This is a genomic window from Streptomyces capitiformicae (genome assembly GCF_002214185.1).
GTDB lineage: Bacteria > Actinomycetota > Actinomycetes > Streptomycetales > Streptomycetaceae > Streptomyces > Streptomyces capitiformicae.
This window is the reverse complement of sequence record NZ_CP022161.1, coordinates 3,288,062-3,518,747: the sequence shown is the minus strand read 5'-3', so window position 1 is coordinate 3,518,747 and position 230,686 is coordinate 3,288,062. Positions and strand designations below refer to the sequence as shown.

Here is a 230,686-nt window from a genome sequence, read left to right as displayed (position 1 = left end):
CGCGGGCGCGGGCCTGCCGGGGACGTCCATGCCGATCACCAGCCGGCGGTTCTCGTCGACCTCGACATAAGTGCCGGCCAGCGGGAACTGCCCGCCGTCGGGAACGACCATCGTGGCCTTCCACGCCCCGCCCGGCCGCACGTCCATCTCGACGGACCCGGCGACGGCACCGGCCCACCGCGCGTACTGCTCGGCGGTCGTCCAGGCTCGCCACACCTTCGCCGCGGGGGCGTCCAGGGTCCGGGCGAGTGTGTACGAGAAGCCGCCTGCCTCGGTGGTCTGCCCAGTCTGCTCGGTGGTCTGCTCGGTGGTCTGCTCGGTGGTCTGCTCGGTGCTCATGTTCCGTCTCCTCGTGTCGCTCGGGGTTGGCAGTCGCACCTGTAGACGGCCGAGGCCGCGAAAAGTCATCGGTCTGGTGGCGGCGACGGTCTCGGGAGTCTCGCCAGTGCGGCGTGGATGGTCCCGGTCACGTCGGGGACGTCGTAGCCGAGGTCGCGGAGGCGGGCGGCGGCTTCCGGGATGGTGATGCCCAGGGCCGTGGAGGCGCCGCAGAGGTGGCCCAGGGGGACAGGGTCCTCGCGATCGAGCCAGGGATCCGCACCGTCCAGCCTGCTGCTCAGCAGGATCAGGGCGTCGTGGAGGCCGTCCGGGTCAACTGCCTCGTGGCGGGCCAGGCGGAAGCGGTACGACGTGAGGCGGGCCGCCACCTCACTCACGGTCCTGCCCACACGGCGTGCGACAACCAGCAGGTCGACCACGCCGACGTCCGTGTGTCCGGTGGAGCGACCGACCCACAGGGCGAGATCGGGGTCGAGAAGAGCGCTGTCGTCGGCTGTCGGGTGCTCAGGGAAGACGAGGGGGCAGTCCACGCCGAGTTCCCGCAGCCTGTCCATGACGGCCGCCGGGGACAGTTCCTGGTTCCTGACGATCTCCCATATATCGGCGAAGGAGCGGGAAATGGGCGGGGTCCACCCGTGTTCCAGACCTTCGTCCGGGCCGAAGCCGAGCAGGGTCCGGTCCGTCGCTGTGAGCTCGGTGAGGCGCGGTGCCTGTGGACGCAGTCCGTAGGCGGTGAGAGTCGAGATCACCACCTCGGTGGTTGTCCCGCATCTTCGCGCGGCCGACCTGACATCACGGAACGCCACCTCTTCGCCAATGTCCCACCACTGCGGTCTCCCGTCGCACTGCCGGCTGAGCAGACGCAGATCGAGTTCCCCGCGCCGCCCGGGCGGATCGATGACCGTCAGCCCGTACGCGCGCAGCTCACGGCACACGTCCGCCACGGGAAGACCGGTCCGCTCGGCCACGTACAGCACATGCCCGGGCGGGACCTCGGTCCCGTCGTCCAGCCATGCTCCGCCGTCGCCGTCTCCGAGCAGCAGGCGCAGGACGACCGCCGACGGACGGTCCGGCAGCTCCCCGGCCTGCGAGACGTCGAAGCCGTATTTCGCCATGCGTGCGGCGACGGCTCCGATCCCCACGCCGAGCCGCACGTGCGCCCGGAGCAGGTGCTGCCGGGTCACCGCATCGCCGGTAGCCAGCCAGGGTGGGATGCCGTCCAGGTCCGAGCTGAGGAGTATCCGATCGATCGGGTCCGGGTCGCCCTTCGGGTAGTCGCCGGGCTCCGGCCCTCCCATGCCCAGTTCCCTGGCGCGCGTGGCGACCTCTCGCGCGGGTCGCCCGGTCGTCGTCGCAGCAGCCAGGACCTGGCCGGGCGTCACCTGTGCCTTGCCTTCCGTGTCCCAGAGGAGGTAGTCCGACGGTCGTGCCGCCAGTACGCGGCTAACCTCCCGCAGTTCCGGAACCAGTTCCATGAGGGGGCCCGCCTCCCTGTGGGCGAGGAGCCGCCAGAGCAGTACGTGGTTCGGCAGCGCATCGACCTTTCCTTGGCCCTTGCTCCAGGCGATGATCTCCACGTCGTCAGGTACGTATCCGATCTCGGCCGGCCGGAACGTCCGCCCGCCCGGCAGCCTCAGCTCCAGGTCGGCCGCCATGGCGGACTCGACGATGATGTCCGCGATCTTCAGATGCGTCGACGCGACCCTGGAAATCCAGTTCGTGTCGAGCAGTTCGGACCGGGATGCGACCAGCGTCCCGGCCGCTCCACGGAGCAACTCCTCCACGTCCTCCGACACATCGCTGAGGATCTGGAGGCGGTCGACGGACAGCTTGGGCACCCGCTTGCCCGTCAGGTTCACCACCGCGCCGTACATCCCGCTGCGGGGGCGGCTGGGATAGGACCTGAACCGAGCCCCTCTGCCGTCCAGCCCGTCGATGACGCCCGCCTCCTGGATCGGCGTCGTCAGAATCCCGTCGACCAGTACGGCACCACCGGACTCGCACCAGATGACGGCCGGTGCGTCGCCGTTCTCCTGCACAGGCCCCGGCACCAGCACCCCATGGGCGTTGAAGCTCTCCCTGTCGGGGGAAGACGGTTGCCTCCGGGGCCGGAACTCCCCGGCCGGCCAGCGCTCCCACAGAACCCCGTGCTCCGCCGTGGTCTCGAACTCCGCCAGGCCGAGCAACCTGGTCAGTTCCTCGACGCAGGAGGGCGCTTCCTCTCGGAGGAAGAGGCGCACCTTTGTCCCCGGTTCCTTGAGGTCGGTGCACTTCGTGATGCGGAAGAGTTGGTGGGGGCCGTAGATCGCGACCTTGCAGCAGGGGCCGGGGTCACCGTTCTCAAGGAGCTTGCGGGTGGTCACCTCGATCTCGTCGGCGATCATGAAGTAGCTCAGGACGCCGATGCCGAAGCGGCTCACGGGGTACATGCTGATGTTGGCGGCTTCCCAGTCACTCAGTTCATTGCGTACGTCCGTGAGGTCGGTGAAGCGGGTGCCGGCGCGGGCGAAGACGCGCAGCAACTCGGACTCGCCCATCCCGATGCCGTTGTCCCTGCATTCGAGGTAGGGGCGGCCGGTCGTGGTCACCTGCTCGAACGTGATTTTTCCCGTCCAGTCGTCGGGGGCCTCGCCGTGCTGCTGGGCCCGGTAGGCGTTGCGGGCTTTGCGGTAGCGGCAGGCGTCCAGCGCGTTCTGGTAGAGCTCGCGGATCGCCAGGCCCGGTCTGCGGTAGAGGGTGTCCCCGATCAGCAGGTTCTGCACCCGGCGGGGATCGACGTGGAACTTCCCGTAGTTTCCGAGCGCTGGGCTGCCGTCATCCTTTTTCGCGGGCCTCACGCGCTCCGCGGAGGCCCGCTGCGGCAGGGCCCGCAGCGGCTTCAGCGCTTCGCTCGCCCGGGCGACACTGTGGATGTCGTGCAGGAGTTCGTCGACGTGTGCCGCGTGCTCCCGCAGTGATTCGAGCACCGCGACGTGCCGGCAGTCGGCGGCGTCCAGGACCATCGTTCCGTGTTCGTCGTTCCAGGTGGCCCGGCGCAGGGTGGTGTCGCGGAACCCCGTCAGGTCGACGCGCTCCGGGATTCCGAGGTTCTCCACCAGGTCGTCCGGCAATGCGGGGAGGTCCAGGGCGCAGGCCCGGGCCGCTGTCAGGAGGAGCGCCAGCCGTCGCAGGCGGATCTTCTGCGGCTCGTATGGCCCGATTCCCCCCACGTTGACGGAGGTTCCGAGGAGTTTCAGGTTCTCCGGTCGGCACGTCTCCGCGAGCGGCAGCCGCATGGCGTGGAGCAGGCGGTCGGCGTTCTCCCAGTCGAACCCATCCCGTACGTGATCGCCCGAGTGAGGGCCGTGGAGAGGCAGGCGGGCCACCAGGGCGTCGTACGCCTCCCGGCGCTCCCGGCCGGCCCGGGGGTCGTGGTCGAGCCACTGGTGGAACAGCCACCAGCCGATGTCCGACTCGGCACCGGGCCGGCCTGGCAACCCCGCCGTGGCCCGCCGGACGAGGCGGTCGTGCCGGTCGTCGGCGAATTTCAGGAAGGCGGCACGCTCGCCCTGGGCCGCCGAGTCCCTCAGTTCGGTGGGCCGCACATGGACCCGCTCCGCCGCCATGCGGACCCACAACGTCTGGGACAGGAAGGGGGTGAGCGTCAGCAGCATCACCTCGGCGGGGTGGAAGTCCCAGCCCAGTCCTTTCTCCCGCCCCGTCAGACGGCCGATCTCGCGCAGGAACCGGTGGGCGAAGGCCCTGTCCCACCAGGGGTCGTCGGCGAACTCACGCTCGTCGTCGTCGTGCAGCACGGCGAGTTCGGCCACGATGGCCCGCGCCGCCGCGGTCATCGGACCCGGCTCCCGGCCCTCCGGCAGGCTCGCCCAGAGCTTGGACATGTCGACCGCCTCCACCCAGGGGTGGAGAGTGGCCGGTGCCTCGTCCGCAGCGGGTCGTGGCGGCGAGTAGTAGTGGCTGTGGTACTCGGTCACGGTGTGCGCCTGCGTCAGCCGCCCGTGGAACTCACCGCCACCGATGCTGTTGTTCGTCCCGCCCCGCTCTGTCACATCGTCAAGCGTAGGAGCAACTCCCCTACCCCCATAGGGAAAACGGCAGGTCGGTCGTAGCTACCCGAACTGCACCGACCGCTTGGCCAACCCCATCCAGAACCCCTCGATCACCGACTTCTGTGCGTCCAGTTCGCCGGAGGCCTCCGCCGCGCCCATCGTGACGAAGAGGGGGGCGAAGTGTTCTGTGCGGGGGTGGGCGAGGTGGCCGGCCGGGGACTTGTGGAGGAAGTCCAGCAACGCGTCCCAGTCGCGGGCCTGCAGGGCTCGGTGGCCCCAGTCGTCGAACTCCGTCGACCAGGAGGGGATGCCGCCCTGGCGCAGGGCGGCCAGGTTGTGGGTGAAGAAGCCGGAGCCGACGATCAGGACGCCCTCGTCCCTCAGCGGGGCCAGTTTGCGCCCGATTTCCATCAGCTTCCGGGGGTCCAGGGTCGGCATGGAGATCTGGAGGACCGGGATGTCGGCGTCCGGGTACATCTCCACCAGGGGGACGTACGCGCCGTGGTCGAGGCCTCGGTCGGGGATGTCCTGGACGGGGGTGCCGGGGGCCTGGAGGAGTTTGCGGACCGCGGCTGCCAGGGCGGGGGCGCCGGGGGCCGGGTACTGGACGCGGTAGTAGTGCTCCGGGAAGCCCCAGAAGTCGTAGACCAGGGGGACGGGGTCGACCGCGCCGAGGGCCAGCGGGGCCTCTTCCCAGTGGGCGGAGATCATCAGGATCGCCTTGGGGCGGGGCAGGGTCGCGGACCACGCGGCGAGTTCGCCGGGCCAGACGGGGTCGTCGGCGAGAGGTGGAGCCCCGTGGCTCAGATAGAGGGTGGGCATGCGCTCGGCGATGGCGGCGGACATAGGGGTGACTCCCTCTACACACACGACTATGCATGACACATATGCCTCAGCGGACACGGCGGTCACTTCTGGCGCTTGAGAACACTTGAGAACACTTGAGACTTCTTCCAACTCCCCAATGGTTTAAGTCTCAATAATTCTTGTTTCACGTTACATCTCTATAGTTCAAATTTCAAGGAGGGGCCTCGTACAGTGGGGATATGAACACCGCATCCGACACGGCGACCGACACCGCCCCCGCCACCGAAGAACCCCGCTGGCTCACCGCCGAGGAGCAGCGCACCTGGCTCGCATACGTGGACGCCGCGACCCTGCTCGAGGACCATCTCGACCGTCAGTTGCAGCGCGACGCGGGCATGCCTCATCTCTACTACCACCTGCTCGTGGTGCTGTCGGGATCGCCGCAGCGGCGGTTGCGGATGACCGAGCTGGCCATGAGTACGAAGATCACGCGCTCGCGGCTGTCGCATGCCGTGGCGCGGCTGGAGAAGAACGGGTGGGTGCGGCGCGAGGACTGTCCGTCCGACAAGCGGGGGCAGTTCGCGGTGCTGACGCCAGGGGGGCAGGAGATGCTGGAGAAGAGCGCGCCGGGGCATGTGGCCGCGGTGCGGCAGGCGATCTTCGACCGGTTGTCGCCGGAACAGCAGAAGGCCCTCGGTGAGATCATGGGGATCATCGCCGAGGGGCTTCAGCCGACGGAAGTGGGGGCGGATCTGCCTTGGCTCCGGTAGGGCAACCGTGGTAGGGCGCCGCCAGATCAGCCGTGGGGCTACCGGTCAGCCGGTCAGTGCGCCACCACCGGCACCTTCACCTCCGCCTCCGCGCCCTCGCCCGCGCCGGAGGCCTGCGTCAGGTCCGGCTTGCCCGTCGTGACGAACGTGAAGGCGATCGCGGCCGACAGGACCAGGATGCCCACGGCGAACCAGATGGCGTTGGTGTAGCCGCTGACCATGCCCTGGAGTTCGACGAGCTGGGCGGCCGGCTTGGAGGTGGCCGTGGCGATGTGGTCCTCGATGTAGGAGGTCGTCGCGGAGGCGGCGATCGTGTTCAGCAGGGCCGTCCCGATCGCGCCACCCACCTGCTGGGAGGTGTTGACCATCGCGGAGGCCACGCCCGCGTCCCGCGCCTCGACGCCGTGCGTGGACAGGGACATCGCCGGCATGAACGCCGTACCCATGCCGAGGCCGAGCAGCAGCTGGGCGGGCAGGAGCAGGGTGACGTACGAGGAGTCGATCTCCATCTGGGTGAGCAGGAGCATGCCCGCGCCCGCGACCAGGAAGCCCGGCGCCATCAGCAGGCGCGGTGCGACGCGGGTCATGAGGCGGGTGCCGATCTGGGTGGAGCCGATGATCATGCCGGTGATCATGGGGAGGAAGGCGAAGCCGGTCTTGACCGGGGAGTACCCCTTCACGATCTGCAGGTAGTAGGTCAGGAAGAGGAACAGGCCGAACATCGCGATGATCGCGAGGCCGAGGGAGAGGTAGACACCGCCGCGGTTCCGCTCGGTGATCACGCGCAGCGGCAGCAGCGGGGCCTTGACCTTGGACTCGACGAGCACGAAGGCGGCGAGCAGTACGGCGGAGGCGATGAACAGGGTGATCGTCATCGAGTCGCCCCAGCCGTCCGACTCGGCCCGCGTGAAGCCGTAGACCAGGGAGACCAGGCCGAGCGTGGACAGCACCACGCCGGGGATGTCGAGCGGCGAGCGGTTGCGGCCGCCCTCCGGCTCACGGATGACGAAGTAGGCGCCGGCCGCCGCGATCACCGCGAACGGGATGTTGACGTAGAACGTCCAGCGCCAGTCCAGGTACTCGGTCAGGAAGCCGCCGAGGATCAGGCCCACGGCGCCGCCGCCACCGGCGATCGCGCCGTAGATGCCGAACGCCTTCGCCCGCTCCTTGGCGTCCGTGAACATCACGGCGAGCAGCGAGAGCGCGGCGGGCGCGAGCAGCGCGCCGAACGCGCCCTGGAGCGCGCGGGCGCCCAGCATCATCGCCTCACCGGTGGCCGCGCCGCCCAGCGCGGAGGCGCCGGCGAAGCCGATCAGACCGGTGACGAAGGTCCGCTTGCGGCCCCACAGGTCGGCGATACGGCCGCCGAAGAGGAGGAGACCGCCGAAGGCCAGCGCGTACGCCGTGATGACCCACTGGCGGTTGCCGTCCGATATCCCCAGGTCCCGCTGGGCGGACGGGAGGGCGATGTTCACGATGGTCGCGTCGAGCACGACCATCAGCTGAGCGAGCGCGATGAAGACGAGCGCTTTCCAGCGGTTCGAGTGCGAGTCGTCCACGGACTCGGGGACACTGCGGACTGTTTCAGACATGGGGGTACCCACTTCGGGACTTCGTGACGGAAATATCGGTATCAGGTGGTGAAAAGCGTGCTGAGAAACGCGGCAAAGGGTGTCGAGAGGTAACGGCCCGTCGTCATCGACGGCCGCGGGGGTGGGCGGGTCAGGTGAGCGTCGTCAGGCCTGGCGCAGGTCCTCCATGGTCACGGCGGTGCCGGGCAGTACGGAGTGCGCCGGGGCGCGCAGGCCGTCGAGGAAGAGCTGGAGGTGGCGGTGGAGGAAGCGGTCGACGCCCGCGCACGCGATGCCGGCCGGCGGGCGGCTGAGCTGGCTGACGGCGACCATCACGTCGCCGACGCCCACGTCGTCACGGAGCTGCCCGGCCCGCCGGGCCCGCTCCATGAGCTCGCCGACCAGTTCCTCCAGCCGTTCGCGCGACGCCTCCAGGTCCGGGTGGTTCTTGTCGAACGTGCCCTGCACCATCGGGCAGAGCGCGCTGATCCGCTCGTCGGCGGAGGTGTGCACGAATCGCGACAGCGCCTCGAACGCGTCACCCGTCTCTTCGAGCGCGACCTCCGCCGCCAGCGCCGTACGGTCCATGACCGAGCAGACGACCTCCCGGACCAGTGCGTCGCGGTCCGGGAAGTTGCGGTACACCGTGGCGTTGCCGACGCCCGCCCGGCGGGCGATCTCGTCGAGCGGCACCTCGGGGCCGTACTCCACGAACATCTCCCGGGCGGCGGTGACGATCCGCTCCCGGTTGCGCAGAGCGTCGGCCCGCGGGCGGGTCACCTTGCGCTGCACGGGGGTGGCGGTCTCCACGGCGTACTCCTCCAGATCGGTCAGTCGGCCAGTCTCAGCCGGTCGGTCGCCATCCGGTGATCCGGCGGCATCCGGGGATCCGGCGGCCATCCGGGGACTAAGTCCCCGTTTCGCTTCGACATCTGACTAAACGGGGAAACGATCCCCGGTTATTTCCCGCCTCCGAAGAGATTCCCCGTGACCTGGGTCACAAGCCCGCGCACGGACATGAAACCCACGTTCGGACCTTCCAGCGCGCGCCCACACGCCCCTCGACACAGGGTGATCGAAAGGGCGCAGCCTCTTCCCCCGGCGGCTGCCGTGGAGCGAAGGGCTCGTGCATGCAGCAGCCGTTCCGCCGACATGGGATACGGCATGGGATACCCCGGCGTCGGATACGCCCGCGTCGTGCCGTCGCGTTCGCCTCGGTCACCGCCCTCACGCTCGCGGTCAGCACCTCCGCCGGAACCGGGCACCTCACCGCCAAGGCGACCACGGCCGCCGGGGCCACGCCGCTGGCGCCCCGCAGTGCGGCGCTCGACCCCTGCATGATCCGCGGCCGGGTCGGCGTGCAGATGTCGGAGGGGATACCGACCCCGCCCGGCTACTCCCGTTCCACCGGCACGGTCCGCGCCCTCAACCTGATGATCGACTTCTCGGACGTGCCCGGCGAGGGCAGCGCGATGGACCGTTTCGCGGAATTCGCCCCGCAGACCCAGAAGTGGTTCAGGACGAGTTCGTACGGCCGTATCGACTACCGCCCCGAGGCCCCGGTCACCGAGTGGCTGCGGATGCCGAAGCCGTTCCACGCGTACGAGATAGAGCGCGGCGCCCCCTTCGAGCCGGGGTATCGCCGGCTGGTCCAGGATCTGGTGCGGGTCGCCGATCCGGTCGTCGACTTCCGGGAGTACGACCTGGTCAACGTCCTCGTCACGCCGAACGCGGGGCCGTCCGCCCTCGACACGGTCCTTTCGGTGACCTTCGCCGGGAACAAGGAGGCGCCGGTCGCGGACGGGAAGCCGGTCGCGAACGCGTCGTTCGTCTACAGCCGTCAGGACGACGGTTCCGGGTCGTACACCGAGACCGGCTACCGCGTCCTCCCCCACGAGAACGGCCATGTCTTCGGACTGCCCGACCTCTACACCCACGAGGGCGGCGGCGCGGTCGGGCACTGGGACATCATGAGCGAGGACTGGGGCGTCGACAACGATCTGCTCGGCTGGCACAAGTGGAAGCTCGGCTGGCTCGACGCGGCCCAGGTCGGTTGCGCGTCGGCCCCCGGGACCGCCGAGTACACGCTGACCCCGCTGGCCATACCCGGCGGCGGGAAACTCGTCGTCGTCCCGCTCGATGCCCGTTCGGCGTACGCGGTCGAGCTGCGCACCCGAGCGGGCAACGACGTCGCCGTGTGCCGACCCGGCGTCCTCGTCTACAAGGTCGACGCGGACATCGACACCGGCAACGGGCCCATCAAGGTGTACGACTCCCTCCGTGACAGCGGAGGCTGCGCCCGCAGCCCGAACGTCCACGCCGAACTCTCCGACGCCCCCTTCGTCCCCGGCGAGACCTTCACGGACATCCAGGCGGGCATCGAGATCACGGTGACGGGGGCGGACGCCGCGGGCAACCACCGGGTACGGGTGACCAGGCAACAGGAGGGCTCGGCCGGGTAACGGCATGCGAACGCGGTTTACGGTGACCCCATGCTCCCGAACGTCACGAGCGGAGCCGCCGACTCCGCGGTCTCCGCCTCCGCGCCCGATGAGGCCGTCGCCCCCCTCATGCGGGGGATCACCGTGCTGCGGCGGCTCACCGAGGCGGACGGTGCCCTGAGCCTCAGCGGGCTGGAGAAGGCCACCGGGCTCGCGCGGTCCACGGTCGACCGGATCACGGCGACGCTGGCCCGGATGGGATACGTACGGCTGGACGGCCGGGACGCGGTCCTCGCGCCCCGTCTGATGGAGCTCGGCAACGCCTACCTGGCCTCGATCCGGCTCCCCCGCCTGCTCGACGGGTACGCGGACGCCCTCGCCGACGAGTTGGACGAGTCGGTGTCGCTGGCGGTCGGCGACCGGGACGGGATCCGGTTCATCCACCAGGCCACCCGGCGCCGGGCGATGTCCCTCAGCTTCCGTATCGGCGACCTCCTGCCCGCCGAACGCACCGCGCCCGGGCCGCTGTTCGCCACCGAGTGGGACGCCGCCGACTGGGCGCGGTGGCGGGCCCGGCGAGAGGCCGACCCCGAGGCGCGCGGTTTTCCGGCGGTGCCGCCGCGCGGCGGGGCGTACGACGACTTCGAGGCGCGTACGGCCGAGGCGGGCGCCCAGGGGTGGGCGCTGGACGATCAGTTGATCGAGCCGGGGCTGGTCGCGGTGTCCGTACCCGTACGGGAACCACGGACCGGCCGGGTGGCGTGTGTGGCGAGCGTCGTCAGCCACACCAGTCGTCACACCGCCGAGTCGCTGCGCTCGGCGCTGCTGCCGCGGCTGCGGGCGACGGTGGCGGCGATGGAGGCCGAGTTGGAGCGGGACCGGGACCGGGACCGGGATCAGGAGCGGGAGCGGGATCAGGAGCGGGAACCGGAGCGGGAACCGGAGCCGCGGGTCGCCTCCGGCCCATCCGGTTCCTCCGGCCCATCCGGTTCCCCCGGCCCATCCGGTTCCCCCGGCCCATCCGGTTCCGCCGGATCTTCCCGTTCCTCCGGTCTCGCCGCCTGGACCAGCGCCTCCAAGCAGGAACTGGGCCGGGAGTTCATCGAGTCGCTCGCCCGTGGGCTGACCGTCATCACGTCCTTCGGGGAGGGCCGCGCCGAACTGACGCTCACGGATGTCGCCCAGGCCACAGGGCTCGCCCGGGCGACGGCCCGGCGGGCGCTGATCACCCTCGAACACCTCGGGTACGTCATGGCGTACGACCGCGTCTTCCGGCTCACGCCCCGGGTGCTGGGCCTCGGCTTCCCTCCCCTGTCCATGCTTCCGCTGCCCCGCATCGCCGCCCCGCACCTGGCCGAACTCTCCGAGCGCGTCCACGACTCGGCGTCGCTCGCGATCCTCACCGGGGGTGGGGACGAGGTGCAGTACACGGCGCGGGTCGCCACCAGCCGGGTCATGAGCGTCAACATCACGCTGGGGACACGGCTTCCGGCGTATGCGACGTCGTTGGGCCGGGTGATGCTGGCGGATCTCCCCGAACCGCGCCTTCCGAAGTTGCTTCCCCTGACCCCGCACACGATCACGGACCGGGGGGAGCTGCTGGCTCTGCTGGAGCGGGTGCGGTCCGACGGCTATGCCCTCGTCGACGGCGAGTTGGAGGAGGGACTGCGCTCGATCGCCGTTCCGGTCCGGGACGGGGGTGGGCGGGTCGTGGCCGCCGTGAACGTCGCGATGCACAGCAGCCGGCGGTCCGTCGAGAGTTGCGTGGCGGAGGTACTGCCCGAACTGCGGGCGGCGGTGGGGCGCATCGAGGCGGAGCTGCGGGTGGCGGGGAGGTTCAGGCGGGTGGCAGGGGCCTGACCTGCTTTTCCTACGGCGTATCGCCGGGTGGTGCCGGCGTATCGCCGGGTGGTGCGCACACCGTACGCTGGACGCGTCACCCGTACGCAGTGAAGGAAGTGAAGGAGAGGGACCCCCATGCCAGCCGAGAAGCCGCAGGCGTTCCCGTCCGTGTGGACCCGGCCCCGGGCCGGGCGGGAGCAGCCCGCGCTGAGCCGGGAGCAGATCGTGGCCGAGGCGCTGCGGCTGCTCGACGAGGAGGGCATCGACGCGCTGAGCATGCGCAAGCTCGGCGGCCGGCTGGGCGCCGGCGCCACCTCGCTCTACCGCCATGTCGCCAACAAGGACGAGCTGATCGAGCTGGCCGTCGACGAGATCTACGGCGAGATCGAGGTCCCCGCCTCCCCCGACCCGGCGAACTGGCGTGCCGACACGGCCCATTGCGCCCACAGTCTGCGCGCGACGATCCTGCGCCACCCGTGGCTGGCGTCCGTACTCGGCGAGTTGGGCATGTCCTACCTCGGCCCGAACTGGATGCGCGTCTCCGAGGCCATGCTGAACCTGCTGACCACCGCCCGTTTCCCGGCCGACGAGGCCGACCGGGCGCTGTCCACCCTCGTCGCGTACGTCACCGGCATGGCCACCAGCGAGGCCGCCTGGCTCAACGTCCTCGCCCGCAGCGGCCAGGACGAGCAGACCGCGGTCGAGCGCCTGTGGCCCGCCGCCGAGGAGGCCGCCCAGGACTACCCGCTGCTGCGCGAGGGCTACGCCGAACAGCGCGGGACGGACCCCCGGGCGGCCCGGGAGGAGGGGTTCCGGTACGGCCTCGATCGGGTGCTGGACGGATTGGAGACGCGACTGAGGTAAGTGCACCCCCAACTCGCCCTACCGGCTCATCCGTTGACCCCCGTGTACTTGCCGAGGCTCCAGTTCCACAGCAGCCGCGACAGTACGAACGCCGTGAGGCCGATGAACGGTGAGGCCACGGCCAGCACCTCCGGAACGCCCATGTCGCCGCCGTGGCCGGTCAGTACGCCGGCCGGGAAGTAGGCGATGAACGCAAGCGGAACGACGAAGGTGAACGCGGCGGAGACGGCCTTCGGGAGGATGCTGAGGGGATAGCTGCCGAAGGTCCCCATCAGCTCCTCCAGCCACTGGCTCCAGTACGAGGTGGCCGGGAAGTGGAACGCGGCGGCGGCCAGGGCGGTGAAGAGCGCCGCCTCGACCAGCATGCCGCCGATCACCCCCGCCACCACGTACGCGATCCGCCCCGCCGTCCAGTCGAGTGAGCTCCGCTGGAGGGCGGCGACGAACAGCCCGACCGCGACGACCAGGTCGCCGATGGCGTTGACCGGGAAGAAGGTCAGCTGGATCTGCCGGTAGACCGGCATGGGCCGGATCAGACAGGGGTCGACGATCCCCTCCTGGACGAGGATGTTCATGTACTGGACCCGGCCGAGGAAGAGCACGTACAGCCCGTGGGCCAGCATGCGCATGCTGGCGATCAGCAGCACATCGGTGCTGGACCAGCCGCCGAGCCCCGGGAAGCGGGTCAGCAGCACCGAGGCGAAGACGATGATCGAGACCTGCCAGATCGCCCCGACGGCGACCCCCATCAGGAACTCGCCCCGATACTCCAGCCGGGCCTTGAAGTTGAGCCTGGTGATCCGCCAGGCGACCCGCCACGAGTTCAGGAAAGCGGTCATGGTCATCCCCCCTGGGCCACGACACGTCGGCCGGCCCGGTCCCAGAGCCATCGGGTGAGCAGGGCGAGCAGCACGATCCAGACGACCTGGACCGCCATCTGGGCGAAGGCGTCGTCGACGCCGATCCGTCCGACGTAGATGGACAGCGGAACGCCGAGGGTCGCCTGGAACGGCAGGAACGCGCTCAGGGTGATGAACCAGTCCGGGAAGTACCAGAGCGGCGCGTACACACCGGAGAGCAGGTTCTGCGCGAAGACGAGAATGAGGAGGGCCGCCTCGTTGCGCAGCGTCCAGAAGCACAGCAGGTCGACCAGCATCATCACGTAGTAGAGCACCAGTTGACCGAGCAGCATGCTCACCGCGAAGACGGCGGCCACCTCGTACGAGGAGGGCGGGACCACGACTCCGACGGCGAGCGAGAGTACGTATCCGGCGAGCACCCAGCCGAAGCCGTACAGCTGGTCGCCGAGGGCGCGCAGGGCGTAGTAGCGCCGGGGGCTCATCGGCCGCAGGTACCAGTAGACGATCGTGCCGAAGCGGAGATGCTGGATCACCATGTCGCGTCCCGCGCTCCGGTCCAGGCCGCGGATCCGGTTCGCGAGCACGGCGAGTACGGCGTAGGTGACGGCCTGCGTCTCGTTGAGCCCGGCGCTGGAGTCGGTGTGCGCGTACAGCCCTCGCCAGAGGTGGACGACCAGGCACACCTGGACGAGGAGGCGCAGGGCGGTGGCGGTCATACGGGGCGGGGCGAGCAGTTCGCCCCGGGGGGTGATCGAGGCGATGCGCCGGGCGCGCGAGGCGAGCGCGGCGGTCGTTGACATGGTTGACATGGTTGTCATGACTCAGCCGCCGCGGGAGGCGGTCGGGACGGCGGACTCGTCGTCGGACTCGTCGGCGGTCGCCTGGGCCGGTACGGCGCCGAGGTAGGCGGCGCGCATGACGTCCTCGAGGTCGTTCTCCTCCAGCGCCAGGTCGGCGACCTGGAACCGCCCGATGATCGCTTTGAGTGCCTCATGCACGGTGGGGGCGTCCGGGCCGTCCGGACCGAACACCAGCCGGGCTCCCTCTCTCCGCAGTACGGCGATGCCCTCGAACCCGGGGAACTGAGCCGGGTCAGTCTCGTACTCCGCGCCGCCGGGGTCGATGGTGCCGATCGGGTCGGCGAGGGTCACCCGGATCTGCCAGGTGCCGCCGAAGCGCCGTCGGATCTCCTCCAGCGGTCCGTCGAGCACGATCCGACCGTGATTGATGAGGACGACCCGCTCGGCGAGCCGGGCGACCTCGGTCATGTCGTGCGTGGTCAGCAGGACGGTACGGTCCCGTTCCTCGACCTGGTGCCGCAGGAACCGCCGTACCTGCTCCTTGACCACCACGTCCATGCCGATGGTGGGCTCGTCCAGGAAGACGACGGGCGGATCATGCAGGAGCGAGGCGGCGAGATCACAGCGGACCCGCTGCCCGAGCGACAGATGGCGGACGCGGGTGTCCCAGAACTCGGACAGTTCGAGCAGCCCGTCGAACTCCTCGATCCTGGCCCGGTACTGGTCCTCGGGCACCCCGTAGATGTCCCGCAGGATGGCGAACGACTCCCGGGCCGGCAGATCCCACCACAGCTGGGTCCGCTGGCCGAACACGGCCCCGATGTTGTGGGCGTTGCGCTCCCGGTCCCGGTGCGGGACGACTCCGGCGACGAGGGCCTCGCCGGAGGTGGGGGTCAGGATCCCGGTGAGCATCTTGATCGTGGTGGACTTCCCGGCCCCGTTCGGACCGAGCAGTGCGAGCAACTCGCCCTTGCCCACACGGAAGTTGACGTCCTGCACCGCGGCCTTGGCCACGCGCTCCGGACTGACGAGCGACCTGAGCGCCCCGCCGAGCCCCGGCCGGCGCACGGTCGTGTGAAACACCTTGGACAGCCCGCGCGCCTCGATCACCGCAGTCAATGCCATCACGTCCGTTCACTTTTGTTCGAAATTTCGAACACGGTCCGGCACAACGGCGGTAATGCTAGGGCTCACGACACGGTCGGGAGAAGCGGAATTAAACGGCTGGAACTGCCCGAATACCCCCCGGCACCTGCCTCTGCCTCCTCGTACCGGACACTCGGCGAGTCGAGAAAACCCCGCGCCCCATGATTGATTGCGACACATGACCGCTGCCACCCCCGCCATCGAACCCCCCACGGCCGACGAGGTCCTCACCGACGTCCACCAGGGCGTCGGCAGGATCCTGCTCAACCGCCCCCGGGCCCTCAACGCACTGACCACCCCCATGGTCGCCGCCATCGACGAGGCCCTGGCGGCCTGGGAGAGCACGCCACTCACGGCCGTGGTGCTGGCGAGCACGAACCCGAAGGCGTTCTGCGCCGGCGGCGACATGCGCGCGATCCGGGCGAACGCCCTTGCCGGTGACACGGAGGCGAGCGAGAACTTCTTCGCCACCGAGTACCGCCTCAACGCCCGCATCGCCGAGCACCCCGTCCCGATCGTGTCCCTGATCGACGGCATCTGCATGGGCGGTGGCCTCGGCCTCTCCATCCACGGCGACTATCGCGTCGTAACCGAGAACACGATCCTGGCCATGCCCGAAACAGCCATCGGCTTCTTCCCCGACATCGGCGCCAGCCACTTCCTCCCCCGCCTCCCCGGCGCGATCGGCATGTACCTGGGCCTGACGGGCCACCGCCTGGACGCGGCAGACGCCCTGTACACGGGCCTGGCCACCCACTTCGTCCCCGCGAACCGCATCGACGAGGTCACGGAAGCCCTGGCCGACAACGCCGCCACCCCGATCGACACCATCCTGAAGGACCTGGAAGGCCGGGAAGGCCGGGAAGGCCGGGAAGGCCGGGAAGGCCGGGAAGGCCTGGGTGGCATCCCCGCGCCCTCGGTCGCCGGTAGCAAACTCGCAGCAGTACGAGCCGACCTGGACCGAGCCTTCGGCGCCCCCACCCTCGACGGCATCAGGCAGGAACTCCACGCCCTGGCCACCCCCTGGGCGGCAAGGACCCTGGCCACTCTGGACGCCCACTCCCCACAGAGCCTCGAAATCACCCACGCCCTGCTGACAGCGGGCAGAACCCGCACCCTGCGCGAATGCCTCGCCGCCGAACTCCTCCTCACCCGCACGACCATCCGCTCCCCGGACTTCCTGGAGGGCGTACGGGCGGTCCTGGTCGACAAGGACCGCACTCCGGCCTGGCAACGCGCCGACACGCAGTAGCAGGATGCGGGCCGGAGGGCGGGCGATGCCGACGGAGCCCCGACTTGAGGTCACGGAAAGCCGGCGACCCCAAAGAGGCGCCCAGCAGCCGCAGTACCTTCTCATCGGCGGGGGTGAGGTCCTTCAGCCGGGTACGGAGCGCAACGGGAGGCGCCCTTCCTGCGGTGCGGAGCCGTCAGCCCAGGTCGGGCAACGGGCGCCGGGCGACCTCGTGGGCGTCGTCCGATGGAACGCCCAGCATGCGAAGGACCATCTCGGCGAGGTTCACCGCGGCCTCGTCGCCGTCCAGGTCGGGGCGGGCGAAACACAGCTCCGCGAGGGACAGCAGGGTCCCGCCCAGCGCGGACAGGGCCACGACCGGCTCGACGGACGTGAAGCGGCCGGAGGCGATGCCGACCTGTAGATCGCGCAGAGCCCGGCGGGCCAGTCCGTTGTCCGAGTGGAGGTGGCCGAGGCCTCGGCGGCGCAGGACCTGCATGAGCTCCGGGTGAGAGTCGGCCATCCGGGCGCTGAGCCGGAAGCCGGCCGCGACGAGCTCCGCGGGGTCGTCGATCCCGGTCAGCCGCTCGTCGAAGGTCTGGCCGAACTCCTCCAGGGCGTCCGTCACCGCCGCCTCGAACAGCTCCGTCTTGGACTCGAAGTGGTTGTAGAAGGAGCCGAAGCCGACGTCCGCGCGCTCGGCGATCGCCTGGATGCTGGCGCCGGTGTCCCCGGTCTCGGCAAGTATCTGCCGGGCGGCGCGGACGAGTGCCCTGCGGGTCTCGGCGCGGCGCCGCTCGAACCGGTTGCTGGGCGGGGCTGACGTGGGCATGGGCCGAGTGTAGCTGCGGAGTCCACCACTGCCACAGTTCTGATGAAATCCTCATCTCGTGATAGCCAGCCTATTGACGAGGATCCTGTCAATGATGATGATTTCCTCATTATGGTGATGTTGCTCGGAGGGCACCATGTCTGAAACACGCGTGGCCCAAGCGGCCGTCGCGACGCCCCACCAGGATCTCCACAGCGCGCAGGGCGCCCTGCGCGGCGAACATCCCGGTCGCTCCCGGAACCCCGTGATCAAGGTGGCGGACCTGGCCTGGCTGGAGTTCGAGAAGCCCGACCTGGACCGGGCGGAAGTCTTCGCCCGCGACTTCGGCTTCGGTGTCGCCGCCCGCACGGAGAGTGAGCTGTGGCTGCGAGGTACCTTCGCCGGTTCGCCCTGCATGGTGATCCGGCGTGGTCGTACGTCCCGTTTCATCGGCCCGGCGTTCCGGGCGGCCGAGCGGGCCGACCTGGACCGGCTGGCGCGGGCGACCGGGGCGGCCGTACGGGACGCGGACGTGCCCGGCGGCGGCAAGGTGGTCGACCTGCTCGACCCGTCCGGCTTCCCGGTGCGGGTCGTGCACTGCGCCGAACAGCTCCCCGAACTGCCGGAACAGCGGCCGCTGCTCCTCAACTTCGGCACGGATCACCGTCGTATCAACGCCACGCAGCGCCCGCCGCGCGAGCCGTCCCGGATCCAGCGGCTGGGTCATGTGGTGCTGGAGACACGGGTGTTCGCCCGTGCCCTGGACTGGTATCTGGACACGCTCGGGATGATCGTGTCGGACTTCCTGTTCCTGGACGGGCAGCGCGGGCGCGGTCCGACGATGGCGTTCATCCGCTGCGATCTGGGCAGCGTGCCCGCCGACCACCACACGCTCGCGATGCACTTGGGACCGGGGACGGGGTACGTCCACTCCGCCTACCAGGTCACCGACCTCGACTCCATCGCGGCCGGCGGCGAGTACCTGGCCGAGCGTGGCTACAAGCGCAGCTGGGGCATCGGCCGGCACATCCAGGGCAGCCAGCTCTTCGACTACTGGCGCGACCCCGACCACTTCATGCTGGAGCACTTCGCCGACGGCGACCTGTTCTCCTGCGACGTCGAACCCGGCTGGGCGCCGATGTCGGCGAGTGGTCTGGCCCAGTGGGGCCCTCCGGCCACCCGGGACTTCCTGGGCGCGAGCCCGTCGCCCGCCAAGGTCCGCGAGGTGCTGCACGCCCTCCGCGGCGACAACGAACTGGACGTCGAACGTCTGCTGGGCCTGATGAAAGCGATGAACTCATGAGCACCAACGTCCTGCGCACTGCCGACGGCTGGTGGGTCGCCCTCGGCCGGCGTGCCGTCCCCGTCGACACCAAGGCCGTCACCACCGCCGAGCTGATCGCCGACCGTGGCACCGTACGCGAGGCGGCTCTTTCCGGCGAGGCGGGCACGCCCGTTTCCGACCTGGCAGCGCTCTCGCCGGTCACCACGCCCTGCCGGGTGGTGGCCCAGATGGTCAACTACCGCAGCCACGCCCGTGATTCGGGCTTCACCGGCGACATCCCGCCCGCCTTCTTCCGCAAGGCGTCCGGCTCGGTCAGCGGCCCGGGGGAGGCCATCGTCCGCCCCTCCCATGTGAAGTTCCTCGACTACGAGATCGAACTCGGCCTGGTCATGGGGGCGCCGCTGCCCGTCGGCACCGTCGTCGACGAAGGGGACCTGCCGTCCTATGTCGCCGGGCTCGTGATGACCAACGACGTCAGCGCCCGTGAGGTCCAGCTGACCAAGACGCAGTTCTACGAGAGCAAGTCCTATCCGACCTTCACGCCCACCGGCCCCTACCTGGCCCTGCTGGAGCCGGAGGACTTCACCCACCTCCTCGACCTGCGGCTGAAGCTGTCCGTCAACGGCGACCTGCGCCAGGACCGCACCCTCGCCGACATGATCGTCCGCCCGGCGCAGGCCCTGACCCTGCTGGCCCGCTTCCAGACCCTCGACCCCGGCGACCTGCTGCTCACCGGCACCCCCGGCGGCACGGCCCTCAAGGCCCCGCCGAAGCCGGTCGAGAAGATCGGCGCCCTGCTGCCGCCCGCCGTGAAGTGGAAGGCGTTCTTCAAGTCCCAGGCCAGGAACCCCCACTACCTGCGGCACGGCGATGTCGTCACCGCCTCCATCGCCACGCCGGACGGCCGGATCGACCTGGGCGAGCAGCGCACGCCCGTGGCCGACACGCACGGAGAGCAGAAGTGAGCCGCACATGACCGTAGAGCACAACTCGGCAGACGTACCCGTGGTGATCGTCGGCGCCGGACCGGTGGGCGTGACCGCCGCCCTGCTGCTCGCCCGGCGCGGGGTGCGTACCGTCGTCCTCGAACGCCACCGGGACGTCTACCCCCTGCCCCGTGCCGTCGCCACCGACGACGAGGTACGCAGGATCCTCCAGGCCGCCGGAATCGCCGACGAGTTCGCCGCCATCGCCCGTCCCGCGCGCGGACTGCGGCTGCTGGACGCCCGGCACCGAGTGATCGCCGAGTTCCGGCGGTCCCCGCACGGCCACCACGGCTTCCCGCAGACCAGTATGTTCGACCAGCCCGAACTGGAGCGGCTGCTGCGCGAGGCACTCGCCCGTCGCCCGGAGTGCGAGCTGCGGGGCGGGGTCGAGGTGACAGCGGTCGAGCAGCCTGCCGACGGACCGGTCCGCGTCACCTACCGCGATGACGCGGGCGAGCACCTGCTGCTCGCGGAGGCCGTCCTCGGCTGCGACGGCGCGGGCAGCCTCACCCGCGACGCCATCGGCGCGGGGTGGGAGGACCTGCACTTCGAGGAAGACTGGACCGTCATCGACGTGACGACGAAAGCCGCCGTCCGCTGCTGGGAAGGCGTCGACCAGGTCTGCGACCCGCACCACCCGGCGACGTTCATGCGGATCGGCGAGGACCGTTACCGCTGGGAGTTCCGGCTCCGTGCGGGGGAGGGCCTCGACGGCCCCGACGGGCGGGAGCGACTGCGCGAGCTGGTTGCCCCCTGGGTGGACATCTCCCGCCTCTCCCCTGCCGACGACTTCCACGTCATCCGGCAGGCCCAGTACACCTTCCAGGCCCGCATCGCCGACCGCTGGCGCCTCGGCCGCGTCTTCCTCCTCGGCGACGCCGCCCATCTCACCCCGCCGTTCGTCGGACAGGGCCTGTGCTCGGGGCTGCGCGACGCCTACAACCTGACCTGGAAGCTCGCCCGCGTCCTTCAGCAGGGTGCCGACGAACGGCTGCTGGACACCTACGAGCGGGAACGCAGACCGCACGCCCGCCATGTGATCCGCCTCGCGGTCGCCACCGGCTGGGCCATGACCGGCGGCCAGGACCGTGCGGCCGCCCTGCGCCGCACCGCCGTCGCCGCGGCCTGCCGCATCCCCGGAGTGACGGATAGGGCGAGCCGGGACCTCAGCCGCCCGCTGCGCGTCGGTTCGCTCGTACGCCGCAGCCGGCTCGGCGGCACTTTCTGCCCGCAGCCCCGGGTGACGACCGAGGACGGACAACATGTCCGTCTCGACGACGTCCTCGGGGACTCCTTCGCCGTGCTGACCGCGGTGCCGCTGCCGCCCTCACTGCGCGCGCTCACCGACGGACTCGGCGCCCGGGTCGTCGACGTACACGAGACCGGCGACGACGGCACCCTCGCCGCCTGGCTGCGCGCAGGCCGTGCCGACGCCGTCCTGCTGCGCCCCGATCGCGTCGTGATGGACGTCGTTCCGACAGGCGGCGGCCACTTCACCGGCACCGCCGCCTGGGCGCCCCTGCTGTGCACCACCCGCGGGCCCGTCGAACAGCCCGTATCCGCACCCCTGTCGAGGAGTTCCGCGCGATGACCACGCCGTACGCCCATCCCTTCTGGACCCCGGACCCGGAAGCCGCCGCACGCAGCCGGACCGCCGACTTCGGCCGCTGGGCCGCCCGGCACTGGGGCGTCGAAGCCGACCTCTCCGACTACTCCGCCCTGCACCGCTGGTCGGTCACCGACCTGGAAGGCTTCTGGGGCGCGGTGTGGGAGTACTTCGACATCGACGCGGAAACGCCGTACGAGCGGGTCCTGGTCGAAGAGACCATGCCCGGCGCCCGCTGGTTCACCGGCGCCACCCTCAACTACGCCCACCACGCCCTGCGCAATCTCACGGACGACGACCCGGCGATCGTTGCCCTCGACGAGACCGGCTCCGGGTACGAGGTGACCGGAGGCCGCCTGCGCGCCCAGGTCGCCTCGGTCGCCGCGACCCTGCGCGAGCTGGGCGTGGGGCAGGGCGACCGCGTCGTCGGCTACCTGCCCAACACCCCGCACGCGATCGTCGCGTTCCTGGCCGCGGCGAGCCTGGGCGCCGTGTGGTCGGTGTGCGGACAGGACTACGCCCCCAAGGCCGCCGCCGACCGTTTTGCCCAGCTCGAACCCACCGTGCTGATCGCCGCCGACGGCTACCTGTTCAACGGCGCCACGCACGACCGTCGGGAGGCCACTCTCGAACTGGCCCGAGCCTTGCCGACGTTGAAGGCCACCGTGCTGGTCCACCACGTGGGCCTCTCCGGGCTCTCGGCCAACTACCCGTCGCTGGTCCTCCCCTGGGAGGAGACGGCGACGCGCACCGAGGAACTCACGTGCACGCCCGTGCCGTTCGACCACCCCCTCTGGGTCGTCTTCTCCTCCGGCACGACCGGCCTGCCCAAGGGCATCGTCCACGGCCACGGCGGTGTCCTGTTGGAGCACCTCAAGACCCTGGCCCTCCAGTCCGACCTCGGCCCTGGCGACCGTCTCCTCTGGTACACCACCACCCACTGGATGATGTGGAACCTCGTCGTCTCCACCCTGCTGACGGGCGCCACGACCTGCACGTACGACGGCAGCCCGGCCGTGCTCACCGAGCCGGACATCCTCTGGGAGCTGGCGGCCCGCCACCGCGTCACCCTCTTCGGCACCAGCCCTCAGTACCTGCTGGGCATGGCCAAGTTCGGCATCGACCCGTCCGTCCACGACCTGTCGGCGATCCGCGCCGTGGGCTGCACCGGATCCGCCCTGCCGGCCTCCGCCTACCCGTGGGTCCGCGACCACGTCGGCGACGGCGTCCAGCTCGCCTCCATCAGCGGCGGCACGGACGTCGTGTCCGGCTTCGCCGGCGGAGCACCCGTCGTGCCCGTGTGGGCGGGCGAGCTCTCCGCGCCCTACCTGGGTGTCGCACTGGCCGCGTACGACGAGGAGGGCCACCCGGTCACCGACCAGGTGGGCGAACTGGTCGTCACCCGCCCGATGCCGTCCATGCCGCTGTACTTCTGGAACGACACCGACGGCACCCGCTACCACGACGCCTACTTCTCCGGTTATCCCGGTGTGTGGCGGCACGGCGACTGGATCACCCTCACCTCCCACGGCTCGGTGATCGTCCACGGCCGCTCCGACTCCACGCTCAACCGCAACGGCGTACGGCTGGGCAGCGCCGACATCCACGATGTCGTCGAACGCCTTCCCGAGATCACCGAAGCCCTGGTCATCGGCGCGGAGGAGCCGGACGGCGGCTACTGGATGCCCCTGTTCGTGGTCCTCACGGCCGGCGTCGAACTGGACGACGCCCTGCGCGACCGCATCCGCGAGGTCATTCGCACCGGCGCCTCACCCCGCCACGTCCCCGACGAGATCCTCGAGGTGCCGGGCATCCCGCACACCCGCACCGGCAAGAAGCTGGAGGTCCCGGTCAAACGCCTGCTCCAGGGCGCTCCGGTCGAGCAGGTCGTCAACCTGGCCACCGTGGACGACCCCGACCTGGTCGACCACTACGCCCGCCTCGGTGCCGAACGGCGTGCTCAGAGGCTCAACTAGTGCCCCGACAGGCAACGTTCGCCCCGTCGCAACGCCCGGCACGCTCCCCCACTCTCGGCTTCTCCCCCACTCTCGGCTTCTCCCCCACTCTCGGCTTCTCCCCCACTCTCGGCTTCTCCCCCACTCTCGGCTTCTCCCCCACTCTCGGCTTCGCTCGAGCGGGAGGGGCCCCCATGAGCGGGAGGGGCCCCCATGAGCGGGAGGGGCCCCCATGAGCGGGAGGGGCCCCCATCGCCGCACCGGCCGAAAGCCCAAGTACATCCAGTCCATCTACGGGGACTTCCGGCCGGCACACCGAGAGCACGCACCGGACGCCGCTCCTTGACGGGCAAACGTCGCCTGCCGGGGCACTAGCTCCGCCCCCCATGCAGAGAGCCGACCACCACCGTGCACGATCAAGACCGTCCGCCCGGTTCCAGGCCGTCGAAATCGGCCGTCACCGTGAACCATCTGCGCAGAACATCGGGGCTCCTCCGCTGCCGCCTCTTGACTCTCATCCTGGCCGCTGTCGGCGTCCCCCTCCTGCTCGCCCTGACCCTGGGGAGCCGCCTGGCCGCCTCTGTGTCCGGCCCGCTCACCCTCGGCATGCTGACGCTCCTCGTCGGCGCGCTGACCATGGTGGCCGCAGCCCTCTGGTACGACCGCTCCTGCCGCGATTGCCAACACATCCTATGAATCGAGTCACTCAGTCCGGCAATCGAACGCGTTTGTCAGCTTGCTCTCGGGGCTGGTCTGGCAATTTCCGTCGAGACCGTAGACAGACCGCCGACTGATGCCCGTTAATACGTCCGATGTTGCTCCACTGAACACACGCTGTGTTCAAGGCCTGTCACGGCCGCGCGTGCTGTCCTGCGAACTGCCAGGAGACGACCTTGTCAGAGCCGATCACCCGCCGAAGGGGCCGCTCGTCGGCATGGCGGTCACCCACGGCGGGCTTCGCCGGTGCGTCCGGGGCCCTGTGTCGAACGGAAGGCCTGTCGCCCAGCACGCCCTAACGCTTGTGCCGGGCGCCTCACTCAGGGAGTTCAGTTCACCTGGCGGGCCGGCCCGCACATCGCGCCGTTCGAGACCGACCGCGTCGTACGTGCCAGCACGTCGTCACCGCCACCCATGCCATCGATCCACAGGAGTGGGCCGTGTCCTCATCAAGAATGACTCGCCGTACGTTTCTCGGTGCGGCGGGGGCGGCGACCGCCGCGACCGCCCTGCCGATCGTCCCCGGCTTCTCCGGCCTTCTGCCGCAGGCGTCCGCCGCGGACACGCAGACCAACCTGAGCAGGATGGTCGACATGCGGTTCGGCATGTTCAACCACTTCAGCCTGGGCACGTTCACGAACCAGGAGTGGGCGGAACCCAATCAGAGCCCCACCCTCTTCGCTCCACCGAGTGTCAACTGCGGGCAGTGGGCCGCCGCGGCGGCCGCCGCGAAAATGAGTTACGGCATCCTGACCACCAAGCACCACGACGGCTTCGCCCTGTGGCCGAGCGCCTACGGCACCCAGAACGTCGCGAACAGCTCTTACAAGCAGGACGTGGTGAAGGCGTACTGCGACGCCTTCCGCGCGAGGGGGCTGAAGGTCGGGTTCTACTACTCGATCTGGGACCGCACCTTCGGCGTCGAGGCATGGGAGAGCCGGCACAGGGTGACCGGGCTCGAGACAACCGATGCCATCCAGCCCGGCGACATGACCTTCATGCTCGGCCAGATCCGCGAGCTGCTGACCAACTACGGCACCATCGACATGTTCATGACTGATGGTTACGCATGGCAGATGGGGCAGCAGGCAGTCTCCTACCAGAGGATCCGTTCACTGGTGAAGGAGCTTCAGCCCGACTGCGTGATGATCGACATCGGCGGACTGTCGGAGCCCTTCCTCAGCGACGCGATCTTCTTCGAGGAGCCGCTGGGCGTCACGGCGCCCGCGGGCAACACCTACGCCGGAATGCAGGGACAGACCATCAGCAACGGCTGGTTCTGGCACCCCTCCACCCCGACCGAGGGCCTCATGAGCAAGGACGCGATCCTCTCTCACCTGGCCGACCTGGAACCGAGGTACACCTCGTTCATCCTCAACTGCCCGCCCAACCGCAACGGCCTGCTGGACACCAACGTCGTCAACCGGCTGGCCGAGGTCGGCGCGGCATGGAGCCCCAACACCTCCCGGCCGCCGCTGCCCACCCAGCCACTGCGCGCCGAACACCCCGTCACACCGGTCAACGCGTACGCCACCGCCTTCCGCACCGGCGAGGGCCCGCTCAACGCCATCGACGGACTCAGCGACGTCCGCTACGAAACCTGCTGGTCGACCTGGGGCCTGTCGCTGCCGCAGTCGATCACCATCGACCTGGGCGGGGTGTGGAGCAACGTCTCCACCCTGGAATACCTGCCCAAGCAGTGGAACCGCAGCAACTCCGCCGACGGCGACATCACCTCGTACACCATCCTCACCAGCACCGACGGGGTCACCTTCGCCCAGGTCGCCACCGGCACCTGGGCCGGCAACGGCAAGTACAAGCTGGTGGAGTGGCCCAACCGGAACGTGGGCTTCGTACGGATCCAGGTCAACGCGGCCACCGGCGGCTACGCCAACATCGGCGGCGTGCGGATCGGCGGCCGGTCGGTCAAGCCGGCACTGGTGTCCACCACGCTGCCCGGCGACGGCACCGTCTACCGCCTCGTCAACCGCAACAGCAGCAAGGTCGCCGACGTGAGCGGGAACGGAACCGCCAACAGCACCAACATCCTCCAGTGGCCCTGGCTGAACAAGACCAACCAGAAGTGGACCTTCGCCTCCACCGGCGACGGCTACTACGAGATCAAGGGTGTGGGCAGCGGCAAGCTCATGGAGGTCGCCGGCCTCTCCCGCGCCGACGGCGGCAACGTCGCCATCTGGTCGGACTCCAACGTCCCCCAGCAGCACTGGGCCGTCACACCCACCGGCGACGGACACTACTTCCTGATCAACCGCTACAGCGGGCTCTGCCTCGCCGTCGACGAGGGCAGCACCGCCGACGGAGCCAACATCGAGCAGCAGCCGTACGCGTCACTGACACGGCAGCAGTGGCAGATCATCCCCTCCTGATCCTGCCCTCCGGCCCGCTCCTCCTCGGCCTGTTGCGAGGAGCAGCGCTGGTGGTCCCCTGCGGGCGCGAGGCGCATGCGCACCCCGCGCCCGCAGAACACGTGCCTGAATCCATCACTCCTCCGAGCACGGCGGCCGCACGCAGGCATGTACAGCGCCCCAGCCCCCTCGCCCCGCACATCTCCACGAAGAAGACACGCACGTCCCCACGCGAAAGACACGCACGTCCCCACGCGCAAGAACCGCACGTCCCCACCCGGAAAGAAGGGCCACCCATTCACACCTCCCGAAGACTCGCCGCCAGACTCACGGCCACGGCATCCGCCACCTGCCTGGCCGCCGCCGGACTCGCGCTCATCCCGGCGGGAGAAGCCTCGGCGGCGGGCGCGCCGCAGGGCGGCCACGTCTACACCCTGACGGCGGCCCACAGCGGCAAGAACGCCGCCGTGCTGTCGGACTCCCTGGCCAACGGAGCGGCGGTCGTGCAGAAGACCGCCTCCGGCGGCCCCCGCCAGCTGTGGGAGGCCGTCGCCCACGGCGACGGCACCTTCTCGCTGGTCAACATCAACAGCGGCAAGTGCATGGACGTGGCGAGCGGCTCCGTGACAGCGGGGGCCAAGATCATCCAGTGGCCCTGCACCGGCGCCACCAACCAGAACTGGGCTGTCAGCGGTTCGGCGATCGTCTCCGCCCGCAGCGGCCTGTGCCTGGACGTCTCCGGCGGCTCCACCGCGGAGGACACCGCGGTCGTCCAGTGGACCTGCAACGGCCAGACCAATCAGCAGGGGAGCCTGACCGAGCGCCCGCGCTCGGCGACCTGGAGCCCGGCCATGGTCAGCGGCGGCCAGACCTTCAACGAGCAGACCATCCGGATGGTCGTCCACAACAACACCTCCGGCGCGGGGCTGCGCATCCGGCTGTCCAACCTGCGCAGCACGACCGCCCTCTCGGTCGGTGCCGTCCGGATCATCGGCGGCACGATCCTGCCGAACTCCACGCAGACCGCCGCCAAGGCCGCCATCCGCGCCCAGGTCAACAACTGGATCCGCACCAGCGGCGCCTTCGACGCGGTGATCGACTTCGACGCCGCGCTCCGGGACCCGGCCAACCCGGCGCAGCTGCTCCCCGCCTACGACAGCGGCGACCATCTGCACCCCAACAGCGCGGGCATGCAGGCCATCGCCAACACCGTGAACCTCTCGCTGCTCACCTCCTGAGCGGTGCCCGCCTCCCCAACGGCGTAGTTCCGTTCGGCGCCCCCTCTCCGCGTACGGGGCACCGGATGGAACGGCCCGTCAAAGCCGCAGAAGCGGCAGGTCAGAAGCACCCTTGCCTGCCGTCCCGCTCTCCTGCCCCTATACAGAGGACCCTCGCTGGCGCGCATCCGCTACGCTGTCCCTGGTTGGTCGTTGGTGCATCGCGTTGTCCGCTCAGGTGACACTGCGGACGGCGTCGCACCACGTCTGACCAACGGGCTTGTGATCCTCGCCGAAGATCCACTTCCTGGATTTTCTCCAAGGTTTTCCACAAGCCCCCGCCTTCGTAGCTCAGGGGATAGAGCACCGCTCTCCTAAAGCGGGTGTCGCAGGTTCGAATCCTGCCGGGGGCACAATGCATTACGCCGCTGACCTGGGGTTTCTCTCCCAGGGAGGCGCTCTACTCGGCCTCGGACTCCTCGTCCGGGGCCGTTTGCGTGAGCGGACGGGGTGCTGATCTCCCGAGGTGTCCGCGTCATCGCCCGCCTGAGTGAGCCGGACAGGACGAGAAGATCGACACCCTGACACGGCACCCTCCTGGCCGTCGCCTCAGCCCTGACTCCAAGCGTCCCCCTGCGCCGACCGGCATCCGGGGGGTGTTTCCGGGTCCGGTCATGGCCGGGCGCGGACGCCGGGAATCCATTGTCGGGCGCTGCCCGGCACGGAAGTCTCCTCACCTGTGACCAGTGCAGAGGTTGGAGAGGCCATGCGTTCCCCGCTCATACGTTCCTTCTCGCAGCTCGACTCCCTGGATCCGGACCGCCCCGTCGTGACCCTGTTCAGCGGCGGACTCGACAGTTCGTATCTGCTGCTGCGGCTGCGGCGGATGGGCATCCGCGAGGTGCACGCCGTGAGCGTCGACATCGGCGAGGACGAGTCCAGTACCTACAAACGCCAGGTGGCCGAAGCGCTCGGCGCGACGATCCACATCCTCGATCGGCGTGCCGAGTTCGCCGACCGGTACGTGGCTCCCGCGATCGCTGCCCAGGCCGTCTACCTCGGTATCCACCCCGTCAGCTCCACGCTGAGCCGTCCGCTGATCGCCCACAGTGCGGTCGAACTGGCGCGTGTGCTCGGCGCGCAGGCCGTGCTGCACACCGCCAACCGCTCCCAGAACACCCTGCGCCGCCTCAACGGGGCGCTGGCGCTGCTCGGTTACGAGGGCAGGTTCGGCAGCCCGTACGACCTCGATCCCGTCACTCGCGACGACAAGCTCGTCGAACTGCGCGCCGCCGGCATCGATCTGCTCGCCGGGCGGATCGTCAGCGGCGACTCCAACCTGTGGTGCCGCGAGTTCGAGTCGGGCATCCTCGACGATCCCGAACTCCACGAGGTCCCCGAGGAGATGTATACCTGGAGCCGGCCGATCGCCCTCCCCGGCGACACCGACACCCTGACCGTCACCTTCGAACACGGGCTGCCCGTCGCCCTCGACGGAGACCCGCTGCCGCTGACCGGGCTGATCGACCGGCTCAACCGTCGGGTCGGCGCGTACGGACTCGGCCGCTACTCCGGACTGGAGCACCTCGACCACGGCGAGAAGGTCCTTGAAATCCGGGAGATGCCCGCCGCCTGGCTCCTGCTCAGCAGCTACCGGCACATCGAGAGCGCCTGCCTGGACGCCGAACTCATCCGCGAGAAGCGGCATCTGGAGCAGGTCTGGACGCGGGAGGCCCTCGAAGGCCGCTGGTTCGGCGAACTGCGGCTCGCCACCCAGGTGTTCGTGGACGCATGCGCCGCCCGCACCACCGGGTCCGTGACCTGGCGGCTGCGCACCGGCGGCGCCGACACGCGCTCCATCACCGCCGGATCACCGCTCTATCTGCGCGACCGGGAGGCGTGGGAGGAGCGGGCGATCAGCACGGAGTCGGCGCCGTTCGCCCGTGCGGCCGAGGCGGTTCTCGCCACCGTCTGAGTCTCCTTCTCTCCTCCCTTCTCGCCTCTCCTCTTGTCTTCTCTTCTCTCCTCTTCTCTTCTCTCCTCTTCTCTTCTCTCGTCTTCTCTTCTCTCGTCTTCTCTCTACGGAGTAAGCCATGACCACTGCCGCCACCCGTCACCCCGCCGCCGTCGACGCCGTCCACGCTCTCGCCGGACCCGGCGGCCATCTGATGCCCTCCGCCCGGCTCTCCGCGCTCGCCGGTGTCGACGCCGCCGACTGGACACGCTTCGCCGCCCACTGGGACGAGCTCACCCTCGACACGTACATGGCCGACGGAGGCACGTACCGTTTCCGCCGCTACGGCCAGTTCGAGCTCGACCCGGCCGCGGGCGAACTCACCCTGCTCCCGCACGCGCCGTATCGTCAGGAGTCGGACATCAATCCGCTCAACGGCGGCATCGAGCGGATATTCGACCCGCTGACCGAGTCGTTCGCCGGTGACCCGCTGCTGCGTTCCGTCCTCGTCGAACTCGGCCGGATCTTCACCGCCGTCGACGGCACGGCGTCGTGGAACGTGAAACTGCACCCGTACCGCATCAGCGCCTCCGCGGACCAGCAGGGCCAGCCGGCACCCGAGGGCCGGCACCGTGACGGCGTCACCTTCATCACCTCGCTGCTGATCGGCCGCAGCAATGTCACCGGCGGTGAGAGCGGCGTCTACACCGACGAGGGCGAACACCTGCTCACGGTTACCCTGTCCGAGCCCGGTGACCTGCTGCTGGGCGACGACCGCCGCACGCTGCACTCGGTGACCCCGGTGCAGCCGGTGGACCCCGAACTCGCCGCCCACCGCGACGTCCTGGTGATCGCCTACACCGCGCGCTGAGCCGCCGCACCACCCCCACACCGCACCGTCCGCCGCCCTAGGAGTCCCCCATGACCGTCAATGCGGCCCGCCGCGCCTGGCTGACCGATCTGCCCGTCCTGCTGGTCGCGGTGGTGTGGGGCTCCAGTTATTTCGCCGCCAAGGACGTCACCACGACGCGAACCGTCCTGGCCGTGCTCGTCCTGCGGTTCGCCGTGGTGCTGCCGGTCCTGGTCGTCACCGGGTGGCGCAAGCTGCGGGCGCTCGAGGGGGCACAGATACGGGGCGCCGGCGTCCTCGGGCTGATCCTGGCCGGCATCTTCCTCCTGGAGACGTACGGCGTCGTGCACACCTCGGCGACCAACGCCGGGCTCATCATCAGCCTCACCATGATCTTCACGCCGCTCGCGGAGAGCCGGCTCACCGGCACCCGGCCCTCCCGGTCGTTCGTCGCGGCCGCGGGGCTCTCGGTGCTGGGTGTCCTGCTCCTCACCCAGGGCGCCGGGTTCAGCGCACCGTCCCTCGGCGATCTGCTGATGCTGGGCGCGGCTGTGGCCCGTACGGTGCACGTCCTGGCGATGTCGCGCATGCGGTCGGTACAGGGCGCGGACGCGCTGTCGATGACCACGGTCCAACTGGGCAGCGCTGTCGTGGTGTTCGCGCTGCTGTCCACGGCACCCGGCACCGGCAGCACCCCGTGGACGGCCGCGGCGGACTTCGACGCCGGGGACTGGCTCGGACTGCTCTACCTGTCGGCGTTCTGCACCCTGTTCGCGTTCTTCGTGCAGATGTGGGCCGTACGCCGGACGTCGCCCTCCCGGGTCAGCCTGCTGCTCGGCACCGAGCCGGTGTGGGCCGCCGTCGTCGGGATCGCACTCGCGGGGGACCGGCCGGGATGGCTGGGGCTGCTGGGCACCCTCCTCGTGCTCGCGGGCACGGCGTGGGGCCGCAGCGCGGCCGCCCCGCGGCAGACGTCAGTCGTCGAGCCAGCCGAGCCGGACGGCGCAGACCCCGGCCTGGAAGCGGCTGGCCGCGCCTAGCCGTTCGGTCAGCTCGGAGACCAGGCGACGGACCGTACGCTCGGAGACCCCGAGCTTGCGGGCCATCGCCTCGTCGGTGAGTCCGCCCCCGAGCATCCGCACCAGCTCACGGTGGCGGCCGGTCGGGTGCCAGTCACCCTCGGGGCTCTCGGTCGCGGACTCGGTCAGCACGGCGGCACTGGCCCAGCAGTGCTCGAAGATCCCCCGGAACACCCCGACCAGCGTCTCGCTGCGCAGCACGATGGCGGCGATCTCCCCGTCCGCGGTCTGGGACGCCGGCACGATCGCCAGCGAGCGGTCCACCACGATCAGCCGCAGCGGCAGGGTGTGCGCGGTGCGGACCTGGGCGCCCGCGCCGTTCAGCCGCCGCAGATAGGCCGTCATGTGCGGAACAGCGGCCGCCGAGCCCAGATGGATCGTACGCATGCGTATGCCGCGGCCCAGCACGAGCCGGTCGCGTTCGAGCCCCGCCTCGACCATCTCGGCGGGCAGCGCACGTCCGGGGTGCAGCGAGAGCACCTCCTCCTCCGCCCGCTGCGAGGCGTCCTCCAGGGCGGCCGACACATTGGCCACACCGGTCACCACGTCCATCTGCACGGAGGACAGCTCACGGGCGTGCACCGGCTGGAAGTCCGCGACGACCTGGGCGAGCGCGGAGCGTGTCTGCCGGACGGCGGTCAGCAGGGCGTTCGTGTGCTGCTCCTCGTCGAGGAGCAGATTGCGCAGCGCGGTGTCCGGGGCAAGCGCCGTCCAGCCGTTGCGGTTGTCCGAGGACGGCACGAACAGGCCGAGCCGGCCGAGCAGCCGGAGCGCCTCGGCGAGCTCCGTCCCGCTCCAGCCGCGGCTCTCGGTGAGGGTCTCCGGGCACCAGGACGCGTTGTCGAGAGCGAGACGGTAGAGCTCCTGTGCTCGCGCGCGTGCGTCCACCTGGAATCGTCCCCTACTGATTCACGAGCGCTGTCCCCCTGAAGCGCTGCGGCGGGGATCTTAGGCACGGTCCATCCGACGGAAAACCCGCAGTCCGCGATACGGACAGCCGGACGATCCCACGCCATGCCCCGGCCGCCGTCCGCCCCTGGCCATGGCCGGTCCCGGAACCCCCTCCGGCATAGCCGCGGATGGCCGCGCCGGAACATGCTGATCACACAGCGTTCGACGCTGAACACGCATTCAACACCCACCGAACGACGACCTCCAGACAACCTTCCAGGGGGACCTTCATGTCTGCTTCTCACCTAGTCCGTGGCCTGTTCGCGGTTCTCGCCACGACCCTCGTCCTCGGTGGCGCGCAGAGCACCGCGACGACCGGCACCGAGGCCCGGGTCGTCGCCGCGAGCAGCGACTCGCTGATCTGGGGCTGACCCGATGACCAGGCCGAGCGTCGCCGTCGTCGCACCGCTGACCGGTCCGCGCACGGCCTGGGGAGCGGCCCTTCTCGACCAGCTGGAACGGATCAGAGCGGCCCGTCCGGACGCCGCCGAGTGGCACGTGCACGACGAGACGCCGGAGGTCGCCCGTACCGTCGCCGACGCCGGATACGCGGCGGTCGTCGGCCACACCGACGCGGAGGGCGTCCGCCGAGCCCTGCCGGTGTACCAGGCCGCCGGGCTCCCCTGTCTGCTCCCCTTTGTACGGGCCGGGGCGTCCGCACTGAGCTGGGCACCGGACGGGGACGCGCTGGCCCACACGATCGTCGAGGGAGCGATGGCCCTGGGCGTGAACGCGCTCGCCGTCACCCAGGACGAGGAACCCGGCTGGACGGCGCTCGGGCTCGCGGTCACCAAGGAGGCCGGGAGGGCGGGGCTCACGCCGGGCCCCGGTGGCGCACTGGCGGTGCTGGCGCCGCAGGACCGGTTCGCGCGCTTCGCGCGGGGTGCGGGTCCCGTCCTCACGCCGACGGACTGCGGGCTGATCTCCTTCGCTCAACTGCGCCACGCGGCATCGGACCGTGAGGTGTGGGCCGTCCACCCCCAGATGTGCGCGGTACGCCGGGCCAAAGCCGCCGTCACAGCACTCGCGCAGGCACTGTCCGAGGCTCCCGCACTGCGCGGAACAGCACTGACGGACGCCGTACGAGCCCGCTCGGGAGCCCTGCTCACCACCGAGGGAACCCCCCTGGGCGACGGCTGGCTGATCTCCCGACTGCCGTGGGCGTGCCCGGCGAGGAACCCACTATGAACGACGAGACCTGTCGTCCAACCGAAGTGGCTGGGTACGCGAGCAGTGACGTCGTTTCGACAGTGGTGCGGGCGCGCAGTGCGGGCCGGGCTGCGGCCTCGGCGATCGCCAGATCCGCCCGGGGAGCAGGCTCTTGTATATGTCGGCCGTGATGGTGATCGCTGAGCACGACCTCGCAGACAGCCGGGGGCAAGCAACTCCAGCCCCTCGAGGAACTCCCCGTCCAGATCATCGAAATCGGAGCCGAACGCGAGGCTGGCCGAGCCCTGCGCGAGGCCCTGGTTGCGTCGTCGAATCCGGCCGGGGCATTGATCCTGCGGCGGCTCCTGGCATGGCTGACAGCCTCCGAGTGAACATCTCGGCAATCACTGAGAGCGCGGGTCGATGCCCGTCACCCGCTCCACAGGGAAGCGCGGGACCTCCAATGCCGACCACCGCCTCAAGACGGAGTAGCGGCCGTCCTGCAACCTGCAGCAGATCACCAGCCAAAGCAATGGATCCTCGCCGACACGGCTGACCGTCAAGGCGGGACGCGTGAGCGATGCGTGAGCGGACTGCCGTGTACGCGCAATCCAGGACCGGACAGTGCGACATGCCGCGTGGTGCTGATCAGCAGGAACAGCACCACGCGGCGCGGTCCATCACACTCGATCACGGATTCGATCCCGCTCCTAAAGCGGGTGTCGCAGGTTCGAATCCTGCCGGGGGCACAGTGAGAAGGGCCAGCTCAGGAGACGTTTTCTCCCGGGCCGGCCCGCTGCCGTGTTCGGGGTCGTGCCACACGCGTGCCACCACAGCTGCGTGGAGCCCTCCCTGTCAGACTCTCGTGAGGCATGAGGACAATCGAGCCCGCCGACGCTCACCCGAGTCGGCGGTCGAGGTTGTAGGCGGCGCTGATCAGCGCCAGGTGCGTGAAAGCTTGGGGGAAATTGCCGAGTTGCTCGCCCGTTGGGCCGATCTCCTCCGAGTACAACCCCACGTGGTTCGCGTAGGTGAGCATCTTCTCGAAGGCCAGCCGCGCCTCGTCGAGTCGGCCGGCCCGGGCGAGCGCTTCCACCCACCAGAAGGAGCACATCGAGAAGGTCGCCTCATCGCCGACGAGCCCGTCGGGCGACGCGTCCGCGTTGTAGCGGTAGACAAGGCTGTCGGAGACCAACTCCGCGGTGATGGCGTCGAGCGTGGAGATCCAGCGCGGGTCGGTGGGCGCGACGAACTTGCACAGGGGCATGAGCAGCAGGGAGGCGTCGAGCACGTTCGTGTCGAAGTGCTGGACGAACGCCCGGCGGTCGGGGTTCCAGCCGCGCTCCATGATCTGGTTGTAGATGCTGTCCCGGACCGCCGTCCAGCGAGGGAGGTCGGCGGGCAGGCCCCGCTGGCGGGCGATCCGGACCGCGCGCTCTACCGCCACCCAGCTCATCAGCCGGGAGAACGTGAAGTCACGGCGACCGCCGCGGGTCTCCCAGATCCCCTCGTCGGGCTGGTCCCAGTGGTCCATCAGCCACTCGAGATTGCGGGTGAGCTCCATCCAGCCGTCGTGGTAGAGGGGCCGCCCGTACTTGTTGCAGAGGTAGACGGAGTCCATCAGTTCGCCGTAGATGTCGAGCTGCAGCTGCGTCGCCGCACCGTTGCCGATCCGCACCGGCGCCGAGCCCATGTAGCCCTCCAGGTGGGAGAGCTCCACCTCGGGCAGGTCCTCGCGCCCGTCGATGCCGTACATGATCTGCAAGGGACCCGACTCGCCGTAGTCGGCCGCGTGGCGGAAACGCCGCTCCAGCCACTCCATGAACGCGCCGGCCTCCTCGGTGAACCCGAGCCTGAGCAGCGCGTAGAGCGAGAAGGCGGCGTCGCGCATCCACGTGTAGCGGTAGTCCCAGTTGCGTGCGCCGCCGAGCTCCTCCGGCAGGCTGGTGGTGGGGGCGGCCACGATCGCGCCGGTGGGCGCGTACGTGAGCAGCTTGAGCGTGAGCGCCGAACGGTGCACCGTCTCGCGCCAGCGCCCGCTGTAGCGCGAGCCGCGCAGCCAATGCCTCCAGAACGCCACGGTGGCCTCGAACTCGGCGGCGATGTCGGCATCGGAGGACGCCGCCTGCGTCTCGCCGGGCCGCACGCGGTCGAGCACGAAGGTGGCCGTCTCCCCGGCTCGTACGGTGACGCTCGCGCGGACGTCGCCGCCGCCCACGATCTCGAGCGGGCAGCGCGTAGAGAGGCTGAGCTCAAGCTCGGGAGAGCGGAAGAGCGCGCCGTGCGGGGTGAGTTCGACCTCGTGGCGGGCGCGCGCGTAGTCGAAGCGTGGGGCAACATCGACGACGAAGCGCATTCGCCCGCGCACGGCGAGCACCCGGCGGATCATACGGTGGCGGTGCGCCGCCTCGCCGGTACGCGGCGGGGGCATGAAGTCCTGCACCTCTCCCACACCGTCCGGCATCAGGAAGCGCGTGATGAGGATGTTGGTGTCGGGGAGGTAGAGCTGTTTGGAACTCCAGCCGTCGCAGTCGGGCGCGATACGGAACAGGCCCCCGCGGTCGGCGTCGAGGATCGCCCCGAAGACGCTCGGCGAGTCGAAGCGCGGGCAGCAGTACCAGTCGATCATCCCGTCGGTGCCGACGAGAGCGACGGTGTGCATGTCGCCGATCAGGCCGTGCTCGGCGATGGGCAGGTAGCGCGCCCGCGATGCCTGCCGGGCTTCGCCGGACGAGACCCCCTCCACTCGGCCAGCAGGGCCGTCGCGCACCATCGGCGAGCGTCCTCCTCGGCCTCAGCCTCGGTTTACGGCACGAGCACGAGCTTTCCCTTCGCCGCCGAGCGTTCGAGCATCTCGTGCGCTCGACGAGCCTCGGACAGCGGCAGGCACTCGGCCACGGCCGGGTGGATCTTGTGCTCACGGAGCAGTTCGAGCAGCGCGCGGAAGTCCTCCCGGAACCGGTCCGGGTCGCGGGGACCTCCCCCCACGGAAAGCGCCGGGTGACCACCGGCCACGGGAAGCACTTGGCGGTGATGTCCGTGCAGTTTCTGGATCCGGTAGGCGAGCGCCTGCCGACGGGGCGAGAGCAGGCTCCAGAGCCAGACGGTGCCGGTCGACGCGTACCACTCCGCCCACGCCCGCCAGTTCTTGTGCCCGTGCTCGAGCGTGGCGTAGTGGCCGTACACGACAAGGCGTCCGCCAGGCCGCAACGCGCGGAAGGAGCGCAGCGACACCGCGCCGCCGAGCCCGTCGAGCACGACGTCCACGCCTTTCCCGGGGAGCTCGCGCACCCGCGCCAGGAAGTCCTCGTTGCGGTAGTCGATCGCCACCGCGCCGAGCCGTTCGACCGCGGCGCGGTCGCGGGCCGATGCGGTTCCGTAGAGGTGAAGCCCAGCGGCCGCTCCGAGTTCGAGGACCGCGGTGCCCACCCTGCCGGCCGCACCGTGCACGAGCACCGTCTCGCCGCGTTTCACCCTCGCCACGCGGTGCAGTAGCTGGTAGGCGGTCATGTAGGTGAAGACGAGGTTCAGAACCTCCGCCGGGTCGAGGTTCTCGGGCACCTCGACCGCCTCCGCCTCCGGCACGCAAACGCGCTCCGCGTCGGCGCCCCACACCGTCAGCGCACCGATGCGGTCCCCCTCGCGCAGTCTCGAGCAGCCAGGACCGAGCTCCTCGACGACGCCGACGAGCTCGTAGCCGGGCGTGAACGGCGGCTTCGGTACGCCGAGGTACGTGCCAGCGCGAAGCTGGGCATCGGTGAACGACACGCCTGCGGCCAGCACCCTGACGCAGACCTCACCCGGCCCCGGCCGCGGATCGTCGTCCTCCACGACCCTCAGGACCTCGGGGCCACCGAAATGATCAACAACAACCCGTTTCATCTCTTCAGCCTAGGCAGGCCGCACTGTCCTCGCACCTGATCGATCTTGTGGCTCAATACGATGCGACCCGGGCTGAGCCGGGTCCCCGGCAGCACATGGGACAGAGGTCGGCAGAGCGGAACGGATCCAGCACACATGAGGCCGGGAAACCCCACGAACAAACGAGAACCACGGAGGGGTGATTTCCCAGGCCAGACACCACCAGGCCGACGTCTCCGCAGGTCACAGCCCCGCCCAGAGAAAACTCCTAAAGCGGGTGTCGCAGGTTCGAATCCTGCCGGGGGCACCAGCCAAAAGGCCCCGGACCGATCATGGTCCGGGGCCTTTGACATCCACTTCTGACGTCAACGGCAGTGATCACTGCCGTTGAGGGCGCCTCCACACCGAGCTTTCGGCAGGCCCGCCTGAACCGCCGCGAGCAGTACTCGCCGCCCCTGCCCGTGTACATGATTACGCCGCGCACGTCGCCGCCGCGAGTGGCCGCGGCCATGTTCAGGGACGCGACGACCCCTCCGCGTCGAGATCGCCGACCACGTGAAGTGACGGCAGGCGCGGGAGGCGTCCCGGCCGTCAACGGCGCATACGACCGCTCAGCGCGGGGCCGTTTTCCGGCTCGCGATGCCTCGACTTGGCCGTGAGCATCAGCAGGCTCGCTCCGGCCGCGCCGAGGTGGTTCAGGCCGGAGTGCCTCCACCCGTACAGGCCCCAAACCGGTGCCCTGCCGTCTCACGCATCCGTCGGCCGTCGACGGTCAGCGGGCGCAGCACGACGAGAGGCGCCCCGAAGGAGACCACCGGCCGGTCACCGAGCCGGCGTCGGATCCCACCGCACTCGCAGGCGTCTCGGGGCGAGCACGCTCTCGTAGGTCGGGGTCAAGTCGACATCACCCACGATCTCGACGGTGTACTGGGTGGCCAACAGCGCGACGGCGAGGGTGAGTTGGAGAAGGCCGAGCCGATAGCCGGCGCAGATCCGGGCGCCGCCGCTGAACGGGATGTAGGCGCGGCGGGCGCGGCGCGCCGGTAACTCGTCCAGCCAGCGTTCGGGCCGGAAGCGGTCGGGGTCGTCCCACCAGCGTGCGTCGCGCTGGAGAAGGTACGGGCTGAATATCAGTTGGTCGCCGGGGCCGACGCCGTACCCGGCGACCTTGGCGGGGAGGGCTACGTCCCGGGTCATCAGCCAGACCGGTGGGTGCAGCCGCAGGGATTCCTTGACCACGGCGGTGGCGTACGGCAGTTCGCCGTCCATGCCGCGAGCGGCGGCCTCGGCGCGGATGGACCCCAACAGCCCTTTCCGGGTGGCGAGTTCGGCCAGCAGCCAGGTGAGCGCGGCGCCTGGGACCACATGTGTGCCGGTGATGATCATCTGGAGGGCCGCCCTCGCGTCCTGGGCGGAGGCGTCGGCGTCTGTCAGGAGCGCGTCCAGCAAGTCGGGATCACCGTGCCCGCCTTCGCCGCCGCGCCTGCGTTCTTCGACGGCTTCGGTCAGCACGCTCGCGAGGGAGCGTACGGACGCACGGGCGCGGTGGGCGGCCGAGCCGGGAACCCAGGCGGGGACCGGCAGGGTCGCGTTCAGGACGCCGGTGAGCCGTACAGCGGCTGTCGCGAGGCGGGCGGGCAGTGCGTCGGGGACCTCGGCGAGGCAGTAGGCGAGCGCCGCGCGTGAGCACAGTCCGGGAGCCTGGTCGACCGCGTCCACCGGACGCCCGGCGAGGGCGGCCAGGTCGGCGCGGATCCGCTCGCGCATGCGGTGCGCCCCGGCCGAGGCCGCGCGTGCCGTGAGCCCGGCCCGGCCGGCCCGCCGTCCCCGCATCCACAGTGCGGTGATCTCGTCGGGGCTGCTGCGGAAGCCGTCGAGGATGTCGCGTCCGGTGTGGAACGCGCGCCCCGTCTCGGTGAGAACTGTGTGCACCTCGTCCGGGTCGCCGAGGAAGACCGCGTTCCGCCCGAACCGGAACGTGTCACCGCACCGACCGACCGCCTCCGACAGGAATCTGACGGGGTCCTGCTCGTACGCGTAGGCGTCCGATGCCCGCCATGCCGCGCCGGACGTACCGGTAGCCCACGGTATGAGTTGCTCCGGCTGCTCATCAGCCGAGTCGACGACCGCCATCACGCCCCTTCGCGCTCTCCCGGCAGCACTCCAGGGACCGCACGGCGGCGGCCCCTGGAGTTCCTTCACCCGTGGACGGCCGCAGTGCGTGGCCGGAGCACGCTCAGGTCGGGTACGGGTAGAGGTAAGTGCCGCGCATCCTGCCCAGGCGATGGCGTACGTACGACGTGATGCGAGCCATGCTGCCTCCCGGAAATCTTGGTTTGTCGACCGGATCAGTTTGTGCGACCTGAATGATGCGGGCTGGAGATCGCCGGAATTCGGCTGAATCTGATGGCGGGCGTGGCAGACAGGGCTCTCTTGACATGGCTGCTCCGCCCCCATGTACTGGGCCGCGGATCCATAACTCAGCGCGGGAGGAGTGTGTTCATGCAGGCTGTCGATGAAAAGGTCCGCGTCGAGGCGGACCAGAGCGCCGATGAGGTATTCGACCTGGTGATCGGCGAATTGGAACAGGAAATTCCGCCCCTTGCATCCCCGACGAATTCGGGCAGCGGTACCTCTTGTGGTTCGTGCGCGACCATCTACTGCTGTTGATGCGTGCCGGGTGGTACCGCTGACATCGGCACCACCCGGATCGGTCTCGCGTCCCGCAGCAACGAGTCGAGAGGGCGGCCTTGTCGGATGCGCCGGCGGACATCGATCCGCTCTGGGAGATGCGTGCCCCTGCCGACGACGCCGGTCAGGACGTTCCCGCCGAACTTCCGCCGGTGGCAAGGCGATTGATCGCGGCCGTCCGCGAGGGCACCGCGGGCGGGCTGTTCCCACCGGTCGTCACGGCAGGCCCGGAGGGAACGGTCACGGTCGACCGGCTGCTCGGTGGCGCGGCGGACGCGCGAATGCTCGCGCACGCGCTCGAGGACCGGCGGTTCGCGCCGCTGCTCGCGTTGTTGGATCGGTTGGACGACTGCTGTGTTTCCGCCGCACGGAACTATTCGGCCGTCGTCGCCACCGGAGTCCTTGACATTACCAACGCCGAAATTTTCGGACCGGTCGTGTCCGAAGCATTCGTGGCGTGCGCGACCGGGCGGGCACACTATGCCCGCGACCGGGTGGCGGAATGGGCGGCGCGCTGCGAGGCGTTTCTGACACTCTTCCTCGACCGGTTGCTACGGGATATGAATACCTGCTGGCCCGAGGATCCGGCGTATCGGGGACCGGTCGTCGGATTGTGGGTCCACGGCGAGGAAACCCACAACGGCCGCCAACGGGTGGTGCGCCTCGACTGCGCCGGCGGTGGCCGGGTCGCTTACAAGCCGCGTCCGGCGTCCGGCGAGCTTCTGTTCACCGCGTGCGGCGCGGCCGACTCGCCGGCGTCCCTGTTCGAACTGCTCAACAACGCGCCCGCGGCGTCCGGTGAGATCCGGCTGCCGGTGCTCTCGTGCTGGTCCGGCGCCGACCAGGGGTATCTGTGGCAGGAGTGGATCGAGCCGCCCGCACAGTGGGGGCCGATCCGCACGTCCGGGCCGTGGTCGCTGACCGGCACCCGGCTGACCCGGCGGGAGGCGGCGCGCTTCTGGCACCGGACCGGCTCGCTGACCTCCGCGACGTTCGCCTTCGGCATCACCGACATGATCGGCAGTAACGTGGTGACCGGGAGCAGGCCCGGCGAGCGCGAACCGCTGCTGTACCCGATCGATCTGGAGATCTACTTCTGCCGGATTCCCCGGCTCTACGACACAGGTCTGCTGTACGACCCGACCGCCGAGCTCGACCAGCACCACGTCGGTCTGGAGAACACCCCACGGTGGTGCTCCGCCGAGGGCCCGCCGGTGTGCTGGCACGCGGAGCCGACGGGGGCGCTGCGCCTGTACCGCCGCCGCCGTCCCTACGCCAGGGACGAGACGAGGAACGTAGTCGCGGACACCGAGGGGCGGGTCGGGTACGGCCCCTACCTGCCGGCGATGCTGCGCGGCATGTTCGACGCCTGGACCTTGATGTGCCGGCAGCGGTCGGCGATTCGGCAGTTCCTGTCGACCGCCACCGCCGGCCACTACGTCCGGGTGCTGCGCCAGCCCACGTTCCGGTACTTCGACGCTCTGGTGCCACGCTGGCTGTCCGGCGGCGGCGCCGCACCGGTCCCCGCCGAACCGGACGTCCACTTCGACCGGGCGGAACTCGACCAGCTCCGACGCATGGACGTGCCCTACTTCGTCCGTTCGCTGGAGGGTGGGCCGGTACTGCGGGTCGAGCCGCCGCCACTGCCGTTCGGGACGGCCCGGGTCGCGGCCCGGCCGGAACCTGAGGGCGGCTGGCCCCCGCTGCCATCGCTGCTCGAGGGCGCCAACCTCGAACTCGCCGGTCTCGGAGTGGCACTTCGGGACGCGGTGGAGCACGTATTCGACGACGTGACCGAGCACGTCGTCACGGACGAGTCGCTGGGCGTGCGGCTGCACCTGCAGAGTCCCGCCGAGGGCCAGGTCGGCTTCGACTGGCCGGAGGTGGGCAGGCGGGTCACCTACATCTGGAACCGGGAGAAGGTACGGCTGCGCATCGACGCGGTGGACGCGCCGGACGTCCCGGCCGAGCCGGCGCCCGCCGGGGAGATCCGGCGCCGGCTGCTGCGCCTCGACCGGCTCGACGGTGCCCTCCGGATGCCGTGGGCGGAGGGCGGCATGGTCGACGGCGCCGCCGAGCGCCGCCTGCGGACCCTGACCGACGCCGGCATCGCGTGGCTGTCCGAGGTCGTGGCCCAGCACGGGTGGCCGGGGCGCACGATGGTCGGTGCCGCGGCCGCCGCAGCCGCGAGTCGCCTCGTACAGCACGCCAGAGATCACCTGGACTTCCGTCGGCACTGCCTCGAGCTGATGCGGCAGGCGGCGGCAAACGGTGATCTCCCATGGCGCGAAGTCGCGTCCCTGACCGACGAGTTGTGCCTCGCCGACGGGCTTCCCCAGGTGTACGGCACGAAGTTCGAGCCGGTGGCCGGGAAGCTGGTGCCGTACCGGATCGAGGAGCCGGGCGACGTGGACCGCCGGCGTGCCTCGATGGGCATGGAGCCCCTGGCGGAGTACGCGGACCGGATTCGGCAGCGGTTCCCCCTGACGCGGAGGGAGGCATCATGACCACGTTGACCCACGAGGTTCGGCAGGCGCCCGATGACGTCGACTGGGCACTGTTCGGGCAGCGGTACTGGGAAAGGCGGCCCACCCGGCTGTCCGCCCGGCCACCGGTGGGCCTCGACCGGATCCACGCGCTGACCGTTCAGTCGTGCGCCCCGTTCCGCGCCGGCACCCGGTTCTGGGTGATGCCCGATGTCCGGTTCCTGGTCGGCGACGGCCGGCTCCGCGCGCCGGGCACACTGCTGCCGGACACCACCGACCGCACCCTGGAGGACTACCTCGACCGGCTGGACGTCGACGTGTCCCGGCAGGGCTATCTGCTGACGATGCGTCAGCCGTTGCTCCTGGACTTCGCGCTGTGGTCCGCGGTACGTGACGCGATCCGCGGGCTGTGGCGGGCCGTCGGCTGGCCGAACCTCCCGGTGGAAGCCGAGGTGCTGATCGGCGACCGGTTCACCGAGCACGCCGGCGCGACCGAGGCACCGACGCACGCGGCACTTACCTGGGTGCTGCGCGGGCGGATGAGCGTACGACTGTGGGATGAGCGCGGCGGTCCCCCACCGGCCGCGATCGCCGACCCGGACCGGGACCCGGACGGCGTGCACACCTTGAGTGCCGACGCCGGAGAGCTGCTGTACTGGCCGGGCGACCGGCGGCACGTCGACACCTATCGCGAGGGGTGTGTGGCGCTGCGCCTGCTGATTCCGGTCGACCGGAGGCTGCCGTTCACCACCTTGCGGGATCTGCTCGCCGAGCTGGTGCACGGTCGGCAGGGCAACGACGAGACGGTGCCGTACTTCCCGTTCGGTCCCGGATCCCGCGTCGACGAGCAGGGCGGGGTGTTGCACCGTCTGACCGCGCTCGGCGACGAGTTGCGTACGGTCGCGGACGGCGAACAGCTTCGCAGGATGCTGCGGGTCCGCTGGGCGGCGCTGCGTTCCGCGGCCGGTCTCGAACCGATTCCGGTGCCGCGCGAGGGCATCCCGATGACCCGTCGGACCCGGATTCGCCGGTCGGGCGAGATCGTCCGGATGCCCGACGGGCCGGAGCGCGAGGTATGGGCGGTCAACGGGAACGTCTTCACCCTGCCGACAGCCGCGAGCGACCGCGCGTTCGCCGCACTGCGCGACGGCGAGGAGACCGGCGTCGCCGACGTGTGCCGAGCTCTCGGCGATGACGACACGAACGTGCTCGCGCTGCTGGACAAGCTGTACCGGCTGCGCGGCATCGACGTGGTCGAGGTGCCTGCGCGATGACCGAGCTGACCGAGCTGACCGACACGGCCGAGACCGCCGAGACCGCCGAGACCGCCGCGCTGACGGTGACCACCGCGACGTCCTTCGACTGGGACACCTTCGTCGACCGGTTCTGGGACCGGAAACCCGTGCTGTACAGAGGGGTTGGCGGCGCACCGTTCGCGGAGGCCGAGGTGTTCGAGACCGCCGTGCTCGGCAGCAGGCCGCCGCATCCGCTCGCCGTGCCGGGGAACGTGCAGTTCCTCGTGGAGCGGCGGCAGCAGACGCAACCACGCGACTATCTTCCGGAACTGTCGGACCGTTCGTTCGACGGCTACGAGCGGCGCATGGCCGACCGGTTGAACCGGCAGCGTTACGCCCTTGTGGTGCACCGGTTCCACTCGTTCTCCCATCCCTTGTGGGCACGCGCGCAGCGGTTCTACGCCGGTCTGTGGGAGCGGGTCGGTCAGCCGACGCACACCGCGGGCTCCACGTTGTTCCACGGCTCCTACGAGCACAGCCCGGTCGGCGTGCACCAGGATCGCTTCGCCACCTTCATGTTCTGCGTGCGGGGCACCAAGCGGATGCGATTCTGGGCCGAGCGCCCGTGGTCGGATCCGGTGCACACGATCCTCGACTACCAGCCGTACCTGGCGTCCTCGTTCGTCGCCGAGGTCGAGCCGGGAGATCTGCTCTACTGGCCGGCGCGGTACTACCACGTCGGGGAGAGCGCCGGCGACGCACCGGCGACGAGTGTCAACGTGGGCATTCCCCGCCGCGAGCACCGGCCGTACTATGAGGTCAAAGACCTGTTCCGGGGCACCGAACCGGTGGCGTCGGCCCCGTTGTTCACCCCGGATGCCGGTCCGGACGGGCGGCTGGCCGGTGCGTTGCCCACGGCCCTTGCCGACGCGGTGGACGCGTTCGCGGAGTGTCTGAGCGAGGACCGGTTCGCCGATCGGGCCACCTCTCTGGCCCTGCGTGTCAGGACGGCGGGCGGATTCTGGCCGACCCGGCCGCCCGCCGGGCTTCGCCCGCTCGACGACGACACCCCCGTCCGCGGGTGCGCTCCCCTGCTGACCGCGCCCGGCGACGGTGCCCGCAGGTTCGCCGCGAACGGCAACGTCTCGTCCGGCACAGCCGGCGCCGCGGCCCTCGCGGTCCTTGACCGGCTGAACGCCGGCGAAGTGGTACGCGTGAGCGACCTGCCCGTGCCCCAACGCGACGAAGTTCGCCACCTGTTGCAGGAGTTGGAGAGTTTCCGTGCCGTCACCCGCACCCACACCGACTGACCGGGCGCCGGCCCACAGAGAGGCGGCCGCCAGGATCGTCGCCGAGATCGCCGACCGGCTGGCGGAGCCCGACCGGGTGGCCGGGATCGCGGGCGCGCCGGACAACCTGATGCGTTATCCGGGCAACCCGCAGCCGGTGTGGGATCCGCTGCTGCTCTCCGACGGTCACCCCGGAGTCGGGCTGCTGTTCGCGGAGTTGGCCGCGGGAGCGCCGGAGCTGCGCGGTCGGGCGCACGCGCACCTGTCCGCGGCGCTCGGCAGCGGGATCCGGCTGCTGCCGCAGTCGCTGTTCGGCGGCATGGTGGCGCTCGCGTTCGCCGGGCACACCGGGGCCACCGGATTCGGCGGCTACGCCACGATGCTGGCCGGCCTCGACCGGCACATCACCGACCAGATTCGCAAGCGCGCGCGAGCCGACCGGGAGCGGGTGCGCACCGGAGAGCCGATCGGCGCGTGGGACCGCTACGACGTCCTCGGCGGCACCACCGGCATCGGCCGCTACCTGCTGGCCCGGTACAAGTCGGCGGCCGAGCCGGCCGTGCGGCAGGCGGCGGGGCTCGCGCTGACCGATGTGCTGGAGTCACTGGTGGCCGTGGCGACCGCGGACGACATCGCGCGCCACGGTACCCGGCTGCCCGCGTGGTGGATCACCGATGGCCTGGAGCACGGGCTCCCCGAGCATGCCAACTTCGGTCTCGCACACGGTGTCTGCGGGCCGCTCGCGCTCCTCTCGGTCTCCTGGCGGGCAGGGTTTCGGGTGGACCGTCAGGACGAGGCCATCGAGCGGATCATGGCGCTGCTGTCCCGCTGGCGCACGACCGACGAGGACGGCCCGCGCTGGCCGCACCTGGTCACGGCGGCACACATCGAGAGCGGGGAACCGCCGGAACGCGGGCGGGATTCGTGGTGCTACGGCGCCGCCGGTGCGGCGCGTGCCGTGTACCTGGCCGGCGCCGCCCTCAACCGTGCGGACTGGCGCGCCGACGCGGATACCGCCCTCCGTGGTGCGCTGACCGCGGCGAGCGACGAGCTGATCCTCGACTCCGCGCTGTGCCACGGCTGGGCGGGCCTGCTTCAGATCGTGCTGCGCATGGCACACGACAGCGCCGACCCGAGCTACCACGCCGTCGCCGACAGGCTGGCGGTGCGGGTGATGAGCGGGTTCGACCCTGCGGCGCCGTTCGGTTTCCGCTACCGCCATCCTCTGGCGCCACGCGCTCTCGACCGCCCCGGCTTTCTGGAAGGAGCCGCGGGCGTCGCCCTCGCCCTCCACACCTACGCCACGGGGAACGTACCGGCGACGTCATGGGACAGCGCCCTGCTGGTGAGCTGATGTCACGCGACGGCGGTCCCCTCGAGCTCGACCATCGATGTCCGGCATGCCGCCCCGCCGACGCCGCTACCCGGCACGCCCGGGTAACGCGCATGCTGCAGGAGGTCGGGCTGCGCTGCTGGCCACCGCTCCGGGGAGCTCCACCGTGCAGACCTGGACCGGGCACACCGCCTCCTGGAGGATGGCCGCATGACCACGGCGCCCGCCATCGAACTGCGCACCTTCACCACCCTCGACACCGTCCGTGGCGATCTCCTCGACGTGTACGCCGATGTGCGCCGCCCCGCTCCTCCACCTGCCGAACTACGCGGTCACCGCGTTCGGTGAACGCCTGGACCGGCACGGCACCGAGCCGGGGTTCACAGCCGTCCTTGCGTACGCCGACGGACATCCGGTCGGCTACGCGTACGGCAACACCATCGGGCACGGCGGTCGCTACCGGCAGCGCACCAGCCCCAGGCCGGCGGAGAAGTACACCGAACGCCCGGCCGTGGCCCTGAAGGAGATCGGCGTCCGGCCGACCTGGCGGAAGACCGGCACCGCCCGCCGTATCCATGGCGCCCTCCTCGCCACCCGCAACGAGCCGTTCGTCACCCTCATGGTCAACCCGGCTGCCGGGGACGGAAAGGTCCACGCGCTCTACAAGTCGTGGGACTACGAGGACAGCGGACAGAGCCAACCCTCACCGGCCTCACCTGTCCTCACCGTGATGATCCGCGCCAACAGCTGACCGGCCGCGACAGCACGGAGCCTCAAGGGAGTTGCTGGCTGGCTACGGTCATCACGCTCACCTGGCCTTCACTGAGGGCCGCCGACGCCGATGGCTAGCCGGTTCTTCTTCCTCCGCCTCGGGCTCTTCTTCCTCCTCCTCTTCCTCCTCCTCGTCACGCGGCTCCTCTTCCTCTTCCTCCGCCTCTTCGAATTCGTCCTCGGGCTCCTCTTCCTCCTTCTCTTCCTCGGCCTCTTCGAATTCGTCCTCGGGCTCTTCTTCCTCCTCCTCTTCCTCCTCCTCGTCACGCGGCTCCTCTTCCTCTTCCTCCGCCTCTTCGAATTCGTCCTCGGGCTGCTCTTCGCCCTGTTCCTCCTCGTCCGCGGCCTCCTCGTCGCGCACTTCCTCATCGCTGCGCACCACCTCGCCGTCGCGCACCTCGCCCCGCCACCCCTCGACCTCCTCGGGGTGCAGAAGTACCTGGCTCATGGCGTGCCGACGGAAGTGCTTCAGTTCGAGCCGTGCCCTGCGGCCCTGGGCACGCCAGATGTTCCCGGTATGCTCGAACATGCCCTGCGGGTGGTACTGCAGAACCAGCAGGATCCTGGTGAGGTGCGGCCCGGCCTCATGGAAGGTCACCGCCCCGTCGACATGGCCCTTGTCGCCCCTCGACTTCCAGACGATCAGCTCGTCCGGCACCTGCTTGATGACGGTCGCCTTCCACTTGCGGTGAGAGAGGAAGATCTGCGCCTTCCAGTTCGTTTCGGTCTCGGATTCCTGCTCGACGTCCTCCACCTTCTTCATGAAGTTGGGGAAGTCCTCGAACTGCGTCCACTGGTTGTAGGCGTCGGAGACGGGAAGGCCCACGTCGATCTGTTCAACGATGTTGACGACCTTGAGCTTCTTGTTCTTCTTGTCACCGCCGCCCAGGGCGCCGGACAGCGTCTCCTTGACCTTGTCCTTCGCCTGGGAAAAGGCGCCGCCAACGGCGGACTTCAGGAAGTGCTTGCCCCCCGCGAGCGCCAATTTGGATGTGAGACCGCCACCCAGTCCCCCGCCGTGAGCCAGATCCTGGACCTTGTCCGTCATTTTGGCGGCTGCTCGCTCTCCGAGGGCGGCGAGGAGGTTCTGCGTTTCTTCCAGCAAACGGTCGGTAGGCAGTTCTTTGGTCAACGTGCCCAGGCCGCCGGAAGTCTGACCGTCGGTTCGTTCAGCCATACGTCATCACCCTCGGCCTCGCTGTGCGGACCCGCCACTACCGGACGACCCGGAACTCGCGGTCCTGCGACTACTGGCGGTCTTGCGGCTCGTGCTCTTACTGTTGCTCCCGCGGGTCTTCTTCTTGTCCGCAGCGGGAAGGGTGGCCCGCGTCCTCGTACGGCCGCCGCTGGGGGACCGGGTCTGCGCAGAGCGCCCCTTCTCCCGCTGCTTGGGCTTTTCGGCCGGCTCTTCCTTCTCTTCTTCCTCGCCCGGCTCCTCGTCTTCTTCCTCGTCGCGCGGCTCCTCCGCCTCCGGTCCGGCGCGAAGCGACGAGGCTCGTCGTTGCATCCGGTCGCTCAATGAGTCGATGCGACTGCCGACCGCAGCTACGGCGGCCGTCTTGCCCGCCGACAGCAACTCGTCACGCAAAGTCTGCGTGAGCTTGTTGACCTCGGGGGAATTCAGGAGTTTTGCCCCTATCCCGCCGCCACCAGGACGGAGGCGACTGCCCGCCGCTATGCCGGCAAGCGGCAGCGCCCACCGCAGCTTGTGCGAGCGTCCGAGGAAGTAGGCGCTGGCGAGGGCTACTGGTACCTGGCCGTTCTTCATGGTGTCTGTCTCCTCCTGCATCGGATCGATGCACTGCCGGAGACCCCGCACTCGCGTCGGATCGTTTCAGACTCTGGCCACGTGTTGCCTGCGAGGTCTTCCCGAGGCGTCCCGACTCTCGTTCTGCCACCTCCCGACCCCTCCCACAGAATGCACACCTATATCCGATTATTCAGCATTAGTCATGTTTGTCACGCACAGGCCCACAGAGGGCCTCGCGTCGTGTGGATCGCCGGGCCGGCGGACGGGCCCCTCCACGGCAGGTCAGGCCTGCCACCACACCTGGAGAAGAAGAGTGAGAGGCCAGTGACCGAGGCGTGGACGCAGGCAGTACGAAGCCAGCTTGGCCTGGGCCGGCTGCTCCCGCTCGGCGGGCCCCACGACGGGACGTGGATCACCGAGCAAGCGGCCGTCCAGGCCCTTGGGCGCACTGCCGCCGAGGTCCCCGGTGTCCGGCTGGAGTCTCTGCGCATCGGGTCGGCGCCGCTCGAGCCCGTGTACGAGCCGACCGTCCGTCCGCCGGCCGGCGCACTACCGCCTGGCCCGCTCACCATCGAGGCCGCCTTCACCGCATCCCTCGTGCGGCCGCTGCCGTAGACCGCCGACGAATCGAGAGCACACTGCTGGGCGCGGCCACTGAGCGGCTCGGGCTGGTTACGGTGACGGCTGACATGCGCGTAACGGATCTCCGTGAGGTCCCGGAGGCAGGCATGACGTCTCGGACCGCGGCGACGGCCATGAGGCCCACGCCGGAAGCTGCGGCCGCGCGGAGCTCGCCCCCGGTGACCGGAACAGGGTCCATGCGGGGACTCGTCGGGGAGCTGGCGGACGTCGCAGCGGGTGTGCCGGGCGTCGCCCGCCTCACCGCCGTGCTGGGCAGCCGCCCGGTCAGGGTGGAGGACCATGATGATCCACCCGGCCGACACATCGAGGTTCACCTCGCGGTCGGCCCCGGACACCATCCGTTGCAAGTCGCCCGCGCCGTCCGGGAGGCGGTGGCCGAGGCAGCCACCACTGACACCCCGCGCCCGGTCACCGTCGCCGTCCTCATCACGGAAACCGCGGCCAGGCGACGGACCTCGCCGGTCACCGTGATGAGTGCCCCTCAGTGATCAGCCGGCACCCCTTCACCGGCCGTCCCCGGTTCTTCCCTGAGAGTGCGCGGACCGCTCCGCCTGCCCTGCCCTGCCCTGCCCTGCCCTGCCCTGCCCTGCCCTGCCACGGTATGAGACCTGCCTGGCAGGGAACCCGCATATAGACGAAGGGCCTGCGCTGCCGCCGACAGACGAAGCAGACGTCATCCTTGCTCCGAGGCCGCGCGATGTGCATCCGCCACGGCGGAAGCGCATCCCTTGTCTGTGGGCCGGTCTCAGCAACTCTCGAGGCGGCGCCTGACCATCTGCCTCCTTCGGAGAGAGTTTCAGCAACATGACCACAAACACCACGGTCCACCCGCCGCCCTCGGGGACGTCCGGCAGTGACTTCGCCCGGTTGTCGAGAAAGATCGCTGATGCCGGCCTGCTGGGGCGCCGTCCCGGCTATTACGCAGTGCGGATCACAGTGGTGGTCGCGCTCTACGTCGGTGGGTGGGCCGCCGTCGCGCTCATCGGCGACAGTTGGTGGGCGTTGACCGTCGCCGGCTTCCTGGCCGTCGTCTTCGGTCAGGTCGCCCTGCTCGCCCATGACGCGGCCCACCGTCAGGTGTTCCGCCGACGCCGGGCCAGCGAGGTGTCCGGACGGATCGCCGGTGCGGGTATCGGGATGGGCTACGGGTGGTGGCAGGACAAGCACACCCGCCACCACGCCAACCCCAACCATGAGGAACTCGACCCCGACCTCGACCCCAACCTGCTGGTCTGGTCCCAGGACCAGGCCCGGGCCGCCAAAGGTCTCCCCCGCCTGATCGGCCGCTGGCAGGCGTTCCTGTTCTTCCCCCTCCTCACACTGGAGGGCTTCAACCTGCACGTGTCGAGCGTGAAGGCGCTGGCCAATCGCTCACTCAAGCACCGAACGCTCGACGGCACCCTGCTGTTCGCGCACTTCGCGGCATACCTGGCCGTCCTGCTCTGGCTGCTGCCGCCCGGTATGGCGATCGCCTTCCTCGCCGTCCACCAGTGCCTGTTCGGCGTCTACCTCGGCTCCCTCTTCGCGCCCAACCACAAGGGCATGCCGATCCTGACGGGCGAAGACCGCCCGGACTTCCTCCGCCGCCAGGTGCTCACCTCACGCAACGTGCGCGGCGGCAGGTTCACCGACATCGCACTGGGCGGGCTGAACCACCAGATCGAGCATCACCTGTTCCCCAGCATGCCCAGCCCCAACCTGCGCAAGGCCCGGCCCATCGTCAGGCGCTACTGCGAGGAACTGGGCGTGGAGTACGTCGAGACCGGGCTGCTCACCTCCTACCGGCTGGCACTCGCCAGTCTCCACCAGGCCGGAGCACCACTCCGGCACGCCCGCGTCCCTGCCTAGAGACGTGCCGCAGCCATCGGAGGCAGTGATGTGGTCACGGCCAGCACGCACCGGTCCAGGAGCGCGGCGATTCGGCACTTGGTGACGACTTGGAGAACCTGGCGGCGAAGATCTCGCAGGACGCGAGTCCCTGCTGCGCCTCCTGGCGGAACTCGATGTTCCCGCGAAGCGCTGCAAGGTTTGCGGGGCATGGCCAAGCACTGGAAGGCGCCGTCGCGGAGCACCGCGAAGAGCACGTCGGCTCCTCGTCGGACGGGGCCGGGCAGAACGGATTCAGCACACATGAGGCCGGCAACCTCCGTGAACACGTGAGAACTACGGAGGGGCATTTCCCCAGGCCAGGCACCGTAATGTCGACGTTTCCGCAGGTCACAGCCCCGCCCAAGGAAACCTCCTAAAGCGGGTGTCGCAGGTTCGAATCCTGCCGGGGGCACACGACTAAGGGCCAGTTCAGAGGCTTGATCCTCTCGAACTGGCCCTTTTCCATGACCACGCCGTGCCACGCCCGTGCCACAAAGTCCACTAGGAATCCACATCACCCTGCGCTTTGCGGATCATCAAGGCACCCGCCGCGCACAGCGCGCCGCGCGCGGCCCGACGGCTCGGGCCGACGCTCCTGATCTACGCCCCGCTCCAGCCCGGCCGCCGGCCGCACGCCGAATGGCGAAGGGTTGATGCGAGACCCGACGTGGCTGGGGCGGTCCGCTCCACGGCTTCCTGAAGCCGCCGTCCCTGCGTCTTACGAGTAGAAGCCATTCCAGTACTCGTCGCGCGGCTGCGAGAACTCGTCCGGCCGTTCAACCCGAAGCACCTCATAGCGCTCCGTGAACATGATGAGCGCTTCCTGAAGAGAGCACCCCAGATGCTCTCGCAGGGCCCGGATCCCCGGCAGAATGCGGTTGGCAAGGATGTCATCGTCGGCAACGGTCACGACGTCTGGGGTGTTTTCGTCCATGCTGGCAAGATCGCACAAGCTCGGAGTCCGTGCCGCTGAGATTCGGGGCGTCCCCTCGACCTCCGCTGTACCGGAGCCGACCGGCCAGCCGAGCAGGCCTCAGCGATCGCCTCGCCGTATTTCGCATGGAGGAGTTGGACCGTGCCGCAGGCGTGCCAGATGAAGCGGAGACTCACGGGGAACGACGGTGGCTGACAGGGCTCAGTCACCGCGGCCACCGAAACCAGCATTACCCAGGTCAGGCTCCAACTCGCCTCACCGAGCGGGAGCCGGGCAGCCCTGCCCGGCTCCCGCTCCCTGTCGGCTGTCGCGCTCGCCGGGACGGTCAATCCGACAGAGGTTGCTCGGCCCAGATCGTCTTGCCGGCGGAGGTCTGGCGGCTGCCCCAGCGCTCGGCGACCTGGGCGACGAGCAGCAGTCCACGTCCACCCTTTTTCACAGCCGACGCAGCGGCGCGCGGTATGGGCCGCGCGCCCTCGGACCCGAGCGAGCCGAGGGCCTGATCCGCAACTGCCTCAGCGCATCCTGCCGCCTGGTCTCGACCCCAGAATGCGGTGGGGATGTGTGACGACGAACGTCGCTGCCCTCGCCGAGCCGTCGGCACAACCGAAGGTGCTGCCGGACCCCGAGGGGTCCGGCGGTCGGTCCCTCCGGCCGGGTCACTGCCCGTCGGCGGCGACGTCCCAGTGCTCGATGATCTTTCCGTCGACCACGCGGAAGAGGTCCGCGACGACGTAGTCGGAGCCGCACATCGTCCGCGGCTACTTCGGCGGACCCCACGTCCGCTACATCCTCGAATAGAACCCTTTGAGTTTCGGATCAATAGAACCTCATCCCCGCTCGCGCTCTGATCCAAGTGTTATACCCTCACGGGCTGGCTGATGCGTCCGGTTTACGCATCTTGCGCCAGGCCAAAGGTCGGCGGAGGGGGTTTGGCCGGTGGCCTGCCCGGTCTGGGGTCGAGCATGATCAGGGGGCCGTACGCTGGCTGGCAACTCGGGCAGGCTTTGGGCCTGACCGCAATGTGCACGAGTGGCCCCCTGGTCTTGCTCGACGCGGGACCCGGACCGGGGAGGTGGCTTAAAGCCGTGGAGCCGACCGCCCCAGCCACGACGCACCCCTTCCCTGACGGTAAGTGGCTGATTGCTGTGCGCGCGGCACGGACCCCGGCCGGGCTGGAGCGGGGCGGAGACAGGAGCGCAGGCCCGGCCGGGGCCGGGCCGCGCGCGGCGAGCGGATGCGAGCCGTCTTGAACCCGTGAAGAAGGTTGTTACTCAGCAGGGGCTGTGATCCTGTCCGGTCCCGGTAGATGCTTGACACTTCGGTCCCAGCTGATGGTTGACAGTGGCCGTGATCGGCTTTTCTGTGCGCGTCGTTGCGGCGTGTGTGGGGAGGCCGGGATTGGCGCTGGTGGAGTTGTCGGTTGTTGAGCAGAGATACCGGGCTGTGCTTGCGGTGCTGGCGGGTGCGACGGTGACGGAGGTCGCCGCTCAGCTGGGTGTGTCCCGGCAGACGGTCAGCGAGTGGAAGTCACGGTATGAGGCTTCGGGTCTGGCGGGGCTGCCAGGACCGTCTGTCCTACGGCTCCACCTGTGATGCCCCAGCACGTCGCCGCTGCGGCAGGGAGACGAGGGAGAGAGCGGCCGAGCCACACGAACCGCTCGCCAGCCGCCACCGGCTGATGGCGAGGAGCTGCGACATGGCCTCCTGGGAGACGAATTCGCCTGCCTTCTCCACGGGCGCGCACCAGTAGGCGCGTCCGGCCCCACGGGTCTTCAGCCGCACCGAAGGAACACCGAGGAAACTGCCGTCTCCGAGGAACTTCGCCTGTTCGTAAGGGTTGTCGACCCACTCGTTGCGTCTGCCGACGCTGTGCTGCACCAAGACGAAGTACAGGTTTCTGGCCGTGTCGACGAAGACCCCGCCGCCCGGTAGCACCTCGCGGAGGAAGGCGTCGATCTTGTAGGCGTCGTGCGTTCCGGCCGCCGCGTGGATGAGATCGTGCGACATGCGGATGGCGGCGATGATCGTCCCGCATCGCATGAGCGCCAGGCCGGACTCACGCCAGTCGACGCGGGCGCGGTCGCTGTTCTCGGCCGCCGACAGCAGCCACCGTTCGACAGAGAGGTCGCGATCGCCGTCAGGGGTGATCGCGGACTCGGGCGCATCCGGCTCGTGTTCGGATTCGGGTAGCGGTTGGTCTGCGACTTGGAGGTCGGCAGGCCGGTTGCTCGCCAACGGCGTGCGGAGGGTTCTTCGGTACGCCCGCCACAGCCCGGTCGCCTTCTCGCACCGGGCCCGCCCATACCCGCAGTCCGCGCACGTCGTCAGGTGGGTGATGAAGACCCTGTACTCGGTCTCGCCGGGGAGGTGGTCGGGGAGTGCGAACGTCTGCGGTTTGCGAGGCGCAGGCCGGTTCCGGGCGTTCACGCCTTCCTCCGCTTCCGGCGCGGCCGGTGGTGGGCGCGGATGGCGACGTTGCAGTCCGACACCTGCGACCAGTCGCCCGCTGCCCTGGCCCGGGCGCGCTCCTCGACCAGCCCGGCGCACCGCTCGCAGTCGGTCGGCGGCACCGGCTGCTCAGCCGGAAGCCCGAGGACGGGCGGTGGGTCCATCGTGGTCTTCGCATTGGTCATGGGGCGTCCCTCGTTACGGTGCGAAGCGGTGCCGAACCGGAGCCCTGGCGAGGGTGGTTCGGTCGGCACCGCCGTTCAGTGGACGCACCGTAGAACCGGGCGCAGCGGTGTGACAGGGACGCTGTGCACCACTTTGGTACACGAGTGGGACGCTGTGTCCTACCCGTCCAGGTGGAGCCGGTCGGCGAGTTCGATCACGGGAGAGGTGCGCCGACGCTCCCGCCCGCGCAACTCGGCGACGATGCGGCGCGCGGTGCCGTGGTAGCGCATCCACTCGGGGGCGTCCCGCTCAGCCGTCAATAGCGCGCCGGTGGCCTGCTCGTCACGTTCGAGGTCGGCGTACGCCAACGCGCGGTCGACGTGGAAGCGGGCCCGCCACGTCGGCGGGAGTGACTGCACGTCCGGCACCGTACGGGCCGTTGTGATTGCTTCCTGGCTCCTCTCCATCTCCACCAAGAAGTTGACCTTGGCCACGCCCGTGTTGGTGGGGCCGAACGGCGTCGCATAGTCGAGCCGGTCTCTGCCGATACTGGCTGCGGCGCCCGTCGCCATGCGCATCAATTCGTCCACGCGGTCGTACTTCCGCTCGCCCTGCCGCACGGTGGCAGTGGCCGCACGCAGCAGGAGGATGCCCCATAGGGACAGTTCGAGCGGCGGGGAACGGAATCCGGGCTCCATGTGGTCGGCGTAGCGCAAGGCGACCTGTTCGGCGTCCTCCAGCCTCCCCTGCTTGGTGAAGATCCAGGCCAGAGTGGATGCTCCGATGGCTTCCAGGTGGGGGTCGTCCGAGCGGCGGGCCGCGTCGGTCGCGCGTTCCATCGCGGTGAACGCGGCGTCTTCCTTGCCCAGAGCGGTGAGCGTGGTCGCGGCGACCTGGTACGCCTCGGCCAGCACAGCGAAGGCGGTCGCCTGCGAGGGGCCGTTGTAGGCGCGCGAGGCTGCGCGGGCGTCACGGATGAGCTGAGGCAAGAGGGCCCCGATCTCGCCCATGCGGCCCTCGCGGCGGATGCGTTCCGTTGAGTGGAGGGATGCCCGCAGTGCACCCATAGTGGGAGGGTCCTCGGGGTCGGGGTCCTCACCGAGGAGGTCACTGACCGGGGAGACGGCCTGCCGCAGGGCAAGGACCGATGGGTCGACACCATCGGTGTGAGCCTCGAAGGTGGTGAACTGGCCTATGAGGGCTGACGTCTCGACATCGAGCGCGCGGGCCAGCTGGTTGAGCGTGGACAGCCGGGCCGTGAGCCGCCGGTTCTGCTCCAGTTTCCGCACGGTGTCCACAGACACGCCGGCGCGTTCGGCCAGTTGCTCTTGAGTAAGTTCGCGTCTGGTTCGAAGCCGGCCGATCCGGTCGCCGATGCTCGTCTCGTCCTCGTACCGCATGTGCACCCCTGCCAGGTGGATGTCAGTTCCACGGTACGCCCGCGGCCCCCTGGCGACAGTCGCTCTGTCGTGCCACTGACCGGTGCCGTCCCGGGCGGCAACGGCACTCCGACCATGCTCCGGCTTCTGCGGGTGAGTGGGAACTGCGCGACAAGCCCGACGCGACCCGCACGTACTCACTCACCGCAGGAGGACGAACCGGGGCAGGTCCGAAGCCCCGTTTCCAGCGGGGACTCAGGTCAATCCCGTTGTCGGTGGGGGCACTTGGCCATAGGGTCCCTGCATGTCCCTCCGTCTCCGTATGCGTCAAGCCCTGCCCGACGCGATACGTGCCCGCGACAAGGCCGCGGTCAGTGCCCTGCGTTCGGCCCTCGCCGCCCTGGACAACGCCGAGGCCGTGCCCGTGGGCGAGGCCGAGCTGCGCGGTGTGGCTCTGGAGGACTCCCCGGTCGGCGCCGGTACGACGGAGGCGGCGCGGCGCGAGCTGACCGAGGGCGCGGTGGTGGACATCGTGCGGGCCGAGGCGGGCGAACGCCTCGAAGCCGCCGCCCGGTTGACGGCTCCGGCGCACGCGGACCGAGCCGCGCGACTCCACGCGGAGGCCGCCGTACTGCTCCGCTTCCTCGACGGCCACGGCACCCCGTCCCCGTAGGACGACAGCGCGGCCGCCATGACAGATGTCATGGGATGGCCATGAACATGCTCGTCCACGCGAACGATGTAGGGCGCACCGTTCCCTCACGACAATCACCTGACAAGGCCTACGAGTTGGGCGATGACAAGGCCTGCGATCCGGGCCGTCAGGAAGGGAACAAGCCGTGCGCATGAAGCGCCTCGTCGGGACAGCCCTCGGTACGACACTCCTGCTGATCACCGCGGCACCGACGGCGGTGTCCGCCGCCCCCGGAGCCAAGGCCCCGGCTTCCACCCCCTTGGACCGCCCCGCCCTGCGCACCACCCTCGACGCCGTCCACCAGGCCGGCATGTACGGCGTCTACTCGTCCGTCCGTGACGAGGGCGCCCGCTGGACCGGCGCCTCCGGTCTCGCCGACGTCGACACGGGTCGCAAGGTGACTCCGAACATGCGTCAGCGCGTCGGCAGCATCAGCAAGACGTTCACGGCGGTGGCGATACTCCAGCAGGTCGAGCGCGGCCGGATCAGCCTTGACGCCCCGGTGACCGAGTACGTCCCGGACCTGTTCCCCGGCGCCGACCGGGAGCGCGGCGACGCCATCACCGTACGCATGCTCCTCAACCACACCAGCCACATCGCCGACTACGTCCTCCCCGCCTTCCCCTCCCTCAACCAGGACTCCACGTCCAGCCTCGACGAACACCGCTTCCGTTCGATCAGCCCCGAGGAACTCGTACGGCTGGGCCTCGCGGCCCCCGCCACCGGCAGCCCCGGCGCGCAGCCCGGCGCGTACTCGAACACCAACTACGTGATCGCCGGCCTCATCCTGGAGAAGGTCACCGGCCGGAAGGCGTCGACGTACATCACCCGCAACGTCATCGACCGTGCCGGCCTGCGCGACACCACATACCCGCGCACCCCGTACATCAAGGGCCCGCACCCCAGGATGTACGAGTCCTTCTACGGCCTGATCGACCCGCCCCGTGACTACAGCGTCTACGACATGTCCTGGGCCTCCACCGCCGGTGCGATCGTCTCCACGACGAACGACCTGAACCGCTTCTACCGCAAGCTGCTCGCCGGCGACCTGGTCGGCGAGGCCTCCCTGGCCGAGATGCGGCGGACGGTTCCGCTCGCCCTCGGTCCGGGCGCGACCCTCGACTACGGCCTCGGCATCTTCGCCCTCGACCTGCCCGGCTGCGGCCGGTTCTGGGGCCACGACGGGGCGGTGTTCGGCGCGGGCACGTTCAGTTTCACCAGCGCGGACGGCGACCGCCAGCTCAGCATGGGCTGGAACCTCATGAAGTACCAGCGCCTCAACGAGGACGGCACGGCCCTGGAACCGAGCCCCATCGACGCCGCCCTCAACGCCCACATCGTCGAGGCACTGTGCCCGACGGCGGACGACATGGAGCCGTCGGAGCCCTCCAAGTCCCTTACGGCGAAGGGGGACCCCGGGTCGCGGACGGCCGTCGAACGGATCCTCCCCGACGGCCTGCGCGGCGTGGACCTGTCCACCGGAAGCGGGAAGCCCCTGAACTGACGGCGGCGGCGGGTGGGTAGGACGCTCCTGTACCGGTGCCGCGCCACAGGGAGAGTGCCGTTTGTCCACCTTCGTTGTCTTCGACCTGGAGTTCACGACGTGGCCGGGGGCGTATGAGCAGGACTGGTCGGCCCCCGGCCAACTCCGCGAGATCGTGCAGATCGGCGCCCTGCGCCTGACCGGGGACCACACCGTCGTCGAGGAGTACGACACGCTGGTCCGACCGGTGGTGAACCCCCGGCTGTCCCCCGCCTTCACGGAACTGACCGGCATCGACCAGCGGTCGGTGGACCGGTACGGGCTCCCGCCGGCCCACGCCCTGAGCGACTTCCTCGCCTTCTGCCAGGGCCGGTCGGTCCTCTCCTACGGCAACGACATGGTCGTCCTCGGCGAGAACATCGGCTGGGCCCGCGCCCGCGGCGAGGAGATCAAACACAGCCCCCTCACCCCCGGCTTCCACAACATCCGCCCCTGGCTGAACACCGTCGCCCCCACCACGGCCACCATCAACTCGGGCCGCCTCTGGCAGGCCCTGGGCCTGCCCGTCCCCGCCCCCGGCAACGAACACTCGGCCCTCTTCGACTGCCACTCCATCGCCGCCGCCCTGAAACACCTCGCGGGCATGGGGGTGACCTTGCCGGAGGGCATGTCGTAGCGGGTACGCGCGGCTGTGGCTTCCTCTGGCTACGGCCTTCTCTGCTTGGGGACGGTCAGGGTGTCGGCGGCGTGGCGCGGGCCGTGTTTGGCGGAGAACTGGCCGACGAGTTCGCGGAAGCAGACCAGGGCGGTGATCGGGGGAATTCCGACGATCACCATCGCGAGAAGAGAATGCGGCGACTGGCCGATGCACAGCGCCGCCGCCGTGCCGGAGGAGATCAGCATCACCGCCCAGGAGCGGCGGGCCGTGCGGTGTTGTACGGATGCGCGCAGGATGGACAGACCCGCCAGAAGCCACGGCCCGTACACCGTCAGCGGCCACCATTGCGCCAGGTCCGCCGTCACCACCAGCAGAGCGATGGCACGCAGTTGCTCATATGAATAGGAAATCGACCAGGTCAGCATCGTCACCGCACACGCGGCGATCATCACGATCAGAATCGCCACCGGAATGATCCTCGGATTTCCGGCGAGGAGATGAACTCCCGGCCGGGGGCGCCGCCGGTGGAGCGGGCGGCGGGGATGGCCGCAGTCGTCCAGCGGGGGTGGGTCGGGATCCACGCCGGGCGCCGCCGTATGCAGCATCTGGACCAGTTCTTCATCCGGATCCCAGCCGCCCGACGGGATCGTCGGATCGGTGACGCGCCAGAGGTTCTGTGTGTCGAGTGGGTCAGGGCAGTCAGGGTATGGGCTTACCGTGTCATAGTTTTTTCTCGCCTGAATCCTGTCCATCCTCTGTCCTTCGCGCTCCGCTTCGGTCTCTGTGCTTCCTTCCGAGTCGCGATCGTCTAACGAGCGCCGAACGGCGCAAGGAATCGGGCATTTGGGGGAGCGCGCGCGGAGTAGTGGTGATTATTCCAAGTATCGGATTACAGTGCATGGTTGATGAAATTACTGGCCCGGGAGCCGAAGGGTTCCCGGGCCGTCCGCTGTGCGTGTGTGTTTGTTTGTGCTTGTCCGCGCCGGCCTGTGCTCGTCAGCCGAACTGGCCCGGCTGGTAGTCGCCGGCGGGGTTCTGGACCATGACGTTCATACGGTTGAAGGCGTTGATGACGGCGATCAGGGAGACCATGGCGCAGAGCTGGTCCTCGTCGTAGTGCTTGGCGGCGTTCTCCCAGACCTCGTCCGAGACTCCGCCGGCCGCGTCGGCGATACGGGTGCCCTGCTCGGTCAGTTCGAGCGCGGCGCGCTCGGCCTCGGTGAAGACCGTGGCCTCGCGCCAGGCCGCGACCATGTGCAGGCGGGTCGAGGTCTCACCGGCGGCGGCCGCCTCCTTGGTGTGCATGTCGAGGCAGAAACCGCACCCGTTGATCTGGCTGGCACGGATTTTGATCAGTTCCTGCGTCGACAGGGGCAGCGTCGAGTCGGTCACGACCTTGCCCGCCGCGATGAAGTGCTTCAGCAGCTTGCCCGCGGTCGGGTTGGCGAAGAAGTTCAGGCGGGCTTCGGTGGTCATGGCGGTCATGATGTGCTCCTCTGCCGTGGTCGATGGCTACACACCTATGACGGAACGACTCGGCGCGATGTGACAGACCTGGGCGGGACTTGGGTGTGAGCTGGGTCTCACGCCCTGCCCGTCCGGGGAACGGCTCGACGGCCCAAGGGGTCAGTCGCCCAGGCTGCTCTCCTGGCCGCCATCCTGGCGGCGGTCGTTGCGGTTCCTCCGGCGTACCAGTTCACCGGCGCCCAGGGTGGCGGCGGAGACGGCGCGTACCCAGCGGGGGCCGCCCCGGGAGGCCCAGACGACGCAGACGCAGCCGCCGAGGACGAGTACGAGGACGCCGGACAGTATGAGCACGGTCATGCTCATCCCCCTTCTTGGAGCTCTGAGGAGATCGGGTGCCCACTGTGCCATCAGGTTGGCGTCAGGCGTGCAGACTCAGGCCAGGGGCGAGGTGCACGCGGACGCCCACCACGACCTCACCCGAGCCCTCACAGCCGCTTAGGGATCACCCAAAGTGGGGAGTGCTCCCCGTTTAATGGTCCGACGATAGCATCGGGGGGTGTGGGTGCTGGGGAACACTCCCCGGTTGTGGTCGGAGGACGAGGATGACCGTCGGCGCAGAACGGGCGACGCCGCCGCGGCGGCGCGACGCGCAGCGGAACCGGGAGCTGCTGGTGGCGGCGGCCCACGAGGTGTTCACCGAGCAGGGCCTCGACGCGCCGCTGGACGTGATCGCCCGCCGGGCCGGGGTCGGGAACGCGACGCTCTACCGGCACTTCCCCACCCGCGCCGCCCTCATCGACGCCGTCTTCCACGACCAGCTCACCGACACCATGGCCGCCGGGGAACGGCTCCGGAACGCCCCGGACGCCTGGTCCGGGCTGACCGAGTACCTCCGGGCCGTCTTCGGCACGCTGGCCGCCGACCGCGGCACCAACGACCTCATGACCACCCATGTGCAGGGCGTCGGCGCCCTCGATGCCGTGCACGCGCACAACCGCCGGACGCTGGAGCTCCTGCTGGCGCGCGGCCGCGACGAGGGCACCGTCCGCCCCGATGTCACCACCGAGGACGTCCTGTTCGCCCTCGCCGCCCTCGGCCGCGCCGTCCCGGCCCTGACCGCCGCGACCGCCCCCGACGCCTGGCAGCGCCCCCTCGCCCTGCTCCTGGACGGCCTCCGTGCCACCACCTCGCCCGAACCCTCACCCCTCCCCGGCCCCGCCCTCACCGCCACCCAACTGGGCGACGTGCTACGGGAGTTGGGTCCACATCGCGCACCCAAGGGGCGGGGCTGAGGGCCCGTGTCTCAGGCGTCCTCGTCGAGGGCGATCGCGGCGGCCGGGCAGACCGCCGCCGCCTCCCGGACGGCGGGGTGCCGGTCGAGGGCGGGTTCGGGTTCGAGGAGTACGACGATGCCGTCCTCGTCGCTCTGGTCGAAGACCTCGGGGGCGATCAGCACGCACTGACCGGCGCCGCAGCACTTCGCCTCGTCCACGCGGACCTTCATGACGGCTCCCTTCCTTCCTGCCTGCCTGCCTTCCTGCCTGCCTTCCTGCCTTCCTTCCTTCCTTCCTTCCTTCCTTCCTGCTCCTCGGTTGTCACCAGCGCACCGGGACCTCGCGCAGACCGCCGACGAGGAGTCCTTCCACCTTCTTCAACTCCTCGGCGGGTACGGCGAGTTCGAGCGTCGGCAGCTTGCGCAGCAGAACCTCCAGGACGACCTGGAGCTCGGTGCGGGCGAGAGCCTGGCCGAGGCAGGAGTGCGAGCCGGCGCCGAAGGTGAGGTGGGGATTCGGGCTGCGGGTGAGGTCCATCTTGTCGGCGCCGTCGAAAACCCGCTCGTCGCGGTTGGCGGCGGACATGCCGCAGAAGACGGTGGTGCCGCTCGGCAGCGCCTCCCCGTCGAGGTCGATGTCCTCGCTCAGATAGCGCCGGATGCCGAAGCCGCCGAGGTTGGCGTCGAAGCGCAGTACCTCCTCGACCGCCGTACGGATCAACGACGGGTCGGCGAGCAGCTGCTCCCAGCGGCTGCGGTCGGCCAGCAGCAGCGCGGCCATCTTGCCGATCATGTTGGCGGTGGTCTCGTGGCCGGCGACCAGCAACCCCATGCCGGTGGCCAGCAGTTCGGCGTCGGTCAGCCGCTCCTCCTCCGGCAGCGCCGTGCCCTCCACGATCAGCGTGCTCAGCAGGTCCTCGCCCGGCTCGGCCCGCTTGGTCGCGATCAGCTCGGTCATGTACCGGGAGAAGTCGATGAACGCCGCTTTCGTCTCCTCCTTCGAGAAGCGGCTGACGTTGAGGAACGCGTCGGACCAGTGCGAGAAGCGGTCGCGGTCCTCGGCGGGGGCGCCGAGCAGGGCGCAGATGACGTAGACGGGGAGCGGGAAGCCCAGGGCGGCCTTGAGGTCGCCGGGCCGGCCGCGCTCGATCATGTCGTCGAGGAGGGCCTCGGCGGTCTTCGTCATGCCGGGGCGCAGGGCGGCCATGCGCTTGGCGGTGAAGTACCGGCCGACCTGGCGCCGCCAGCGCAGATGGGGCTCGCCGTTCTCCGGTATGGCCAGCTCGTACTCGGGGCTCGCGTCGGCCGCGACGCCGCCCGCTCCGTCGGCGGAGATCCGCGCGGCGTCGTCCCCGGCCCTGGGGCGGGAGAACCGGGGGTCGGACAGCAGGGCGCGGACGTGGTCGTAGCGGCTCACGAACTTCGCCCGGTCGCCGCTCGGGAGCTCGACCGTGGCCACCGGGCACCGCTCGCGCAGCCGCTCCCATTCGGCGGGCGGATCCAGGGGGCCGGGGGTGGGTATCGGCAGGCGGACGACGGACTCGCTCATCTCGGCATCTCCTTGTGGGGAGTGGGCGGAGTGGAGATGGACATGCACGCTACTCACCTGGTGCATCGTGCATCAATAGTGCATCATGCACTCTCCATGCATGGCGCAATTTCGACGTAGGGTGAGGATGTTGGTGATGCTCAGGACGTCAGGAGGAGACCGGCGTGGATGCCCGAGACGCGGGGGAGCGCATCGAGCGGGAGTTGCTGATCCTGACGCGCAACCGTGATACGTCGACGCCCCGCGGCGTCCGCGGCGGCGGCACCCTGGACCGCAGCGCCTATGTGCTGCTCAGCAGGCTGGAGGCCCAGGGGCCCATGTCCATCCCGGAGTTCGTGGAGGCGTTCGGCTTCGCCGCGTCCACGTTCACCCGGCAGACCTCGGCCCTGCTGCGCGACGGCCTGGTGGAGCGCACCCTCGACCCCGAGGGGGGCGTCGCCCGCAAGTTCCGTATCACCGAGAAGGGGTTGGCGCGCCTCGCCGAGCAGCGCGAGGTGTTCGTCGCCGGCGTCACCGATGTCATCGCCGACTGGCCCGCCGAGCGCCGCCGCCGCTTCATCGCCGACCTGCGCCGCTTCAACACCGACATCGAACGCATCAGCGGACGTTCTTGGCCACGACCGGAGGCGGAGCCGGTGGAGGGGCGGTAGCGGGCGGTAGCGGGTGATCGGTGGGGCGGGGGTGCGGGCGCCCGGAGACCGGGCGCCCGCAGACCGGGCCTCAGCTCACGCAGAGGACGCCGCCGAGCAGGCACAGGCCCGACGGTGACGTCGCGTCCGAACCGCTGTCGCCGCCGCTCGTGTCGTCCGAGGAACCGGTGCCCGTGCCCGTACCCGTGTCGCCGCTTGAGCCGGAGTCGGAACCGGTGCTCGTGTCGCTGCCCGTCGAGGTGTCCGTTCCCGATCCCGAGCCGGTCGAGTCGTCGGTGGCGGGCGGCGTGGTCGTCCGGCCCGACGGGATGTCGGTGGTGCCGTCGGCCGAGTCGCCGGTCGAGGACGAGGCGCGCTGAGCCTGCTGCCGGTCCGACGGCGGCGACGAGGGCGTACGCGGGGAAGTCCCCGTGCCCTTGGAGATCTGGTCGGCGGACTGCTCGTACGAGTTGTTGGTCGAGGGCGACTGGGACCTGGGCATGTCCGTGGTGCGCCGGGCGTCGTCCGGCTGGGTGTCCGGCGTACGGCCGCTCTGCGAGCCCTGTTCCTCCACGGCGCCCAGGCCCTCGGCGTCCGGTGCCGTGGCCGCCTGGGTGCGGTCGGTGGACTGGCGGTCCATGCCCATGACGGTCAGACCGCCGCCGACCAGCGCCACGGCGGTCGCGACCACGGCCCGGCGCTGGTTCTTCTTCCAGCGGGCCATCTGCCGGCGCCGCGCCGCCCGGCCCTGCGGCGCGGGCAGGGCACCCTGGATCTCCTCGACCCCTTCGGCGTCGGCCCCGGACGACGCCTCGATGCGCGCGACCTCGGTCGACGGCGTCGACGCGGAGGCCTGCGGAGCCTCGTCCCAGGTGTCGCCCGGCGCCGCGTACTCCCACGTCGCCGCCGGCACCGTCGGAACCATCATCGAGCCGGGCAGGGCGTCGGACAGCATGTCGTCCGCCCGGTGGGCCGGATGGCCCGGGGCAGCGTGGCCGTTGATCGTGGCCGGGGCTATGTCGGGGGCGTAGTCGCCGCAACCGGGGCACACGAGGGCGCCGTTGAGATGTCGGCGACATGAGGAGCAGTAGTCCATCGAGGTCTTCCTGTGTGGGCATGCCGTCGACCCGGCGGGCCGCGGCCCGGTCACGGCACGCTCGCACGTGAGATCGAGCGGATCGAGTAGATCGAACGGATCGAGCGATCAACAACGCTAACGAGCCATTCTCAGAGCTGTGTGCAGTCTGTGTGATGCTCCTGCGTGGATCCTCCGGGGACTTCGGGCGGTTCGGCGGGTGTGTGTTTGACGCGTGCGGGCGGCGCGTTTCGTCGATTTCCGTCTCAACGGGCAACCCAGGCAACCCAAACACCCGTTTCACCGCTCTCACAGGTTGCTCACAGACCGTCCGGCTCCGGGGCGTGGGGAAGACGCGGGGGCGCGTCCGTACCGTCGGCCGGTTCTTTCCGTGGGCTGTCCAGTCCGATGCCACTGACCATGGCACTCGCAGACGAGGAACCGATGACCAGCCAGTTGACCAGCACGTCGACCAGCCAGACCGCCGGCGAGACCGCCGACGCGGCGGACAGCCGCCGTACGCGCCTGAAGCGCCCGGGGCTCATCGCCCTGGCCTCGCTCACCGTCGTCGCCGCCGTGGCCGGGGCCGCTCCCGGCGCGGGGGCCGCCCCGGCGGCGACACCCGGCAAGCCGCAGCTCAAGCTGATAGCCGCGTCCAACTCCGTGACGCTCGACCGCTACAAGGGGGAGGGCGTCTACCTCCAGTTGGGGACGTACCTCTCGGTCGACAACGCGCCCCTGGAGTTCGAGGCGAAGCGGAAGTCGTACAAGGACCCGATCGTCGTCAAGCAGATCCTCCGTGACGGCAAGAAGACGAAGACGAAGACCCTGCCCGCGGGGCTGGTGAAGAACTTCTCCGGGCTGTCCGGATTCCTGGAGATCTCCATCAAGAACGGGGCCGGCGAGGAGGTCCTGAAGCAGGGGGGGACCTTCTGCCCGAACAACGCCTCCGCCCGGATCCGCCCGGACGCCCCGGCGACCTCCCACTACCCGCAGAGCTGCTCCACCAACCCGTGGACGCTGGGCTCGGTGTGGGGCGTGGAGAAGGGCTGGGCGTCCAACACCACCCAGTTCGACTACGACGAGTCGGTGGACCTGCCGGCCGGCGAGTACACGGCCCAGGTCGGGGTGGCAAAGAAGTACCGCGACCTGTTCGGCATCCCCGACGACCGGCCGACCATCAAGGTGACGGTACGGGAGCAGTCGGGGGAGGGCGGCGTGGGCCTGAGCGCCGCCAAGTCCTCCGCCCACCACGGCGGTCACGGCGGTCATGCCGCGCAGTCCGCCCCGGCCGCCAACCACCACTACGGCCCGCGCGGCGCCGACGCCCCCGTCCCGCCCGCCCTGCCCCAGGCCCTCGTGGACCGGGGCACGGCGAACCACCTCGGCGACGGCCCCGGTCACACCGACGGCTCGCGCATCGCGCCCGCGCTGAAGCCGGCAGCCAAGCGGCCCACCGGCAAGGCGGGCGCCCCGGCGGGCGTGCCCAAGCCGGACCTGCGGTCGCTGCCCGCCTGGGGCATCGCCATCACCGACGGCGAGGACGGCGACGCACCTGGCAGGGACTACCTCGCCTTCAGCGCGAACGTCTGGAACGCGGGCCCCGCGCCCCTCGTCGTGGACGGCTTCCGCAAGCCCGGCGCCGACCTGATGGACGCGTACCAGTACTTCTACGACGCCAAGGGCAAGCAGGTCGGCTACGCCCCCACCGGCACCATGGAGTGGGACGCGCGGAACGGCCACGAGCACTGGCACTTCACGGACTTCGCCAGCTACCGCCTGCTGAGCGAGGACCAGACGAAGGAGGTGCGCTCCGGCAAGGAGGCATTCTGCCTGGCCAACACCGACGCCATCGACTACACGGTGAAGAACGCCAACTGGCACCCGGAGAACACCGACCTGTCCAGCGCCTGCGGTTATCAGGACTCCATCTCCGTACGTGAGGTCCTCGACGTCGGCTCCGGCGACACGTACAACCAGTACCGTCCCGGCCAGTCCTTCGACATCACCGACCTGCCGAACGGCACGTACTACATCAAGGTCATCGCCAACCCCGAGAACCGTCTCCAGGAGACCAACCACAAGAACAACATCGCCCTCCGCAAGGTCGTCCTGGGCGGCACGCCCGGCGCCCGCACGGTCCAGGTCCCGCCGCACGACCTGATCGACGCGCCGTGACCCGTAGCCCGTAGCCCGTAACCCGTAACCCGAGCGCGTACGCGGAAAGCGGTCGCCGCCCCTGTGTGAACGGGGGCGGCGACCGCCTGCTGTGCGGTACGGCGGGCGTGACCGTCCGTCAGTCCGTGCCGAACTCCATCGCCGCGCGGTCCAGCAGCTCGTCGTCGTCGGAGCCGGTGACCTCGCCGCGGGAGGCGATGGCCTCGGCGCCGCCCTCCGGCATGGTGCCGATGAGCCCGGTCGCGGCGGCCTGGGCGGCGCCGATCGCGGGGGTGGAGGTGCCGATGAGGCCCATCGCGGCGTACTGCTCCAGCTTGGCGCGCGAGTCGGCGATGTCGAGGTTGCGCATGGTGAGCTGGCCGATCCGGTCGACCGGGCCGAACGCGGCGTCCTCGGTGCGCTCCATGGAGAGCTTGTCCGGGTGGTAGCTGAACGCCGGGCCGGTGGTGTCGAGGATCGAGTAGTCCTCGCCGCGCCGGAGACGGAGGGTCACCTCACCGGTGATCGCCGCGCCGACCCACCGCTGCAGCGACTCCCGGATCATCAGGGCCTGCGGGTCCAGCCAGCGGCCCTCGTACATCAGCCGGCCGAGGCGACGGCCCTCGACGTGGTACTGGGCGAGGGTGTCCTCGTTGTGGATGGCGTTGACGAGACGCTCGTACGCGGCGTGCAGGAGGGCCATGCCGGGCGCCTCGTAGATGCCGCGGCTCTTGGCCTCGATGATGCGGTTCTCGATCTGGTCGGACATGCCGAGGCCGTGGCGGCCGCCGATGGCGTTGGCCTCCATGACCAGGTCGACGGCGGAGTCGAACTCCTTGCCGTTGATGGTGACCGGGCGGCCCTGGTCGAAGCCGATCGTCACGTCCTCGGTGAGGATCTCGACCTCGGGGTCCCAGAACCGTACGCCCATGATGGGCTCGACGGTCTCGATGCCGGTGTCCAGGTGCTCCAGGGTCTTGGCCTCGTGGGTGGCGCCCCAGATGTTGGCGTCGGTGGAGTACGCCTTCTCCGTCGAGTCCCGGTAGGGGAGGTTGTGCGCGACCAGCCACTCGGACATCTCCTTGCGGCCGCCGAGCTCGGTGACGAAGTCCGCGTCCAGCCAGGGCTTGTAGATGCGCAGGTGCGGGTTGGCGAGCAGGCCGTAGCGGTAGAACCGCTCGATGTCGTTGCCCTTGAAGGTGGAGCCGTCGCCCCAGATCTGGACGTTGTCCTCCAGCATCGCCCGCACGAGCAGTGTGCCGGTGACGGCACGGCCGAGGGGCGTCGTGTTGAAGTACGCCCGCCCGCCGGAGCGGATGTGGAACGCGCCGCAGGTGAGCGCGGCGAGGCCCTCCTCGACCAGCGCGGCCCGGCAGTCGACCAGGCGCGCGATCTCCGCACCGTAGGTCTTCGCGCGGCCGGGCACCGAGGCGATGTCGGGCTCGTCGTACTGGCCGATGTCGGCGGTGTAGGTGCACGGGACGGCGCCCTTGTCGCGCATCCACGCGACCGCGACCGAGGTGTCGAGCCCGCCCGAGAAGGCGATGCCGACGCGCTCGCCGGCCGGAAGAGAGGTGAGGACCTTGGACATAGGAAGATTATGCATGCTGATGCATGATCATGCAAAGGTGATATGCGTCCCATCTCACACGAGGGTGTGGGGCGGGGGCGGATCGGTGGCAGTCAGTCGTCGAAGCCGCGACGCGAGGCCTCGATGTGGCCGAGGTACCGCTGGGTCCACGCGCACATCCCGTCGACCGTCGCCCGCAGGGCGCGCCCCGGCTCGGTGAGGGTGTACTCGACCCGGGGCGGGACGGTGGGGTGCACCGTGCGCTCGACCAGGCCGTTGCGCTCCAGCATGCGCAGGTTCTGGGTGAGCATCTTGTGGCTGATGCCCTCGACCTGGTCGCGCAGCTCGCTGAACCGCAAGGTGCGTTCGCCGAGGGTCTCGATGATCAGGAGGGCCCACTTGTTGGCGACCTCCGAGAAGATCTCGCGCGCCAGGGAGTCCGCCCGCCGCAGATCCGCCACTTCCTCGGGCGTGCCCGTGAACTGCTTGGTCACCTTTGGGTTCCTCGGTCACTGAAAAGTGCGTTCTTCCATGTCAGCGGCCACTCTCCTACGGTTTCCCAGTAACCACAAGAGAGCACGGAGGCGGGACGACATGACCATCACCCTGATGAACCCCAGCGGGCTGCCGGAGATCGGCGCGTACCGGCAGGTGTCGGTCGCGACCGGTTCGAAGCTCGTCTTCGTCGCCGGCCAGGTCTCCTGGGACGCCGAGGGCACCACGGTCGGCAAGGACGACCTCGCCGCCCAGGTCGAACGCTGCTACCTCAACATCGCCACCGCCCTCACCGAAGCCGGTGCCTCCTTCACCGACGTGGCCAAACTGACCGCCTACGTCGTCGACTGGACCCCCGACAAGATGCCCCAACTCATGGAAGGAATCGCCGGAGCCGCCGCGAAACTGGGCACCACCCCGGTCCCCCCGATCACCCTGCTGGGCGTCGCGGCACTGGACATCCCCGACCATCTGGTGGAGGTCGAGGCGATTGCAGTCATCGACTGATGAGCGCGATTGGCAGTTCTGTTCCACCGGTACGTGGCGTTCCTGGCGTTTCGCCGAGACGGAACTGCCAATCATCGGGCGCCGGGGGGCGCGGGAGCCTAGGTGATCGGGACTGCCTGGCCCGTTACCCGGGTGTGGGGGGTGTCCGGGGAGACGTCGATCCGTAGGAGGCTGGGGCGGCCCATGTCCTCGCCCTGGTGGATGGTGAGGGTGGTGGGGGCGGTTATCAGGCCCAGGGTGCGGAGGTAGCCGCCGAAGGCGGCCGCCGCGGCGCCGGTGGCCGGGTCCTCCACGACGCCGCCCACGGGGAAGGGGTCCCGGGCGTGGAAGAGGGTGGGGGACTCGCGCCGGAACAGGTGGACGGTGGTCCAGCCGTGGCGGTGCATCACCTCGGTGAGGGCGTCGAAGTCGTAGTCCAGGTCGGCCAGGCGGGTGCGGGAGCCGGCCGGGAGGACCAGGTGGTGGACGCCGCCGAACGCCACGTGGGGCGGGAGCGCCGGGTCGAGGTCTTCGCGGGACCAGCGCAGGGCCTTCAGTGCCGAGTCGAGTTCCTCGGCCGTGGCGGGGCGGGAGTGGGTCGGGACGCTGGTCAGGGTCGCGCGGGCCGTGCCGTCGGCCGCGTCGACCGTCGTGGCCACGGGGATCTCGCCCGCGGGAGTGTCGAGGAGGAGGTCGCCGGGGCCGAGGCGTTCGGCGAGGGCGACGGCCAGGGCCACCGTCGCGTGGCCGCAGAACGCCACCTCCGCGAGCGGACTGAAGTAACGCACCCGGAAGCGCCGCGCGCTCTCGTCGGCGGCCGTCACGAACGCCGTCTCCGAGTACCCCACCTCGGCCGCGATCGCCAGCATCGCCGCGTCGTCCAGCGCGGCGGCGTCGAGCACCACCCCGGCCGGGTTGCCGCCCGCCGGGTCGTGGGTGAAGGACGAGTAGCGCAGCGGGGCGCTCGCGTTGTTGTTGTCGGTCGTCATGGCTTTACGGTGTCATCGGCGTGTCGATCGCGTCCAACGATTGGTTCCGATCAATTCCATCGGCGTATTGCATAGAGCCACGGTGTACAGCCGCCGCGTAGCCTGCCCTGCGTGGATACACGACTGCTGCACACCTTCACCACCCTCGCCCGCACCGGCAGCTTCACCGCCGCCGCTGCCGAGCTGCATCTCGCCCAGTCCACGGTCACCGTCCATATCCGCACGCTGGAGCGGGAGTTGGGCACCCGGCTCTTCGACCGGCTGCCCACGGGCACGCTGCTCACCGAGTCCGGGCGGCGGGCGCTGGACGGGGCGGAGGAGGTTCTCGACGCCGTGGCGCGGCTGAGGGCCGACGGCGGTCCGAGGGACGGCCGCGAGGGCGGCGGTGACGGTGTCGTACGGGGGCGGGTGCGGGTCGGTGCGCCCGAGTCGCTGTGTGCCACCCGGCTGCCCGGGGTCGTAGCGGCGCTGCGTGCCGACCATCCGGAGGTGGACGTCGAGCTGTACGCGGCCGGTACGGCGGACTGCGTCGAGGGGCTGCGGTCCGGGCGGCTGGATCTGGCGCTGGTGCTGGAGGGCGAGGAGGGCCTGCCCTTTTCCGATGTGGTGGCCGAGCCGGTCGCGGGCGAGGCGCTCGTCCTCGTCTGCGCTCCCCGTCATCCGCTCGCGGCGCGCAAGCGGGCGGTGACCTGGGCGGAGTTGGCCGCCGAGAGTTTCTTCCTGCTGGAGGAGGGCTGCTCCTACAGCGACGCGCTGGAGCGCAGGCTGCTCGCCGTGCCCGATGCCCGGCCTCGGCTGACCCGGTTCGGCAGCGTGGACGCGGCGCGGGCCTGTGTCGCCGCCGGGCTGGGGCTGACGTTGCTGCCGCTGACGACCGTGGCGGAGCAGCTGAGGGAGGGGCGGCTGGCGCGGGTGCGAGGGCCGCGCTTCGATGACGTACCCGTACGGCTGGCACGGCACCGGAGGCGGTGGACGGGGCCGGCGGCGGAGGCCTTCGCGCGGGACCTGGTGCGGCAGGGGGCGGCAGGGGGCGATGGCCCTTCGCCGGAGTCGGAGTCGGATTCGGATTCGGAGTCGGCCTGAGCTCGTCAGCAGGACGGGAAGCGCTGGTGGCGCGCCGGTATCCGACGACAAGGAGTACCGAGCCGGCGACGGCCGCGACTCCCACCCATGCGCATCTGCGGCCCCCGGTTCATGGTCGCTCAGCGTACTTCCGGGTACTTCCGGTCTTCGCCGATACTGGCGCGATGCCGCCGCCCGAAGAGTCCCGGACCGCCGTGGTCCCCGTGCCTCCGGCCCCCATAACCGTCGACGCGCCGGTGGCGATAGCGCGTCCGTTGCTCACCCAGTCCTGGCTCGATCTGACGTTTCTGCACTGGGCGGTGGATCCGGCCGATGTGGCCGGGCTGCTCCCGGCGGGAACCGTTCCCGACACGCTGGGCGGGGTCACATACGTCGGGCTGGTCGCGTTTCGGATGCACAAGGTGGGGTGGCTACGGCTGCCGGGGGTGCCGTACCTCGGGTCGTTTCCCGAGACCAATGTCCGGCTCTACTCGGTGGACCGGCATGGGCGCCGTGGTGTCGTCTTCCGGTCGCTCGACGCCTCACGGTTGCTGCCGGTGGTCGTGGGGCGGGCCGGGTTTCGGATGCCGTATGTGTGGTCCCGGATGAGCATCGAGACCGAGGGCCTTGGGGACGTGGAAGGCGCCACCGTCGGTTACACCAGCCGCCGCAGGTGGCCCGGGCCGCGTGGGGCGGGTAGCCGTATCACCGTGCGGGTGGGCGAGCGCATCGACGAGCCGACCGAGCTGGAGCACTTCCTGACCGCGCGCTGGGGGATGCACGGGGCCTTCTTCGGGCGGTCGATGTTCCTGCCCAACGCCCATCCGCGCTGGCCGTTGCACCGGGCCGAACTCATCGAGTGCGAGGAGGATCTGGTGGCCGCGGCGGGGCTTCCCGCGCCGGTCGGGGAGCCGGTGAGCGTCCTGTACTCGCCCGGCGTTCCGGCGCGGTTCGGGCGACCGGCGCGACCGGCGGGCATCCCTACGCCCTGAGCGGCGCCGGCCCGAGGTGCGCCAGGGGCGTCATGATCGGCCTGAACGCCGGCGGGCGGGGAAGGCATGGATCAGCGTGGGGGAGGCGGCGGCGCCTTCCTGACCCCGTGCCGTCGCAGGGCGTCGAGGGTCTCCTCGGGGATCGTGTGGTCGAGGAGGTGCAGTGGGGCCGGGCGGACCCCCGCGGAGTCGGCCGCGTCCCAGTGGGCCAGGGCGCGGGGGAGGTCCACCAGGCCGTGGATCAAGGGGAGTTCGGGGGTTGCGTGGTCCGTCCGGTGGGCGTGGAGGAGTGACTCCAGGCGGCACGAGGCGAGGGTGCCGGGGAAAGCGCCGGGGAGGCGTGTGCGGGTGGCGTGACCGGTGAGGGCGACCGCCGGGAGGCCGGGTGCGAGGTGGGTCTCGGTGGCGTCCAGAGCCAGCAGGCCGCCTCCGACGACGAGGACGTCCCCGGCGCGCTTCATACGGTCGAGGGCGCGCGCGGTGTCGAAACAGTGCGGGAAGGAGTCGTCGACGACGATCGTGCCGGGGCGCAGTCGATCGATGTCCAGCAGGGTCGTCGAGCCGCTGACGGCGGTGACGATGACATCCGCCGACCCGTATACCTCGTCGGGCAGGCTGCCGCCCCGGTCGCCGGTGGACTCGACGACCCGTACGTCCGTCGTGGGGTGCTCGGCCGACAGTTCGGCGGCGAGTCGGTGGAGCCGTGGGGTGCTGCCGGGCAGGTCGCAGAGGAGGAGTCGGGCCGGTGGGTGGGGGCTGCGGGCCAGGAGGAGCCGTAGCGACGACGTGCCGATGGAGCCGCAGCCGACGACGGCGAGGGTGAGTTCGGCAAGGTCGCGGTCGGTCGCGGCGAGCGTGGCGTGGACGGTCTTGACGACGGCGACGGTTGTCGCCGCGTGGCCGGTGGTGATCGCCGGGGTCGCCGTGGTTGCTGTGTCGGGGGTCTCCCGCAGTACGTCGTAGCCGTAGCCCGTCAGGGACGGGATCATGCCGGCCAGCGAGACGCAGCGGGCGCCGAGTGAGGCGGCGTACTCGACGGCGCGTGCGGTTCGGGTGGCCAGTCCGGGGAGTTCGGCCAGTTCGTCGGCGAACAACGGGAGTGCGATGAAGCCCGACCTGCCGATGGGTGTGGTGATGTCCTCCAGAAGTCTTGCCCGGCCGTCCGGGAAGAGGAGGTCGCGGATCTGTTCACGGCCGGGCGCCGCGTCCGGGGGAAGCCCGGCGTACGCGACGAGGTGCTGCGGGGCCGGGAGGTAGCCGATCAGGGCGGCGTCGAGAGGCGCGTCGAGGGACGGAGTGGTCGTCGGCTCGTCGCGCGGGGCGCTCTCCAGTTGGTGGCGCAACTCCTCGGCGAAACGGGTGAGTTCGGCGGCGGTCAGGGCCGTCGCCGAGGCGCGGACGGTGACGCGCGTGCCTCCGCCGCCGTTCGCCGCCGGTCGTACGGCCAGGAACACGTCGGTGCCCAGCGGTGGCGGGGCGAGCGCGGTGTCGGTGTCGGTGTCGTCGGGGTGGAGGGTCAGGGAGGTGTCCGTGGGCGGGCCCAGGGACGACGTGAAGTCGAGGAAGGTGAAGAAGAACTGGGCGGTACGAGGGAGACCCTGGTCCGTACGCAGGTCCAGCGGGCCGGCGGTACGGGCCGCGAGCGTCTCGGCGGCGATGCGGCGGAGGTCCTCGGCGAAGGGGAGGCGCTCTCGGCGCTCTTGGTCCGGGGCCGCCGCCGGGCGCAGCGCCACCGCCTCGGCGAACGGCCCGAAGACGCGGTGGGCGTCCGGTGTCGTCTCGTCCCGTCCGGTGACGGCGAGCCCGAGCACCAGGTCGTGCCGACCAGTGAGCGTGGTGAGGGCGCGGTAGTAGGAGGTGAGGAAGGGGGCGTAGAGGGTGGTGTCGGCGGTACGGGCGAGGTGGCGCAGGGCCTGGGTGCGGTCGGCGTCGAGGGTGAAGCCGGTGGTGTGGAAGCCGGAGGGCGTGCCGGGGGCGCGTAGGACGGGGGGTGTGTACGGGGCCCGGTGGCGGGCTCGGTAGGCCTCGGTCTCGGGGGTGGGCGGAGCCTCGCGGCGTGCGGTGTGGAGGAGGACGTGGTCGCGGAACGTGGAGTGGAGGGGCTCCAGGCCGTCGGGGAGGCCGCGTTCGAAACGGTCGTGGACGGTGAGGAGTTCGCGGGTGAGCAGGGCGGCGCTGTAGCCGTCGCCGATGAGGTGGTGGGCGTGGACGAGGAGGACGTGGTCGTCGGCGGCGAGGGTGAAGAGCCGGAGGCGCAGCAGGGGCCACGCCCAGGGTTCGAAGCGGCGGCGCGCCTCCTCGGCGACGCGCTCCTCCAGGAGGGCCGGGTCCGCGAGGGTCTCCGTCTCCACCGGCAGCCGCAGCGAGGGAGGGAGTTCCTGTTGTACGGGTGGGCGGGCACCGGCCGGGAAGACCGTGCGGAGCATGGGGTGCCGGGCGATCAGGAGGTCCACGGCGCGCTGGAAGCGGTTGTGGTCCAACGGGCCGGTGAGACGGAAACGGGCCAGCCAGGTGGAGCCCCCGGCCGAGGCGGAGGCGGAGGCGAGGGCGTCGGCGAGGAGGAAGCCCCGCTGGGACGGGGTGAGGGGGTAGGGGGTGGGGGTGGTTTCGGTGGCCGGGGAGACTGCGGGTGGTTCGGCGGCGGCCGGGCTCTCTGCGGCTGCGGCGTCGATGGCCGCAGCCAGGGCGCTCAGGGTGCGGTGGGTGTAGACGGCGGTCGGCCGTGGCAGGGCGGCGGGGCGGGCGGTGCGCAGCCGGGCGAAGAGCTCCAGCACGGTCATGGAGTCGCCGCCGAGCGTGAAGAAGTCGTCCTCCAGGAAGACCTCCGGCACCTCCAGCAACGCACACCACTCACGCGCGAGCAGGCGTTCGGTGGGGGTCGAGGGTGGGGTTCGGATGGGCGCCTGCGGGGCGACTTCACCACACCCGCTGGGCGCGAGCCGGTTGCCGTCGAGCCGGTTGCGGTCGATCTTGCCGGTGCCGGTCAGGGGGAGTGCCGCGAGGGCGTGGACGCGGGCGGGCAGCATGTACGGGGGCAGGGTGCGGGACAGGAAGGCGCGCACCTCGCGGGGGTCGGGGGCCTCGGCACCGGCTCGCGGCTCGACGTATGCCACGAGCCGTCCGTCGCGCAGCAGTGCGGCGGCACGGGCCAGGCCCGGATGGGTGAGCAGCGCGGCCTCGATCTCGCCCAGCTCCACCCGGTGGCCGCGGACCTTGACCTGGTCGTCGAGTCGGCCCAGGAACTCCAGCACCCCGTCGGCTCCGCGGCGGACGCGGTCGCCGCTGCGGTACCAGCGCCGGCCGTCCCGTTCGGTGAAGGCCGCCGCGGTGAGGTGGGGGTCGCCGAGGTAGCCGGGGGTGAGTCCGGTTCCGGCGATGAGGAGTTCACCGGGTTCGCCGGGGCCGCAGGGGCGGCCGTGCTCGTCGATCACGGACAGTTCGGTGCCGGCGATGGGGCGGCCGATGGGGAGCCCGCGTACGTCGTCGGCGGGGCGGGTGTCGATGAGGTGGCAGGTGGCGTTGATGGTGGCCTCGGTGGGGCCGTAGAGGTTGGCGACCCGGTGGCCGCCGTCGTACGTACCGCCGGTGGTGTCGAGGAGGTCGAACCAGCGGCGGACGTGGGCGGCGGGGAGGGCCTCGCCGCCCACGTGGACCCAGCGGAGGGCGGAGAGGTCCGGGCTCCTGCGCTGCCGGGCGCGTTCCTCGGCGGCGGTCAGCAGGCGTTCCCAGAGGGTCGGTACCGAGCTCCATACCGTGATCCGGTCCGCCACGACGCGGTCGAGGAGCGCCTCGGGGTCACGCAACAGGTCACGGGAGAGGGTGTGCACCGTGGCGCCGACCAGCAGCGGGGCCAGCAACTGCCGTACGGAGGCGTCGAAACAGACCGACGCGGTCTGCGCCAGCCGATCGCCGGGGCCGTAGCCGAAGGTGGACAGCGCCCAGTCGAGGTAGTTCGTCATCGACCGGTGGGTGATGGGGACGGCCTTGGGCCGGCCCGTCGAACCGGAGGTGAAGATGACGTACGCGATGGCTTCGGGGTCGGGGTCGGGGGACAGGGCTGGGCTCGGGGGCGGTGTGTGGTCGTCGTCCTCGTTGACGGTGACCGGCACAACACCCCCCAGCCCGGCGGCGGCTGCGTGGGTGGCCGTGTCGCAGACCAGTACGCGGACTCCCGTACGGGCCAGCTGGTCCCGGTGCCGGGCGGTGGGGTGGGTGGCGTCCAGCGGTACCCAGCCGGCGCCCGCGCGCAGGATGCCGACCACACCGGTGACCGTTTCCGCGCCGCCGGGTTCGGTGAGCAGTCCGACCAGGTCGCCGGGGCGTACGCCGTGGGCGCGCAGTCGGGCGGCCAGGGCTGCGGAGGCGGTGTCGAGGGCGGCGTAGGTGAGGGTGGTGCGGGGGGTGCCGTCGGTGGTCCGGCCCGTGTCGACGGCGATGGCCTCGGGGGCGGCGCGGAACCGTGCGCGGAGTCGGTCCACGATTCCGCCGGTGCCTTGCGTGTTTTCCGTGTTGTTCGCGAACTCCGCTGTCAGGGCGCGCAGTTCATCGACGTATGTGTCGGCGAGGCCTCGTACCGTCTCGGGGCGGAACAGGTGGGCAGGGTGGTTCCAGGAGAGGCACAGGCTCGCGTCGGCCTCCCAGCACAGGAGGCCGAGGCGGGTGGCGGCGGTGGCGGTGGCCGCAGCCGTCGGGGTCACGGTGACGGGCCAGTCGGGGCCGTGGACCACCGGGAAGCGGGCGAAGCTGAACCCGGCCTCGGCGACCGTGCGGGGCGCCGGGCCGGTGGTGGGCCGCAGCTCGGACAGCAGTCGGGCGAAGTCGGGGCTGCCCAGGGTGGCGTGGGCCTCGGCCTCCCGCCAGATCCGCCGCAGCCGGTCGGCCAGCGCGGTCACCGGTTCGCCGGGGTCGACGGTCACGAATACCGGCAGGGTGTCGGCCAGCGGCCCGACGAGGCGGTCGATGCCCGGCAGCGGCAGCTCACGACGGGCCCGCGCCACGTTCACGGCGACGGCCCGCCGCCCGCTCCACCGGGCCAGACAACGGCCGTACGCCGCCAGCAGCAGGTGGAACAGCGAGACCCCGTGGCGCGCGGCGACCTCGCGCAGCGCGGCCGTCAGGGTCTCGTCGAGGTGGGTCCGGTGGTGGGTGAGCGGTGGGGCGGGGGGCGCGTCGGGATCGCCGTCGTACGGGAGGGCGGGCGTCGTCGTGTCCGCGCCGACGCCCGCTTCGGTGAGGCGGGCGCGCCAGTACTTCTGGTCCTTCTCGTACGCCGGGGACCGCCGTTCGGCGGTGAGGGCGGCTGCGTAGTCGGCGAACCGGGCCTGAAGGGACGGGAGTTCAGGTTCGTCGTCGCCGCTTCGGACGAGTGCCGTGTAGAGCGTCCAGAGTTCCTCACTCAGCACCTTGAGGCTGTAGCCGTCGGCGGCGGCGTGGTGGACGACCAGCAGAAGGTGGGCGAGGTGCGCGTCCTCACGGACGAGGACCGCCCGTACGGGGTCCTCCGTCGTCAGGTCGAACGGGCGGTTGCACAGGGCCTGTTCCAGCTGCCCCAGTTGATCCAGGTGTGGCTCGTCCCGTACCTCGTACCAGCCGGGGGCGGTGTCCACAGGCGCGGCGGGTACCGCGTACTGCTGTGGCCGGGGGCCGCCGTCGCGGGTGATCCGCATGCGCAGCAGGGGGTGGCGGGCGGCGAGACGGGCGAGGGCTCGGCCGAGGAGTTCGGGGTCGAGGGGGCCGTTGACTGTCTGGCGTACGTAGCCGTAGGCGGTGACGCCCTCGTGGAGGGTTTCGGTGGTGTGGAAGGCGAGTTGGAGGGGGGTGAGGGGGACAGGGGCGTGGGGAGGGGTGGCTGCTGATGGCGTTACGGGTGTCTCGGGCGTCGTGGGTGCTTCGGTGGCCAGGTGGGCGGCCAGTTCGCCGACCGTTCGGTACTCGAAGAGGAGCGTGGCGGGCAGGGGGCGCCCGAGTTCCCGTTCCAGGCGGCGGGCGAGGTCGACGGCGGTGAGGGAGTCCAGCCCCAGGGTGAGGAACTGTTCGTCGTCGCCGATGTCCTGGGGTCCGCGGTGCAGTGGTTCGGCCAGCAGGCGGCGTATGACGGTGGTGATGGGGGTGACGGTGGTGACGGTGGTGATGGGGGACGGGGTCGGCCCGGCTTTCTTGAGGGCTGTGTCGAGGAGGGGTGGGGCAGTGGGTGCGGCTTCGGCGACGACGGGGCCGGAGCCCGTCACGCCTGCCTCGCCGGTCACGCCCGTCACCAGCACGTGGCCCGTGTCCAGGCCGATCGCCGCGTGCAGGCCCGCGAGGGCGGCGCGCGCGGTCATGGGCGCGAGATCCCGCACCCCGAGGTGGCCCTGGGCCCCGCTCGCCAGGCCCGTGTCGGACACGGGGCCGAAGGCGATCGACTGCCAGGGGTGGCCCGCCGCTCGTTCGGCGGTGGCGAAGGCGTCGAGGAAGGCGTTGGCGGCGGCGTAGTCACCGAGGGCGCCGGCCAGGCCCGGCAGTACGGCCGAGACGGAGGAGAAGGCGACGCGTACGGCGCCCTCGTGGCCGTACCGGCGCAGTGCCTCGGCGAGCAGCGTGGTGCCGCGTACCTTGGCCGCGAGGACGGCCTGGATCTCGTCGTCCGACTTGCCGCGCAGGCTGCCCGGACGGACCGTACCGGCGGCGTGGAAGACCCCGTCCAGGGGCGGCAGTCCGGCGACGAGTGCGTCGACGTCGGCCGGGTCGCTCACGTCGGCCGCCTGGTAGCGGGCGCGGGCGCCGAGGGCGCGCAGGTCGGCGAGCAGTGCGCGGGGCGGTGTTGTGGTGCGGCCGGTGAGGACGAGGTCCGGGTTGCCCCGCCCCGCCAGGTCGCGGGCGAGCGCGGAACCGAGTCCGCCCGCGCCGCCGGTGATCAGATAGGTGCCGTCCGGGGGCAGCGCCTTCGCGGTCCTCGGCGTGTCCTCGTCCACGGCGACGGGGGTACGGGTCAGGCGGCGGCCCGCTCGCCAGGCGACGGTGCCGTCCGCGCCCGGCGAGCCTGTGGCGTACAACTCCCGTTCCAGTGCGTCCAGTTGGGTGTCGAGGTCGTCGAGGGAGGAGAGATCGATGCCCCGGCCGGACAGGCGGCCCGCGTGTTCCTCGGGGAGGGCGAGCGCGAAGCCGTGCGGGAGCGCGTGGGCGGGACGCGAGGGTTCGGGGGAGTCGCCGATGCCGGTGGTGTACGCGTCCTCGGTGACCAGCAGCAGCCGGGTGGGGGCGGGGCCGAGCAGGGGCAGGACCTCGCGCAGGGAGGAGACGGCGGGGTCGGTTCCCGCGAACCACAGCACGGTGACCGGATACAGCACGGTGACCGGATCCGAGGCCCCGGCCGACCGTACGGCGGCGGGGTCGTCGTACCGGCCCAGCACCGTCACCCCCCGCCCGGTCAGCCGCTCCGCGAGGGCGCGCCCGAGTGCCGTGTCGGCGGCGCCGACCAGCCGTACGGCACGGGGGCCGGGGGCCGCGATCAGCGGGGCGTCGCGCCAGACGAGGGGCTGCGGGGCGGGGACACCAGGGGCGGGGACACCACACCCCCTGGTGCCCTCGCCGAGCACCGGCCAGTGGCGTCGGCGCTGGAAGGGGTATGTCGGCACGGGTACCCGACCCCGTCCCGCGCCCGATGGTGCCGTAGTCGTCGGGGAGAGCGGCGTCCCCCGCGTCCACAACCGACCCACCGTTTCCAGCAGCGCTCCAGCCCCGGCCCCCCGACCGTCCGCCCCTCCGCCCAGAGCCGGCACGAACGCCACCCTCTCCGCCGCGCCCCCGCACCGCGCCGCGGCGACCGCGTGGACCGGGCCGGAGAGGGAGCCGCCGGACCCGAGTTCGACGAACGTGTCGTAGCCCTCGTCGAGGAGCCGGGCGACGGCGGCGCCGAAGCGCACCGGGCGGGTGGCGTGGTCGCGCCAGTACCCAGGAGTCAGCGAGGGCCCCCACTCCCCGGTGACGGTGCTGAGCATGGGTATGGCCGCCGGGTGGACGGTCAGGGCCTTCGCGGCGTTGCGAAGGGGTTCGAGTACGGGCTCCAGCATCGGGGAGTGGAAGGCGTGCGAGACGTGGAGGCGGCGCGCGGCCACACCACGGGCCGTGAGTTCCGCGACCGCGCGGTTCACGGCGTCCGCGTGCCCCGCCAGCACCACCTGGGTGGGCGAGTTGACGGCGGCCACGGACAGCGTGCCGTCGGACGCGGCGAGTACGGCGGCGACGGTGTCCTCGTCGCCCCGTACGGCCGCCATGGCGCCCGGCGCGGCCAACTCGCCCACCAGACGTCCGCGTTCGGCGGCGAAACCGACGGCCTCGGCGAGCGGCAGGGCGCCCGAGACGCACGCGGCGGTGATCTCGCCGACGCTGTGCCCCACGACCGCGTCGGCCCGCACCCCCCACGCGGCCAACTGCCCGGCCAGCGCCACCCCGAACGCGACCAGCAACGGCTGCGCCACCTCCGTCCGGGCCAGGTCGGCGGGGTCGACGTCCTCGTCCAGAGACCAGGCGGCCAGGGTGCGACCGAGCACCGGACCGGTGAGCGAGGAAGCCTCGTCCAGCACCTCACGGAACACCGGGGCCGACTTGTACAGGCTCCGGCCCAGCCCGGGGCGCTGGGCGCCCTGCCCCGGTAGTACGAACACGGTTCGTGGCCGGGTCTGTACGGCCTCGCCCCTTTCCCGGGCGGATTCGAGCCGTTGGGCGAGGTCTCCGTCGGCCACCACGGCCAGGCGGTACGGGGCCTCGTCCCGGGCTGTGTTGACGGTGGCGCAGACATCGGCCTCGTCCCACTCCGGATGGGCCCGTACATACCCGGCCAACTCGTCGGCGGCGACCCGCAACGCGTCACCGCTGCGGGCGGTCAGCCGCAGCAGGTGGGGGCCGGGGGTGGTGAATGCGGGCCCGCGGCCGGGTTGACCCGGCGCCTCCGCCAGCACCGCGTGTGCGTTCGTGCCTCCGAAGCCGAACGCGTTCAGACCGGCGACCAGCGGGCGGCCCCCGGTATCCGTCCACTCCTCGTGCTCGGTGACGAGCCGGAAGCCCGGGGCGACCCGCGCCAGGAAGGGTGCGGGCGGAGTGCTGTGCGGCGAGGACGGCAACTGCCGGTGGGCCAGGGCGAGGACGACCTTGAGCAGGCCGGGCATCCCGGCCGCGTTCAGCAGGTGCCCCAGGTTCGCCTTGACCGAGCCGAGCCGTCGCGGCACTCCGTCGGCGCGCGGCGGGAACGCCTCCCCGAGTGACCGCGCCTCCACGGGGTCGCCGATCGGGGTGCCGGTGCCGTGCGCCTCGACGTACGACACGTCGCCGGGATCCACCCCGCACTCCTCGTACGCCCGCGCGATGACCTCCCGCTGGCCGCGCGGGGTGGGCGCGAGCAGGCTCAGCGAGCGCCCGTCGTTGTTGACCGCCGTCCCGCGTACGAGCGCGAGCACCGGGTCGTCGGCGGCCATGGCGTCGTCGAGGCGGGCGAGTACGAGGGTCGCGCCGCCCTCTCCGGGGACGAACCCGTCGGCGTCGGCGCCGAACGCGCGGCACTTGCCGGTGGGGGACAGCGCACCCGTCGCGTCGAGGAGCCGGTGGCCGGTGGACGTCAGGCCGAGATTGACGCCGCCGACCACCGCGAGGTCGCACTCGCCGGACAGCAGACTCCGCCGGGCCAGATGCAGGGCGACCAGCGCCGACGAGCAGGCCGTGTCGACGGCGAGGGCCGGGCCGTTCAGGTCCAGTACCTGGGAGACACGGGCGGCGATCAGGTTGGGCAGGTTGCCGGTGAGGGCGGCCGGGTGGCGACCGAGGTCCCCGTCGGCGGCCTCGGCGAGAACCTCGCGGTACCCGCTGTCCCCGGTGGCCGCGAACACGCCGATCCGCCGCCCGGACCGCCGGGGCCCCGCGTATCCCGCCCGTTCCAGCGCCTCGTGCGCCAACTCCAGGAAGATCCGTGCCTGCGGGTCGGTCGCCCGTGCCTCCGCGTCGTCCATCCCGAAGAACTCGGCATCGAAGGCCGCCGGTTCGGCGAGGAAGGAACCGAAGCGGGGGGTCGACTCGGCCGACTCCGGCCACCGCCCCTCGGGCACCCCGCCGACGGTGTCACCCCCGGTGGCGAGCAACTCCCAGAAGTCCTCGGGCGTCTCGATCCCGGGGAAGCGGCAGGCGGCCGCGAGCACGGCGAGGGAATCGCCGGGTTCAGCGGCGGCACGCCGTGCACCAGGTGCCTTGTCCGTCTCGGCCTCTCCGATCAGTGCGAGCACATGCGAGGCCAGCGCCGCCACCGTGTCGTGGTCCCGCAGGTCAGACGGTTCCACGGTGACGGAGAAGGAGTCCTCCAGCCCGGCGAGCACGGCCATCGCCTTGAGCGAGGATCCGCCGAGGTCGAAGAACCGCTCCTGAAGGCCGATTTCGGCCTCCGGCCGCTCCAACACCTCCGCCCAGACCCGCCGTACCGCCTCTTGGACGTCCCGGAGTGACCGAGGCGAGACCGAAGCCGAAGCCGAGACCGAAGCCGAGACCGAAGCCGAAGCCGAAGCCGAAGCCGAAGCCGAAGCCGAGACCGAAGCCGAAGCCGAAGCCGAGACCGAAGCCGAAGCCGGGGTCGGCGTCGGCGTCGGGGCGTCGCCCCACCGCGCCTCGACAGTGGCGTACGCCCCGGACTCGAACCGCTCCCGCAGCACACCCCGGCGCAGTTTCCCGCTGGTGGTACGGGCGAACGCCCCCGGCGGCAACGGCAGCACCCGTACGTCGTCGTGCCCGAGTGCCTCCCGCAGTCGCCCGGCGGCCGCCCGCAGCACCGGCGTGGCAGTCGCGGCCGCGGGCCTCGCCCACTGCACGAACGCGACGACCCGCTCACCCCCGCCCGCCGGATCGGTGGACCCCACCACGGCCACGGCCGCCCCCGACGGCAGCCCCGGCGTCGCGGCGACGGCCTCCTCCAGGTCGGACGCGTGGAACGTACGGCCGTTGACGAAGACGACGTCCTTGTGGCGCCCGGTGACACACAGCCGTCCACCCCGCAGGAACCCGAGGTCCCCGGTGCGCAGCCAGCCGTCGCGACCGAAGGCGTCCGCGCTCGCCTCGGGCGCCCGGTGATATCCGCGCCCCACCTGCGGCCCCCGCACCTCGACATGCCCGACCCGCAGCTCGTCCAGGGGCCTGTCCGAACCGTCGGACCCACCGGTGATCCGCACCTCGCACCCCGCCACGGGCACCCCGAGGTCCATCAACTCCACCGCGTGCGGCCCGGCTTCGGTCTCCGCCACCCGGCCCCGCCCGAGCGCCGCCCGATCCAGTACCACCGGCTCCGCGATCTCCCCCAGCGGCGGTACGGTCACCGCGAGCGTGGCCTCGGCCAGCCCGTACACCGGCAGCGGGGCGCGCGGATCCAGCCCGGCGGCGGCCGTGAGAGCCGTGAACTCCCGCCAGACGCGCGGCGCGATCGGCTCGGCGCCGACGAGCATCAGCCGCACGTGGCTCAGGTCGAGCCCGGCGAGGGTGGTGGCCGGCACCCGCCGTACGGCGAGGGCGAGGGCGAAGTTCGCCGCCGAGAGCAGGGTCGCGCGGTGGCGCGCCACGGCCTCGAACCACAGCGCGGGCCGCTTGGCGAAGGACAGCGGCTCGATCCGTATCTGCTTCAGACGCGCGGCCATGGGGACCAGATGCGTGCCGATCAGACCCATGTCGTGGAAGTACGGCATCCAGGTCGCGACGACGTCCCGGTCGGTCATCGCCGTCGCGGTGCGGATCTGGCGAAGGTTGGCGAGGACACCCGCGTGGGTCAGCTCGACCCCCTTGGGGGTCCCGGTGCTGCCGGAGGAGAACTGAAGGAAGGCGACATCGTCGGGCGCGGCCCGGTGCGGCCGTCGCAGTGGGCGGCCCGCCCGCAGCACATCGAGGCGCAACACGCCTGTCCCGTCCGGGACTTGAGTCGTGGTGGACTCGTCCACGACGACGGGCGGCCGTCCCAGCAGCTCCCACACCGGCCCCACCCGGCGCGGCTCGGCCGCGAGCGGCACGGGTACGGCCCCCGCCGCCAGCGCGCCCCAGAACATCGGCTGGAAGTCCTCGCCCCGGTCGGCGACCAGCGGCAGCGGGGTGCCCGGCGTCACCCCGGCCGCGATCAGCCCGCCCGCCACGCGCAGGGCGCTGTCGCGCAGTTCGGCGAAGGTGACCGCGTGCTCCCCGCCATCCCCCCGAACGTGAACGACGGTCTGCCCGGGAGCCTCCTGCGCCGCCCCGACCAGCACATCCAGCAGCGTGGTCGCCGCCGCACCGTTCACACCGTCATTCGATATGTTCACCGGGTGGACCTTACGGCGTGGGCGTGGGCGTGGGCGTGGACGGTGACGCGGGAGGAGAACCCTCCAAGTCCGCCCGCCACGCCTCCATCACCCTCTCCGGCACCTTCGTCAGCAGCCCGTCGTCCTTGGTGAAGGCGAGCCCCGTGTGGTTGTACGCGCCCCCGCCACACCCGTCGGACTGCCACATGAGCTCGACCTCGGTGGACGCGTCGATCACCGGGTCGTCGCTCTGCCACGGCGTGACCCGGAGCCGCACAGGACCACGGGCCGGGTCCACGTCCAGAGGGAGTGTGAGCCGCAGCCGCGTGACCCTGCCCGGCGGCAGCGCCCTCTCCACGCACTCGCCCCGCGCGCACAGCTCGTACGAGGCGCCGGTGAGGTCGCCGTACCCGTCCCGCAGGAATGTCACGCTCACGCCGGAGTCGACACCGACTCCGGCGCAGGGCACGGCCGACGCGGTGCAGGCGGACACCGCGAGGAGCAGCGCGGGTACACCAAGGAGCAGAGGGAGACCAGTTCTCAACGGCTGCTCGTCCAGCTGTGGGCCACGTCGACCACCAGACGGTCGGACAGTTGGATCACCCGGAACGGCAGCCGGGCGCGGACGCCGAGACCGATCTGGGTCTCGCCCTCGAAGCTCCCGGCGAAACGGGTGTCCCGGAAGGTGCGGTATCCGGTGATGTCGACGCCGGGCAGGGGCCGGGCCACGTCCGCCGCGTAGGTCGGCTCACCGGTCTCCGGGTCGTAGCTCGGCGCGGCGATACGGACTTCGAGGATGGCGCCGCCGCCGACCGGGATGTGGTCGCCGGAGCCGGCCTGGTGCAGCCGGTCGACGTACTGGACGTAGAAACCGATCTTGTCGCCACCGCCGGGAACGTCGAGCACCATGCGGTCGAAGCAGTCGTGACGGCCGGTCCTGACATCCGTCAACGGCACGGCCCCACTGCTGACCGCGCCCTTGGTGCCGCTGCCCCACCCCGTCGGGCAGGCCGCCACGGCGGTACGAGCGTCCCCCACCGGTGCGGCACCCGCGCTGCCGGCCGCCGCGCCCGTCGCGGTGCCCGCGAGCACGAGTACGGCCATCGCTGCTCCGATTCGTCGCATGTTGTCCCCCCTGGATTGGTGATACGGGGTGAGACGACGGGGTCCGGCGGAAGGTTGTATGAGTGACGCACCACACAATACGCCGCTTTTCACAACAATGCGGGTGTGCGGAACAACGTGGCAGCCGCTTCGACGACATGACCCTGTAGGACCTCCAACACGTCCGCAACGCCCTCGGGCGGGCCGGCCCGGTAGCTCGCCGACCGGTACGTACGGACGTGGTGTGGACGGATGTCACCGACCTGTGGGCGCCGTGGGTGCGCGACCAGTGAGCGCGCCGTTCGCGGGCGGCGGCGACGTCGGCGGTATGCGGATCACCGGGCGTCGGGACTGAGCGCGGGGGACGGCACCTTCCGCAGCAGCGGTGCCGTCTTGTTTCTGACGTTGTTCCTGGCGGTCCCCGGGCCGAAGCCGGGGCCGCCGGAGGGTCTGGTCACGTACTGGTGGTGCATGCTGTCGTCGATCCGGCAGAGCACCCCCGTGGTCCGCCCCGGCGGAGCACTCGGGTCGAGCTTCGCGGTGAGGGACGCCAGCTTGTCGTAGAGGGTCTTGCAGCGGGCCCCGTTGGCGGAGGGCTCGGAGGTGGTGGCCTCGTAGAGGGCGTCGAGGACGACGACCAGGTTGTGGCCGGAGAGCTGGATGTCCTGCATACCGCCGTCCGCCTTGGTGATGCGGCCGGCGGGCAGGTTCGGGTTCGCGGTGAAGTGGACGGCCTTGGCGGGGCTGGGGCCGATACGGTCGTACGGGTCCCGGGTGCTCTGGGTCCAGCTCGGCTCCCAGACGCCGAAGGCCGTCCGCGCCATGAAGGTCCAGGTGTCCTCGTGGCAGCGCAGGGTGATGTAGGAGACGCCGGCCGCCCGCTGGAGCGTGCCGTTGTGCGGCTCGAGGGCGGCTCGGTTGGCGGCCAGGGCGGCCTGGAGGACGGCGCGGTCCTCTTCGCGCCACTGTCGCTCCTGCTCGCCGCGCTGGGCTTTGAGGTCTCGTTTGAGCTGCTGGTTCTTCACGTACTGCGCGAGGACCGTCTTGACCAACGTCTTGACCATGCTGAACATGTGGTGCCTGCTCGGGTCGGGCGGGACACCTGGTGTCGCGACAACCTGGTGCCGCAACAACCGGTGTCGCAACAACCTGGTGTTGCAGCGGGCCAACGATGCTCGGCAGAGCTTGGTCACGCCATGGGCCCGCGGCGAACAACCCGACAGAACAGCCCGGTTGATCTACGCGCGTCCTCGCGGAATGCGCGTGCCTATGCATGACGGCTGACCAACTATCCCTGGAACCAGTTTTGTTGGCGTCGGCGACCCGCCGTGCGGCCTGACTGCGGGATTCCTGTGTCGGCCTCCCCCGACAGCGAACAGAACGTTAAGGTCTGACCTATGAACGCACGGCTGGCGCTGCTCAGCACGGTTGATCCGGGTGTCGCGGAAAGTGAGGTCTTCCGGCTGGCACTGCAGCACGTGGTCGGGGAGTTGGGCGCCCTCGGGGGAATGATTCATCTGCGCGGGCCCATGCCCGCGCTGCGGCTCGTATCGGTGACGGGCCTTCCGCCCGTCCTCACCCGCTCCTGGGAGATCATCGACCAGGAGGGCCCGTTGCCTCCGGCCCGCGCCCTGCACCAGGGCGGAGCCCGTGTGGAGAACCGGGGCTTATGGATGCCCCTGCACGCCGTCGACATCACGTGGCCCGGCACCGGACTCGCCGCCCTGCCGATGTCGGGCGAAGACCGGGTGATCGGCGCGCTCACCGTCCTGATGGGCGACCAGGGCGAACCCACCCGCGCACAGTGGGACTTCCTGCGGGCCGTCGTCGCCTGGACCGAGGAGCGGATGGCCCAGGCCCCGCCCCCGTCCGGCCCCGCCCAGACGGAGCTGAACGGCGAGGGGCTGCGGCAGGCGTTGAAGGAGGTCCGCGTCGGCTCCTGGGACTGGAACATCCGCACCGGTGACCTGATCTGGGACGAGGCCGCCCTGGAGCTCTACGGCACCAGACCCGCCGAATTCACCGGGAAGATCGACAACTGGATGCGGATCGTCCACCCCGACGACCTCCCGCCGACGCTGGCGGCGGCGGAGCGGGCGATCCGCGACCGCACCGTGTACGAGGCGGAGTACCGGGTGCGGCGCCTGGACGGCACGTACGGCTGGACGCAGGACTGCGGCCGGGCGACCTACGACGAGTACGGCAAGCCTCTCCGGATGATCGGCGTGGGCTGGGAGAGCAGCGAGTCCCGGTCGGCCCGGGACGCGCTCAGCCGGGCCCTGCGTCACATGAGCGACGGCTTCCTCGCGGTGGACGGCGAGTGGCGGATCACCTTCGCCAACCTGGAGGCGGAACGCTTGCTGAACATGACCGAGGAGGAACTCTTCGGACGGGTTCTGTTCGATCTCCCCTGCGCCCAGCGGATGCCCGGCCTGGAGCCCGTGTGCCGGCAGGCCGTCGCCGAGCAGAAGCCCGCCGGTTTCGACATCCACGTACCGGACACCGGCCGTCGCTGCCACCTGCGACTGGTCCCGGGCCCGGACGGCCACACCATCTACTGCACCGACGTCACCGAGAAGCGGCGCCTGGAGGACGAACGCCGGGCGGCGGAGCTCGCGGCGGCCGAACGGGCCTCCCGTATCGCGGAGTTGACCGCCGCGCTCGCCCAGGCGACGACCTCGCGGGACGTGATCGAGGCGGCCGCCCGCCGGGTGCTGCCCCCGTTCGGCGCCGCCGGACTCCTCGTACAGGACTTCGAGGGCGACCGGCTCCGCAACGTCGGCGCAGTCGGCTACACCGACGCGTTCCTCGCCCTCGTCGACAGAAGCCCCAGGATGCCGTGCCATCCGGCCTGGAACGCGATCACCTCCGGTGACCCGGGGTTCTACTCCTCACCGCAGGAGTACCTCGAGCACGCGCCCCACAACGCCGAGCTGCTCGACCTCTGCGGGAAGCAGTCCTGGGCCTTCCTGCCGCTGACCGCGTCCGGATTCACGTTCGGGGTGTGCGTCGTGGCCTTCGACCAGCCGCGCCGGCTCACCGACGACGAACGCACCCTGCTCACCGCGATCAGCGCCCTCCTCGCCCAGTCGCTGGAGCGGGCCCGGCTCTACGACCTCGAACACACCCGGTCCCGCGAACTCCAGCGCAGCCTGCTCCCGCGGGGCCTGCCCGCCCTGCCCGCCTGTGAGGCCGCCGCCCGCTACCTGCCGTCGGGCCAGGGCATGGATGTGGGCGGCGACTGGTACGACGTCATCCCGCTCTCCAGCGGCCAGGTCGCCCTCGTCGTCGGCGACGTCATGGGCCACGGCCTGCCCGAGGCCGCCACCATGGGCCGGCTGCGCACGGCCGTCCACACCCTGGCCGACCTCGAACTCCCGCCCGACGAGATCATGACCCACCTCAACGACCTCGTCGTCGGCATGGCCGAGGAGTCGTACGTCACCTGCCTCTACGCCCTGTACGACTCCACCACCCGGACCTGCTCCATCGCCCGCGCCGGGCACCCGCCGCCGGCCCTCCTGCTGCCCGACGGCACCGTGTGCTTCCCCGATCTGGCCGCCGATCCGCCGCTGGGCGCGGCGGAGCCGCCGTTCGAGACGGTCGAACTGCACCTGCCCGAAGGCAGCCTGCTCGTCTTCTACACCGACGGCCTGGTCGAGTCGGCGAAGCGGGAGATCGACCACGGCATGGCCGACCTGGCCCGGCTGCTGCGGACCGCCCACGAGGACGGCACCGCCGCCGACCTTGAACGCCTGTGCGACAGCCTGACGCAGGCCCTGCTCCCCGCCGACCACCCGGCCGCCGACGACGCCGCGCTCCTCGTCGCCCGCCTGCACGCTCTGACCGACGACCGGATGGCCTCCTGGCCCCTCCTCGACGACCCCAGAGCGGCCGGCCAGGCCCGCCGCCACGTCCGCGAACAGCTCTCCGCCTGGGGCCTGGACGACCTCGCCCCCACCACCGAACTCCTCGCCAGCGAACTCGTCGGCAACGTCGTACGCCACGCCAAGGGCCCCGTCCGCCTACGCCTCCTGCGCGGCTCCGAACTCACCTGCGAGGTCTTCGACGGCAGCCTCACCATGCCCCGCATCCGCCGCGCCACCGACACCGACGAGGGCGGCCGCGGCCTCCAGCTCATCACGGCCCTCTCCCAACGCTGGGGCACGCGCTACACGACGACCGGCAAATGCATCTGGACCGAACAGTCCCTGACCGGCCCGGACCCGGGCCCTTCGCCCGATGCCGAGGCCGACGCCCTGGGCCTGATGTTCCCGACCTTGGGCGGCTCGGACTTCGGCCTCGACTACGACGGGGACTTGGACGCGCTGTCCTTCGGAGACCCGGACCTGGACGCCGAACAGGAGCAATAGGCCGGCCCCCGTACGGTACGGGGGCCGGGAACGGTGTGTGGGGTCGGCTGATCGACCGGGTCAGGTCAGCGCACGTTGCCGATGCGCTCCACGCGCTCGTTGACGCCGTTGCGCAGCTCGCCGAGCGTCGTGCCGGGCGGGGCCACCGTGGGCGCGGAGGTGGGCGGTTGGGTCTCGTCCGCGCAGGTCGCGCCCTTGTCCGGAACCGTCAGATCCAGCAGATAGCCGGTGACGGCGTCGGTGGCGCAGGCACTCCGCCCGAACGCCGTGTGCCCCTCGGCCTCGAAGGTGAGCAGCCGCCCGTTGTCGAGCTTGCGGCTGAGGGCCACCGCGTCGTGGTACGGCGTGTCCGGGTCCCCGGTGGTGCCGATGACGAGGATCGGCGCCGACCCCTTGGCCCGGTAGGAGCCGTCGTACCGGCTGATCCGCTCACCGGGCCACTGCACACACGCGGTGGCGTGCTGGTGGTCGTACGTCGGCGGCCCGTACGCCATCGCCGGACCCAGCAGCGGCGCCGCCTCGGCGAAGGCCGTGACGTTCCGCTTCAGCCGCCGCAGACCGCGCGGGTAGTCCCGGTCGACGCACTCCACGACGACATTCGGCCCGAGGAAGTCGAAGCTGGCGGGCGACGGCGGTCGCAGCAGGAAGGAGGTGTTGTCCCGCAGCTGGGCCTTCCGCAGCGCCGCGCCGAGGGACGGCCAGATGACCTTGCCCTCGTTGATGTTGAACATCAGCCGGTAGACGAGGGTGTAACCATTGGCGAGGCCGCCGTTGGCGGTGGGTACGGGCTGGGCGTCCAGGTCGCTCTTCAGCTTCTCGAACGCCGCCCGCGGATCCCCGTCACCGAAGCCGCAGGTGGCCTGGTCGGCCGCACACCAGTCGAGGAAGCGGCTCATCGCGCCGTCGAGGGCCAGGTACTGGGGCAGGTCGTAGGCGTAGGGCCGGTTGGCGTAGTGGACGGGGTCGTAGGCGCCGTCGAGCGCGAGCGCGCGTACGCGCTTGGGGAACAGAGCGGCGTACACCGTCCCGATGTAGGTCCCGAACGACCGCCCGTAGTAGGTGAGTTGCTGCTCCCCGAGTGCTTGGCGCAGCAGGTCGATGTCGCGAGCGACGTACTCGGTACCGACGTACGGCAGCAGCGCACCCGAGTTGTCGACACAGGCCTGATCGAACTCGGCGGCCTCGCGCAGCGCCGGTCCGAAGGCATCGGCCCCGGGTACTCCCTTGGCCTCGGTGACGGCCCGGGTGTAGCGCGCGTCGTCGAAACACGTGAGTGCCGAACTCCGGCCGACCCCGCGCACGTCGTACCCGAACACGTCGAACGACTCACGAAGCGCGGCCGGCAGATCCGCGTAGTTGTTCCGGACGAAGTCCACCCCGGAGTTCCCGGGCCCGCCCGGCTGCATGAAGAGCGTCCCCTTGCGCTTCGCCGGGTCGGCGGCGGGCTTGCGCACCACGGCGAGGGTGAGGGTGCGGCCGTGGGGTTCGCGGTAGTCGAGCGGTACGTCGGCGGTCGCGCACTCGAATCCGCCTTGGCAGTCGGCCCAGTTGAGGACCGGTACGGGCGGCGTGGAGGTCTTCGGGGCGGTCGGGGCGGCCTGGGTGGCCGTGGCGGTCCCCGTTCCGGCGACGAGAAGGGCGGTGAGGGCGGCCCCGATAACTCTGAGCCGCGAGAGACGTCTTGACGGGCGATGTGTGGATGTCACTGGTGTCACTGGTGTCTTCCCCCCTGGGCTGGAATGTCCCCAAGTACCCATTGGTCAAGGTGGGTTAGGAGAGTGTCTAACCCAAAAGAGGGAAAAAAGGCGAGAACGGTGCCCCGCGACCGCCGTACTTCCACGAGAACTTTCCGCTACCCAACCGTAGTTACCGCCTCCGCCGTTCCATTCGTAATCTTGCCAACGTCCCAGGCCGGTCCTGAGCGACGGAACGCCTGGCAGACACCCCCCCCCACAACTGCGAAGGATCCGCGCAAGTGTCATCGAAGAACAGCCGCCTGCGGCTTGCCCTCCTCTCGCTCACCGTGGCCGCGGCCGCCCTGACCATGGCAGGCCCCGCCGCGGCGGCCACACACCAGCCCACGTCGACCGTGTCCACGGTCGATGAGACCCCCGCCGTACCCACCGCCTTCGTCGACCTCCCCACGACCCCTCTCGCAATGGACGGCAAGCCCCAAGAGGTCACGCTCACCTACCGCAACGACGCGTCGGTGCCGCGCACGGTGGCTCCCCAACTCCTGGTCGAGTCCCCGGACTCGGGCCCCTTCCTGAGGCCGTCCGACATCAAGCTCGAACGCCGCACGGCGTTCGGATGCTGGGAACCGGTCGACCTCGGCACCCAGACCGGCACCCTCTTCACCGACCTGACGACGGCCCACCGCGAGCTGGCCGTCGGCGAGACCCTGACGGAGACGTACCGCCTGACGGTCACCAAGGCCGGGGTGCAGGGGACGGTGCATCCGCGGGTGGCGCTGTTCGACTGACGCCAAGCCCGATCGGCTTGGCAGAGGGCGCCCTCCAAGCGAGGGCGCCCTCTCGCGGGTGGCCGAACTGCCAAGGCCACGCGCGTCGGCACGTCGGCGCGTCGCCCGAACGTCCCGCCTCGGCTTATCAGTCGAGCGCTCACCTTCTGCGTGACGTACGGGCCCTCCGGAGTGTGGTAGACGACCATGCCGTCACCGTCACCGTCACCGTCGTCGTCGAGGGCGATGTCCGGCCGATCGCCCGATCCCAGAGCGGTCCTCACGGTCACCGCCACCGCCACGGTCACCGCCACCTCCACCGCCACCTCCACCGCCACGGTCACCGCCGACAGCGGAAGCGACGTCGGGCAGGCCTGCGGAACCAACGACCTGACCTTCACCATCAGCGAGAAGCCGCAGGCGGGCGGCTACCTCCTCGTCACCGCCAAGGCCCTGCCCGGCATCACCTGCTACCTGGAGGGCGTCTTCCCCTCCGCGTCCTTCGGCTCCTCCGCCGACACCGAGCTGTCCCCCGCCGAGCACAGCGTCAGCGAGACCCTCAAGCTCTCCGGCAACACCGTCGCCTACGCCGGCATCAACCCCAAGACCACCGACAACGACAGCGGCAGGCAGTTCGAGAAGATCCACCTCTCCGTCCTGGGCGACGAGATCAACTTCGTCACCCTCGACCTCCCCCGCACCGTCACGGTCGACCGCCCCATCGCCACCAACTGGCACGCCGACCCGGCCGACGCCGTCCCCTTCTCCAACTGACGCCAGCCCCCCACCCCTGACGGGGTATGGGGTGCACTCAGTGCCTGCGGCACCGGCTCACGTCGACGCCATGAGGGAACACGAACTCGCCCACCAAAGGCTTGCGGCTGTCGGTCCAGGCCTCGCTAGGGAAGCCCCGGCGGATAGAACTGCGCGTACCAGCGCCGCAGCGCCTTGATCCCCTTCTCGTGCGTGAGGAGTACGGGCCGCGCCCGGTGGATCTTGTGGTCCCAGATCCTGACCTCCTCGCGCACCTCGCCCAGCGCCTCTCTCCGGAAGAGGAGCTTGAACAGCGGTGTCAGGAACGGGGCCCGGGCGGGCTTGCGGAGGTAGTACAGCATCCGCAGCTCACTCGTCCGGTCGTCGACGGGTGTGGAGAGGGCGACGGCGGTCACCGAGAGGACGGGGCCGTGGGTGCGTACGACCATCACCCCCGGCCCGTACATGAACGCGTCGAAGGTGTTGTCGACGTCCCAGCCGAACACCCGCCGCCGGATCCGGCCCCGCACCTCCGCGAACGGGCCGTCCACCCGCCAGTCCTGGACGGGTGGTTCGGCCTGGCCGTGGATGAAGTGGAAGTGCGACTCGTCGACGATGTTCTCGCGCATCTCCTGGATGTGGATGCGCGCGGTGCAGGTGTCGTCGACCGGCGCGGCGAACTCCCTGGACACCGCTTCCGGTATCTCCGGCACTTCCCACGCCGGTTCGGCCGCCGCCGACTCCCCCTGCGACGTCTGATCCGCCGCCGACTCCCCCGGCGGCCCGGCGTACACGAACACGAGCCCGCTGTGCTCCCGGACCGGGAAGCCGCCGATCGACACCTTTGGCGTCCGGACCGCGAACGGCGCCTCCACGCACCGTCCGTCCGTCCCGAACCGCCACCCGTGGAAGGGGCACTCCACCGTCCCGTCCACCACCTTCCCGCCGACGCCGAGATGGGCGCCGTAGTGGGGACAGTGCGCGTCCCGTACGGCCGCCTGCCCGTCGCTCGCCCGGAACGCGATGAGCGCCCGCCCGAAGTAGTGCAGGTTGACGACCTTGCCCGGCCGTAACTCGGCGCTGCGGAGTACCGCGTACCACCCGTACGGGACGGTCGGCATCGGATAGTCGTCGGCTCGGGGATCACGGGGAAGGTCCGCCAGGGCACTCGCGAAATTGTCATGCTTCCGACACCTCAGCATGGCCCGATGCTAACCGGGGTGGCCTACTCCCATACGATCAACTACCCTTGAAATCAAGGAAGTTACCGGACGGTTTACGTCCTCCCGTAGGTCGCCACCATCACACTCTGAGCCACCTTGTTCATGTCCTGCCCCTTCGCATCCGTGGCGTTGACGCTGTAGACGAGGGTGCGGGAGCCGTCGCGGGTGGAGGCGATGACCGTGGTGTAGCCCCAGCGGCCGCCCGTCTTGCCCCAGACCTCACGGCCGCCGAGCTTCTTCATCGAGAGGCCGACGGAGTACGCGGCCGGGGCGCCGGTCTTGAAGTCCGTCACCTGCGGCAGCGTGAACATCTCCTCCAGCGGCGGCCCACGCCGCACGATCCGCCCCTGGAACAGGGCGTTCGTGAACCGCTCCAGATCCGCCGTGGTCGAGATGATGGCACCGGCCGCCCAGCCGTCCGTCGTCCCCCACACGGTGACGTCCCGCAGCCCGGTCGTCCCGTCGTCCCGTCGTCCAGTCGTCCCGTTTCATCCGCTGGCAGCCGTGGTTGTGCGGTCCGACGATGCGCGGGTTCGTCCCCGGGTAGTACGTGCCGCGCAGCCCCAGCGGCTTCAACACCCGCCGGGAGACCTGGTTCTCGTACGAGTCACCTGTCACGCGCTCGACCAGCAGACCGGCGATCGTGTACCCGATGTTGAGGTAGTGCTGCTGCTCGCCCGGCGCGAACTCGGGCTCTGAGCGGGCGGCGCGGCCCAGATCGAGTCTGCCCTCGGCGGCCAGCTGCAGCGCGACGGCCGCCGTGAACCCCTTGGTCACGGAACCGGCCCGGAAGCGGGTGTTCGGATCGGCCGACCGGTTCGTCACCAGGTCGTGTACGCCCGAACTGCCCCGTCAGGTTCCCTCACTACCGCCGACCCGCACGAGCGCGGCGGTGGCGTCGGCGGTGGGGAGGCCGGCTATGGCGGATTCGAGGGCGGGGTTGGTGACCTGGGGTGTGGGTGGGGGCGAGGGTGGTGGCGGGCAGCGTGCGGGTCGGGTCGTGCTCCTCATGGTCAACTCCGTGGATGCGAGCCGTTGTCGGTGATGAGCCCCATCCTTCTGACCAGCGGCTTTCAGCGGATCCCCAGCACGGCCGGTCTCCCGGCCCGGATTCCCCCCACTCCCTCGCCCACGCGGGGGAGGAACCCGCCCCCGGGCCTCCCCCACCCGGGGGATCCCGTCCGGCGCCGGTAATTGGCAGTTCCGTCTCACCGGCACACCGTTTCATACCGGACAAATCGCTCTATATGAGACATGCAGCTGAGACAAATCTGCCAATTACCGACCTTCACCAGCACCGGCCCCAGTACCGGTGTCGTCGCCGGCGGCGATCAAGCCCGTCTCGTATGCGCAGATCACCGCCTGGATACGGTCGCGGAGGCCCAGCTTGGCGAGGACGTTACCGACGTGGGTCTTCCCCGTGTGGTCGCTGACGACTGCGCCGCCGCCACACCAGCGGTACGAACGACCGGATCATCGGCAACTCCGACAGCTCCAACCAGTTCTGGTCCGGTACGAACGGGTCGCGCTGCTCGTCGTACTCCGGCGCGCTGGGCTGGTCCTTCGCCTCGGACGGGAGGCTGGTGGTGACGTTCGGCGGCTGAGTCCACGGAGGAAGTGAGCATGAACTGACGGGGTGCCGGGCGCTTCTCATGAACCCATGAACCCATGAGCCCGGCACCCCTTCGGTGTGACCCCATCGGTGTGGGGTCAGCTCTCGCAGCCGTCCCGCAGGTCGTTGACGTCACCTGTGCAGACGTCACTGCCCGCGTCGCCGTAACTGCGGTCGTTGCCGGGCGTGAAGTCGCCGGCGTCGATGCGGTCGTTGCCGTCTCTGCCGAACATGGTGTCGTCGCCGGCGCCACCGGTGATGTTGTCCCGCGCGGGGCCGCCGAAAATGGTGTCGTGCCCGGCGTTGCCGTTCAGGAAGGTCTGCGCGGTGACGTCCACGCCCATCGTGAGGATGTCGTCGCCCGTGCCGCCGTTGATCTCGGAGGGCAGGCTGCCCCGCACGAGGACCGTGTCGCCGAGGTCTTTGGCGTTGACGAGGAGGGTGCGGCCGTCGTACGGGCAGACGACCGTGTCGCGGTCGGTCCGGGTGCAGCCGCCGCCCGCGGTGACGGTGTCGCCGTTGTCGTCAATTCTGACGGAGTTGCCGGACCGGGTGATGAAGAGCTCGTTCCGCTTCCCGTCCACGGCGGTGACCCTGATGTAGTTCGAGTCGATGGTCACCCCGGTGGCGGCGTGTGCCTGTCCGGCCGACAGCGCCATCGCCGCGCCCAACACCGTGGCCGTCACCGCGGCCTGTAACCCCTTGCGCGTTGCGTCCTTCAACGCTCCTCCTGTCCCGTCATGGATACGAGCCGGTCTTGCCGTGCTCCATCCTGGGCACCGATCGGCGCGGGGACATGGGGGAGGATCCCCCAACTACCGGAACCGGCACGGGTGGTTTGGGTGATGCGTCCCGCCCCTTGGAGCATGCACGTCCGCGCCTCGGCGGCGCGGGACAGCCGGGCGGTGATCTCGGCGAACCAGCGTGCCCCCCGACGATGCCTCGGAACAGTTCGGGGCGCCGGGTGCTCTTTTCGGCGCGCCGCCCGCCTTCTTACGCCATCAGCCTTGCGCCTGACTGATGTTGACCATCCACGGGGTGCCGAACCGGTCCGTGCACATGCCGAAGACGTCGCCCCACATCTGCTTCTCCAGGGGGACCGACACCGAGCCGCCTTCCGACAGCTTCTCCCAGTAGCCGCGCAGCTCGGTGTCGTCGTCGCCGCTCAGGCTCACGGTGATGTTGTTCCCGGCGTTGTGCGGCATGCCGGGTGGGGTGTCCGACGCCATCAGCGTGAAGCCGTTCGGCGTCTCCAGCATGGCGTGCATGATCTTGTCGGCGTTGGGTGCGTCCGGCTGGCCGTACTCCCCGAAGGTGTTCAGCGCCGGCGTGCCGCCGAAGACCTCCTGGTAGAACTCCATCGCCTGCCGGGCGTCACCGTCGAAGCTGATGTACGGATTGAGTCGTGAGGCCATCGAGACCCTCCCTGAAAGGGGCGGACAGTCACTTCTGCGGAGACTAGCCGGGGCCACTGACAACGGCATGCCGAGCTCGTACGGGTGATCCAAGGGCGCGTTGTTCGGCCGTGGTGCTGTTGGTGGCCGGGTGTCGGCAGCGGCCGGCGGACGCCGAGCCCGCGTTCGCGCCGCCGACCGCCTGCGATGACCTACCGGAGGAGGCGGGCCGGCGGCGGTGCCGTGCTGGCGCGGTGTACCAGGCGGGTGGGGACGAGGGTCGTGCCGTGTTCCGGCAGGTCCTGGCGCATCTTGGTCAGGACGCCCGCCACACACAGCCTCCCCACCTCCGCGAAGTCCTGATGGATGGTGGTGAGGGGCGGAAGGAACGAAGAAGCCTCGGGAATGTCGTCGAAGCCGATGACGCTGACGTCGCCCGGGACCTCGCGTCCGCGTTCGTGGAGGGCGCGGAGCAGGCCCAGGGCCATCTGGTCGTTGGCGGCGAAGACCGCCGTGCAGTCCGGCCGGTCGGCCAGCCGCAGCCCGGCCCGGTAGCCGGACTCCGCCGACCAGTCGCCGCGTACCAGGGGCGGCGGGGTCCTGCCCGCCTCGGTGAGCGTCTCGCGCCACGCGTTGGCCCGGCGCTGCGCGGCGAAGGAGTCCTCGGGGCCGGCCAGATGCCACACCGTCCCGTGCCCGAGGTCCAGGAGGTGGCGTACGGCGTCGCGCGCGCCGCCCGCCTGGTCGGTGTCGACCACGGTGTAGTGGTCACCGGCGTCCGAGTCGGCGACCACGACCGGGACGCCGGGCGGCAGGGAGACCGTCGCCGCGTCCAGCAGATGGGTCTCCAGGATGACGATGACGGCGTCGACGGCGAGTTCGCCCAGGCGGGAGAAGGCGCCGTTCACCTCGTCCTGGGTGGGGACCGCGACGGGCAGGAGCGTGACCGCGTACCCCTGCCGGGCGGCGGATGTGGCGATCGCGTCGAGGGTGCGGATGTTGCCCATGGTGGACAGGGAGAAGGTGATCACGCCCAGCGTGCGGAACTCGCCCCGGCGGAGCGCCCGCGCCGCGCTGTTGGGCCGGTAGCCCAGCTCCCGCATCGCGGCCCGCACCTGCCGCCGGGTCTCCTCGGTCACCCCCGGGAATCCGTTGGAGACCCGGGAGACCGTCTGGGCGGACACACCGGCCAGCCGGGCGACGTCACCCATGGACGGGCCCTGGCGGGGGCGGGCGGCGCGTTGCTTCGTCGTGGGCGCGGTGCTCGTCCTGGCGCCCTCGTCCGTCCCGCTGTCGCCGTCAGCCGCTCTGTCGGCGTCGTCCCCCTTGTTCATCGCGTTCCCCAGTTTCCCCGGTTTCCCCAGACTCCCCGGATTCCCCGGAAGTGACCGGGAAGGACTGCTTGACCGCCGAGATTCGGACAGTGTAGACATCGCGCGAGTGAATGTTTACGTAAACATTCTCTCGTACAAGACCATCGAGAGCGAACGAACCGCACCGAACCGCACCCTCGCGGGCCCCGATCTCTCGTGTCGCGCCGGGACGCGCGGCACGTGGAAGAGTTGGAGTACTCGAATGGCACACCGCACCCGCACGAGACGGCTCCTCGGGGCCATCGGCGTCACCGCCCTCGCGACCGGGACCGTCATGGCCACCACCTCCCTGCCGGTCGCGTACGCCGAGACGGCCGCGGCGGGCGCCTCGGTCACCGTCCGGCCCGACCCCTCCTACAAGGGGGAGAGCTTCGAGGGCTGGGGCACCAGCCTGGTGTGGTTCGCCAACGCCACCGGCGACTACCCGCCCGAGATACGGGAGAAGCTCGCCGACCTCCTCTTCGGCGAGGACGGCCTCAACCTGAACATCGCCCGCTACAACATCGGCGGCGGCAACGCCCCGGACGTCAAGGACTACCTCCGTGCGGGCGGCGCGGTCGAGGGCTGGTGGAAGGCGCCGGCGGGCACCACCCGCGAGGACGTCGACTGGTGGAGCGCCGACGACAAGAAGGACTGGAACAAGAACGCGGACGCCACCCAGCGCTGGTGGGTGGACCGCATCAAGAACGACATCAACCACTGGGAGACGTTCAGCAACTCCCCGCCGTGGTTCATGACGGTCAGCGGTTACGTCTCCGGCGGCTTCGACTCCTCGAAGGACCAGCTCAAGGAGGAGTCCGTCGACGACTTCGCCAAGTATCTGGTGGGCGCCACCGAGCGGCTGGAGAAGGCGCACGGCATCAAGGTCGACACGCTCGACCCGTTCAACGAGCCGAACACCGACTACTGGGGTACGAAGCTGGGGGCCGACGGTCAGCCGACGGGGGGCCGCCAGGAGGGCGCCCACATCGGTCCCGAGCTCCAGCAGAAGGTGATCAAGGAGCTCGGCCCGGTCCTGGAGAAGTCCCGTACGCACGCGGAGATCTCCGCGATGGACGAGACCAACCCCGGCATCTTCGCCACCAACTGGAACTCGTACCCCCAGGAAGTGCGCGACCTCGTCGGCCAGATGAACGTCCACACGTACGGCACCGGCCAGCGCACCACCGTGCGCGACCTGGCCAAGGCCGCCGACAAGCCGCTGTGGATGAGCGAGGTCGAGGGCGACTGGGGCGACGGGCAGAGCTTCACCGACATGCGGCCCGGCCTGGGCCTCGCCCAGCGCATGGTCGACGACCTGCGGGAACTGGAGCCCAAGGCCTGGGTGTTCTGGCAGCCGGTCGAGGACTACGACAACATGAAGCCCGGCGGCGAGTCCGCGAAGGGCGGAAACTGGGGCTCCATCCAGCTGTCGTTCGGCTGCGACTCCGCGGACACCCTCGAAACGTGCCCGATCTACACGAACACCAAGTTCGACACCGCCCGTAACTTCACCCACTACATCAAGCCCGGCGACCGGCTGATCAAGACCAACGACACCTCCAGCACCGCCGCGGTCGCCAAGAGGGGCGACAAGGCCACCGTCGTCCACGTCAACAGCACCACCGCCGCCCGCGACGTCACCCTCGACCTGTCCAGGTTCGGCAAGGTCTCGTCCCGCGCGACCGTCACCGCGGTCGTGACCGACGCCGACGGCAAGCTGGTCAAGCAGCAGCCGGTCCGGGTCACCGGCAAGCAGGCCACCGTCACGGTCCCCGCCCAGTCCGTGACGAGCTTCCTCGTCAAGGGCGTCTCCGGTGTCGCGAAGAACCAGGCCGAGCTCCAGGACGGCCACAGCTACCGGCTGACCGGCGTCCAGAGCGGCAAGGACCTCAGCATCGGCGCCAACGGCAAGAGCCTCGTCATCAAGTCCGCCGCCAACGGCGGTACGCAGTGGCAGCTGGACCGCGTCGGCCATGGCGCCGCCGGCAACCGCACGCGGTACGTCCTCACCGACCCCGCGAGCGACAAGCGCCTCGCCATCCGCGACGGCGCCCTGGTCGCCGAGCCCGCCGACGGCCGCTGCGACACCGCCGCCCAGTGGATCATGTCCACCACCGGTGACAGCACCTGGACCCTCGTCAACGCCGCCACCGGCCAACTCCCCGACGTCTCCGGCCAGTCCACCAGCGAGGGCGCCGGCGTCGGCATCTGGTGGCCCAACTCCGGCTCCAACCAGCGCTGGAAGCTCACGGACGTGACCACCACCGCGACTTCGTCGACCTCGTAACGCAGGCTTTCCGGCCTACAGAGAGCCCCAGGTCGCTGACCTGGGGCTCTCTCATGCAGCGGGCACCGCGAACCGACCCCTGCTCTCGTCGGCTCAGCCACTGCGGGCCGGTCGCCGACGGCGGAGAACAGCGACACCCCGGGCGGTGACGACGGCCGTGGAGGCGAGGGCCGCCGTGGCTGTGCAGATGAACAGGGCCGGCCAGGCGTGGGCGGTTTGGGTCAGGGTTCCGACGCGGTTCATCAACAGGCCCAGCAGAGTGGCCAGCTGGGTCAGCAGGAGGATCGGGAGGGTGTGGGGGAGGAGGCGCAGGGTCACGCGCCACCATGGGCGGCGTGCCGTGCGTCCGGCCCAGCGGCGGGCGCGTAGGACGCCGGTGGTGCCCAGGGCCGCCGCCAGCAGGGTGAGGGCCGCCAGGTACCAGTCGGCCGTCATCGAGAAGGGGGCGGCCACCTCGGGGTGCCTGCCTTGGGCCAGGTCGACCAGGCCCTGGGTGATCTGCGGGGCGTCGTCGCCGGAGATCAGGCCCGTGTTGGTGACGACCGCGATGCCGGTGCCGCTGTCGGGCAGCAGGGTCGCCATGGCGTTGTGGGTGAGGAGTTGGCCCGTGTGCTCGATCCGGGCGTGCTCGCCGGCTTCCCGGTCCATCGACCAGCCCATGGCGTAGTCGGTGTCCTTCGTCGTCTTCGGTGGGGTGTGCGTCAGCTCGATGGTGTCCGCGGTGGCGATACGGCGGCCGTCCGCGGAGACGCCGTCGTTGTTCTGGACGATCAGCCACCGGGCCAGGTCCTCCGCGGTGGTGACCACGCCGTGGCCGCCCGCCGCGAACCAGCGCGGGTGCGGGCGGGAGAACGTCGTCCCGTAGGCGCGGACATGGCCGCGGGCCTCGTCGGGCATCTCCGTCGTCGAGTCGACGGACTCCGTGTCCGTCATGCCCAGCGGCTCGAAGAGTTCGGTGGAGAGGTGGTCGGCGAAGGGACGACCGCCCACCACCTCGACCAGGCGGGCCGCGACGAAGTAGTTGGGGTTGTGGTAGCGGTACCGGGTGCCCGGCCTGGTGTCCAGGCGCGCGCCGCGCATCGCGGCCACCGCCTCCCTGAGGGTGTGCGGTTGGGCGCGGGTCAGGTCCGGGTACGTCGCGTCGGCCATGCCGGAGGTCTGCGTCAGCAGCTGCCGGACGGTGATGTCCCCGGACCGCCGGTCAGCCATCGTGAACTCCGGCAGGTACTGGTGCACCGGGCGGTCCAGGTCGACCTTGCCCGCCTCGACCAGCCGCATCACGGCGAGCGCGGTCATGGCCTTGGAGAGGGACGCCACCGGTACGCGTGTCCGAGCCGTCATGGTCTTCCCGGAGGCGGTACGGCCGTAGCCCGCCGTGTGGACGACCCGGTCACCTCTCGTTACGGCCACCACCGCGCCCGGCAGCCGGGTCTGCTCCACGTAGTCGCGTACGAATCGGTCGATGGAGGCCGCGTTGAGGGTGGCGGCGGGGCGGGCGGCGGACGGCGGGGCGGAGGAGGCCGGTACGGCGGTCGTCGCCGCGATGCCCAACGCGGCCAGCACAGCCATGAGTCCACGGCGCGGACCCAGTCCCCGGCGTCCGCGCCGGCCCCCGTTCAACAGCTTCATGGTCATGGCGCCCAGTGCACCGGCCCGGCCCCGGTCCGCGCACTGGCGTACGGGGGAGTTCGAAGGTAGTGCCCGCACTACCGACCGAAGATCCACGGCTGGTTACTGTCGAGGAATGCGACATCGGACCGCCTGGCAGGCGCTCGGCCAGAACCCGCTGAAGGTGCTCGGCTCCAGCTGGCCCTGGCGGTCGCTGGCCTATCTGCTGTCCGGGGTGGTGTCGGGTTCCGTCATCACGGTCGTCCTCGTGCTCATGCTGGCGGCGGGGCTGGTCGGGCTGGTCGTGCTGGTGGGGGCCGTGGTGCTGGTCGGGGTCGTGCTGTCGGGGGTCGCCGTGACCCGGTTCGAGCGGTGGCGGCTGCGGCTGGTGGATCTGGACCCGGTACCGGATCCGCACCGGGCCCCGGAGCGGCCGGGGCTCGTCGGATGGGTACGGACGCGGTTGCTGGAGCCCGCGACCTGGCGGGAGCTGGGGTTCACCGCGGTGTCGGCGACCGCGCTGTGGTGGATGGACCTCCTCGTCCTCTGCTTCGCCCTGGGGCTCCCGATATCCGTGATGACGTCGCCGATCGACGATCCCGGCGCCTGGCCGCTGGTGATCGTCGGGCTCTGTCTGCTCGCCGCCGCGCCGTACACCATCACCGCGTGGGCCGGTGCCCGGGCCGCCGTCACCCGGCTCATGCTGGCGCCGCGCGACAGCGAACTGGGCCGCGAACTGACCGACGTACGAGCCTCCCGGGCCCGTCTGGTCGACGCCTTCGACGCGGAGCGGCGCCGGATCGAACGGGATCTGCACGACGGGGCGCAGCAACGGCTGGTCTCGCTCAACGTGCTGCTCGGGCTGGCCCGCCTCGACGCGGAGCCGGACTCGCCGCTGGCCGGTCAGCTCGCCCAGGCCCAGGAACAAGTCACGCTCGCCGTGGAGGAGTTGCGTGAGCTCAGCCGTGGCGTCCACCCCAAGGCCCTGACCGACCAGGGGCTGGAGGCGGCGGTCGGGAACCTCGCGGCCCGCTCCGCCCTGCCCGTCACGGTCGACATCCGCCTGCCGCACCGTATGCCCGTCTCCGTGGAGACCACGGCGTACTTCGTGATCGCCGAGGCCCTGACCAACGCCGTCAAGCACAGCCGCGCGGTCCGGGTCGAGGTGCACGCCCGGCTGCACACCGACGTCCTCACCCTGACGGTCGTCGACGACGGTGTCGGCGGCGCCGAGCACCGCGCGGGCAACGGCAGTGGGCTGATCGGCCTCGCCGACCGCGTCGCCGCCGCGGACGGCAGACTGCGGCTGTCCAGCCCGCCGGGCGGGCCCACTTCCCTGCACGTGGAGCTGCCGTGTCGCTGAACGTCGTACTCGCCGAGGACTCCCCACTCATGCGGGACGGCCTCGTCGGCGTGCTCACCCGCTTCGGGCACAAGGTGCTCGCCGCCGTCGGAGACGCGGACGCGCTGATCGGCGCCGTCCGGGAGCACGATCCCGACATCGTCGTCACCGACGTCCGTATGCCGCCGGACAACACCGACGACGGTCTGCGCGCCGCCATCGCCCTGCGCGCCGAGCGTCCCGCCCTGCCGGTCCTCGTCCTCAGCCAGTACATCGAGCAGTCCTACGCCGCCCATCTACTTGACCTCGGCAGCGACACCGGCGTCGGCTACCTCCTCAAGGACCGGGTCAGCGCCGTCGGCGAGTTCGTCGACGCGGTCGTCCAGGTCGCCGGGGGCGCGACGGTCGTGGACCCCGAGGTGGTCCGCCAACTCCTCAACCGCCGCCGTGACCCCCTCGCCCGCCTCACCCCGCGAGAACGCGAGGTCCTCGCCCTCATGGCCGAGGGCCGCGCCAACGCCGAGATCGCCCGCGAGCTGTACGTCACCGAGGCGGCCGTCAACAAGCACGTCAGCGGCATCCTCCAGAAACTCGAACTCCACCTCGACGGCCAGGGCCACCGCCGAGTCCTCGCAGTCCTCGCGTACCTGCGCGCCTGAACGACGGGACCCGCGCCGCCCGGTGTGCCCATGACCTTCCCGCACGCCACCCTCGCCGGCAGTCCCAGCCGCGCCGAGCTGGAGTCCCCCGACGCCCTCGCCCGCTCCCGCGCCGGCCACGCCCGCGGCAAGACGGTCATCGTCCCCTGACCGCCTCAGCCGGCCCGTCACACGTCCCGGGGTACGGGGCTCCCGAACAGTTCCGACGCGGCCTGGAGCGGAGTGGGGGCCGGCACGGGCGCGGCGTCGGGGTGGTCGTGGCAGGTGAAGCCGAGGCGGGTCATGGCCCGGGTGACTTCGCCGCTGGTGAAGTCGCGGCGGTCCTGCCGGGTGATGACTTCGCCCACCTGCTTGGCGGGGTAGCGACGGCGGCCGATGGTCACGGACTCACCCGTGATGGGCTCGGGCGTGATGCCCTTCATCAAGTCCAGTACGCCGTTCTTGGTCAGGTCGAACGGGTAGCGGGCGATGACACAGCGCATGATGCCTCACAGGGGGAAGGAGAGCGGGCTGACCGGGGAGAGGGGGATCAGGGGATGGCGCGGCGCTTACTTGGCGAGCCGACGCCGGCTGCCGGAGCGGCTGCGACGGCCTCGGGACGAAGAGGACGTTGATGACGACGAGGACGACGAGGACGACGAGGACGCCGAGGACCCGGCGCGGCGGGGCCGCTCCACCACCGGCACGGTGATCACGACGGGGACCCCGGAAGGGGCCTGCGCCCCGGTGATGCGGCTCAGCTCCGCTTCACCCGAACGGACGGGGGTGATCCGCGGGGTGACGCCGGCCGAGGCCATCAACCGGGCCATGTCGCGGCGCTGGTCGGGGGTCACCAGGGTCACGACGCTGCCGGACTCGCCGGCGCGGGCCGTACGACCGCCGCGGTGCAGGTAGTCCTTGGGGTCGCTGGGCGGATCGACGTTGACGACGAGATCGAGGTTGTCGACGTGGATCCCGCGCGCCGCGACGTTCGTCGCCACCAGAACCGTCACCTGCCCGTCCTTGAACTGGGCGAGGGTCCGCGTGCGCTGCGGCTGGGACTTGCCCCCGTGCAGGGCCGCGGCGTGGACGCCGCTCTTCAGCAGGTGTTTGGTCAGCCGGTCCACCCGGTGCTTGGTGTCCAGAAACATGATCACCCGGCCGTCCCGGGCCGCGATCTCGGTCGCCGTCCGCTGCTTGTCCGTGTCGTGGACGTGGAGGACGTGGTGCTCCATCGTGGTGACCGCTCCCGCGGACGGATCGACGGAGTGGACGACCGGGTCGGTCAGGTAGCGGCGGACCAGCAGGTCGACGTTGCGGTCCAGGGTGGCGGAGAAGAGCATCCGCTGGCCGTCGGGGCGCACCTGGTCGAGGAGTGCGGTGACCTGGGGCATGAAGCCCATGTCGGTCATCTGGTCGGCCTCGTCGAGGACGGTGATGGCGACGTCGCCCAGACGGCAGTCGTCCCGCTCTATGAGGTCCTTGAGGCGCCCCGGAGTCGCGACGACGACTTCCGCCCCCGTCCGCAGCGCCCCGGCCTGTCTGCCGATCGACATCCCGCCGACCACGGTGGCCAGCCGCAGTCTCACGGAACGGGCGTACGGCGTCAGCGCGTCGGTGACCTGCTGGGCGAGTTCTCGGGTGGGCACGAGCACGAGGGCCAGCGGCTGCCGCGGCTCGGCGCGCTTACCCGCCGTACGGGCCAGCACCGCCAGACCGAAGGCAAGGGTCTTGCCCGAACCGGTGCGGCCACGGCCGAGTACGTCACGTCCGGCCAGCGAGTTCGGCAGGGTCGCAGCCTGGATCGGGAACGGTACGGTCACGCCCTCCTGGACGAGCGCGGCCGTCATCGGTGCCGGCAGGCCGAGCTCGGCGAACGAGTCGACGGCGGCCAACGCGGGTGTCGTCGTCACCGGAAGCGCGAACTCGCCCTGCGGGGAGGCCTGTTGGCGTCCTTGACCGCCTTGACGCGCTTGACCGCCTTGGCCGCCCTTGGAACGGCGCGGAGCACCGGAGCGCTTGGTGCCGGAGCGTTTGGCGGCGGAGCCCATGGCGGCGGAGCTTGCCGAACGGTCGTATGCGCGGGTCGTACGGGTACGGCTCATGCGGGATCCTCGAATTTCCTCGTTGCGGCACGTGGCAAGGAAGTCGCGCGGTGATCGAGACGATCGAGACGATCGAGACGATCGAGACGATCGAGCGGCGCGGAGAATCGCATGAACGAGCCGAAGGCTGTGGGGCGCACCCTCGTGGGGCGCCCGGAAACACAGCGAGCTGGGGCCCGCACCCCAAGAGTGCGGGCCCCAGCTGCGAAGTGGACTGACGTGTGGACTGACGTGGGCGTCAGCGCCGGTGTCAATGCCAGTGTCAACGCTGGTGTCAGGCGGGAACGATGTTCTCGGCCGTCGGGCCCTTCTGGCCCTGCGCGATGTCGAACGACACCTTCTGGCCTTCCTGCAGCTCGCGGAAGCCCTGGGTGGCGATGTTCGAGTAGTGGGCGAAGACGTCGGGGCCGCCGCCGTCCTGCTCGATGAAGCCGAAGCCCTTTTCCGAGTTGAACCACTTCACGGTGCCGGTAGCCATTTGTTTCTCCTTCGGGACGGTGTTCGGGGTCCGCACTGCGCGGATCCCGGTCGCCGTGATGATCACTCCGTCGGAAAAACCGTCCGGCAACCACAACTGCAACTGGCGTCGACACTACCACGGCAGGATTGCGCAAGCTGTGAAAAATTACCCGCCGTGAATCGTTACCGACGGCCTGTCGGCCGAGGTTGACCGCTGCCACCGACCGAGGAATATTCCGCGCGCGGCACGGTGATTTCTCCCTTCGCGACGACAGATATTGCCCGCCCTTACGGCCGACCCACGTGTCCGACGACCTGCCGCCACAGCCCGGCGCGGCCTGCGTCTGCGCTCGTCGCCCCACCACGCCTGGTCTCGCCGCACCAGAAATCCTCCCGGCGCGACTAGAGTTCCCCTGCAGGGGAACCCGCTTCCCTGCGGCGGGCCGTGTCCCCCGGGCAGCCCGCGGGAAGGCGCACATGCCATTGCCATCGGAGAGCAGGCCGCACACCGCAGACGGGCCGACCGTCACCGACCGGCTCGACGACGACCACTACCCGGCGTACACCATGGGCAGGGCCGCCGAGCTGATCGGTGCCACGCCCGGTTTTCTCCGTGCCCTCGGCGACACACGGCTGATCACTCCGACCCGGTCGGAAGGCGGTCACCGCCGCTACTCACGTCACCAACTGCGCATCGCGGCCCGCGCCCGCGAACTCGTCGACCAGGGGACGCCCATCGAGGCCGCCTGCCGCATCGTCGGCCTGGAGGACCAGCTGGAGGCGGCGCAGCGCGCCAACGACGAGATGCGCCGCGCGGCGGACGCGGCCGAGCAGCACACCGAGGCCACCGAGGACGGCGATAGAAAATCTCTGGCCGCCGAACCAGATATCCACCGGGATCCGGAAAAGTTTTCTTGCCGCCCACGCAGACGACAACTTACCCGGACTGTTTAATCGCGCGCGAGCAATGGTATTCCTGCTAGGCTCGACTCCAGTTGCAGGTGTGATTTCCATTCGCATTTCCGGTTTCCCGGGCAGTGGTCATCATCACGGCGATGAGAAGGCTCGCGAAGTGCGAGCATCCAAGACTGTCCAGGAGTTATTGACATGGCCACCGGTACTGTGAAGTGGTTCAACGCGGAAAAGGGCTTCGGCTTCATCGCGCAGGACGGCGGCGGCGCCGACGTCTTCGCCCACTACTCGAACATCGCCACGCAGGGCTTCCGCGAGCTGCAGGAAGGCCAGAAGGTGACCTTCGACGTCACCCAGGGCCAGAAGGGCCCGCAGGCGGAGAACATCGTTCCCTCCTGACTCGCCGCGCCTCGCGCGCACCCCGCAGGACACAAGAGGCCCGCACTTCGGTGCGGGCCTCTTCGTTTCGCTACCGCGTCTCGCTACTGCACGTCGACGTAGTCGGCCGACGACGCGACGGCCGGGGTCGTGGACGTGCCGGCGAAGCTCCAGCGCCAGTAGCCGTCCGCGGAGGCGGTGGCCGTGGTCTTCAGGTAGCCCGTGCTGGAGGTGTTCACCGTCTTGAGGGTGGTGTAGGTGCTGGTGCCCGCCTTGCGGAACTGGAGCCTGACCGGCTGGGCGGTGTAGCCCGCGTAGACGTCGGTGTCCCAGTTCGCCCGGCTGAGCTTGCCGGTGACCGTGAGCGTCTTGCCCTTGGCTATCGGTTCCGGGGCGGCGTTGACGGTCAGCTGGGAGAGCCGCTGGATGCGGGTGGTCGTGTAGGCGTCCCGCACGGTCCAGCTGTTGTCGTTGGCAGAGACGTAGACGCCGACCTTCCAGGTCCCGGCGTCGGCGTTGGTGAGCCACCAGTCCGGTTCGAAGGTGAAGGTCTTCGAACAGGTGGAGGTGGTCGAGGTGGAGGCCACGCAGTCCGCCGGCGTGGTGTTCTGGTCCACCGTGATGTAGGCGTCGGGGTTGTCGGGATCGGTGCCGCGCCACAGGTGGAAGTCGGCGTCCCAGATCCCCGAGGGATCGGTCGCGGTCACCGAGACCGTGACCGTCTTGTCGGCGAGGCCGACCACGATGTTCTTCCCGCCGTTGACGGAGACCTTGTCGATCTGGATGTCGCCGACGATCTCGTCCGCGTACGCGGTGGGACCGAGGAGTCCGCCCAGCGCGGTGGTGGCGGCCGTGGCGGCGGCGAGGACGGCGAAGGTGGCGCGTCGGCGCATGAGTCGTGAGTCTCCCCGAGCAGAGTGATCCGAATTGCGCGGTGTTTCGCGTGCGTCAGGCGAAACGTTTGCGCGCTTCCTCCAGCGCACGAGGAATCACAGCTGTCACATCAGTCACAGCTGTCACAGCCGGGTCGGGTACCGGGCCTCACCCCGTCCCCGGCCGGGCGGAGGATCGCTCCATGGCGTGGTCCAGATGGGCGATGACAGCCGGCACGTCATCACTCTCGGTGCTCCGGATCAGCTGCATGGCCGGCCGGACGACTCCGCCCGGGCGCGCGATCAACCGGGCGAGCACGGCGGCCCGGATGTCGAGCCGCTCGATGGTGGCCTCGCGCTCCTCTTCGTTCTGGCCGGCCAGCAGGACGGCGTTGTACCAGGCCTCCTCGCGGGACTGACGGACACTGAAGTCGAGGATCCGCTCGTCGGTGCGGGCTCCGACCTGATCCAGCAGCGACATGAGGGGCGACAGGGCACCGAGCGAGTCCTGCACCACCAGCACCACCCGCGCGAGGATGTCGTTGATCAGCAGAAAGTCGCGTCGTAACCCGTGGATGGCCTCGCCCGGGCTGGTCCGCGCGGCGGCGACGGCCAGGTCGAGGTTGATGTGCGCGTTCACACCGAGCAGCAGGTGCTGGACGATGACGGTGTCGGCGTCGTCGAGCAGCCCGAACGTCTCGCGCCAGCAACGCGGCCCGCTCCGGTCACGACGCCAGGCGTCGTACGCGTCGAAGTAGCGGTTGCCGAAGAGTGTGTCGAAACGGTCCATTCGGGCGCCGTCGTCGAACAGCCCACCGTGAATGGCCGCGCGGACCTCAACGGTCACCTGTCGGTACAGCGCCGCGAAGTACCCGACCCGGTCACCGGCGCGACGGGCCTCCCGCACGATCCCGGCCAGCCCGTCCCACGACATCGTCGATGCCCTCTGCCGCCACGCCCAACTCCCCTCTCCCCCCTGCCCGTCAAGGAGGCCCATGGCGTCAGAGGCCGAACTCCTGCGTGGGTACGCCGAGTACTGAGCACGCCTCGCGCAGGATCTGCTCCTCGGCCGGTGCGATGTAACCGTCCGCGCCCGCGACGACGAAGCCGGTCTGTACGACCGCCCTGGCCTCCGTCGGCTTCTTCGCGGCCTTGGCGATCTCCTGCAGGGCCTCGGTCTTGCCCTGCTGGAAGTTGAACGACAGCTGGTCGACGTGCTTGTTGAAGCGCTGCCGCAGCTGGTCGGCCGGGAAGTTCTGCAGGACGTCGTTGTTCAGGATCAGGGACTCCACGTGCTGCCGCTCGGCCGGGTCGACATGCCCGTCGGCGGCGGCCACCAGCGCGCACATGGCCATGCTGGCGTCCCGGTAGGCGCCGCTCTTCAGCTCCGTCTTGAGGGAGGTGAGCTGGGACTTGAGCGCGCTCACGAGCTGGGCCTTCGTGCCCCCGGAGTGCCCACCGGAGTGCCCGCCGCTCGACCGCCCGTGTCCACCGGCGCCGCGTGCGCCCTGCATCCCCTGCGCCTGCTGCTGCAGCCCCTTGGCCTGGTCCTTGATTCGATCCCACATCGCCATGCGTGCCACCTCGGCTTGAGCCCATGTCGTTCCGGTCGTCCTCCTGGCAACTCCTTCCCGCCCTCCGGAGTTCCATGACCGACTTGACGGGCGCTGCTGCCGTCTATCGTTTTCATGTGACCGGCTCTGTGCGGCCTCCGCTGCTGTTTCTCGATGTCGACGGACCGCTGATCCCGTTCGGCGGCGCGCCGGAGTCGTATCCGATCTGGGCGACGGGCCCGGAGCCGGCCGAAGCCGACGCGAATCCGCTGCTGGCCAGGATCGATCCCAGGCACGGGCCCCGGCTGGCGGCGCTGCCCTGCGACGTGGTCTGGGCGACCACATGGATGGACGACGCGAACGCGTGCGTGTCGCCCCGCCTCGGTCTGCCGCAGCTGCCCGTGGTGATCTGGCCCGAGCCCTCCGACCGCGACGACCAGGGCGACCGGGACGACCAGGGTGACCAGGGTGACCGGGACGACCGGGACGACCGGGACGACCAGGGTGACCGGGACGACCGGGACGACCAGGGTGACCAGGGTGAGCGGGCCGACCAGGGTGAGCAGGCCGACCAGGGTGAGCAGGCCGAGCAGGGTGAGCAGGGCGGCCAGGGCGACCAGGATGACCGGGACGACCAGGGTGACCGGGACGACCGGGACGACCAGGGTGACCGGGACGACCAGGGTGACCAGGGTGACCAGGGTGACCGGGACGACCGGGACGACCGGGACGACCAGGGTGACCGGGACGACCAGGGTGACCGGGACGACCGGGACGACCAGGGTGACCAGGGTGAGCGGGCCGACCAGGGTGAGCAGGCCGACCAGGGTGAGCAGGGCGGCCAGGGCGACCAGGATGACCAGGACGACCAGGGTGACCGGGACGACCGGGACGATCAGGGTGACCGGGACGACCGGGACGACCAGGGTGACCGGGACGACCGGGACGACCAGGGTGACCGGGACGACCAGGGCGACCAGGATGAGCAGGACGAACGCGACGGGCTGCATTGGAAGACCCGCACCCTCGTCGCCTGGGCCGCGGGGCGACCGTTCGCCTGGGTCGACGACGAGGTCACCGACACGGACCGGGCCTGGGTCGCCGCCCACCACCGGGCCCCCGCCCTGCTCCATCGCGCCGACCCTCGCCTCGGCCTCACCGACGGCGACTACGCGGCCCTCGACACATGGCTCAGCCGTACCGGATCAGTACCGGCCGTTCCGTGATGTGCTCCGTGTCGCGGTCGTCGACCTCACGGGCGGTGCCGTCGAGGTACTCGACGGTGCGGGCGCCGGCGCCGACGGGGGTGTCGGCCGTGCCCGTGTGGGTCCAGCGGATGCGGGCCGTGCGGAGGGTGCCCTGTTCGTCGGGGATGAGGAATTCGCACTGCCAGACGTTCTCGGGCAGGGCGATCTGGAGGCCGTGGCCGCAGGAACGGACGTCCGCGTGGGCCAGCCACTGCTGGAGGCGCGCGACGAACAGACCCGCTTTGGTGGGTGGTTGGCCCTCGGCCTGGAGGACCAGGGGGATCTTGCCGTTGCCCCATGCGTAGAAGTACATGCGGGCCAGGTTCCGGTTCCGGGCGTACAGGCCCGTCAGATAGAAGCGGACCGCGTGGTTCGCCGCCGTTTCCTCCTCCAGGGGATCGTTCAGCGTCACGGTCTGCGTGGTGCCGGTGCTCCACAGCGGCAGGTGGTACCCCGCCCGCTGGAAGGTTCGATCCACATCGTGCACCGCCTCCAGCATGGTCTCCGGCGGGTCGGTGACCTGACGCTGGTACAGCTTGATCCCCGCCGCGTCGCAGTACTGGTAGCCCCCCGACTCGGCGAAGCGCAGCAGGTATTCGTGTGCCTCTGCTTTCCACAGTTCGGTGATGGAGGGGCAGACCACGGTCGCGTCCGCGTCGGCCTCCCGGATGATGCGGCTCGCCCTCCGGGTCATCTCGACGAGGGTCCTGACGCTGCCGTTGTAGTGGTGCTCGTGGTTCGCCATGACCCACAGTTCGTACGCGTCGATACGGGCACCCGCTTGCCGTACGAGAGCGCGCACGAACGCGTCCCAGTCGTCGAGGTCGTCCGGCGGCGCCGCCCGGGAACCGTCCGGATACGCGGCCTTCCGGGCGTCCGGTGCGGCCCACGCGGGCGTACCGCCGAAGACGAACAACGTGGGCAGGCCCTCCCGTTCGGCACCGTCGAGGAGCCGGTCGAGCGTGGACCAGTCGTACTCCCCGCGTACGGGTTCCAGCTGGGCCCAGCGGGTCTGGCTGTCCCACAGCCGCAGCGCGCCGGTCCGGAAGGAGGGCATGGCCCCGCTGGAGCTGTTCATCGTCACGCCGAACAGTTCCGGATCGACGGGCTTCGGCGTCTGGGCCCAACTCGTCGCCCCGACCGGCACCGGCACGGCTGCCGTCGCCGCCTCGTACGGGGCGCTCGCGACGGCGGTACAGAGCACGACCAGTGCCATGACGGCGGCGAGGACGAACCTCGTGCCCAGGGGCTGCCGCCGAACGGGAGCCCGAGCCGGGGCCGGCCCCCGCGTCGGCTCCGACGCCGGCGCCGGTTCCTGTCCGGTCGCGGCCCGCCAGCATCGCAGCAGCTGGTTCAGTTCGTCCGCGTCGGCTCCGCACTCCTTGGCGATACGGACGACGAGGTCGTAGTCCGCCGGCACGCCCTTGCCGTTGCAGTACCGGTGAAGGGTGGAACTGCTGATGAAGACCTGCCGCCCCAGCTCCTGGTAGCTGAGGCCGCTGCGCCTCTTCAGCTCCGCCAGAACGGCGGCCAACTCCTTGGCTCCCCGCGTCCCGTCCAAGGCCTCTACCCCCATGACACCTTGCTCCGACTCCCGCACCAGCATTCCATGCCCGTCCCAAACCGTCTGCATCACACCAGGTCAACGGGGCGGCCCACGTCCCACGCCGACTTGAGACGCGAGATCACTGGCCCTCGGCCGAACCGGAACAGCACAGTTGATCTCGCCGAACGCACAAGCAAGAGAACGAGCAACAGAACGGGGACGAACGACATGTCACGAGTCCGACGCGTACTCACGGCCACGGCCATGGCCACCGCGCTCACCGCCACCGTCGCCGGCGGCACGGCGGCAGCCGCCGAGATCGGCACCATGGGGCAGGGCGACAAGTGCACGTACAAAGAGCAGAGCATGCCGCTCAAGGTCAGCCACAAGGGGGCGGGCGACAAGAAGTACAACAACGGCGTGACTGAGAAGTACGGCCGTGTCCTGATCCTTTCGACCGGCAAGTGGCCGGACTATTCTGCGGCCCGTCTCAGCGGCAAGGTGCGCAAGGCTGACCGCGTGTGGGTCGACATCAGCTACGACAAGGGCAAGAACTGGCAGGGATGTGGCGGTGTCAGCACCGACAAGAAGGACAAGAAGTTCTACTCCAAGTGGTACCGCCACTCCGGCGATGGCGTTAAGGGTCGCGTGATGCGTGCCTGTGCGCGTACGACCATGGGCGCCACCGACAACGGCAAGCGCGTCACCTGGTGCGCCACCGTCGGCGATGTGAAGTCGAAGGCCGGCGCCCGCTGGTGGTCGGACAACTAGGCCCCACACGGGACCAGGCGGCTGAGCCCACCCATTGAGCGGTGTGCACCCTGAGGTCCCAGGTGGCAGGGCTGGTGTGCGGCGCGGAAGCTGTACTCATCCTGGTCAACAGCGAGTGTCTGCCGCGTAGACCATCCGGCATGCGATCCCGGAGAAGACCGCGAGGGCCGGAGGCTCCCATGCCCCGATTCCCCGGCCATCCGGCGGACCTGCGGGCTCGCGAGATGACCGGGAACATGAGCCCGAGCATGGCCTCCGGGAGCACCACCAGCCCCAGAGCACGCGTACGTGCAGGTGACGGCGCTGCCGACTCTTCCCCGGCCGGACAGAGCGTGCCCGATGATCTTGATGCCAGGCTCCTGCTCTCAACCAGGGCGAGTCCGGCCGACGCTCCGCACACCACCCTCGTGCTCGCCGTGGCCGAGCGTGAGGGTGATGTCTTCCCCAAGCCATCACCGTGTTGGTGAGCTGGCTGAATTATGTTCCCTGGAACTTTCCAGGTGGGCAGCGGCGAAGTTCTCGTATGACATAGGCCATGCCCCATGGGGCGTGGGGAGGCACTGCGCGGGCGCGAGGGGCGCTCAGGCCGCGGGCCTCCTGTTTCCAGGTTCCCGCAAGGTCGCCGGAAGCCGGCTCCGCAACTCTTGGCGGGCCGACCGGTGAACGGGACGGATCAGCACGACAGCGAACACCACACCCAGGAGGAACTCATGACTTGGCTGAAGAGGGCGGGCGCCACGGCGCTGACCGGCGGGGTCGCGCTCGCCTGCGCGACGACGTTCGGGGTGGCTCCGGCGACTGCGGCCGTTCCGGACAAGTGCAACGCCAACTACCAGAGCAAGACGTTCGACACTCCCGGCTCCAACGTCACCTTCAAGATCAAGCTGTGCGTGTCACTGAACAGCAGCACCGGCAAGTACCACGCGTACGCGATGGGGAGCTGGAGCGGCGGGGGCAACTACGTCGTCGGCGAGATGGACAAGTTCCTGCTGGGCCTCAGGCTGGAGCGCAGCGACGCCCTCATGAGGTACGAGAGCTGCGAGTTCAGGAGCGGCATCAACTGGATCGAGGCGGATTCCTTCAAGCCCAGCGACATACCCACCATCATCTCGGGCGAATGCGACCTGAATACGGACTCGACGAACAGCGGCGGAGGCACGTGGACCGCCGACGGAAAGATCATCTACAACATCAACAACGACGGTGACGGCGACAAGACCTGGGAGCTGGGCGGGTCGCCCGGCTACATCGACTGACGCCGACCGCGTGTGTGCAGGGCCCGCCCGTCGGCGGGCCCTGCCGCGTTCCGGACACGCCCCGCGCGCCCGGACGCGCCGCGCGCAGCGTCAGGCGGACTTGCGGATGCGCGCCGCCTTGCGCGCATCCGCCATCTGGCGGGCTTCGGCGCTGCGGCAGGTGGCGCCGCCGGAGCGTCCTGAGGGCTGGCCCCGGCGGGTGCCCCGGCCGCGGAAGGGCGCGTCACCGCGCTGCTTCGGGCGGTCGGCGACCGGTGCGGCCATGACCACCGAGAGCTCACTGATGACGACCGACCGGGGCAGGACCGTCAGGGTCCTGCCCCGGTTCCGTCCGTCCACGGAGAACACCCGGGCTTTGCTCGCCGTTCGTCGGATGGACGAAGCCGCTTGCTTCGATCAAGGTCTCTGAACGAGGAGGCCGACATGACCGAACTGCTGTCGGGGATGCGGGTCGACTACGCCGACGCCGACGCCGACGCCGACGCCGACGCCGACGCCGACGCCGACGGCCTGGTCCTGATCCGGCCGGACGGTACTCCCGTGGACACCTGGCGGGAGAACTACCCGTACGACCAGCGCATGGAGCGCGGGGAGTACGACCTCCACAAGCGGCTCCAGCAGATCGAGCTGCTGAAGCTGCAGAGCTGGATCAAGGAGACCGGGCGTCGGCTCGTCATCGTGTTCGAGGGCCGGGACGCCGACGGCAAGGGCGGCACGATCAAACGGTTCACCGAGCATCTCAACCCGCGCGGCGCCCGCGTGGTGGCGCTGGAGAAGCCGAACGAGCGCGAGCGCGGGCAGTGGTACTTCCAGCGGTACGTGGAGCATCTGCCGACCGCCGGTGAGATCGTCCTGTTCGACCGGTCCTGGTACAACCGTGCCGGCGTCGAGCGGGTGATGGGGTGACGAAACACACGACGGGTGAGGACCCATCCGGCGGAGTTGTCGTGTTTCATACCGAGTGTCGCCGTCGGTGGATCCGCCGCCGTTCACCGCGCTCGGGCATGGAGGGGATATGCGCTGCTGCTTCTTCTCCGCTCCCCTCGCGGCCCGGTCCGCGCTGTCCGCCCTCCCCGCTCCCTGTGAAGTCCTGCGATCCGGCGCCCTCCTCGCCCCCGCGCTGCTGAAGGCCGCCGCCGAGGCCCTGCACGGCGGCCGCACGGCACGAAGGGGCCGCCCCGCTCACCCTGACGCCGTGGCGGCCGTCCATCTGGAACTGGTCACGCTGACCGAGGACCGCGCCGTCGTCACCTGGTACACCGGCGTGCCCGGCACCCACGACGGCCTGGGCCACCTGCTCCCCGCGGTCACGGAGGGCGAGGTCGTCTACGGCACCCATCCCGCCCGCCTGGACCGCAGAGCGGGGGAGGACCGGCCCACCGCGCACCACTACGTCGAGCTCACTGATCTGGAGCCGGGGCAGACGTACTACTACCAGGCCCGCTCCCGGGGCACGCCCGCGATACCCACCCCGCTGCACCACGTCCGGGGCAACGCCGTCGGTACGAACTCCTACGGGCTCGGCACGGACGAGGGCCCCTTCTCCTTCACCACTCCGCAGCCCCCGCCGGGGCAGCACCTCATGTCCATCGCCCTCTGCAACGACCTGCACCTCGGCGAGACCGCCGCCGGACTGCTGGCCGGCGTTCCGCTGCCGCTGCTGCGCGGAGTGGCACAGCGGCCGGGACGTACGCCGTACCCGGAGATCATGGGCCGGGCCCTGGTGGCCGAGGCCCGCCGGCGCGGCGCCGACGTCCTGCTGGCCGCCGGGGACATCTCGGCCGGCGGCGCGCCACGCGACCTGGCGGAGGCCAAGCGCATCCTGGACGGCTTCGGCACCCACGGGCGGGACTACTTCGTCGTACGCGGCAACCACGACAGACCCGGACATGGGCATGGACATGGGCACGGACATGAGCACGGACATGGTCGCGGTCGCCGTGGTGGCGCTCGCCGAGGCGGTCACGGCGACGCCCTCCCCGACGCCCTCCCCGACACGTTCCTCGACAGCTTTCCCGGGCGCGACGGGGCCTCGTACTTCGCCCATGATCTCGGCGGGCTGCGGATCATCGGGCTGGACACATACGAGAGGGCCGGCAACGGGGCCGACGCGGGCGGGCTCGGTGCCGAGCAACTGTCCTGGTTCCGGGGGCGGTTGAGGGAACAGCGGGATCAGCCGACCCTGGTGTTCGGCCACCATCCGCTGACCGTACGGGGCTCCGTGTTCCCCGTCACCGGCGGACAGCGCCTCGACCGCCGCCAGGCCCGTGCCGTCCTGGACGCCTACGCCGACGCCCCGGGCGTCTTCCTCCACCACGCCGGCCACACCCACCGCAACAAACGCACCGTGCTGCCCCAGGCCCCGCACGTCACCTTGCAGGAGGTCACCGCCGCCAAGGACTACCCCGGCGGTTTCTCCCTCCTGCGCATCCACTCCGGCGGCTTCGCCCTCAACCACTACAAGCCCCGTACCCCCGCCGCCCAGGAATGGACCGAACAGGCCCGCCGGGTGGCCGGAGGCCTCTGGCCGCACCACGCCTTCGGCCGCTCGGTCACCGACCGCAACAGCGTCACCGCCCACGACCTGTCGGGGGTCACGCCCCCGAGCCGGTAACCGCGCAGGTCAGCCGCGCAGGTCAGCACGGCAGTGCTCCGGCGGGGTGGCCGTGCTCCCGGCCGCACACGGTGAGCGCGAGGACCCCGGCACCCTCGACCCGGGTGTGCGCCCCCAGTGCTCCAGGGTCGACCGACATCCGGGCCGCGATGTCGTTGGCGTGGCAGGTTTCGGGAATCCCGAGCCGCTCCTTCACCTGGCGGTACCGGGCGAAGAACGCCTCGGGGTCCGAGAGGTCCACACCGTCGAAGGCGTCGTCGGGCAGCGCCCGCTGGTGGGGCAGGAGATAGCCGGATTCGGCAGGATGCGCGGGCCCTTCTCCGTGGCTGTCCTCAGCGCGGCCGCCCTCAGCGGCGTCGAACGCGTCGTAATGGCGCACGACGTCCCCGCCTTCGGCGATGCACCAGGCCGTCCAGCCGTCCCCGCAGCTCATGCCGTACCACTGCGCGGCTCCGAACCGGCGGCTGAGGTCGGCGCAGCGCCGGCGTACGACGGACGCCAGGACCTTCTCCGCCTCCGCGTCGTCCGCGCTCTCGACGCGGTGGGTGTTCTCGGACGAGTCGCCGAAGACCAGCGTCCAGCCGTCCAGCACGGGGCTGACGAAGACGCGTGCGCACTTGTAGTGCACGCGGCGCCGGTGCCAGGCGTGACGGTCGTGGTTCCAGGCCGCGGCGCCCGTCCTGAGGGTGACCGGCTCGGGGCCGCCCAGATCGAACGCGTCCAGCACCGCCGCCTGGTCGGTGCTCGGGACCGCGTACCAGGAGCCGCACAGGTGCATGCCCTCCGGGGTCTCGGCCGGCCGCTTGATCCTCGTCAGCCGACGCCAAGCCGCCCGGTCCTTGTCGTCGAGCGCGGCCGGTCCGTCGATCGCCGCCAGCGCCTCCAGGGCTCCGGACCGGATCCGCGGGCCGGTCGCGGGCTGTCGTCGCAGCCGCCGCAGCTCGGGGACGGCTCCGGTGCCGATCGCGTCGAACACCGCGACCGCTCGCTTCCTCACCTCTGGTTCCGGGTCTCCCAGCAGCGGGAGCAACCTGTCGACGAAACGCATCGAGGCCTCGCCCTCGCCCCGGAGGACGGAGAGCGCGTTGTCGCGGACCCGCGGGTGCGGATGGGTCAGCAGCGGCACGTAGACCCCGGGATGGGGCACGTCCAGCCGGGCCAGCGCCCACAGGACCCTCCTCGCCACCTCGGGCGAGTCCGCCGACGCCGATGCCGACGCCTCGGCCAGCGGGAGGAGGGCGGGCTCCCCGATCCGGCACAGTACGTCCGCCGGGACGTTCCAACCGACGGGCGACTCCTCGTCGCAGAGCACGTCCAACACCGGCGCGACCACGGCCGCCCCGAGCCCCACGAGCGAGTCCCGCGCCGCTTTCGTCTCGTCCCACGACCCGGAGAGTTCCTCGATCAGCTGACCCTTGTCCATGCCGGGCACCTTAGGACCCGCCTCTGACACTGGAGGGCGAGGAAATGGGTCGCGTCCCGTGCGGCGAGCCGCTAGCTTCCGCCTGAGCGCAGCGCGTACGGCAGACGACACACTCGACCGCGACCGGGGGCCAGGCATGGAGATCAACGGCGTACGGACGGACCGTTTGGGCTTGTTGCTCGACCAGTTCGACATGGCCAGGGAGATGGCCCAGGTACGGCTGACGGGGCTCGGCGACGAGGAGTTCCTGTGGGAGCCGGCGCCCGACTGCTGGTCGATCCGGCGCAGAACCGAGGCGACGACGCCCAGGGCGTTCGGGCCGGGCGAGTGGGTGCTCGACCTGGGCGCCCCGGACATCCCCGCCAGCGAGTACGCCGAGGTCGCCCGGCAGGCCGCCGGCGGCATGACCGTCGACAAGATCGCCGAGGACTGGAGCGTGAGCGTCGAGCGGGTCGAGCAGATCCTCGCCCACACCGGTGAGCCGGAGCCCGACCGGACACCGATCACGACCATCGCGTGGCGGCTGGGGCACCTGCACTACGAGTTCGCGGGCGAGTGGGAGTGGACCTTCGGACCTCGGCGGCAGGACCCGAAGCTCATGGTCGACTTCACCCCCTCCGCCGCCCTGGCGGTCGAACGGTTCTGGGAGACGGTCGACCGCTGGCGCGACAGCGTCGCCACGGTCACGCAGGAGCAGCTCGACACGGTCGGTTTCTCGCAGTACCCGTACGGCTCCGCCCCCGACGACCCGTTCATCTCCGTGCTGTGGGGGACCAACCTCGAGTTCATCCACCACATGGCCGAGATCGCACTGCTCCGCGACCTGTGGACGGCCCGCTCCACCACCGGCGGGTAGGTAGGGGGTGTGGTGAAAGTCCCGCACAGCACCCACGGCGCCCGGCACGCTCCCCCACTCTCGGCTTCTCCCCCACTCTCGGCTTCGCTCGAGCGGGGGGGGGACCCCCATGGAGGACCTTCGTCCGGCACGCCGAGGGCACGCACCGGCTGTGACACCAGCCGCTGCCGCGGCGGGCGCGGGCACCGCACAGGACTTTCACCACACCCCCCGCCGCCGCAGGAAATGGGCCCCGGGCGGGGCAGGTGCTCCGGGATGACAATGGCCTGAGGGGCCGCGGCTCGCTCGTCGTGGATCTTCGGTCGGTCGAGGGAGGCAGTGCCCGATGCCTGAGCTGCCGGACGTCGAGGCATTCCGGAAAGTGCTGGAGTCCTGTGCGAAGGGCAGGGTGATCCGGCGCGTCGAGGTGCGGGACGCGGGCGTGCTGCACGGGGTGAGCGCGCGGCGGCTGCGCGAGGCGCTGGAAGGGCGGCGGTTCGGCGAGCCGGAGCGGCACGGGAAGTGGCTGCTCGCGCGCATCGGCGACGGGCCCACGCTCGTGCTGCACTTCGGTATGACCGGGGAGCTGGTCTGCGGCAGCCCCGACGAGGCGCCCGAGGCCCACGACCGTGTTCTGTTCACCGTCGGTGACGACCGGCAGCTGCGCTACCGCGACCAGCGCAAGCTGCAAGGGCTGTGGCTGGCCGACGACGCCGGCCTGGAGCGGCTGCTGGACGGGCAGGGCCCCGACGCGCTGGCCGTGGACCGCGACGAGTTCGAGGCCGCGCTCTCCGCCCGTCGCGGCCGCGTCAAGACCGTCCTCACCGACCAGTCCGTCCTGGCCGGGCTCGGCAACCTGCTCGCCGACGAGATCCTGTGGCGCGCCCGGCTGCGCCCCACCGGCAGGGCGAGCGATCTCACCGAGGCCGAGCGCCGCCGCCTGTACACCCACATGCGCCGCACCCTTCGCTCCGCAGTCACCGCCGGTTGCGTCCCGCCGCGCGACTCCTGGCTCACCGGCCACCGCGACGACCCCAGCCCGACCTGCCCCCGCTGCGGCAACACACTGCGCCGCTCCCGCATGGCGAGCCGCAGCACGGTCTGGTGCCCGCACTGCCAGCCGGACGACTCCTGACCGGGGGCCGGCTTTCGTACCCCGGTCGCCCTCGCTGCCCCCGGCTGGACCGTTCAAGCCCGGCTGGACCGTTCAAGCCCGGCTGGACCGTTCAAGCCCGGCTGGACCGTTCAAGCCCGGCCGCAGGGCTCCGCCGCGCGGCGGGCGACCGCGTCGAAGACCACCGCGTCGCTTGGTGCCAAGCCGGGCCGGGGCATCGGTGTCATCCCATTGCGCAACGCGGGTCGAAAGGTCATCATCGGGAAGCCATTGACAGGAATCCTGATACTTCAATGTTGAAGTGTTGGAGTGATAGGTGGGTCGGACCATGCCGTTCAGTTCCCGAATCCAGGCCAGAGGTGTCCAGCTGCTGCTCAGCGGCATGATGACCCGCGTACACGAGGAGCTGCGCTTCACCGACATCCCGAAGCGCACGGAATCCCTGCGGGTGGAGACCGGTGCGGGACCGGTGGAATGCACCGTCTACCGCCCCCCGGCCGACACCGGTACGCCCGCCCCGGTGTACGTCAACTTCCACGGCGGCGGCTTCATCGTCGGCCGCCCCGAGCAGGACGACCACATCTGCCGCTACATCGCCGCCACAGCCGGCTGCGTCGTGATCAACGTGGACTACGCCGTCGCCCCGCAGCGGCCGTACCCGACAGCCGTCACCCAGGCGTACGACGTCACCGAGTGGATCGCCGAGAACGGCGAGCCCCATGGCTGGGACGGCTCGCGGCTCGCCGTGGGCGGGCACAGCGCCGGAGCCAACCTCACCGCCACGGTCTGTCGCACCGCCCGGGAGCGCGGCACCTTCACACCCCGGCTCCAGATCATCGACTCCGCACCGCTCGACCAGCTCGCCGACCCGTCCACCAAGCAGTCCTCCATCGCCAAGCCGCTGCTCAACCCCCACCTCATGCGGATCTTCACCGCCGCGTACGTCCCGGACGCGGCCGACCGGGCCCACCCCCTCGTCTCGCCCGCACTGGCCGACGACCTCGCCGGTCTCCCGCCCGCCCTGGTCATCACCGCCGAGCACGACCGTCTGCGCGACGAGGGCGACGCCTACGCCAAGGCCCTGGACGCCGCGGGCGTCCCGGTCACCCACCGCGTCTTCGAGGGTGTCGACCACTACTTCACCCACACCGGCCCGGTGCCCGCCGGCAAGGAGGCCATCGAGCTGATGGCCGACACCCTGCGCACCGCACTCGCCGCCTGACGATCTGAAAGACGGGCTGAGGGCTGGGTTCCGCTCTGGGGAAGATTCTTCCGCACGCCCGTCTGTAACCAGAGGTAGAGGGCCGCCTACGACCGGGGTGGGAGCCCGTCGTGCGGCGGCCGGGGGTACGCGCCCGGGAAGGGCGACTGGGCGTACGGGCCCGGGAAGGACCCCAGGGCGTACGGGCCCGGGAAGGGCGGCTGTTCCGGGAGCGGCGGCGGCGCGGGGACGGTGCGGGTCGGTGTGCGGCGACGGGCCAGCCACAGGACGGCCGCCGCGTACAGGGCGATGCCGGCCAGGTCGACGGCCACGTACTGCCAGGGCGCGTCCGCGGCGGTGGCGTCGTTCTTGAGGCCGTCGACGACGGCGGCCGAGGTGCCGAAGGCCAGGAGGTTGTTCACGGCGTGCAGTCCGATGGCCGCCTCCAGCCCACCCGTGCGCACGGTCAGCCAGCCCGCGACCACTCCGTACACGGCCAGGTCGGCGAAGCCCCACGGGGTCCCCCAGCCGTGGCCGGCGGCGAACAGTGCGGCCTGGGGTACGAGCGCCCACCAGGGCGAGCGCAGGAAGGCGCCGACCGCCTGCGTGAGCCAGCCGCGGAAGAGGTACTCTTCGGCCGCCGACTGCAGCGGTACCAGGACGACCAGCATGGCGAGCGCCGGGCCGAAGACCTCCCAGCCCGCCCACCGCGCCGGCGGGGCACCCTCCATGGGCAGCAGGAACATGACCCCGGTGGACACGGCGAGGATCGGCACGGCCGCCACCACGCACAGCCCGAGCCAGGACCACCGCAGCCCGCCGGTCACGGATGAGACCGTGCCGGCCGGGCGGCGGCCGATCCAGCGCACCGCGAGCAGGACGACGGGTATCGCGACGGCGATCATCAGCAGGTCGAGGGCCGTACCCGAGACAGGGCCGAACTCGATGGTCCCGTCGGGGGCTTCGGGGTAGTCCCTTGCGGTTCCCCAGGCGTAGGAGAGGACGTCGACCACTCCGAACGCGAGCACGTACGCCACGACCACGAACAGGGTGCCCAGCAGGGGCCGCCACCATCGGTGACGTGCCGAGACACGGGCCATACGGTGGTAGGCGAGCGGTTCGGGGAGGGGCGGAGGCGTCGGGGCGGCGGGTGGATACGTCGGGGCGGCGAGCGGATGCGTCATGGTGGCAAGCCTCCCCGCGGGCCCGTGCCCCCGACATCGGCCGCGGGCACGAACGGCGTCTCCATCGGAAGGTAGAGAGCGCGCCCTGTGGGGCCGAGATCGCCTTACCCTCGTGCCGACATGGAGACGATACGCAACTGGCTGCTCCCCGCCCTGTTCGCGGCGGGACAGATCGCCTGGCTGTGGCCGGGAGCCGGCCTGGTCGGCGAGGAGGTGCCCGGGGCGGCGGCAGTCGTCGCGGTCCTGGGCGCGGTGGTCGTCGAGACGGCCGCGCTGGGCCGTCGGCGGCGGACGCCGGGCCGGGCCCTGGCCTGGTCCCTCGGCGCTCTCCTGCTGGGTCAACTGGCCTGGGAGGACGGCTACTTCGGGTTGGGGACGCTGGTCGCGCTGTACTCGGTCGCGGTCCGCCGGCCCGTGCGCGTGACCGTACGCGCGGTCGCCGCGGCCGTGGGCGTCGAGTGGCTGCTGTCCCTCGTCCAGGTCGGGATGCGGCCCGAACTCGCCGCGCAGTGGGCGCTCGGCGCGCTCGTGTACGTCGTCTGCGCGGGACTCGGCGAGGCCCGACGGCAGTGGCTCAAGGGGCGGTCGCTCGCGGCCCGTCGGCTGGCCGGCGCGGAGGAGACCCGACGGCGGGCGGGCGACACCGAACGGCAGCGCCTGGCCCGTGAACTGCACGACGTGAGCGCCCACCATCTGACGTCCGTCGTCGTCACGGCCGACGCCGCGCTCAGACTCGGTGACAGCAGGCCCGAGTTGGCGGCCGAGGCGCTGTCGTTCAGCGAGCGCGCCGGTACCGACACCCTGACGTCGCTGCGGCGGCTCGTCGGTCTGCTGCGCGACGCCGACCGTCCGGATCCCCGTCCGATGACCGCGCGCATCGAGGAACTGATCGCCGGATTCGGCCGGTTGGGGCGTCCGATCGAAGCCGAGCTGCCCGAGGACCTGGCCGGTCCGGCGGCCGAGGCGGTCCACGGGATCGTCCGCGAGGCCCTGACGAACGTGCTGCGCTACGCCCCGGGCTCCGCCGCGCGCGTGAGCGTCCGGCGCGGGGACGGCGTCCTGGAACTGACCGTCGACAACGCCGCCCCGCGCGGCTCGGCACCAGGCGGCGCCGGCGGCCTCGGCTCGGGGCGCGGTGTCGCGGGGATGAAGGAGCGGGCGGCGGCCGTCGGCGGGGAACTGACGGCCGGCCCTGCCCCCGGCGGCGGCTGGCGGGTCCGGGCCACGCTGCCCGACATCACGGGGCCGTGGGGTCCTGCCGAGGGCGCGGCCCGGAGCGACGTCCTGCGGGAGCAGCGGCTGGCCGACCCCGCGCTGGTGTTCGCCGCGACGGTCCTTCCGCTGGTGTTCGCCCTGGTCACTGTGGAGGAGTGGACGGGCGCGAGCGTGCGTGCCGCGGTGCCCGCGCTGCTGGTCGTGGCCGTGCTGCTGACCGTTCACGCGGTGCCGCTGCTGTGGCGGCGGCGTGCCCCGTGGGCTGCGCTCCTCGGTGTGCTGGCCACGTCGTGGCTGTGGCCGGCGGCGGTCGCCGGGGCCGCGCTGCCGTCGCGGGTGTCGGAGTTCTTCGCCGGCGGGGCACTCGCGGAACTGCTCGCGGTGTACGCGGTGGCGGTCTACGGCCAGGGAGCCGCCCGCACGTGGCCCGCGTGGGGCGCGGCGGCGGTCTCGCTCGCCGGAACCCTGGTCGCGACGGCGGCCGCAGACGGTGAGCTGCAGGGCGAGGCCTCGATCTGGTTCGCCGCCGTGGTGATGTCCGTGCTGCTGGCCGTGGCACTCGCCGCCGTGTTCGCCGCCCTGTGGGCTGCCGGGCTTGCCGTACGGCACCGACGGCTGCGCACCCTTGCTCGGGACGACTACGCGCTGGCCGGCACGCTGTGGCACGCGGAACGGGCCGCGGACGCCGAACGCCACCGCCTGGCCGCGAAGTTGCACGACACCGTCCTGCACCGAACGGAGGCACTGATCGAAGAGGCCCGGCAGGGGCGGCTGGAGGAGGTCGCCGCCGGGGCCCGCTCGGCACTCGCCGCCATGCGCGAACTCCTGCACAGCCTGGGCGACTCGGAGGACCCCGACACGGCGCGGGCGATCAAGGCCCGGCGCGGATCACCCTGAAGCGGCGCCGGGTCCTTCACACGGCCCTCCCCGGCTCCGACGGCCTCCTGCCGACCTCGCTGATAGCTTGCTGATCCTGCCCATACACACCGGGGGACCCAGAATGAACCAGCCGCCACCGCCGCCCGCGCAGCCCCACCAGAACCCCTACAACGCGCCGTACAACGGCCCGTACAACAACGCGTACGGTCAGCCCCCGGCGCACCAGGCGCCGCCGTTCCAGCCGCAGCCCTTCGCACCGCCGCGGCCGAACGCCGGCGGTCATCCGGTCGGCGCGGTGTTCCTGGGGCTCCTCGTCTCGTTCCTCGTCGCGCTGCTCTACTCGGGCCTCAACGTGGCCACTTACAAGGATCAGACGTTCACCACGTCCACCACCCTCTACTTGGGCCACGCACTGCTCAACGGAGCGGCAGTCGGCTCTCTGGTCGGCCTGGTGGGGGGCCGCAGCAATGGAGCGCGGATCGGCGGGGCCGTCATCGCCGCGCTCGGCGCCTTCTTCGGCTACACCAACTCCCTGCCGCTCATCTTCGCCTACGAGGAAACCCCCACCGCCGCCTGGGACTTGCTGACGTACGAGCCGTTCTTCCCGGCCAAGGCCTGGTGGAACGACGAGGCGAGCGGCGGAGTCGACTGGTCCTCCCCTCTCGGCCTCGTACTCGCCGCCGCCACCGCATTCGCTCTCGCCTACGCCATCGGCTCCAGGCGCCGCCGCGCATAGCGTGGACTCCGCCGTCGAGGAGTTGCAGCAGGTCCGTAGCGCTCACAGTCGAGGCGGCCCTGCGCGCGCACGCACACGGCTGGGACCGATCGGCAACCCAACTCGTCGCGTACGGCACGACGTTCAAGGGGCTCAAAGGGCTTGAATACACCGGCATCCAAGTGCCCTTCGCATTGGTCTACCAGGGAAAGCCCACCGGGCCCACCGTCCCTGGAAGAGGATCCGATGCAGCGACGCCTCGTCATCTCAGCCCTCACCGCCGCCCTGTGCGGCACCACGCTCGCCGGCACCGCCACAACCGCCTCCGCCGCACCCGCGGCCGTCGACTGCCGCAAGGTGAAGTGCGTCGCGCTCACCTTCGACGACGGCCCGGTCGCCGACACGCAGCGGTTGCTGCGCTTCCTGAACGACGGGAAGGCCAGATCGACCTTCTACGTCGTCGGCAAGAACGCCCAGAACAACCCGTCGATCGTCCGCGCCGCGGCGAACGCCGGCCACCAGATAGGCAACCACAGCTGGGACCACGCCAACCTGACCAAGCTCAGCGCCGCGCAGATCACGTCGCAGTTCTCCCGCGCGGACGCGGCCATCAAGAAGGCGACCGGCAAGAAGCCGACCACCGTCCGCGCTCCGTACGGCGCCCACAACGCGACCGTCCGCAGGATTGCCGCGCGACCGCTGGTGCACTGGAGCGTCGACACCCTCGACTGGAAGCACCGCGACACCGCCCGGCTCGTCAAGACCGTGAATGAGACGACCCGGCCCGGCGACATCGTCCTCATGCACGACATCCACAAGACGACGGTCAACGCGATACCTGGCATCATCAAGGGCCTCAAAGCCCGCGGCTTCCACTTCGTGACCGTCGACGAACTCTTCGCCCCCACCAAGCTCCCCACCGGCAAGGTCACCTACCACAACCGCGCGGCCTACCGCCCCTGACCAGCTCCGGGTGCGTAGCCGCCCACGAACGCCGACCAGGCCGCGGCGGAGACGAGCAGAGGGCGCCCGTCCGGGACTTTGCTGTCCCGGACGGGGACTATGCCCGGGTGGCCGTCGGCGACTTCGAGGCAGTTCGTGCCGCCGCCGTCGCGGTAGGACGACTTGCGCCACACGGCGGTGGTGAGGTCGGGTGTCACGGGGCTGCCTTCACGCTGCGGACGAAGGCCGACCAGGATGCGGCGGAGAGGAGCAAGGGGTGAGCGTCCGGGCGCTTGCTGTCCCGGACGGGGACGGTGCCTATGTAGCCGTCGGCGACTTCGAGGCAGTTGTTGGCTCCCCCGTCGCTGTAGGACGACTTGCGCCACACGGCGGTGGTGAGGTCGGGTGTCACGGGGCTGCCTTCACGCTGCGGACGAAGGCCGACCAGGATGCGGCGGAGACGAGCAGGGCGCGCCCGTCCGGGACTTTGCTGTCCCGGACGGGGACTATGCCGGGCTGGCCGTCGGCGACCTCGACGCAGTCGTTGTCGCCACCTTCGCTGTAGGACGACTTGCGCCACACGGCAGTGCTGAGGTCAAGGGTGCGCGTCATGATCTGTGCTCCTTCAGTGCGTCCTTGATGAGCGCGAGCGAATCCGGCGGGGACAGCGCAAGATCGCGGAGCCGATCGTAGGACAATCGCTGCCGCAGGACCTCGTCCGAATCCTCGATCAGCCGACTGCAACCGTTGCCTTCCTTGTAGGCAACGGCACTTCCGTCCCTCTGCCAGAGCAGGGTCAGCGACCCGTTCATATGGTGGTGCGCCCCCGCAGAGAACGGGAGTACTTGGAGCGTCAAGTTGGGCCACCTCGCAGCTGTCTCAAGGTGAAGCAGTTGGTCGTGCCAGGTCTTGCCACCGGCAGCGGGCCGCCGTAGCGCGAACTCGTCCATGATGATCCGAAGGTCGGGCTCGGGCTTCTGCCGCAGGAGGTACTGCCGCCCAAGCCGGGCAGCCACCTGTTCCTCGACCGCTTCGTCAACGTCAGCTGTTGTCTGGGCCCCAGACAACACCCCTCGGGCGAAGTCCTCGATCTGCATGAGCCCAGGAATGCCGAGCGTGAACTTCCACATGATCCGAGCCGTCGCTTCCAGCTCCATGAACCGCTTGTACTGATCCTTGAACGCGTCCAGCCGAGCCACCTTCCAGTGGCTAACCAGCAGATCACCGGCCCCGTAGTACACGTCCAGGTCCTTCATCACCGTCAGATTGGAGACCCTCTCGCCCTTCTCCAGACGGCTCAGATAGCTCTAGTCGTACCCGGTCTCGTCGGCCAACTGCCCCAGTGATTTGCCCGCCTTCTCCCGAAGGAGCCGAAGCGTCCTTCCCAGTACGGCGCGCCCCGACTCGGCGTCCATGTCAACCCGTTCGCTCATGTCACCCCTCACCGTTGCCTGGCGCTCCAGGCAACGCCAGACCCCTTCCGCAGCGTACGTCGCAGCAGTGACCATCGAGACACGAACGGTAATCACCGCTCGTCAAAGCGACCCTGAATTAACCCTGAGAAGAATCAGGAGGCACCGCCATGCGCGCATTCGTCACGTGGCTCTGCGACGTACTGCTCCCCGGACGTGGTCGACGCCGGGGCCGCGCCCCGCCCAACGCACCGGCGACTCCCAGCCGTTGGACCCCGGTCCGCCACCCCCACTGCCCCGCAAGCCCGTCGACGATCTCTGGCCCTTCGAGCCCTACGACAACTTCGTACGGCCCTACGTCCTCACCGCGGAGGAGCTCCACGTGGCGTACGGCATGGAAGGAGTCCCCGCATGATGACCGGCCTGCGGCTGCTGCCCTGGACCACCCCGGACGGCAAGCCCTGCTACCTCGACCCCGACACCGCGTACCCCGGCCCCCTCTCCCAGCTCGCCGACAGCGTGGAGGTCATGCAACTCGGGTCGGCGGAGGACGTGTTGGTCGGCGGCAGAGCCGTACTCGCGGACTCGGCGGCCGGCGAGCGGGCGTTGCGGTTCGCGCTCACGCGGGCGGCGGAGTCGCTGGAGGACGTGCTGCGGATCGCGGTCAGCAGAGGGCGGCGGATCGAGGCAGCCGGTGAGGACGGCGACAAGGAACCCTGACAGTCGCAGGTGCTCGACGATTGGCAGATTTGTCTCGGCTGTCCCGGCCCTCACGTCGCAAACGCGGCGTGTCGCCGAGACGGAACTGCCAATAGCACCCCGCCCAACCCCTGGCTGGAGCTCATTGCAGCAGGTGGTCGATGTGGCGCTGGAGGATGGTCAGTGCCGTCTCCGGGGAGTGGTGGCCCGCGAGGACGTGGACCGTGAGGCCGTCGGCCACGGCGAGGAGGGTGTGCGCCTCGCGGATGGGGTCGAGGTGCTGTGGGACTTCCCCGGAGCTCTGGCCATAGCGGATGAGCCACGCGATGAGGTCGTGGAGCTTGGCATAGCTGTCGTGAAGAACGGCGGCCAGTCTCTCGCTGGCCGGGGCGTGGGTGATGAAGGCCAGCCAGACGTGTGCCTGCGTCTTCGATTCCTCGTCCAGCAAGGCGAGTTCGGCCAGGGTGTGGGACAGCAGAGTGGAGGCGGCCTGAGGGGTGGAGGCCGTGGCGATGCGCTCGTTGGCGCGTTCGCTGACGCGTTGGGAGACGTGCTCCAGCGCGAAGAGCAGCATGTCCTCCTTGGTGCGGAAGCACCGCTGGACGGCACCCATGGACACGTCCGCCTGAGCGGCGACGTCGCGGAGGCTGACGGCCTCCATGCCGGAACGCGCGATCAGAGTGCAGACCGCCTCGGCGATCCGGCGGCGTCGGTCCTCGTAGTCGACCTGTCTGGGCACGCCTCGCTCCTCCTGTTTTCCGATGCACTTGCATCATATCCGGCTACGCTGCACGATGTGATGCGATCGCATCGGAACGATGTGTGTACAACTGAAGGGACCTCCAATCGTGGCGAAACAGTTCAAGAAATCGGACAACAGCTCAGGCCAGGGGCTGCTCTGGTTGTTCGGTGCCATCCTCGTCGTCCAGGGCTTCGGCTCCGCCATCACGGAGGCCGGGTGGGACACAAGCTTCGGTGTCGCCGGCCTTCTGCGGGCAGCCCACGTGCCTGAGTGGGGGACCCTTCTGGTCGGCTTTGCAGGTGCCGCCTTACTGGGGATCGCGGCGCGCCGTCACCATGCGAAGAGGCAGGGGCACCGACGTCCTTGAGCAGTGGTTTGTCGGAGCTGCCGGCCGCCGGCCCACGAGCTGAGCGGGGTCCGCCGGGGAACTCCCGGACACCGCCCGGGAGTTCGACCCATGACGAGCACGGCTGACCGGGCCGGGCGGACTCGGCGGGGGAGCAGGCGTGGGGCACATACTCGTCATCGGGGGCGGGACAGCCGGTACGGCGACGGCGCTCGCGCTGCACAAGGCCGGGTTCGACGTCACCGTGTACGAGGCGCATCCCGACGCGGCCGAGGACATCGGGGCGTTCCTCACGCTGGCGAGCAACGGGATGCGTGCTCTCGCGCAGATCGACGCCTCCGCCGCGGTCACCGCCCTCGGCTTCCCGCTGACCGGCATGCGGGTGCTCGACGGCTCCGGGGCCGAGGTGGCGAGCAGGCCGCTCGGGGAGGCCGAGGACCCGGTCCTGCGGTATCGGTGCATGCGTCGCGGCGAGCTCAACGCCGCACTGCAGGCGGAGGTGTCACGCAGAGGCATCACCATCAGGCACGGCGTCCGCCTCGCCTCCGTACAGGGCGGCCCCGAGTCCGTCACCGCGCACTTCGCCGACGGCAGTACGGCGACCGGTGATCTGCTGGTCGGTGCCGACGGGCTGCACTCCACCGTCCGCCGGTCGATCGCCCCCGACGCGCGGCCCTGCTACGCAGGGGAGTACGTCTTCTACGGCTACACCACCGACGCGTCCCTGCCCGAAGACACCGAGCGCATCACGTTCAGCCGCAGCAGCTCGGCCGCCTTCGGCCATGCGGTGTCTCCCGCGGGCGAGGCGTACTGGTTCGCCCGCGTCGCGGGTGAGCCGCTGTCGCCCGAGGAGATCGCGGCCGGCACGCCGACCCGGTGGCGCGACCTGCTCGTCCCGTTGCTGCGTGAGGACGCCACCCCTGCCGCCGGCATCGTCGCGGCGACGGCCGGCGACATCCTGGTCACCAACGCCACCGAGATGCCACCGGCTATGCCGTGGCGCTCCGGACGGTCCCTGCTCATCGGCGACGCGGCGCACGCGGCCTCGCCGGCCACCGGGCAAGGGGCCTCCATGGCGCTGGAGGACGCCGTCGTCCTCGCGAAGGCCCTCCGGGACGCCCCGGACACCGAGACCGCGCTCTCCCTCTACGAGACCCTCCGCCGCCCCCGTGTGGAACACAACATCACCGTCAGCGGCCAGATCTCCCGAGGCGCCGCTGCCCCCACCCGCCCGACGTCGCCCCCGCCGCGGCCCGGCGACGAGGCCGCCCTGATCCGGCTCCTGGAGTGGGACGCCGACATCAGCACCACCGACATCAGCACCACCGACATCAGCACCCCACCGGCGGGGTCATGACGCCGTACGGTCTCCTGCTGCCGTTGTTGTGCGGTCAGGCGGGTCTGGCGGGTGCGGGGGCCGGCGCCGCCGTGATCCTCACTTCACGGCCCGTCTGAAGCAGAACCCGAACATGCACGAAGCTCCTGGCGGGCCGGGATCTCTTCTTGAGACCCCGTTGCCGCCAGGAGCTCCGCCGTTCCCTGCAGCCCGGGTCGGAACCTGGGTCAGATGGAGACGCAGACGCCGACCTGGTGGTGGCCGACGGCGCCCAGGACCTGGTCCTTCACCGCGTCGACCTGGGCCAGGACATCCGCGTCGGTGATCGTCGCCGGGCCGGCGACGACGCTGACGTGCGGGTTCAGGCCGCCGGAGATGTTGTCGAGCGCGGCGTCGGAGATCTCGGCGGTCTCGATCTGGGGAGCGGAGTTCATGAGGAGACTTCCCTTCGTATGGTGATCCACAAGGGGGGTGGCCCCGCTGGGGACAGAGGGCGGGTGCAGAGGATCAAAGCACGGAGCTCGCCGGGGCATCCACTCAACCAACGCTCCCACCAGGGCCGTTGAACGCACGGGCGACTGTTCCGTGTCGGCGTGCGCACGGCTTGAGGACGGCTTCTCCATATATCCGCGCGGCGCCGGGAGGTCACGGGCTTTGCCGTCACGATGCCGAAGCGGGCACTCGGTGCCAACAGGACGCTATCGGGCGGACCGTTGTGCAGATCCGCCGCACCCTGTGCCGCGGTTGCGCAATCGATGTGCAGGTTCGCGGAAGCCGGAGTGGGTTCCGCCGGATACGCTGACCGGATGAACGAGAATCCTCCGCCCTGTCCGAAATGCTCCTGTGAGTACACCTACGAGATGAACGCCCTGGTGGTGTGCCCGGAGTGCAGTCACGAGTGGGTGCCCGCCGAGAGCAGCGAGACGGGGGTCCCCCCGGCCGAAGGCTGGGGGAAGGTCGTCAAGGACTCCGTGGGCAACGTGCTGCGGGACGGCGACAGCGTGGTCGTCGTCAAGGCGCTCAAGGTCAAGGGCAGCCCCTCGGGGATCAAGGCCGGCACCAAGGTGCGCGGCATCCGGCTGGTCGACGGTGTTGACGGCCATGACATCGACTGCAAGATCGACGGCTTCGGGGCGATGCAGCTGAAGTCCGGCGTGGTCAAGAAGGCCTGATCCCGCCCCCCGGCCCGCTCCGCCCCCCGGCCCGCTCCGCCCCCCGGCCCGCTCCGCCCCCCGACCCGCTCCGCCCCTCGACCCGCTCCGCCAGCCGGCTCGCCCGGTCGACCCGTCCGTGACGGAAGACACCGCCGCAGTGGGCTGCTGCTGAATTGCAAATTTTCGCAATTGGTTAGATGCTGTGCTGGATATGTTGGTTATGTTGGGCCGGGTCGGGGCCCGGATCGCGGCGCTGCTGCCCGTCCGCGCCGACCTCACAGAGATACGCCGCGACCCGCGCCGGGACCTGCTGGCCGGGCTGGCCGTGGCGATCGTGGCGCTGCCGCTCGCCCTCGGCTTCGGAGTCTCCTCCGGCCTCGGCGCGGAGGCGGGCCTGGCGACCGCCGTGGTCGCCGGTGCGCTCGCCGCGCTCTTCGGGGGATCGAATCTGCAGGTGTCGGGGCCGACCGGCGCCATGACGGTGGTGCTCGTCCCCATCGTGGGCGAGTACGGGCCGACGGGTGTCCTCACGGTCGGTCTGATGGCCGGGGTGATGCTGGTGGCGCTGGCCGCGCTGAAGGCCGGCCGTTACATGCAGTACGTTCCCGCCCCCGTGGTCGAGGGCTTCACCCTTGGCATCGCCTGCGTGATCGGCCTGCAGCAGATCCCGAACGCCCTCGGTGTGCCCAAGCCGGACGGCGACCGGGTGCTGGTGGTGACCTGGCGGGCGATCGAGGAGTTCACGAAGTCCCCGAACTGGACCGCTCTCGGCTTCGCCGTCGCCGTCGCGGCGGTCATGCTGGTCGGGGCGCGGTGGCGGCCGGCCGTTCCGTTCTCCATCCTGGCCGTGATCGCCGCGACGGTGGTCGCGCGGGCCGCCGGGCTGGACGCCGCCGAACCGATCGGCGATCTGCCGTCCGGTCTGCCCGCGCCTTCGTTGTCCTTCCTGGACGTCGGCTCCCTGGGGACGCTCATGGCCCCGGCCGTGGCGGTCGCCGCCCTGGCCGCCCTGGAGTCCCTGTTGTCCGCCTCGGTCGCCGACGGCATGACGGTCGGCCAGAAACACGACCCCGACCGGGAGCTGTTCGGCCAGGGCCTGGCCAACATCGCCGCCCCGCTCTTCGGTGGCGTCCCCGCGACCGGCGCGATCGCCCGGACCGCGGTCAACGTCCGTACGGGCGCCGGTTCCCGGCTCGCCGCCCTGACCCATGCCGCGCTCCTCGCCGTGATCGTCTTCGCGGCGGCCCCCCTGGTCTCGTGGATCCCCCTTGCCGCACTCGCCGGAGTCCTGCTCGCCACCGCGATCCGCATGGTCGAGGTCGGCTCGCTGCGGGCCATGGCGAAGGCCACCCGGTCCGACGCGCTGATCCTCGTCCTGACCGCGGTCGCGACCCTGGCCCTGGACCTCGTCTACGCCGTCATCATCGGCCTCGCCGTCGCGGGCGCCCTGGCCCTGCGTGCCGTGGCCAAACAGGCCCGCTTCGACCAGGTCCCCCTCGACCGCGGCGACCACAGTGCCGAGGAGCACGCGCTGCTCGCCGAGCACATCGTGGCCTACCGCATCGACGGGCCGCTGTTCTTCGCTGCCGCGCACCGCTTCCTGCTGGAGCTGACCGACATCGCCGACGTACGGGTCGTGATCCTGCGTATGTCCCGGGTGTCGACGATGGACGCCACCGGCGCCCTCGTCCTCAAGGACGCCGTGGAGAAGCTGCGGCGTCGTGGCATCGTCGTCCTCGCCTCCGGGATCCGTCCCGGCCAGCGCCAGGTCCTCGACTCGGTCGGCGCGCTGGACCTGCTGCGGTACGAGGACCCCGAGGGTGGACAGGGCCGGGAGTACGCCACCACCCCCGAGGCGATCCGCGCCGCCCGTCGTCACCTGGAGAAGGCCGGAGTCCTGCCCGCCCTTCCCGCACAGAAGCCCCGTACCTCCAGCGAGGGAGCCCTGCGATGAGCACGTCCCCCGTCCCCCTCCGTATGGTCGAGGTCTCCGGCGCGGAGGCCCTGTGGCTGCTGGAGGGCAACACCCTGGGACGGCTGGTGTACATGCAGCGCGACCTGACCGTCGTACGGCCCGCCCGGCATGTGTGGGAGTACGGGCGGCTGATCGTGCGCACGCCGGTCCCGGCGCCGGCGGTGCCCGAGACGGCGACGTACCACGCGGACGAGATCCGTGCCGTGCACGGCACCGGCTGGACGGTCACCGTCTCCGGACCGGCCGAGGTGATCACCGACCCGGACGAGGCCGCGCACTACCGGCGCACCCTCTCCGGCTGGGCCCACGGCCCGCACGACACCCTGCTGTGCCTGCACCCCAAGACGGTCACCGGGTTCCGCCTCGCCCGCGCGGAGGTGTGATGTCCACGCAGCTGGAAGCCCTGCCCTATCGGCACGTGGTCACGTTGCCGACCGAACCGTCCTCCGTACGCATGGCCCGCGAGACGGCCGAGCAGGCCCTGGTCGAGTGGGGGATGGGGCTGCGCCATCCCGCGGTGGACCCGGCCCTGCTGATCCTGAGCGAGCTGGTCACCAACAGCGTCCGGCACGCCGCCGTACTCTCCCCGCAGGTGACCGTGATCTACGCGGCCGGCCGGGACTGCCTGGCCTTCGCCGTCCACGACCGCCACCCCTACCAGCCTCCGCTGCACGACGCGGCGACCGGCACCGGGGCGGGCGGACCGGCCGGGTCGGGCGGTCTGTCCACCGTCATGGAGCTGGTCCTCGGCCTGGGCGGCACCGCGGTCGTCCGCGCGGACGCCGACGGACGCGGCAAGAGCATCTGGATCACCCTGCCCCTTTGAACCCGCCTGACCCTTCAAACCGAGTTGCCCCTTTGAGTCCACCTGCCCCTGTCACCCAAGGGGCGGCACACACAGGGAAGTTCACGACCATGACCGCCGCAGGCGAGGATGGGCCGCATGTTGTCGACGAGTGGATGGATGCGATGCGCCGGGGCCCGGCCGGTAGGGCCGCGCTGTTGGTGCAGGTGTTGGGTCGGGGAGGCGACGGCACGATGAGTACGAGTACGCCGCTGTACCAACTGAAGGCCGAGTTCTTCAAGACGCTCGGCCACCCGGCACGCATCCGGGTCCTGGAGCTGCTGAGCGAGCGCGAGCACGCGGTCGCCGAGATGCTGCCCGAGGTGGGCATCGAACCCGCGCACCTCTCCCAGCAACTCGCCGTGCTCCGGCGCGCGAACCTGGTGGTGACGCGCAAGGAGGGCTCGACCGTCTACTACTCCCTCACCAGCCCGCACGTCGCCGAGCTGCTGCGGGTGGCACGGACGATCCTGTCCGGTGTACTGGCCGGCCAGGCCGAACTCCTCGCCGACCTGCGGGCCGCGCAGGGAGAGGCACAGGGGGAGCCGAGGCCGCCGTCGTAGCGAGGGTGTGACGCCGCCGGGGTCTCACCCCTGTGCCATGAGTCTCGCTTCGAGGTCGCGCAGGTCCTTGGCGAGGTTGGCGCGGACCTGTCGCCCCAGCAGCGGTGCCGCCAGCCGGTAGAAGCCTCCTCCGCCGCCCCGCACCCGGATGCGGGCGAGCGTGCCGCGCGGGTGGGGCTCGAAGGCGTAGGTGACGTGCATGGGCATCGGGCCCGCCACGGAGATCATGTCCAGCAGCCGGGGCGGGTCGTACGCGGCGACCCGCAGCACGTAGTCGATGCGCCGGCCCAGGAAGTACGCCGTACGCGTGACCTCGCCGGTTACACGGCGCTGGACCGGGCGGTCGTACGAGGACTCGGCGCGGTCCGGCGCCGGAACCGGGTGCCGTACGTGCGCGTGCCGGCGGCCTTGTCCGGGCTGCTCCTTCTCGTGTGGTTCCCGCTGATCGGCGGCAGGGTGGAGCGGCGCTACGAGTCCGCCACCGGCCTGCCGGCGGACGTGTTCCTCGCCCTCTGGCTGCTGATCACCGCCGTCCTCTTCGGCGGCTCGGCGCTGCTGCCGGCGCTGCGGCTGCCGGGACTGCGCAGGGCGGCGAAGCGCCGTCCGCCGGACGTCCACTGACCGGCCCGCTCCCAGCCCCGCGCGTACCGGAGCAGCGCGCGGGTGCCGAGCCGCGCCCAGGTGAAGGGGGCACTGACGGTGGCGTGGGCATCGGTGATGTGGACGCGTACGCGTTCGTCGACGTCCACCGGGGCGGTCTCGGCGATCAGCAGGCCGCCGGGGCGCAGGAGCCCGGCCACCCGGTCCAGCAGGGCGCGCGGGTCGCCGCCGATGCCGATGTTGCCGTCCATGAGCAGGACGGTGTCCCAGCGGCCCTCGCCGGGCAGCGGCTCGAAGACCGAGCGGTGCAGCGCCCGGCCCCCGAGCCGCAGGGTGTGCTCGACGGCGGCCTCGCTGACGTCGATGCCGAGGACGGCCCGGCCCCGGCCGGCGAGTTCGGCCACCAACCGTCCGGGCCCGCACCCCACGTCCAGTACGGTCCCCTCGCACCGCTCCAGCACGTCCCGGTCGACCGCGTCGGCCCGGGCGCACCAGCGTTCCACTTCCAACGGCAGCAGCCACCCGTCCGCGCGACGCAGGAACAGCGGGCCGCGGCCGGCGCGCAGGGCTGAGGCGTAGGGGTCGGCGGCGGCCCAGGCCGCGGACGGCTCGGCGACACGTGGTGCGCTCATGAGCGCTTCGTCGCCGCGCACCGGGCCAGCCGCCGCGCGAAACGGCCGTGCGGGGCCAGCGTGGCCACGGCGTCGGCGTCGGCGGCGGTGTCGACATCCCGCAGGCGGGGCAGATCGCGCACCCGCAGCCCGGCGGCGACGAGCCGTTCCCGCTGTACGGCCCCCGTCGACGGCGTCGACATGGGCACGCCCCGCAGCAGGGCGGGGTCGGGCTCGGCCAGTCCGAGGGCCCAGAAGCCGCCGTCCTCCGCCGGCCCGAAGTACGCGTCGCAGTCGGCGAAGTCGACGTCGAGCAGTGCGGGTGTCACCTGCGGCGTGTCCATGCCGATCAGCAGGGCGGGCCCGGCGCACCGGGCGAAGGCCTCCGCGAGCCGTTCGTCGAGACCGCCGGGGCCCTGCGCCACGACGTCGAAGCCGGGCGGCAGCCAGGAGCCGGGCTCCCCGTCGAGCACCAGCACCCGCGTGCGAGCCGACGCGGCCGCCACCGCCCACAGGGTGTCCTGGAGCGCGGCCTCGGCGAGCTCCGCGGCCTCCCACGGGGTGAACGGCGGGGTGAGCCGGGTCTTCACCCGCCCCGGCAGGGGCTCCTTGGCGATGACGAGGAGTGTGGTCACCGTACGCCCCTTCCGACTTCCGGAGCCTCGCCGGACGTTTCGGCGAGAACGCGGCTCATGTCCCGTACGGCCTGCCAGGTGCCGCGCCAGGTGCCCGTCACCTTCGAGGCCCCGGTGCGCGGCAGATACGGCACGTCGTGCTCGGCGATCCGCCAGCCGGCGTCGGCCGCGCGGACGACCATCTGCAGGGGATAGCCGCTGCGCCGGTCGGAGAGGCCGAGGGCGAGCAGCGGCTCGCGGCGGGCAGCGCGCAGCGGACCGAGGTCGTGCAGGCGCAGCCCGGTGCGGCGGCGCAGCATCCGCGCGAGCGCGATGTTGCCGGCGCGGGCGTGCGCGGGCCACGCGCCCCGGCCCCGCGGGCGGCGCCTGCCGAGCACCAGGTCGGCCCGCCCGTCCCGTACCTCCCGTACGAAGGGGACGAGAAGCGACGGGTCGAGGGAGGCGTCGCAGTCGCAGAAGCACACCACGTCGGCCGTTGCGGCGGTCAGCCCGGCGTGGCAGGCGGCGCCGAAACCCCGGCGCGGCTCGTGCACGACCGTCGCGCCCAACGCGCGGGCGACCCGGTCCGAGCCGTCAGTGGAACCGTTGTCGACGACGAGGGCGCGCCAGCCCGGCGGAATCCGTTCGAGCACCCAGGGAAGGGCCTCGGCCTCGTTCAGGCAGGGCAGCACTACGTCGACGTCGACGTCCGAAGGTGTCGTGGTCACCCTTTCACCCTACGAACGCGAAAGGTGCATACCGGACTTCCGCTCCTTACGAAACGCGGACGTCGGAGCCCGAGGCGCTCCCCGGACACACCACCGGCGGCGGCCCGGTGTCACGCTGGGGGCATGCAGCAGCAGCCGTACGAGCCCATCGGGGCGCAAACCGCCGACGGGTCCCCCGTGGCGGCGGACGGGTCCCCCCGGATCCCCCGGATCCTGGTCGTCGACGACGATCCGACCGTCGCCGAGGTCGTCGCCGGGTATCTGGACCGCGCCGGTTACGTCGTCGACCGCGCCGACGACGGCCCGACCGCCCTCACCCGTGCCGCCGCGCACTGGCCGGACCTGGTCGTGCTCGACCTGATGCTGCCCGGCATGGACGGTCTGGAGGTGTGCCGGCGGATGCGCGGTCGCGGCCCCGTGCCGGTCATCATGCTCACCGCCCGCGGCGACGAGGACGACCGCATCCTGGGCTTGGAGGTCGGCGCCGACGACTACGTCACCAAGCCCTTCAGCCCCCGGGAACTCGTCCTGCGCGTGGAGTCGGTGCTGCGCCGCAGCCGACCCGCCGCCACCGCGCAGCACCGGCTGGGGGCGGCCGGCCTGACCATCGACCCGGCGGCCCGCCGCGCCACCAAGAACGGCACCGAACTCGCCCTCACCATCCGCGAGTTCGACCTGCTCTCCTTCTTTCTGCGCCACCCGGGGCGGGCGTTCAGCCGCGAGGACCTGATGCGCGAGGTGTGGGGGTGGGACTTCGGCGATCTGTCGACCGTCACGGTCCACGTCCGCCGCCTGCGCGGCAAGGTCGAGCACGACCCGGCCCGGCCCCGCCTGATCCAGACCGTGTGGGGCGTGGGCTACCGCTTCGACGCCACCGGGCAGGACGGCGGGGAGGAGAACCGACCGTGAACGACACCCTCCTCATCGCCCTGTACGCCTTCGCCGGTGCCGCCGCCAGCGGACTGGCCGGAGCGGGCGTACTGCGCCTGATCCGGCGCCGCTCGCTCACCGCCTCGCTCACCGTGGTCGCGGCGGTCGGGGTCGTCGCGATGCTCGCGGGCACGCTCGCCGTCGCCTGGGCGATGTTCCTGTCGCCGCACGACCTGACGGTCGTCACGACCGTCGTCGCCATGGCGGCCGTCGTCTCCCTGGCCACCGCGCTGGTGCTGGGCCGCTGGGTCGTCGCCCGCAGCCGCGCACTCGCCGTGGCCGCACGCTCCTTCGGCGACGGCGGGGACTTCGCCGCCCCCGACGGCCCGGCCACCGCCGAACTGGAGTACCTGAGCCGCGAGTTGGCCGCCACGAGCGCCAGGCTCGCCGAATCCCGGGAGCGGGAACGCGCGCTGGAGACGTCCCGGCGCGAACTCGTCGCATGGATCTCGCACGACCTGCGCACCCCGCTGGCCGGTCTGCGCGCCATGTCGGAGGCCCTGGAAGACGGCGTCGCCGCGGACCCCGCCCGCTATCTGAAGCAGATCCGCACCGAGGTCGAACGCCTCAACGACATGGTCGGCGACCTCTTCGAACTCTCCCGCATCCACGCCGGCACCCTGCCGTTGACGCCCAGCCGGATCTCCCTGTACGACCTGGTCGGCGACGCGCTGGCGGGAGCCGACCCGCTCGCCCGGGAACACGGGGTGCGGCTGGTGGGAGGCCGTATCGAGCCGGTACCGGTGGAGGTGGACGGCAAGGAGATGAGCCGGGTGCTGGGCAACCTGCTGGTCAACGCCATCCGCCGGACCCCGGCCGACGGCACGGTCGCGATCGGCGCCGAGCGTACCGCCGAGGGCGTGGTCCTGTCGGTGACGGACAGCTGCGGTGGCATCCTGCCCGAGGACCTGCCGCGCGTCTTCGACACCGGCTGGCGCGGCACCCACGCCCGGACGCCCCCGGCCGGCGCGGGCCTGGGCCCCGCCATCGTCCGCGGCATCGTGGAGGCCCACCAGGGCCGGGCCACCGTACGCAACATCCCCGGCGGCTGCCGCTTCGAGGTGGTGCTGCCCGCCGCCGCTTCCTGAACACGGGCAGCACCACCGGTCACAGGGCCTGCGCGCCGCGCATTCCGGCGCGCGCGAATTCCGCCATCCCTTCCTCGAACCCGACCTCCGGCTTCCACCCCGTTTCCGCCCGCAGCCGCGACGAGTCCGCCGTGATGTGCCGTACGTCCCCGAGCCGGTACTCGCCGGTGACGACCGGCTGGGGCCCGCCGTACGCGGCGGCCAGCGCCCGTGCCATCTCGCCGACGGTGTGCGGGTCACCGCTGCCGGTGTTGTACGCCGTGAGCAGACCCGGGGCGGCTTCCGCCTCCAGCGCCACCGCGCCCGCCGCCGCCACGTCACGGACGTGCACGAAGTCCCGCCGCTGCCGCCCGTCCTCGAACACGCGCGGTGCCTCGCCCCGGGCGAGCGCCGAGCGGAAGAAGGAGGCGACACCGGCGTACGGGGTGTCGCGCGGCATCCCCGGCCCGTACACGTTGTGGTAGCGCAGCGAGACCGCCGAACCTCCCGTCGACCGGGCCCAGGCGGCGGCCAGGTGCTCCTGGGTGAGCTTGGTCGTCGCGTACACGTTCCGGGGATCGGCCGGGGCGTCCTCGCCGACCAGGCCGGGGACGAGGTCGTCCCCGCACGCCGGGCACGCGGGCTCGAACCGGCCCGCGTCGAGGTCGGCGACGGCACGCGGGCCGGGCCGTACGACCCCGTGCCGTACACACGTGTACCGCCCCTCCCCGTAGACGACCATCGACCCGGCGAGCACGAGACGCCGTATGCCCGCCTCCGCCATGGCGGCGAGCAGCACGGCCGTACCGAGGTCGTTGCGCGAGACGTACTCCGCCGCGTCGGCGACCCCGTCACCGAGCCCGACCATCGCGGCCTGGTGACACACGGCGTCCACCCCGGCGAGGGCGCGGCGGACGGCCGCCGGGTCGCGCACGTCGGCGGCGGGATCCTCCCGCACGTCGAACACGAGCGCCTCGTGTCCGCGCGCCGCCAGCACTTCGACCACATGGGACCCGATGAACCCGGCACCGCCGGTGACCAGTACACGCATACGGCCACGCTAGGCCCGCACCGACGCCGCACCACGGGACCGGGCCCGTACGTCATGACTCCGTAAGGCGTGCGGGGGTGCGTCGGACCGGGACAAGGCGGAAGCCGCGCGAGACGCTGCCCCCATGACACCCTCACCCTCCCCCTCCACCGGCACCCCGTACCGCTTCGACGACCTGACCGCCCTCTACATCAACTGCACCCTCAAACCGTCCCCGCAGCTCAGCCACACCCAGGGCCTCATCGACAAGAGCGCGGCGATCATGATGTCGTGCGGGGTCACCGCATCCGAGATCCGCGCCGTCGACCACGACATCGCGCCCGGCGTCTACCCGGACATGACCGAGCACGGCTTCGTGACGGACGAGTGGCCCGCGCTGTACGAGCAGGTGATGGCCGCGGACATCCTGGTCATCGCCGGGCCGATCTGGCTCGGCGACAACAGCTCCGTCACCAAGAAGGTCATCGAGCGCCTCTACGCCTGCTCCTCGCTGCTCAACTCCCAGGGCCAGTACGCCTACTACGGCCGCGTGGGCGGCTGCCTCATCACCGGCAACGAGGACGGAGTCAAGCACTGCGCGATGAACGTCCTTTACAGCCTCCAGCACCTCGGCTACACGATCCCGCCCCAGGCGGACGCCGGCTGGATCGGCGCGGCCGGCCCCGGGCCGTCGTACCTCGACCCGGGCTCGGGCGGCCCGGAGAACGACTTCACCAACCGCAACACCAGCTTCATGACCTGGAACCTGATGCATCTCGCCGCCCTGCTGAAGCGCGCCGGAGGCGTCCCGGCTCACGGCAACCAGCGCTCGCAGTGGGACGCCGGCTGCCGCCCGGGCGCGGACAACCCCGAACACCGCTGACGTAAGGGTTTCGTCATCCGCCACGCACCCCCGGACGGCCGCTCCCGTGCGTTGAATGGGAGGCGGATTGAGTCTGACCTCCAGGAGGGGCGGTATGGGACGGTCGAAGCGGAACGCACTGGTCAGGCCGTGGGTGATCGGCGTGCTGGTGGTCGCGGTCGCCGGGGCGGGCTTCGGGCTGTACTGGTTCCAGCCGTGGAAGCTGTGGCAGGACGAGACGGTCCAGGAGGCGCTGCCCGCGTCGTCACCGTCACCGTCACAGCCACCGTCGTCCGAGATGTCCTCCACGCCGGCCCCCGCCGGCCCGACGACGCTGGCGAGCGGCGAACTGATCAGCCACGAGCACGCGACGTCCGGCACCGTGAAACTCGTACGGCTGGCCGACGGCAGCCATGTGGTCCGCCTGGAGGGGCTCGACACCAGCAACGGTCCCGACCTGCGCGTCTGGCTGACCGACGCACCGGTGAAGGAGGGACGCGCCGGCTGGCACGTCTTCGACGACGGCGCATACGTCAGCCTCGGCAAGCTCAAGGGCAACAAAGGCAGCCAGAACTACACCCTGCCCGAAGACGTGGACCCGGCCCGCTACAGCAGCGTCACCATCTGGTGCGACCGCTTCGACGTCTCCTTCGGCGCCGCGCGACTCAGCAACACATAGCCGTACGAGACCTCACGGTCTAGTCCGCGGTGAAGGGGGCGTACCCGGTCGGAACTTCGCTGACCTGTAGGTCTGAGAAGAGCAGGGTGAGTCGCTGCGCGTTGGTCTCGATGCAGACCTCGTGGAAGTCGATCCCGACGGCTTGCGCCCAACGGCGGGTCGCTTCCGACTCGGGGAGAAGCTTCGCGCCCGGGTACAAGGCGTGCCACCTCGCACCCCAGACGTATCCGTCGAGGTCGACATCGGTCTCATGGTCGATGAGGCGGTCGTCCAGGGAGACGCGCCAGGTCTCGGGCGGCACCGTCGACTCGCACCGGGCCTCGACGCAGTACCGGAAGAGATACCGCAGGTAGGCGGGCTCGACGTCGGTACGGGGATCCGCAGTCGCGTAGACGACGACCTCATAGTCGCGCAGGTAGCTGGTGTATCCGTGGTGCACGACGGCGTGATCGAAGGTCTCGTCCAGCATCTGTTCAAGTACCGCGGTGTCCATCCCGCCGTTCCACCCCTGATCTTGCGCAGTGCTCCCCCGTTTACGGGGGAGTTGAAGCGCATCCCCACACTGACACCTTCGACGCCCTGTCGGCGGCCTCGTCGTCCATACCGTCGACCGCCGTCGACCGCCGTCAGGGCGCCTCAACGAGGTGTCAGCTCACGCTGAAGAAGTAGTCGTAGGGCGCCAGTCGGATGCCGGAGCCGGTCGTCGCGTAGACCGTGACGTAGTGGAAACCGTCCGCCGGCGGGGTCCAGTCGATGCTCGCCCTGCCGTCGGCGCCCGCGGCGACCGTGACCTCCGGGTCACCGTCGAAGGAGTACGTGTAGCTCATGACGTCCTTCACCTTCGGCGTGAACGTGAAGGTGCCCGGGACGCCCGCACCGCCGCCCGAACCGTTCTCGGGGTAGACGTCCGAGGCGACGGTCGGGGTGGTGTCGTAGCTGATGTGCCACGATGCCGCGTCGCTGACCCAGCCGTTCGCGCTCTTGCTGGTCACCCGGAGGGACTCGTTGTAGATGCCGTCCAGCGTGAGCTCCACCTTCGCCGTGCCGTCCGCCGCCGCCGCGACGTCGACGGTCTTGTCGTTCTGACCGCCGACGGTCTCCACGGAGTAACTGACGACCGGACTCTTCGACTGAAGTCCCGCCTCGGGCCGGAGCGTGAACTCGGTCGGCTCGCCGAACTCGGGCGACGGGACGGCCGGGGTGACGGTGGGCGCCGTGGAGCTGACGCGGAACGTGTAGCTGGTGATCGCCGATCCGTTGTAGGCCCGGTCCAGGCTCCGCACCCACAGGGTCATCGGGCCGGAGCCCCTCGGCGGGACCAGGTTGAGCGTGGCCGAACCGCCGAGCGCGTCGGCGCGCTTGAAGTAGCGCGTGTCCGAGTACGGGTCGACGGGCTGCGGAATGCCGTGGTCGCCGATGGGCGTGCCGATGACCGGGAGATCCTGCTGCCAGGAGAACTCGAAGCCCTCGACGTCGTCGACGCCGTTCGCGTTCAGTGTGAAGGTGACGGGCTCGCCGCCCTGGTTCCACTCCTCCGGCGGGTAGTTCGGTGAGGTGATGGTGGGCGCGTTCGCGGGGCGGGTGTTGTCGATCGTGACATAGCAAGGGGCCGACCAGTCCGAGACGGCGTCCCCGACCACCGTCTGCGCCTGCCACGCGTAGGTCTGCCCGTCGGCGAGCGCACTGGCGGGCAGGGTGACGGGGGCCTCGAAGCCGGGGGTGACGCGGTCGCGGGTGACCGTCGTGATCCGCGTCGGGTCGGTGACCGGCCAGGCCTGATACCGCACGCCGACCAGGGAGTTGCCGGTGGTGTCCGTGGTCCCGGGGATGCCCTCGACGACGAGGCCTTCGCCGGCCCAGCGGTACGAGGGCCGGTCCGCGTCGGTCGAGCAGTGCCGGTAGCCGTTGAACAACTGGGTGGGCGTGGTGGGCGTCCCGTCGGCCGCGTTCGCGGACGGCGCGGAGGCGAGTGCCAGGCCGAGGGTTCCCAGAGAAGCGAGGACAGCACGCGATCGCGCGCCGAAGGACATGGTCAAGTGGTCCCTCCCGTTTGGATGCGCCCGCACGCTGCTCTGATGCGCACTGATGTACGGGCGGCGAAGGGATCGTATGGGGGTGCCGCGGATCGACGCATGAGAATTACCGGCACGCGTCCGGCACGACCTCTCCGGCGTTGAACGGCTATGGTTCACGGTTGGTGAGTCGTTCATACGGCTTTCGTCCACATCGACTAGATTCGATCCAAGAGTCCTTTTGGCGCGCTCTGCGCACCTCATCCACACGGCCGGAAGGCACCGGCGGACACGAGGATCGAGAGTCACGTGAACATTCCCACTCCGTCGCGCCGGGCCCAGACTCCCTTGGCTCTGACGGCTGCTGTGCTGCTGGCCGTGAGCGCGTGCGGCGGTGCCGACGCGGGCACGACCGGCGGTGGTGACGGCGAGCAGTTGTCCGGCTCGGTCAAGGTGGACGGCTCCAGCACCGTGGCACCGCTGACCACGGCCGCGGCCGAGCTCTTCGCCGAGGAGCAGCCCAAGGTCCGTGTCACGGTGGGTACTTCGGGCACCGGTGGCGGCTTCGAGAAGTTCTGCAACGGCGAGACGGACATCTCCGACGCCTCCCGCCCGATCAAGGACGAGGAGAAGGCCGCCTGCGACAAGAACGGCGTCACCTACGACGAGTTCCAGGTAGCCAACGACGCGCTCACCGTGGTGGTGAACAAGGACGCCGAGTGGGTGGACTGTCTGACGGTGCAGCAGTTGAAGAAGATCTGGGAACCCGGGTCCAAGGTGAACAACTGGAACGAGATCGACGCGAAGTTCCCCGACGAGCCGTTGAAACTGTTCGGCGCGGGCACCGACTCCGGCACCTTCGACTACTTCACCGACGTGATCAACGGTGAGGAGGGCGCTTCCCGCACCGACTACTCGCCGTCCGAGGACGACAACGTCACCGTGCAGGGCGTCGCGGGCTCCAGGGGCGGTCTGGGCTACTTCGGCTTCTCGTACTACGAGGAGAACACCGACAAGCTGAAGGCCCTGAAGATCGACAATGGTGAGGGCTGTGTGGCACCGGGCGCCGAGGCCGCGCAGACCGGCGAGTACGCGCCGCTGTCCAGGCCGCTGTTCATCTACCCGTCGGCCAAGGCGCTGGAGCGGGAAGAGGTGCTGGCGTTCGTCGAGTACTACGTCGAGAACAACAAGGCCATCGCCGAGGACGCCAAGTTCATTCCGCTCAACAGCGAGCAGGAGACCGAGCTCGAGCAAGCCCTCGACAAGCTGAAGGAATCGGCGAAGTGACCTCGCCAACCCTCAAGGCCCCCGCGGGGAACGGGCCCCGGTCCCTGCGGCGGGCCAGGCCGCGTTATGGCGAACGGGCCGTCCAAGGGCTGCTGTTGGTGGCCGCCCTGGTGTCCGTCGCCACGACGGTCGGCATCGTGGTCTCGCTGATCCCGCCCGCCGTCGAGTTCTTCGAGAGGGTGAGCCTCGCCGACTTCCTCGGCGGCACCGAGTGGACGGCGCTGTTCAGCTCGCCCCGGTACGGCGTGCTGCCGCTGCTGAGCGCCACGATGCTGATCACGGTCATCGCGCTGGCCGTGGCCGTCCCGGTGGGCCTGGGTGCGGCGATCTACCTGAGCGAGTACGCCGACCGGCGCGTCCGGAAAGCCCTCAAGCCCACGCTCGAGGTGCTGGCCGGGGTGCCGACGGTCGTCTACGGCTTCTTCGCGCTCAGCTTCGTCACCCCGCGGCTGCGCGAGTGGTGGCCGGGCGGGACGGGCCCCGACTTCCAGAACGCGCTGGCGGCGGGCCTGGTCATGGGCGTGATGATCATCCCGACGATCGCCTCGCTGTCCGAGGACGCCATGTCCGCCGTACCGGACGCGCTGCGGGACGGCGCCTACGCGCTGGGCTCGGGCAGGCGCGTCGTGTCCGTGCGCGTCGTCGTCCCGGCCGCCCTGTCCGGGATCGTCGCCGCCTGCGTGCTGGGCATCTCACGCGCCATCGGCGAGACGATGATCGTCGCGATCGCTTCCGGCAACCAGGCCGTGCTCAGCTGGAATCCGCTGGACGCGATGCAGACCATGACCGGTTTCATCGCCCAGGCCGGCTCGGGCGACGTCCCGGTGCAGTCCTTCGAGTACAAGACGATCTTCGCCGTCGGCGCTCTGCTGTTCGTCATCACCTTCGTGATGAACATGATCAGCATCCGCCTGGTGCGCAAGTACCGGGAGGTGTACGAGTGACCTACGTCCGCGTCACCGAACCGCCCTCGCCGGCCGCGCCCCGCAAGCTCGCCGGCCCGCGCTTCCGGCCCGACGAGAGCGCGTTCCGCGTGCTGCTCCTGTGCTGCCTGGCCGTGGGGATCATCTTCCTCGGCGTACTGCTCACCTACGTACTCGTCGAGGCATGGCCGCGGCTGGACTCCCGGCTGTGGAACAACTTCCCCTCCATCCGCCGCCCCGAGCGCGCCGGCGCCCAGTCCGCCATCTTCGGCACGATCTGGGTGATCGCGTTCACCGCGCTGTTCTGTCTGCCCACCGGCATCATGGCGGCGATCCACCTGGAGGAATACGCCGATCCGAACCGCTGGTACAACCGGTTGATCGAGCTGAACATCCAGAACCTGGCCGCCGTGCCCTCGATCATCTACGGCATCCTGGGACTCGGGCTGCTGGCCCGCCAACTCGCCCTCGGCACCACGGTGTTGACGGCCTCGCTGACCCTGTCGCTGCTCGTCCTGCCCGTGGTCATCATCGCCTCCAGAGAGGCCATCAGGGCCGTACCGCAGTCCATCCGACAGGCATCGCTGGCGCTCGGCGCGACGCGGTGGCAGACGATCTGGCGGCAGGTCCTCCCGGCCGCCGTCCCCGGTATCGCCACCGGCTCGATCCTCGCCCTGTCCCGGGCGATCGGCGAGGCCGCGCCGCTGCTGCTGCTCGGCGCGGTGACGTACGTGGCGTTCAACCCGGAGGGGCTGGAGAGCGCGTACACCGTGCTGCCCATCCAGATCTTCGGCTGGATCAGCCAGTCCCGCGAGGAGTTCCACCACCTCGCCGCGGCCGGGATCGTGATCCTCCTGGCCATCCTCCTGATCATGAACGCGGCCGCGATCTGGCTGCGCAACCGCTTCAGCAAGCGCTGGTGACCGCCATGACCGACAGCCCCACTGACAGCCCCATTGGTAAGCCCGCTGACAACCCCGCTGGTAAACCCGCTGACAACCCCGCTGGTAAGCCCGCTCCGGAGGGGCGCGCGCTGTCCCTGGCGATCGGTGACCGCCGCCGCGGACGCCCCGAACCCTCCCTCGACGACCCGGTGTTCCACATCTCCGACCTGGACGTCTGGTACGGCGACCACCAGGCCGTACGTGACGTCACGATGACCATGGGGCGCCGCCAGATCACCGCGATGATCGGCCCGTCCGGCTGCGGCAAGTCCACCGTGATCCGCTGCCTGAACAGGATGAACGACCTGATCCCCGGAGCCCGCGTCACCGGCAAGGTCTCCTACCACGGCGAGAACCTGTACGACGCCGAGGTCGACCCCATCGAGGTGCGCCGCCGCATCGGCATGGTCTTCCAGAAGCCCAACCCGTTCCCCAAGTCGGTCTACGACAACATCGCCTACGGGCCGCGCGTGAACGGTATGAAGGGCAATCTCGACGACCTGGTCGAGGAGGCACTGACCAGCGCCGCCCTGTGGGACGAGGTGAAGGACAAGCTCAAGTCGAGCGCGCTCGCCCTGTCCGGCGGGCAGCAGCAGCGGCTGTGCATCGCCCGCGCCATCGCGGTGCGGCCCGAGGTGATCCTCATGGACGAGCCCTGCTCCGCGCTCGACCCCATCGCCACCGCCCGTATCGAGGACCTGATGGCGGAACTGGCGGCCGACTTCACCATCGTCATCGTCACCCACAACATGCAGCAGGCCGCCCGCATCTCCGACTACACCGCCTTCTTCACCGCGGACGTCGACACCGAGGGTGTACGGCACGGGCGGCTCGTCGAGTACGACACCACGGAGAAGATCTTCGAGAACCCCGCGGACCGGCGGACGGAGGACTACATCACCGGCCGCTTCGGCTGACGTTCTGCCGAACGGCGTCCGCCTCCTTTGCGCACCACACGCAGGAGTACTACGGCTGACACCCGAGCCACATCAGCCACCGGAGACGGCTGGTGACAGCGGTCCCGGAGGCGCTGACGAGTGGCAATCCCCCCGACCTGCTGCTGGCCGAACCGGACCCTGAGATCGCCCGGAGGGCCTTGGCCCGCTTCACGGCGGCAGGCGTACGGACCCTGGTCTGCCACGACGGCGCCGAAGCCCTGCTCTAGTCGGCGCCCCACTGCCGGTGGTGGGGGCCGTACAGGTCACCGTGCTGATCGCCACACTCCATCCGGTACCGGCCATCGTCGGCGCCGGACCCGACGGCGCGGCAGAGGCGACGGCGGCCCAGGAGGCCGGAGCCGTCCCGCACGGCAACCACGGCGCCCGGCACACACCGGCTGTGACACCAACCGCTTCCGCGGCGGGCGCGGGCACCGCACAGGACTTCCACAACACCCCCGCGGCCGTCCCCGAGGCCGACGCCGCGCAGACACTCGTGGCCGGTGACATCGAGCTCGACATCCCCGGATTCCACGTCTTCGTACGTGGCCGGTCGCTTCTGTTGCCGGTCCGCGAGTTCCCGCAGCTGCGCTACCTCATGGAGCGCCCCGACAAGGTCGTCAGCCGCCGCGAACTGACCAAGGCCGGCATGGGCTACCGGCTGGAGTGCGGACGGGAGGACAGCGACAGCGTTCCCGCCCGAAGGAAGGTGAACGCTGGGTGAACAAGTGGCGGGGTGAATCTTCGGGCGTCCAGGGAACGTCTGATCGATGCTTAGCCTGAATAGATGAGCATCACTATGTATGACGCGGCGTCGGAGGCGGAGGAGGGTGAGGCGGCAGGTTGTGCTCCCTCGCTGGCCTGCCTCCTGATCGACCGCGACGAGGCCGAGCGGCTGGCCACCATGCTGAAGGCCATAGCCGACCCCACCCGGCTGCAGCTGTTCCGGCTCATCGAGCGCGCTCCCCAGGGCGAGGCGTGCGTCTGCGACCTCACCGCATGCCTCGGGCTGCGCCAGCCGACCGTCAGCCACCACCTGAAGGTCATGACCGACGCCGGTCTGCTGGACCGCGAGCGCCGCGGCACGTGGGTCTGGTACTCCATCCACCACGACGGCGTGCGCCGCGTACGGCAGATACTGGACCCAGCCGGCGAGCCGGAGCCCACGGAAAACGCGGCCGCCTGACCGCCACCGAGTCCTTCACCCCGCTGAGCCGCCCAAAATCGCGGACCTACTACGGAGACCCGATGGAGCGACGTCAGCTGGAGTACTTTCTCGCCGTGGTCGAGCACGGCGGATTCACGGCCGCGGCCATCGCGCTCCATGTCGCGCAGCCCTCGCTGTCGCATGCGATCCGGTCCCTGGAACGCGAATTCGGCGGAAGGCTCTTTCACCGCCTCCCGCACGGCGTCGCCCTCACCGCGGCCGGTGAGGCGCTGGTCCGGCCGGCCCAGCAGGTGCTGCGCGACCTGTCCACGGCCGGCTCATCGGTCCGGGAGGTCCTCGGGCTCAGCGGCGGCCGGCTCGACATCGTTTCGCAGACGACCCTGTCGGTCGATCCGCTCGCCGGCATGCTGGGGCGCTTCCATCACGCGCATCCGAAGGTCTCCGTGCGCGTCATGGACCCGGAGCGGGGACCTGCCGTGGCGCACATGGTCGCGGCCGGGACGTGCGAACTCGGTCTGGTGGACGCCTCGGTGAGCACGGCGGACCTCCGCGGGATCGACCTGCCGGCGCAGGAGATGCACGTCGTGCTGCCCGCGGACCACCCGCATCCGGCAGGCGACACCATCACCTCGCGCGAACTGGCGGCGCTGGACCTGATCGTGACACCGCCGGGCACCGAGACCCGGGCGGCGGTGGACGACCTGTGCACCGCGCTGGGCGTCGCACCGCGGATCGCGGTGGAGACCGCGCACCGCGCGATGATCGTGCCGCTGGTCCTCTCCGGCGTCGGTGCCTCCCTGCTGCCCGCTTCCATGGCCCGGGACGCCGCGCTGCGCGGGGCCCGGATGCTGTCCCACCGGCCGCGGCTGCTGCGCCACGGCCGACTGGTGTGGCGGTCGGGTCCGCTGTCCCCCGCGGCCCAGGCGTTCGTGGACCTGGCCCGGGACTGATCGTCCAGCAGGTATAGAAGTTTTCTATTGCCTTCATTCAAAACTGGTTCGCGGGAATTCAAGGTGACTTGTTGACCGGCCTCGGTGACAACTGAGACTTTTCCGGGGCAGCGAATCGGAGAAATGAATGAATGAATTCGACGGCGGACGGCACATACTTCCGCGCCCCGACACCAGCCGCCCGCTGACGACCACGATGGACGTCCACGACCAGGCGACCCCCTTCACTCCCATCGGCCCGGTCCCGCCGCCCGCGGACGCACCGAACGTGGTGATCGTGCTGGTCGACGACCTCGGATTCGGCACCTCCAGTGCCTTCGGCGGACCGTGCGAGATGCCGGCCGCGCAGCGGCTCGCCGACAACGGGCTGCGCTACACCCGCTTTCACGTGACCGCCCTGTGCTCGCCTACCCGGCAGGCCCTGCTGACCGGGCGCAACCATCACTCGGTGGGCATGGGCGGCACCACCGAGATGACCACCGCGGCCCCCGGGTACAACGGGTTCCGGCCGCGCAGCGCGGCGACCATGGCCCAGATCCTGCAAGGCAACGGCTACAGCACGGCCGCCTTCGGCAAATGGCACCAGACCCCGCCGCGGGAGATCAGCGCGGTCGGGCCGTTCGACCGCTGGCCCACCGGTGAGGGGTTCGACACCTTCTACGGGTTCATGGGCGCCGAGATGAACCACTGGTACCCGCTGCTGTACCAGGGCACCACTCCGGTCGAGCCGGATCGCCGGCCCGAGGACGGCTACCACCTGTCCGAGGACCTCGTCGACCACGCCATCGACTGGGTGCGCACCCAGCGCACGCTGACCCCCGACCGGCCGTTCTTCACCTACCTCGCGCTGGGTGCCGCGCACGCGCCGCTGCACGTCGGCCGGGAATGGCAGGAGAAGTACCGCGGACGGTTCGATCACGGCTGGGACCGGCAGCGTGAACTGACCCTCGAGCGGCAGAAGGAACTCGGAGTCGTCCCCCCGGAGACGGAACTCGCGGCATGGGCCGAGGGCGTTCCCCACTGGGACGAACTCACCGACAACCAGCACCGGCTGGCGGCCAGGTTCATGGAGACGTTCGCCGGGTTCACCGAACACGCCGACGTGCAGGTCGGCAGGTTCGTCGACGCGCTGGAGGAACTCGGCGAACTGGACAACACCCTCTTCCTCTACATCCTGGGCGACAACGGCGCCTCGGGCGAAGGCGGCATCGAAGGGACGATCGTCGAGCACCGGCTGGGCCACGGCGTGGTGGACGACCCGGACGAGATGATCGACCACATCGACGAGATCGGCGGCCCGCTCAGCTACCCGATCGCCCCGGCGGGCTGGGCGCTGGCGCTGAACACCCCCTACCAGTGGACGAAGCAGGTGGCCTCGCACTTCGGCGGCACCCGGGACGGCATGATCCTGCACTGGCCGCGGGGGATCCCCGAGCGCGGCGGCCTGCGCCACCAGTTCTCGCATGTGATCGACGTGCTGCCGACGATCCTGGACTGTGTGGGAGTCCCGGCACCGTTCAGCGTGGACGGGGTTCCGCAGCAGCCCGTCGAGGGCACGAGCATGCGGCGGACGCTCGCCGATCCCCACGCTCCCGAGCATCGCCGTACCCAGTACTTCGAGATGTGCGGCAACCGGGGCATCTACCACGAGGGCTGGATGGCGGTCACCCGGCACGGCATCCCCTGGGAGATGGTGCCGGACAAGCACCGGAGGTTCGCCGACGACGTCTGGGAGCTCTACGACCTGCGCGAGGACTGGAGCCAGGCGCGCGACCTCGCCGCCGAACACCCCGAGAAACTGCGCCGGCTGCAGGACCTGTTCCTGATCGAGGCGGCGAAGTACCAGGTCTTCCCCCTGGACGACCGGGTCACCGAGCGGGAGAACCCGGCCATGGCCGGCCGTATCGATCTGCTCGGTGACCGGACGTCCGTCACCTATCGCGCGGGAATGCGGCGGTTCACCGAGGAGACCACACCCAACGTCAAGAACCGCTCGCACAGCATCACGGCGGACGTCGAGTTGCCGGAGACTGCGGCCGAGGGCGTGATCATCGCGCAGGGCGGCCGATTCGGCGGCTGGACGCTGTACTTCACCGAGGGCAGGCCGGCCTATGCCTACAACTACTTCGGCATGAGCCTGTACACCGTGCGCGGCGGCGAACCCCTGCCACCGGGACGGCACGAGATCCGGCTCGAGTTCGACTACGACGGCGGAGGACTCGGCAAGGGCGGGACCGCCACCCTCCTGGTGGACGGAGAGAAGCACGCGACCGGACGCATCGAGCGGACCATCGCGTACTACTTCTCCTTCGACGAGACACTCGACGTCGGAGTGGACCTGAGTACACCGGTGACCGACGACTACGCCGTCCTCGACAACGAGTTCACCGGGACCATTCGCACGGTGCGCGTCGATGTGGACGCCCGGAGCGCCGAATCGTCCGAGTGCGACGGCGGACTGCACCGGCGCGTCATGGGGGCGCAGTGAGCTGCTGCACGCCGTCCGGCGACCGGGCGGCGGACCGGACACCGGAACTCCGGCAGACCGCCGTTCTCCCGGCGGCCACCGAGGGCATGGTGGCCGTCCCCGCCGGAGAGTTCCTCATGGGCAGCGAGGACCCGCTCTCCTACCCGGCAGACGGGGAGGGCCCGGTGCGCACGGTGTACGTCGACGCCTTCTGGATCGACGCCTGCGCGGTGTCCAACGCACAGTTCGCACGCTTCACCGCTGACACCGGGTACCGCACCTCCGCCGAGCGGATCGGCTGGTCGTTCGTGTTCGCCGGGTTGCTCCCGGACGACTTCCCGCCCACCCGGGGGGTGGCGGCCGCGCCTTGGTGGCGACAGGTCGAGGGCGCCGACTGGCGTCGTCCCGACGGGCCGCACTCCACCTGGGAGGACCGGGCGGATCATCCGGTCGTCCATGTCGACTGGGACGACGCCCGCGCCTACTGCGCCTGGGCGGGCAAACGCCTGCCCGCCGAGGCGGAATGGGAACGCGCCGCCCGCGGCGGGCTGCACGCGAAGGTGTTCCCCTGGGGCGACGAGTTCGAGCCGGGCGGCCGTCCCCGGATGAACGTGTGGCAGGGCGACTTCCCGAACCGGCACCCGACGGCCGACGCCTGGTACGGCACCTGTCCGGTCGACGCCTACGAGCCAGGCGGCTTCGGCCTGTACAACGCCACCGGCAACGTCTGGGAATGGTGCGAGGACGCCTTCGGTGGCGGGCAGCGCGTCGCCAAGGGCGGCTCCTACCTCTGTCACGCCTCCTACTGCCGCCGCTACCGGGTCGCCGCGCGGCAGGGCCTTTTCCCGGACTCGGCAACCGGCAATGTGGGGTTCCGGTGCGCCCTGGACATGACGTGACCTCTATAAGGAGCAGGACCATGGCGAAGAGAGCAGGACAGTGGCGTTCCGGCGCGGCGGGGATGGCCGTACTCGGTCTCACCCTGACCGCCTGTGGTGGGGCGAAGGTCGGCGACGACTCCGCCGTGGCGGCCGGCGACTCGGGCAAGTGCGGCACCTTCAACCTCGCGGTCAACCCGTGGGTGGGCTACGAGGCGAACGCGGCGGTCGTGGCCTACGTCGCGGAGAAGGAACTCGGCTGCGAGGTCGTCAAGAAAGACCTGAAGGCCGAGATCGGCTGGCAGGGGTTCGAGACGGGCGAGGTCGACGCCATCCTGGAGAACTGGGGCCACGACGACCTGAAGAAGAAATACATCACCGAGCAGAAGACCGCCGTCAACCTCGGCCCGACCGGCAACAAGGGAATCATCGGCTGGTACATCCCCCCGTGGATCGCGAAGAAGTATCCGGACATCACCGACTGGAAGAACCTCAACAAGTACGCCTCGAACTTCAAGACCTCCGAGTCGGGCAGCAAGGGCCAGCTCCTCGACGGCGACCCGTCGTACCAGACCAACGACGAGTCCCTGGTGAAGAACCTGAAGCTGGACTTCAAGGTGGTGTACGCGGGCAGCGAGACCGCGCTGATCCAGGCATTCCGGGACGCCGAGAAGAACAAGAAGTGGGTGATCGGTTACTTCTACGAGCCGCAGTGGTTCTTCTCGGAGGTGCCGCTGGTCCACATCGACCTGCCCAAGCACACGGCAGGCTGCGACGCGGACCCGGCGAAGGTCGCCTGCGACTATCCCGTGTTCGACCTCGACAAGATCGTCAGCACCCGGTTCGCACAGTCCGGCAGCCCGGCCTACGACCTGGTGAAGAACTTCAAGTGGACCAACACCGACCAGAACACCATCGCCAAGGACATCGCGCTCGCCAAGATGACACCGGAGGCGGCGGCGAAGAAGTGGGTCGAGGCGAACCCCGACAAGGTCGAGGCGTGGCTCGGCTGACCTGCCAGGGGACCCGCCAGGGGGTGCTGTGCGGGACTTTCGCCACACCCCCGGCCGGCCTCACGCGCCCGCTCCCCGGGACACGTACAGCCGGGGAGGAGGCCAGCAGCCAGGCCAGGCCTGTCTGGTGCGCGGTGGCACCGTGTCGGTCCGCCACCTCGGCCAGCCGCTCGGCAAAGCGGATGCCGCCTCCCCACCGCTACCGGTGGTCGGTGAAGCCGAATCACTCGGTGAGCTGTCGCTCGTGCATGCGCTGCCCGTCACCGGAGCAACGACAACCGCACCAACAGGGACCATCCGCCGCAAGCGCATGTCCTCTTCCCCCCCGTGAGAGCGCCTCGGTCGCCGATCACTTCCCAACCCGGTGCGTCAACCGAGTAGTTGGAATCAGGGCTGCGCGGCCCTAGCCCTGCCCGCTGGTCCGTTCGGCTCGCTGCGGTCGCCGTCCGGAGGGGTTCCGCCCAGAGTGGGTGGGGTGGCCCGACCGGAAGAGGTGTGGGTAGCCGGGAGTGAGGAGTGAACAGCGTATGAGTCCCAAAAAGGTGGCGCCGGCGGTGGCAGAAGGCTTCCCCACTGCCGCGGTCGCGTTCGAGATCGCCTCGGAATGGGAGCCTGGCCAGCTCATCGACAACGAGGAGGTCGGTCTGCGCCTGAACCGGATGATGACGGACGGGCTGCCCGCCGCGCCGGTCACGCCGCCGCCCGCGCCGACGGCGGCCGGCCCTGCCGCTCACATGGCCCCGGCCGGGCTCGGCGAAGCCGGGTGGAACGTGGTCGCCGGGACGGCGCCGATGCCCGCGCCCATGGTGACGGAGCATGATCTCCGCTCCCTGGTGGCGAGGCTCGTGCGGGCCTCCCAGCGGGTACGCAAGGACCACCGGCAGTTGAGCACCGCCGAGCGGGACCGGTTCAACGAGGTGCTGCGTAAGCTCGATGGCAAGCCGGCGTACAAACAACTCGTGGCCGACCACGAGGACATGAGCCACCGGCACCACACGATGCACGGGATGGGGCCCGTCGCCACCCTGCGTTTCCTGCCCTGGCATCGCGCCTACTGCCTGAAGTTCGAGGATCTGCTCCGCTCGGTCGACCCGGCGGTCACGGTTCCCTACTGGGACTACGCCAACGACCACGCCCGCCCCGACTGGGTGTGGAAGCCCAGCGGCGTCACCCGGCCGACTCCCGCGACCAGCGGTCTGCCGACCCAGGCGACCATCGACGGGCTCCTGGCCCGGCCCACGTACACCGCCTTCACGTTCGGAAGAGCGATGGCCGGAGTACAGCCGAACGGCTTGGAAATCGTCGCCCACAACAATGTGCACAACTGGTGCCGTGGGACGCTCAGCCAGCCCATGACCTCGTCGCGCGACCCGATCTTCTTCCTGCTGCACGCCAACGTGGACCGTATCTGGGACCAGTGGCAGCTGACCCACAGCGGCGGCCCCGACGTCACCGGCGCCGACGCCGGCCTCGACCCCTGGTGGACCCCGGCCGCCGGCGGCCTCACCACCGACACCGTCAAGGACATCACCGTCCTGGGCTACTCCTATCAGTAGGTCCCGGAGAGTTCGTCGGGTGGGATGTCGTCCCGCACATCGCCGGTTCGCACCGCCTCGGCCAGCAGGTCCGTGATCGTGCCGTGCACTCCCTGTCAGGCGGCCATCATCAGCAGCATGGCGGACATGGTTCCGCCCATGCCGATATGAGCGGCGAGGGCCGCCTCGGGAGCGGCGCCGATCCGGCGGCGCCGGCCGCTGTGTCGACCACGCTCCGCCGGGCGGGTCCTGTCCCACGCGGAGAGCGACAATGACGCCAGGTACACGACGACCGTGTCCGGCATGGTCAGCAGCCAGCGGGCCCAGCTGTCCCGCCGACCGCTCTCGCGGCCGTCGGCGTGGCTGTTCGGTTTCGTACCGCTCCTCTTCTCACCGCGCACGCGCGTCCACACGGACGCGGCGATCGACAACAGGAAGTAGAGGGCGAGCGCGGCGATCACCCAGCGCCAGATCGCGGACGACGAGGTGTCGGCCCCGGCGGTGGCGGCATGGGCGGTCATGCCCGGCATGGACTCCATGCCGGCGGAGTGCTCCATGCCGGCGGAGTGCTCCATTCCTGCGGCGTGCTGCGCGCCTCCCGTGTGGTCCATGCCCGGCATTCCGGCCATGGCGTGACCGTGGCCCAGGGCGAGCACGGTCCCGGAGGACGTGCTCGTCATCGCCAGTGTCATGATCACCATGCCGAAGCTGCCGACGATGAGGTGTACCCAGTGGCGGCCGTACGCCCAGCCGCACTCGCGCGTGTGCTTGACGGCCAGCGCGACACCACCGAGCCCCATGACGGCGAACGCCGCCGACCACCACAGGCCGTACTCCGCGTACCAGGCCACTGTCATGGGCAGGGCCATCACGGCCATGGACAGACCCATCAGCAGGTCACCGCCCGCCGCGAACCGGGCCTCGCCTCTGGTGGTCATCACCCGGACCGCGCTCACGGCGGCAACGAGGGTCGCCACCGCCGCGATGGACCAGCTCAGAGCAAGAGTTCCCATATCCACTCTTCCCGTTGTCCCGCTCGGGCGGGCTGACACGGGGACGGTCGTCGGCCGCTGTGCGCCCGGCTGCGTCACCTCGAAGTCATCAGCTTCCAGGACCCCTAGTACGTCTCGGGGCGCCAGAGTTCTCAGAGGGTCCATGGATCGCGGCCACTGGCCGGTGACGCGCCTGGCCCGCCGCACGGCGTCATGGGTGTCCGACGCCGGCTCGGACCGCTTCAGGGGTTCTCCTCACTCCCCCTTGATGGATACCCCTAGGGGGTATACGTTCCTGGTGTGGGCCGGCCACGGAACGGGTCACACTGGACGGGATTGGGGATGAAGGTCATGGATGACAGCGCTCACCACACCGGAACGACGCACGACCACGCCACTCACGCGGGCCACCACGCTTCCGCCGACCAGGCGGCGCACCAGGGCGGGCACGCCGGAGCGTCCTGGGGTACGGCTGCGAAGGCGACGCTGCACTGCCTGACCGGGTGCGCCATCGGCGAGATCCTCGGCATGGTGATCGGCACCGCCCTGCTGTGGGGCAATGTGCCCACCATGGTCCTGGCGATCGGGCTCGCGTTCCTCTTCGGCTACTCGTTCACCCTGTTCGCGGTCCTCCGGGCGGGCCTGAACCTGAGGGCCGCGATCAAGGTGGCGCTGGCCGCCGACACGGTCTCGATCGCGGTGATGGAGTTCGTGGACAACGCGATCATCGCCCTCACGCCGGGCGCGATGGACGCCCATCTGGCGGACGGGCTGTTCTGGTCCGCGCTGCTCGGCGGATTCGGCGTCGCCTTCCTGATCACGACCCCGGTCAACAAGTGGATGATCGGCCGCGGCAAGGGCCACGCGGTCGTCCACGCCCACCACTGAGCTGGCCCAGGTCACCGCCATGGCCTCGTGTCGGCAACTCGGTCGGAGGCGGGCCGGAGGTGGATCGGAGCAGGCTCCGCGACACGGTCTGCCCGGGATGGACACCGCCGAGACGGTAGCCATGTCGTCGGGGTGAGTTCTTCGCGATCGGTCCCGTCGTTCAGCGGGTTCGACGTCCGCAGGTTTCGCGGAGATGGCTGTTCACGCCCTTGGGTACGACATTCTGGTCGCGGCGGACGATGCTCAGTGTGCTGCTCCAGCCGGAGCACGCGGTCGAATGGCCCTTCGCCGTGTATTCGACGACGAGCACACTGTTGTCGAACGCTTCGGCGAACTCGTCGCACTCGTTCCACTTGCCGCACTCCTCCACCACGGCGAAGTCCAGGCCCACGGACGCACGCTCGGACACCAGCTCCAGGGTGTTCTTCTGGGCGACGGCCAGGCCCTTCGCATGGGCGTGCGCCACCAGTAGCTTCATGAACGCCGTGGCCTGACCGGCTGTGAGGTAGTCCGGGAAGCGGGTGAACGTGTCGTAGTTGTCGGGCTCGACGGCCTTGTAACCCTTGGTCGCGCACTCGCCGATCCAGACATTCACCTTCGAAGCGATGCGCTGCCGCTTTGCCTCCGTGCGGATGTCCAGGACCGCCTCGCCCCAGTCCTTGTCGTAGACCACATCCCCGTTGGCGTCGCGCAGCAGCAGGTCGGAGTCCCAGTCTCCCTCCGCGTTCTCCTGTGCCTGGAAGGCGTTGAAATTGCAGATGTTGTACGCGCCTGGCGCGGCCGCGTCCTCGTGGCTGCGACTGACTACCCGGACGCCGTCCGGCAGGGCGTACGCGCCGCCGATCTGGTAGTCCCACGGCACGTGCTTCGGCGGTGGAGTCACTGTCGCGGCGGAGACGGACGAGGGTGCGGTGGCAGGCGCGGTGGGCGCGGTGGTCGACTGGGAACTGTCGTTCCGGTGCGCCCCGGTTCCCGTCGACGTCTGCACTGTCTTCACCACCGTGATGCTCAGCCCGGTGACGACCAGGGCCGCGGCGAGGGCGATGAGGACGCGCCGTCCTCGACGTCCGTGACCGGCCAGGGTTCTGTCCGCGCGCTCCTCACCCCCGGTGGGGACAGGGCGTGTCCCGGAAGCCTGGCGACTGGGGCGGGCTGAGTCGGCCGCTCCCGGCGCGACGGGGGTGGTGGCATCGGGCAGCGTCAGAAGCATCCGGTGCAGTTCGGCAAGTGCGGGCCGGCCGGCCGGATCCTTGGCCAGACAGAGTTCGGCGATGCTCCGGAGCGGTTCGGTGACCCCGTCCAGGGCCGGAGCCTCGAACATCACCTGATAGCCCGTCAGGTACGGACTGCTTCCGTCGAACGGACGGGTACCGGTGGCCGCGTACACCAGCAGGGAACCGAGAGAGAACACGTCCGACGCAGCGGTCACTTCCCGCGGCGAGCTGAACTGCTCCGGCGACATGAAGGGCGGGGTGCCGATCAACCGCCCCGTCACGGTGAGGGCTTCGTTGTCGACGGCGTGCGAGACGCCGAAGTCGATGACGCGGGGCCCGTCCTCGGCCATCAGGACATTGCTCGGCTTCAGATCACGGTGCACCACACCCGCCTGGTGGATGTCCCGCAGCGCCTCGACGAGGCCGAGCGCGAGCGTGCGCAACTCACCTCCGCTCAGCGGGCCGTCCTCGGCCACGACATCCGACAGGGTGCGGCCCGGCACATACAGCGTCGCCATCCACGGCTGCTCGGCGTCCGGATCGGCGTCCACCACCGGGGCCGTGAACGCACCGCTGACCCGGCGGGCCGCCGCTACCTCCTGTCTGAAGCGCGTCCGGAACTCCTCGTCCTGCGCGTACGGCGGGTGCACGACCTTGACCGCGACCTGCCGTCCCGAGGCCGAACGGCCCAGATAGACGACGCCCATGCCGCCACTGCCGAGCCGGTCGATCAGCGCGTATCCGCCTATGGACTCCACATCACCGGGCCTCAGCGGCATCACCCGTCACCTTTTCCACGCGCCGTGCCTTCGAAAGGCTGTTCAGGGGGATCAGATTAGTCCGAGGATTTCGCCGTGAGACAGCCTTCACGAGTCGCGCTGATCCCCGCGACTGCGCTCGGCGCGCGCCGAGCGACCGCAAACGCCCCCTAGTTGTCGGACATCGCCGTCCAGCCGTACCCGAAGTAGTCCGCGGGGCTGTTGCCGTCGACGGCCTCGAAGGAGTGGTGCAGGGGGGCGCTGCCGTACCGCAACCGACGCGGGTTCTTCTCGTCCGTCAGCAGACGCTGCTCCTGGTCCATGAGCTCTTTCAAGCAGATCCGGTGGGTGGTCCGGGTGAGCCGGTACATCGAGAGGACGTCGCCGTCGAAGGTGGCCCTGCCGATGAAGTCGTTGCAGCCGGCCTTGCCGGTGACCGTGCCGTTCCGGTGGAAGACGTAGTACACCTCGTTGCCGCCGACGACCGGCAGGATGGTGTCGGACACGACCAGATGGTCCAGCCGCCATCGGGAGCCGAAGAGCCCCTCGGGCCGCATCAGTTTCACCGCGACGTAGTCGCCCCGCTGGTTCTTCAGGTCCATCGTCAGGCTGTCGACGCGCCGGTTGATGGTGAGCGGCCCGCTGAAGAGCTTCCGCAGCTTCCCCTCGAAGGCTCGATACGACGCCGGGCACCGCCCGGTCGGGGCTGTCCCCTCGGTTCTCTCGCCCACGGTGAGCGCTGTCTCGGTGACCGTGGTCGCCGCCTTGAACGGGGTGCATCCGTAACTGCCCTCGGTCGTGTTGTCGTAGCCGAACTCGACCCAGGCGGCGGCACGGGGCGGCGCGGTCGTCGCCCGCCCGCCGACGGTGACCCACTGCACGTACCAGCGCGCCCCCACCAGCAGCCCCCCGTTCCCGCCGGGGCCCTTCGCGGTGGGCGGGGCCGTGGCCCGTCTCGTGTCCGTCGACGTGCACCCGGTGATGAGGAGCAGGGCGGCGAGCAGGGATCCGACGACGGTTCCGGCACGGAGCCCACGCCTGACGTCTATATGCATGAAGTGTCAGACGGACGAGGCCCGCGTGGGGTTGCGGAGTCCCTCCTCGACCCCGTGATGCCGACGACGGCATCGCCGGCACCACGGGGCATCAGCGCAGCGCGCTCTTCTGCTGCCACTCGGTCCACGAGAGGTTCCACGCGCCGAATCCGTTCCCGGGTGCGACCACGCCCTTGGTGTCCTTGCCGGTGATCTCGAACGGGTTGCCCGGCCGCACCTGCCCGTAGAACCAGGCCGCGTCCGCGTCGCTCATGCCTATGCATCCGGAACTCCGGTTGGCGTTGCCGAACCAGCGGGCGTTCCACGGGGCGGCGTGCGCGTACATGCCCGACCAGGTCAGCCGCATCGAGTAGTCGACCATCTTGTTGTACGCGTCGGCCAGGCCCACCGTCTCGGAGTTCATGTTGATCGTGCCCTCCTTGGCCATGAGCACGGCGGTTCCGCGCCAGGAGCGCTTGTCACCGCCGGGCGTGCCGCCGGAGACCGGTATGCGCCGGACCGTCTCACCGTCGCGGACGAGCGTGAGTTGGTGCCTGTCGAGGTCCACCTCGACGATCTGCCGGGCACCGATGGTGAAGGTGGTCGTGTAGTCGCGTACGAACCAGCCGCCGGCCGCGCCCGAGTCGGTGCCGTTCAACTCGGCGTTCAGAGTGACCTTGGTCCCGGGCTTCCAGTACGACTTGGGCCGCCAGTCCACCCGGTCCCTGCCCGACCAGTCGCGTATCCAGCCCCAGGAACCCTCGGTGTGGTTCGAGGTGGTGATCCTGAGCTGCTTCTCGACCTCGGCCCGGTTCTTGACGGGATGGTCGAAGACCAGGGAGATCGGCTGGGCGACGCCGACGGTGGTGCCGGTGCCGGTGCCGGTGCCCGGTCGCCAGTCGACCTTGTTGACCTTGTCCGCCGGAGCCGTGGTGAAGGCCGCTTCGGTGGTTTTCGCGGTTCCGCCATCGGTCCGGGTCGTGGCCGTCACCGCGTATGCCGCGCCGGGTACCGCCTTGCGGACGGAGACCCATGACCGGCCGTCAGCGGCGACCTTGCCGGCGAGCTTGTGGCCCTCGGTGTCGGTGACGGTCACCGAGGTGAGGGTGCCGCCTGAGGCCGTGACGCGTACGGGTTCGCCCGCCGGGGTCCGTTCTCCCGTGGGCGTGACAGTGACCGTGACGGCGCGGTCGTCGGCGCTGGGCGTCACCTTAGTCTCCGCCTTGCTTGCCGGGCAGGGGAGGCCGAATCGCCGCCGGGGCGATTCGGCGTCTCGGGAGCTACGGCGGTGAGTTCGGCCTCGAGCCGTTCGTGGTGCCAGCGGTTGAGGGTGCTGTGGTCGGGGGTTGCCGTGGAAGGCAAAAAGCGTGCCGGTCACTCTCATGGGTGATGTTGATCGAAGGCGTGCGCGAGAGGGGAGCGGGGTGGCTAGTTTCGTGGCATGTCGCGTTTCCGGATGTATCCGACGCCCGCGCAGGCCGAGCAGATGCTCACGCACTGCGCGCACGCCCGGTACGTCTGGAACCTTGCCGTCGAGCAGCACTCGCACTGGCGCCAGGGGCGCAAGAGCGCGCCCGGTTTCGCGGAGCAGTGCCGTCAGCTCACCGAGGCCCGGCGGGAGAACGAATGGCTGGGCTCGGGGAACGCGGATGTGCAGCAGCAGGCGCTGAAGGACTTCGCCAAGGCCAGGAACGCCCGCTTCACGTCCGGGTTTGGTGAGCCAACCTGGCGCAAGAAGTACAAGCATGAAGGCTTCCGGGTCATCGGCACCGACCGCGTACCGGAGTACAGCGCGGACGGGTCGCCGAAGCTGAACGCGAAGACCGGCAAGCAGGTCATGGGCCGGTCGGTAGTCGTGCACAGGCTCAACCGGCGGTGGGCTCAGGTCAAGGTGCCCGGCTGCGGCTGGGTCCGGTTCCGCCTCAGCGCCAAGGGCAAAGGTGGGACGCTGCCCGACGCGAAGACGTTCAGGGTCACCTTTCGCAACGGGCAGTGGCACATTGCGTTCGCCGTCATCCCTGAGCCGACCCCGGCGCCCGGCACGGGGGAGGTGATCGGCATCGACCGGGGTGTCACGATCACCGCCGCCCTGTCGGACGGCCGGACGCCGAACTGCCCGCATCTCACCACCAAAGAGCGGGCGAAGATCCGCAAGCACGAGCGGCGCGCAGCACGAGCCGAGAAGGGCAGCCCGGAGAAGGCGGCCGAGTACGCGAAGGTCGCCAAGCTCAAGGCGCGGGAGGCGAACCGGCGTAAGGACTGGTGCGAGAAGACCAGCACCATGCTCGCCCGCTCCTACGACCTTGTCCGGTTCGAGAAGCTGAACATCAAGAACATGTCCCGCTCCGCGAAGGGAACCGTGGAGCAGCCCGGCAAGAACGTGGCGCAGAAGTCCGGCCTGAACCGGTCGATCCTCGCCCAGGGCTGGGGCCTGCTCCGGCAGCGCACCGAGCACAAAGCCCCCGGCCGGGTCGAGGATGTTCCCGCCCCCTACACCTCCCTGCGGTGCAGCGCCTGCGGATGGATCGAGAAGAAGTCACGCAAGAGCCAAGCTGACTTCGAGTGCGTGTCCTGCGGCTTCACCTGCAACGCGGACACCAACGCAGCAACCAACGTCGCGGCAGGACAGGGCGGGATCCCCCGCCCCCGGCGAACAGCCGGTGCCGGAGGGGCGACAGCGGCCACCAGCCGTTCGAGCGCCCGTGAACCTCAACCCAACTGGGTTGGAATCCCCCTCTTTTAAGAGGGGGAGGATGTCAACGTCATCACACCCGAACTGCGTCGCGCCGCGCGGGCCAACCCCCACGGCAGCTTCGAGCGGGTCGTCAAGGACGGCGTCCCCTACCTGACCATCGCCATGCCCATGGTCTTCAAGGCAAGCCCGGACAGCGTGCTGCCCAGCGGACTCGTCCTCTACGCCGTCATGCGGATGACCGACGAGCAGGTCAACGTCGACGCCCTCCTCATGGCCGCCCGGGACGGCGCCCTGCCCGGCCTCGCCGTCGCGCTGATACCCGGCCTGATCGCCGCGCGCAGTGTGCTGCGCCCGGTGCGGGAACTGCGCCAGGCGGCTCGGAGCATGGGCAGCGGCAGACTCGACACCCGGATTCCGGTGCGCGGCAGCGACGAACTGGCGGACCTGGCACGCACCTTCAACGAGTCGGCGGGCGAACTCGAGCGCTCCGTACGGGAACTGCGCGAGGCCGAGGAGCGCGCCCGCCGTTTCGCCTCCGACGTCTCGCACGAACTGCGTACCCCCCTCGCCGGAATGCTCGCCGTCACCGAGGTCCTCGACGAGGACGCGGACAGTCTGGACGCCGACACCGCCCGGGCGGTACGGCTGGTCAGCGCCGAGACCGGAAAGCTCGCCGTCCTCGTCGAGGACCTGATGGAGATCTCCCGCTTCGACGCACGCGCGGCCGAACTGAACGCCGACGAGGTCGACGTGGCCGAGGCCATCCGCAAGACCCTCGCCAACCGGCACTGGACCGACGACCGGGTCCGCACCGAACTCCCCGACGGCATCCGTGCCCGGCTCGACCCGCGCCGCTTCGACATCGTGATCGCCAACCTCGTGGGCAACGCCCTGCGGCACGGCAGCGTGCCCGTCACGGTACGCCTGCGCACCGAGACACGAGAACGCGTCACAAGGGGGCAGCTGTTCGACTGCTGGGCCGTTCGGTGTGCAGCGCGCCGTCGGCGATCAGCGGTAGCGGCCCGTCGTCGGCGGTGTGCGCGGCGGCCGGTCGCAGGGCGTCCGGGGTGAGCCCGGCGAACAGTCCGCCTCGGGTGCCGTTGAGCAACCAGCCGGTGTGGACGGCGAGTTGCTGGGCCCGTTCGGAACGTCCGCCTCGCCGGCTGTGAGCGGGGCCTGGGCGGGCCGGCGCATCCGGGCGACGAGCCCCTCGGCCACTCGGGGTGCCCGCACCGTCTCACCGCGGGCCGCCGCGTGGATCGCGTCGACCAACGGGACGGACCAGTGGTCGACGGCCGAGGGCTCGGGGGAGCCGAGGGTCCCCCCGTCCTTCGGCCGGGGGGACCCGCATCTCGCTTCGCTCGGCGAGTGCGTGGGCCAGGGACGGCCACGCACGGCCACGAGCAGCCCGGCGCGACGCCACCACGAGCGGTGGCCGCGGCCGTTGTGGCCGCGGCCCCGCTCGGGCGTTGGGGTCAGGACGGGTCGCCGTACTGGAGGCCGCGTCCGTTGGTGCCGACGTAGACGCGGCCGTAGGTGTCGGGGTCACCGGTGATGACGCCGACGCCGCCGATGGCGCCCCACTGATGGGCGTCGTCGTTGACGCGGATCCAGGTGGCGCCCTTGTCGGTGGAGCGGAAGACGCCGGTGACGTCCTTGACGGTACCGATCAGGTACAGGGCCTGGTAGGAGGCGCCGGGTGCGGCCTTGCCGAAGCCGAGGGCGGAGGCGGACTGCACCGTCTTGAGCGTGGTGAAGGTGCGGCCGCCGTCGGTGGAGTGCAGCAGCCCCTTGCCGCTGCCGGCGATCCACAGGTCCCCTGCGATGCCGGGGACGGCCTTGAGCCGGCCGTCGGGCAGGTTGGTGGCGCGGGCGCTGAAGGTCGCGCCGCCGTCGGTGCTGGCGTAGAGCGTGCCACCGGACAGTGAGTAGAAGGTGTTGGCCGAGGAGCGGTCGGCGACGACCACGGCGCCGGTGCCCAGACCGCCGACCCTCGACCAGCTGGCCCCCTTGTCGGTCGAGCGGTACGGGGCCTGGCCGGCCTCGGTCCAGACGATGGTGGAGCCGTCCGCCGCGAGCGCGACATGGCCGTCCTGGGCACTGGCCACCGGCTCTGCCTTGAAGCCGGTCCAGGTGCTGCCGCCGTCGGTGGAGTAGGCGCCGTCCTGCGCGCCGCCCCGGCCGACGCGGACCATCATCGAGGGCTTGGACTGGGCGAAGTCGATGTCGGTGCTGTTGGTCATCATCGGGTTCTTCAGCCGCCCGGTGGGCACCTTGGTCAGGTCGTCGTGCCGGAAGCCGCCCTGGTCGCCCATGGAGGTGATGACGGTGGCGCCGCCGGGCGGGGCGATCGCGTCCAGCAGCGCGGTCTCCTCCAGCCCCCGGGCGCCCATGCTCCAGTGGCTGGTGCCGCCGCTGTCGGTGGCGTTGGCGTCCTTGCTGCGCAAGATGCCGTTGCCGGTGCCGTACAGCACGTGCCCGGAGTTGAAGGGATCGATGGCCAGGGCGGTCATCCAGTGCCCGGTGTGGGTACCGACGTAAGGAGCGGCGTAGGCGCTCCGCACCGTTTTCTCGGCCAGGGCCTTCCAGGTCGCGCCGCCGTCGGTGGTCCGGTAGATCTCGTCCTCCGGCCACCAGCGGCCGAGGGTGGTGACCATCACCGTGGACGGCTTCTGCGGGTCGACGGCCAGACCGGAGAACCCGTAGTCGCCCTGGGAGGGGGAGATGTTCTTCCACGTCCCGCCGGCCGGCGTGTGCTTCCACACCGAGCCCGCCGTCACGCCGTTGGGTCCGAGGTTGTTGGTGTACGACACGTACAGCGAGCCGTCACCGGAGAGCACGCCGTGCTGCGGCATCTGACCGGTGGGCTGCCCGGAGACGGCCTGCCAGGTGCCGCCGCCGTCGGTGGAGCGGTAGAGGGAGGTGGACCTGTCGTTGACGCCGACGTAGATCGTCTTGCTGCCGGCCGGGCCGTACGTCACGAAGGAGATGCCCGCGCCGCTGCTCGCCCCGTCCTTGACGGGGAACGAGGAGACCTGGCTCCAGGTCGCGCCGTGGTCGGTGCTGCGCCACAGGCCGTTCTTGCGGGTGCCCAGCAGCAGGGTGCTGTTGTCGGCGGGGTTGATCGCGAGTCGTTCGCCCGCCCCGCGGCCGTCCTCGTTGCCGCCCAGCTTGAACGGCAGATCGGTGCGCTGGAAGGTGCGGCCCCGGTCCTTGGAGCGCAGGATCGCGCCGTTGCCCCCCCACTCGTTGGTGTAGGTGCCCGCCCCGAGGTAGAGCCGGTTGGGGTCGACGGAGTCGGTGGCCATCGAGTCGATGCCCAGCAGGTTCCAGTCCTTCTCACCGATCCAGTCGGTCAGCGGGATCCACTGCTCGGCCGCGGTGTCCCAGCGGTAGGCGCCGCCCATGTCGGTGCGCGCGTACAGCAGACCCTTCTCCCGCTGGTTGAACACCAGCCCGGTGACGTAACCGCCGCCCACCACCTGGGCGTTCTTCCACATATACGGTCCGGCCTTGGCGGTGGTCTGCGTGCCGCCGGCCCCGGCCGTCTGGGTCTCGCCCGCTTTCACCAGCTTCCACTGCTGGTTGGCGCTGCCCTTGCCGGGATACTGGATGACCGCCGCGCCCTGGGCCGTGGAGCCTCGGGAAACGTCCAGAACCTGGCCGCTCCTGCGGGAGGTGAAGGTGACGGCGTCGGAACCGCTGACATCGCTGATCCGCCACTCCTGGGAGGTGGAGGAGCTGTCGGTCTGCTGCTCGGCGGCGGCCCCCCGGGCGGTCGAATTGCCCGCTATGCCCAGTACTTTGCCGCTGTTGCGGTTCACCAGCTCGTAGTAGCCGTTCCCCTTGGACTTCAGCCTCCACTGCTGGTTGGCGGTGTTCTGGTCGGTCCATTGCTGAATACGGGTGCCGTCGGCGGTGGAGAAGCCGTTGACGTCCAGCACCTTGCCGCTGCGCACGGAGACCAGCCGGTAGTAGGCGTCGCCGTCGACCGTCGCGGCCTGCGAGTCCTCCTGCGCGAAGAGCAGATACGGCACGACGATGGCGGGCACGCCGAGCACCAGACCGGTGGCGGTCCAGCGGCGGCGGTGACGCCCGCGGCGTCCGCCGTTCGTGGGGTTGTTCATGGGGAGGAGTTCTCCTTGCATACCGTTCACCAGAGGAAGACGGATCCGGTCACCGGAACTGACCGGATCCGCTTGCCAGTTGTCGCAGGCTCCTCACAGGGTTGCCGCGGTCCAGGAATTTTTTTCAGATCTCTCACCGGGCCTCGCCGAACGCACAACGGGCCGGTCTGCGGGAAGCCACGCTTCCCGCAGACCGACCCGCTCAGTGACCAGCTGAGTGACCAGCTCAGCGAACCAGCTCAGCGAACCAGCTCAGCGAACCAGCTCAGCGAACCATTTCAGCGAACCATCGCCTCACCTGCCGTAGTACGCGTTGTGGACCGAGATCGTGGACGAGTTGCCCTTCTTGTCGGTGATCTTGGCGCGGAGGGAGATGCCCTTGCCCTTCGCCGGGTTCTTGACGGTGATCTTTCCGTTCCTGACGTCGGTCTTCTTCCAGGTCCTGCCGTCGTCGTACGACACGTACACCGACAGCGACTTGAGGTTCCGGCCCCTCGCCGCACCCTCGACGGTGACCGGGTAGGTGACCGTCCGGCCGGCCGTGACCCGGCTGTCCAGACCCGTCTTCGCCTTGAAGCGGACCGAGGAGACGGGCAGCTCGGTCGGCAGGTCGGAGGAGGGCTTCTTCGAGCGGAACGTCCAGCTCGCGTCGACCCGGGTGGAGGCGGCGTGGACCTTGGCACTCCGCGTGGCCGTGGTGGTGAGCCGGTACGCGGCCTCGCCGGCCGGGACCTTGAACGCCTTACCGCCGTCCAGCGGCGCGGCGTGCGAGCCGACCTTCGTGCCGTTGCGGTACAGCGTCGTCCGCACCGAGGTGAGGTCCGAGACCGCCTCCTGCCCCATGCCGTCGGCGAAGAGCGGGAGCCGGCCGGAGATCCCGTCGGGGCCGTGGAAGACGCCGGACTCCTCCGGGACCACCCGCGGCGCGAACACCGCGGTGTTGAACGTCTTCCGGTAGGTCCTGCCCCCGGTGAGCTTCTGGTAGGAGGAGCCGGAGGTGGAGGCGGCATCGACGATCGGGGCACCGTCCTGGTCCAGCTTCCCGGAGTACTGCTGGGCTTCGAAGTGCCACTCGGCACCCTCGCCCGTAGACAGGTAGAGCGTCCGGGTGGTGGGCAGCTTCTGCTTCACCGGGGTGTGCAGGCCGTAGCCGAAGGGCACGGCGGGGATCAGTTGGAGCACACCCGTCTTGCCGGAGGCCGACGCACCCAACCCCGCCTTCACCGTGGCGAACTCGCTCGCCTTGTAGTGGTGGACGCGGTTGCCCACGACCTTCTTCACCTCGCCGCCGCCGACGATGTCGTACTCGGCGCCGTTGCCCTTGGTCCACTGCCCGGACCACGTCTGCGCCAGGCCGGAGTCCATCGCCGGGCCGACGTGTGCGAGCCGTATGTCGGAGAAGGAGGGCATCTCGACGGCGTTCCACACGTCCACGGGCACGTGCTCGTACGACACCAGGGCATGCAGCGGCTTGGCCCGGTCGTCCGGGACGGTGATGTCGGCCGACCTGGTCTTGTTCAGGTCGAGCGTGACGGTGGTGTTCTTGTCGACCTTCAGCACGGGCCGGGTCAGCCAGTCGGCGCCGCCCTCGGCCGAGTTCGGGTCCTTCATGCTCAGCGAGTCCAGGATGTACGGGCCCTTGGGGACCCGGAAGGTGACGGTGTCGTCGCCGGAGATGTTCGTGTAGCCGCCGCTGCCCCGCTCGGCCCGGTAGAGGGTGGTGAGGTGGACCGGGTTCTGACCGGGGCGGTTGACGAACTTCACGGTGAGGTCGTACGCCTCGGTCTCCCGCTCGACGCCCAGCGCGGTACGGACGCTCTGGCCGCCCCCGGTGGCGGTCACGTACGCCGAGTACGCGCCGTCGAGCGTGCCGCCCAGCTTGGTGTTCACGGTGACGTCGACGGACGCCTTGCCGCCGGCCGGGACGGTGACCTTGTCCGCGCCGAGGGTGAAGAAGCCCGCCGGGGCCGCCTTGCCCTCGGGGTCGCGGGCCTCGTCCGACAGGGCCAGCGTGACGTCCTTGGTGCCGAGGTTGCGGTACGTCAGCTTCCTGGTGACCGGGGTGTCGTCGGTGTGCGGCCACAGCTGGACCGGGAAGCTCACCGAGGACGTCTCGGCGACCACGCTCTGGCCGAGCGCCTTGTCGACCCGGATGCGGCCCGAACCCTGCTGATACGGCGAGTACTTGCCGCCCTTGGCCGAGCCCACGAGGACCGACTTCAGCTCGCTGAAGGTCCAGTCCGGGTGCTGCTGCTTGAGGAGGGCGGCGGCGCCCGCGACATGCGGGGTCGCCATCGACGTACCGTTGATCGACACGTATCCGGCCGGGTTCTCGCCGACCTCCTTGGCGATCGCGCTGCCCTTGGCCGAGGCCGCGGTGATGCCCACGCCGGGCGCGGTCACGTCCGGCTTGATCGCGCCGTCGATGGTCGGGCCGAGGCTGGAGAAGTCCGCCGGCTTGTCGTTGCCGTCGACCGCGCCGACGGTGAGCGCGTTGGCCGCGCTGCCCGGAGAGCCGACGGTCTTGGCGCCGTTCTCGCCCTCGTTGCCCGCGGCGATGGCGAAGAGGACGCCCTTCTCCTCGGACAGCTTGTTGACCGTGGCCTCCATCGGGTCGACGCCCGGGGTGTCGCCGCCGCCCAGGCTGAGGTTGATGATGTCGGCGCCCTGCGCGGCGGCCCACTCCATGCCCGCGATGATGCCGGAGTCGTCGCCTTCACCGGCGTCGTTGAGGACCTTGCCGTTGAGGATCTTCGCGCCCGGGGCGACGCCCTTGAACTTGCCTCCCGACTTGGCGCCGGTGCCCGCGATGGTGGACGCGACGTGCGTGCCGTGGCCCTGCCGGTCGCCGGTGGTGGCGGCCGAGGAGAAGTTCTTGGCGGCGATCACCTGGTCCTTGACGTCCGGGTGGGTCGTGTCGACGCCCGTGTCCAGGACGGCGACCTTGACGCCCTTGCCGTCGTAGCCCTTCGCCCAGGCCGTGGGCGCGCCGATCTGCGGGACGGACTTGTCGAGGCTGGCCTTGCGGACGCCGTCGAGCCAGACGTGGGAGATGCCCGAGGCGACCGAGTCGCCGTTGGTGAGGGCGTCCCACAGCTCGGGCGCGTCCTTCGTGGGCGTCTGGACGGATTCCAGGTTCAGGGTCCTGAAGGTCCGGCGGAGGAATCCCGCGTCTCGGACGTCGGTCCTCGCGGTGCGGGCCGCGCCCTTGTAGCCGACGATGACCTTCAGACCGCCCCGCTGGTTCCTGCGGTTGGCCGCCTTGTTGAGCTCGGTGATGTCGAACAGCCGCTGGTCGAGCCTGCCGCTCGCGATCATCCGGGCGGCGTCCGTCGGTATGACGAGGGTGTGGCCGTCGACCTTCCGCATCTGCACGGGGACCCGCTCGCGGCCCTTGGCCCGCTCCATGCCGACGACACGGCCCTTGGCGTTGACGATGACACGGTCGCCGGTGACGAGGGTGATGCGGTGGGTGCCGGCGGATTCCGTGTCCTTCGCGGCGGCCGCCACGGGACCGGCGGCCGGTACGGGCGTGGCCTGTGCCGAGCCGGTCAGTCCCGTGGTGAGGACCGCCGCCACCGTCGCCGCGGCCGTGGCCACGCATGCTGTCTTCACTTTTCTGCGCAAGGTTCCCCCAGGGCTGGAGTGCCGGGTGGCAATGACTCCGAGTGACGGTAGGAACGCGGATACACAGCTGTTCGTCAGCTGTGCGGCGACGACGTATCGATGTCGATGACGCATCGATGGTCAGTTGTTACAAGCGCAGGTCAGACTGCAGGGCGTGCGACGGTCGCTCGACAACGGGACGGCCCCGCCGGACGAACAGCGAGGGCGGTCAAGGCACCGGGCGGAAGGAGAAGGTGATGCGGATGCGGCTTCGCCGACTCGTGCCGTGCGCCGTGCTCGCCGCATCCCTGACCGTCTGCCTGACCGGGTGCGGCGGGGTGGACGGCGGCGTGCGGGTCGAGGGCAAGGCGGCGACGACGATCCCCTGGACGGGGCCGGTGTACATGACGGACTGGTACGGCCGGGCCTGGCAGCGCCCCACGGAAGTCGAAGCGACCATGCGCGTCTCCCTGGACAAGCTGACATGGCGGGACTGGGGCTCGTCCCGGGCGCGGGCCACCGGAACCTCCACGGACGTGACCTGCCTGTCCGGCTGCCCCGACGGCAACCCGCGGAGCTACCGGGTCAACGTCGTCCTGAGCGATCCGGTCAGGCGCGGGGACGTGGCGTTCTACAGCCGTATGACCCTTACCCCCGTACATCCCCCCGCGCCGTTCTGGGTGAAAGGCAGTGACGATATGGACCTGGGCGTACCGGATGCCTGAGAACGGCACAGGAGAGGACCGTCGGAGAGGGAACGCGATGCACGCTGCTCAGGATGTGCTGCTGGTCGAGGACGACGAGCTGATCCGGGAGGCCACGCGGCTCACGCTGGAGGAACGCGGCTACGGGGTGCGTACCGCGGCCGACGGCCTGACCGGGCTCGCGCTCTTCCGGGAACGCCATCCGGACGTGGCCGTCCTCGACATCATGCTGCCGGGCCTCAACGGAGTGAGCCTGGCCGGCCGCATCCGCGAGGAGTCGGGGGTGCCCGTGCTGCTGATCTCGGCCCGCAACGACCCGGTGGACGTGGTGATGGGACTGGAGGCGGGCGCCGACGACTACGTCACCAAGCCCTTCGACGGTCCGGTCCTCGTGGCCCGCATCCGCTCCCTGCTGCGCCGGGCGGCACCCGCCGAGCAGCCGGCCGAGAGCCCGCGCCTGCGCTTCGGGGACCTGGAGTTCTGCCCGGTGTCCCTGACCGCGCACCGGGGCGGAAAGCCGCTCGCGCTGACCACGACCGAGCTGAAACTGCTGAGCGAGTTCGCGGCCTCGCCGGGGAACGTGCTCTCCCGGGACCTGCTCCTGGAGCGGGTCTGGGACTACGCGTGGTCCGGTGACACCCGCGTGGTGGACGTCCATGTGCAGCGCCTGCGCTCCAAGATCGGCCGGGAGCGGATCGAGACGGTGCGCGGCTTCGGCTACAAGTTGCGCCCGTGAGACGGCCCGCCGTGAAGAACCTGAGGCCGCCCGCCTTGAGCGTGGGGGCGAAGGTCGCCCTGGCCGTCGCCGCCGCGGCCCTGTGTGTGGCCGGGACGATCGGGGTGCTGGTGCACCGGACCACCGCCGTGCACCAACTGGCCACCGCCCGCTCCGGCCTGGACCAGGAGCTGGTGAGCGCCGCCCACGACCACGCCGACGGACGCAGGTCGGACGCCAGGCTCGACCCCCCTGACCTGCCCGGCCCGGTGGCACGGGCCGTGCGCAACGACGTCCGCGTGACCTACCTGGAGGACGGGGAAAGGTATCCGGTGCTGTGGGCGGCGACCCGGGTCTCGGACCGGAGGGTGCTCGCGATCCGCCGTTCGTACGCCCGCGAGGAGCAGTCCCTGGCCAGGCTCGACCGGACGCTGCTCGGCACGGGCGCGGCCGTCACCGTCCTGGTGTCCCTGGCCGGACTGTTGCTGGGGGTGCGGATGGGACGGCAGGCCACGGCCGCCGCGCGTACGGCGGAACGCATCGCCGACGGCGACCTCGACGCCCGGGTACGCCCCCACGGCCGGGACGAGATCGCCCGGCTCGCCGCCTCCGTCAACACCATGGCGGACGCGCTCGGTGCCCGCCTGGAGGCCGAGCGCCGGGTGACCGCCGACATCGCGCACGAACTGCGCACGCCGGTCGCGGGCATGTCGACGGCGGTCGGTCTGCTGCCGCCCGGCCGGGCGTCCGAACTGGTGGCGGGCAGCGTGCGGAAGCTGCGCGGGCTGGTGGAGGACGTGCTGGAAGTGGCCCGGCTGGACTCCCAGGTGGCGGTGGACACCGAGGAGCGTGAGGTGAGCGCGATGGCCCGGCGTGCGGTCGCCGGGCTCGACGACGTGCGGGTGAACGTCGTGCGGGTGAACGTCGTGACCGACGCGGTCGTGGCCACCGACCCGCGCCGCGTCGAACGCATCCTGGCCAACCTGGCCGCCAACGCCCTGCGGCACGGCGCCCCGCCCGTGGAGATGGAGATCGACGGCCCTGTGGTCCGGGTCCGCGACCACGGCCCCGGCTTCCCGCCCGATCTGCTCGCCGTGCTGCGCACCTCCGGCCCTCAGCGCTTCCGCACGGGCTCCCGCACCGGCGGCACCGGCCTCGGCCTGACCATCGCGACCGGCCAGGCACGCCTGCTCGGCGCCCGCCTGACCTTCCGTAACCGTCCGGAGGGCGGTGCGGAGACGGAGCTGCGGCTGCCGGCGGAGTGATCCGCCGGAGGCGGGTCCTGGGTGGTGTCACACGCTCGTGTACGGCCGACCGACCCCCGCCGATCGGCGGGGTGGTAAGGGCCGACCGGCGGGTCAACTCCCGCAGTCCGTCGGATGGTTGACCGTCACTGCGCTTCGGCACCGTTGTCCCGGTGACTGAGATCGAAACCGCCAAGAAGGCGCCCGCGCCCCCGCGTTCCTTATCCGCTCCCGAGTCCGGCACGGCGACGGAACGCCCTTCGTCCATGGCACGGCTGGTCGGGGTGGACCTCGCCCGTGCACTGGCCGTGTTCGGGATGTTCGCCGTGCACGTCGGCCCCTTTCCGACACCCGGGGGCGGCGTCGGCGACTGGTTCCTCGGCCTGGCGAGCGGCCGGGCGTCGGCGCTGTTCGCCACCCTCGCCGGGTTCTCGTTGATGCTGATCGCCGGCCGCCGCGAGCCGAAGACCGGGCTGGCCGGCCGGCAGGCGAGGGCCCGGATCGTGATCCGGGCCGCGATCCTGCTGGTGCTGGGCACCGCGTTGGCGATGACCAACTTCGGCGGCGCCGGGATCCTCAACTTCTACGCGCTGTACTTCCTGCTGGCCCTGCCCCTGCTGCGGCTGCGGGCCAGGACGCTCGCGACCATCGCGGTCGCGCTGGCGGTCGTCACACCGCAGCTGGCATACGGCCTCCGAGCGCTGCTCACCGAGTCGCTCGTGAAGACCATCGACTCCTACGACCCGCTCGCGCGACTCTCCGGCGTGGGCGTGCTCGACCTCCTGCTCACCGGCCTCTACCCGGCGATCACCTGGATGACCTTCGTGGTCACCGGCATGGCGTTGGGCCGGCTGGATCTGACCTCCGGCGCGGTGCGGCGGCGGCTTGCCGTGGTCGGTCCCGCGCTGATCGCGTTCGGATACGGCGTCTCGTGGCTGGTGCTCCGGGTGACCGGCGGCGACCAGAAGATCATGGCCGGGATGCCTGACATGAAGGACTTCGACGCCATGAAGGACCCCGGCATGGCAGCGGGAGCCTTCGACATGCCGGTCGGCAGTGGGCTGTGGGGCCCCGACGCATGGGGGCTGCTGGCAGCCGAGCCGCACACCGGTTCCACGTTCGACCTCATCGGCAGCATCGGGATCGCCATCACCGTGCTCCTGTGCCTGACGGTGGCGCTGGACCGACTGCCGTGGCTGCGCCGGCTGGCGACTCCGATCATCGCCGTCGGCACCATGTCCCTGACCCTCTACGTGGGCCACATCCTGGTCATCCTCGCCCTGCCCGGCGAATCTGCCACCCCGCCGCAGTCCGCCTCCGCCACGCTGCTGCTCTGCTTCGTCCTCGGGGCCACCCTGTTCGCGGCGATCTGGTCCCGCTTCTTCCGCCGTGGCCCGCTGGAGTACCTGCTCAACGGCGCCACCAAACTGGCGAATCGCGTCCGATGAGCCTCGGGCGGACAACGGTCGTGCTGGTCAGGCCCGGCGGGTGGGCGCCGCCGCGCAGGGGGACACCGGGGCGCGGGCGGCTTCCGTGCGCCAGGCGTCGGCGAGTTCTGCGGGGAAGCGCCGGCCACTGCGGGTGATGTCCGCCAAAGCCCCGGCTGTCGGCCGCGCACGATCACTTCATACCGCGCGGTGACACGCGGCCGACCGCCCACCCGGGCACCACGCTGGGGATCCTGCCCGGCGCCCCCGATGCCCTGCGGAACGCCTCCGCCCGCTGCCCCAAGAGCACACCGGACTCCTGCCCGGGTGCGCCGATTCCTCTGACTCGTACATTGAGAGGTGGGGATCCCAGGCTTCGGGATGGCGGGCAGTAGCCATGCAGATGTCGAGAGTCGCATCGCGGATCGATTACGCGGCGCTGTTCGCCGCCACACCGAGTCCGTACCTCGTCCTCGGCCCGGATCTGGTGATCGTCGATGTCAATGACGCGTATCTGCGGGCGACCCGGCGTACCCGGGAGGACCTGGTCGGGACGTACATCTTCGACGCCTTCCCGGACAATCCGGCGGACCCCGACGCGGACGGGGTGAGCAACCTCAACGCCTCCCTGCACCGGGTCCTGACCACCCGGGAACGCGACACGATGGCGCTGCAGAAGTACGACATCCCCATAGTGGACCGGCCGGGCGCGTTCGAGGAGCGCTGGTGGTCCCCGATCAACACCCCGGTGATCGCCCCCGACGGGACCGTCGCCTGGATCATCCACCGGGTCGAGGACGTGACGGAGTTCGTCCGCTCCCGCCGGTCCCGCCGGGAGGAGGCGCACGACGAGGCACCGGCCTCCGGGAGCAAGGTCGAACTGGAGGCCCTCGAGGCGGAGCTGTACTCCCGGGCCCAGGAGTTGCAGCGCCTCAACGAGGAACTGCGCCGGGCCCACGCCCGTGAGCGCCAGGTCGCCGTCACCCTGCAGGAAGCGATGCTCACCTCCCCGGATCTGGTCCGGCACCCCGACATCGCGGTGCGCTATCTGCCTGCCGTGGGTTCGCTCAACGTGTGCGGTGACTGGTACGACGTGATCGATCTGCCCGGCGGCTCGTTCGCGGTGTCGGTCGGCGACGTCGTCGGCCACGGCCTGGGGGCGGCCGCCGTCATGGGCATGCTCCGCAGCGCACTGAGTGCCGCGACCCGTACCGTCGAGGAACCCGCCCAGGCCCTGGAGGTGCTGTGCCGGTACGCCCTCTGTGTGGAGGGGGCGCTCACCACCACCGCCGTCAATGCGGTGATCCATCCCGGCGACCACCTGATCGCCTACAGCAGCGCCGGCCACCCGCCCCCGGTCCTGCTGCACACCGACGGCACCTGTGACCTCCTCGACCAGGCCACCGACCCGCCCCTCGGCGCGCACGCCGAACACGGCCCCCGGACCGAGGCGCAGCTGCCGTACGCGCCCGGCGACACCCTCATCCTCTACAGCGACGGGCTCATCGAGCGCCGGGGCGAGGACATCGACGCGGGCCTGCACCGCCTGTGCGACGCCGTTTCCCACTCCGCCCACCTCAGCCCCGACCACCTCACGGACGCGACGCTGGCCCGCTTCGGAGTCAGCGGCGGCGCGCGTGACGACATCGCGCTGATCGCCGTCCGCCTGTAGGAGTGCTGCTGTTCGACGGTGTCAGCGGGTGTCGCCTCTGCGCAGGACCTTGTCCACGCCGACCGCGACGACGACGAGGGTCCCGGTCGCGACATCCTGATAGAGGCTGTCGATGCCCGCCTGGGTGAGGCCGGAGCGGAGCACGTTGACGATGAGCGCTCCGATCAGCGTTCCGACGACGCTTCCCCGCCCGCCGAAGAGGCTGGTCCCGCCGATGACGACGGCGGTGATGCTCTCGAGGTTCGCGGTCTGGTACGCGTTGGGGTCGGCGTTGGGGATACGGCCGAGGGCCTGCCAGGCGGCGATGCCGTAGAGGAGTCCTGCGACGACGTAGACCGACAGGATGGTGCGCCGGACGTTGATGCCGGTCAGGCGCGCGGACTCGGGCGCGTTGCCGACGGCGTAGATGTGCCGGCCCCAGCCCGTCTTGCCGAGCACGTACCAGAAGTACGCGTACAGACCCAGGAGCAGGAACGTCCCCCAGGTGACGAGTACGCCGCCGAGGTGGACGCCGTGTCCCCAGAAGTCGAGCAGATCACTGGTCACCGGATAGCTGCGGGAATCGGAGTAGAGCCTGCTCGTGGCGTAGACGACGCTCAGTGCACCGAGGGTGACGATGAAGGGGGGCAGGCCCAGCCGGGCCACGAGCAGGCCGTTGACGAGCCCGAGGAGGGTCGCCACGACCAGGCCGAGCAGCAGTGCCGCCGCGGGGTTGCCCCCCTCGAAGACGAGCTTGGCCATGACGATCGTGCCGAGGACCGTGATGGCCCCGTTCGCCAGGTCGATGCCCGCGGTGAGGATGATCAGGGACTGCCCCAGCGCCAGGGTGCCGATCACGATCGTCTGCTGCAGTACCAGGGACAGGTTCCCCGGCGTCATGAACGTGTCCGTCGTGAGCGAGAAGACGAGGACGGCGACCGCCAGGGCGGTGAGCGGGCCGACCGTCGGCGTGCGCAGGGCGTATCGCAGTGCCTCCCGCAGCGCGGCGCCCGGCTCCGGCCCGGCGGTGGGGCTCGTGGTCCCGGGAGATCTCATGCCTGTGCTGGTTCCTTCCACCGGTCGGCGTACGAAAGTCATCCCCAGCAGCGCTGGAGCCCCCAGTCCGTGTCGTGTGACGCCAGTCCCCGCACCGGCTTGTCGGTGATGAGTTCCGTGCCCGTGTCGGTGAAGCCGGACGGTTCTTTCCCGCTCTCGACGAACTCGGTGACCGCGTCCACACCCTGCTCGGCCATCCTGACCGGGAACTGCATGACGGTGGCCGCGTACTTGCCGGCTCTGACGGCCCGCACGCCGTCGCAGCCGCCGTCGATGGTGCCGATGGTCACCTGCCGGGTGAGGCCGCGTGCGGCGATGGCCGCGGAGGCGCCGTCGGCCACCGGTTCGTTGATGGTGTAGACCGAGTTCACGTCGGTCGTGCGCTGCAGCAGGTTCTCCGTCGCGGTCTGCGCCAGGTTGCGGTCGCCGTTGGTGTTCGCCCGCCCGCGGATCGCCGGTGAGTCGTCCTTGATCCCGAAGCCGTCGAGGAACCCGTCGTGGCGCTGCTGGCTGACCGAGGAGCCCTCCGTACCGTCCAGCATGATCAGCTCGGGGGGCCGGTCGGCGAGTGCGGTCCTGACGTAGGCGCCCTGGAGGCGTCCGGCCTTGACGTTGTCCGTCGCGTACGTGGCGTCCACGGCGTCCTCGGGGTCCGTGGCGCTGTCCAGCGCGATCACCAGGATGCCCTGTCGCCGGGCTTCCGCGATGGCGCCGAGGACCCCCGTCGTGTTCGACGGTGTGATCAGGATTCCCTGTACGTCGCGGGCGATGAGGCTCTCCATCGCGGCTACCTGGCCCTCGTTGTCGCCGTCGAACCTGCCGGCCAGGGCGATGAGCTCGGCGCCGTTCTTCTCGGCCGCGTCCGCGGCGGCCTTGCGCATGGTCACGAAGAACGGATTGGTCTCGGTCTTGGTCACCAGCCCGATCGTGACCTTCCGCGTCCCGCCGTCTTCCGCGGAGTCCTGACCCCCACCACAGGCGGAGGCGAGCAGCAGCGTGCCCACCACGAGGAGCACGGCCCCCTGCCGGGGGCGCCGTGGTCGGCTGTGCCTGCGGACGGTGTGGTGGTGCGCCATCGGTGACACCCTCCTCCGGCCGGGTCCAGCGTCTGGAAGCCTCTGAGGCTCACATACGTGTCCTGTTTGTCAACAAATATCGCATCACATCCTCTCCCATGAACTCCTCTTCGCCGGCCATGACCGATCTTCTTTTCCGGTCGGTGCCGGATCCGGCTGAGAGTTGCGCCCGTCCTGAGAGGGGCGAAAGATGGTGGCATCACCGTGATCGGGCGGAGAGGGTGAGATGCGCGCGACTGGGCCGCCCCTGCTGTCATTGCGCGGGATCTCCAAGCGATTCGGCGCAGTCCAAGCCCTCGAGGATGTCGATCTTGAGCTCCGCAGCGGCGAGGTCGTGGCCCTACTGGGCGACAACGGTGCCGGCAAGTCCACCCTCATCAAGGTCATCGCGGGTGTCGCCCCGGCCGACAAGGGCGTCATCAAGTGGGAGGGCGAGGTCGTCCACATCAGGAACCCGCAGATCGCTCAGCGCCTGGGCATCGCGACCGTGTACCAGAACCTGGCGCTGTGCGACGCCCTCGATGTCGCCGAGAACCTCTTCCTGGGGCGGGAGCGGCGGTCCCCCGGTATCCGGGGCCGCCTGCTGCGGTTGATGGACAACGGCGGCATGCGCGGGGAGGCGCGACGCCAGCTCGACGCACTGGGCATCCGAGTTCCCGACGTGCGTGCGCCGGTCGCAGCCCTGTCCGCGGGCCAGCGGCAGACCGTGGCGATCTCCCGTGCGCTGCTCGGCAAGCCGAAGGCCGTCCTCCTGGACGAGCCCACCGCGGCGCTGGGCGTCACTCAGGCCGGTCATGTCCTCGATATCGTCGACGAGCTGCGCGACCAGGGCATCGGGGTGATTCTCATCAGCCACAACCTGGGAGACGTCAAGGCCGTGGCGGACGAGGCGGCGGTGCTGCGGCTGGGCCGCAACAACGGCTTCTTCCATGTGCCGACCACAGCGCAGGACATGATCTTCTCCTCCATCGTCGGCGCCACAAGCAGCAAATGACCCGCGCGATCGGGCGGACCAGCTGCTGATGAGCGGCGCAGGCGCGGCTCGCGCGCGGGGACCGGCCGCCAGGTGCGGCCGGCTCTCGCGCCGTGCCGGCCGCGGGAAACGTCGCCTGTGAGAGCACGACGGGCGCGTGCGGTCTGGTGGTTTCGCGCGAGATCCGCTGACGGAAGCGATCCGCGCCGGCCCGGTCGTCCTGAACGGATGGGCTGCGTTCTCGAAGGCCCGCCGTCGACCGAGGCGTTCACAGCGCGACATGCGGGGCCGCGCCCGCATCGGCGCGGCCCCGCGTTGTCAGTGGTCCCGTTCCGGAGCGGGCCCGCTGCTCACAGAGGAGCGGGCCCGCTGCTCACAGTTCTCCTGTGTACTCGAAGATGTAGAGCCCGTGGTCGCGGTCCGAGGCGGCGACGTACTCCTTGCCCCCCGACTCGAAGACCTGGGCGCCCCAGAAGTTGTTGCCGCCCTCGTCGATGTACCGGCCCACCTCGACGATCTCGTTGTCGACGATCTTCGCGACGCGCAGACCGGCCGCGTAGTAAGAGAAGTAGAGCAGGTCGGCCCGCTTCTCCGAGACGGCCACCTCATGGATGGAGAGGTCGCCGGAGCCCGACGCGTGGGCGGGGTCGTGCGCCTCGGGAACGGCGTAGGTGTCCAGCTCGGTGAGCTTGCCGTTCTCGTTGCGGTAGAGGTGCGCGTAGCCCCAGCCGTCGAAGTACGACGAGAAGGCCAGCCGGTCGCCCTTGGTGCCGAGCGCCACCGGCAGTTGCTCGGGGCCCGTTCCGGCGAGGCAGGCCGCGTCGTCGTAGGACTGCCCGAAGAGGGCGAAGCCCTGGCCGCGCGGTGCGACGCCGAAGGCCGGGATGTCGCCCTCGACGCTCATGCCGAGCGCCTGGTCGCAGGCGTCCGTGCCGGTGCGGTTGAAGACGAGTACGGCGTCGTAGCCGCCCGCCGCGATGACGCTCGCGACCTTCTCGCTGAACGTGCACACGCCCCGTTCGACGACGGCGACGTCCACGGCGTTCGGGTCACCGGCGGGCACCGCCGGGTCGCCGGGGCAGGCCCGGCCCGCGAAGACCGAGTCGCCGGTGATGCTCTGGCCCTCCTCCAGGCGCGTGGTGTTGCTGCCCTGGCTCGCCGTCAGCTCGGTGCCGTCGGTGAGGTTGCGGGCGGTGAGCGCGTACGGCCCGAAGTCCTCGTCGGCACCGATGACGTACTTGTTGTCGAGGGTGAACTCGGCCTGGTGGGCGTTGCCTTCGGGCGCGACCTCCAGTCCGCTCTCCAGCGCCTCCGGGTCGAGCGCGGCGAAGTCCGTGTCGCCGAGGTAGGTCGCCTTGGCCGGGTCGGTCACGTCGAGGGTGACGTAGCCGCCGTCCCAGTAGGAGGCGAGCATGATCTGCCGGCCGCCGATCTCCTTGACGACCATGTCGTGCAGGAAGATCTCGGTGAGGTTGGCCGGGGCGTCCTGGACGATCTGCGGGAACGCCTCGTCGAGGTCGTACTCCGCGATGACCTTCGCCTTCTTGGGGTTGGTGATGTCGACGATGTCGACGTCCGGGCCCTCTTCGTTGTCGACGATGACCGCGTACGCCTTGTCTCCGGCGTCCCAGGCGTAGACGCTGTGGATGTCGTTGGCGTCCTTCTTGCCCTGGCCCATGACCGTCTTGTCGCCCACGCCCTCCGCGAGCGGGGTGGGGTGCGCCGGGTCGCTGACGTCGTAGATGTTCATGCCGCCGAAGCCGGCGGCGTCCTTGCACTTCTCGTTGTTGCTGACCAGCACGTCGCCGTTGAAGTACGGGGTGTCGATGTGCAGGGTCTGGATGCCCTCGCCCGGTGCGCTGCCCTCCTTCGCCTGGATGAAGGCGACCTCCTTCGGCGCGGCGGGCTTGCGGATGTCCACCACGTGCACGCCGTTGTACTTGCAGGTCGCGCCGCCCCAGGCGGCGAGATAGGCGTACCCGTTGAAGACGCCGACGTCGGCGATCTTCTCCGGTTCGACGTTCTTCAGGCCCAGTTTGCCGACGAGGCGGACGTTCTCACTGCCGGCGGGGAGATGGCCCTCGTCACCACCGTGCTGGTGGCTGTGGTGATCGTGTGTGGCCTCGGCGTTGTCGATACCGCCGTCGTCGGCGGAGACACCGTCATGTGCTCGGGCGACGCCGGCGAAGGAACCGGCGACGAGGCCCGCCGCCGCGAGACAACTCGCGGCACGTACGCGGAACTTCGCTCTGCCCATGGCTCTTCCCATGGCTCTCCTTGGTCTGAGAGTGAAGGGGCGCGGGGGGCAGCCAGGGCAACTTAGTCTGTGTCAGTCCTGTGAGGGAAGGGATGTGGCGCCGCGTTAACGTGATCGTATTCACCGCGTCCAACCGTCACCGCGGCGAACGCGCCAAGGGCGCGAGAAGTGGCGCAATCCACCGGTTGTCGGGCCGGAGCGAGAGGCGCAGCCTGTGCATTGGGAGCGCTCCCACGCCGAGAGTGCCCACACCCCCACAGCGCTACCCGGAAGCAACCCCCACACCCGGAAGAAGGATTCATGAATTGGCATGATCATGACATGCGAATGGGTTTACGTCCGACGCTCCTTCTGAGCGTCCTGACCGCCGTGCTTCTCTGCTTGATCCCCTGGAGCGGCACCGCCGTCGCCCACGGCTCGGTCGTCGACCCGGCATCCCGCAACTACGGCTGCTGGCAGCGCTGGGGCAACGACCACCTGAACCCGGCCATGGCCCAGCAGGACCCCATGTGCTGGCAGGCATGGCGGGCCGACGCCAACGCCATGTGGAACTGGAACGGCCTCTACCGCAACGGCTCCGCCGGCAACTTCCAGGCCGTTGTCCCCGACGGGCAACTGTGCAGCGGCGGTCGCAGCGAGGGCGGCCGCTACAACTCCCTGGACGCCGCAGGTCCGTGGAAGACGACGGACATCTCCAGCAACTTCACCGTGAAGCTGTACGACCAGGCCAGCCATGGCGCGGACTACTTCCTGGTCTACGTCACGCGGCAGGGTTACGACCCCACCACCCAGCCGCTGAAGTGGAGTGACCTCCAGCTGGTCGCCCGCACCGGCAGGTATGCGCCCAGCCAGAACTACTCGATCCCCGTGAGCACTTCGGGGTTCAGCGGACGCCACGTCGTCTACACGATCTGGCAGGCCTCGCACCTGGACCAGACCTACTTCCTGTGCAGTGACGTGAACTTCCGCTGACGCACGCGACCGGACGCCCGTCGGACCCCCTGGGTCCGACGGGTGATGGGGCACGGACCCGCCGGTGTCGGGCGGTGGCGTGAGATGGCCGCCGCTTGTCGGGTGGGTGTCTCACCGGAACTGGGGAACACGATGGTCCGCCTCGCGCTGTGACAGCCACAGCGCGACCGCCTCCGAGATCGGCTGCCCGGTCTCCAGTTCGACGAAGCCGAACTGGCCGCTCTGGTTGCACTCGAGGAACCACCAGATACCGTCCTCCTCCGCGAAGTCGAAGGCGGCATACGCCAGTCCGGCAAGGGCGACGTACTCGTACACCGACTTGCCGACACGTTCGGGAACCGGGACCGCCTCCCAGGCGTGCCCGGTGTCGCCGTACCGCCCGTCGACCTGGCCGGGTTCGGCCACCTTCCGAGCGGCGAACAGCCGGGTGCCGACACAGGTCAGACGAATGTCGGCATGCTTGGGCACGTACCGCTGCAGCAGCGCCGGCCCGGCCGCGACGCCGGAGAAGTCCGTGTCGGGGCCGATCAGGGTGGTGGGCAGAGCCAGTGCGGGGTCACCGGGCGGCGGCCCCGAGGCGGACTTCACCACCACGTTCTCGTGCTCCGCGGCGAACTGCCGTGCCAGGCGTGGCGAGGTGGTGATGAGAGTCGGCGGTACGGCGAAGCCGCTGAGATGAGCGACCCTCAGCTGCCATGGCTTCAGCCGGGCCTGATCGGCGTTGCGCGGGTGGTTCATCCATCGGGGGGAGCCGGAGTAGAGCAGTCCGAACAGTGCCTGACGGGTCTCGGCGGTCAGCCATGGTGAGGGGTGTGGCGCGTGCGCGGCCGGCTCGCCGGGCCTGCGCACCCATACGGAACGCAGGCCGCCGATGCTGAGCACATGTCCGTTCACCGACAGGTGACCCTTGAAGTCGCCATGGGAGTAACCCGCGGACAACACGGCCTTGCCCGGCAGGTCGGCAGGGTCCAGCCGCATCACGGGTACCCCCGTCTTGTGCAGCTTGGCCACCACCATGTCGGCGGTGACGTCCTCCTCGGACGTGAGGATCAGTACGGTCATCCGCTTACGGATCGTCAGTCGTCGAAGTGCGTCTGGGAACCGGCGGTGGACGTCGTCGTACCGGCCGCCAGGAGGAGGTCCGGATCGCTGACGGCCAGCCGTCCGTCGGGAAGCACGTTCAGTTGAAGCGACTCGTCGAATCGATAGGGCGTCACCACGGTCGGAAGCGCCCTGGGGCGGGCGTAGTTGAGGGTGAACGGTCGCACTCGAAACCTCCAAGTTCGCACGCTGCCCGTGCGCAGCGCCTCACGCGTTCCGTGCGCAAGGAATTCATCACTTCTGGCGCGTTCGGGGAAGGTCGGCACATCGACGCCATTCACACTGACTCATTCACATATTCGACATCAGAAGCATCAGAAATGCTCAAATTCCCCATGATCTGTAGATCGAAATGAACGCTGCAAACGTCACAGGTGCATGCGTACGGTGGGCGAACGAGAGCGCCACGCCCCGAACGGCGCGGGGGCAGAGCGGCGGGCGCGGGGGCTACTGGCCCTTCCCGCTGCTTGTCTGGCCGTTGCCTGCCGGGTTGTCCGTGTCGGCGGGGTTGTCGGCGGGGTTGTCGGCGGGGTTGTCGGCGGGGTTGTCGCCGGGGTTGTCGGCGGGGTTGTTGCCGGAGTTGTTGCCGGGCGTGCCGTTGCGGGCGGCGCCGGTGCTCCCCGCCGTGTCGTTGCCGGTGTCTGCGGCGCCCTCGCCGGGGTTGCCCGTGGCACCTCGACCGCTCGGTGTGGCTGTCGCCCCTGCCAGTTGCTCGGCGCAGTACGCGGCGACCTTGTTCTTCCCGCCGGCGGCCGTGACGAGCTGCTGCCAGGCCCTCGCGTCGAGCGCCTTGCCGCGGTCCTCGACCTGCTCGTAGGCGCGGCAGTGGGCCTGGGTGTCCTGGGCGCGGGCCGGGCCATCCGTCGGCGCGGGGCCGCGGGAGGACGCCGACGGGGCTCCATCTCCGGGTCGGCCCGAGGTGGTCGCCGAGGGGTGCGTGGTTTCCCTGGTGTCGGCCCCGTCCGCGGACGAGCCGGCCGAGCCGATGCCCGCGACCGCGACACCACCCAGCGTGAGGCTGGCGAAGACCACGCCGAGCGTCATCTTCACCGGGCGCCCGGCACGCCGCTCGGCGGGCACCCGCCAGTCGTCCCGGCGCCTGGTACGCGCGCGGTGTGCGTGCGCGCCGCGGGCGGCCCGGAAGGCGGCCATGGCCCGCTGTTCGGCCTCGGGGTCGAGATCGCCTCCGCGTATGGCGGCAGCCAGCGCCGTTTCCAGTGCGGCGGCGTCACGCACGTACCGCGGGCCGGACGCGGCGCCGCCTGGGTGCGCACGCCGACGGTCTGGAACTCCGCCGCCGCTCAGCCGTTCACCCATGTCCGCTTCCGTTCCTGTCCGACCGGTTGGATTCATCCGGTGTACGGGGCCTGACGTTTGCCTGGCCGACATGTCACCGTCGTTGTTCATTTCGACTCCCCCAGCGTCCGGGAAGCCTCATCCGTCACACCGTCCTCCGTCTCGGTATCGACGCCCAGCTGTCGGGCGAGGCGTTTCAGGCCTCGGTGGGCGGCGGTGCGCACCGCTCCCGGGCGCTTGCCGAGGACGCGTGCGGCGGAGGGGCCGTCGAGGCCGACGACGACGCGCATGAGGACGGCCTCGGCCTGGTCCCGCGGCAGCCCGCGGACCAGTTCCAGGGCCCGTTCGGTGGAGAGGGACTCCAGGGCCTGCTCATGCGTGTTGTGCGGGCTGGGCAGGTCCAGTACCTCCTGTTCGCTCCCTCCCGCGCGGGGCCGTACGCGCTGGCGGCGCAGATGGTCCAGCGCCCGGTGTCGGGCGATGGTCGCCGTCCAACCGCGGAACCCGGCGCCGTCGCCCTTGAACCGTCCGAGGTCGCGGGCTATCTCCAGCCAGGCGTCGGACGCCACGTCCTCCGCCTCGTCGCCGACGAGCCCGCGCAGATAGCCGAGCAGGCCCGGCTGCACGATCCGGTAGGCGACCGCGAACGCGGCCTCGTCACCGTCCTGGGCCCGCGCGACTGCCGCGCCCAGTTCTTCGTCGTGCACCCGTACGCGTCGGGATTGCCGTACCTGGCCCAAAATTGCCCTCGTTCACACCGGTTCATAGCGAGTTCATGCCGTCCGCCGTGCTCCGGTCGCGTCGACGGCCCATGGTGATCAGCGTCAGTCGTCACAGAAGTGTCACAACGCATCAGAAACCTTCATGCTGTCACCGGTGCCTCTACGCACAGTCACCGAAGGTGCGAGGGTTCGCGCGGCGACGCCAAGAGACCGGCCACGTCCGGACGTTGAGCCGACACGTGGACCGGACCGGGCAACGTGACGGCTCATCAATGCCCGGCGGATCCGGTGCTCGGACACCAGCGCGCGACCCACCGTATGTGCCTGCCTCAGGTGACGTTTCGCGCTGGTCGTGCGCTGTGTGAGTACGAGTCCGCACTCGACGGGCCGACGAAGACCGTCCGGCCCGAGTCGGGTGACGCAACTCACCATTCCCAGACCTCTCTCCGTGCCGCGCCTGCCTCCGCTCCGGGAGCGGAACGGAGAGGGACGGGGGTGGCCGGGGCTCCGCCCACGCACGGGGATCCGGCCGCCCCCCACATCCTTCGCACCGACGGCGGTGACCTCAGAAGGGCTCTGACGGACCTCACCGGGGCCGCTGATCCCGGGGCTCGGGTGCGCCCGCCGTCGCATCGCGGCACAGCAGCCGCAGTGACCCCTGTCCGGACAAGCAGCGGCGGGCCTCGTCGAGGGGATTCCACAGCCGTCCGTCGACGGTGCGGATCCCGTGGTCGCCGCCCGCTGACCACCACTCGCCGCCCGCCTGTCGGACGATCACCTCACCCGCGTACGCCCCGAAACCGCGCAGCACGCTCTCCATGGCGGGGTAGGGCGTTGCCTCCCGCCGCAGCGCGTCGATCATCCGATCGACGTGCCAGAGGCTCGTCGCCCAGTGGTCGAGGCGCAACCGCGCCCCCTCCCGGATCGTCGACACCGTGTCCGCCGCCCACCGCACCGGCTTGGCCGCGGCGTTCGACTGGTGTGGGGTCTCGCTTGCTGCTCTGTCGTCACACACGGACAAGCGAGGTCGGCAGCCGACCCGTCACCCGGTACCCACGGGAATCCGGCAACTGCCGCAGATCCGCTCCCAGCTCGCCGTACGACGGTCGGGGGCCGGAACGGTCGGGGGCCGGAACGGGACGTTCGATGCCGGCTGCTCAGCCTTTCCCCTCGACGGTCACCGGCCGGTCGTTCCGGAGCTCGGTGAAGAGCCGCTTCGCCTTCGCCGCGTCCCACCGCACGGCGCTGCCCTTCGCCGTACTGACTCCACGGCCGTCCACGGGGACGTTGAGCTGCCGGCCACCTCCCAACAAGACGCTCCTCATCGCCTGGAACAAGGACACGAGGGTGCGCGGGTCCGTGTCCTTGTCCACCACGAGGGTGTCCAGCGCCGCGCCCAGCAGGGGATACGCCCGGAACGGATTGAGCGCGGTGCCCGGTGTCGCCGCCTTGTCGGCGAGCGCTGCGAGGAACTTCTGCTGGTTCCTGCTGCGCCCCAGGTCGCCCTGGGCCTCCTGGTGCCGCTGGCGGACGAACGCCAGCGCCTGGGCGCCGTCCAGGGTGTGGCAGCCCTTCCTCAGGTCGAGACCCGACTTCTTGTCCTTGATGTTCCGGTCCACGCACATGTTCACGCCGCCGACGGCGTTCACCACACCGACGAAGCCTCCGAAGCCGATCTCCGCGTAGTGGTCGATACGGATGCCCGTGTTGAGCTCGACGGTCCGCACGAGCAGCCGGGCGCCGCCCAGGGAGTAAGCCGCGTTCAGCTTGTTCTTCGCCGGACGGTGCCGCTTGCCGGTGTCGGGGTCGAGGTACGACGGGATGGTCAGCCACGAGTCGCGGGGCAGGCTCACCATCGTGGTGCCGTGGGCACCGGTGTGCAGGAGCATCATCGAGTCGGTACGGCCGCCGCCGCCACCGCCGGCGTGCAGATCCTTCTTGGCCTGCTCGGACAGGCCCTCACGGCTGTCGGAGCCGACGACAAGGTACGTGGTCCCCTTCCCTCGCGGCGGACGGTCCCCGGCCTCGCCGAGGTCGACCGCCCGGTCGAGCTTGAGGTCGGCCCAGGCGTATGTGCCGCCCGAGGCGAGGAGCAGCGCGCAGAGCAGCAGCACCAGCAGACGCGCGACCCGGCGGTGACGGCTGGGGCGCACCCAGGGCGCTCTGGTCCTGGACGGGTGGCCGCCGCCCGCGTTCCTCGGAGCGGCGCCGTAGGTGTCCGACGGCGGCTGTGGGGGCGCCTGGAACGGAAAGGTCTCCCGTTCCCACCCGTCCCCCGTGATGACCTGGCCCGTGATCACGCGAGGCGCCCGCGCCTCTCCGTTTCCGTTCTGCCGATGCCACTCGTTCATGGGCGGAACCACTCCTGATCACCTCGACGACAGCTGTCTTGGGGCGGACGGCTGTCTGAGCTGCTGGTCGGCAGCCGTCCCGGAGCGCTGCATGCGGTGCCACTTCAGCCGGGTGCCGCCCAGGAGGGCGAACACGGACTGGATGACGACCAGATACATCAGCTGCCGGTAGACGAAGAGCTGGAACGGCATCGACCACAGAGTCCGCAGCTTCTCCCTGTCGAGCCTCAACGCGTAACCGGCGCAGAACAGTTGGATGGCGAGGAAGGCGACCCAGACCCCCATCGACCGCACAGGATCGGTGAAGAGCACCCCGTACAGCGCGAACAGGTCGACGACCGGGGCGATCAGGGGCAGGATTACCTGAAAGATCGTCAGATACGTCAGTCCGCGGCGCGCGAAGCGTCCGGCGGTGCCCACTTCGAGGACGGCTCCGCGGTGCTTCCACATCGCCTGGAGCGTGCCGTAGCACCAGCGGTAGCGCTGCCGCCACAACTGCCGCAGCGAGGTGGGCACTTCGGTCCAGGCGATGGCCGACTCCTCGTAGACCACCCGCCAGCCGGCCCGCCACAGGGCCATCGTGAGGTCGGTGTCCTCGGCGAGGGTGTCCTCGCTGACCCCACCGACGCCCAGCAGCGCGTCCCGGCGGAAGGCGCCGATGGCTCCCGGCACCGTCGGCATGCACTCCAGCACCTCGAACATCCGCCGGTCGAGGTTGAAGCCGAAGACGTACTCCAGGTGCTGCCATCTGCCGAGCAGCCCGCGCCGGTTGCCCACCTTGGTGTTGCCACTGACCGCGCCGACGGCCGGGTGGGCGAGCGGCTGGATGAGCCGGTACAGGGCATCGTCCTCGAAGACGGTGTCGGCGTCGACCATCACGACGATGTCGTACGAGGCGTGTGCCAGACCGGTGTTGAGCGCGGCCGCCTTGCCCGAGTTGGGCTGCCGGATCACCCGCACCCGGGGGTCGTCGATCCAGGTCGCGAGGTCCGCCGTCTGATCCGTCGAGCCGTCGTCGATCACGATGACCTCGAGGTAGGGATGCGTGGACGCGAGGAGCGAACGGACGGTGGACTCGATGCCGGCCTCTTCGTTGTACGCCGGTACGAGCACCGTCACAGGTGCGTTGACCTCCCGCAGCCAGGGCGCGCCGGGGCGGAGGCGGGTCAGGCGCCGGACATGGGCGCGGGCGAACACGGTCAGCATCAGAAGCCGCACCACGCCCAACAGGCCCAGCGCCAGCAGCACCCAGGTCATGGCGTGCGTGAACGCCTGACCGGCGGTCGTGGTCCAGATCAACGCCTTGCCCTGCCACCGTTCGGCTGCGGACACCCGCGTGTTCGCCGCGGGCATGCCGAGCGCGTCCGTGACGGTGGTGAACCGGTCGGCGTGCCGGTTGCCGAGCAGGTCCTTCGTCTCCTCGTACGCCAGGTCCGTCTGGCTGAACTGGCGGACCGTCCCGTACGCGGGATCACGATCGGGCCGGTCCGCGGCGACCAGCACATAGCCGTCCGCGGCAGCCCGTCGCGCCGCCGTCCACTCGGCGCCGCACAGCGTGTCCACCTGGGTCGTCAGCGGCATCCGCAGCAGGCTGGTGTGGATGCCCGCCGCGCCGGCGAGGGTCTTCTGGGTGAGTGTCAGCTCCATCGCCGTGCGCGCACGCGACGACGAACCGAGGTCGGCCCCGGTGTACGTGCTCGAGCCGATCTCGTGGCCCTCGGCGAGGATCCGCCGCACCAGCTCCGGATGGCGTGCCGCCTGCGCACCGAACAGGAAGAAGGTCGCGTGCGCATGATGCTTGCGCAGCAGGTCGAGCAGGCGCGGGGTCCATACGGGGTCGGGGCCGCCGTCGTAGGTGAGCGCGACAGTGCGTGCGGGCACGGCCGAGGACTTGACGTCGTTCCCGCTGATACGGCGCAGGACCGGACCGCTCTCGTCCACGGCCTCGGGCACCGGCCTGGTGCAGTCACCGAGAAGCGCCTGGACACCGAGGTCGCCCTGCGGGGACGGCCCAGGCCGGGGACGCTGTCCCCGGCCTGGGCCGTTCGCGGCCGGGGACGATGCCGGCCCGCCCTGTTGGGCGCGGCTGCGATGTCGCTGTTCCGACAGGCGGCGGGCCTCGGTGAGCGTCCAGCGGTTGCGCGGGTCCCCCTCACCGTTCAAGGACCGCAGCCGCCATGTCTGTCTGCCCGGCGTTCCGGGAGGTAGCTTGGTGGAGAAGGCCCCTGAAGGAGGGCGATTCGATGCCGTGGTTCCTATGGCTGCTCGCCGCCGCGGCACTGGGTGTCGCGGAGTTCTTCACCCTGACACTGGTCTTCGGTTTGCTGGCGGGCGCCGCGTTGGTCGCCGCCGTGGTCGCCGGTGTGGGCATCGGCCTATTCGGCCAGCTGGTGGCCCTCGCGGCAACCGCGGCAGCGGGCCTCTTCATCGTCCGTCCCATCGCGCTGCGGCATATGGCACAGCAACCCCTCACACGCGAGGGCAGTGATGCGCTGATCGGCAAGCGGGCCGAGGTCGTGCAGGAGGTCACCGCGACCCGCGGCCTGATCAAACTGTCCGGCGAGGAGTGGTCCGCCCGCGCCTTCGACGAAAGCCTGGTGATTCCGGTGGGAGCGCTGGTCGACGTCATGGAGATCGAAGGCGCCACGGCCATCGTCTACCCCCGCGAGCTCCTTCCGTGAACGGCTGAACACACAGCAACGGAGGCACTGTGGATCCCGTCGTCATCCTCACTCTTGTGGCGGCCATCGTTGTCGTCTTCCTCGTGGCCTCCACAGTGCGGATCGTCCCGCAGGCGCGCCGCTACAACATCGAGCGGTTCGGCCGGTACCGCCGGACCCTGCAGCCCGGCCTCAATCTGGTTGTGCCGGTGGCGGACCGCATCAACACCAGACTCGACGTGCGCGAGCAGGTCTACTCGTCCGACCCCAGGCCGGTGATCACCGAGGACAACCTCGTGGTGAACATCGACACCGTGCTCTACTACCAGATCACGGACCCGCGGGCGGCGGCCTACGAGGTCGCTGACTACCTGCAGGCGATCGATCAGCTCACCGTGACCACGCTGCGCAACGTCATCGGCAGCATGGACCTGGAGGAGACGCTCACCTCGCGCGAGGAGATCAACTCCCGGCTCCGTGCCGTCCTCGACGATGCCACCGGCAAGTGGGGCATCCGGGTCAACCGCGTCGAGATCAAGGCCATCGATCCACCGCACACCATCAAGGAAGCGATGGAGAAACAGATGCGGGCCGAGCGTGACAAGCGTGCGGCCATCCTGCACGCCGAAGGGGAGCGGCAAGCCAAGATCCTTACCGCGGAAGGCACGAAGCAGAAGGACATCCTGGAGGCCCAGGGCGCGCAACAAGCCATGATCCTGCGGGCGGACGGCGAGGCCAAGGCGGTGGAGCTCGTCTTCCAGGCCGTACATCGCAACAATGCCGACCCGAAGGTCCTGGCCTACAAGTACCTCGAGACGCTCCCGCACCTGGCAGGCAGCGACAACAACACGTTCTGGGTGATCCCTGGGGAGCTGACCGAGGCGGTTCGGACCGTCACCCGAGCGTTCGGTGACGAGGCGACGGCAGGCCCTCCCCAACCTGTGCAACGTGAGGAAGCGGCAGCCACCGCCGACCATGACGACATGTCGGCCGAAACCCGGATTCCGCAACTCGCTGCGGGCTCGACGGTTTCCCTCGACGCCGCTGCGGCTGCTGACGAGGCCGGGAAGCAGGCCGCCGCCGCGGTGAGCGACGCCAAGGCGGAGGCCGAGGCCGCGAAGTCGCCCCAGGTGCCGCGCCGGGGGCGGACGTCCGGGGATTGAGCACGCGCCGCCACGAGGCCACGCCGGGTCAGTGCGTGGCCCAGGGCTCCGAGGAGGCAGAGCCAGGCCCTGTTGACGCCTTCTCAGCGGGGCACCGGCATGGACCATCCGGTCAAGACTGCCGGGATCCGGCAATGCGGTGAGGGTCGACGCAGGCAGGGTGGGGGGCGAGGGGAGCACGCGACAGAGGTCTCGATGCCGGGCACCGGCAGGTGTCCGGCATCCGGCCGCCGAGCCGTGCCGAGGCCGTCGCGTGACGGGGTTGATCGGGGGTTGGGCATGCGGACGTTCTTCGAGGCCGCCACAGGCTTTCCGACCTTCCTGTTCACCGTCCCCCTACTGGCGGCCGCGGGCTTCTGGCTGCTGGTCGCGGTGGGTGCCGCCGACTCACGCACGCTCGACGGGGACGCCGACCTCGGCGCGCTGGGGCTGGGCGGCGGTCCCGGTCGCGGTCGCGTTCTCGCTGTGGACGGGCTTCGCCTGGGCCGGCAGCCTCGGCGCCGCCGTCCTGCCGGAGCCGCTCGCTTCCTCGGGGCCGGCGCGTGCGCTGACCGGGCTCGCCGTCCACGAACCACAGGAACTGAGCACACCACAGGACGGCGAGGACACGCCCTCCCCGTCCGGCGTGCCGGCTCGCCGCCGTCCGTTGTCTCTGCGCGCGGTGCGCCGCGTCCGCGTCTACGCGGTGAGGCCGGGGATGTTCCCGGGATGCCTCCGAGGCAGGTCGCTGTTGGGGTTCTGGTCGGTGGCCGCTTCAGCGGTCGGGGGGCCGTGTCCTGAGCCGTGGCTGTCGTCCGAGGAGTTCGGCCAGGCCCTGCCGGGTCGTGGCGAGGACCACCCGGTCCTGCGGGCGCAGGACGTACCCGGGGTGTGGCTCCCACACGAGGCCGGCGGGGCGTTCGGTGTCGTCGTGGGCCGGGGTGGTGGCGAGGTCGGGGCGGCGGTCGTCGGGGGCGGCGGTGTCCAGGGCGAGGACGCGCCAGGCGCCGGGCCGGAAGGTCTCGGCGACCGTGCGTCCCTCCAGCTGTGGGTGCCCGGCGACGTTCAGGGCCGCGAAAAGCAGGACACGCCGTTCGACGGGGATGGCGCCCAGGATCTGGCGGCCCATCATGGCGCCGGCGAAGGCGGGCGCGGCGAGGGTGGAGACGCTGCGGCTGCGGGTGAGGGCATGGGGGTGTGCGGCGCGCAGGGTGCGGTGGACGGCGGTGGCGAAGTCGTCGTCGTAGAGGCGGAGTGCTGTGCGCAGGTCGGGTTTGACGGAGCGTGCGTACAGGGCGGCTTCGAGGTTGGTGGTGTCGTTGCTGGTGAGGGCGAGCAGGGCGTGGGCGCGGTCGATCCTGGCGGCTTCCAGGACGCCTTCCTGGGTGACGTCGCCGATGACGGTGGGTACGCGCAGGCGGCGGGCGAGGGGGATGCCGCGTGCCTCGGGGTCCTCCTCGACGCACACCACGGGGATGCCGAGTTCGTGCAGTCGGGACAGGACGCGGGTGCCGATCTTGCCGAGGCCGAGCAGGACGACGTGGCCGGACAGGGAGCGGGGCGGGCGGCGCAGCGCGGAGGCGGTGCGGAAGGTGCCGAACGCCTCCAGGGCGGCGGCGAGCAGCACGGGCAGGAACAGCAGCCCGGCCAAGCCGGCGAGGAGTTGGAGCAGCTGACGGCTCGTGGCTTCGTCGAGGGCGGGGTCGTTGATGGCGAAGAGGTCGAGCAGGGTGAGGTAGGCGGCGTGCAGTGGGTGACCGCCGATGGTCAGCCAGGTGGCGACGGCCAGACCCAGCACACAGGTCACCAGTCCGGCCAGTGACCAGCGCAGCCGGGCCGAGAACAGGGTGGCGAGCGGCAGCCCTCGTCCGGCCAGACGGCCCGGTGGGGGAGCGGTGCCGGTGTGTGTGACGGTCTCCAGGACGACTGTGCCGCGTCCGGTGGCGGCGGCCACCGTCTCGTCGTCGGGCAGCAGGGTCGGCCCTTCCCGGCCGCTGGCGTCCGAACCCTCCGCACCGGCCGGGTCGTCGGTGGTCGACGACAGCAGGGCGAGCGTGCACAGGCCGGGGTCGGCCACCTCGCCCGCGGCCGGGGGTGTGCGTTCCACCGCGCGCAGCAGCAGCCCGTCAGCCTGGACGACCTTGCTGGTGCCCGCGACGGCGGTGGCCGCGAGGGCGGGAGCGGCGGTGTCCGCGTCCGACAGGACGGTGGTGGAGGTGTCCAGGGCCGCCGGGTCCAGCCCGGGGACGGCCAGGGCGGCGGCCTGGTCGAGGAGTTCCTCCAGGCGTTGGCCGAGCTTGCGGTTGTAGAGCCGGATGACCAGGCGCAGCCGGGGGTTGAGTCGACGGGCGGCGAGCGCGGCGCGGATGTTGGTCTCGTCGTCCTCATGGACCAGAGCCAGCGCGGCGGCCTCGCGCACCCCGGCTTCGGCCAGCACGCTCTCGTCCAGGTCGGGGGCTTCGAGGACGCGCGGCGCGTCCGGGCCGGTGTCCGTACGCCCGATCACGGACTGCACCTGGCCCAGCAGGGCCGAGGCACGCGCCCGTGCGACGGTGCCAGTCCGGGGCGCCGACGGTACGACGAGGGTGACCCGCTCCCGGTACACCGTGGTGAGCTCGCCGGCCAGCCGCTCGGCGAGCGCGTCGTCACCGCACACGATCATGTGCCCCGACCGGGGAACACGCCGCGCGGGTTGCGGGAACACCGTCATACGGCCCCTCCCCGCCCGCCAGGACGAGGACGTACGGATGCACATCCCCGACGGCCCGAGGCTCCCGGGGCGGCGGAGGCGAGGGCCGGGCCGCGCTCGGCCGCGCCGGCGGCGACGGTCATCCGGCTCTTCGGGCCGTTCACGTTTCTCCTCCGGCGAGTCGTTCCATCAGCCGGGCGGCTGTCACCACGCCCGCCAACCACCGCTGGTCGCCGTCGCGTTCGACGACGGCGACCAGCGGGCTGTGCGTCCGTGCGATGAGGTCCGCGATCCGTGTGAGGCTCGCGTCCTCCTCGACCGTCGGGAGGCTGGAGCTGCCGGGAGGCAGCCAGTCCGCCACGGTGAGACCGGCCGTCCTCGTCGGCGCCTCGTCGTGGCCCCGCCCCTCGGACACGAGTCGTCCGAGGAGGTGGGCGCAGGGCACGAGGGCGTACGGCGCGGCGTCGGCGTCCACGACCAGGAGCGCCGGTAACCGGTGCCGGGCCAGCAGCCGGACCGCGTGTGCGGCGTCCTCGTCGGTGGTGACGTACGGGTAGGGCTCGGCGAGGTCACGCGCCAACACGGTCGGCCTCCTTGGCGGCGGGCGGCGTGCCGGCACCGGAGGACGTGTCCGTGAGGTCGTCGACGTGGAAGAGGCGGGCGATCGGCACGTCGGTGGAGCTGTGCGCGACGATCGAGAAGGCGATGCACACGGCGATGAGGGTGAACGCCTCCTCGCCCTGCGGGATCCCGGCCTGGAGCACGAGCAGCCCGTACACCACCGACGCGAAGCCCTTCGGGCCGAACCAGGCCGCGACCAGCTTCTCCTGTCGGGTGAACCGGGTGCCGAGCAGCGACAGCAGCAGCGACGCCGGGCGGATCAGCACGATGGCCAGGATCACCGCCACGTATCCGCCGAAGGACAGGTCACCGAACAGCTGGGGCGTCAGCAGTGCGCCGAACACCAGCAGCGCCGCGAACTTCGCCAGTTCCGCCAGCGCCTCGCCCAGCGGCTCGAACGCCTCCTTCGCCTCCAGCGAGCGCGCGGTGAGCACGGCGCCCGCGGAGAACGCGGCGAGGTAGGGGTTGGCGTGGGTGAGGTGGCAGACCGCGTACAGGATCACGCCGATCGCCAGCGGCAGCAGCGGCTGCAGTTTCGGCTCGGCGCCCAGCAGCCGGAAGCGTACGAGTTCGATGACGACGTAGGGCAGGACGATCCCGAAGACCAGCCCGAGGACCAGCTCCAGGGCGATCTTCCCCAGGGACGCCTCGGCGTGCCCGGAAGTCGGTCCGGCCGCCGCGATCAGGATCAGCACGACCGGCAGGGCGAGCCCGTCGTTGATGCCGCTCTCCACGTTCAGCAACTGCCGGAGCTTCGACGGGACTTCCTTGCGGCCGACGATCGCGGAGGCGAACACCGGGTCGGTCGGCGCGAGCACGGCGCCGACCAGGAAGGACGTCGTCCAGTCCAGGCCCACGAGGTAGTGCGTGATCAGCGCCGTGCCGACGAACGCCAGCGGCATGCCGAGCCCCAGCGCGCGGGCCGGGTTGCGCCAGTTCGCGCGCAGCTTGGCGAAGGACACGTGCATGCCGTCGGTGAACAGCACCGCGAACAGCGCCAGGTCCGCCGTCACCGACACGATCTCGCTGTCCGGCGTGATGTGGATCCAGCCCAGGAAGCCGTCACTGACGAGCGCGCCGCCGACCAGGAAGAGCAGCGACGTCGACAGCACCGTGCGGGCGGCGAGACCCGACAGCAGCACCGCGATCAGCAGTGCCACCCCGAAGACCACGACGAGCACCATGACCACGACCCCCGATCGACGAAGAGAGCTCTCCCAAGACCGCCGACCAGACTTCCCGGCACACCGCGGGCACCGTACACGTTCTTTGCGCGGCGTTGACAGGCTCTTGGCGCGCAGCCACGGAACCCCGTACGTTGCCGGATTCCGGCATCGTGCACTGCCCGAAATGTGATCTCAGCGGGTTTCGCCGTCCCCATCGGGCAGAGGACGGGAGAGGGCCCGGGGTGGGCCGATCTGCCGCAGGGCGGACCGCATCTGGCCGTCGGGGTGGGTGATGATCAGCCGTGTGCCGTGTTTTCCGGCGAGGAGGCCGCGCCGTCATGGCCGCCGACCGGACTTCCCGGCACACCTACGGGCAGCGTAGGCGCCGTGTCCGCCGGGTGCCTGTCCGGCGGCCCATTCGGACCCGCCGCTCTTTGCCGGGGACAGGCAGCGGTTCCGGCATGGGCGGAGTACGCTCCTGCGACCATGCGTCAAGAAGACGTCAACGGCGCATTCGATTCGGGGGACTTGCATGGCGGTACAGGACGTGTCCGAGAGGCACGAGGGATACGAGGCGTACCTGGAGGGGTACGCCCGTGTCCTCGCCGACGCCTCGGCGACCGGCCGTCGGCTCTCCCGGGAGGAACTGGCTTCGCGCCGCGCCCTGGGCGAACAGGCCGCCGAGGCCGGGATCGGGCTGCGCGCCCTGGTCGGAGCCCACATGGCAGCCACCCAGGCGCACTGGCCCACCGGGAGCGGCGTGTCCGTGGACGACGTGCTGTCCGCCGCCACACAGGCTCTCGACGCGTTCGCCGAGGGCTACGAACGGGCCCAGCGGCACGCCGTGCGCCAGGAGGAGGCCGCCCGCCGGGAGTTCATCGACGACCTGCTGTACGGCCGCAGCGACCTGGGCCGACTCGCCCAGCGCGCGGAACGCTACGGGCTGCGGCTGTCGTACGAGCACGCGGTCGCCGTGGCCCGTGGCCCGGCCGTCTACGACGAGGGCGACCCGGTACTTCGGGAGGTGGAGCGCGCCCTGATAGGCCGGTTCGGCGACCGCAGCATCCTCCTCACCACCAAGGACGGCCGACTCGTGTGCGTCGCCCCCGGCGACCAGCACGACGTCCTCGCGCACTTCGCCAAGCAGGCGTTCGCCGCGACCGGCGGCGGCCAGGTCGCGATCGGCCGCCCGCAGGCCGGCCCGGCGGGTGTCGTCCAGTCGTACGAGGAGGCCCTGAACGCCCTCGACCTGGCGGATCGCCTGGAACTCGACGATCCCGTGCTGCGCGCCGCCGACCTCCTCGTCTACCCCGTCCTCACCCGTGACCGACAGGCCATGGCCGACCTGGTGGAGAGCGCCCTCGGCCCACTGCGCCAGGCCCGCGGCGGCGCCCAGCCACTCCTCGACACCCTCACCGCCTACTTCGACTCCGGCTGCGTCTCCGCGGAGGCGGCCCGGCGGCTGTCGCTGAGCGTGCGCGCCTTCACCTACCGCCTCGAACGCATCAACAAACTCACCGGCGCCGACCCGTCCGACCCGGTGCACCGCTACACCCTCCAGACCGCGGTGATCGGCGCCCGGCTGCTCGACTGGCCGACGAAACCCCTCTGACCGCCCTCCCGCAGGGCTCCCAGACGTATGGCCGATGATTGTGGGTGGGATGGTCGTACTCGGCCTGCACGGCGTGTACCGGATCCGCCGGGACAGTCCCCGGAGCAGGTCGTGAGCGTCGCTCCTCGTTCGCTTGTGGCGCGCCCTGGCATCGATACCTGACACCGGGCTCCGGGCGGCGGCCGGAGAGCCTTTCGGCTGGACGGGTCTGTGGGAGCTGCAGCCGGGTAGGGTGACGTCCGCGCGGGGTTTGACGGGCTCCGAACGAAGTCCATACCAATCCTTGACGGACTGGACGTACGCAGAAGGGGAGCCGTGGCGGGACGTTCCGCGCATCCGCGCAGGTCGCTGTTGACCGCGCACCCGGCCCGTACGGTCGTGTTGGCCTTCGCCGCCGTGATCGCCCTCGGGACCGGGCTGCTCGCGCTGCCGGTCGCAGCCGAGGACGGTACGGCCACCGGGCTGGTGACCGCGCTGTTCACGTCCACCTCGGCCGTGTGTGTGACGGGTCTGGCGGTGGTGGACACCGGCACCTACTGGAGCGGCTTCGGTGAGGGTGTGATCCTCGCGCTGATCCAGGTCGGCGGCTTCGGCATCATGACGATGGCATCCCTGCTCGCTCTGCTGGTCTCCGGGAAGCTGCGGCTGCGGCTCCAGCTCACCGCGCAGGCGGAGACCAAGAGCCTGGACATCGGTGACGTGCGCCGGGTGCTGCTCGGTGTCGCCGGCACGACGCTGATCGTGGAGCTCGCGGTCGGCGCGGTTCTCTCCCTGCGCTTCCGCTTCGGTTACGGCAACTCCATCGGCGAGGCCGTGTACCTGGGCTACTTCCACGCCGTGTCGGCCTTCAACAACGCCGGGTTCGGCCTGCACGCCGACAGCCTTACCCGCTACGCCCAGGACCCGTGGGTCACCCTGCCCGTCGCCGTGGCCGTGATCCTCGGCGGGCTCGGCTTCCCCGTCCTCCTGGAACTGCTCCGCCACCGCAACCGTCACCGCACCACAGGCCGCCGCAACTGGACCCTCCACACCAAGCTGACGCTGGCCACCACCGGCGCCCTGCTCGTTGTCGGCACCCTGCTGACCTGTCTGCTGGAGTGGACCAACCAGGCCACCCTCGGGGCGCACGACTGGCCCGAGAAGCTCCTGAACGGGTTCTTCCACTCCACGATGACCCGCACCGCCGGCTTCAATTCGCTCGACATCGGGGCGATGCACGCCTCCACGCTCCTGATGACCTGCATGCTCATGTTCGTCGGCGGCGGCAGCGCGGGCACCGCGGGCGGCATCAAAGTCACCACGTTCGCGGTGCTGGCCGTCGCGATCATCGCCGAGGTGCGCGGCGAACCCAATTCCACGGTCCTGGGCCGCAGGCTCGCCCCGCACAGCCTGCGGCAGGCGCTGACGGTGGTGCTGCTCGGCGTCGGCCTGGTCATGACCGCAACGCTGGCTCTGCTCAGCATGACCTCGCTGCCGCTGGACGGGGTTCTCTTCGAGGCCGTCTCCGCCTTCGCCACCGTCGGGCTGTCCACCGGCATCACCGCCGACTTCCCTGACGCCGGGCAGCTGATCCTCGTCCTGCTGATGTTCATCGGCCGCCTCGGCCCGGTCACCCTGGTCTCGGCGCTGGCCCTGCGCGAACGCGTCCGCCGCTACGAACTGCCCGAGGAGCGACCCGTCATTGGTTAACTACCTGCACTCCCTGCGCCGACGCCGCCGCAAGCGCCTGGCCCACCAGCACACCCAGCACGCCGGGGACCAGCGGGTCGCGGTCATCGGCCTCGGTCGGTTCGGCAATTCGCTCGCCAACGAGCTGATGCACCGCGGCTGGGACGTCCTGGGCCTCGACACCGACGCCCGTCTCGTGCAGAAGTACAGCGACGGACTGACCCACACGGCGGTCGCCGACTGCACCGACCCCGAGGTGCTGCGCCAGCTCGGCGTGCACGAGTTCACCAGCGCCGTCGTCGCCATCGGCTCCGACGTCGAGGCGTCCATCCTGGTCAGCTCCAACCTCCTGGAGGCCGAGGTGCCCAACATCTGGGCCAAGGCCGTCAGCCGCCAACACGGTCAGATCCTCGAACGCCTCGGCGTCCACCACGTCGTCCTGCCGGAGCACGAGATGGGCGAACGTGTCGCCCACCTGGTCACCGGGCGGATGCTGGACTTCATCGAGTTCGACGACGACTACGCGCTGGTGAAGACCGTCGCCCCGGACATCATCACCAGCGTTCCGCTCGGCCGGAGCCAGGTCCGCAGCCGGTACGGCATCACGGTCGTCGGCATCAAGCGCCCCGGCGAGGACTTCACCTACGCCACCGCCGAGACGGTCGTTCAGAAGGGCGACGTCATCGTGGTCACCGGCAAGACCCACGCGGTGGAGACGTTCGCCGAGCTGAGCTGAGCCGCGCCGCGCCGGGTCGAGCCGCGCCGGGTCGAGCCGCGCCGGGTCGAGCCGCGCCGCGCCGTACGGAGTGCGTCAAAGGCGTGAGGCCGCCGTAAGGAAGGCGTCAGGGACGGCCGAAGCCGCCGGAAAAGGAGGTTCCCTTCTCTGCGCTCGGGTGGTCGTGCGGGTCGTGCGGGTCGTGCGGGTCGTGAGCGGAGCGCGTGCGCGGACGGGCATGGTGTCGGGCTTTCACAGCAGGCCGAGGTCACGGGCGCGCAGCGCGGCCTGGGTGCGGTCGCGCAGGGCGAGGCGGCTGAGGATGCGGGAGACGTGGTTCTTGACGGTGCCCTCGCTGAGATACAGCTGCGTGGCGATCTCCCGGTTGGTCCGGCCCCGCGCCACGAGCCGCAGAATGTCGATCTCGCGCGGGCTGAGGGCGACGGCCGTCGCCGATGCGGGAGCGGGCGGCGGCAGGGCGGCGGCGAGGCGGGCGGCCACCGAGGAGTCGAGCTGGGTGACTCCCGAGTGCGCCAGGCGGATCGCGTGCGCGAGTTCCTCGGCCGGCAGGTCCTTGAGCAGATAGCCGCTGGCACCCGCCCGCAGCGCCTGAACCACGTACTCCTCGTCGTCGAATGTCGTCAGCATCACCACCCGGCACTCCGGCGCCCGGCCACGCAGCACGGCGACGGCCTCGACGCCGTCCAGCTCCGGCATCCGCACGTCCATCAGCACGACGTCGGGCCGTAGCTCCACAGCCTTCTCCACAGCTTCCCGCCCGCCCGCCGCCGTGCCGACGACCGTGATGCCCGGCCGGATCGAGAGCAGCGCCGCGATGCCGTCCCGGATGAGCTGCTGATCGTCCACGACCAGCACCCGTACCGCCGTCGGCTCCTCGCTCACCTCTCGCCTCCTCCCCGCGGCACGACCACCGTGAGTCGGGTGCCCTCACCCGGTCCGCTGTCGATGTCCACGGTTCCTGCCACGAGGTGCACCCGTTCCCGCATGCCGGTCAGGCCGAATCCGGCCGTGGCCTCGGCCGGTGTGAAGCCGCAACCGTCGTCGGCCACAGCCAGCCGCGCGGCGTGTTCGGTCAACCGGACCGCCACCGAGACCCGCGAGGCTCGCGCGTGGCGCAGCGCGTTGGTCAGCCCCTCCTGCGCGGCCCGGTACAACGCGGTCAGCTCCGCCGCGCCGTAGCCGTCCTCGGCGCCGAGCACCTCGACGGTGACGCGCGGCCCCGCGCCGCCGTCGCGTACCCATCCCGCGAGCGCGGCCGACAGCGACGGGCGAACCGCCTCACCGCGCAGCGTGCGTACTGACTGCCGGACGTCGCCCAGCGCGAGTTTCACCGACTGCCTGGCCTCGGTCATCGCCCGTCCTGCCGCGTCCGGGTCCAGCTCACGGAACTCCGAGGCGAGCTCCAACTGCACGGAAATCGCGGTGAGATGGTGGCCGAGGCTGTCGTGGATGTCCCGCGCCAGCCGGTTGCGCTCGGTCGCGGCGGACAGCTCCGCCACCCGCGCGGCGTACTCCTGCAGTTCGCGTCGCGCCCGCTGTTCGCCGACGGCGACGGCGGCCATCGAGATCGCCAGCACCAGGCCGATGCCGAGCATCAACAGGTCGGACACGTACTCCATGTCGCGGTACCAGCCGGGGGCCGTCAGGAGATAACCGGTGAGCGGCCCGGCCAGGCACAGCGCTCCCAGCGCGAGCGCCGCCGTACGGCCGAACGCGAAGTAAGCGGTGAACGGCAGTAGAACGAACAGGACTTGGGACAGTTCCGAGGCATCCAGGGCGACCACGGCACCCGTCAGGGCGCACCGCGCGAGCAGCAGCGGCACCCGGGCCGCGCTGCGGCGGCGTTCTGCCACTCCCAGAGCTAACAGCGCCGCGAGCCCGGCGACGAAGCCGGCCGTGCGCCAGGACAACAGCCCGGAACTGTCGCCCAGATCGGCGGCCAGGTAGTAGAGACCGCCGAGGAGCACCGCGCCGTACAACAGCGGCGACACCCACGGCACAGGCACATACGCCGCCATGCATACCCCCGCCCGCCCGACGCTGTAGCCCAGGCTAGGCCGGGTCCGCACGCGGGGCGACACCGTCGGGAGAAAACCGGTCGGGTGGCCGGCCAGGTACGGCCGAGCGGCACATGCCGAACGGCACGCCGCTGCCGCCCGGGCGCCCGTGACCTCCGGCGGCCGGTGTCGCCGCTCGGCACCTCCCTTCGCAGGCCGGCCGCTCTCTACCGTTTCGGCCCTGACCTGCTCCTCGACGAACCGGAGTGGCCCTCATGTCCTCGTCGTTCGGCTCCGTGCCCGTCTCTGCCCGGCTCATCCGCCTCGGCGCCCTCTCCGGGGCGCTGTCCGGCCTGCTCATCGCACTGCCCGCACTGGTCGAGGCGTTCACCGGGGAAACCGCCGCGACCAGTCTCCTCCTCGCCCTCTCGCCCGCGTTCGCCCTGCCGTTCCTCACCGCGCTCCACCAAGGGCAGAGCCCCGCCACCGGCCGCTTCGGAGAAACCGCCTACCTCGTGAACATCATCGGCCTCGGTCTGTTCGGCGGAGCGGCGTTCGCTTCCAACCTGGTGCTGTTCTACATCGACGACGACGTCATCGAAGCGGAGCTGACGGGCCCCACCATTCCCGCGCTCATCGGCTCGGCGATCGTCTTCGCCGTGGGCTGCGCCCTGTTCGGGGCGGCGATGATCCGCGCCGGCCGGTTCCCGAGGATTCCGTCATGGGGGTATGCCGTCGCACTGCCACTGTTCGCGTTCCTGATCGCGCTGCCCGACTCCGTGTTCACGAGCATGCTGCACATCGTCGTCGGCGCCACCCTGACATGGCTCTCAACCGCGCTGCGGCGGTCGGCAGGTACGACCGACCGCACCGGTGTCCCGGACCGGACGCCCGCCTGAGGCGATGCCCGCACCGTGTGCGGCGTACGGTTCCTGGGCGCGACGACCCCACCTACTGGTGCGGACAACAGAAACCCCCCAGGTCCCTGACCCGGGGGGTTTCACATGGAGCGGGTGACGAGAATCGAACTCGCGCTCCCAGCTCGCCAAGCGACGGCGCCTGGACGGGCCGTACGGCTCTGACCTGTGCGGATTCCTTCTTTCGGAGCGCACCCGTGCTGACCGTGGCTGACCGCCCTTACGGGCACGTGGGTGAAGTGCCGGCGTCTGACGACATCCCCGGGCGCTCTGGCGAAACCCGGGCCGGGCGCGCGCCAACTGCTCCTCCGCCGCGACGCGTACGACGAGAGACCTCGATCGCTTCTGGTGTCCATGTGAGAGGACCGCCGCGGCGCAGCCATGCTGCTGCTCCGTGACCGCTTTCGCTCTCCGGACCCCAGTGGGACAGCCGTTCGACCTTCCGTGTGATAATCCGGCCCTCATATGTGAGGGGAAAACGATCCATGCCGGCTCACAGACGTCATATCCTCCCTTGCGTGACATTGGCCGGGGCGCTGGCCATCGCGGGCACTGTGGCCCTGTCCCCCGTTGCCGTGGCCGCTGCCGGGGTGACGACCTCGCTGCCGGCCCGCACCACGTCCGTGCCGGCGGCCGACGAGGTGTCCGGCTCCGGGCAGGCCGTCGTCTGGAGCCAGAAGCCCGCCACCGACACACGTGACCACGGCTGGCTCTCCCTGTCCGGAGGCGCCCCGCAGGACCTGGGGCCGCTGGCCGACACAGGCGAAGGCGTCACCGTCGACGCCGTGTCCGTCCAGGACTCCGTCGTGGCCGTCGCCACCTCCACGAACGGCGGCCTCGCCGACCACGTCACCCTGCGCCGCCTCGACACGGGCAGCCAGCGGACACTGGCCGTCGCCTACGACAGCTCGGGCGCGGCGGGCGACGAGCGGTACCGCGGCCAGGCGGGAGACGGAATCCTCCTCCAGCAGGCGTACTACGACGACGACTCCCAGTACCGCGTCCGCCTGGTGCTGCGCACGTCCGCCGCCGACCGCACCCTGCTGTCGAACGACGCACGGTACGAGGTGCTGGCGTCGGACGCGGACGGCGCGCTGGTGCTGCGGCGGACCGCCCCGTCCTGGGGCCACCGGATCGTCTACGTCGACTTCGCCACCGGCGCGACGGTCACCGTGGCCGAACCCGACACCGATGAACTGCCGCAGGGGCTGGAGTTCACCCCCACCCGTTTCGGGGTCATCGACGGCGCGAAACTGACCGAGTGGCAGCGGGCGGCACCCTCGGACGGCCCGGCGACCGTCACCCTGCCCACCGACCGGGCCCGGTGGATCAGCGACGACACCCTGGCCTGGTACGAGGGGAGCGCGAACGGCAACGAGCTGTACGCGATGTCCCGCGACGGCTCCACCCCCGCCGCCGACCTGAACGGCACGTTCGGTGACATCTCGGTGGGTGACGACGGCCGGATGCGCGCGTCGCTGTACCGGCCGGACGTCGACGCCGCCGTCCAGACCCTCACCGACGGCCGGGTGTCCACCGTGGACGGGGACGCGAGCACGATCCCCGCCGGCCCGGCACGACTCGACGCTCTGGCCCTGTCCGGCGGCACCCTCTACACCGCGGACGACTCCTCACGGCGTACCGGCGTGCTGCTCTCCTCCCGTATGACGATCGGCACAGCCGGCGCCTCGGCGACCACACCGTCGCGTGTCCTGGCCTACTCCACCGGCACCGTCCACCGGACGCTGGCCACAGCCGGGAACCGGGTGCTGGTCGAGCAGGGCGACGCCTACCAGGTGTACGCGAACGGCACGCTGACCGGCGTCCCCCTCCAGGGGACGGATACGTCGCTCGACCAGGTCGTGGACTTCGACGGCGACCGGTTCCTGCTGCGGGACAAGACCACCCTCAACAACGGCACCCTGCTGCTCTACACCGTCGCCACCGGCACCGTCGAGCGCGTGCCCGACGGCGTTGCCCTGTACGGCGGCGCCCTCTACTCGTCGGTGAAGACCGGCATCTCCAGTTGGGCGATCCGACGCACCGACCTGGCCACCGCCGCCGTCTCCACCGTGACGACGGTGGACTGTCTGCCGGGCCAACTCCAGGTGCGCGGCCCGTGGATCCTGCTGACCACCTGCGGGACCGCCTCCACCCAGGGCCTGCTGCTGAAGACGGGGACCACCGCCCGTACGACGGTGGACGCCTCCGTCCGTCGTCCGGTCCTCGGCACGAACGTGCTCTACACCTACACGAAGCCCGACGGCACGGGTGTCGCCCTGAACGCCGAGGTCCTGGGTGTGACGGGCGCCGCCCCGCGGCAGCTGTTCGTCCTGCCGAAGGGGGTCGGCAGCACCTCCGTCGAACGGTGGGCGGTGGACCGCGAGGCGCCCTGGGCGGCGTGGATGGACGGCGACGGTGTCACGCACATCGTGTGGGCCGGTGCCCCGTCCCGCACCGCCGCCTCCGCTCCGACCGGGTTCAGCCCCAACGGCGACGGCAAGTCCGACAGCTGGGCGCCGAAATGGACGTACAACCGGCCGGTGACCTGGACGCTCGTCCTCAAGTCCGGCACCGACTCGGTGCGCACCCTGACCGGAACGGCCTCGGGCGGCGGTGTCGCTCCGGCGTGGAACGGCAAGACGGACTCGGGCACGGCGGCAGCCGAGGGTTCCTACACCTGGACTCTTTCCGCGAAGGACGCGGTGACCGGCGTTCCGGCGGCGGACGTCAGCGGGACGGTCGCCCTGCGCAGGACCGCTCCGGTGGCCTCCGTCACCGCCCCCACCCTGGCCAGCAACTCCTCGACCAGCGCCGTGATCCCGGTCAGTTGGACGGCGAAGACGGCAGGCGTGACGTCGTACGACGTGGGCTGGAAGGTCGCCACCCGCAGTAGCACGGGCGTGTGGACGCTGGGGCCGCTGCAGACCTGGCGCACCGGTACCACCTCGAAGTCGGCGGTCTTCGGTTCCTCCGGCAGCCCGGTGACGCCGAAGCCGGGCCTGACCTACCGCTTCTACGTGCGCGCACACGACGACGCGGGCCAGACCGGGGCCTGGAGCGCCGCCGCGGCCAGCGGCATCCCCGTCGACGACCGGTCCTCGGCACTGACCTACAAGGGCACCTGGGCGTCGAAGTCGGTGACCTCGGCCTGGTCGAAGACCGAGCGGGTGTCCGCCGCGCCGGGCTCCACCGTGTCCTTCTCGGCGGACGGCACCAAGCTGCGCATCGTCGCGACAGCCGCGCCCAACGGTGGCCGCTTCGCGGTCGTCGTGGACGGGACCACGGTGGGCACCGTGAACACCTATGCCTCGGCCACCAGTTACCGCAAGGTGGTGTTCACCTACACACTCGGCACGAAGATCACGTCTCACAAGGCGCAGCTGAAGGTGCTGTCCGGAAGCACGGCGGGCCGCGCCACAGTGCGTCTGGACGCGGTCATGGTCACCCGCTGACCAGCCACGTCGGCAGGGCCCCGAAACGCACCGTGCGTTCCGGGGCTCCGCGCTTTCCCTGCCGGACCGTCGACGCTGTGTGTCCCCCTACGAGCCCGTCGGCCTGGTCCCGATGTCACGCACGGCTCACCGAGGACGACCGCGTCGCTTCACCGACTCCGGCCAGAGCCAAGTGAATGCCAAGCGTCTGGACGGCCGACAGCACCTGCGGTGTCGCGCCGGCCCGCCGCAGACAGGCCCGGGTCACTGACCTGGGCCCTCTTCATGGAGCGGGTGACGATACCTGGCCCCTGAGGTGGTCGTGCGGGTTGGATTGCACCGCTGTTCACCGTGGTCCCCACCACGGCGTCCCGCCACTGCCGCCAGGACTCCCACGAGTCCAGCCGCCCCAGGTGCGGCTGCTGGTCCTCCAGCACCCGGTCCGCCTCGAACTGTGGCTCCGGCCTGTGCAGACGCTTTCCCCGCCGGGTGGTCGGCGGTCGGAGGTTTCAGCATCTCCTAGGGCGTGTTGCGAAAGTCCCGCCTGCCGCCCGACGCCTGGCACGCTCCCCCACTCTCGGCTTCTCCCCCACTCTCGGCTTGAACCGGAAGGCCCTCACCTGTTCAAGATCCCTCAGCCGAGACCTGGCTCACCCGTCCACAACCTCCCGGGACAGAACAGCTAACCCATGCGGCCAAGTGCCTCTCGTACTCGCCGTGCGTCGCGTAGGCGCTGTTCGTACGTTGCGCCCGCCGCCAGTAGGGCCAGGCCCGCCAGGGCAGGAGGGACCCAGCGCGGTAGGGCGTCGACCACCTGGGCGATGTACGGGGCGAGTTCGTGCAGAGCGACCAGGGTGAGGGTGGTGCCGCCGAGGAGGAGGGGGGACTGGAGGCGGTGGTGGGCGCCCACGAGGGTGACGGTGAGGGCGGTCAGGCCGAGGAGGAGGGGGCGGAGCCAGTGTTCGTCGCCCCAGGCCGCGACCAGGCTCGGGCCCAGGGTGGCGGCGAGACCCGGGGCGTACGCCGTCCATGACGAGACCGTTGTGTCCCGGCGGCGCCTGAGAAAGCCGACGACCAGCGCCGGGACCGTGATCGGCAGGGTGTACGCCTCCGGGTCCTCGACGTTCCAGGCCACCAGGCGCACCCAACTGGCCAGCACGAAGAGTGCGGCGGCCGCGTAGCCGATGTCGCGGCGGTCCGGTCGTACGGCTGTGCCCGCGGTGATGACGCCGCAGAGTGCGAGGGTCACGGACAGCAGCGGCGGGTCGGTGGCCGCGAGACCGATGGCCAGGAGGCCGGCGGCGGCGCCGGTCGCCTCGATCGGGATCGTCATCGGCGAGACACCGAGGCGTGCCCCCAGCAGGGCCGCCGTGGTCGGCACGGTGAGGACCAGTAGAGCCGTGTGCTGCGGCTCCCAGCCGACGGACGCGCCGATCGCGCAGGTCAGGGCGGTGGCGTACACCAGGGACGCGGGTGCGGTGACGGGGCCGAAGGCCGTGCGCCAGGCCGCGAGGGCGAACAGGACGGTCGCGGCGGTCAGTACCGCGAGGGTCGCCGGTTCGGAGGGCAGAGCGAGGAAGGCGAGGTTCAGGGAGGTGACGAGGGCCAGAAGGGCGGCGGTGAGGGGCAGCGGCGCCCGGAGCGGCTCGGTCGCCGCCGGCCGCGGGGATCCCGCGAACACCAGTGCTGCCACGACCACGGCTCCCTGTGTCACCATCCCCACCGCATACGGGAGTTCGAGCACTGCCGGGAGCACGTGGGCCGTCGCCCAGGCCAGCGTCAGGGCGCCGATCAGCGCCGGGGTCCGCCAGGACACGGTGCGCCCGGTCAGGGCCAGCACCCCGGCTACGACGGCCAGGACCAGGGGTGCGGTAGCCGTGTTCGGCGGCCACGGCAGGTCGGCGGTCACCGCCGTACGGGCATCCGCGGGCGCGCCGGACCAGATCCGCCCGACCCAGCCGACAGGGCCCAGCAGCGTGACGGCGAGGGCGGGCACGCTGGTGAGCAGGGCGAGCCCCTGGACGGCGGCGGAGGCGTGGACGAGGCCTCGGCGCACGGGGTCGGGCACCCGGGTCCGTACGACCGCCAACAGCGCGACCCCGCAGAGCAGATAACCGGGGACCGTCCATTCGTCGGGCAGTACCGACCGCGCCATTCCGCCGAGCGCCGCCACGGTGAGCAGGCCGCCGGTCAGCGCGGGGCCAAGGGCCACGGCCGGCTTCGGAGCGAGCCACGCGGCCGCCAGGGCGATCGCCGCGGCGAGGGCGAGGAGCGCCGCCGCACGGGCGGCGGCGCTCGGGCCCGCGGCGGCCCAGGAGAGCCACCCGGCCGCCAGAACACCCCAGGCACCCCAGCCGAACGCACCGACCATGGCGACGATCCGTACCGGGGTGATACGTGCCCGGAGTGCGACAGCGGTGTCGGCCGCGGCGGTCACCAGCAGCACGGCCGTGACCGTGTGCGCACCCGCGTTCGCCGCCAACGACCAGAGGAAAAGGGGGAGTTGGGCCGCAACGAGGGAGAGGGGGAGAGGCAGGCTGAGCGGGGTGTACATGACCGCCGGGCGCCCCTCCGCGGGCACCAGCTTGGCGATGCCCAGTCCGTAAGCCGCCCACACCCCCGCGAGTACCGCCGCCGCGGCCGCCGCGTATCCCGTGCCGTCCGTGTCCGTGAGCGCGGCCTCGTGCAGGGCGTACGCGTCCAGGACCGTCAGTGCCAGGCCGAGGCCCGCCACTGCCTCGGCGGTCGAGCGCAGCCCGTGGCGGAGCAGCGCCAAGGGCGTGCCGAGCGCCGCCAGCGTCACCGCGCCGAGGACCATCGCCCGACCGGCGATCCCCATTTGTCCCCAGCTGACCAGCGTGAACGCGATCGCCGCGACGGTCAGCAGGACGCCGCCGAGGACCAGCAGCACGTTCTGGACACTGGGCGCCGATGCCTCGGGGCGGCGTGCGGGCGGCCCGGCGGCCGCGGGGGGCCGCACGGGGGTCTGCCCGTACAGGGCGTTGATCAGCCAGGCACGCCGGGCCAGCAGGAACGTGCGGCGGGCGTCGAGTTGCCGCAGTTCGGAGTCGAGGACCCGCAACTCCTCGGCCGGGGACGGAAAATGCGTCATGTCCCGGAGTGTGGTCCGCGTCACGTCGTACAGCATGAGTGCGGATACTCAGGACGTACTCAGATCCCGCACAGATCGGCTCTGAGCAGGCAGAATTCAACCATGGACTGGTGCCACTACCGTTTCCGCAGCCTCTGGACCCTGCCCGCGCCACCCACCGCCGTGTACGACGTCCTCCAGCGGGCCGAGGACTATCCACACTGGTGGCCCCAGGTGCGCGAGGTGATCCGGATCGACGACACCAGCGGCACCATCCGGATCAGGTCCGTGCTGCCGTACGACCTCGCCTTCACCGCGCGGGAAGTGCGCAACGACCCGGCGGCCGGGATCCTGGAGATCGAGATGACCGGCGACCTGGACGGCTGGGCCCGCTGGACGCTCACCGCCGACGGCACCGGCACCCTCGCGCGCTACGACCAGGAGGTCGTCGTCAGCAAGCCCCTGATGCGCCGGCTCGCCGTGCCGGGGCGGCCCGTGTTCCGCGCCAACCACGCGCTGATGATGCGGGCGGGGCGTCGGGGACTCCTCGCCTACCTCGCGGGCCCCGGGCAAGCGGTTTGAACCAGAGCCGTCGGGACCTGTATTGTTCAGTGCGTTCCCGGGCGATTAGCTCAGTGGGAGAGCGCTTCGTTCACACCGAAGAGGTCACTGGTTCGAACCCAGTATCGCCCACCGGGTAAGGCCGGTCCGCAAGAGCGGACCGGCTTTTTTCATGCCGCGGCCGGCAGCTCCGGGCGCAGTGGCCATGCCGGGTCCACCGCCTCCTCCGAGCCGCTGCGCGCGAACCACGCCTGCAGACCGCGCGCCTGCGCCGCGTGCCACACCGCCTGCAGCGTGTGCAGTTCGGCGGGGGAGAGACGGGCGAGCCGGGCCGAGAAACGGCGCCCCACCGCGCGTACGACGTCCATCGCGGCCTGCGCGTCGGCCGCCGCGTCGTGCGCCCCGTCCAGGACCACCTCGTAGTGCACGCACAGGTCGGTGAGCGTGCGGCGGCCTTTGCGGTAGCGGTCCAGATGCTTGTCCAGGACCCGCGGATCGAGGACCTGCAAAGGCGTCGTCTCGAACCAGTGGTCCAGGGACGAGGCGCGGTGGCGGCGCAACTCGCGGTCCAGCAGCGTCAGATCGAACGGCGCGTTCATCACGACCAGGGGACGGCCCCGTGCCGTCTGCTCGGCCAGCGCCCTGGCTATCTCCTCCATCACCGGCGCGGGCCAGCGGCCCTCGCGCTGCAGATGCGCATCCGTCAGCCCATGCACCGCCGTCGCCGCCTCCGGCACCGGCACGCCCGGGTTCACCAGCCACCGGGTCACCCGGGGGCGGGTGCCCGGCGCGTCCTGGACGACGACGGCCGCCGACACGATCCGGTCGGTCTCGACATCCACGCCCGTCGTCTCCGTGTCGAACGCCGCCAGGGGCCCCTCGTACCAACACGTCATGTGTCCACAACTCCTCGTTCACCCACGGCAGCTGACGCCCCGTCTTCTGCCCGTTTGGTGATACCCGGGCTGTTTGCGCCGTACGCCGGGAGGAGACAACAGAAGTGCGGGTCTGCGCAGTTCAGGGGCTCGACACGAGGAAATACCTGATTCGGAAGGCTGTTGGTCATGGCCATAGCGCAGCCCGAGCGGGGCGGGCTGCTGCCCGAGCACGCGACCTCGCATCGCGGCTCCCTCGCCACCACCGCCTGCATGGAGACACTGCAGGTGGGCTACTTGCACGCCGTCGCGGCCGCGGCCGGCTGCTCCCTCTCCCAGCCCTTTCCGGACAACGGCATCGACTGGCACGTCAGCCACGGCTCACCCGGCCACACGGTCGACGACGAGGTCACCATCAAGGTGCAGCTCAAGGCCACCTACCAGGTCACGCCGAACCCTCCGGGCCGCTTCTTCTCCTTCACGCTCGACAACGACCACCTGGCGAAGCTCGCCCGTACACCCGTCTCGGTGCACAAGATCCTGGTCGTGATGATCGTCCCGAGGTCGCGGGAACAGTGGCTGCGGGCCGGCCACGACCGGCTCGACCTGCGGCACTGCTGCTACTGGGTCAACCTCGCCGGACACCCGATCACCGGTCGGCGTCGCACCAACGTGCGCATACCGACCACACGCATATTCGATGACCGAGCGCTCTGCGAGATCATGACGCGGGTCGGAACGGGAGGAAGGCCGTGACCCACCGCCCAACCGAGGACGGCGACTTCGTACGCCGTCCCATCGACCAACCCGTACGCCCGGGACGGCCCCACCCCGTCGAGCCCGCCTGGACCCAGCCGCCCGACCCCGCCCAGGTCGATCCCGCGGTCCTCGGCGCCCTACTGCACCGTCATGGCTGGCAGCGGCGCGGCGGAGCCGCCGGACGCTACGGACGGTGGACCCCACCGGGGCCGGGCGGCAGGGGCATGAGCCTGCTCGTGCCGGAGAACCGGGCCTTCCCCGACAGCGACGACCTGCTCGGCGAGGCCCTCATGGCCCTCTCCCGCAGCGGATCACCGGCCGCCCGTGACGTACTGGTCGGCCTCGCCGTGCCCAGCGACGAGATCCACTGGTGGCGGGACGTACCGACCGGACCCGCGGGCACCGCCTCCTGGGCCGTCGAGGACCAGCTGCGCTCGGCCGCCCGCCAGATGCTCCTCGCGGCGGCCCTGGCCACACGCGCGCGTGCCGGCTACTACGGCGCCCGGCACCGCCGCCCCGCCGCCGCCCAGCTCGACGGCGTCCTCGTCGGAGCCGCCCCCGGCGGCCGCCGCCTCACCGCCTTCGTCCCCGTCGACACCGGCCGCCCCCTCACCGTACGCCTCCACCAGGCCCTGTACGCCGCCCGCGAGGCCATCGACTACCAGCGCGCCACCGGCGGCATGGACGCCTTCGACGGTGCCGTCGAAGCCGGGGTCAGCCATGAGCTCACCGAGGCCCTCGTCGCCCTCGTCCGTGGCACCGAGGGCGCCCGCATCGCCATCGAGTGGGCGCCCGCCGCCCCGGTCGCCGGGGGTGGCGTGACACCGGCCGAGCCCGTCGAGTTCTCGCCCGGCGACCTGCCCGCCCTGCGCGAGGCCGGGGCCCGCTATCTGAGCGAGGAACCCTCGATGCCGGTACGGATCACCGGGGACGTCGTACGGATGCGCCGGTCGGGACCGCGCGGCGAGGGGACCGTACGGCTGCGGGTCATCGCCGGGGCTGAGGTACCCCATGTCCGCATGACCCTGGACGAGGAGTCCTACCGGATCGCGGGCCAGGCCCATCTCGTCGGACTGCCGGTCCGGGTCTACGGGCGGCTGGAGAGCCGGGGCGGCTTCCGGCGTCTCGCGGACGCCGGCGGGATCGCGCCCGTGCAGGTCGACGACGCCGAGCGGGACCGGCTGATGAAGTCCCTCCAGGAGAACCTCGACTTCTTCGAGGAGGCCTGCGGAGGGGACTGAGGTATCTGTTTCGCGAGCAGGACCCCGGGCTCGGTACGATCCTTCCCAATGGCCCAGGCCGTAGCAGATGACCAGGCCGCCCCTTCAGGTAGGAGAAACCGGTGTCCGACGTCCGTGTGATCATCCAACGCGATTCCGAGCGGGAAGAGCGCGTGGTGACGACGGGCACTACGGCCGCCGACCTCTTCTCCGGCGAGCGCACCGTCGTCGCGGCCCGCGTGGCCGGTGAGCTCAAGGACCTCGCGTACGAGGTGAAGGACGGCGAGACCGTCGAGGGCGTGGAGATCTCCTCCGAGGACGGCCTCAACATCCTGCGCCACTCCACCGCGCACGTCATGGCCCAGGCCGTGCAGGAGCTGTTCCCGGAGGCCAAGCTGGGCATCGGGCCGCCGGTCAAGGACGGGTTCTACTACGACTTCGACGTGGCCGAGCCGTTCACCCCCGAGGACCTCAAGCGCATCGAGAAGAAGATGCAGGAGATCCAGAAGCGGGGCCAGCGCTTCGCGCGCCGGGTCACCAACGACGAGGATGCGCGCGTCGAGCTGGCCGACGAGCCGTACAAGCTGGAGCTGATCGGCCTCAAGGGCAACGCGGCGAACGCGGCCGAGGGCGCGGACGCCGAGGTCGGCGCCGGCGAGCTCACCATCTACGACAACCTCGACGCCAAGACCGGCGAGCTGTGCTGGAAGGACCTCTGCCGCGGCCCCCACCTGCCCACCACCCGGAACATCCCGGCGTTCAAGCTGATGCGCTCGGCCGCCGCCTACTGGCGCGGCAGCGAGAAGAACCCCCAGCTCCAGCGCATCTACGGCACCGCCTGGCCGTCAAAGGACGAGCTGAAGGCTTACCTCGACTTCCTCGTCGAGGCCGAGAAGCGTGACCACCGCAAGCTCGGCGCCGAGCTCGACCTGTTCTCCATCCCGGAGGAGCTGGGTTCCGGCCTTGCCGTCTTCCACCCCAAGGGCGGCATCATCCGCCGGGAAATGGAGAACTACTCGCGCAAGAAGCACGAGGACGCGGACTACGAGTTCGTGAACACTCCGCACATCTCGAAGGAGCAGCTCTTCGAGACCTCGGGCCACCTGCCGAACTACGCGGACGCCATGTTCCCGCCCCTGGAGTTCGACGGGCAGAACTACCGCCTCAAGGCGATGAACTGCCCCATGCACAACCTGATCTTCAAGGCGCGCGGCCGCTCCTACCGCGAACTGCCTCTCAGGCTCTTCGAGTTCGGCACGGTCTACCGCTACGAGAAGTCCGGCGTGGTGCACGGCATGACCCGCGCCCGCGGCTTCACCCAGGACGACTCGCACATCTACTGCACCAAGGAGCAGATGGCGGGCGAGCTGGACTCCCTGCTCACCTTCGTCCTGGAGCTGCTGCGCGACTACGGCCTGAGCGACTTCGAGCTGGAGCTGTCCACCCGCGACGACTCCCCGAAGTTCATCGGTACGGACGAGGAGTGGGAGGAGGCCACCGAGGCGCTCCGCCAGGCCGCCCAGAAGCAGGGCCTACCGCTTGTGCCCGACCCGGGCGGCGCCGCGTACTACGGCCCGAAGATCTCCGTCCAGGCCAAGGACGCGATCGGCCGCTCCTGGCAGATGTCCACCATCCAGGTCGACTTCCAGCAGCCCAAGCGGTTCCAGCTGGAGTACACCGCGGCGGACGGCTCCAAGCAGCAGCCGGTCATGATCCACCGCGCCCTGTTCGGCTCGATCGAGCGGTTCTTCGCGGTGCTCCTGGAGCACTACGCGGGCGCGTTCCCGGCGTGGCTCGCCCCCGTGCAGGCCCTCGGCATCCCGATCGGCGACGCGCATGTGCCGTACCTGGCGGAGTTCGCCAAGAAGGCCAAGGCCGCCGGCCTGCGGGTCGACGTCGACTCCTCCTCCGACCGCATGCAGAAGAAGATCCGCAACGCCCAGAAGGCCAAGGTGCCCTTCATGGTCATCGCGGGCGACGAGGACATGGCGGCCGGCGCCGTCTCCTTCCGGTACCGTGACGGCTCGCAGGAGAACGGCATCCCGATCGACGAGGCCATCGCGAAGATCGTGAAGGTCGTCGAGGACCGCGTCCAGATCTGAGGCGTATCCGCGCGTCCGCGTGAGAGGAGGCCCCCGGGGAGTTCAGTTCCCCGGGGGCCTTCGCTCTTCCTCGCGGGCGAACACCTGGAGCAGCCAGGACGAGAACGACCCCGACACCGCCCCGAGCAGTGCCGGCCCGCACGCCATCACCCCGACCGCGGTCAACCGGCCGAGGCGTGTCACCGGTGCGACGTCGCCGTATCCGACCGTCGCCAGCGTGGCGCAGGTCCACCAGACGGCGTCCCCGAAGGTCCGGATCGTCGCGTCCGGCGCCGCGTGTTCCTGCTGGTAGACCGCGAGGGCGCCGGTGAAGCCGAGCAGGGTGGCCGAAAGGCCCGCGTAGACGGCCACGCGCGCGTGCAGCGCGAGCCGGGGCCGGGCGTGGTGCCGCTGCTGTATGGCGTCGTGGATCTGCACGATGCGCAGGGGGCGCAGGGGGCGCAGCACGAGGACGAGGGTGTCCAGCCAGTGGGCGCGGACGAAGGGCGTGGGCCGAGGCCGCTGAGCCGCCGGCGCACCACGTAGGTCCAGCGCGAAGACCGCCCAGGTCAGCAGCGGCACCGCGAGACAGAGGTCCCGCCGGCCCCAGGGCAGGCCGGGGCCAGCACCTGTACCGCGGGAGAGGTGAGGAAGAGGCCCGATGCCCCGGCGAGGACGCGTCCCGTGCGCTGCTCCCAGTGGAGTGTGCGGCTGTCGTGGTCCATCGCCTCAGCTTGGCCCCGCGCCTCCCGGCCCGGCACCCGGCGACACGCCGCGAGCAGGCGAAGCCATATGCTGCACCACATGACGAGTGAGCCGGAGCAGCAGATCGGAGTGGGAACGCAGGACGCGTTCCAGCGCCTGTGGACGCCCCACCGGATGGCGTACATCCAGGGCGAGAACAAGCCGACCGGTCCTGGGGCCGACGACGGCTGCCCGTTCTGCTCGATCCCGGCGAAATCGGATGAGGACGGCCTGATCATCAGGCGTGGGGAGCACGTCTACGCGGTGCTCAACCTCTACCCGTACAACGGCGGGCACCTCATGGTCGTGCCCTACCGCCACGTCGCCGACTACACCGACCTCACCGGCCCCGAGACCACCGAGCTGGCCGAGCTCACCAAGCAGTCCATGACGGCCCTGCGCACCGCCTCCGGCGCGCACGGCTTCAACATCGGTATGAACCAGGGCACCGTCGCCGGCGCCGGCATCGCCGCCCATCTCCACCAGCACGTCGTTCCCCGCTGGGGCGGCGACACCAACTTCATGCCGGTCGTCGGCCACACGAGGATCCTGCCTCAACTGCTGGCCGACACAAGGAAGATGCTGGCCGACGCGTGGCCGACGGCCTGAATATCAGCCCCTCCGGCGTTTGAGGAGCGGGGTCTGGGGCGGAGCCCCAGGGATGGGACGGGTAGGGGCGGCGGGGCGGCAAACTTGTGTCGCCCGCCGCCGCACGCACTACGCCTCGTACAGGTCCGCCTTGCGGGGCATCGGATCCTGCACCGCCGTGCTGAGGAACCCCGCCCGCGACCCGAACTTCTCCGTGTCCACCCCGTTGTCCTCGAGCACCTTGATGGCCGCGGCGTGCACCACCCGCAGCACGGGCGTGGCCGCCCGCAACGCGTCGTCCGCCATGAACCGGTGCCGCCACGGCTGGTCGGCCCAGGCGTGGCGCAGGCCGAACGGTTCCGGCAGGGCCATGGAGCCGCCGAGCCAGTTGAGCAGCGGCGGGTACCAGGTCAGCGGGGCGCGTGCGGCGAGCCGCACGACCTCGTCGGTCTCGACCAGGGGGAGCTTCACCTTCCGGGTCTCCCAGAACCTCAGCGACTTCTGGACCTCCTTCTCCTTGGCCGCCGGCTTGGTCGTGAACAGACCGTGCACCGGCCCCAGCGCGTGGCCGGTGACTTCGATGCGCAGCGTCTGGTGCAGGACGGTGACCGTGACCAGCATGGTGATCACCAACTGGCCGTCCCAGAGCGTCCATTGGACACCCAGGTAGTGCCGGTTCCCGCTGCCGAAGTGCTGCTTGTTGCAGATCTCCTGTATGGCGTGGGTCTTGTACTGGTACGCGTCCACGTCGGTGCTCTCGGGCCGGGCCACGGCGTCGGCGCCCTCACCGATGGGGCTGACGATCCAGTGCTTGATGGAAGGGGCCGTGAAACCACCGGTGTTGAGAGGCGTGCGCTCCAGCATGCGCAGCTGGTCGTGGATGGCGCGTATGACGTCCCAGCTGCGGAAGGGGTGGATCTCCTTGCCGGGGTCGGCCGGCACCAGCTCCTCGGCGAGCTGCCAGCTGCCCCAGCGGGTGCCCATGCCGAGGATGCCCTTGGGGCCGGCGTAGAAGACGAGGTTCGACCGCTGTTCGGCGCTGAGCCGGGCGAGCTCCTTGCGCAGCTGCTCCGCCTTGGTCTCGCCAGGGCTGCCGGGCACGGCCTCGGGTACCTTGGCGCCGATGCCACCGCCGGCCAGCAGGCTGGACCAGCGCTCCCGCAGGTCCTTGGCGGTGCGCTCGCAGATCTGCTTGGCCCAGAACCAGCCGACGACGGGCAGCGCGATGCACGCGCGCGCGTACCAGGCCCAGAAGCCGGTGAACGGCATCTTGAGCAGGAAGATCACGGCGAGGGCGCCGACGGCGACCAGCAGTGTGGTGGCGAGGGCGCCGGCCCGTTTGTCCTCGCGCTTGGCGACCGTACTGCGGATCTGGAAGACCAGCAGCCAGAGCAGGAGCCCGGGCAGGAAGAGCAGCCCGCACAGCACCATGATCGCCGAGAGCCAGTTGTCGCGCTCCCTGCGGATGTTGATCGCCGCCATGGCGTGCTCGACGACGACCTGGGGGTCCATGCCGAAGGACTGGATGAGGGGCTTGCGGCCCGCGCCGACCATGCGGTCCCGCACGGCCAGGGAGAACGCCTCCCCGAGGTTCGGCTTGAAGATCGTCGCCCACTTGCGGCCCGGCTTGACCGTGGACTTGTGCCAGTCGTTGTTGGCCTTGAGGATCTCCTCGACCTCGTTGTCCCGGTAGGCCGCGGACGCCAGGGCGTACGTCGCCGCCGTCTGTCCCGCGGTGCCTGTCAGCGGCACCTGTGCCCCGGGAGTGAAATCGAATCCGTCCGCCACTGCCGCCCCCATCGCCGCACACTCGCTCCTGCGGCTTTTCCCGACTTCCGTGCTCCGCACACCTGTTGATCAGGTCATGACCCGATCTGGACCTGATCAAGCCACACTTGTCGATCAGGTGATCAGCGTATCCGCAGCCACGGACATTGCGCGGCGCCAGGAACGGACATTCACGGAACCCACCGTCCGTGAGCCACGAACCCACCGTGCGTGAGTCACGAACCCACCGTGCGTGAGTCACGAACCCACCGTGCGTGAGTCACGAACCCACCGTGCGTGAGCCACGAGTCCACCGTCGGTAAGCCGCGAGTCCATCGTCCATGAGCCGCGACCCCATCGTCCATGAGCCGCGAGTCCACCGTCCATGAGCCGCCAACCCACCGCCCGTGAGCCACCCCGACACGTCGGGGTGGCTCACACAGGCTCCGAACGGTCAGTTCTCCTTTGCCTGTTCGCGGACCCGTTCGGCAACCTGGGCCGGCATCGGCTCGTGCCGTGTGTAGCGGCGACCGAAGCGGGCGGTGCCGTGGGAGAGGGAGCGCAGATCGACGGCGTACCGGTCGATCTCGATCTCCGGGACCTCGGCCCGTACGAGGGTGCGTCCGCCTCCCGCCTGCTCGGTGCCGACGACCCGGCCGCGCCGCCCGGACAGATCGCTCATGACGGAGCCGACGTACTCGTCGCCGACCAGGACCGACACTTCGTCCACCGGTTCCAGGAGATGAATCCTCGCCTCGACCGCCGCCTCGCGCAGCGCCAGGGCGCCCGCCGTCTGGAACGCGGCGTCCGAGGAGTCCACCGAGTGCGCCTTGCCATCCTTGAGGGTGATCCGGACGTCGATCAGCGGGTAGCCGGCGGCGACACCCTTGGCCGCCTGGGAGCGCACACCCTTCTCGACGGACGGGATGAACTGCCTCGGCACGGCCCCGCCGACGACCTTGTCCACGAACTCGATGCCCGAGCCGCCGGGCAGCGGTTCCACCTCGATCTCGCAGATCGCGTACTGCCCGTGTCCGCCGGACTGCTTCACATGCCGGCCGCGCCCGGCCGACCGGTCGGCGAACGTCTCCCGTAGGGAGACCTTGTGTGGTACGACGTCGACCTGGACGCCGTACCGGCTGCGCAGCCGTTCGAGCGCGACGTCGGCGTGCGCCTCGCCCAGGCACCAGAGCACCACCTGGTGGGTGTCCTGGTTCTGTTCCAGCCGCATGGTCGGGTCCTCGGCGACCAGCCGGGCGAGGCCCTGGGAGAGCTTGTCCTCGTCCGCCTTGCTGTGCGCCTGGATGGCGAGCGGCAGCAGCGGATCGGGCATCTCCCACGGCTCCATGAGCAGCGGGTCGTCCTTGGCCGAAAGGGTGTCCCCGGTCTCGGCGCGGTTCAGCTTGGCCACGCACGCCAGGTCGCCCGCGATGCAGTGGCTGAGCACCCGCTGCTGCTTCCCGAACGGCGCGGACAGGGCGCCGATCCGCTCGTCGACGTCGTGATCCTCGTGCCCCCGGTCGGCGAGCCCGTGCCCGGAGACGTGCACCGTCTCGTCGGGGCGCAGGGTGCCGGAGAACACCCGCACGAGCGAGATACGGCCCACGTAGGGGTCGCTGGCCGTCTTCACGACCTCGGCGACCAGCGGCCCGTCCGGGTCACAGGCCGCCTTGATCTCGCGGGGCTTGCCGTCCGGTGTGGTCACCGTGGGCGCCTCACGTTCCAGGGGGGTGGGGAAGCCGCCGATGACGAGTTCGAGCAGCTCGACCGTGCCGATGCCCTGCCGGGCGCCGTCGGCCGCGGGGGCGGCGGCCAGCACGGGGTGGAAGACCCCGCGCGCGACGGCCCGCTCCAGGTCGCCGATGAGGGTCTCGACGTCGATCTCCTCGCCGCCGAGGTAGCGGTCCATGAGGGTCTCGTCCTCGCTCTCGGCGATGATCCCCTCGATGAGCCGGTTGCGGGCCTCCTCGATCTCCGGCAGCTGGTCCTCGCCGGGCTCGGACTCCTTGCGCTCGCCGGACGAGTAGTCGAACAGCTTCTGCGACAGCAGCCCGATCAGACCCGTCACGGGCGCGTGCCCGTCCGGTCCCTGCGGGCCGCGCAGCGGAAGGTAGAGCGGGAGTACGGCGTCGGGGTCGTCCCCGCCGAACGTCTCCGCGCAGACCCGGGTCATCTCCTCGAAGTCGGCCCGCGCGGACTCCAGATGCGTGATGACGATCGCCCTGGGCATGCCGACCGCCGCGCACTCCTCCCACACCATGCGGGTCGAGCCGTCGACGCCGTCGGACGCCGAGACGACGAAAAGGGCCGCGTCCGCCGCTCGCAGACCGGCCCTGAGTTCCCCGACGAAGTCGGCGTATCCGGGAGTGTCCAGAAGATTGATCTTGTATCCGCCCCATTCGACGGGTACGAGGGAGAGCTGCACCGAGCGTTGCTGCCGGTGTTCGATCTCGTCGTAGTCGGAGACGGTGCCGCCGTCCTCCACACGGCCCGCCCTGTTCACCGCTCCCGCGGTCAGCGCGAGAGCCTCCACCAGAGTCGTCTTGCCCGAACCGGAGTGGCCGACCAGCACCACATTCCGTACGGACGCGGGGTGGTCGGCCGCCGTAGCCCTGCCGGCGGCCCCGGGGTGTGCGTTCGCCTTGTCGCCCATGATCCTGCCTCCCGTGCACGGTGAGGTCACTGTGGGCGCGGACATGCGGATCCGCGTGCGGTGGCGGCTCCGATGACGCCCGCGGTCCTTCGAGCTTTCCACTCCCGTCACGGTGCGTCCATACGAAGGACGTGATCCCTCCTCCCGGGCCGGGTAGAGCCAGGTGACGCTCCGCGGTGACCCCAGCGTGACACCGGTGCCTTCCGGACATGACGTGGGTGGGCTGGTGCCCGACGGTCGCACAAGCGCGCGCGTGGCTACGATGGGCCCGCCGGTGGTCAGCAGGGGCCGCGCGGCGACACCGACCCTCGGGAAGGCCATGCTGAACAAGTACGCGCGTGCATTCTTCACGCGTGTCCTCACACCGTTCGCCGCGTTTCTGATCCGCAGGGGCGTCAGCCCCGACACGGTCACGCTCCTCGGCACCGCCGGAGTGATCGCGGGTGCGCTGGTCTTCTACCCCCGGGGCGAGTTCTTCTGGGGCACGGTCGTCATCACGCTGTTCGTGTTCTCGGACCTCGTCGACGGCAACATGGCCCGGCAGATGGGCCGCTCCAGCCGCTGGGGCGCCTTCCTCGACTCCACGCTCGACCGCGTCGCCGACGGCGCGATCTTCGGCGGCTTCGCCCTCTGGTACGCGGGCAAGGGCGACGACATCGCCCTGTGCGCCGTCTCGATCTTCTGTCTGGCGAGCGGCCAGGTGGTGTCCTACACCAAGGCCCGCGGCGAGTCGATCGGACTGCCGGTGGCGGTCAACGGCCTGGTGGAGCGCGCCGAGCGGCTGGTCATCTCGCTGGTCGCGGCCGGCCTCTCGGGCCTGCACGCGTTCGGCGTGCCCGGCATCGACGTCCTGCTGCCCATCGCCCTGTGGATCGTCGCCGTCGGCAGCCTCGTCACGCTGATCCAGCGGGTCGTCACCGTGCGCCGCGAGTCCGCGGAGGCGGAGGCGGAGGCAGAGGCGGGGGCGGGGGCGGAGGCCGCCGCAATGGCCGCCCAGGAGCCGACGGACGCCCCGCGGAACAGCGAGGCCACCTCGTGAGCCGTCTCCAGGAGCGCCTGACCGACGGGCTCTACGCCCTCGGCTGGAGCACCGTCAAGAAGCTCCCGGAGCCCGTCGCCGTACGCCTCGGCCACACGATCGCCGACACCGCCTGGAAGCGGCGCGGCACCCTCGTACGCCGCCTGGAGGCCAACTACGCGCGCGTGGTGCCCGGCGCGAGCCCGGAGCGCCTGCGTGAGCTGTCCCGCGCGGGCATGCGCTCCTACCTGCGGTACTGGATGGAGTCCTTCCGCCTGCCCGCCTGGAGCGAGGAGCGGGTAAGGACCGGCTTCGCCCCCGAGGACGTGCACCACCTCACCGACGGCCTGGCCTCCAGCCGCGGCGTCGTACTGGCGCTGCCGCACCTCGCCAACTGGGACCTCGCCGGCGCCTGGGTCACCACCGAGCTGAAGACCCCGTTCACGACGGTCGCCGAACGCCTCAAGCCCGAGACGCTCTACGACCGTTTCGTCGCCTACCGCGAGGGCCTCGGCATGGAGGTCCTGCCGCACAGCGGCGGCACGGCGTTCGGCACGCTCGCCCGCAGGCTGCGCGACGGCGGCCTGGTCTGCCTGGTCGCCGACCGCGACCTGTCCGCCTCCGGTGTCGAGGTCGACTTCTTCGGCGAGAAGACCCGTATGCCGGCCGGCCCCGCCCTCCTCGCCCAGCAGACCGGCGCCCTGCTGCTGACGGCGACGCTCTGGTACGACGAATCGCCCGTCATGCGGGGACGCTTGCATCCCCCGATCGAGGTACCCGAGGCAGGTACCCGCGAGGAAAAGACGTCTGTCATGACACAGGCGCTGGCAGACGCCTTCGCCACCGGCATCGCCGAACACCCGGAGGACTGGCACATGCTCCAGCGCTTGTGGCTCGCGGACCTCGACCCCGCAAAGGGTCCCGGGACGGGGTCCCGGCAGGATCCCGCGTCCGAGCAGGATGACGGCACGGGTTCGGCGACGGACTCTGCGGGGCGCGCGTGAAGATCGGGATCGTCTGCCCGTACTCCTGGGACGTGCCCGGGGGAGTCCAGTTCCACATCCGCGACCTGGCCGACCACCTCATCCGCCTCGGCCACGAGGTGTCCGTCCTCGCCCCCGCCGACGACGACACACCGCTGCCGCCGTACGTCGTCTCCGCGGGCCGCGCGGTCCCCGTGCCGTACAACGGCTCGGTGGCCCGGCTGAACTTCGGCTTCCTCTCGGCCGCGCGGGTACGGCGCTGGCTGCACGAGGGCACGTTCGACGTGATCCACATCCATGAGCCGGCCTCTCCGTCGCTCGGCCTGCTGGCGTGCTGGGCGGCGCAGGGCCCGATCGTCGCCACGTTCCACACCTCCAACCCGCGCTCCCGGGCGATGATCGCTGCGTATCCGATCCTCCAGCCCGCGCTGGAGAAGATCAGCGCGCGCATCGCCGTGAGCGAGTACGCCCGCCGCACCCTCGTCGAACACCTGGGCGGTGACGCGGTCGTCATCCCGAACGGCGTCGACGTGGACTTCTTCGCCCGGGCCAAACCCAACCCCGACTGGCAGGGCGACACGCTCGGCTTCATCGGCCGTATCGACGAGCCCCGCAAGGGCCTGCCGGTGCTGATGAAGGCGCTGCCGAAGATCCTCGCCGAACGCCCTCAGACCCGTCTGCTGGTCGCCGGGCGCGGCGACGAGGAGGAGGCCGTCGAGACACTGCCCAAGGAAATGCGCTCCCGTGTGCAGTTCCTCGGCATGGTCAGCGACGAGGACAAGGCACGCTTCCTGCGCAGCGTCGATGTCTACGTCGCCCCCAACACCGGTGGCGAGAGCTTCGGCATCATCCTCGTCGAGGCCATGTCGGCGGGCGCCCCGGTCCTCGCCTCCGACCTCGACGCATTCACCCAGGTCCTCGACCAGGGCGCCGCCGGGGAACTCTTCGCCAACGAGGACGCCGACGCCCTCGCCGCAGCCGCCCTACGCCTCCTCGGCGACCCCGCCCGCCGCACCGAACTCCGCGAACGCGGCAGCGCCCACGTCCGCCGCTTCGACTGGTCGACGGTCGGCGCCGACATCCTCGGCGTCTACGAAACGGTCACCGAGGGCGCCGCCTCGGTGGCCGCGGACGAGCGCGTCGGGTTGCGGGCACGGCTGGGCCTGGCTCGGGACTGACCGGCGTGGGGCCGGAGGGCGGGTGGGGCACGGGTAGCCTTGCGGCCCGTGACTTCGACACTCATCTGGATCGCGGTTGTCCTCTTCGCGATCGGCCTCTACCTGAGCTGGACCGCCGGACGCCTCGACCGACTGCACGCGCGCATCGACGCCGCCCGTGCCGCGCTCGACGCGCAGCTGCTGCGCCGCGCCTCGGTCGCCCAGGAACTGGCCACTGCTGGGGTGCTCGACCCCGCCGCCTCGATCGTGCTCTACGAGGCGGCGCACGCGGCCCGGCAGGCCGAGGAGGAGCAGCGTGAGGTCGCCGAGAGCGAGCTGAGCCAGGCGCTGCGGGCCGTGTTCGGCGAGGCGCAGCAGGTGGAGGTGGTGCGGGAAGCGCCGGGTGGCGAGGACGCGGCGAACGAGCTGGCCCAGGCCGTGCGCCGCGTTCCCATGGCACGCCGCTTCCACAACGACGCCGTACGCGCCGCCCGTGCCCTCCGCCGCCACCGCAAGGTCCGCTGGTTCCGCCTCGCCGGCCACGCCCCCTTCCCGCTGGCCTTCGAAATGGACGACGAGCCCCCAACAGCACTGGCGGACCGAGCGGGTTCTTGACGGGCGCGGTGGATTGGCCCGCAGGGCCATCAAGGGGCGAGGGGAACTGCGCGACCAGCCACAACGGACCCGCACTCGCCCACACACCCCCACCCCTACGGCGAGCAGGCGTGAGCGGCCGACAGGGCAGCAGCCCCTCGCGGGGCGAAAACGATCCACCGCCTCCCCATTGGCCCTTGCCGTGGCCTGCTCCCCTCCCGTTTCCTCGGTGTTTGCAGAAACCCTCTTCCCCGAGCGAGGTCAAACCCGTGTCCAGCACGCTCTCCAACTCCACCGCCCAGACCCCCGAGACCGGCACCGCCCGCGTGAAGCGCGGCATGGCCGAGCAGCTCAAGGGTGGTGTGATCATGGACGTCGTCACCCCGGAGCAGGCGAAGATCGCCGAGGACGCCGGCGCGGTCGCGGTCATGGCCCTGGAGCGGGTCCCGGCCGACATCCGCAAGGACGGCGGCGTGGCCCGTATGTCCGACCCGGACATGATCGAGGGCATCATCAACGCCGTCTCCATCCCGGTGATGGCCAAGTCCCGCATCGGCCACTTCGTCGAGGCCCAGGTCCTGCAGTCCCTCGGCGTCGACTACATCGACGAGTCCGAGGTCCTCACCCCGGCCGACGAGGTCAACCACTCCGACAAGTGGGCCTTCACCACCCCCTTCGTCTGCGGCGCCACCAACCTCGGCGAGGCCCTGCGCCGCATAGCCGAGGGCGCCGCCATGATCCGCTCCAAGGGCGAGGCCGGCACCGGCAACGTCGTCGAGGCCGTCCGCCACCTCCGCCAGATCAAGAACGAGATCGCCCGCTTGCGCGGCTTCGACAACAACGAGCTGTACGCCGCCGCCAAGGAGCTGCGCGCCCCGTACGAGCTCGTCAAGGAGGTCTCGGAGCTGGGCAAGCTGCCGGTCGTCCTCTTCTCCGCCGGCGGTGTCGCCACCCCGGCCGACGCCGCGCTGATGCGCCAGCTCGGCGCCGAGGGCGTCTTCGTCGGCTCCGGCATCTTCAAGTCCGGCGACCCGGCCAAGCGCGCCGCCGCCATCGTGAAGGCCACCACCTTCTACGACGACCCGAAGATCATCGCGGACGCCTCCCGCAACCTGGGCGAAGCCATGGTCGGCATCAACTGCGACACCCTCCCCGAGGCCGAGCGCTACGCGAACCGGGGCTGGTAACCACCCATGAGCGACACCCCCGTCATAGGCGTCCTGGCCCTCCAGGGCGACGTACGGGAGCACCTCATCGCCCTGGCCGCGGCGGACGCCGTGGCCAGGCCGGTGCGGCGCCCCGAGGAACTCGCCGAGGTGGACGCCCTCGTCATCCCCGGCGGCGAGTCCACCACCATCTCCAAGCTCGCCGTGCTCTTCGGCGTCATGGACCCACTACGCGCGCGCGTGCGTGACGGCATGCCCGTATACGGCACCTGCGCGGGCATGATCATGCTCGCCGACAAGATCCTCGACCCGCGCTCGGGCCAGGAGACCATCGGCGGCATCGACATGATCGTGCGCCGCAACGCCTTCGGACGGCAGAACGAGTCCTTCGAGGCGGCGGTCGACATCAAGGGCATAGACGGCGATCCTGTGGAGGGCGTGTTCATCCGCGCCCCCTGGGTGGAGTCCGTGGGCGCCGAGACCGAGGTGCTCGCCGAGCACGACGGTCACATCGTCGCCGTACGCCAGGGCAACGCCCTCGCCACGTCGTTCCACCCGGAACTGACCGGCGACCACCGGCTGCACGCGCTGTTCGTCGACATGGTGCGCGCGAGCCGGGCGACGGAGTCCTTGTAGGATCTCTGGCGTTCGTTGCAGAGATGGGTTACGCGAAGGAGACAGGCAGATGTCCGGCCACTCTAAATGGGCCACGACGAAGCACAAGAAGGCCGTGATCGACGCCAAGCGCGGCAAGCTCTTCGCGAAGCTGATCAAGAACATCGAGGTCGCGGCGCGGATGGGCGGCGTCGACCTCGAGGGCAATCCGACGCTGTACGACGCCGTGCAGAAGGCGAAGAAGCAGTCGGTGCCGAACAAGAACATCGACTCCGCGATCAAGCG

Annotated in this window: 191 protein-coding genes, 4 tRNA genes and 14 pseudogenes (2 of these 209 cut by a window edge); 115 read left to right on the top strand and 94 right to left on the bottom strand. The window is 70.5% G+C overall.

All coding sequences use genetic code 11. The annotated features are described in order from the left end of the window. The 3 genes from CES90_RS15595 to CES90_RS15585 form a co-directional block, all read right to left on the bottom strand. Positions 1-339: the 5' portion of an SRPBCC family protein gene (locus CES90_RS15595; protein WP_189782868.1), read on the bottom strand. Its footprint begins 159 nt before the window's first position; only the first 339 of its 498 coding nucleotides appear in the window; its start codon is at positions 337-339; the stop codon falls past the left edge of the window. A gap of 65 nt (positions 340-404) precedes the next feature. Then, positions 405-4,388 carry a wHTH domain-containing protein gene (locus tag CES90_RS15590; protein ID WP_189782869.1) on the bottom strand — a complete coding sequence of 1,328 codons (3,984 nt, stop codon included), beginning with the start codon at positions 4,386-4,388 and terminating at the stop codon, positions 405-407. 60 nt (positions 4,389-4,448) lie between these two features. Next, the gene (locus tag CES90_RS15585; protein WP_189782870.1) at positions 4,449-5,234 is read right to left on the bottom strand and encodes a dioxygenase family protein; all 786 of its coding nucleotides are present in this window, start codon (positions 5,232-5,234) and stop codon (positions 4,449-4,451) included. Between the two features lie 200 nt (positions 5,235-5,434). On the opposite strand from CES90_RS15585, the gene CES90_RS15580 reads away from it, so the two are divergent. Next, entirely contained in the window at positions 5,435-5,965 is a 531-nt protein-coding gene (locus tag CES90_RS15580; RefSeq protein ID WP_189782871.1) for a MarR family winged helix-turn-helix transcriptional regulator, read from the top strand. A gap of 53 nt (positions 5,966-6,018) precedes the next feature. On the opposite strand, the gene CES90_RS15575 is transcribed toward CES90_RS15580, so the two are convergent. Together CES90_RS15575 and CES90_RS15570 are read right to left on the bottom strand one after the other, a co-directional pair. Next, positions 6,019-7,557, bottom strand: coding sequence for an MFS transporter (locus tag CES90_RS15575; RefSeq protein WP_189782872.1), 1,539 nt, complete (start codon positions 7,555-7,557; stop codon positions 6,019-6,021). 144 nt (positions 7,558-7,701) lie between these two features. Beyond that, positions 7,702-8,346: a TetR/AcrR family transcriptional regulator gene (locus tag CES90_RS15570; protein ID WP_189782873.1), complete on the bottom strand. Its 645-nt coding sequence runs from the start codon at positions 8,344-8,346 to the stop codon at positions 7,702-7,704. A gap of 320 nt (positions 8,347-8,666) precedes the next feature. On the opposite strand from CES90_RS15570, the gene CES90_RS15565 reads away from it, so the two are divergent. The 3 genes from CES90_RS15565 to CES90_RS15555 all read left to right on the top strand — a co-directional run bounded on the left by CES90_RS15565 (position 8,667) and on the right by CES90_RS15555 (position 12,683). Further along, entirely contained in the window at positions 8,667-9,998 is a 1,332-nt protein-coding gene (locus tag CES90_RS15565; RefSeq protein ID WP_189782874.1) for a M6 family metalloprotease domain-containing protein, read from the top strand. 30 nt (positions 9,999-10,028) lie between these two features. Next, positions 10,029-11,837, top strand: coding sequence for an IclR family transcriptional regulator domain-containing protein (locus CES90_RS15560; RefSeq protein WP_189782875.1), 1,809 nt, complete (start codon positions 10,029-10,031; stop codon positions 11,835-11,837). Between the two features lie 117 nt (positions 11,838-11,954). Then, positions 11,955-12,683, top strand: a complete 729-nt coding sequence (locus tag CES90_RS15555) for a TetR/AcrR family transcriptional regulator (protein WP_189782876.1) — start codon at positions 11,955-11,957, stop codon at positions 12,681-12,683. A gap of 26 nt (positions 12,684-12,709) precedes the next feature. Here the strand turns inward: CES90_RS15555 and CES90_RS15550 are convergent, their stop codons facing one another. The 3 genes from CES90_RS15550 to CES90_RS15540 are packed head-to-tail and all read right to left on the bottom strand — an operon-like array spanning position 12,710 to position 15,468. Further along, positions 12,710-13,522 (bottom strand): ABC transporter permease, encoded by an 813-nt coding sequence (locus tag CES90_RS15550; protein ID WP_189782877.1) that lies wholly within the window; start codon positions 13,520-13,522, stop codon positions 12,710-12,712. A gap of 2 nt (positions 13,523-13,524) precedes the next feature. After that, a complete protein-coding gene (locus tag CES90_RS15545; protein WP_189782878.1) occupies positions 13,525-14,343 on the bottom strand; it encodes an ABC transporter permease in 819 nt (272 codons plus the stop codon). 21 nt (positions 14,344-14,364) lie between these two features. Beyond that, positions 14,365-15,468, bottom strand: coding sequence for an ABC transporter ATP-binding protein (locus CES90_RS15540; RefSeq protein WP_189782923.1), 1,104 nt, complete (start codon positions 15,466-15,468; stop codon positions 14,365-14,367). Between the two features lie 199 nt (positions 15,469-15,667). On the opposite strand from CES90_RS15540, the gene CES90_RS15535 reads away from it, so the two are divergent. Beyond that, positions 15,668-16,741, top strand: coding sequence for an enoyl-CoA hydratase/isomerase family protein (locus CES90_RS15535; RefSeq protein ID WP_189782879.1), 1,074 nt, complete (start codon positions 15,668-15,670; stop codon positions 16,739-16,741). 175 nt (positions 16,742-16,916) lie between these two features. Here CES90_RS15535 and CES90_RS15530 read toward each other — a convergent pair whose 3' ends face one another. After that, a complete protein-coding gene (locus tag CES90_RS15530) occupies positions 16,917-17,552 on the bottom strand; it encodes a TetR/AcrR family transcriptional regulator (RefSeq protein ID WP_189782880.1) in 636 nt (211 codons plus the stop codon). Positions 17,553-17,688: 136 nt separating this feature from the next. Here CES90_RS15530 and CES90_RS15525 point away from each other — a divergent pair, with 136 nt between their 5' ends. The 11 genes from CES90_RS15525 (at position 17,689) to CES90_RS15475 (ending at position 31,507) form a co-directional block, all read left to right on the top strand. Further along, a complete protein-coding gene (locus tag CES90_RS15525) occupies positions 17,689-18,834 on the top strand; it encodes a VOC family protein (protein ID WP_189782881.1) in 1,146 nt (381 codons plus the stop codon). Next, the gene (locus tag CES90_RS15520) at positions 18,831-19,781 is read left to right on the top strand and encodes a fumarylacetoacetate hydrolase family protein (RefSeq protein WP_189782882.1); all 951 of its coding nucleotides are present in this window, start codon (positions 18,831-18,833) and stop codon (positions 19,779-19,781) included. Before CES90_RS15525 ends, CES90_RS15520 begins: the two co-directional genes overlap by 4 nt. A 7-nt stretch (positions 19,782-19,788) precedes the next feature. Next, complete coding sequence (gene mhpA, locus CES90_RS15515) at positions 19,789-21,393, top strand: bifunctional 3-(3-hydroxy-phenyl)propionate/3-hydroxycinnamic acid hydroxylase MhpA (protein WP_189782883.1); 1,605 nt, start codon at positions 19,789-19,791, stop codon at positions 21,391-21,393. Continuing rightward, positions 21,390-23,384: an acetoacetate--CoA ligase gene (locus CES90_RS15510; RefSeq protein ID WP_189782884.1), complete on the top strand. Its 1,995-nt coding sequence runs from the start codon at positions 21,390-21,392 to the stop codon at positions 23,382-23,384. Before mhpA ends, CES90_RS15510 begins: the two co-directional genes overlap by 4 nt. A 486-nt stretch (positions 23,385-23,870) precedes the next feature. Next, the gene (locus tag CES90_RS15505) at positions 23,871-24,059 is read left to right on the top strand and encodes a hypothetical protein (protein ID WP_189782885.1); all 189 of its coding nucleotides are present in this window, start codon (positions 23,871-23,873) and stop codon (positions 24,057-24,059) included. Positions 24,060-24,535: 476 nt separating this feature from the next. Continuing rightward, positions 24,536-26,467, top strand: a complete 1,932-nt coding sequence (locus CES90_RS15500; RefSeq protein ID WP_189782924.1) for an alpha-L-fucosidase — start codon at positions 24,536-24,538, stop codon at positions 26,465-26,467. Next, positions 26,446-27,684 carry an RICIN domain-containing protein gene (locus CES90_RS15495; RefSeq protein WP_229913794.1) on the top strand — a complete coding sequence of 413 codons (1,239 nt, stop codon included), beginning with the start codon at positions 26,446-26,448 and terminating at the stop codon, positions 27,682-27,684. Before CES90_RS15500 ends, CES90_RS15495 begins: the two co-directional genes overlap by 22 nt. Positions 27,685-28,003: 319 nt before the next feature. Continuing rightward, positions 28,004-28,076: transfer RNA gene (locus CES90_RS15490), tRNA-Arg, on the top strand. 353 nt (positions 28,077-28,429) lie between these two features. Continuing rightward, positions 28,430-29,638 (top strand): argininosuccinate synthase-related protein, encoded by a 1,209-nt coding sequence (locus tag CES90_RS15485; RefSeq protein WP_189782886.1) that lies wholly within the window; start codon positions 28,430-28,432, stop codon positions 29,636-29,638. A gap of 118 nt (positions 29,639-29,756) precedes the next feature. Further along, the gene (locus CES90_RS15480; RefSeq protein ID WP_189782887.1) at positions 29,757-30,488 is read left to right on the top strand and encodes a 2OG-Fe dioxygenase family protein; all 732 of its coding nucleotides are present in this window, start codon (positions 29,757-29,759) and stop codon (positions 30,486-30,488) included. Positions 30,489-30,538: 50 nt separating this feature from the next. Continuing rightward, positions 30,539-31,507, top strand: a complete 969-nt coding sequence (locus tag CES90_RS15475) for a DMT family transporter (RefSeq protein ID WP_189782888.1) — start codon at positions 30,539-30,541, stop codon at positions 31,505-31,507. Here CES90_RS15475 and CES90_RS15470 read toward each other — a convergent pair. Beyond that, entirely contained in the window at positions 31,442-32,434 is a 993-nt protein-coding gene (locus tag CES90_RS15470; protein ID WP_189782889.1) for a helix-turn-helix transcriptional regulator, read from the bottom strand. The two genes, CES90_RS15475 and CES90_RS15470, sit on opposite strands and share 66 nt — an antisense overlap. A gap of 293 nt (positions 32,435-32,727) precedes the next feature. Here CES90_RS15470 and CES90_RS15465 point away from each other — a divergent pair, with 293 nt between their 5' ends. The 3 genes from CES90_RS15465 to CES90_RS15455 all read left to right on the top strand — a co-directional run bounded on the left by CES90_RS15465 (position 32,728) and on the right by CES90_RS15455 (position 34,395). Further along, positions 32,728-32,868, top strand: coding sequence for a hypothetical protein (locus CES90_RS15465; RefSeq protein ID WP_189782890.1), 141 nt, complete (start codon positions 32,728-32,730; stop codon positions 32,866-32,868). Between the two features lie 4 nt (positions 32,869-32,872). Next, positions 32,873-33,685, top strand: coding sequence for a type 1 periplasmic-binding domain-containing protein (locus CES90_RS15460; RefSeq protein WP_189782891.1), 813 nt, complete (start codon positions 32,873-32,875; stop codon positions 33,683-33,685). 594 nt (positions 33,686-34,279) lie between these two features. Further along, positions 34,280-34,395 (top strand) — tRNA-Ser (locus CES90_RS15455). 149 nt (positions 34,396-34,544) lie between these two features. On the opposite strand, the gene CES90_RS15450 is transcribed toward CES90_RS15455, so the two are convergent. Both CES90_RS15450 and CES90_RS15445 read right to left on the bottom strand, forming a co-directional pair. Next, positions 34,545-36,419 carry a glycoside hydrolase family 15 protein gene (locus tag CES90_RS15450; RefSeq protein WP_189782892.1) on the bottom strand — a complete coding sequence of 625 codons (1,875 nt, stop codon included), beginning with the start codon at positions 36,417-36,419 and terminating at the stop codon, positions 34,545-34,547. 32 nt (positions 36,420-36,451) lie between these two features. Then, a complete protein-coding gene (locus tag CES90_RS15445; RefSeq protein WP_189782893.1) occupies positions 36,452-37,528 on the bottom strand; it encodes a medium chain dehydrogenase/reductase family protein in 1,077 nt (358 codons plus the stop codon). 211 nt (positions 37,529-37,739) lie between these two features. Between CES90_RS15445 and CES90_RS15440 the strand changes: the two genes are divergently transcribed. Continuing rightward, a tRNA-OTHER gene (locus CES90_RS15440) sits at positions 37,740-37,817 on the top strand. A gap of 512 nt (positions 37,818-38,329) precedes the next feature. Here the strand turns inward: CES90_RS15440 and CES90_RS15435 are convergent. Next, positions 38,330-39,640: a cytochrome P450 gene (locus CES90_RS15435; RefSeq protein WP_189782894.1), complete on the bottom strand. Its 1,311-nt coding sequence runs from the start codon at positions 39,638-39,640 to the stop codon at positions 38,330-38,332. Between the two features lie 369 nt (positions 39,641-40,009). On the opposite strand from CES90_RS15435, the gene CES90_RS15430 reads away from it, so the two are divergent. The 7 genes and pseudogenes from CES90_RS15430 to CES90_RS15405 all read left to right on the top strand — a co-directional run bounded on the left by CES90_RS15430 (position 40,010) and on the right by CES90_RS15405 (position 47,292). Continuing rightward, the gene (locus tag CES90_RS15430) at positions 40,010-40,177 is read left to right on the top strand and encodes a hypothetical protein (protein ID WP_189782895.1); all 168 of its coding nucleotides are present in this window, start codon (positions 40,010-40,012) and stop codon (positions 40,175-40,177) included. Positions 40,178-40,296: 119 nt separating this feature from the next. Beyond that, a complete protein-coding gene (locus CES90_RS15425) occupies positions 40,297-42,705 on the top strand; it encodes a DUF6624 domain-containing protein (protein ID WP_189782896.1) in 2,409 nt (802 codons plus the stop codon). Next, on the top strand, positions 42,702-43,958 hold the full coding sequence (locus CES90_RS15420) for a hypothetical protein (protein ID WP_189782897.1): 1,257 nt from the start codon (positions 42,702-42,704) through the stop codon (positions 43,956-43,958). Before CES90_RS15425 ends, CES90_RS15420 begins: the two co-directional genes overlap by 4 nt. Beyond that, positions 43,955-45,229 (top strand): cupin-like domain-containing protein, encoded by a 1,275-nt coding sequence (locus CES90_RS15415; RefSeq protein WP_229913795.1) that lies wholly within the window; start codon positions 43,955-43,957, stop codon positions 45,227-45,229. Before CES90_RS15420 ends, CES90_RS15415 begins: the two co-directional genes overlap by 4 nt. Further along, a complete protein-coding gene (locus CES90_RS15410; RefSeq protein WP_189782898.1) occupies positions 45,201-46,562 on the top strand; it encodes a lanthionine synthetase C family protein in 1,362 nt (453 codons plus the stop codon). The genes CES90_RS15415 and CES90_RS15410 overlap by 29 nt, the downstream gene beginning before the upstream one ends. 53 nt (positions 46,563-46,615) lie before the next feature. After that, a pseudogene (locus CES90_RS49540) lies at positions 46,616-46,755 on the top strand (XRE family transcriptional regulator); the annotation flags it as partial. Further along, a pseudogene (locus CES90_RS15405) lies at positions 46,752-47,292 on the top strand (GNAT family N-acetyltransferase). The pseudogenes CES90_RS49540 and CES90_RS15405, both read left to right, overlap by 4 nt. 57 nt (positions 47,293-47,349) lie before the next feature. Here the strand turns inward: CES90_RS15405 and CES90_RS15400 are convergent. Further along, positions 47,350-48,489, bottom strand: coding sequence for an SRPBCC family protein (locus CES90_RS15400; RefSeq protein WP_189782899.1), 1,140 nt, complete (start codon positions 48,487-48,489; stop codon positions 47,350-47,352). Positions 48,490-48,495: 6 nt separating this feature from the next. After that, positions 48,496-49,080 carry a hypothetical protein gene (locus CES90_RS15395; RefSeq protein ID WP_189782900.1) on the bottom strand — a complete coding sequence of 195 codons (585 nt, stop codon included), beginning with the start codon at positions 49,078-49,080 and terminating at the stop codon, positions 48,496-48,498. Positions 49,081-49,386: 306 nt separating this feature from the next. Between CES90_RS15395 and CES90_RS15390 the strand changes: the two are divergent. Then, a pseudogene (locus tag CES90_RS15390) lies at positions 49,387-50,192 on the top strand (hypothetical protein). A 316-nt stretch (positions 50,193-50,508) separates the two neighbouring features. After that, complete coding sequence (locus CES90_RS15385) at positions 50,509-51,552, top strand: fatty acid desaturase family protein (protein WP_189782901.1); 1,044 nt, start codon at positions 50,509-50,511, stop codon at positions 51,550-51,552. A 739-nt stretch (positions 51,553-52,291) separates the two neighbouring features. On the opposite strand, the gene CES90_RS15380 is transcribed toward CES90_RS15385, so the two are convergent. Further along, positions 52,292-52,507: a hypothetical protein gene (locus CES90_RS15380; protein WP_189782902.1), complete on the bottom strand. Its 216-nt coding sequence runs from the start codon at positions 52,505-52,507 to the stop codon at positions 52,292-52,294. Between the two features lie 325 nt (positions 52,508-52,832). Further along, positions 52,833-52,946 (bottom strand): ATP-binding protein, encoded by a 114-nt coding sequence (locus CES90_RS15375; RefSeq protein ID WP_232791322.1) that lies wholly within the window; start codon positions 52,944-52,946, stop codon positions 52,833-52,835. 977 nt (positions 52,947-53,923) lie between these two features. On the opposite strand from CES90_RS15375, the pseudogene CES90_RS49535 reads away from it, so the two are divergent. Further along, a pseudogene (locus CES90_RS49535) lies at positions 53,924-54,070 on the top strand (helix-turn-helix domain-containing protein); the annotation flags it as partial. 15 nt (positions 54,071-54,085) lie between these two features. On the opposite strand, the gene CES90_RS15365 reads toward CES90_RS49535, so the two are convergent. From CES90_RS15365 to CES90_RS15355, 3 genes are all read right to left on the bottom strand, one after another. Then, positions 54,086-54,937: a hypothetical protein gene (locus CES90_RS15365; protein ID WP_189785379.1), complete on the bottom strand. Its 852-nt coding sequence runs from the start codon at positions 54,935-54,937 to the stop codon at positions 54,086-54,088. Then, positions 54,934-55,143, bottom strand: a complete 210-nt coding sequence (locus CES90_RS15360; protein ID WP_229914093.1) for a hypothetical protein — start codon at positions 55,141-55,143, stop codon at positions 54,934-54,936. The genes CES90_RS15365 and CES90_RS15360 overlap by 4 nt, the downstream gene beginning before the upstream one ends. Positions 55,144-55,302: 159 nt before the next feature. Next, entirely contained in the window at positions 55,303-56,523 is a 1,221-nt protein-coding gene (locus CES90_RS15355; protein WP_189785380.1) for a helix-turn-helix domain-containing protein, read from the bottom strand. Between the two features lie 325 nt (positions 56,524-56,848). On the opposite strand from CES90_RS15355, the gene CES90_RS15350 reads away from it, so the two are divergent. The 3 genes from CES90_RS15350 to CES90_RS15340 all read left to right on the top strand — a co-directional run bounded on the left by CES90_RS15350 (position 56,849) and on the right by CES90_RS15340 (position 59,355). Beyond that, positions 56,849-57,175 carry a GatB/YqeY domain-containing protein gene (locus CES90_RS15350; RefSeq protein WP_189785490.1) on the top strand — a complete coding sequence of 109 codons (327 nt, stop codon included), beginning with the start codon at positions 56,849-56,851 and terminating at the stop codon, positions 57,173-57,175. A gap of 166 nt (positions 57,176-57,341) precedes the next feature. Further along, positions 57,342-58,700: a serine hydrolase domain-containing protein gene (locus CES90_RS15345; RefSeq protein ID WP_189785381.1), complete on the top strand. Its 1,359-nt coding sequence runs from the start codon at positions 57,342-57,344 to the stop codon at positions 58,698-58,700. Between the two features lie 61 nt (positions 58,701-58,761). Further along, positions 58,762-59,355, top strand: coding sequence for a 3'-5' exonuclease (locus tag CES90_RS15340; protein WP_189785382.1), 594 nt, complete (start codon positions 58,762-58,764; stop codon positions 59,353-59,355). Positions 59,356-59,384: 29 nt separating this feature from the next. On the opposite strand, the gene CES90_RS15335 is transcribed toward CES90_RS15340, so the two are convergent. From CES90_RS15335 to CES90_RS15325, 3 genes are all read right to left on the bottom strand, one after another. Continuing rightward, entirely contained in the window at positions 59,385-60,089 is a 705-nt protein-coding gene (locus CES90_RS15335) for a DUF2637 domain-containing protein (RefSeq protein WP_189785383.1), read from the bottom strand. 244 nt (positions 60,090-60,333) lie between these two features. Continuing rightward, on the bottom strand, positions 60,334-60,813 hold the full coding sequence (locus CES90_RS15330) for a carboxymuconolactone decarboxylase family protein (protein ID WP_189785491.1): 480 nt from the start codon (positions 60,811-60,813) through the stop codon (positions 60,334-60,336). 150 nt (positions 60,814-60,963) lie between these two features. Next, positions 60,964-61,161, bottom strand: coding sequence for a hypothetical protein (locus CES90_RS15325; protein WP_189785384.1), 198 nt, complete (start codon positions 61,159-61,161; stop codon positions 60,964-60,966). A gap of 245 nt (positions 61,162-61,406) precedes the next feature. Between CES90_RS15325 and CES90_RS15320 the strand changes: the two genes are divergently transcribed. Continuing rightward, a complete protein-coding gene (locus CES90_RS15320) occupies positions 61,407-62,096 on the top strand; it encodes a TetR/AcrR family transcriptional regulator (RefSeq protein WP_189785385.1) in 690 nt (229 codons plus the stop codon). An 11-nt stretch (positions 62,097-62,107) separates the two neighbouring features. Here the strand turns inward: CES90_RS15320 and CES90_RS15315 are convergent, their stop codons facing one another. Together CES90_RS15315 and CES90_RS15310 are read right to left on the bottom strand one after the other, a co-directional pair. After that, a complete protein-coding gene (locus tag CES90_RS15315; RefSeq protein WP_189785386.1) occupies positions 62,108-62,308 on the bottom strand; it encodes a ferredoxin in 201 nt (66 codons plus the stop codon). Positions 62,309-62,399: 91 nt separating this feature from the next. Next, entirely contained in the window at positions 62,400-63,626 is a 1,227-nt protein-coding gene (locus CES90_RS15310; RefSeq protein WP_189785387.1) for a cytochrome P450, read from the bottom strand. 164 nt (positions 63,627-63,790) lie between these two features. Between CES90_RS15310 and CES90_RS15305 the strand changes: the two genes are divergently transcribed. Then, positions 63,791-64,276 (top strand): MarR family winged helix-turn-helix transcriptional regulator, encoded by a 486-nt coding sequence (locus tag CES90_RS15305; RefSeq protein ID WP_189785388.1) that lies wholly within the window; start codon positions 63,791-63,793, stop codon positions 64,274-64,276. Positions 64,277-64,346: 70 nt separating this feature from the next. Here CES90_RS15305 and CES90_RS15300 read toward each other — a convergent pair whose 3' ends face one another. Continuing rightward, positions 64,347-65,351, bottom strand: a complete 1,005-nt coding sequence (locus tag CES90_RS15300) for an SCO2400 family protein (protein ID WP_189785389.1) — start codon at positions 65,349-65,351, stop codon at positions 64,347-64,349. Between the two features lie 399 nt (positions 65,352-65,750). Between CES90_RS15300 and CES90_RS15295 the strand changes: the two genes are divergently transcribed. Next, positions 65,751-67,508, top strand: coding sequence for a lysyl oxidase family protein (locus tag CES90_RS15295; protein WP_189785390.1), 1,758 nt, complete (start codon positions 65,751-65,753; stop codon positions 67,506-67,508). A gap of 118 nt (positions 67,509-67,626) precedes the next feature. Here CES90_RS15295 and argG read toward each other — a convergent pair whose 3' ends face one another. Beyond that, positions 67,627-69,078 (bottom strand): argininosuccinate synthase, encoded by a 1,452-nt coding sequence (argG, locus tag CES90_RS15290; protein ID WP_189785391.1) that lies wholly within the window; start codon positions 69,076-69,078, stop codon positions 67,627-67,629. A 92-nt stretch (positions 69,079-69,170) separates the two neighbouring features. Next, complete coding sequence (locus CES90_RS15285) at positions 69,171-69,551, bottom strand: winged helix-turn-helix transcriptional regulator (protein ID WP_189785392.1); 381 nt, start codon at positions 69,549-69,551, stop codon at positions 69,171-69,173. Positions 69,552-69,651: 100 nt separating this feature from the next. Here CES90_RS15285 and CES90_RS15280 point away from each other — a divergent pair, with 100 nt between their 5' ends. Continuing rightward, positions 69,652-70,059 (top strand): RidA family protein, encoded by a 408-nt coding sequence (locus CES90_RS15280; RefSeq protein WP_189785393.1) that lies wholly within the window; start codon positions 69,652-69,654, stop codon positions 70,057-70,059. A 98-nt stretch (positions 70,060-70,157) separates the two neighbouring features. Here CES90_RS15280 and CES90_RS15275 read toward each other — a convergent pair whose 3' ends face one another. After that, the gene (locus CES90_RS15275) at positions 70,158-71,027 is read right to left on the bottom strand and encodes a PhzF family phenazine biosynthesis isomerase (protein WP_189785394.1); all 870 of its coding nucleotides are present in this window, start codon (positions 71,025-71,027) and stop codon (positions 70,158-70,160) included. A gap of 111 nt (positions 71,028-71,138) precedes the next feature. On the opposite strand from CES90_RS15275, the gene CES90_RS15270 reads away from it, so the two are divergent. Both CES90_RS15270 and CES90_RS15265 read left to right on the top strand, forming a co-directional pair. Beyond that, positions 71,139-72,110 carry a LysR family transcriptional regulator gene (locus tag CES90_RS15270; protein WP_189785395.1) on the top strand — a complete coding sequence of 324 codons (972 nt, stop codon included), beginning with the start codon at positions 71,139-71,141 and terminating at the stop codon, positions 72,108-72,110. 164 nt (positions 72,111-72,274) lie between these two features. After that, complete coding sequence (locus CES90_RS15265) at positions 72,275-73,081, top strand: YqjF family protein (protein ID WP_189785396.1); 807 nt, start codon at positions 72,275-72,277, stop codon at positions 73,079-73,081. A gap of 71 nt (positions 73,082-73,152) precedes the next feature. Here the strand turns inward: CES90_RS15265 and CES90_RS15260 are convergent, their stop codons facing one another. The 4 genes from CES90_RS15260 to CES90_RS15245 form a co-directional block, all read right to left on the bottom strand. Continuing rightward, complete coding sequence (locus CES90_RS15260) at positions 73,153-85,371, bottom strand: non-ribosomal peptide synthetase/type I polyketide synthase (RefSeq protein WP_232791321.1); 12,219 nt, start codon at positions 85,369-85,371, stop codon at positions 73,153-73,155. A 10-nt stretch (positions 85,372-85,381) separates the two neighbouring features. Continuing rightward, positions 85,382-85,894, bottom strand: coding sequence for a hypothetical protein (locus CES90_RS15255; protein ID WP_189785397.1), 513 nt, complete (start codon positions 85,892-85,894; stop codon positions 85,382-85,384). Next, entirely contained in the window at positions 85,891-86,475 is a 585-nt protein-coding gene (locus tag CES90_RS15250) for an AMIN-like domain-containing (lipo)protein (RefSeq protein ID WP_189785398.1), read from the bottom strand. The genes CES90_RS15255 and CES90_RS15250 overlap by 4 nt, the downstream gene beginning before the upstream one ends. Before the next feature lie 314 nt (positions 86,476-86,789). Continuing rightward, positions 86,790-87,527 carry a hypothetical protein gene (locus tag CES90_RS15245; RefSeq protein ID WP_189785399.1) on the bottom strand — a complete coding sequence of 246 codons (738 nt, stop codon included), beginning with the start codon at positions 87,525-87,527 and terminating at the stop codon, positions 86,790-86,792. Positions 87,528-87,851: 324 nt separating this feature from the next. On the opposite strand from CES90_RS15245, the gene CES90_RS15240 reads away from it, so the two are divergent. Further along, positions 87,852-90,827, top strand: a complete 2,976-nt coding sequence (locus tag CES90_RS15240) for a SpoIIE family protein phosphatase (RefSeq protein WP_189785400.1) — start codon at positions 87,852-87,854, stop codon at positions 90,825-90,827. 65 nt (positions 90,828-90,892) lie between these two features. Here CES90_RS15240 and CES90_RS15235 read toward each other — a convergent pair whose 3' ends face one another. Continuing rightward, the gene (locus CES90_RS15235; protein WP_373313491.1) at positions 90,893-92,584 is read right to left on the bottom strand and encodes an alpha/beta hydrolase; all 1,692 of its coding nucleotides are present in this window, start codon (positions 92,582-92,584) and stop codon (positions 90,893-90,895) included. A gap of 218 nt (positions 92,585-92,802) precedes the next feature. Here CES90_RS15235 and CES90_RS15230 point away from each other — a divergent pair, with 218 nt between their 5' ends. Continuing rightward, the gene (locus CES90_RS15230) at positions 92,803-93,309 is read left to right on the top strand and encodes a hypothetical protein (RefSeq protein ID WP_189785402.1); all 507 of its coding nucleotides are present in this window, start codon (positions 92,803-92,805) and stop codon (positions 93,307-93,309) included. Positions 93,310-93,534: 225 nt separating this feature from the next. Beyond that, a complete protein-coding gene (locus CES90_RS15225; protein ID WP_189785403.1) occupies positions 93,535-94,062 on the top strand; it encodes a DUF4232 domain-containing protein in 528 nt (175 codons plus the stop codon). A gap of 125 nt (positions 94,063-94,187) precedes the next feature. On the opposite strand, the gene CES90_RS15220 is transcribed toward CES90_RS15225, so the two are convergent. The 4 genes and pseudogenes from CES90_RS15220 to CES90_RS49525 all read right to left on the bottom strand — a co-directional run. After that, complete coding sequence (locus CES90_RS15220; RefSeq protein WP_189785404.1) at positions 94,188-95,162, bottom strand: Rieske 2Fe-2S domain-containing protein; 975 nt, start codon at positions 95,160-95,162, stop codon at positions 94,188-94,190. A 155-nt stretch (positions 95,163-95,317) separates the two neighbouring features. Next, positions 95,318-96,089 (bottom strand): annotated as a pseudogene (locus tag CES90_RS15215) (serine hydrolase domain-containing protein). A gap of 27 nt (positions 96,090-96,116) precedes the next feature. After that, complete coding sequence (locus CES90_RS49530; RefSeq protein WP_232791320.1) at positions 96,117-96,275, bottom strand: hypothetical protein; 159 nt, start codon at positions 96,273-96,275, stop codon at positions 96,117-96,119. A 267-nt stretch (positions 96,276-96,542) separates the two neighbouring features. Further along, positions 96,543-96,701: pseudogene (locus CES90_RS49525) on the bottom strand (DNA-binding response regulator); the annotation flags it as partial. 8 nt (positions 96,702-96,709) lie between these two features. Here CES90_RS49525 and CES90_RS51960 point away from each other — a divergent pair. After that, a pseudogene (locus CES90_RS51960) lies at positions 96,710-96,868 on the top strand (right-handed parallel beta-helix repeat-containing protein); the annotation flags it as partial. A gap of 106 nt (positions 96,869-96,974) precedes the next feature. On the opposite strand, the gene CES90_RS15210 reads toward CES90_RS51960, so the two are convergent. The 3 genes from CES90_RS15210 to CES90_RS15200 all read right to left on the bottom strand — a co-directional run bounded on the left by CES90_RS15210 (position 96,975) and on the right by CES90_RS15200 (position 99,481). Next, a complete protein-coding gene (locus CES90_RS15210; protein WP_189785405.1) occupies positions 96,975-97,598 on the bottom strand; it encodes a calcium-binding protein in 624 nt (207 codons plus the stop codon). Between the two features lie 279 nt (positions 97,599-97,877). Next, the gene (locus CES90_RS15205) at positions 97,878-98,291 is read right to left on the bottom strand and encodes a VOC family protein (protein WP_189785406.1); all 414 of its coding nucleotides are present in this window, start codon (positions 98,289-98,291) and stop codon (positions 97,878-97,880) included. Between the two features lie 191 nt (positions 98,292-98,482). Further along, entirely contained in the window at positions 98,483-99,481 is a 999-nt protein-coding gene (locus CES90_RS15200; RefSeq protein ID WP_189785493.1) for a LacI family DNA-binding transcriptional regulator, read from the bottom strand. A gap of 364 nt (positions 99,482-99,845) precedes the next feature. Here CES90_RS15200 and CES90_RS15195 point away from each other — a divergent pair, with 364 nt between their 5' ends. Further along, positions 99,846-101,912: an RICIN domain-containing protein gene (locus CES90_RS15195; RefSeq protein ID WP_189785407.1), complete on the top strand. Its 2,067-nt coding sequence runs from the start codon at positions 99,846-99,848 to the stop codon at positions 101,910-101,912. 93 nt (positions 101,913-102,005) lie between these two features. On the opposite strand, the gene CES90_RS15190 is transcribed toward CES90_RS15195, so the two are convergent. After that, complete coding sequence (locus tag CES90_RS15190) at positions 102,006-103,481, bottom strand: serine hydrolase domain-containing protein (protein ID WP_229914096.1); 1,476 nt, start codon at positions 103,479-103,481, stop codon at positions 102,006-102,008. A 175-nt stretch (positions 103,482-103,656) separates the two neighbouring features. On the opposite strand from CES90_RS15190, the gene CES90_RS15185 reads away from it, so the two are divergent. Both CES90_RS15185 and CES90_RS15180 read left to right on the top strand, forming a co-directional pair. Then, positions 103,657-104,883, top strand: a complete 1,227-nt coding sequence (locus CES90_RS15185) for a sensor histidine kinase (protein WP_189785408.1) — start codon at positions 103,657-103,659, stop codon at positions 104,881-104,883. Then, the gene (locus tag CES90_RS15180) at positions 104,874-105,521 is read left to right on the top strand and encodes a response regulator (protein WP_189785409.1); all 648 of its coding nucleotides are present in this window, start codon (positions 104,874-104,876) and stop codon (positions 105,519-105,521) included. Before CES90_RS15185 ends, CES90_RS15180 begins: the two co-directional genes overlap by 10 nt. Before the next feature lie 167 nt (positions 105,522-105,688). Here the strand turns inward: CES90_RS15180 and CES90_RS15175 are convergent, their stop codons facing one another. The 3 genes from CES90_RS15175 to CES90_RS15165 all read right to left on the bottom strand — a co-directional run bounded on the left by CES90_RS15175 (position 105,689) and on the right by CES90_RS15165 (position 108,083). Beyond that, positions 105,689-106,003 (bottom strand): SCO5918 family protein, encoded by a 315-nt coding sequence (locus CES90_RS15175; protein WP_189785410.1) that lies wholly within the window; start codon positions 106,001-106,003, stop codon positions 105,689-105,691. Positions 106,004-106,069: 66 nt separating this feature from the next. Then, positions 106,070-107,605: a DEAD/DEAH box helicase gene (locus CES90_RS15170; RefSeq protein WP_189785411.1), complete on the bottom strand. Its 1,536-nt coding sequence runs from the start codon at positions 107,603-107,605 to the stop codon at positions 106,070-106,072. Between the two features lie 274 nt (positions 107,606-107,879). Beyond that, on the bottom strand, positions 107,880-108,083 hold the full coding sequence (locus CES90_RS15165) for a cold-shock protein (protein WP_149830319.1): 204 nt from the start codon (positions 108,081-108,083) through the stop codon (positions 107,880-107,882). 458 nt (positions 108,084-108,541) lie between these two features. Between CES90_RS15165 and CES90_RS15160 the strand changes: the two are divergent. Next, positions 108,542-108,901 (top strand): annotated as a pseudogene (locus CES90_RS15160) (MerR family transcriptional regulator); the annotation flags it as partial. A gap of 270 nt (positions 108,902-109,171) precedes the next feature. Continuing rightward, positions 109,172-109,375 (top strand): cold-shock protein, encoded by a 204-nt coding sequence (locus CES90_RS15155; RefSeq protein WP_149830321.1) that lies wholly within the window; start codon positions 109,172-109,174, stop codon positions 109,373-109,375. Between the two features lie 83 nt (positions 109,376-109,458). Here the strand turns inward: CES90_RS15155 and CES90_RS15150 are convergent, their stop codons facing one another. From CES90_RS15150 to CES90_RS15140, 3 genes are all read right to left on the bottom strand, one after another. Further along, positions 109,459-110,247 carry a calcium-binding protein gene (locus tag CES90_RS15150; RefSeq protein WP_189785413.1) on the bottom strand — a complete coding sequence of 263 codons (789 nt, stop codon included), beginning with the start codon at positions 110,245-110,247 and terminating at the stop codon, positions 109,459-109,461. A 148-nt stretch (positions 110,248-110,395) separates the two neighbouring features. Beyond that, the gene (locus tag CES90_RS15145; protein WP_229914097.1) at positions 110,396-111,160 is read right to left on the bottom strand and encodes a DUF5995 family protein; all 765 of its coding nucleotides are present in this window, start codon (positions 111,158-111,160) and stop codon (positions 110,396-110,398) included. 67 nt (positions 111,161-111,227) lie between these two features. Then, complete coding sequence (locus CES90_RS15140) at positions 111,228-111,800, bottom strand: tellurite resistance TerB family protein (RefSeq protein ID WP_189785414.1); 573 nt, start codon at positions 111,798-111,800, stop codon at positions 111,228-111,230. A 116-nt stretch (positions 111,801-111,916) separates the two neighbouring features. On the opposite strand from CES90_RS15140, the pseudogene CES90_RS49520 reads away from it, so the two are divergent. Further along, positions 111,917-112,228, top strand: a pseudogene (locus CES90_RS49520) (HAD domain-containing protein); the annotation flags it as partial. A 534-nt stretch (positions 112,229-112,762) separates the two neighbouring features. Further along, positions 112,763-113,005, top strand: a pseudogene (locus CES90_RS15125) (hypothetical protein); the annotation flags it as partial. Here the strand turns inward: CES90_RS15125 and CES90_RS15120 are convergent. Further along, positions 112,971-114,602: a helix-turn-helix domain-containing protein gene (locus CES90_RS15120; protein WP_189785415.1), complete on the bottom strand. Its 1,632-nt coding sequence runs from the start codon at positions 114,600-114,602 to the stop codon at positions 112,971-112,973. The pseudogene CES90_RS15125 and the gene CES90_RS15120 sit on opposite strands and share 35 nt — an antisense overlap. Before the next feature lie 198 nt (positions 114,603-114,800). Here CES90_RS15120 and CES90_RS15115 point away from each other — a divergent pair, with 198 nt between their 5' ends. Together CES90_RS15115 and CES90_RS15110 are read left to right on the top strand one after the other, a co-directional pair. Continuing rightward, positions 114,801-115,343: a hypothetical protein gene (locus CES90_RS15115; protein ID WP_189785416.1), complete on the top strand. Its 543-nt coding sequence runs from the start codon at positions 114,801-114,803 to the stop codon at positions 115,341-115,343. Between the two features lie 710 nt (positions 115,344-116,053). Continuing rightward, on the top strand, positions 116,054-116,599 hold the full coding sequence (locus CES90_RS15110) for a hypothetical protein (RefSeq protein ID WP_189785417.1): 546 nt from the start codon (positions 116,054-116,056) through the stop codon (positions 116,597-116,599). Between the two features lie 90 nt (positions 116,600-116,689). On the opposite strand, the gene CES90_RS15105 is transcribed toward CES90_RS15110, so the two are convergent. Continuing rightward, positions 116,690-116,938: a hypothetical protein gene (locus CES90_RS15105; protein ID WP_189785418.1), complete on the bottom strand. Its 249-nt coding sequence runs from the start codon at positions 116,936-116,938 to the stop codon at positions 116,690-116,692. A gap of 84 nt (positions 116,939-117,022) precedes the next feature. Between CES90_RS15105 and CES90_RS15100 the strand changes: the two are divergent. Continuing rightward, positions 117,023-117,502 (top strand): annotated as a pseudogene (locus tag CES90_RS15100) (polyphosphate kinase 2); the annotation flags it as partial. A gap of 112 nt (positions 117,503-117,614) precedes the next feature. Beyond that, positions 117,615-119,213 (top strand): purple acid phosphatase family protein, encoded by a 1,599-nt coding sequence (locus CES90_RS15095; RefSeq protein ID WP_189785419.1) that lies wholly within the window; start codon positions 117,615-117,617, stop codon positions 119,211-119,213. Between the two features lie 22 nt (positions 119,214-119,235). On the opposite strand, the gene CES90_RS15090 is transcribed toward CES90_RS15095, so the two are convergent. Next, the gene (locus tag CES90_RS15090; RefSeq protein ID WP_189785420.1) at positions 119,236-120,636 is read right to left on the bottom strand and encodes a HEAT repeat domain-containing protein; all 1,401 of its coding nucleotides are present in this window, start codon (positions 120,634-120,636) and stop codon (positions 119,236-119,238) included. 136 nt (positions 120,637-120,772) lie between these two features. Between CES90_RS15090 and CES90_RS15085 the strand changes: the two genes are divergently transcribed. From CES90_RS15085 to CES90_RS15075, 3 genes are all read left to right on the top strand, one after another. Next, complete coding sequence (locus tag CES90_RS15085) at positions 120,773-121,492, top strand: DinB family protein (RefSeq protein ID WP_189785421.1); 720 nt, start codon at positions 120,773-120,775, stop codon at positions 121,490-121,492. A 325-nt stretch (positions 121,493-121,817) separates the two neighbouring features. Beyond that, positions 121,818-122,606 (top strand): Fpg/Nei family DNA glycosylase, encoded by a 789-nt coding sequence (locus CES90_RS15080; RefSeq protein ID WP_189785422.1) that lies wholly within the window; start codon positions 121,818-121,820, stop codon positions 122,604-122,606. A gap of 307 nt (positions 122,607-122,913) precedes the next feature. Further along, the gene (locus CES90_RS15075) at positions 122,914-123,807 is read left to right on the top strand and encodes an alpha/beta hydrolase (RefSeq protein WP_189785423.1); all 894 of its coding nucleotides are present in this window, start codon (positions 122,914-122,916) and stop codon (positions 123,805-123,807) included. Between the two features lie 86 nt (positions 123,808-123,893). Here CES90_RS15075 and CES90_RS15070 read toward each other — a convergent pair whose 3' ends face one another. Next, positions 123,894-124,970: a CPBP family intramembrane glutamic endopeptidase gene (locus CES90_RS15070; protein WP_189785424.1), complete on the bottom strand. Its 1,077-nt coding sequence runs from the start codon at positions 124,968-124,970 to the stop codon at positions 123,894-123,896. 120 nt (positions 124,971-125,090) lie between these two features. On the opposite strand from CES90_RS15070, the gene CES90_RS15065 reads away from it, so the two are divergent. From CES90_RS15065 to CES90_RS15055, 3 genes are all read left to right on the top strand, one after another. Beyond that, positions 125,091-127,082: a histidine kinase gene (locus tag CES90_RS15065; RefSeq protein ID WP_189785425.1), complete on the top strand. Its 1,992-nt coding sequence runs from the start codon at positions 125,091-125,093 to the stop codon at positions 127,080-127,082. 103 nt (positions 127,083-127,185) lie between these two features. Continuing rightward, complete coding sequence (locus tag CES90_RS15060) at positions 127,186-127,800, top strand: hypothetical protein (RefSeq protein WP_189785426.1); 615 nt, start codon at positions 127,186-127,188, stop codon at positions 127,798-127,800. Between the two features lie 225 nt (positions 127,801-128,025). Then, positions 128,026-128,742, top strand: a complete 717-nt coding sequence (locus tag CES90_RS15055; protein WP_189785427.1) for a polysaccharide deacetylase family protein — start codon at positions 128,026-128,028, stop codon at positions 128,740-128,742. On the opposite strand, the gene CES90_RS15050 is transcribed toward CES90_RS15055, so the two are convergent. The 5 genes from CES90_RS15050 to CES90_RS51615 are packed head-to-tail and all read right to left on the bottom strand — an operon-like array spanning position 128,730 to position 130,154. Beyond that, positions 128,730-128,939: a DUF397 domain-containing protein gene (locus CES90_RS15050; protein WP_189785428.1), complete on the bottom strand. Its 210-nt coding sequence runs from the start codon at positions 128,937-128,939 to the stop codon at positions 128,730-128,732. The genes CES90_RS15055 and CES90_RS15050 overlap by 13 nt on opposite strands. Continuing rightward, positions 128,936-129,133 (bottom strand): DUF397 domain-containing protein, encoded by a 198-nt coding sequence (locus CES90_RS15045; RefSeq protein ID WP_189785429.1) that lies wholly within the window; start codon positions 129,131-129,133, stop codon positions 128,936-128,938. The genes CES90_RS15050 and CES90_RS15045 overlap by 4 nt, the downstream gene beginning before the upstream one ends. Continuing rightward, positions 129,130-129,333, bottom strand: coding sequence for a DUF397 domain-containing protein (locus CES90_RS15040; RefSeq protein ID WP_189785430.1), 204 nt, complete (start codon positions 129,331-129,333; stop codon positions 129,130-129,132). The genes CES90_RS15045 and CES90_RS15040 overlap by 4 nt, the downstream gene beginning before the upstream one ends. Then, entirely contained in the window at positions 129,330-129,977 is a 648-nt protein-coding gene (locus CES90_RS15035) for a DUF5753 domain-containing protein (protein WP_308437886.1), read from the bottom strand. The genes CES90_RS15040 and CES90_RS15035 overlap by 4 nt, the downstream gene beginning before the upstream one ends. Positions 129,978-130,028: 51 nt before the next feature. After that, entirely contained in the window at positions 130,029-130,154 is a 126-nt protein-coding gene (locus CES90_RS51615) for a helix-turn-helix domain-containing protein (protein WP_308437887.1), read from the bottom strand. 166 nt (positions 130,155-130,320) lie between these two features. Between CES90_RS51615 and CES90_RS15030 the strand changes: the two genes are divergently transcribed. Beyond that, positions 130,321-130,548, top strand: coding sequence for a hypothetical protein (locus CES90_RS15030; RefSeq protein WP_229914098.1), 228 nt, complete (start codon positions 130,321-130,323; stop codon positions 130,546-130,548). Next, positions 130,545-130,853 carry a hypothetical protein gene (locus tag CES90_RS15025; RefSeq protein ID WP_189785431.1) on the top strand — a complete coding sequence of 103 codons (309 nt, stop codon included), beginning with the start codon at positions 130,545-130,547 and terminating at the stop codon, positions 130,851-130,853. The genes CES90_RS15030 and CES90_RS15025 overlap by 4 nt, the downstream gene beginning before the upstream one ends. Before the next feature lie 121 nt (positions 130,854-130,974). Here CES90_RS15025 and CES90_RS15020 read toward each other — a convergent pair whose 3' ends face one another. Continuing rightward, positions 130,975-131,571 carry a TetR/AcrR family transcriptional regulator gene (locus CES90_RS15020; RefSeq protein WP_189785432.1) on the bottom strand — a complete coding sequence of 199 codons (597 nt, stop codon included), beginning with the start codon at positions 131,569-131,571 and terminating at the stop codon, positions 130,975-130,977. Between the two features lie 109 nt (positions 131,572-131,680). On the opposite strand from CES90_RS15020, the gene CES90_RS15015 reads away from it, so the two are divergent. Together CES90_RS15015 and CES90_RS15010 are read left to right on the top strand one after the other, a co-directional pair. After that, positions 131,681-131,941 carry a hypothetical protein gene (locus CES90_RS15015; RefSeq protein ID WP_229914099.1) on the top strand — a complete coding sequence of 87 codons (261 nt, stop codon included), beginning with the start codon at positions 131,681-131,683 and terminating at the stop codon, positions 131,939-131,941. A gap of 139 nt (positions 131,942-132,080) precedes the next feature. Next, entirely contained in the window at positions 132,081-133,277 is a 1,197-nt protein-coding gene (locus CES90_RS15010) for an FAD-dependent oxidoreductase (protein WP_189785433.1), read from the top strand. Positions 133,278-133,483: 206 nt separating this feature from the next. Here CES90_RS15010 and CES90_RS15005 read toward each other — a convergent pair whose 3' ends face one another. Further along, positions 133,484-133,690, bottom strand: coding sequence for a hypothetical protein (locus CES90_RS15005; RefSeq protein ID WP_189785434.1), 207 nt, complete (start codon positions 133,688-133,690; stop codon positions 133,484-133,486). Positions 133,691-134,062: 372 nt separating this feature from the next. Between CES90_RS15005 and CES90_RS15000 the strand changes: the two genes are divergently transcribed. The 5 genes from CES90_RS15000 to CES90_RS14980 all read left to right on the top strand — a co-directional run bounded on the left by CES90_RS15000 (position 134,063) and on the right by CES90_RS14980 (position 137,792). Beyond that, positions 134,063-134,428: a zinc ribbon domain-containing protein YjdM gene (locus CES90_RS15000; protein ID WP_189785435.1), complete on the top strand. Its 366-nt coding sequence runs from the start codon at positions 134,063-134,065 to the stop codon at positions 134,426-134,428. A 193-nt stretch (positions 134,429-134,621) separates the two neighbouring features. Then, positions 134,622-136,364, top strand: coding sequence for a SulP family inorganic anion transporter (locus tag CES90_RS14995; RefSeq protein WP_189785436.1), 1,743 nt, complete (start codon positions 134,622-134,624; stop codon positions 136,362-136,364). Then, complete coding sequence (locus CES90_RS14990; protein ID WP_189785437.1) at positions 136,361-136,768, top strand: pyridoxamine 5'-phosphate oxidase family protein; 408 nt, start codon at positions 136,361-136,363, stop codon at positions 136,766-136,768. Before CES90_RS14995 ends, CES90_RS14990 begins: the two co-directional genes overlap by 4 nt. Further along, entirely contained in the window at positions 136,768-137,211 is a 444-nt protein-coding gene (locus CES90_RS14985; protein ID WP_189785438.1) for an ATP-binding protein, read from the top strand. Before CES90_RS14990 ends, CES90_RS14985 begins: the two co-directional genes overlap by 1 nt. A 212-nt stretch (positions 137,212-137,423) precedes the next feature. Continuing rightward, entirely contained in the window at positions 137,424-137,792 is a 369-nt protein-coding gene (locus CES90_RS14980; protein WP_189785439.1) for an ArsR/SmtB family transcription factor, read from the top strand. Positions 137,793-137,816: 24 nt separating this feature from the next. Here the strand turns inward: CES90_RS14980 and CES90_RS14975 are convergent. The 4 genes and pseudogenes from CES90_RS14975 to CES90_RS14960 form a co-directional block, all read right to left on the bottom strand. Further along, positions 137,817-138,116 (bottom strand): annotated as a pseudogene (locus CES90_RS14975) (SRPBCC family protein); the annotation flags it as partial. A gap of 143 nt (positions 138,117-138,259) precedes the next feature. Beyond that, positions 138,260-139,024, bottom strand: coding sequence for a class I SAM-dependent methyltransferase (locus CES90_RS14970; RefSeq protein ID WP_189785440.1), 765 nt, complete (start codon positions 139,022-139,024; stop codon positions 138,260-138,262). Beyond that, positions 139,021-139,638, bottom strand: a complete 618-nt coding sequence (locus tag CES90_RS14965; protein ID WP_189785441.1) for a TIGR04282 family arsenosugar biosynthesis glycosyltransferase — start codon at positions 139,636-139,638, stop codon at positions 139,021-139,023. Before CES90_RS14965 ends, CES90_RS14970 begins: the two co-directional genes overlap by 4 nt. Further along, a complete protein-coding gene (locus CES90_RS14960; RefSeq protein ID WP_189785442.1) occupies positions 139,635-140,345 on the bottom strand; it encodes a glycosyltransferase family 2 protein in 711 nt (236 codons plus the stop codon). Before CES90_RS14960 ends, CES90_RS14965 begins: the two co-directional genes overlap by 4 nt. A gap of 123 nt (positions 140,346-140,468) precedes the next feature. Here CES90_RS14960 and CES90_RS14955 point away from each other — a divergent pair, with 123 nt between their 5' ends. Then, entirely contained in the window at positions 140,469-141,254 is a 786-nt protein-coding gene (locus CES90_RS14955; protein WP_229914100.1) for a response regulator transcription factor, read from the top strand. After that, a complete protein-coding gene (locus tag CES90_RS14950) occupies positions 141,251-142,363 on the top strand; it encodes a sensor histidine kinase (RefSeq protein WP_189785443.1) in 1,113 nt (370 codons plus the stop codon). Before CES90_RS14955 ends, CES90_RS14950 begins: the two co-directional genes overlap by 4 nt. 19 nt (positions 142,364-142,382) lie before the next feature. Here the strand turns inward: CES90_RS14950 and CES90_RS14945 are convergent, their stop codons facing one another. After that, the gene (locus tag CES90_RS14945) at positions 142,383-143,393 is read right to left on the bottom strand and encodes an NAD-dependent epimerase/dehydratase family protein (RefSeq protein ID WP_189785444.1); all 1,011 of its coding nucleotides are present in this window, start codon (positions 143,391-143,393) and stop codon (positions 142,383-142,385) included. A gap of 124 nt (positions 143,394-143,517) precedes the next feature. Between CES90_RS14945 and CES90_RS14940 the strand changes: the two genes are divergently transcribed. Continuing rightward, complete coding sequence (locus CES90_RS14940) at positions 143,518-144,255, top strand: flavodoxin family protein (protein WP_189785445.1); 738 nt, start codon at positions 143,518-143,520, stop codon at positions 144,253-144,255. Between the two features lie 94 nt (positions 144,256-144,349). Further along, positions 144,350-144,913: a DM13 domain-containing protein gene (locus tag CES90_RS14935; protein ID WP_189785446.1), complete on the top strand. Its 564-nt coding sequence runs from the start codon at positions 144,350-144,352 to the stop codon at positions 144,911-144,913. 19 nt (positions 144,914-144,932) lie between these two features. On the opposite strand, the gene CES90_RS14930 is transcribed toward CES90_RS14935, so the two are convergent. Then, entirely contained in the window at positions 144,933-145,406 is a 474-nt protein-coding gene (locus CES90_RS14930; RefSeq protein WP_189785447.1) for a YxiG-like protein, read from the bottom strand. Positions 145,407-145,560: 154 nt separating this feature from the next. Beyond that, positions 145,561-146,943: a hypothetical protein gene (locus tag CES90_RS14925; RefSeq protein WP_189785497.1), complete on the bottom strand. Its 1,383-nt coding sequence runs from the start codon at positions 146,941-146,943 to the stop codon at positions 145,561-145,563. Positions 146,944-147,234: 291 nt separating this feature from the next. On the opposite strand from CES90_RS14925, the gene CES90_RS14920 reads away from it, so the two are divergent. The 12 genes from CES90_RS14920 to CES90_RS14865 all read left to right on the top strand — a co-directional run bounded on the left by CES90_RS14920 (position 147,235) and on the right by CES90_RS14865 (position 159,049). Further along, positions 147,235-148,212: a PstS family phosphate ABC transporter substrate-binding protein gene (locus CES90_RS14920; protein WP_229914101.1), complete on the top strand. Its 978-nt coding sequence runs from the start codon at positions 147,235-147,237 to the stop codon at positions 148,210-148,212. Beyond that, positions 148,209-149,156, top strand: coding sequence for a phosphate ABC transporter permease subunit PstC (gene pstC, locus CES90_RS14915; protein ID WP_189785448.1), 948 nt, complete (start codon positions 148,209-148,211; stop codon positions 149,154-149,156). Before CES90_RS14920 ends, pstC begins: the two co-directional genes overlap by 4 nt. Next, entirely contained in the window at positions 149,153-150,058 is a 906-nt protein-coding gene (gene pstA / locus CES90_RS14910; protein WP_189785449.1) for a phosphate ABC transporter permease PstA, read from the top strand. Before pstC ends, pstA begins: the two co-directional genes overlap by 4 nt. A 5-nt stretch (positions 150,059-150,063) precedes the next feature. Next, positions 150,064-150,996, top strand: a complete 933-nt coding sequence (gene pstB, locus CES90_RS14905) for a phosphate ABC transporter ATP-binding protein PstB (RefSeq protein ID WP_229914102.1) — start codon at positions 150,064-150,066, stop codon at positions 150,994-150,996. 92 nt (positions 150,997-151,088) lie between these two features. After that, a complete protein-coding gene (locus tag CES90_RS14900) occupies positions 151,089-151,244 on the top strand; it encodes a response regulator (protein WP_189785450.1) in 156 nt (51 codons plus the stop codon). Positions 151,245-151,264: 20 nt separating this feature from the next. Then, positions 151,265-151,741, top strand: a complete 477-nt coding sequence (locus tag CES90_RS14895; RefSeq protein ID WP_189785451.1) for a response regulator transcription factor — start codon at positions 151,265-151,267, stop codon at positions 151,739-151,741. A 63-nt stretch (positions 151,742-151,804) separates the two neighbouring features. Further along, positions 151,805-152,203, top strand: coding sequence for an ArsR/SmtB family transcription factor (locus tag CES90_RS14890; RefSeq protein WP_189785452.1), 399 nt, complete (start codon positions 151,805-151,807; stop codon positions 152,201-152,203). 62 nt (positions 152,204-152,265) lie between these two features. After that, positions 152,266-153,135, top strand: coding sequence for a LysR family transcriptional regulator (locus CES90_RS14885; RefSeq protein WP_189785453.1), 870 nt, complete (start codon positions 152,266-152,268; stop codon positions 153,133-153,135). A gap of 127 nt (positions 153,136-153,262) precedes the next feature. Beyond that, positions 153,263-155,623 (top strand): arylsulfatase, encoded by a 2,361-nt coding sequence (locus tag CES90_RS14880; protein WP_189785454.1) that lies wholly within the window; start codon positions 153,263-153,265, stop codon positions 155,621-155,623. Between the two features lie 86 nt (positions 155,624-155,709). Continuing rightward, a complete protein-coding gene (locus CES90_RS14875) occupies positions 155,710-156,501 on the top strand; it encodes a formylglycine-generating enzyme family protein (protein ID WP_189785500.1) in 792 nt (263 codons plus the stop codon). A 20-nt stretch (positions 156,502-156,521) separates the two neighbouring features. After that, positions 156,522-157,493, top strand: coding sequence for an ABC transporter substrate-binding protein (locus tag CES90_RS14870; protein WP_189785455.1), 972 nt, complete (start codon positions 156,522-156,524; stop codon positions 157,491-157,493). A 527-nt stretch (positions 157,494-158,020) separates the two neighbouring features. Continuing rightward, positions 158,021-159,049 (top strand): tyrosinase family protein, encoded by a 1,029-nt coding sequence (locus tag CES90_RS14865; RefSeq protein ID WP_189785456.1) that lies wholly within the window; start codon positions 158,021-158,023, stop codon positions 159,047-159,049. A 95-nt stretch (positions 159,050-159,144) separates the two neighbouring features. On the opposite strand, the gene CES90_RS14860 is transcribed toward CES90_RS14865, so the two are convergent. Next, positions 159,145-160,041, bottom strand: coding sequence for a DUF5134 domain-containing protein (locus CES90_RS14860; RefSeq protein ID WP_189785457.1), 897 nt, complete (start codon positions 160,039-160,041; stop codon positions 159,145-159,147). Between the two features lie 330 nt (positions 160,042-160,371). Between CES90_RS14860 and CES90_RS14855 the strand changes: the two genes are divergently transcribed. Next, complete coding sequence (locus CES90_RS14855) at positions 160,372-160,908, top strand: DUF4396 domain-containing protein (protein ID WP_189785458.1); 537 nt, start codon at positions 160,372-160,374, stop codon at positions 160,906-160,908. A 160-nt stretch (positions 160,909-161,068) separates the two neighbouring features. On the opposite strand, the gene CES90_RS14850 is transcribed toward CES90_RS14855, so the two are convergent. From CES90_RS14850 to CES90_RS14840, 3 genes are all read right to left on the bottom strand, one after another. Next, positions 161,069-162,901, bottom strand: a complete 1,833-nt coding sequence (locus CES90_RS14850; RefSeq protein ID WP_189785459.1) for an endo alpha-1,4 polygalactosaminidase — start codon at positions 162,899-162,901, stop codon at positions 161,069-161,071. A gap of 149 nt (positions 162,902-163,050) precedes the next feature. Further along, positions 163,051-163,935 (bottom strand): META domain-containing protein, encoded by an 885-nt coding sequence (locus tag CES90_RS14845; RefSeq protein ID WP_189785460.1) that lies wholly within the window; start codon positions 163,933-163,935, stop codon positions 163,051-163,053. A gap of 91 nt (positions 163,936-164,026) precedes the next feature. After that, positions 164,027-165,298: a L,D-transpeptidase gene (locus tag CES90_RS14840; protein WP_373313495.1), complete on the bottom strand. Its 1,272-nt coding sequence runs from the start codon at positions 165,296-165,298 to the stop codon at positions 164,027-164,029. 57 nt (positions 165,299-165,355) lie between these two features. On the opposite strand from CES90_RS14840, the gene CES90_RS14835 reads away from it, so the two are divergent. Together CES90_RS14835 and CES90_RS14830 are read left to right on the top strand one after the other, a co-directional pair. Beyond that, the gene (locus tag CES90_RS14835) at positions 165,356-166,657 is read left to right on the top strand and encodes an RNA-guided endonuclease InsQ/TnpB family protein (RefSeq protein WP_189785461.1); all 1,302 of its coding nucleotides are present in this window, start codon (positions 165,356-165,358) and stop codon (positions 166,655-166,657) included. Between the two features lie 18 nt (positions 166,658-166,675). Next, positions 166,676-167,545, top strand: a pseudogene (locus tag CES90_RS14830) (HAMP domain-containing protein); the annotation flags it as partial. A gap of 210 nt (positions 167,546-167,755) precedes the next feature. Here CES90_RS14830 and CES90_RS49515 read toward each other — a convergent pair. The 3 genes and pseudogenes from CES90_RS49515 to CES90_RS14820 all read right to left on the bottom strand — a co-directional run. Further along, a pseudogene (locus tag CES90_RS49515) lies at positions 167,756-167,881 on the bottom strand (DNA-binding response regulator); the annotation flags it as partial. A 203-nt stretch (positions 167,882-168,084) separates the two neighbouring features. Next, entirely contained in the window at positions 168,085-170,736 is a 2,652-nt protein-coding gene (locus CES90_RS14825; RefSeq protein WP_189785462.1) for an RICIN domain-containing protein, read from the bottom strand. 294 nt (positions 170,737-171,030) lie between these two features. Then, positions 171,031-174,336: a S8 family peptidase gene (locus tag CES90_RS14820; RefSeq protein WP_229914105.1), complete on the bottom strand. Its 3,306-nt coding sequence runs from the start codon at positions 174,334-174,336 to the stop codon at positions 171,031-171,033. Between the two features lie 263 nt (positions 174,337-174,599). On the opposite strand from CES90_RS14820, the gene CES90_RS14815 reads away from it, so the two are divergent. The 5 genes from CES90_RS14815 to CES90_RS14795 all read left to right on the top strand — a co-directional run bounded on the left by CES90_RS14815 (position 174,600) and on the right by CES90_RS14795 (position 180,104). After that, entirely contained in the window at positions 174,600-175,067 is a 468-nt protein-coding gene (locus tag CES90_RS14815) for a hypothetical protein (protein ID WP_189785464.1), read from the top strand. Between the two features lie 37 nt (positions 175,068-175,104). Further along, positions 175,105-175,782 (top strand): two-component system response regulator CseB, encoded by a 678-nt coding sequence (gene cseB, locus CES90_RS14810; protein ID WP_189785465.1) that lies wholly within the window; start codon positions 175,105-175,107, stop codon positions 175,780-175,782. Then, positions 175,779-177,026, top strand: coding sequence for a sensor histidine kinase (locus tag CES90_RS14805; RefSeq protein ID WP_229914106.1), 1,248 nt, complete (start codon positions 175,779-175,781; stop codon positions 177,024-177,026). The genes cseB and CES90_RS14805 overlap by 4 nt, the downstream gene beginning before the upstream one ends. Positions 177,027-177,178: 152 nt before the next feature. Continuing rightward, entirely contained in the window at positions 177,179-178,453 is a 1,275-nt protein-coding gene (locus tag CES90_RS14800; protein ID WP_189785466.1) for a DUF418 domain-containing protein, read from the top strand. A 382-nt stretch (positions 178,454-178,835) separates the two neighbouring features. Continuing rightward, positions 178,836-180,104, top strand: coding sequence for a PP2C family protein-serine/threonine phosphatase (locus tag CES90_RS14795; protein ID WP_189785467.1), 1,269 nt, complete (start codon positions 178,836-178,838; stop codon positions 180,102-180,104). A 21-nt stretch (positions 180,105-180,125) separates the two neighbouring features. On the opposite strand, the gene CES90_RS14790 is transcribed toward CES90_RS14795, so the two are convergent. Together CES90_RS14790 and CES90_RS14785 are read right to left on the bottom strand one after the other, a co-directional pair. Then, positions 180,126-181,139 carry an ABC transporter permease gene (locus tag CES90_RS14790; protein WP_189785468.1) on the bottom strand — a complete coding sequence of 338 codons (1,014 nt, stop codon included), beginning with the start codon at positions 181,137-181,139 and terminating at the stop codon, positions 180,126-180,128. A 38-nt stretch (positions 181,140-181,177) separates the two neighbouring features. After that, positions 181,178-182,215, bottom strand: coding sequence for a substrate-binding domain-containing protein (locus tag CES90_RS14785; RefSeq protein ID WP_229914107.1), 1,038 nt, complete (start codon positions 182,213-182,215; stop codon positions 181,178-181,180). Between the two features lie 226 nt (positions 182,216-182,441). Here CES90_RS14785 and CES90_RS14780 point away from each other — a divergent pair, with 226 nt between their 5' ends. Continuing rightward, positions 182,442-183,209 carry an ATP-binding cassette domain-containing protein gene (locus tag CES90_RS14780; protein WP_189785469.1) on the top strand — a complete coding sequence of 256 codons (768 nt, stop codon included), beginning with the start codon at positions 182,442-182,444 and terminating at the stop codon, positions 183,207-183,209. Positions 183,210-183,561: 352 nt separating this feature from the next. Here CES90_RS14780 and CES90_RS14775 read toward each other — a convergent pair whose 3' ends face one another. Continuing rightward, the gene (locus CES90_RS14775; RefSeq protein WP_189785470.1) at positions 183,562-185,457 is read right to left on the bottom strand and encodes a PA domain-containing protein; all 1,896 of its coding nucleotides are present in this window, start codon (positions 185,455-185,457) and stop codon (positions 183,562-183,564) included. 288 nt (positions 185,458-185,745) lie between these two features. Here CES90_RS14775 and CES90_RS14770 point away from each other — a divergent pair, with 288 nt between their 5' ends. Then, complete coding sequence (locus CES90_RS14770) at positions 185,746-186,417, top strand: lytic polysaccharide monooxygenase auxiliary activity family 9 protein (RefSeq protein ID WP_189785471.1); 672 nt, start codon at positions 185,746-185,748, stop codon at positions 186,415-186,417. 111 nt (positions 186,418-186,528) lie between these two features. On the opposite strand, the gene CES90_RS14765 is transcribed toward CES90_RS14770, so the two are convergent. The 7 genes from CES90_RS14765 to CES90_RS14735 form a co-directional block, all read right to left on the bottom strand. Then, positions 186,529-187,479, bottom strand: coding sequence for an MvdC/MvdD family ATP grasp protein (locus CES90_RS14765; RefSeq protein ID WP_189785472.1), 951 nt, complete (start codon positions 187,477-187,479; stop codon positions 186,529-186,531). A gap of 14 nt (positions 187,480-187,493) precedes the next feature. Next, complete coding sequence (tgmA, locus tag CES90_RS14760; RefSeq protein WP_189785473.1) at positions 187,494-187,685, bottom strand: putative ATP-grasp-modified RiPP; 192 nt, start codon at positions 187,683-187,685, stop codon at positions 187,494-187,496. A gap of 280 nt (positions 187,686-187,965) precedes the next feature. Beyond that, entirely contained in the window at positions 187,966-188,835 is an 870-nt protein-coding gene (locus CES90_RS14755) for a hypothetical protein (RefSeq protein ID WP_189785474.1), read from the bottom strand. 86 nt (positions 188,836-188,921) lie between these two features. Further along, positions 188,922-189,521: an RNA polymerase sigma factor gene (locus CES90_RS14750; RefSeq protein ID WP_373313496.1), complete on the bottom strand. Its 600-nt coding sequence runs from the start codon at positions 189,519-189,521 to the stop codon at positions 188,922-188,924. 601 nt (positions 189,522-190,122) lie between these two features. Next, a complete protein-coding gene (locus tag CES90_RS14745) occupies positions 190,123-190,551 on the bottom strand; it encodes a hypothetical protein (protein ID WP_229914108.1) in 429 nt (142 codons plus the stop codon). Positions 190,552-190,693: 142 nt separating this feature from the next. Further along, positions 190,694-191,887 carry an LCP family protein gene (locus CES90_RS14740; protein ID WP_189785476.1) on the bottom strand — a complete coding sequence of 398 codons (1,194 nt, stop codon included), beginning with the start codon at positions 191,885-191,887 and terminating at the stop codon, positions 190,694-190,696. Positions 191,888-191,905: 18 nt separating this feature from the next. Beyond that, complete coding sequence (locus tag CES90_RS14735; protein ID WP_189785504.1) at positions 191,906-193,840, bottom strand: bifunctional polysaccharide deacetylase/glycosyltransferase family 2 protein; 1,935 nt, start codon at positions 193,838-193,840, stop codon at positions 191,906-191,908. 290 nt (positions 193,841-194,130) lie between these two features. On the opposite strand from CES90_RS14735, the gene CES90_RS14730 reads away from it, so the two are divergent. Continuing rightward, positions 194,131-194,568, top strand: a complete 438-nt coding sequence (locus tag CES90_RS14730; protein WP_189785477.1) for an NfeD family protein — start codon at positions 194,131-194,133, stop codon at positions 194,566-194,568. Positions 194,569-194,597: 29 nt separating this feature from the next. After that, positions 194,598-195,710, top strand: coding sequence for an SPFH domain-containing protein (locus tag CES90_RS14725; RefSeq protein ID WP_189785478.1), 1,113 nt, complete (start codon positions 194,598-194,600; stop codon positions 195,708-195,710). A gap of 387 nt (positions 195,711-196,097) precedes the next feature. Here CES90_RS14725 and CES90_RS14720 read toward each other — a convergent pair whose 3' ends face one another. From CES90_RS14720 to CES90_RS14705, 4 genes are all read right to left on the bottom strand, one after another. Further along, complete coding sequence (locus CES90_RS14720) at positions 196,098-196,319, bottom strand: hypothetical protein (protein ID WP_189785479.1); 222 nt, start codon at positions 196,317-196,319, stop codon at positions 196,098-196,100. Positions 196,320-196,464: 145 nt separating this feature from the next. Next, positions 196,465-198,399 (bottom strand): NAD-binding protein, encoded by a 1,935-nt coding sequence (locus CES90_RS14715; protein WP_229914109.1) that lies wholly within the window; start codon positions 198,397-198,399, stop codon positions 196,465-196,467. Positions 198,400-198,538: 139 nt separating this feature from the next. Beyond that, entirely contained in the window at positions 198,539-198,961 is a 423-nt protein-coding gene (locus tag CES90_RS14710) for a CBS domain-containing protein (protein ID WP_189785480.1), read from the bottom strand. Next, positions 198,948-200,183 (bottom strand): cation:proton antiporter, encoded by a 1,236-nt coding sequence (locus CES90_RS14705; RefSeq protein WP_229914110.1) that lies wholly within the window; start codon positions 200,181-200,183, stop codon positions 198,948-198,950. Before CES90_RS14705 ends, CES90_RS14710 begins: the two co-directional genes overlap by 14 nt. A gap of 514 nt (positions 200,184-200,697) precedes the next feature. Between CES90_RS14705 and CES90_RS14700 the strand changes: the two genes are divergently transcribed. From CES90_RS14700 to CES90_RS14690, 3 genes are all read left to right on the top strand, one after another. Further along, positions 200,698-201,777 carry a PucR family transcriptional regulator gene (locus CES90_RS14700; RefSeq protein WP_189785481.1) on the top strand — a complete coding sequence of 360 codons (1,080 nt, stop codon included), beginning with the start codon at positions 200,698-200,700 and terminating at the stop codon, positions 201,775-201,777. A 315-nt stretch (positions 201,778-202,092) separates the two neighbouring features. After that, positions 202,093-203,466, top strand: coding sequence for a TrkH family potassium uptake protein (locus tag CES90_RS14695; RefSeq protein ID WP_189785482.1), 1,374 nt, complete (start codon positions 202,093-202,095; stop codon positions 203,464-203,466). Continuing rightward, complete coding sequence (locus tag CES90_RS14690; protein WP_189785483.1) at positions 203,459-204,181, top strand: potassium channel family protein; 723 nt, start codon at positions 203,459-203,461, stop codon at positions 204,179-204,181. The genes CES90_RS14695 and CES90_RS14690 overlap by 8 nt, the downstream gene beginning before the upstream one ends. Before the next feature lie 231 nt (positions 204,182-204,412). Here the strand turns inward: CES90_RS14690 and CES90_RS14685 are convergent, their stop codons facing one another. Beyond that, positions 204,413-205,063 carry a response regulator gene (locus CES90_RS14685; protein ID WP_189785484.1) on the bottom strand — a complete coding sequence of 217 codons (651 nt, stop codon included), beginning with the start codon at positions 205,061-205,063 and terminating at the stop codon, positions 204,413-204,415. Further along, complete coding sequence (locus CES90_RS14680; RefSeq protein ID WP_189785485.1) at positions 205,060-206,199, bottom strand: sensor histidine kinase; 1,140 nt, start codon at positions 206,197-206,199, stop codon at positions 205,060-205,062. Before CES90_RS14680 ends, CES90_RS14685 begins: the two co-directional genes overlap by 4 nt. Before the next feature lie 254 nt (positions 206,200-206,453). On the opposite strand from CES90_RS14680, the gene CES90_RS14675 reads away from it, so the two are divergent. Both CES90_RS14675 and CES90_RS14670 read left to right on the top strand, forming a co-directional pair. After that, complete coding sequence (locus CES90_RS14675; protein ID WP_189785486.1) at positions 206,454-207,077, top strand: hypothetical protein; 624 nt, start codon at positions 206,454-206,456, stop codon at positions 207,075-207,077. A gap of 536 nt (positions 207,078-207,613) precedes the next feature. After that, positions 207,614-210,550: a hypothetical protein gene (locus tag CES90_RS14670; protein ID WP_189785487.1), complete on the top strand. Its 2,937-nt coding sequence runs from the start codon at positions 207,614-207,616 to the stop codon at positions 210,548-210,550. A gap of 661 nt (positions 210,551-211,211) precedes the next feature. Here the strand turns inward: CES90_RS14670 and CES90_RS14665 are convergent. After that, complete coding sequence (locus tag CES90_RS14665) at positions 211,212-213,677, bottom strand: SCO7613 C-terminal domain-containing membrane protein (protein WP_189785224.1); 2,466 nt, start codon at positions 213,675-213,677, stop codon at positions 211,212-211,214. Positions 213,678-213,743: 66 nt separating this feature from the next. On the opposite strand from CES90_RS14665, the gene CES90_RS14660 reads away from it, so the two are divergent. Together CES90_RS14660 and CES90_RS14655 are read left to right on the top strand one after the other, a co-directional pair. Further along, the gene (locus CES90_RS14660) at positions 213,744-214,202 is read left to right on the top strand and encodes an SRPBCC family protein (RefSeq protein WP_189785223.1); all 459 of its coding nucleotides are present in this window, start codon (positions 213,744-213,746) and stop codon (positions 214,200-214,202) included. A gap of 39 nt (positions 214,203-214,241) precedes the next feature. After that, positions 214,242-214,313, top strand: a tRNA-Val gene (locus CES90_RS14655). 38 nt (positions 214,314-214,351) lie between these two features. On the opposite strand, the gene CES90_RS14650 is transcribed toward CES90_RS14655, so the two are convergent. Beyond that, entirely contained in the window at positions 214,352-215,077 is a 726-nt protein-coding gene (locus tag CES90_RS14650) for a 3'-5' exonuclease (RefSeq protein ID WP_189785222.1), read from the bottom strand. Positions 215,078-215,245: 168 nt separating this feature from the next. Here CES90_RS14650 and CES90_RS14645 point away from each other — a divergent pair, with 168 nt between their 5' ends. The 3 genes from CES90_RS14645 (at position 215,246) to thrS (ending at position 219,137) form a co-directional block, all read left to right on the top strand. After that, the gene (locus tag CES90_RS14645; RefSeq protein ID WP_189785221.1) at positions 215,246-215,812 is read left to right on the top strand and encodes a DUF4365 domain-containing protein; all 567 of its coding nucleotides are present in this window, start codon (positions 215,246-215,248) and stop codon (positions 215,810-215,812) included. Beyond that, on the top strand, positions 215,809-217,056 hold the full coding sequence (locus CES90_RS14640; protein ID WP_189785220.1) for a hypothetical protein: 1,248 nt from the start codon (positions 215,809-215,811) through the stop codon (positions 217,054-217,056). Before CES90_RS14645 ends, CES90_RS14640 begins: the two co-directional genes overlap by 4 nt. Positions 217,057-217,157: 101 nt before the next feature. Continuing rightward, positions 217,158-219,137: a threonine--tRNA ligase gene (gene thrS / locus CES90_RS14635; RefSeq protein ID WP_189785219.1), complete on the top strand. Its 1,980-nt coding sequence runs from the start codon at positions 217,158-217,160 to the stop codon at positions 219,135-219,137. A 42-nt stretch (positions 219,138-219,179) separates the two neighbouring features. On the opposite strand, the gene CES90_RS14630 is transcribed toward thrS, so the two are convergent. Further along, entirely contained in the window at positions 219,180-219,698 is a 519-nt protein-coding gene (locus CES90_RS14630) for a potassium channel family protein (protein WP_229914065.1), read from the bottom strand. Positions 219,699-219,920: 222 nt separating this feature from the next. Here CES90_RS14630 and CES90_RS14625 point away from each other — a divergent pair, with 222 nt between their 5' ends. Continuing rightward, positions 219,921-220,469 (top strand): HIT family protein, encoded by a 549-nt coding sequence (locus CES90_RS14625; RefSeq protein ID WP_229914064.1) that lies wholly within the window; start codon positions 219,921-219,923, stop codon positions 220,467-220,469. Between the two features lie 108 nt (positions 220,470-220,577). Here CES90_RS14625 and CES90_RS14620 read toward each other — a convergent pair whose 3' ends face one another. Beyond that, complete coding sequence (locus tag CES90_RS14620; RefSeq protein WP_189785217.1) at positions 220,578-222,248, bottom strand: hypothetical protein; 1,671 nt, start codon at positions 222,246-222,248, stop codon at positions 220,578-220,580. Between the two features lie 421 nt (positions 222,249-222,669). Then, positions 222,670-224,868 carry an elongation factor G-like protein EF-G2 gene (locus CES90_RS14615; protein WP_189785216.1) on the bottom strand — a complete coding sequence of 733 codons (2,199 nt, stop codon included), beginning with the start codon at positions 224,866-224,868 and terminating at the stop codon, positions 222,670-222,672. A 262-nt stretch (positions 224,869-225,130) separates the two neighbouring features. Between CES90_RS14615 and pgsA the strand changes: the two genes are divergently transcribed. The 7 genes from pgsA to CES90_RS14580 all read left to right on the top strand — a co-directional run. Further along, positions 225,131-225,907: a phosphatidylinositol phosphate synthase gene (gene pgsA / locus CES90_RS14610; protein ID WP_189785229.1), complete on the top strand. Its 777-nt coding sequence runs from the start codon at positions 225,131-225,133 to the stop codon at positions 225,905-225,907. Beyond that, positions 225,904-226,890, top strand: coding sequence for a phosphatidylinositol mannoside acyltransferase (locus tag CES90_RS14605; protein WP_189785215.1), 987 nt, complete (start codon positions 225,904-225,906; stop codon positions 226,888-226,890). Before pgsA ends, CES90_RS14605 begins: the two co-directional genes overlap by 4 nt. Beyond that, on the top strand, positions 226,887-228,047 hold the full coding sequence (locus tag CES90_RS14600; protein ID WP_189785214.1) for a glycosyltransferase family 4 protein: 1,161 nt from the start codon (positions 226,887-226,889) through the stop codon (positions 228,045-228,047). Before CES90_RS14605 ends, CES90_RS14600 begins: the two co-directional genes overlap by 4 nt. A 48-nt stretch (positions 228,048-228,095) precedes the next feature. Next, positions 228,096-228,641 carry a LemA family protein gene (locus CES90_RS14595; protein ID WP_189785213.1) on the top strand — a complete coding sequence of 182 codons (546 nt, stop codon included), beginning with the start codon at positions 228,096-228,098 and terminating at the stop codon, positions 228,639-228,641. Positions 228,642-228,889: 248 nt separating this feature from the next. Beyond that, positions 228,890-229,807, top strand: a complete 918-nt coding sequence (gene pdxS, locus CES90_RS14590) for a pyridoxal 5'-phosphate synthase lyase subunit PdxS (protein WP_189785212.1) — start codon at positions 228,890-228,892, stop codon at positions 229,805-229,807. Between the two features lie 6 nt (positions 229,808-229,813). After that, entirely contained in the window at positions 229,814-230,422 is a 609-nt protein-coding gene (pdxT, locus tag CES90_RS14585; RefSeq protein WP_189785211.1) for a pyridoxal 5'-phosphate synthase glutaminase subunit PdxT, read from the top strand. A gap of 49 nt (positions 230,423-230,471) precedes the next feature. Beyond that, on the top strand, positions 230,472-230,686 hold the start of the coding sequence (locus CES90_RS14580) for a YebC/PmpR family DNA-binding transcriptional regulator (RefSeq protein WP_189785210.1). Its footprint extends 538 nt past the window's final position; the window shows 215 of its 753 coding nt (coding positions 1-215); its start codon is at positions 230,472-230,474; the stop codon falls past the right edge of the window.

Bases quoted from the DNA above. Each gene is read 5' to 3' on its own strand.
- CES90_RS14795 (WP_189785467.1), top strand. From the start codon at position 178,836: ATGTCGAGAGTCGCATCGCGGATCGATTACGCGGCGCTGTTCGCCGCC.
- CES90_RS15415 (WP_229913795.1), top strand. From the start codon at position 43,955: ATGACCGAGCTGACCGAGCTGACCGACACGGCCGAGACCGCCGAGACC.
- cseB (WP_189785465.1), top strand. From the start codon at position 175,105: ATGCACGCTGCTCAGGATGTGCTGCTGGTCGAGGACGACGAGCTGATC.
- CES90_RS15000 (WP_189785435.1), top strand. From the start codon at position 134,063: ATGAACGAGAATCCTCCGCCCTGTCCGAAATGCTCCTGTGAGTACACC.
- CES90_RS15120 (WP_189785415.1), bottom strand. From the start codon at position 114,602: ATGGGGGTAGAGGCCTTGGACGGGACGCGGGGAGCCAAGGAGTTGGCC.
- CES90_RS15385 (WP_189782901.1), top strand. From the start codon at position 50,509: ATGACCACAAACACCACGGTCCACCCGCCGCCCTCGGGGACGTCCGGC.
- CES90_RS15140 (WP_189785414.1), bottom strand. From the start codon at position 111,800: ATGGCGATGTGGGATCGAATCAAGGACCAGGCCAAGGGGCTGCAGCAG.
- CES90_RS15155 (WP_149830321.1), top strand. From the start codon at position 109,172: ATGGCCACCGGTACTGTGAAGTGGTTCAACGCGGAAAAGGGCTTCGGC.
- CES90_RS14865 (WP_189785456.1), top strand. From the start codon at position 158,021: ATGAGTCCCAAAAAGGTGGCGCCGGCGGTGGCAGAAGGCTTCCCCACT.
- CES90_RS14785 (WP_229914107.1), bottom strand. From the start codon at position 182,215: ATGGCGCACCACCACACCGTCCGCAGGCACAGCCGACCACGGCGCCCC.
- CES90_RS14740 (WP_189785476.1), bottom strand. From the start codon at position 191,887: ATGAACGAGTGGCATCGGCAGAACGGAAACGGAGAGGCGCGGGCGCCT.
- CES90_RS14825 (WP_189785462.1), bottom strand. From the start codon at position 170,736: ATGAACAACCCCACGAACGGCGGACGCCGCGGGCGTCACCGCCGCCGC.
- CES90_RS14870 (WP_189785455.1), top strand. From the start codon at position 156,522: ATGGCGAAGAGAGCAGGACAGTGGCGTTCCGGCGCGGCGGGGATGGCC.
- CES90_RS15320 (WP_189785385.1), top strand. From the start codon at position 61,407: ATGACCGTCGGCGCAGAACGGGCGACGCCGCCGCGGCGGCGCGACGCG.
- CES90_RS15510 (WP_189782884.1), top strand. From the start codon at position 21,390: ATGACCACGCCGTACGCCCATCCCTTCTGGACCCCGGACCCGGAAGCC.
- CES90_RS14860 (WP_189785457.1), bottom strand. From the start codon at position 160,041: ATGGGAACTCTTGCTCTGAGCTGGTCCATCGCGGCGGTGGCGACCCTC.
- CES90_RS14925 (WP_189785497.1), bottom strand. From the start codon at position 146,943: ATGTCCTTCGGCGCGCGATCGCGTGCTGTCCTCGCTTCTCTGGGAACC.
- argG (WP_189785391.1), bottom strand. From the start codon at position 69,078: ATGTCCAAGGTCCTCACCTCTCTTCCGGCCGGCGAGCGCGTCGGCATC.
- CES90_RS15310 (WP_189785387.1), bottom strand. From the start codon at position 63,626: ATGAGCGAGTCCGTCGTCCGCCTGCCGATACCCACCCCCGGCCCCCTG.
- CES90_RS15275 (WP_189785394.1), bottom strand. From the start codon at position 71,027: ATGACGACCGACAACAACAACGCGAGCGCCCCGCTGCGCTACTCGTCC.
- CES90_RS14780 (WP_189785469.1), top strand. From the start codon at position 182,442: ATGCGCGCGACTGGGCCGCCCCTGCTGTCATTGCGCGGGATCTCCAAG.
- CES90_RS14845 (WP_189785460.1), bottom strand. From the start codon at position 163,935: ATGCATATAGACGTCAGGCGTGGGCTCCGTGCCGGAACCGTCGTCGGA.
- CES90_RS15300 (WP_189785389.1), bottom strand. From the start codon at position 65,351: ATGGACTACTGCTCCTCATGTCGCCGACATCTCAACGGCGCCCTCGTG.
- CES90_RS14885 (WP_189785453.1), top strand. From the start codon at position 152,266: ATGGAGCGACGTCAGCTGGAGTACTTTCTCGCCGTGGTCGAGCACGGC.
- CES90_RS51615 (WP_308437887.1), bottom strand. From the start codon at position 130,154: ATGAGCGAACGGGTTGACATGGACGCCGAGTCGGGGCGCGCCGTACTG.
- CES90_RS15540 (WP_189782923.1), bottom strand. From the start codon at position 15,468: ATGGCATTGACTGCGGTGATCGAGGCGCGCGGGCTGTCCAAGGTGTTT.
- CES90_RS15380 (WP_189782902.1), bottom strand. From the start codon at position 52,507: ATGGACGAAAACACCCCAGACGTCGTGACCGTTGCCGACGATGACATC.
- CES90_RS15450 (WP_189782892.1), bottom strand. From the start codon at position 36,419: ATGGTGCGCGACGGCCCTGCTGGCCGAGTGGAGGGGGTCTCGTCCGGC.
- CES90_RS15245 (WP_189785399.1), bottom strand. From the start codon at position 87,527: ATGTTCAGCATGGTCAAGACGTTGGTCAAGACGGTCCTCGCGCAGTAC.
- CES90_RS14945 (WP_189785444.1), bottom strand. From the start codon at position 143,393: ATGCGTGTACTGGTCACCGGCGGTGCCGGGTTCATCGGGTCCCATGTG.
- CES90_RS15060 (WP_189785426.1), top strand. From the start codon at position 127,186: ATGAACCAGCCGCCACCGCCGCCCGCGCAGCCCCACCAGAACCCCTAC.
- CES90_RS15295 (WP_189785390.1), top strand. From the start codon at position 65,751: ATGGCACTCGCAGACGAGGAACCGATGACCAGCCAGTTGACCAGCACG.
- CES90_RS15095 (WP_189785419.1), top strand. From the start codon at position 117,615: ATGCGCTGCTGCTTCTTCTCCGCTCCCCTCGCGGCCCGGTCCGCGCTG.
- CES90_RS15325 (WP_189785384.1), bottom strand. From the start codon at position 61,161: ATGACCGTGCTCATACTGTCCGGCGTCCTCGTACTCGTCCTCGGCGGC.
- CES90_RS15280 (WP_189785393.1), top strand. From the start codon at position 69,652: ATGACCATCACCCTGATGAACCCCAGCGGGCTGCCGGAGATCGGCGCG.
- CES90_RS15465 (WP_189782890.1), top strand. From the start codon at position 32,728: ATGTCTGCTTCTCACCTAGTCCGTGGCCTGTTCGCGGTTCTCGCCACG.
- CES90_RS14970 (WP_189785440.1), bottom strand. From the start codon at position 139,024: ATGAGCGCACCACGTGTCGCCGAGCCGTCCGCGGCCTGGGCCGCCGCC.
- CES90_RS14935 (WP_189785446.1), top strand. From the start codon at position 144,350: ATGGGACGGTCGAAGCGGAACGCACTGGTCAGGCCGTGGGTGATCGGC.
- CES90_RS14930 (WP_189785447.1), bottom strand. From the start codon at position 145,406: ATGGACACCGCGGTACTTGAACAGATGCTGGACGAGACCTTCGATCAC.
- CES90_RS15315 (WP_189785386.1), bottom strand. From the start codon at position 62,308: ATGAAGGTCCGCGTGGACGAGGCGAAGTGCTGCGGCGCCGGTCAGTGC.
- CES90_RS14650 (WP_189785222.1), bottom strand. From the start codon at position 215,077: ATGACGTGTTGGTACGAGGGGCCCCTGGCGGCGTTCGACACGGAGACG.
- CES90_RS15025 (WP_189785431.1), top strand. From the start codon at position 130,545: ATGATGACCGGCCTGCGGCTGCTGCCCTGGACCACCCCGGACGGCAAG.
- CES90_RS15075 (WP_189785423.1), top strand. From the start codon at position 122,914: ATGCCGTTCAGTTCCCGAATCCAGGCCAGAGGTGTCCAGCTGCTGCTC.
- CES90_RS15265 (WP_189785396.1), top strand. From the start codon at position 72,275: ATGCCGCCGCCCGAAGAGTCCCGGACCGCCGTGGTCCCCGTGCCTCCG.
- CES90_RS15445 (WP_189782893.1), bottom strand. From the start codon at position 37,528: ATGAAACGGGTTGTTGTTGATCATTTCGGTGGCCCCGAGGTCCTGAGG.
- CES90_RS15220 (WP_189785404.1), bottom strand. From the start codon at position 95,162: ATGCCGACCGTCCCGTACGGGTGGTACGCGGTACTCCGCAGCGCCGAG.
- CES90_RS14645 (WP_189785221.1), top strand. From the start codon at position 215,246: ATGGCCATAGCGCAGCCCGAGCGGGGCGGGCTGCTGCCCGAGCACGCG.
- CES90_RS15170 (WP_189785411.1), bottom strand. From the start codon at position 107,605: ATGAGCCGTACCCGTACGACCCGCGCATACGACCGTTCGGCAAGCTCC.
- CES90_RS15360 (WP_229914093.1), bottom strand. From the start codon at position 55,143: ATGACCAATGCGAAGACCACGATGGACCCACCGCCCGTCCTCGGGCTT.
- CES90_RS15110 (WP_189785417.1), top strand. From the start codon at position 116,054: ATGACTTGGCTGAAGAGGGCGGGCGCCACGGCGCTGACCGGCGGGGTC.
- CES90_RS14995 (WP_189785436.1), top strand. From the start codon at position 134,622: ATGTTGGTTATGTTGGGCCGGGTCGGGGCCCGGATCGCGGCGCTGCTG.
- CES90_RS15240 (WP_189785400.1), top strand. From the start codon at position 87,852: ATGAACGCACGGCTGGCGCTGCTCAGCACGGTTGATCCGGGTGTCGCG.
- CES90_RS15420 (WP_189782897.1), top strand. From the start codon at position 42,702: ATGACCACGTTGACCCACGAGGTTCGGCAGGCGCCCGATGACGTCGAC.
- CES90_RS14700 (WP_189785481.1), top strand. From the start codon at position 200,698: ATGGCGGTACAGGACGTGTCCGAGAGGCACGAGGGATACGAGGCGTAC.
- CES90_RS15485 (WP_189782886.1), top strand. From the start codon at position 28,430: ATGCGTTCCCCGCTCATACGTTCCTTCTCGCAGCTCGACTCCCTGGAT.
- CES90_RS15500 (WP_189782924.1), top strand. From the start codon at position 24,536: ATGACTCGCCGTACGTTTCTCGGTGCGGCGGGGGCGGCGACCGCCGCG.
- CES90_RS14620 (WP_189785217.1), bottom strand. From the start codon at position 222,248: ATGGGGGCGGCAGTGGCGGACGGATTCGATTTCACTCCCGGGGCACAG.
- CES90_RS14705 (WP_229914110.1), bottom strand. From the start codon at position 200,183: ATGGTGCTCGTCGTGGTCTTCGGGGTGGCACTGCTGATCGCGGTGCTG.
- CES90_RS14835 (WP_189785461.1), top strand. From the start codon at position 165,356: ATGTCGCGTTTCCGGATGTATCCGACGCCCGCGCAGGCCGAGCAGATG.
- CES90_RS15080 (WP_189785422.1), top strand. From the start codon at position 121,818: ATGCCTGAGCTGCCGGACGTCGAGGCATTCCGGAAAGTGCTGGAGTCC.
- CES90_RS15430 (WP_189782895.1), top strand. From the start codon at position 40,010: ATGCAGGCTGTCGATGAAAAGGTCCGCGTCGAGGCGGACCAGAGCGCC.
- CES90_RS15165 (WP_149830319.1), bottom strand. From the start codon at position 108,083: ATGGCTACCGGCACCGTGAAGTGGTTCAACTCGGAAAAGGGCTTCGGC.
- CES90_RS15435 (WP_189782894.1), bottom strand. From the start codon at position 39,640: ATGGCGGTCGTCGACTCGGCTGATGAGCAGCCGGAGCAACTCATACCG.
- CES90_RS15335 (WP_189785383.1), bottom strand. From the start codon at position 60,089: ATGGACAGGATTCAGGCGAGAAAAAACTATGACACGGTAAGCCCATAC.
- CES90_RS14855 (WP_189785458.1), top strand. From the start codon at position 160,372: ATGGATGACAGCGCTCACCACACCGGAACGACGCACGACCACGCCACT.
- CES90_RS15035 (WP_308437886.1), bottom strand. From the start codon at position 129,977: ATGAAGGACCTGGACGTGTACTACGGGGCCGGTGATCTGCTGGTTAGC.
- CES90_RS15395 (WP_189782900.1), bottom strand. From the start codon at position 49,080: ATGAAGAACGGCCAGGTACCAGTAGCCCTCGCCAGCGCCTACTTCCTC.
- CES90_RS15545 (WP_189782878.1), bottom strand. From the start codon at position 14,343: ATGTCAACGACCGCCGCGCTCGCCTCGCGCGCCCGGCGCATCGCCTCG.
- CES90_RS15250 (WP_189785398.1), bottom strand. From the start codon at position 86,475: ATGCGACGAATCGGAGCAGCGATGGCCGTACTCGTGCTCGCGGGCACC.
- CES90_RS15070 (WP_189785424.1), bottom strand. From the start codon at position 124,970: ATGACGCATCCGCTCGCCGCCCCGACGTATCCACCCGCCGCCCCGACG.
- CES90_RS15550 (WP_189782877.1), bottom strand. From the start codon at position 13,522: ATGACCGCTTTCCTGAACTCGTGGCGGGTCGCCTGGCGGATCACCAGG.
- CES90_RS14815 (WP_189785464.1), top strand. From the start codon at position 174,600: ATGCGGATGCGGCTTCGCCGACTCGTGCCGTGCGCCGTGCTCGCCGCA.
- CES90_RS15200 (WP_189785493.1), bottom strand. From the start codon at position 99,481: ATGGGTGACGTCGCCCGGCTGGCCGGTGTGTCCGCCCAGACGGTCTCC.
- CES90_RS14880 (WP_189785454.1), top strand. From the start codon at position 153,263: ATGAATGAATTCGACGGCGGACGGCACATACTTCCGCGCCCCGACACC.
- CES90_RS15460 (WP_189782891.1), top strand. From the start codon at position 32,873: ATGACCAGGCCGAGCGTCGCCGTCGTCGCACCGCTGACCGGTCCGCGC.
- CES90_RS14890 (WP_189785452.1), top strand. From the start codon at position 151,805: ATGAGCATCACTATGTATGACGCGGCGTCGGAGGCGGAGGAGGGTGAG.
- CES90_RS15235 (WP_373313491.1), bottom strand. From the start codon at position 92,584: ATGGGTACTTGGGGACATTCCAGCCCAGGGGGGAAGACACCAGTGACA.
- CES90_RS14660 (WP_189785223.1), top strand. From the start codon at position 213,744: ATGGACTGGTGCCACTACCGTTTCCGCAGCCTCTGGACCCTGCCCGCG.
- CES90_RS15055 (WP_189785427.1), top strand. From the start codon at position 128,026: ATGCAGCGACGCCTCGTCATCTCAGCCCTCACCGCCGCCCTGTGCGGC.
- CES90_RS14675 (WP_189785486.1), top strand. From the start codon at position 206,454: ATGTCCTCGTCGTTCGGCTCCGTGCCCGTCTCTGCCCGGCTCATCCGC.
- CES90_RS15145 (WP_229914097.1), bottom strand. From the start codon at position 111,160: ATGTCGTGGGACGGGCTGGCCGGGATCGTGCGGGAGGCCCGTCGCGCC.
- CES90_RS14990 (WP_189785437.1), top strand. From the start codon at position 136,361: ATGAGCACGTCCCCCGTCCCCCTCCGTATGGTCGAGGTCTCCGGCGCG.
- CES90_RS15005 (WP_189785434.1), bottom strand. From the start codon at position 133,690: ATGAACTCCGCTCCCCAGATCGAGACCGCCGAGATCTCCGACGCCGCG.
- CES90_RS14615 (WP_189785216.1), bottom strand. From the start codon at position 224,868: ATGGGCGACAAGGCGAACGCACACCCCGGGGCCGCCGGCAGGGCTACG.
- CES90_RS14985 (WP_189785438.1), top strand. From the start codon at position 136,768: ATGTCCACGCAGCTGGAAGCCCTGCCCTATCGGCACGTGGTCACGTTG.
- CES90_RS15090 (WP_189785420.1), bottom strand. From the start codon at position 120,636: ATGGACAAGGGTCAGCTGATCGAGGAACTCTCCGGGTCGTGGGACGAG.
- CES90_RS15225 (WP_189785403.1), top strand. From the start codon at position 93,535: ATGTCCGGCCGATCGCCCGATCCCAGAGCGGTCCTCACGGTCACCGCC.
- CES90_RS14765 (WP_189785472.1), bottom strand. From the start codon at position 187,479: ATGACCGTACTGATCCTCACGTCCGAGGAGGACGTCACCGCCGACATG.
- CES90_RS15150 (WP_189785413.1), bottom strand. From the start codon at position 110,247: ATGCGCCGACGCGCCACCTTCGCCGTCCTCGCCGCCGCCACGGCCGCC.
- CES90_RS14665 (WP_189785224.1), bottom strand. From the start codon at position 213,677: ATGCTGTACGACGTGACGCGGACCACACTCCGGGACATGACGCATTTT.
- CES90_RS14790 (WP_189785468.1), bottom strand. From the start codon at position 181,139: ATGAGATCTCCCGGGACCACGAGCCCCACCGCCGGGCCGGAGCCGGGC.
- CES90_RS14980 (WP_189785439.1), top strand. From the start codon at position 137,424: ATGAGTACGAGTACGCCGCTGTACCAACTGAAGGCCGAGTTCTTCAAG.
- CES90_RS14770 (WP_189785471.1), top strand. From the start codon at position 185,746: ATGAATTGGCATGATCATGACATGCGAATGGGTTTACGTCCGACGCTC.
- CES90_RS15520 (WP_189782882.1), top strand. From the start codon at position 18,831: ATGAGCACCAACGTCCTGCGCACTGCCGACGGCTGGTGGGTCGCCCTC.
- CES90_RS15560 (WP_189782875.1), top strand. From the start codon at position 10,029: ATGCTCCCGAACGTCACGAGCGGAGCCGCCGACTCCGCGGTCTCCGCC.
- CES90_RS14680 (WP_189785485.1), bottom strand. From the start codon at position 206,199: ATGGCGGCGTATGTGCCTGTGCCGTGGGTGTCGCCGCTGTTGTACGGC.
- CES90_RS14625 (WP_229914064.1), top strand. From the start codon at position 219,921: ATGACGAGTGAGCCGGAGCAGCAGATCGGAGTGGGAACGCAGGACGCG.
- CES90_RS15195 (WP_189785407.1), top strand. From the start codon at position 99,846: ATGGCACACCGCACCCGCACGAGACGGCTCCTCGGGGCCATCGGCGTC.
- CES90_RS14840 (WP_373313495.1), bottom strand. From the start codon at position 165,298: ATGAGAGTGACCGGCACGCTTTTTGCCTTCCACGGCAACCCCCGACCA.
- CES90_RS14755 (WP_189785474.1), bottom strand. From the start codon at position 188,835: ATGGGTGAACGGCTGAGCGGCGGCGGAGTTCCAGACCGTCGGCGTGCG.
- CES90_RS15575 (WP_189782872.1), bottom strand. From the start codon at position 7,557: ATGTCTGAAACAGTCCGCAGTGTCCCCGAGTCCGTGGACGACTCGCAC.
- CES90_RS15085 (WP_189785421.1), top strand. From the start codon at position 120,773: ATGGAGATCAACGGCGTACGGACGGACCGTTTGGGCTTGTTGCTCGAC.
- pdxT (WP_189785211.1), top strand. From the start codon at position 229,814: ATGAGCGACACCCCCGTCATAGGCGTCCTGGCCCTCCAGGGCGACGTA.
- CES90_RS15355 (WP_189785380.1), bottom strand. From the start codon at position 56,523: ATGCGGTACGAGGACGAGACGAGCATCGGCGACCGGATCGGCCGGCTT.
- CES90_RS14875 (WP_189785500.1), top strand. From the start codon at position 155,710: ATGGTGGCCGTCCCCGCCGGAGAGTTCCTCATGGGCAGCGAGGACCCG.
- CES90_RS15565 (WP_189782874.1), top strand. From the start codon at position 8,667: ATGCAGCAGCCGTTCCGCCGACATGGGATACGGCATGGGATACCCCGG.
- CES90_RS14715 (WP_229914109.1), bottom strand. From the start codon at position 198,399: ATGACGGTGTTCCCGCAACCCGCGCGGCGTGTTCCCCGGTCGGGGCAC.
- CES90_RS49530 (WP_232791320.1), bottom strand. From the start codon at position 96,275: ATGAGGAGCACGACCCGACCCGCACGCTGCCCGCCACCACCCTCGCCC.
- CES90_RS15580 (WP_189782871.1), top strand. From the start codon at position 5,435: ATGAACACCGCATCCGACACGGCGACCGACACCGCCCCCGCCACCGAA.
- CES90_RS15585 (WP_189782870.1), bottom strand. From the start codon at position 5,234: ATGTCCGCCGCCATCGCCGAGCGCATGCCCACCCTCTATCTGAGCCAC.
- CES90_RS15475 (WP_189782888.1), top strand. From the start codon at position 30,539: ATGACCGTCAATGCGGCCCGCCGCGCCTGGCTGACCGATCTGCCCGTC.
- CES90_RS15175 (WP_189785410.1), bottom strand. From the start codon at position 106,003: ATGCGCTGTGTCATCGCCCGCTACCCGTTCGACCTGACCAAGAACGGC.
- CES90_RS15040 (WP_189785430.1), bottom strand. From the start codon at position 129,333: ATGACGCGCACCCTTGACCTCAGCACTGCCGTGTGGCGCAAGTCGTCC.
- CES90_RS15330 (WP_189785491.1), bottom strand. From the start codon at position 60,813: ATGACCACCGAAGCCCGCCTGAACTTCTTCGCCAACCCGACCGCGGGC.
- CES90_RS15065 (WP_189785425.1), top strand. From the start codon at position 125,091: ATGGAGACGATACGCAACTGGCTGCTCCCCGCCCTGTTCGCGGCGGGA.
- CES90_RS15185 (WP_189785408.1), top strand. From the start codon at position 103,657: ATGCGACATCGGACCGCCTGGCAGGCGCTCGGCCAGAACCCGCTGAAG.
- CES90_RS15535 (WP_189782879.1), top strand. From the start codon at position 15,668: ATGACCGCTGCCACCCCCGCCATCGAACCCCCCACGGCCGACGAGGTC.
- CES90_RS15205 (WP_189785406.1), bottom strand. From the start codon at position 98,291: ATGGCCTCACGACTCAATCCGTACATCAGCTTCGACGGTGACGCCCGG.
- pstB (WP_229914102.1), top strand. From the start codon at position 150,064: ATGACCGACAGCCCCACTGACAGCCCCATTGGTAAGCCCGCTGACAAC.
- CES90_RS15530 (WP_189782880.1), bottom strand. From the start codon at position 17,552: ATGCCCACGTCAGCCCCGCCCAGCAACCGGTTCGAGCGGCGCCGCGCC.
- CES90_RS15400 (WP_189782899.1), bottom strand. From the start codon at position 48,489: ATGGCTGAACGAACCGACGGTCAGACTTCCGGCGGCCTGGGCACGTTG.
- CES90_RS14730 (WP_189785477.1), top strand. From the start codon at position 194,131: ATGCCGTGGTTCCTATGGCTGCTCGCCGCCGCGGCACTGGGTGTCGCG.
- CES90_RS14850 (WP_189785459.1), bottom strand. From the start codon at position 162,901: ATGCCGCTGAGGCCCGGTGATGTGGAGTCCATAGGCGGATACGCGCTG.
- CES90_RS15190 (WP_229914096.1), bottom strand. From the start codon at position 103,481: ATGGCTGTGCTGGCCGCGTTGGGCATCGCGGCGACGACCGCCGTACCG.
- CES90_RS14775 (WP_189785470.1), bottom strand. From the start codon at position 185,457: ATGGGAAGAGCCATGGGCAGAGCGAAGTTCCGCGTACGTGCCGCGAGT.
- CES90_RS14940 (WP_189785445.1), top strand. From the start codon at position 143,518: ATGACACCCTCACCCTCCCCCTCCACCGGCACCCCGTACCGCTTCGAC.
- mhpA (WP_189782883.1), top strand. From the start codon at position 19,789: ATGACCGTAGAGCACAACTCGGCAGACGTACCCGTGGTGATCGTCGGC.
- CES90_RS14955 (WP_229914100.1), top strand. From the start codon at position 140,469: ATGCAGCAGCAGCCGTACGAGCCCATCGGGGCGCAAACCGCCGACGGG.
- CES90_RS15115 (WP_189785416.1), top strand. From the start codon at position 114,801: ATGTCACGAGTCCGACGCGTACTCACGGCCACGGCCATGGCCACCGCG.
- CES90_RS15425 (WP_189782896.1), top strand. From the start codon at position 40,297: ATGCGTGCCCCTGCCGACGACGCCGGTCAGGACGTTCCCGCCGAACTT.
- CES90_RS15480 (WP_189782887.1), top strand. From the start codon at position 29,757: ATGACCACTGCCGCCACCCGTCACCCCGCCGCCGTCGACGCCGTCCAC.
- CES90_RS15525 (WP_189782881.1), top strand. From the start codon at position 17,689: ATGTCTGAAACACGCGTGGCCCAAGCGGCCGTCGCGACGCCCCACCAG.
- pgsA (WP_189785229.1), top strand. From the start codon at position 225,131: ATGGGCCCGCCGGTGGTCAGCAGGGGCCGCGCGGCGACACCGACCCTC.
- CES90_RS15555 (WP_189782876.1), top strand. From the start codon at position 11,955: ATGCCAGCCGAGAAGCCGCAGGCGTTCCCGTCCGTGTGGACCCGGCCC.